We start from the raw sequence: 230,686 nt of genomic DNA, 5'->3' as shown, positions 1-230,686 counted from the left end.
CAAACACGCACCACTGGGCCGTTTTGGCAAACCTGAAGAAATCGCGGAAATGGTATACTGGCTGAGTTGCCCTGCTGCCAGCTTCGTTACCGGCGAAAGCATTGCCGTAGATGGCGGATTATCTATCGGCGGACAAAGAATATAAAAACAAAGCATCCGGGCTGGTGAAACACTTTCACCGGCCCGGATGCCTTATAATATCATCATCTGCCTATAAAAAATATTCCAGGGCAAGCTTATACCCTTTCATCCCCAGTCCACAGATAGAACCCACGCATTTAGGTGCAATCAATGAGGTATGCCTGAATTCTTCACGGGCATAAACGTTGCTGATATGTACTTCGATTACCGGCGTTTTGATCGCCGCAATCGCATCCCTGATAGCCACTGAAGTATGGGTGTAACCACCGGCATTCAGCAGGATACCATCGGCAGAAAAGCCTTCCTGGTGCAGGAAGTTAATGAGCTCCCCTTCCACATTGCTCTGGTAATAGCGGAAAGTCACCTGCGGATAGGCTGTTTTCAGCGTTTCCAGGTAGTCTTCGAAAGACTCATTACCATAAATACCCGGTTCACGTTTGCCCAACAGGTTAAGATTAGGCCCGTTTATAATTACGATTTGCATAGCTGATTTGAAATTGGATCGTGAAGATAATTATTCAGACTAACTATTACTATCCCCACTACCCCAGCGATAGGTTTTTATGTCTATTCCCGCAAGATCGAGGACCCTGTCTACCACCGTATCAGCTACTTCTTCGATCGTTTTAGGTACGCTGTAGAAAGAAGGTGTGGCAGGGCAGATAATACCGCCAGCCAGCGTTACCGCTTCCATATTACGGATATGCATCAGGTTATAAGGCGTTTCCCTTACTACGCAGATCAGTTTGCGGCGTTCTTTGAGGACTACGTCTGCGGCCCTGGTAATCAGGTCGTTGGAGATGCCGGTAGCGATGCGGCCGAGGGTGCCCATGGAGCATGGGCAAAGGATCATGGTATTAAATCGGCCTGAGCCAGAGGCAAAAGGCGCGTGAAAATCCTGTTGGGAGTAAAACTTAAAACCGAGGTCCTGGTAATCAGTATTGTTTAATTCTGTCTGCCAGACGGTTTTGGCATTTTCCGTCATTACAACGGCCACTTCATCCAGCTGTTCACTAGCTGCTTCCAGTTTACGGAGCAGCTGTCGTGCATAAATGGAGCCACTGGCCCCGGTAACAGCTACAACTATACGATGCTTCATGGCGCAAAGCTAGGGATTTATCAGATAGTACAGCCAGAAACAAAAATCCCGGGCTATTATGCCCGGGACAATATCTTACAGCTGAATTTGCTCCGTAATATCTTCCATGCTGATGCCATTGTGGCTTTCATCGTATATACACTTGCCGTTACGGATAACCAGTATCTGTGGAGATTCGTGCATGATACCATAATTATGCTCGATGGCGTTGGAAACGGCCCTGTAAGCGATGAGGTCAAGGTAATAGAATTCGGCGCCTGCTGGTGCTGTAGCTCTTTCCAGCCTTGATTTGGCCATGGAACTGATAGAACAGCGGGTGCTGTGTTTAAATATTACGATTGTCCGGCTTGCAGATGCCTCGTTGATTTCCTGCAATTGAGTTTCCGATGTTAATGGTATCCAGTTCATTGTTGAATTAGCAGTGCTTAATATGTTCTGCGTTAGGCGCAGCAGCCATGCCTCTCATCGGGCAGCCTAATTTCTGATGCGTAGCGCAGGAAGTTAAGAAAGCTGCAAAGATAAATAACAACGCGGCGCAGCCCAAAATTCTTAAATATGATTTCATGATGGGTGTTTTATGAAGTAAAACGAAATTTCACAGGAAATATGATACGATCTCTTTTTTAATCGTCTTTTGTAACGTTATTTTGCAAAGATAAAAAATACATTATAAAAAACAACACTATATATCTGGTAGTGATTTTTATGACGCTATGACAAAAGTACATTTTATTGCGATTGGAGGAAGTGTGATGCACCAGTTAGCCATCGCCCTGAAAACCAAAGGTTATGAGGTGAGTGGAAGTGACGACGAGATCTATGAACCCGCTCTGTCCAACCTGCGGCAGGCCGGCATCCTTCCTGCGTCTATGGGCTGGGACCCTGCCAGGATTACGCCAGATATAGATGCTGTTATTCTTGGTATGCACGCCCGTGATAATAATCCGGAGCTGATCCGCGCCAGGGAACTCAATCTGAAAATTTATTCTTTCCCGGAATACATCTACCAGGAAAGCAAAAATAAAACACGTATAGCCGTGGGTGGTAGTCATGGTAAAACCACTACCACAGCCATGATCATGCATGTGCTGCAACATGCCGGCAAGGCGTTCGACTACCTGGTAGGCGCCAAACTGGAAGGGTTTGCACAATCTGTCAACATCACCGACGCTCCTGTTATTGTTTGCGAGGCAGATGAATACCCGGCTTCTGCTATTGAGAAGCGTCCTAAATTCCATTTCCTGCATCCGCAGATCGCGGTACTTACCGGTATCGCCTGGGACCACATCAACGTGTTCCCTACCTACGAGATCTACAAAGAGCAATTTGCCATCTTTATCAGGCAGATGGAAGCAGACCATGTGCTCATCTACAACAGCAGCGATACGGAACTGGCAGCACTGGTAGCCGCCGAAGGCCGCCACCTGCGACTCATCCCGTATACCATGCCAATCCATATGATCCGCAATGGCGTTACCCGGGTGTTCTTCGATGAAGGGTTTGCCGATCTGGAAGTTTTCGGCGGACATAACCTCATGAACATGCATGCCGCCAAGCTGGTTTGCAATGAACTGGGCCTCAGCGATGAGGAATTCCTGGCAGGTATCGCCACCTTTAAGGGCGCCGCCAAAAGACTGGAGCTGGTAGCTAAAAACGACCGTTCCGTTATTTACCGCGACTTTGCCCATGCGCCTTCCAAGGTGAAAGCTACCGTGGAAGCGCTCAAACAGCAATATCCCGACCGGAAAATGATCGCCGTACTGGAACTGCATACCTATAGCAGTCTCAATGCCGATTTTCTCACCGAATATGCGGGTGCCATGGACCCGGCAGATGTAGCCGGCGTTTTTTACAGCAAACATGCCCTTGAAATAAAACGTATGCCTGATCTGGACCCCGAGCTGGTAAAAGAACGCTTCGGAAGAAAAGATCTGCATATCTTCACCGACAGGCCGGCATTTGAAGCCTTCCTGGCAGCACAACAATATGATAATACCAATTTACTCCTCATGAGCTCAGGTACCTATGATGGTATCGATTTTTACGGACTTGGTAAATTGCTGGGCTGATCATCTACCTAATAACAATATTTAAATAAAATATAATGTCTTCTTTGCTCCTCAAAAGGCCTCTGGCCGTTATAGATCTGGAAACCACCGGAACCAATGTGGCTACAGATCGTATCATTGAAATTGCTATCATTAAAGTATTTCCTGATAAAACCACTCAATCGAAAGTAAAGCGTATCAATCCGGGAATGCCTATCCCTGCGGGATCTACAGCAATTCATGGTATCAGCGATGAAGATGTGAAAGATGCACCTACCTTCAAACAGGCGGCCAATGAGCTGAAAATGTTCATGGATAATTGCGATCTGGCGGGATATAATTCCAACCGTTTCGACATTCCGTTGTTGGTAGAAGAGTTCCTGCGTGCAGAAATGGAGTTCGATATCTCAAAACGCAAATTTGTAGATGTACAGCGAATTTTCCACCTGATGGAAAAACGTACCCTCAGCGCGGCATACAAGTTCTATTGTGATAAAGACCTCACCAATGCACACAGCGCGGAAGCGGATGCCCTGGCTACCTACGAGATCCTCGAGGCACAGCTGGGCCGCTACGAACAGCTGAATGCAGATATCGATTCCCTGGCAACCTTTACCAAGGAAGAAGATTATGTGGATTTTGCCCGTCGTATGGTGATGCAGGGTGGTCAGGAAGTCTTTAACTTCGGAAAATACAAAGGCAGACCCGTAAGAGAAGTATTAAAGGCGGAGCCTCAATACTATGACTGGATGATGAAAGCCGACTTCCCGCTCAACACCAAACAGAAGCTCTCAGAGATCTATTATAATATGATGTTAAAAAAAATGTAATCTTTCTGGATTACGTTCTAACTTGCGGTCGATTTGAATTATTTTCGCAGTCCAAAAAACATAATCTGCTGAATTGGAAAAGCTTGTAATTATACCTACGTACAATGAAAAGGATAATATCCACAATATCATTGACGCTGTATTTTCCTTACAGCAGGATTTTCACATCCTGATTGTAGACGATGGCTCCCCGGATGGGACCGGCGCTATCGTAAAATCGCTACAGGTACAGCATCCCGGACAGCTTTTCCTTGAAGAGCGTTCCGGAAAGCAAGGCCTGGGCACCGCCTATATCCATGGTTTTAAATGGGCGCTGGCCAAAGGCTACCGCTATATTTTTGAAATGGATGCCGACTTCTCCCATAATCCCAAAGACCTTATCCGCCTCTACGACGCCTGTGCAAAGGGCGGCGCTGATGTGGCCGTAGGCTCCCGCTATGTGAAAGGTGGCAATACCGAAAACTGGCCATGGGACCGTGCCGTATTATCCAGAGGCGCCTCCGTTTACGTTGGCCTCATCACCTGGATGCCGGTAAAAGACCCTACCGCCGGATTTGTATGCTATTCCAGCGCAGTACTGGAAGCTATCAACCTGGATGAAATCCAGTTCGTTGGCTATGCCTTCCAGATTGAAATGAAGTTTACCGCCTGGAAGCTCGGCTTTAAAATAGCCGAAGTACCTATCACCTTTAAAGATCGTAAGGAAGGCTATTCCAAAATGAGTAAAGGCATCGTAAAGGAAGGTATCCTCGGTGTACTCAAAATACAATGGCAAAGCCTCTTCCGTAAATACAAAAAAAGAGTCAGTAACTAACTTGCTGCACCAACATATAATAAACCAGAAGTTCCGCCCTTGGCGGAACTTCTGGTTTTAAGCCAGTCACTCCGATATCTACATGAAAAAAGCATTTTTACACTTACACCTTTCCGTATTCCTGGCAGGATTCACCGGGATTCTTGGAAAACTCATCTCTCTCAATGAAGGCATGCTCGTATGGTACCGGCTGCTCATTACCTGTGTTACCATGTTTTTTCTGTTTCGGCTGAGAGGTTCCCTGAAACGCTTACCCTGGAAAGATATCGTTCCCATTGGCAGCACAGGTGTAATAGTGGCTTTACACTGGCTGTTTTTCTATGGTAGTATCAAATATGCCAACGTCTCCATCGGCGTTGTCTGTTTTTCACTCACCAGCCTCTTTACTGCCATCTTTGACCCGCTGATCAACAGGCGCCGCTTCGATGCAGTGGAACTGCTGCTCAGCATGCTCACACTTGCCGGTATCCTGCTCATCTTCCACTTCGACACACAATACCGCACAGGCATTATCCTCGGGATCATATCCGCCATGTTTGCCGCCCTGTTTACCGTTTTCAACAAACGACTCATCAAACGCTTTGATACCATCACCATCACCTATTATGAGTTATGGACAGGCCTCATCGTATTCACCATCCTTGCGCCATTTTACGTGTATGCGTTCCCGGTACCATCACTGATACCGCCCGCCATCGACTGGCTCTGGCTCTTCATCCTCTCCTGGGCATGTACCATCTGCATGTACCTGCTCAGTATGAGCGCCCTGAAAAAGATATCTCCCTTTACCGTCAACCTTACCTTCAACCTGGAACCGGTATACAGCATCATACTCGCGTTTATCATCTTCCATGAAAATAAATACCTCAACCCGGCCTTCTATGGCGGATTAGCATGTATTATTCTTTCTGTGGTATTACAGATGGTAAGAGTAAATTATCAGCACAAAAAAGGGCTGATGATTGAGGCGCATTGATCTGCAAAAATATTTCCTGCAATAAAAAAGCTTCTGCCTGCGGCAGAAGCTTTTTTGTTTTTAGCCGTTTTCCCGCCTTCGGCGGGGAAAACGGCGCTATTTAAGATCTGTTATTTAATCAGCCACATCACATCATTCTGCGAATCAGAGCCATTGTACTGCTTCTGGATCGCGCTGCGGATATTGGCTTCATTCACTGTATATTCCACAGTAGGGTACTTCCATCTTACCGGAATCTTCTGCGCATTTTTGTTGGCAGGGCCAATGCTGAACTTAGGAACACCGGTTCTGCGATTATTGTAAAACGCCTGTTTGCCTGAGTTCTGGAAGAATGCTACATATTTCTGTTCGAGTATCTGCGTCAAACCGGTTGCAGTGTTGCCCGCATAAACGTTGGCTGGGTTTGTGACGAATGCATCCTGCGCAGCGCCGCTGACATTATAAAACGTCATATTTGCCTTGATACCCGCCACATAATACGCACCGGCATCACCAGAAATCCAGCCACGGTTGATCGCTTCGGCAATGCTGAAATTTACTTCGGCAGCGCCTAGCTGAATACACGGAACGCCCGATGGTGTTGCCTCCCAGAAATCGTAGTTCAGCTGGGAAAACTTACCGGCACTGGCCAGCGACTTCAGGTCAGCCATGATCATACCAACATCACCTCCTCTGAAAGAAGTGAATTTTGTGGCATAGGCTGCATCTCCACTTTTCTTTGCAGAGTCAGTAGGCAGGGCCATCACAAACAACCGCGGATCTTCCGTTCTTTTCAGTAGATCAACAATGGTAGATGCCAGGTTATTGTTAAGATCATTTTTGATCACCACACCATCCGCAGGCCACAAAGGATAGTTATTATCCCTTGCATTGGCATTGAACGCCAGCTGGAAATTATCTTCATTCGTCAGTATCAGCGGGTATTTCGCCGGGTTACCAACGATAGTGGCAAATTGTTCTTTTATCTTCAGGTCTGCGTTATCATCGGCACGCTTACTCAAACTAACCAGTACGCGTAAACGAAAAGAATTCACCAGTTTCTGCCACTTCGCCAGGTCGCCTTTATAGTAGAAGTCACCTTCCACTTTTACATTGGCAGCCACCAGTGGTGTCAGGGCTGTATTCGCATCTTCCAGCAGCTGCAGGCAGGTACGATATACTTCTTTCTGGTCGTCGTACTTCGGTGTAAAATTACCGTCCGACCGGCCTTTGAGTGCGTCAGACATTGGTACATCACCGAATAATTCTGTATTGCGTACCATGAAATACGCCGTCAGAAATTTACCCAGCTCAGGATAACCTTTATAGTTTTCCGGTGATTTTGCTGCTTCTTTATTCATCTGGCTGATATCACGTAAACGGTCATACGCAGAAAAACCTTCATCAGCGGTTGTCCAGTCATAAGGCTGACCGTAATAGTACGAGTTGTTCTGGGTGGCATACTGGTTATGCCGTTGAACAGCCGTCCATGGCTTATCGCCGGCATTCAGCAACAGCCCGGTCAGCAACAATTTAGGACTGGCATCATACACTGCCGCAGGGTCTTTCTGCAGCAGCGCCGTTTTTTCACAGGCGCCCAGACTTGTCAGCAAAGTAGCGCCCAGTATATATTTAGCTATTGTAGATTTCATGATTTCAGTTTTTAGAAGGACAGGTTAATGTTGATACCATAGCTTTTCACAGCAGGGGTCTGGAAGCCTGCATCATCGGTCACATAGGAATCCAGCTCCATGTTTTTGGTATGCTCGCCAGTGAAATAGAGGAGGTTACGCCCTACCAGGGAAACGCTGGCATTGTTGAAGAAATGCGTGCGTTTCAGCATAGCAGCAGGCAGGTTGTAAGTGAGTATCAGCTCACGCAGTTTCACGAAAGTGGCGCTGTGCACCAGGTTCTTATCACCTGTATAATAAGAAGTAGCCCAATCTCTCCACATTACCGGAATATCATTCGGTGCATATTTCCTGTCGTCTGAAATAACATTACCATCCTGGTCAGCATTCAGCTGGCCGGAAATAACTTTCTGTCCATTGGTCATCACAGAGCCATGCCAGTCAGGATTGTTGCGGTTCTGCCAGTCGAGTAAACGATATGGACTTGCTGATTCAGGTGCAGTACCTGATCTCCATTGGTAAGCATCTGTAAAGTTGTAGATCAGTCCACCAAAACGGCCATCAAACTGAATTCCCAGCGTAAAGTTTTTATAACGGAAGGTATTGTTCAATCCCATCTGGAATTTATTATCTACATAACCGACTTTACTGTAATAAGGATTAAATAAAGGCAATCCATCATCCCCTACCAGCACCTGTCCATTTGCATCACGCTGGAAGTCGTTCAGGTAATAGCCATCAATACGATCTCCCAGTTTTATCATACCACTCCTGGTCTGAATACCATCGATTTCTTTCAACCATCTGTGATTGGTAGACCAGTTAGCCATAGCAGTCCAGGTGAAATCTTTATGTTTTACCGGTGTACCGGTAACGGTGATCTCACCACCTTTACGGATATACGTAAAGGCATTACGTTGTACTGTAGATACGCCGGAAGCCTGCGACACGCTTACATCTACAATGCCAGGACCTTCCAGGTTCCTGTAATAGGCGACATCAAAACCAAGCCTGTTATTGAAGAATCCTGCTTCTGCACCAACTTCCACGGTTTTCACACGACTAGGCATGATATTCGGATTATACATCTTACTAGTGTAAGTCACGCCCACATTGTTATCCCAACGTGTGCCACTGGTGGTATAGGTTGGCAAAAGTTTATAGATATCGTAGTTACTGGTGTTGGCAGTTACCAGGTCGCTGGCCACGTTGGCGTAGCTACCACGTACTTTCAGCAGGGATACATAAGCAGGCATATGTATCATTTCAGACAACATCAGACTCAATGAGGCAGATGGATAGAAGTAAGTATTATGCGATACCGGCATAGTCGACGATTTGTCGAAACGGCCTGTCAGACTAAGGAAGATCATGCTGCGCCAGTCTAAGTCCACAAATCCGTAGGCACTGGATACCTGTCTTTTTGCAAAGTCATTGGTAGGAGAATTCTGTTCTTTGGTATTAGAGAGATCGTATACACCTGGTGTGATCAGCCCACCTTTTGTACTGCCGGAAAGGCTGCTCACCTTAACGGTACGGAGGTTGGCCATCAATGAACCGGTAAGGCTGAAGTCTTTGAAGAACTTGTCTTTATACGTCAACCCTCCTTCGGTATTATTTTCCCAGAAGTAATCATAGCTTTCACTGTAGCCACCTACCCTGCGGTACGGCTCATAGAAGTCGGCAGAGATAGGATATTTCCAGGTCTGCCTGCGGTTCCAGGTGCTAACGTTTGTACGGAGTTTGAAATTAAGTTTAGGGCTGATGGTATACAACATTTGCACGTGTCCGTAGATATCATCTTTATTGTAGGAGTGCAAGGCTTCATTGGCGATCAGCCATGGGTTATTATAGATGGTATATTCACGGTTGTACTGTTGTACGTTCTCTTTGCCCGGCTGCCAGTAGTTGCGCAGGTCATTGATATCATAATCCACGCCACCCCATACGGTAATCAGGTAGATCATGCTGCCGGGGCCATATCCCAGGCTAGGATAGTTAGGTGTATATTGTTTGTTGTAGTTAATAGCACCTTCAAAGCGTAGGTTTTTACCTGCATTGACGCCGCCGCTGAAATTGATATTGGAGCTTCCCAGTTTGGTATTAGGTACCTGTCCGCGTTGTCCCATTTGAGAGAAAGAGATACGCATGTCGCCATGTTCATTGGCAGTAGAAATAGCCACATTATTGGTACTGAGCAGGCCATTTCGCAGGTAGTTGGTGAGATTGTTCTTACCTCTTGCCAACCATGGGATAGGTGTTAGTTCACCGGTAACAGGATCTTTAGGACTATTATACTGCGGGATCAGCTGTCCTTCGAAGCGTGGCCCCCAGATGTTATAATCAGCATCATTTATGCCACTGCCGCGACCATCTTTGAATGCATATTCGAAGTCGTCGCCGGGACCGTATTCTGTCTGATATTTTACGATAGAATTATAGCCTGCCTGCAGCTGAGTGCTGGAGTTGATATCTACGCGAAAGCCTTTAGCATCAGCCTTACCTCTTTTGGTAGTGATCAGCAGGGCGCCGCTCTGGCCACGCTGGCCATATAAAGCAGCCGCGTTGGCGCCTTTCAGCACAGAATAGGATTCAATATCATCAGGGCTGAGGTTCCAGGAGTCGGAGCTGATAGGCACACCATCTACTACAATCAGTACGTTGGAAAGGCCACGGATACGGATACCGGGATCCCCAAACAGGTTAGGGCTTGGTGTGATGGTAAGGCCGGCAACTTTACCGGTAAGGCCACTCACTGCATTTGGTTCGCGGGCTTTGGTGAGGTCACTTCCCTTGAGTTCCGTTACGGAGTATCCGAGTGCTTTCTTTTCTTTTTTGATACCCAGCGCCGTCACCACTAACTCATTCAGTTTGGCGTCGCTGGTTTTCAGAACAACGGTCAGGTCGTTACCGGTAACATTTACTTCCTGTGTCTGGAAGCCCAGGAAAGAAACGACCAGGGTAGCATTCGCGGGGGCAGACAGGTGGAAGCTACCATCGTTGGCGCTCACCGCACCTTTGGTGGTACCTTTCACCATGATGGTAACGCCGGGCAGTGGCTGACCGTCGGCATCGGTGATCTTACCCTTTACCTCTACCGGCGGGATGGCCGTTAATTCAGTAGTGGGGTTGCTGGCGGGCTGCAGTTTGATGACCACTGTTTTATCGAGGATAGTATAATTCAAAGGCTGTTCTGCCAGGCATTCCCTGAGCACCGTTTCGAGGTCAGCATCTTTTACATGCAGGTTGATACGCTTTCCGGCAGACAACACTTTATTGGTATACAGGATATCATAGCCTGTCTGGCGGCTGATTTCCCGGAATACTTCTTTCAGCGGTGCATTATTTTTAGCAAGGGTCACCTTGCTCTGGCCATACCCTACTGCATGTACCTGCAGTACAAAGGCCAGGATAAAAATGGTGTTCAGTTGCATTACACGGATAATTGTGTGATGGCAAAGGCTCCGCCTGGGCGAACCTTTGATTAAAGTGCGCAAATACATACTTTTGTAATGGTTTGAAATGTCTGGAATTCGTTCTGTCAAATGTTTTCGGGCATATTTCAAGCTTGCGGGGGTGCTCCAACACTCCCGCTTTTTGTTATGCCATTGTTCACTTAGTTAATTTTCATAAGTAGTTACTGATTTTTGGTTGATAAAATATTACTAGGTCATTTTCCTACAGTTACGTTATTACCATCGATGCTGAAGTTGGCTTCCCCGGTTAGTGTCAGCATTTTGAGTACCCGGGAGATATTCACGGACCTGCTCACGGTACCGTTCAGGCTCATATTGAGCGAATCCTTAAAAGTCACATGTACATCATACCATCTTTCCAGCTGTCGCATGGCGGTATGTATATCGGTATTATTAAAATAGAATCTATCATTTTTCCAGGCCAGCACCTCTTCCATATCGGCGTCCTGTAACTGAATAGTTGTCTGTGTAGGGCTTACATTCGCCTGTTGGCCGGGGTGGAGGACCACCTGCTGTCCGTTGGCATTTACAGCCAGGGAACCATTCACCAGCGTGGTTTTCGTACATCCTTCCTCCTGGTATGCCATGATATTGAAGGCCGTGCCGAGTACTTTTATTTCTGTCTGTGCAGCTTCCACAATAAATGGGCGGTGTGCATCGGGGGCTATTTCGAAGTAGGCTTCCCCGGAGAGTATTACGCGGCGTTCGTTGCCGAAAGCCAGGGGGAAACGGAACGTGGAGGCGGCGTTCAGCCATACTTTGGTACCATCCGTCAGAACCAGCGCATATTTGCCGGCTTTAGGAATGGAAATCGTATTGAAGGTTTGCGTTGCATTGTTACTGGTGCCGTTGTAGGTCAGCTGCCCATTCTGTTGCTGGCGGATACTGGTATTGCCTTGCCGGGCAACGAGGCCGTTGGCGGAACTGTCCAATGTAATGACGGAGCCATCGGCCAGTGTGAGCATGGCCTTATTGGTACCTGGCGCCACGTCATGAGCTATAACAGCCGGGGGAACGGCAATGGACGAATGATGATAAAGCTTCAGATATCCAGTAGTTACCGTTACCAGCAGTAATACCGCAGCGGCGGCAGCCAGCCACGGGCGGTAACGGATAATACGTGGTGGCGGAGGAGAAGCCTCTTTGTCAAGTATTTCATTAAAGCGCTGTTCCCAGCGGGATGCGTCATCATCCGCCGGTAAATCAGTATTGGCTTCCCAGTGGGCACGAAGGTGCTCAATGAGCAAGTCATTGTTAGGATCTTCCGCTACCCACCGCAGTAATTCATGCAGCTCTTCCCGTGTGCAGGTATTGGTCAGATATCTTTCCAGAAGGTATTTCCAGTTAGCCTCGTGCATAGCATTATTGTTCACTGTTACGCGCTCTTATAAGTATTGACGACAGAATCAGGTGTAATAACTATTCGCTTTGAAAAAAAATTTTATCTGCTATAAACGGCTGATCAGGAAGGCGATAAATGCAGTACTACTCAGATCAAGATTTTTAATAAGATATTCTTTTATAAACTGTTGCGAACTGACGATATGGTTATTGACGGTATTTTTTGAAATATCAAGCATGTCGGCGATCTGCTCATGCGAAAAGCCCTGTTCCCTGCTGAGTACATACACCTGCTTACGTTTTGGCGGCAGCAGTTCCATGGCCTCTTTCAGCTTGGCCTGGTAGTCACGGAGCAGCAGGCGGGAATCCGCATAGGTATCACTTACCGGCTGGATTTCTTCCCACAGGGCCTCTTCCAGCAGCGGTGTTCTGGCGGCGGCACGGATAAAGTCGATCGATTTGTTATAGGCCACCTTGAACAGGAAGCCGTCTATATTGGCCACCCCTTTTAATAATTCCCGGTTCTGCCAGATACGCATAAATACGTCCATCACGATTTCTTCTGCTACCTCCCTGGATTTGACCATATGCAAAATGAAGGCATATATTCTGTTCCTATGGGTATCAAAAAAAATCCTGAACGACTTAGCATCTCCAGCAGCGATGCCCAACAACATATTTTCGTCTGTGGCGCCGTTTTTCATTTATTTCGGGTGACCTTTTGCCCAAAACTAGCCAAATTGCCGCTGGTTTCCATATGCCTCCTGTACGTTCATCCATTTTTTTATGCCCGGGCAGAATCTATTTTGTAATTTAATCGCTGCAATCTATACTAGCACTTATGAGAAAATTTGTATTGGGCACCGTCCTTATGGGGTCTGCCCTTTCCACCTATGCACAGCAACCATCAAAAAAGCCGCTGGACCACAGCGTTTACGACGGCTGGGAATCTGCAGGCACCAAAATCATCAGTAACGACGGCCAATGGGTAGCTTATACCATTAACCCCCAGGAAGGGGATGGACGCCTCGTTCTCCGCGATCGTAAAACCGGGAAAGACCTGGTTATCCCTCGTGGCGCTTTACCGGTGATCACTGAAGATTCTAAATTCCTGGTTGCCAGCATCAAGCCGCCGTTCAAAGAAACACGCGACGCCAAAATCAAAAAGAAAAAGCCGGCAGAAATGCCTAAAGACTCACTGGCAGTGGTCGATCTGGCTACCGGCGACATCAAAAAATTCGCCGATGTAAAGTCATTTAAAACGCCTGCCAAAGGTAGTGGCCTGCTGGCTTTCCTCACCGAAAGCCCTGCTGCCGATACTACGCATGGTAAACATCCTAAACCGGCTAAAAAAGCAGACGATGACCGTGCCGATGACGACAAAGCAGGCGATAAAGCTGCTGAGTCCGGCAGACTGATTATCAGACAGCTGCTCACCGGCGCCCAGGATACTATCAAAAATGCCGGCGCCTACGCCATCAGCAAACCTGGTAACAATATCCTCATCGCCATCAACAGCGATAAAAAAGATAGCCTCTCCCGCACCGGCGTACTGCTCTGGCACAATGCTACCAGGAAAGCAGATACCCTGAGCCGCGGCTATGGCGACTATAAACAATTCTCCTTCGACGAGAAAGGCCTGCAAGCCGCCTATTTTGCTACCCGCGACAGTGCTAAGTCACTGCAGCAGTTCTATGCCCTGTATTACTACAAACCAGGCATGGACAGCGCTGTAATCGCCGTAGATAAAGGCAACAGCGCCATTCCTGCTAAATGGACCATCAGCCAGCATAGCAATATTAATTTCAGCAAAGATGACCAGCGCGTATTTTTCGGCACCGCACCAATACTGCCTCCAAAAGATACCAACATCGTTGACTTTGAAGTAGCCAAGGTAGATATCTGGAATTATAAAGATGATTACCTGCAGCCTATGCAGCTGAAAAATGCAGACAAAGAGCTGAAAAGAAGCTACGCCGCTGTATATTATCCCGCTGCAAAACGCATGGTACAACTGGGCGACAAAGACCTCGAAACCATACTCACTACAGATGAAGGCAACAGCAACTATGCACTGGGCTATACCGACAAAGGTGAACGCGTACAGATGCAATGGTTAGGCCGTACGCTCAAAACTGCTTATCTCGTGAATGTAAACGATGGTAGCAGAAAACTCATCAAAAACAAACTGGATGGCCAATACCACATTTCTTCCAAAGGAAAATATGTCCTCTGGTATGATATGCAGGAACGTAACTGGTGGTCATACAACAACGCTACCGGTGCTATCACCAACATCAGCAAATCAATTCCTGCCAAAGTTTATGATGAGGAAGATGATCATCCGGATGCACCAGATGCCTATGGTATCGCAGGCTGGATGGAACAGGACGCTGCCGTACTGGTATACGATCGCTATGATATCTGGCAGGTAGATCCTACCGGTGTTAAAGCGCCTGTAAACGTTACTGCCGGCTATGGCCGTAAAAACGCGATCCGTTTCCGTATGCTGCGCCTCGATGAAGAAGAACGCACCTTCAAACCGGACCAGAACCGTATCCTCAGCGCCTATGCAGATACGACCAAATACAATGGTTTCTTCTCCGTACAACTCCCTGGTGCAAAAGGAAAAGTTAATGCACCAAAAGAACTGGTGCTGGGACCTAACTCCTACCAGGAACTGACCAAAGCAAAAAATGCAGCGGTATACACCTTCATCAAAGCCAGCTATGTAGCCTCTCCGGATGTTTATGCAGGCCCGCAGATCGCAGCTGCAGAAAAGCTCAGCAGCACCAATCCGCAACAGGCACAATATAACTGGGGTACTGCTGAACTGTACAAATGGACTACCTTCTCCGGTAAACCAGCAGAAGGTATTCTCTATAAACCAGAAAACTTCGACGCAAATAAAAAATACCCGGTTATCTTCTACTTCTATGAGAAGCTGACAGATGGCCTGTATAACTATCAGGCACCGGCGCCTACGCCTTCCCGCCTGAATATCTCCTTCTTTGTGAGTCGCGGATACCTCGTGTTTGCACCTGATATCACTTACCAGGATGGTTATCCGGGTAAAAGTGCCTACGATTATATCGTGAGTGCAGCAGAAGATCTGGCGAAAAAACCATGGACAGACGGTAAACATATGGGTATCCAGGGACAGAGCTGGGGCGGTTACCAGGTAGCGTACCTGGTTACACAAACCAACCTTTTCGCTGCTGCCTGGGCAGGTGCTCCTGTTGCCAATATGACCAGCGCCTACGGTGGTATCCGTTGGGAAAGTGGTATGAACAGACAGTTCCAGTACGAGCATTCTCAAAGCCGTATCGGTGCTACACTGTGGGAAAAACAGGATTTATACCTGCAAAACTCGCCGCTGTTCTCCCTGCCTAAAGTAACTACGCCAATCGCTATCATGGCCAATGATGCGGACGGTGCAGTACCTTGGTACCAGGGTATTGAGATGTTTACCGGCTTACGTCGTTTAGGCAAGCCCGTTTGGATGCTGAACTATAACAACGAAGCACATAACCTCATTCAACGTCAGAACCGTAAGGATATCTCCCGCAGGGAACAACAGTTCTTCGACCATTTCCTGAAAGGGGAAGCTGCGCCTGAATGGCTGGAAAGTGGTGTTCCTGCTACAGAAAAAGGAATCAACTGGGGCTGGGACCTCGTGAAATAAAAGTTCTTAAATAGTAAAAAGGCTCTCTACTGAGTAGAGAGCCTTTTTTATTAAATCCCGTGCGGGATGTATTCATTTTCAACCTGCCCGTCTTCATACAATCGCAGGATTGCATAACCCGGCGGTGTTTCATAATAGCAGCCCGGCCCCGCAGAATCCTTATCACCTTTCCCCCACCAGAAGCCCGACATAGCGCCATTACAGCAATACCTGATACCGTTGTAAACAGCATTATCAGCCAGATGATTATGCCCACTGAGGCAAATCTTCACTTTATCTTTATGCTGATAAAACAGGTTTTTCAACCGCACATGATCACCATGTCCGCCTCCTACCAATGAAGGCGTTACACCCAGTATTGGGTAATGCGACATCAGCAACACAGGCGTACCCGGCGCTAACAGTTGCAGGTCGTTTTCCAGCCACTTATACTGCTCTTCATCCAGTGAGATATTATCGTTGTTACCATCCAGGATAACGAAATGCCAGCCTTTTTTAGTAAAGCTGTAATAGCGTGCAGGAATATTCAAACGCTTTACTACGTATGGTTTTCCGTACATCTCATCTTCCCTGGAAGGCGCTTTCCACCACATATCATGATTCCCCAGGCAGCTGTATACTTCCATCGGTTTAATGGTTTCCATGCAGCGGTCCCATATACTCCACAACTCCGTTACACGCTCTCTCTTAACATCATCGTAGGAAGCATCGAAGATGGAATCTCCACCATTGAGAATAAAATCTACGCCGTGCTTCTTAACAGCAGCAAGGCACTGTCTATAACGCTCAGGCGCATTTTCATCCGGGCGTATATGCACATCCGTTATATGTGCGATGGTAAGCACCGGCTTACGTTTCGTTGCAGGCACTACGGCTTTCACCGCCGGCGCCAGCAGGGAAGCTGCCGCAAGAAGGCCGCCTCCCCTGATTATCTGTCTTCTGTTCATACTACTTCCAGTCAAATATTTGTTTGAGATTAGGATTCAGCACCAACTGTGCATATGGTATCGGACGATAGTAATATTTCGGGTCCAGGAAAGTACGTGGCGTAACATCTGTTACCAGTGCTCCACCTGAAGTACCGTTTTTCATATATACGGTAACGTTATCTCCGAAACTGCCGGCACGGTAATAGATCAGGTTTACACCCAGACTATTCTTCTCTTTCTGGTCATCAGTAGGGATTTCCACCGCCTTATCAATGAGGATAATATCAGGAATGCCATCACCGGTCAGGTCATATTTACCCAGTCCCGGAAAGTATATTCCTTCCGGCTGACGTGTCAGTAATGAACCGGCATGCCATCTCATAAGATCATCATATCGGAAACCTTCCATCGCCAGCTCTACTCTTCTCTCCCGGCGTATTTCAAGGATAGCACCTTTCATTGCGCCACTAACATCGGGATATGCTGCTGCCTGTGTTACATCAATGTTGCCGGTTACGGTGGCGAGGTTCATAGCAGGCAGCTGTACCCTTGCACGCAGCAGGTTTACAGACTTGTCCAGGTCAGCCTGCGTAAGCGTTCCCTGTTCTGCTTTTGCCTCTGCATAGATCAGCAACGTTTCCGCGTAGCGGTATGCCGGCACATCTACGCTTCCGTTAAGAATAGCATCTGTACTATTGGTCAATCCTTTTACCTGATGGTATCCGGAGAAGTTTTTATTCAGTCGCTGGATATAAGGCTTTGTATCACCTGCTTTTATAAACCCTGGCGCAGCAAGCGTTTGCGCCATACGGCGGTCGCGGTGCTGAAACTCCTGTACAAATTGCATCTGTGCATATCCTGGCTGGTCAGTAAAACGCGTACCATCATCCATCAGGTAAGTTTGCACCAGGTCGCGGGCAGGAGATTGTTCGTAGTCACCGAATACCGTACCGGTACCACCGCTGCTAACTGATTTCGACGCATCATAGGGATGCACCAGGATCATTTCTTTATTGGACATCAGGTCCTGGCTGTTGAACAACGCGGCATAATCCTGATCAGGCTTGCCGGTATTGTAGATACTGAAACCGCCATTATTCATGATATCCTGCGTAACGAGGAGTGCGGAGTCCAGGAAGCGGCCGGCAGTAGATTGCAGGTTTAATTCAGGATGATATCTGCGCCAGGTAGCCTCGTAGAGTGCAATACGTGCAAACAGTGCTTTTGCTGCCCATGCATTGGGCGTACCGGAAGGAACCGAACTACGGATATGTGAAGCAGCAAAGCTAAGGTCTGCCATGATACTATCTACCACCAATGCACGCGGATCACGTGCCTTATACAGCAAAGCAGTATCAGACGGATTGATAGGTGTACCATACCAGGGCACATCCGAATAACGGCGTACCATACCAAAATAAAACAGTGCACGGTAATATCTCACTAAACCTACATAATGGTCCTTCACATCCTGCGTTACTGCGGCGCCGTTATAATTTGCCAGGAAGTAGTTGAGATTACGTAAGCGACTCCAGTCCCAGCCACTGGTAAGCGTCTGCGAAGACGGGCTGCCAGTCATCACTGACTTGACTTCAATAGCGGCAGTGGTGGCCATATTATCGCTGGACTGGTCATCATAATAAATACCAGTACCAGGAAGTGTCAACATTCCATTTACATATAATGCCAGATCTTCCTCTGTTTTAAAAAATAACTGCGGAGAGATCGCATCCTGTGGATATCTGTCGAGAAAAGATTTTTTACATGCCGTGCCGGCCACCATGATGCCGGCAATTATAAAGATGGAAATTTTTTTCATGTCTTTTGTTTGATGTTCACCATTTCACAGTTACAGGTCAAGATTGATACCTGCTGCATATTTACGCTGGTAAGGGTATTCCCATCCATAACCATCGGTAATAGACTCCGGATCGAGGTATTTTTTGATGGCAGAGAACTCAAAGATGTTCTCACCGGAAACGAATACACGTAAACGCGAGATACGATAGCGTTTGGTGAGCGATTGCGGCAGTGTATATCCTATCGTTACATTCTTGATGCGGAGATAGGCTGCATTCAGCATATATTTTGTTTGTGGTATATCCAGGCCGGATTTATAGTTGTTATCTGCCAGCCATGACTGCAGTACCGGGAAATAGGAATTGGGATTGGCATCTGCAAGTCCCGCCTTGATATAGGACTGGGAATGCTGGGCACGTAATCCCGGATCATCTGCCTGACCGCGGTAAAAGTCAAGGTTCCATGGGTAAACATTCGCATAAGGCTGCTGGTAAGGGCCCCAGAAGAGATAATGATGTGGATAGAAATCCATTTTGGCAATACCTTGCAGGAATACGGAAATATCAAATCCTTTCCAGGTTGCATCCAGGTTTACACCAAAACGATAACGCGGACTGCTGTTGCCGATGATGCTGAGATCTTTCGGATCTTTGGCGGTAGTACCCTGTTCAATTTTTCCATCACCATTAAGGTCTTTGTATTTAGGCCATCCTTCCACAATATCAAGTGCTCCCCATGGTATGATAGCGCTTTCGTCCAGTTTCTTGATTTCATCCTTACTTCTGAACATGCCATCGTTGGTAAGGCCCCAGATTTCACCCAGTGTTTGTCCTACGCGGTAACTGCTCAGTAACTGCTGGTCATTTTTAAAACGGGTGATTTTTGTTTTATCATCTGAAACAAAAACTTTAATACCAAAACTCAACGGATCACGCATTACATTCACCGTGTTACGATAGCTCAACGTCAGTTCCCATCCCCTGGTAGAGAGGTCGGCGGCATTCTGTGCCGGTGGTGTGGTTCCTAATACGCCAGGCAGTTCTACGCCTTTCGTCAGCATACCTAATGTGTTGCGCACGAAATAGTCGAATGTTCCCGTGATACGGTTATCGAACAGGCCGAAATCAGTACCAATGTTGGTAGTTACTACTTTTTCCCAGGTATAGGAAGAAGGGTCAACGTTCAGTTGAGGGGCACCTGTTGCGATAGTCTGGTTGGCATTACCACCAATCAGGTAACCGGAAGTACCGGTCTTGATCGTTTGTATATAACCGTAGTTGCTCACATTCTGATTTCCCAGACTACCATAGGAAGCCCTGAATTTCAGCGTGGACAGCTGACGGGAAATATTCTTGATAAAATCTTCTTCACTGGCGATCCAGGCAGCGGAAACAGAAGGGAAGAAGCCCCAGCGGTTAGTGGAAGGGAACCTGGAAGAACCGTCATAGCGGCCATTTCCTTCAATGATGTAACGGTCTTTGAACGTATAGTTTATCCTGCCAAAGTAACCACGTACGGCATATGTCTGGTAATCTACTCCCGTAGTGGCGTCACCGTTAGTGAGTCCGAGGTAAGGAAGGGAAGAAGAGATAACACCTACCCGTTTCACATTTACAAGGCTCCAGATATAGCTTTCCTGGTTAAAACCTGCCAGCAGTGTAATCTTGTGATCTTTATGCAGTGTTTTATGATAGTTGGCGTACAGGTCATAGACATCCTGTGCAACGGTACCGTTATTCTCTGCAACAGAGCCGGTACCGCCTTCTTCACGGATATCGTCCGGGCCATAACCTATTTTGTATTTGCGGTTATCGGTGTGGTACTGCCACAACTCGCGTTTGAAGCTAGCATCAGCAGTCAGTTGCAGATCATTGTTCAGGAAAGAAGCAATGCCCCTGATCACATTCTGAAAACCAAAACGTGTTTGTGTACTACGTCCACCATCTGTCAGCTGTGCTGCCAGTCTGCCGGCTGCGTTATTACCCCAGGTACCATCAGGATTTACGGCTACCTGTGTAGGTTGCAGATAATAAACATCAGTGATATTATATGCAGGCGCATCTGCTTTTGTCTGATAAATACTCAGGTTATTATCTACCTGCAACCAGCTAAGTGGTTTGATATTGATCTTGTTGCGAAGACCAAAGCGATCCCAGGTATCTTTTGCTAATTTATTTAACCCATTTTCTTGTGTATAGTCAGCAGACAACAGGTAAGAAATCGGCATTTTCTTCGCTGTTTCCGCAGAGCCGCTTAAAGTGATACTATGGTACTGGGAAGGATTTGTTTTACTGAAGAAATAATTATTCCAGTTGTTGCTGCCCATGTAGGCCCATTTTGTCGGATCACTCGGATCTATACGGGTATCCGGCAGCGAAGGATTATCTGATCTTTCTTTAGCCCATTTATAGTATTCATCGGAGAAGTTTACATAATCCCAGGGAGTATTATTGGTAGATGTTTCCAGTACCCTGGAGAAGATATAAGGGTCCGTCACCGGTTCCGGCAGAACCGTTCTTTTTGATCTTGCAAAATAATTACTGTAGCTCACGCTCTGGCGGCCGCCAGGCGTTCCGTTTTTGGTAGTAATCAGCAACACACCGAAGGCAGCACGGGCACCATAGATAGCAGCGGAAGCGGCATCTCTCAGTACAGAAATAGAGGCAATATCCTGCGGGTTCAGACGGAGGATATCATCTGTGGCAGCGGTAATCCCGTCGATAATAATCAGTGGGGCGTTGGTATTGTCATTGATAGAAGTAAAACCACGGATATTGATTTTCGGCACCTGTCCCGGAGCCCCGCCCTTATAGGTGATATTCAGACCGGCACTCACGCCCTGCAGCGCCTGCGCTATATTGGCGATAGGCCTTTCTGCCAGCTGCTTACCGGAAATCTGGTCGATGGCGCCGGTAACATTTATCTTTTTCTGCGTACCGTACCCTACAACGATCACCTCTTCCATAGAGTTTTTGGAAGCCTCCATAGTAACAGTGACCTGCTCCCGGCCATTCAGGGAAACTTCCTGCTGATCGAAGCCTACATAGGATAAAACCAGCACTGCATTTTCAGGAACTTTCAGTTCAAAACCACCCTTTACATCAGTAGTAACGCCGATAGCCGTATTTTTCAGACGAACGGTAACTCCGGGTAATGACTCCCCGGCTGTATTCACTACCTTTCCTTTTACCAGTATGTCTTTACTGACAACCGCCGCAGGGGCAATTACAATAATATTTCCCGGCATCATCCGGTAGCGCAGTGCGGTATTGTTTAGCAGGAGGTCCAGCACCTTATCGACGGAAAGGTCTTCCGCATTGACAGATACTTTCAGGTGCAATGGAAGATTGTCATCGTTGTATACAAAACGATAACTGCTATTCTTTTCCAGCGTAGCCAACGCCTTTTCCAGCTGTACCTGTGAGAGTTTCAGCGTGATCTTAGACTGGGAATGAACACTGGCACTGACATGCAAACACACAACCGTTGTGAACAGCGTAAAAAACTTCATAAAAATTAACAGTTTATACAGTCCCCGCCGCAGTGGGACAGCATGGTCCACTGTGTTTTTTTTCATACATTTGTTTTGTAGGTTAATTAATTTGATTGTTGCGCAATAGACAATACGATGCCATTAGCCGACAAAACACGCGGGGAATGGTACGAACATTTCCCGTTTTTTTATCCGCTGAATCAGCATGACCGTCAGTAATAATGACAGGTGAATTACATAGTATTAATTTTATATTGATTAAACAGATTGACTACTGTATCCAGATTTTCCCATTTGAATCGATCGTGTAGGTAAATGAATTGGTAGTGGCAAGTGCTTCCAAGACATCATTTATATTGTTTGTTTCGAATACGCCGGTAAAATATAATTGCTTACGCTGCTCATTTCTGAAGCCAATTTCCACGTTGTACCACTGCCCGAGCATAGCTGCTACTTTTTCCAGTTCAAGGTGTTTAAATGCCAGTTTATTTGTTACCCAGGCTGTTTCCGACAGGACGCTGTCTTTTACGGTTGTGAGCTGCTGTTTGTAAACAGGTACCTGTATTTTCCTTGTATCCGTCTCTTTAGCTGGCTTATCAGATTCATCAAAGAGGTTGGCAGGTACTGTCAGCTTTTCATTGGGGCGTAATGCCACCAGTTGTTTGCCGGCTTTGTCCAGCTGCACCTGGATAGCACCCTGTACCAGTGAAGTCACTGCGCTGTCTTCCCCGTCATAGGCCCTTACATTAAAGGAAGTTCCCAGTACCAATATGGTAAAGGATTTCGTTTGCACCCTGAAAGGCCTGGCAGCATCTGCTACCACATCAAAAAAGGCCTCACCTTCCAGCTGTACAATGCGAGGTTCGCCGGCAGCAAAGGTTTTAGGGTACGACAGTTTACTGTGTGCATTCAGCCATACAGTAGAACCATCCGGCAATAAGAGTTTTGAGCGCGTCTTTTCAGAGACGGCATACTGCGGCTGTGGTGCAGCAGCCTTTTGATATAGCAGTTTCCAGCTCAGTGCTATCACGAGTGAAAAGCCGGCTGCAATTGCCAGGATACGAACAATACGCCCGCGGCCGCGTGTTGCAACAGGTACCTCTTCCTCCTGTAATGCCAGCGGAGAGGATTGCTCCAGTCGCTGTAAATGTTTCGCCAGCATATTTTCCGGTTCCTGCTGTGAGGAAGCCTCTTTCCATGGCCGCATAAAGATCTCCCGGATGTAGGATGCATCCGGATATTGCTGCAATAAATGCTGCAATTCCTCCACCTCGGCGTGCGTAAGTTCATTGGCAATTTCCCTGGCCAACAGGTGATACAATCTTTCCTGGTCCATATGCTGATATTAAAAGGACAGAACTGGTGTCAACAATTCCCTAAAGGTTTTTGAAATTTTTTTATAAATCAAGATGAAGGTAGGATTGAGCGAGTTCGCCGGAGAGATCAAAGCGAACTGCCTGGGTTACTTTCTTCACAGCAATGGCCAGCTGTGCATCTACAGTTTTTGGGGAGATATCCAGCAATTCAGCCACAGTACGGTAACTGAGCTGGTCGTGCTTTACAAGCCGGAATATCAGCTGACAGCGGGCAGGCAAACTACGTATAGCCGTCTCCATTTTCTGCTGTACTTCTGCTGATATCATGCCGCTCTCTGCATCCGGTGCTATCCATATCGCGGATGTATCCAGGAGTTCCAGACTCGCATGAAGGTGGCGCTTATGCTGCTGTAATGTGTTCAGTGAAAAATTCTTGGTGGCTACATACAGGTATACCATAGGATTCTCAACATGCGTCAGCTGGTGCCGCTTCTGCCAGAGCATGATGAATACATCGGATACAACTTCCTCCGCAAGATGGAATGAGGATACGATCGCGGCGGAAAAATGAAGTAATTGTTTGCATAACGCGATATACAGTTCATTATATGCCCGCATATCATCATTGCAGACCCTTTCAAAAAGAGATTTAATCTGCTCATTGTTCCTCATTGCGCAAAAATATATAATTCAAGGAAAGCCTATTATTAACGATGTGTTACGATTTTGGTTGTTCACTGCTGCTAAATGTAACAAAATAATCTAACCAATAAAAAAATCACCGGCAGCAAAAAATGCAGAAAAAGTGCCCGTATTAAACAAAAAAAATATTTATATTAAAAATTAACATATATTTACAACACCATCATAGCCGGTATGATGGCCCTATGCAGCGAGAAAAATATCCTATTAACCTAAGCAAAATTTTACCTATGAACTTCCATATTTTCCAGCCGGAAGACGCATTGCGTCCATATGTAAAACAGTATTATTATTGGGAAGACAATACCAGAGGCCTGATCCAGTTACCACAGAGTTTATTCTGTCTGGGAGATCAGTATATGGTATTTATCCAGCAGGGAGAGGCTACGGTTAAGCCTGCTAACCATCCCGCCTATACGTTATCTGCCAATGCAGTGATCGGACAGTTTACCTGCGCCTGTCAGCTACAGGTAAAGGGTCCTGTGAAAATGGTGATCGTACAGATGAATACCTATGGCTGCTACAAGCTCGCAGGACTGGACATGCCTGCCTTTGTCAACTACTATCGCAACCTGGAAACCTGCGATGCCGGCAAATGGACACAGCTGGCAGCAAAACTGGCCATGGTCAGACACCCGGATGGCATCATCTCCGTATTAAATACCACCTTTAAAAATTGCCTGCAGTCAGAAGCCCGTTCACTCCGTCAGGTAGACGAAATGACAGATTACATGGTGGCGCGCAAAGGCAATGTAACACTGGCTGAGCTGGCACATATCTTCCATCTCTCCCGCCCTACCATGGAGCGTATATTCACTGCCGTTACTGGTATTCCACCTCAGTTATATATCCGTATGGTGCGTTTCAAAACCGCCCTTCGTTCCCTGCAACAGGTAAGTTTACCGCAGTGGCAGGCTACCATGAGCAGGAATGCCCTGTACAACCAGGCCATGTTCGTAAAGGACTACCTCTTGTTTAACGGGGAAATGCCTGATTATTTTGAACCGGTATCTACTACAATTGCACATATGCATACCGGCAACAGATTACAGGTAGCGGTTGCCAGTTAAATCAGAGATGCCTATCTTAGGAGACTAAAATAATCCGGCATGACTGTTTACCAGGAAGGACCATTTTCAGTTTCCACAGATAAAGATCGTTTAGACATCGACGTTATTTACAACTGGCTCAGCAACGTATCCTATTGGGCGAAGGATATACCGAGGGAAATAGTAGAGCGCGCCATAGCAGGCTCCATGTGTTTTGGTGTATACCACGAAGGAGCACTGATCGGTTTTGGCCGGCTGGTAACGGATAAGGCTACCTTTGCCTACCTGATGGACGTTTTCATTCTCGAAGAATGGCGCGGCAAAGGGCTGTCCAAAATGCTGATGCAGGCGATGCTGGCACATCCCGAATTACAGGACCTGCGCCGCTGGTTGCTGATGACAACCGATGCACACGGCCTCTATAGCAAGTTTGGATTTGCCGCTCTGCCGGAACCGGGCAAGGTAATGACCTTAGCCAGGCCAAACCCCTATGCAAAAAAATCTTCAGAATAAATTCATATTTCCCTATCTTCAGATAATAACTGAAGACCTATGCAATATTCAGCAAACTGGTGGCGGGAGAAACTACAGCTACAGTCGCACGTAGAAGGCGGTGCCTTCCGCGAAACCTATCGTTCAGAATGGATGCTGGACATGACTACGCTGCCAGCCGGTATCACAGGTAACCGGAATGCCTCCACCTGTATTTATTTCCTGCTGGAACATGGCGAATTTTCCGCCTTCCACCGTATAGCCGCTGACGAAATCTGGCACTTTTATGATGGCCAGACGCTCACCATATATGAAATAGAACCAGGTGGTAATCTCCTTACACATAAGCTGGGCCGCGACTTCGACAAAGGAGAACGCCTACAGGTCATCATTACCGCCGGTAACTGGTTTGCCTCCCGCACAGAAGTGGCTGGTGGCTTTTCCCTCACCGGATGTACCGTTGCCCCGGGATTCGATTTCGCCGACTTTGAGCTGGCAGAAAAAGCCCCCTTACAGGCCGCCTACCCCCAACATGCACAACTGATAGATGAACTGACCAGGTAAATCATTCCGACAAATTTCTTTCATCCCCCGCTGCTGTTATCTTATTGATAACGGCCAGGTATATACGTGGGCATAAACAGCAATTTGCTTAAATTACAGTATGAAGAAGATTATTTACACCATCATACTTGTACTGGTAGCCGTGCTGGTTTTCTGGATCGGACGCTTCTTCGGCAGCAAAACCGTCAGCCAGCAGGTCATTTCCAACAGTACCATCGTAAAGGAAATCGCTGAACTCAGCAGCCTCGATGTACAGGGATCTGCCAGCATCAAGCGCAGTAACCTCACCGAAGGTGGCAGCGACTGGACAGACAACCTGAAGAAAACCTTCCTGGAAAATACCATCTGGGTCACCATCCCTTATGAAGCTAAATATGGTGTGGATATCGACGAACATAACTTTAAGGTATCCATCGCACAAAAAAAGATTATCATCGATCTGCCGGCGCCTAAACTGCTGAGTTATGAGCTGAAGATAGACAGGATGGAAACCGCCAACCGCAAAGGACTTTTCCTCTTCCAGAACGATGAAACCTATACCGATGTCCAGAAAAAACTCTATGTGGAAACACGCGGACAAATGGAAAACAGCCCGGTTTATATCGAGCGTTCCAAAGCAAAAATCATCGGCATCATGAAAGAATACTACACCCCCTTCCTGAAAGATCATGTACTGGAAGTCCGCTTTGCCGGCGACTCTGCAAGGGTAGTGAATAATATGAATGTGAAATTGGATTGATAAGGCTATTATATGCTTTTATAAAAAAGTCCCGATGCCTTCGGCATCGGGACTTTTTTATAACTTTTTTGCGCACCTGTGGTGCGCAAAAAAGTTATAAAAAACGGCCATAACGTTATGCCGCTATAAACTTCACTAAACTACGTTTTGCAATTGGCAGCAATGTTTCGTTGATTGGCATAACTAACCTGGTTTCAACACTGTAAACTGCCGGATTGGGCAGGTTGGTAAACCTGCGCAGCAGGAGTGTTTTAACATATTCGCAGGTATGCAGGATATCTTTCTGATAGGTATCCAGGTAGGTCATATGTATGCCCCTGAATTTCTCATCATGCCTTTCGAAAATGGTAAGGCGGTAATTATAAACCAATATATCCCGGTAGGTACCATCGCAGAGGAACATGTAGCCTTCCCCGGTTTCCAGCGGCACCAAACCTACAGGCGTTATGCGTAATTTGTCTTCCACAAACTCGTAGAGTTCCGTTCCTTCCCGGATGGTGTCGTTCATCTGGCCGAGGGCGTATTCGATGATGCTTTCCAGTTCCTGCATGAGATCATCATCTGCGATGATCTGTTCAAAGATCAGTTGCAGCTTCTCGATATTGACGGCGCTGAGGCGCTTCGGAAACTGCTGCTGAAGGAACTGTTTATTGTCCCGGAAGGCAATCAGGTTGTTATAATGGAAGATGATATCTGCCAGCTGAGGGTATAATTTCCGTTGACCGAAGTACCGGTTGATGTCCTGGAGGTAAGCGAGTAACGTGTATTTCTTGAGCTCAAAGTCAATGTAGCCGTCCGCAAACCATGTTTCACTCAAGGATCCCATAACAAAATAATTTAATGGATTCTACTATTAAATTACGAATAAATACTGTGATTTCCTGCTGAAATTCCAATATTAACCCGGTTTTACAATAATATTTTTAAGTACATTAAAACATTGCTGGTAAAGGGTTTGGATAACCTGGCGGGGGTAAAACATCAAGAAAATTCAAATATTTTTCGGCAGTAACTTTTTTATTACACTTATTTTCATAACTTCAGTACATTATTTTTCATTTTTTTAATTTCAGTTATCATGAACATTTACGTAGCCAACCTGCACTACAGGTTGAACGATGAAGATCTTCATCAGATTTTCAGAGAATTTGGAGAGGTTACCTCCGCTAAGGTTATCAAAGACCATGAAACAGGTCGTTCACGCGGTTTCGGTTTCGTGGAAATGCCTAATCAGGAAGAAGGCGTAAAGGCTATGGATAGTTTGAATGGTACCGAAGTAGAAGGCAAACAGTTAATGGTAAACGAAGCTAGACCAAAACAACCAAGCAATAATTTCCGTGGTGGTGGCGGTGGAAACCGCGGTGGCGGTGGATACGGTGGCGGCGGTCGCGATCGTCGTTACTAGTCACACTTTCCGATATAAACTCGGGTAAAGCTGTTAAAAAATTTAAAAAGACAGGTCGTCTCTACTCAATAGAGACGGCCTGTCTTTTTTTATCTATCTATATAACGAAGTCTGCCTGTAAAACCCTCCATCTTCCCCCTAAAACATTATTCTTTTTATTAAAAAATGGGGAAATCTCCCTAAAACCCGCATTTTATGCCAATTTAAGGCAGATTTACCCGTGTTTTATCGTCAGAGAAGGGCACTGTAAGAATACAGCGCCCTTCAGCTTATCAACCATCATATGGGGCCACAAAATAATGCCTTATGGAGCTGGTTTGTAAATGATATTCCTGATCTCTCCGAAACCCTTCACCATATTACTGTAGGTAGCTCCTGTAAAATCGCCGGTAGTAGATATTTCAAAGAAATATACCGCCCCCGCACCAGCAGTATTGGTGGCAACCGCCAATCTGTTCCCGGCAACAGGATCCAGATTGATAGCAGCAACACCCGTTCCCGCAGGAAACACATATACCTGTCTTGCCTTACCTGCCGGCACATCATAGAGATAAAGAATATTGTCCTTCGCATAATAAATATGCGGAAGTGAAGCGGATACTTTCCAGGCCGACGCACTACTAAAACCCGGTGCATTTTGCACTGCCGTCACATCCATAGGACTAGAATAGGGTCCATCCGACTGAAATCTGTAGATAAACAGGGAATCATTCCGGTTATTACCAAACAGACAATAAACTATTGCTGATGGCTGTTTTCCTGCCCATAACAGCCGCTTATTAATATTATTGAGATCAAAGGCTGCACCATCATCCGGAGGCGGAAACGCACTCAGCTCAGGGGAGTAGTCATCCATTATATTAAAATGCTGATGGATGGAATCATAATATACTGCTCCCTGTCCATAGGACGACATATCAAATGGCTGCATATAATAATCATTACCCTGGGGCGCCAGTCCGAGTTTGTAAGGCGGAGGGTACATCAAACTTACCTGATAAGGCCTTCCATTGACAAGCATCGCCTCATTCATGGAACTGGCCATATATAGCTGACAGTTACGGTCTTTGGCAGGCATGACGAAGAACCAGTCACTCATACTCCCATTCACCAGGAAAGAGGAGGAATTGATCTGTGTACCGCCATCTTTTGCCAGCGCATAAATGTATTGTGTGGCCCCTCTCTTAAAAATGCTGATATTCTGCAGGTCGGGCGACAAGGACACTGTCGGATTTACCTTGGAAAATATATTGTGAAAAACGGAATCTCCCGGGGCTATTAACGAAATATCAGTGGCGGCAGCCGTTTTTTCGATAACAAACCAACCTTCATTAAATGGGCTCCTTACCTTGATGAACATCCTGGCCCTGGTAATAATACCAGTAGTAGTATCCTCAGCATACAGGTCCAGATTGTAAGACCCCGCCTGTACGGCGACCAGCGCTTTCAGGTCTTGCGTGGTATCCAATACCTGTTTATCTGTGGCGCCGGAAACGTACAATATCCAGGAATACTTTATCGCGCCGGGATTCACGCCATTCAGCTTAAGGTTACTTGCCACACGCAGGGTGTCAAACTGATATACTGTTATGACCTGTGAATCGAGCGTTGTAGTGGCCTGGTTAGCCGGATGGATATAATTATTGCTTTTGTCTTTCAGACAGCTGGCAAGGCATAAAACACCTATTAATACCAGCCAAATATGTTTACGTTGCATAATTCAGAATTGAAGATCAGTAAAAGCTTACCTCTTTGCCATTTTCATCAATCAGCGGTCCGTTGTCCTGCATATATTGGTCCAGCGCCTCCTGACACATACTTTGGTATACTGAGAAGATCCCAATCGGCAAAGTATCCGGAAAATCGGCTTGTCCGGTAACCTGTATCACAAAACGATACTTCACCTCACTATAATCGCCGAAGAAATAAACCAGCCAGTCATCCCAGTTGCCAGGCTTGGTTACGGTGTTATTGATTTTTACCAGGTAAGAAGCAGTCCCCCCGGCAGTCTGCCCCCCGGGATAAGCGTTGGCAACGCCAGGTGAAAAATCAGTATTGGTGCCGATAGCCAGCCTGATGCGTACTTCCTTCTTCTGTACATTGGAAGAACGGTGCACGACGATACCCAACAGGGTAGTATAACTATTGGCAGCCACTTTTACCGGTAGTAACTCATAATCATCCGGTGCGATAGCGGTAGAACTATCCGCCACCACATCAATTTTTGCGGTCCTTTCGGTATTACTGGCGATACCCATGATCCGCATAGGCAACCACATGGTATCACGTGTAACTGAATCAGGCCTGACAGCAAATGAATAAGTGGAACTATCGAAATTAATACCACCATATTGCCTGTAGAAATAGATCCTGGAGATATCTTTATACGTCTGCAATTCACTTTTCTTGCAGGCACCAAAACCTATCAGGAAACCAAACAATAATATATAAATAAGATTTTTTTTCATGATGCAATCATTAATGTTTACCGTATTGAATTTCATCTGCCGGCAACGGGAAGGCATAGCGGTCTGTACTCATCACAACTGTACTGCCATCAATTTTTGATGCATTCCGTCGTTTGAAATAATAAAACAACTGCCCTTCTCCATAAAATTCTTTCTTATACTCTTTGGTAATCTCAGTGGTAAAACTGGCGGCAGCAATATTTGCCGGTAATGCAGTCAGTCCCCTATGAGTACGCACTGCGTTGAGATAATCCACACCGGCAGGCACCCCTGCACATTCTGCGGCGATATAGTAAACTTCACTTAGTCTGATTAATGGTATCTGATTTTTGATATAATTGAATTGCAGATTTTCCTGGTAATAGCGCGCCGTACAATTTACTGTCAGTACCTGTGTAAACTGATTCAGGAAACGTAAATCAGAGCTGCCCCCTGCACTGGTTTCATATAATGTACCCAGTGCCTTTGTAGTAATACTGTTTACTGGTGTGAAACTGGTGTTGGCAGATTTAAATAAGCTGTCAGATACTCTTTTCAGGTCGAAATCATACAATGCAAAGAGATGTTCCCTCACAAAAAGCCGGTCACGGTTATAGGTAATGCTCGCATTGGCCGCTATTATCCACGGGAATAAATTTGTATTACTGATTACTTCCTGTGCAGCCGCCAATGCTCCGCCCTTATCACCGGCGTAAAGGCGGATACGCGCTTCCAGCCCTTTACATGCCCAGTAGTTGAGATGGTTACGGGTATATGTCTTAAACTGATCATCCGCAACATCTTCCCGGATAGCTTTATCAGTAGTGAGCAATGCAGCTGCTGCGGTTAAATCTGTCAGGCAGAAATCCATCACTTCTTTAACACTGCTTAACCCTGTTGGCTGCACATTAAATTCCTTAACATAAGGAATGGCAGGCCTGGTCTGATCCTCCGCTGGTGAAGCGCCGAACATACGCAACAGATCGAAATGCAGCATTGCCCGGAGTGCCAGCGCTTCCCCCTTCACCTGATTATAACTGTTACCGCTAAACAATGACCTGCCGCCATCTATATGACTAAGGATATTATTTAAGTTACCTATGGCCGCGTACATTTCTGACCATATAAGGGCAGTTTGTGTTTTTACACCCGCATCTGTATAATTATAAGTGAGATACCGGTACTCTGTAGAAGTAGTGCCGGTCACTCCCGTATAGCGCTGGCCCATCAGGTCCAAAGCACCCATCGTAAGCTGACATCCATATAAGTTAATACTTCCCATCGACAGGTAAACACCGGTAAGGGCATCTTTATAGCCCTGCTCACTACTGAGCATTTCAGATTCCCTGACCTGCGTTTTGGGACTAACATCCAGCCACTTCTTACAGCTGCTGCCCATCACTGTAACCAGGGATAAAAAGAGGAATACGAGATAATTACGTTTCATAAATTTCTTTTTAAAGGTTAGAAAGAGGCAGAAATATTAAAGGAGAAATTACGTGCGAATGGATAATCCAAACCTCTTTCTATGGAAATACTTGACCAGCGTGTCAGGTCATTGCCAGTGAGCGCCAGTCTGACATTACTCATCTTCCAACGACGGGAAATAATATCCGGCACCGTATACCCAATAGTGGCAGTGGCAAAATTCAGGTAAGAATTATCCTGCACAAAGCGGCTGGTAGCATAGGTTGCATCTGTAAAAGAGAAACCATTTTCTGATACCAGACCACGGAACATGGTTACATCTCCAGGTTTTTTCCATCTACCATTCAATACACGTTCATCCAGTTGATATCGCAGATCCGCATTCTCGATTCTGTTTGCCAGGGTGGAATTATACATCTGCTGGTTTAACTGATAATTGAAACCCAATACCACAGAAAAACCTTTAACAGTAAGGTTCAACATGATATTACCGGCAAGGTCTGCAAAGCCATCCCCAACGATTACTTTATCCGAAGGGTCCCATACATAGGTGAGCGTTCCATCCTGTTTGATGAATACTTCCTTGCCCGATGCAGGGTCAATACCATTGGAACGGACGGCCCAGATAGCGGTTGGACTATGTCCTTCTACAAACCTGCTCTGCGGTTGTTTCTGGTCATTCTTGTCGTTGGCAGCATTCAGTGCTTTGAGTGAATTGGATATATGTGAAATGATAGAACGGTTATGCAATCCGTTGACCATTACACTCAGGTAGGTATTCTTCTGATCATTACGTATGGCAAAACCTGTTACGCTGAAATCCAAACCGGTATTGCGCAATGCGCCCACATTTTCTTTGTAGCTGCTCACACCTGTTGACGGAGCTGTATTTATATCGAGGATCAGACTCTCTGTGTTTTCTTTGTAATAGTTGAAATCTACCAGCAGGTAGCTATTTAAGAAAGCACCAACGATATGATAATCTGTTTTCAATGTCTGCTGCCAGCTGATGTTCGGATTACCATACCCCATCAGGGTTGCACCCACCATCCCCTGATAGTTTTGAGTGGTATTATATTTATAGGTAGTGATACCCAGGTTTGGCGGGAAGTTCACACTTCCGGTACTACCATAGGTAACACCCGCTCTGAGGGCATTCAGCCATGATACATCTTTCAGCAGCGCTTCTTTTTTAATATTCCAGGCCACTCCCATGCTATAAAAAGGTGCTGTCCTTTTCAGGTAACCAAACTGACTGGAACCATCCAGACTGTAAGAAAGGTCTGCAGAATATTTTCCATCATAGGTATAGTTGAGCGATGCGCCCGCAGAAACCATCCGGGTAACATTGGCAGTACCACCAGGTTTGGTATCCGGTGCAAATCCATTACCAAATTCCAATTGATCCAACCGATCAGAAGGGAAACCCGTTACAAGGAAGTTAACATCATCGCTGCTCGTCTGTGAACCACTTACACGCGCGGTCGCGAACAACATATTTTTCCCTATCAGCCTGCTGTAATCCAGTGATAAAGCCCCCTGAAAAGTGGTGAACTTGGAATTATCCTTCGAATAACTTCCTCTCAGCGTTGGATCAGTTTCCTTGTTAAAGGAACTATGCGATGCCGGCAGGAAAATATCAGACTCGTCTCCCTGACGCATAATATTTGCATTTCCCAGTAAATGCAGGTTTTTGTTCAATTTCCAATCTATATACAACTGCTCATTGAAGTTGGAATATTCTGCACTGTTAACAGTATGTAATGTTGCGTCATACAAAGGATTGGCGAAGCTGGTCAGCACAATACCATCTGTAGAAATGAATTGTTCCAGAAAACGCTTTATATGTCCGGTGCTGTCATATGGATTCCAGTATTGGTTTAATTTTGAGTAATCACCAAAGCTGCCATAGTTGGAATTTTTAGACTTATTATAATTAACAGACAGTACATTTTTAACAATGAAATTTTTTCTATTGTAGCTCAGGTTCATTTCCAGCCGGTAATTCTCTCTGCCGGAATTCTTCATCACACCTCCCGTATTGCTATAGGAGCCATTTACGCCATATCTGATATAATCATCACCGCCTTCCAGGTAGAGGGAATGTGACTGCCCGAAGGCATTACGCAATGGTTTAGATAACCAATAAGTATTGACACCACTAGCCACTGCTGCTTTCCGCATAGATAATATGCCCTGCTGGTTATAATAGTCGACCGGATTATTGCTGTTAAACCGTCCAGTGAGTTCCTCTACAGCTAATTTATCTTTTGCGTTGAGCAGATGATATACGGATAAATCCGGTGCTTCCATGAAAGCTGTACCACTGTATGAAAGCTGCGTTTTACCAGGTAATGGCTGTTTTGTTTCTACAACGATTACACCATTAGCAGCTCTGGAACCATACATCGCCGTAGCCGCAGCATCTTTCAGGATAGAGATACTGGCTATTCTGTTGATATCAAGATCGTAAATACGTTGCAGACTTACCTCAAATCCATCCAGTATCAGCAGCGGCTGGCTGGGGTTAGTACTGTAGGTAGCTTTGAAATCAGCGCCAGACATCGCCGTCCCCGATGTTCCTTGCGCCGGAAAGTTATTCACACCACGTAGATTTATTTCTGGTAATTTGTTAGGATTACTACCATTTGCTAAATTCTCCGGAAGTCTGACAGAGGCATCAAACATTCTGATGGCGCTAAACACGTTGCTCATACTCATTTTCCGCAGATCATCCCCTTTAATGGTAGTAGCCACACCCGTAAAGTTTTCCTTGGGCCTTTTGAAAATACCAGTAGATACCACGGCGCCTTCCAGCTGTATAGGCTTCGGCGACAGCTGTATGTCATATTTTCCGCTATGTGTCACACTGATGTTAGCGATTTCGTAGCCCAGCAGCTTCACTACCAGCTTAGCTTTCCCGGTAGGGATAGTAAGTGCATATTCTCCGTTTACATCCGTAGACGTCCCTGCCGACAAGCCCTGTACACCAATGGTAACGCCTGCCAGCGGCAAGCCCGTGCTTTTATCCAGCACCGTACCGTTAATGCGCAGCTCCTCCGCTACGCCTGCATTCCGCAGGTCAGTACCATTATTTATCATACCTGCTGGCGGCCTTTCCTTTACGATGATAGTATTATAACTGACTTCGTAGGTCAGTGGTAAATCATCAAAGCATACATCCAGGGCCTGTTTGAGCTGTACATCATCCAGCCTGAGATCTACCGTACCGGCAGCTTTGATCAGCTGCGGGTCATAAACGAACTCAAAACCCGTTTGCTCGCGGATGGATTCAAACACTTTTTTTAATGTCAGCTTTTTGCCGGTGAGTGTAACAGATTGAGAATAGCTGGCCGCACTTACCTGGAGCAACGCGGCTAACATAAAAACCGCTGTTAGTTTCATAATCAACAACATTTTGGTTGACAGCAGCCAGGCCGGACGCCTGACTTGCTTGCATAGCATTTCTTTCATACTTTCGTACTGTTTAGGTAATTAATTCAGCATTTGATCGATGCCTGTGTTAATGAAAATGCCCGAACGTCCACCGGAAGTGCTCGAACACTTCCGGTTTTGTTCATTTAAGGGCATAGCAATACCTACTCCATGACTGGTGGCAAATGAATGGTTGGAGCGCGATAAGCTATTGTGTTACTGTTGGTTTTTGATAATGAATCTCTTAGTTAATGGTTGATGTTTTTCTGCTGACATAAATTTTATGATCTCTGATCGTGAAACGCGCCTTCCCGGCCCGTTCCAGCGTATATAACAAATCTTCTAAACGCTGCTTTCTTTGAATGGCTCCTGTTAATGTAATACCTGTCAGGTCATCTTCATAAATCACTTCCACATCATACCAACGCGATACCTGACGCATAATCATCTTAATATCATTGTCATCAAATATAAACCAGCCTTTTTTCCAGGCGATTACATTGTCTGTGTTGACATTGGCAACAGTCATTATTTCCTGTTCACCGCCAACGGCCTGTTCGCCAGGACGCAGGACGACGGATTGCTGCTGCTGCCGTACTTTTATGGCGCCTGTCAGCAAAGTGGTGCTGACTTTGTTCTCATCCCTATAGGCAGAAATGTTGAAACTTGTTCCCAGTACGGCTATTTTCTGTGCACCGGCCACCACTTCAAAAGGTAAACTGGCATTGGCCGCCACTTCAAAACAGGCTTCTCCTTCGAGTATGATCTTTCTTTCTTTATTAAAATTGCTGGCAAAGCGTAATCGTGATGCAGCGTTTAGCCATACCCGTGACCCATCCGGCAATATCATAGCAAACTGGCCACCACGGGGCGTTCTGAGTTCACTAAATTCATTGGTACCTTTGCCATCATCTACATTATCAATTTTCACCAGACCGCTATCCGCTTTTGCCACTGCCACACCAGGCTGCGACCACTGACTGCCGGTAGCCATTGTATCCAGTTCCAGTACTTTACCACCGGCCAGCTGCAATACTGCCCTATCTTTTCCCGGCGCTACAGTAGCCATTTCCTTTGTATTAGTATGCGACGGATAGTACCACCACAGCCCTGCCGCTATAACTGCGGCCAGACAAGCAGCTGCAGCATATTTCCACCAGTTGAGCTGCCGGACAGGCGACTGCACCGCTATCTGCTGATTGATACGCGCAAAGAGTGCTTCATCAACGGCACCGCTATTGGACTGCATCATGATGGATTCGTATTCCACCATGATGGCATGATACTTTTCCGCAGACTGCTGCTGCAGCCATTGCTGCAGGGCGGTCACTTCCTCCGGAGTCGCTTGTCCGGCTGCGATTCGTTCCAATATCAGGCGATAGTTCATAGCGTGCTATAGTATAAAAACGTTTGGGAAATAGGAAAGGGGACGGTCGGCAAAAAATATTTTTTAATAAAAGAAGATATATAGTAAGATGACCAATGTTATATTAATCTCACCATATTTGCGGATATAACTGCGAATGAAGCTGCTGGCGAGATGCAGCTGCTTTTTCACGACTGCCACAGACACCTGTTGCCTTTCGGCAATTTCTGCCCACGACAAATCCTGTTGTGTACTCAGCTCAAAAATAATTCTTCTTCTCTCCGGCATCCTTTGGATAGCTTCCTGTGCCAGCTTATTATATTCGCGGTATTGCTGCTCCTGTTCAGGATGAAACCCTGTATCAGGGAGTGTTTCAGATAATAGCAGCTTTTGCTGCTGGCGGAAGATATCCAGCAGGCGGTTACGGCCCATACGATAGAGGTAATATTCAAACCGCTCTATTCCAACAAAAGTTTCTCTTTTCAGCCAGACCTTTACAAATATATCCTGGGTAATCTCTTCTACTAAATGGATATCAACAGTAAACGGCAACAGGTAGCGATATAACTTCGGCTGATAATGATAATACAGGCTGGTATAGGCGCTTCTATCCCCCTCCGCTAATGCGCGGAGCAGTCCAACTTCATTGTCCATACCGTGAATATAGGGCTTATTGGTTTATCTAGTATATATGCCGGCTATCTTCGTTCGGGTCTATGGAGTATGTCCGCTTCCTGTAAGGTGGCATAACCACTATGACTAAACGCTGTTTTGTCAGTGTTCAACAACAGCCTTACTAATGATTGGCTGGATAGTAGTGGCTTTCGTATAATATTTTAACAAGATGGGGTAAGGAGAAACACCTCCTTATCATCAACGCCTATCCGCAATAAAAAAGGATGCCTCCTGTGGGAGACATCCTTTTTCTTATCTGTTGCGGATCAATTAAATACCGCGCTTAGGATCGAAGTTTTCCAGTTCCTGGGCAACCGCCGTTAAGAAGGTAGCACCGAGAGAACCATCTACGATTCTGTGATCGTAAGACATAGACAGGTACATCATATGTCTGATTGCGATAGAATCGCCTTGTTCTGTTTCGATAACAACAGGGCGTTTTTTGATAGCACCTACCGCCAGGATAGCAACCTGTGGCTGGTTGATGATAGGCGTACCCATCAGGCTACCGAAAGTACCTACGTTGGTCATCGTGAAGGTACCGCTCTGGGTGTCTTCAGGTTTCAGTTTGTTGTTACGGGCAGCATTAGCCAGGCCATTTACCTGTTTGGTGATGCCTACCAGGTTGAGCTGGTCAGCACCTTTGATAACAGGAACGATCAGGTTACCGCTAGGTAAAGCGGTGGCCATGCCTACGTTGATATCTTTTTTGATAATGATTTTATCACCATCGAGGGAGCAGTTGATCAGCGGGAAACGTTTGATACATTTCACGATAGCCTCGATAAAGAGTGGTGTGAAAGTCAGTTTTTCACCTTCTCTCTTTTCGAATTCGCCTTTCATGCGATCACGCCATTTCACCATGTTGGTTACATCGGCTTCTGCGAAGCTGGTTACGTGCGGGCTTACCTGTTTGCTCATCACCATGTGGTTGGCAATCAGTTTACGCATGCGGTCCATTTCGATGATTTCCACGTTGCCGCTATAGGTAGGGGAAGCAACGGTGGTGGCAACAGCAGTACGTGGGGCAGCAGCGGCTGCGGCGGTACCCTGGGTGTTGCTGGTGATCACATTCGCCGATACCTTACCTTCTTTCAGGTCGGCGATGTACTGGAGGATGTCTTTTTTGGTGACGCGACCGTCTGTACCGGAGCCTTGAATTCTTTCCAGCTCTGCCAGGCTGACACCTTCCTGCTGGGCGATATTGAGCACCAGCGGCGAATAAAATCGGGAACCACTGCCGGAAGATGCCGGAACAGCAGTTTCAGACTGGGTAGCAACAACAGGAGCTGCAGCAGCAGTAAATTTCGGTTCAGTAGTTACAGGGGATGCAGGAGTTACGTCTGCAGCGGCGTCGGCATTGGTGTTAATGCGTGCAATGACAGTACCTACAGGGACAACATCATTTTCCTGGAACAGCAGTTCAGTGATTTCACCGTCTGCAATAGACGGCACTTCACTGTCTACCTTGTCGGTGGCAATTTCCAGCACGGTTTCGTCCACTTTTACGTGGTCGCCCAGCTTTTTGTGCCAACGCAGGATAGTAGCTTCCATGATGCTCTCCCCCATTTTCGGCATTACCAATTCTACAATAGCCATAAGATTGATTTTAGCTTTGATGTTAGCTTAATTAGTGCGGGACAAAAATAAGGGAATTGTATTAATTCAGCCCTTCCGGTTCAAGCTCCAGAATGAGCTTCCTTAATTCGTTCATCGCATAAACAGCTGCCATCTGAGTATTTCTTTCCCTGTCGTAGCGCAGGTGATATTTTACAGTGACACTTTTTTCCCTGTTGCCAACGGCTATCCATACGGTTCCTACGGGCTTTTCCTCTGAGCCGCCGGTAGGGCCCATGATACCGGAAATGGCAATGGCATAGTCTACTTCCAGCACATCCAGTGCCCCTGCCAGCATTTCCCGTACGGTTTCTTCGCTGACCGCACCATGTGCCATCAAGGTAGCCTGTTTCACTCCTAACAACTTCATTTTCATGTCGTTGGAATAAGTCACCGTGCTACCTTTAAAATAGGCGGAACTTCCGGAAATAGCTGTAATCCAGCTACTTATCAGTCCGCCGGTACAGCTTTCGGCGGTACCTACGGTTTTATTGCGTTTCAGGAGTAACTGACCAAGTACTTCACCCATGCTGATATCGGAGTCGGCCACGGCGATATCGGCGAGGCGTTCTCTCAGTTCAGTGAAATAAAGGCTGAGTTCGGTAGCAGTACTGAGTTTGTCTTTGCCCAGGGCCGTGAGGCGTAGTTTGAGCAGACTATAGCTGGGAAGATAGGCTAGTTTGATATGCGGCGGCAGTTTGGCCTCAAAATCCACCAGTCTTTCCGCCACAAAGGATTCACCCATGCCGGAGGTAATCAGCGTATGATGTACTACGGCCGGGGTACGGAAGTGAGCTTCCAGGCGGGGCAGGACGTAACTTTCCATGATACCTTTCATTTCATGGGGCACGCCAGGCATGGAAACATATATTTTCCCTTCCCGCTCGAACCACATTCCCGGCGCGGTGCCGCGTAAGTTAGGAATAACGGTAGCAGCTTCCGGTACCAGCGACTGATCTACATTTCGCTGGAGGATAGGCAGTCCGCGGCTTTCGAACATATGCAGCACCCGTTGCAGGGTTTCGCGGTCCTGTACCAGGCGGGTATTGAAGTATTCGCAGAGCGTTGGTTTGGTGATATCGTCGGCAGTGGGGCCAAGGCCGCCGGTCATCAGTACAACATCAGACAGGGCTGCTTCTGCGGCCAGCACAGCTAAAATATCCTCTCTGATATCACCGATGGCTACCCGACGATGTACCCATATCCCCATCGCATTCAATTCCTGGGCCATCCAGGCAGAATTGGTATCGATGGTTTGTCCGATCAGCAGTTCATCGCCAATGGTAACGATACTGACAGTTATCTTTTCCACTTACTTGGGATTTTAATGAAAAAATGGTTCCAGTCTTTCTTTAAGTACCTCCGGCAGTCCGGATTTCTGTTTGGTAACTGCATCTACAAATACCAACGTTGTAACACCCACATTGAGTAATTCCCCTTTTTCATTATACAATTCGCTATGGAACTGGATCTTTGAGCTTTTAGGGAGTTCTTTTAATATAGTCTTCACAGTTATGAGGTTATCATAATAGGCGGGTCTGAAATATTTAACATTCAATTCAGCTACGGGCATCATTACACCTTGCTCTTCCAGTTCGGCATAGGTAAAGCCCAGTTCCCTGATGGCTTCTGCCCTTCCTACTTCAAAATACAAAGCATAATTTCCATAATAGAGGTAGCCCATCTGGTCTGTTTCTCCATATCTTACCCTGATCGTCGTTGTACTGATAAACATGGTCCTGTCTTTTTTTAAATAAATTTATGCAATCAGGTTATCCAGAGATACCCTGCCAGGGCCGGTGAAGAGGGTTACAGTGAAGGCCGCCAGAAACATAACGGACTGCTCATTCCTCAGCAAGGGCTCATGTGCATGTACTACAAAAATAGTAACTGCCATGCAAATAATCAGCGGAACAGCTGCCAAACGTGTCAGTAATCCTATGATAACGAAGGCAGCACAGGCTACTTCTGCAAAAATTGTCAGCGACAGCCAGGTAGTATGCCCAATGTGTAAGGGGTCTGGAAATGAATTCTTTTTAGCCGCAAAATTGATCAGTAATGGCCACCCATGCAATAAAATCAATCCCCCGAAAACTACCCTCAAAATAAGCATGGAAAAGTCAACAGCACCATTTGTAAAGCTGGCTGAGAACAGTTTTCTCATAGTAGGTAAGGTTTTTGCTAATAAAAATGTTTTCTCAAGATAATCATAACATCCTTGCCGCCTATACGGAGTTATCCACATTGTGTAGAACGCAGGCGAAAAAGAACAGATATAACTTATATATTTGCTCCTAACCGTTCTGTCAGGCGCTATGTAGCCGTAGCACCCGTCCGAACAGCGGGACAACGAATCCTAATCAAATAGTAATCGGCCGGCCGGAAAATATTTCTGCCCGGTATTCGTTTTAATCGCATATTCAAGATAATAGCCAAACATGCAGGTCATAAGAAAAATTATTGTTCCCGGACATCTGTACTTATCCCTAGTCGCTTTTGCCGGTGCAGGATTAGCAGGAATGCCTTCCGCCCAGGCTCAGCAAACCCGTATTTACACTGACCCGGAGAAAGCATTCAAAGACGCACAGCAATATTTCCAACACGGGAAATATGCAGTGTCCATGCAACTCTTCAAGCAAACTATCGACAATATCGATTACTGGCACGAAACCAATCGTGACCTGGTAAAATCGGATGCCTACTATTATTACACCATCTGCGCCCTGAAATTACAACAGGCAAACGCAGAATATCTTGCCCAGCAATATCTCAAACTCTTTAATAATAATGCCCGCGAACAAATGGTAAGCTACCAGCTGGCAAAATATTATTTCCATGAGAATAAGCTGAAAGATGCCATTCCTTACTACGAACACGCCAATATCGACAACCTCTCCAACGAAGAAATTGCTGATGCCAAATTCGAACTGGCCTACTGCTATTTCAACGTGAAAGATTTTAAGAAAGCACAGCCACTGTTCGCTTCCATCAAGGAAATTCAAGGCAAATATTATATACCGGCAAACTACTACTACGGCTATATCGCCTATAACAACAGGCAATATAACGAAGCCCTGAAAAGCTTCCAGAAAGTAGCTGACGATCCTAAATACAGCAACGTCGTACCTTACTACGTCGCAGAAATTTATTATTTCCAGGGAAAACCTGATCAGCTGATCGCTTACGGCGAACCACTGGTACAGAAAGGCGGCCAGTACTACGAAGCAGAACTCAAACAACTCCTCGGTAAAGCCTATTTCGAGAAAAAAGACTATAAAAAAGCACTGCCCTACCTCCAGGAATTCCAGGATAATTCAGATGATGTAAGAAATGAAGATATCTACCAGCTGTCTTATTCCTACTACTCTACCGGCAACCTGCAAAAAGCAATCAGCGGCTTTAAACAACTGAGCGGCTCCAAAGATTCACTGGGACAAAACTCCATGTACCTCCTTGGCGACTGCTACCTGCGTACCGGCCAGAAAACGAATGCACGCAACGCCTTCGCCTATTGCGCCAACAACAGCTCCAACCCACAGCAACAGGAAATTTCCCGTTTCAACTACGGCAAACTTTCCTATGAACTGGGTTATGCCGACGTAGCCCTCTCTGAGCTGAGCAGCTTCGTAAAAAAATATCCGAATTCAGAATACAATAAAGAGGCACGCGAAATTATGGTGAACCTCTTCATGAATTCCAACAACTATAAAGAAGGACTGGCCACCATCGAAATGATCCCCGATAAAAACCAGACCGTACTGAAAGCCTATCAGAAAGTAGCCTTCGGCCGTGCCACTCAGCTCATCAATGATGGACAACTGGCAGAAGCAGATCGCCTCCTGGATATCGCTATCAAAAATCCATTCGATGCGCAAATCAAACAACTGGCCTACTTCTGGAAAGGTGAAATCGCCCTGCGCCAGAACAAAACAGAAGCTGCCATCGCTAACCTGAACACCTATATGGGCAGCACCGCCATCGTTTCCGGCGAAGCAAACGCCCAGACAGCCAGCTACAACCTGGGTTACAGCCTGCTCAAACAGGACCGCTTCAGCGAAGCATTGCCATGGTTCGAAACCGCACAGAAAGCCAGCGGCCCTAACGCCCAGCGTATCAGCAACGACGCCGTATTACGTACTGCCGACTGCTACTACATGCTGCGCCAGTTCCCTAAAGCATTATCGCTGTACGACAGGGTAATCAGCAATAACGATCCAGGCGCCGACTACGCTACTTATCAGAAAGCCATCATCCTGGGTTTACAGGGTAAACAAAGCGATAAACTCGCCCTGCTGAAACAGTTAGGTAATAAATTCCCGACCAGCAACTTCAGCAACGAAACAGATATCGAAATTGCCAATACCTACCTGGCATCTGAGAAATTCAACGAAGCCATTCCTTACCTGGAAAACGTGCTGAACAAACAACCTAATGGCCCTAATGCACCACGTGCATTACTCAAATTAGGCCTGTGCTACTATAACAAAAACAATGAATCCAAAGCCCTTGGCTATTACCGCCAGGTAGTGGAGAAATTCCCGGGATCTCCTGAAAGCAACGAAGCACTGCAAAGCATCAAATCCATTTATGTAGGTCAGGGCAAAACTGATGATTACCTCGCCTTCCTGAAAGCAAATGGTAAATCTGTCAGCGCTTCCGCAGAAGATTCACTCGCCTACTCCGCAGCTGAAGCACGCTTCACCAGCAACGACTGCGCAGGCGCCATCATTGCCTTCAATAACTACATCCGCAAATATCCTGACGGTCAGTTTATCCTGCCTGCCAACTTCTATAAAGCAGAATGTAGCTATAACAATAAAGACTATACAACCGCTTTACCGGCGTACGAATTCGTATTGTCGCGCAACAACAGCCTCTATGCAGAACGCTCTGCGCTTCAGGCTGCCAATATCAACTACTACCAGATTAAAAACTATGATAAGGCTCGTGGCTACTACCTGCAGTTACAGGACCTTGCTACCAGCAAGGAAAACAGCCTGAGTGCCACCCGTGGCTTATTACGCAGTACGTATATGCTGAAACGTTGGGACGAAGTAACCAACTATTCTGAAATGCTGCTGGCAGGAAGCAACAATAGTACCGATGATCAGATCCTCGGGCACTTCTACCACGCAAAAGCATTAAAACAAAACGGACAATATCCTGCTGCCATCACCGAATTCAAAACCGTCTGCAACCTGACGAAATCAGAAATCGGCGCAGAAGCACGTTATGATATTGCTGACAGCTACCTGCAACAAAACGACCTCGACGCCGCTGAGAAAGCAGGTTTTGATGTGATCAAAAATACCGCCTCCTACGAATACTGGGTAGCGAAAGCCTATATCCTGCTGGGTGATGTTTATTCCAAACAACAGGATTATTTCAATGCCAAAGCCACTTACCAGAGTATCGTCTCCAATTCTTCCATTCCGGAGCTGAAACAGGAAGCAAAAGATAAACTGGCAAAAGCCGAAGCTGATGAAAAAGCAGCAGGCAAAAAGAAGAAATAACAGATTTTCGGATTTAAGTAAACGATCGCATGAACATTCATAACATATACCGCAAACGCTTTTTCTTTTTCGCTGCTATGGGTCTGGGTGCCGGGTTCTTCCAAAAGGCATCAGCTCAGGATACGCTGAAACAGGAAACTATTGATATTATTTCCACTTACCAGCCACGTCTGAGAGATGCGGCCAAACTGAACCTCACCGCTTCACTGCCGGCCGTGGATACCTCCCGCCCTACACTGAAGTACGCGGTGCCTTCGCTTAACCTGAACTTCATGTACCAGGCAGCACCACTGAAACCGCTGGCCCTGGGCAAAGACTCCCTGGACCTGCTCCAGAATAATTTTATTAAACTGGGTTATGGTAACCTGAGCACACCGCTGGTACAAGCCGGATTCGGTAGCGGACGCCACGAAAACTATAACTACGGACTCTTTGTCAACTATTCCTCTTCCAAAGGAAAAGATATAAAATACCAGGACTACAGCACATTTAACGCGCTGGCAGCAGGTTCCTACCTGTTACCTAAGTTCCAGTTCAACGCCAGCATGGCCTACGACCGTAATACCGTACACTATTATGGTTACGACCAGACTTTACCGGTTCCTGAGAAAGGTGATATCGCGCAAACCTTCAACCAGTTTACCGTTGCAGTAGGCGCCAACAACAGAACCACCAACGACTGGGCCTTCCAGTTCCAGCCGAAAGTGAAGTTCATCCTCTTCAATGATTCTCATAAGAATACAGAAAATACCTTCCAGTTCAACATTCCTATACGCAAACAGATATTTGAAGATATCTACATCAAGGCAGAAGGTGTTTTTGACCTGACTACCTTTAAAGCAGACGGAGATCGTTCCTTTAATAACAATATTGTGGCCATCCACCCTGCTGTGGATGTCATCAAGCCGGGCTTTGTACTCCATGCAGGTGTAAATCCTACCTGGACCAACACCCCGGGCATCAGCAAATTCTACCTGCTGCCCGACATCGTGAATGAAACACACCTGATCCGTAAAAAGCTGATCCTGAGCAGTGGATGGATTTCCTACATGGAAAAAAATTCCTACCGTAACCTGACCAGCCGTAATCCTTTCTTCACCGGCAGTATGGCTGATATGCAGAATACCCGCGTAGAAGAAAAATATACCGGTATCAAAGGAACCCTCGGCAGCCACTTCAACTACAACACGAAATTTGCTTCTGTTACCTGGTATAATCTGCCGCTGTTCGTAAACGACACCCTCGACAGCAAGCGCTTTATCACCCTCAACGAAGCACAACTCCGTGCATTCCAGTTACATGGTGAAATCGGTTATATCCAGGAAGAGAAATTACAGGGAAGAGTGAGCTTCGACTGGTACAACTATAACAAACAGGAGTCTCAGCCACAGCCATGGGCGCTGCCAGCTTTCCAGGGTGATGTTTTTGTTTCCTACATCTTAATGAAAAAATTACACCTGAATGCGGACCTCTTCGCTATGAGCGGCGCATATTACAGGAATGCCAATAAAATTGATTTCGGTAAAACCAATGGAGCCTGGGACATGAATCTCGGCGCATCTTTCGATATTACCAAAAACTTCAACATCTGGCTGAACGCCAATAATATTTTCAATACCCAATACCAACGCTATTATCTCTATCCTTCTTATGGCTTTAATATTGTTGGTGGGTTGCTATTTAAATTCTAATTTAGTTGGTAATTAAGAGATTGGAACAAGAAAACCCGTTCTCCGGAAAGCACACAACCTTTACAGGTGGTGTGCTTTCCAGGTACTGACCCAAACCTATATGGGCCGGTTGGTCTCTGATCCCATAGTAATTAGTAATAAAGCACTATGATTCTACAGCAATACATTCAGGAAGTACTCTTCAGACAAAGAGTTTGTGTTATCCCCCAGTTAGGCACCTTTACCTTACAGCATTTCCCGGCACAGTACAATGTGAAAACACAGACCCTGACCCCACCATGGGAACAGGTACTGTTCAGTCAGACCTATCAGGACGACGGTTCCTGCCTGGAATGGATTGCCCTGAAAGAAAACCTGGTACCTTCCGTTGCACAAATGAAACTGGAGAAGTACCTGGAAGAAATGAAGACGGAGCTAAAAACAGGTAAACCTATGGAATTGCCTGGCATAGGCGTTTTACAGGGCGACTTCACCGGCAACATTCACTTCTTTGCTGAAAGATTACCGGTAACACAGGATACAATTGATTTGCAGCCTATCAGGCAGGAAAGTGAAACTTCGAAACAGCCAGCGGCTCCCGTGGAACCTCCTAACGAAGCGGTGGAACCTATCATGACAGCGGAAGTGGAAGACACGTTGGAAGCCATTGAAAACGAAGGCGGTTTCAAATGGTGGTGGGCAGTAATTCCTGTGGTACTTATTTTAGGCGGCGTGGCCGCATGGTGGTATGTTACACAACAACACATGTCTGTTGATATGGCACCTCCTAAAACGGACAGTGTTGCAGTAACCGCACCTCCTGTACAACAAGACAGCACCGCTATGGCGCCGGTAGATTCAAGTGCTGCCGTAGTTGCAGTACCGGCAACGGATACACTGAAATATGTGGCGGTTTATGCTACCTTTAAAAACACACCTAAGGATAGCACCGTTGCCTATAAAGCCTTTGAAAAACAACAATCATGGGGCAGAACGCAGGTGATCATCTTCAAAGATAGTCTGTATAAACTGGCAGTACCAGTTAATAATGCAGATACTACCGGCGAAGCAGACCGCGTCAGCAAAGAGTTTGGTGCTAAAGCACGACTCGAAAAACACTAGAAGTTTCGGAAAAACAAATAAAAAAGCCGTCTCTACTGAGTAGAGGCGGCTTTCTTTTTAGCGGGAAGCAGGTATTGCTGCCGCAACTATTTCAAGGCCTTCCGCAAAGGTATGCGGGGCATAATTAAATTCTTTTTCTGCCTTTTCAATGATAAGTCCTGTTTTTGCAGGTCTTGCAGCAGGCTGGGCCAAACTTTTTGAACTGATCTTTTCGATCATATTAATATCCAGGTTAAAGAAATCTGCTGTTTTGATGGCCATATCGTATGGTGTCAGCGTTTCTTTGCCGGAGATATTAAAGATACCGGTGGCCTTTTTATCGGCAATCATCTTACAGCCTTTTGCCAGATCGAGGCAGAGCGTAGGCGTACGCCACTGGTCATCTACCACTTTGATCTTTTTGTTCTGCTGCAGATTATTTTTCACCCAGGTAATCATGTTACTGCGTTGCGGATCAGCCACCACACCATATACCAGTACTGTTCTTACAATTGCCCAGGCCAGTTTACTGTTCTGAACAATTCTTTCTGCAGCCACTTTGCTGGTACCGTAATAGTTGATGGGATTTGCAGGGTCTTCTTCTGTATAAGGGCCGTTAAGGCCATCGAAGATGAAGTCGGTAGACAGAAATAATAAATATGCATTGATTTTTTCTGCTGCCTGCACTAGGTTGCGGGTAGCGCCTACGTTCATATCCCAGCAGGCGTCTTTATTTTTTTCACATTCATCCACTTGCGTCATGGCAGCGGCATGAATGATGATGTCTGGTTTGTATTTGTCCAGCAGCTGCTGTGCAGTGCCGGGCGCGCGAAGGTTCGCGGGTTCGTATATGTAGTTATCGTGCAGGGGAGATCTGTTGGGGCCCCTTCCGGTGGCTACTACGCTATAGTTCTTATCCTGCAAAAAAATCGGGAGCAAATGCTGCCCCAATAGTCCGTTACTTCCAGTTATAAGTACATTCATAAGCCATATTCATACACTGTTTTTAAAGATAAGCAATTTTCCGTAGCTGGTCATAAAAAAGAAGAAGGCATCTTAAAAGCTGACATATATAATTATATGTCTGTCTTTTAAGATGCCCTCTCCTGTTATTTTTTATCCAGGTAGATGATTAACGCGAATTATTTCATCCCCAGGTTAAACATTACAAAAGACCAGATATCTGTTGCTTCTTCAATTGTTTTTGTAACAGATTTACCTGCACCATGTCCCGCATTGGTTTCAATACGGATCAGCGCAGGATTAGGTCCTGCATTGTCTGCCTGCAAAGTAGCAGCGAATTTGAAAGAATGTGCCGGCACTACGCGGTCGTCATGATCGGCAGTAGTGATCAGTGTTGCAGGATAAGAAACGCCAGGCTTCAGGTTATGCAGCGGAGAATATTTAATGATATATTTATACTGTTCTGCATTATCACTGCTACCATACTCTGTAGCCCATGCCCAGCCGATGGTAAATTTCTGGAAACGCAACATATCCATTACACCCACCTGCGGAATCGCCACCTTAAACAGGTCAGGACGCTGGGTCATGCAGGCGCCTACCAGCAATCCTCCGTTGGAACCGCCGCGTATAGCCAGTTTCGCCGGGTTGGTATATTTTTCTTTTACCAGGAACTCAGCCGCACCGATCATATCATCGAAAACATTCTGTTTATGTTCCATCATACCGGCTTTATGCCATGCCTCACCATATTCACTTCCACCACGAAGCGATACAACAGCGTATATCCCACCCTGCTCCATAAAGTACAGGTTAGCCACACTGAAAGCAGGTGTGATAGGAATATTGAAGCCACCATAGCCATACAACAGCACCGGATTGTTGCCATCCAGCTTCATGCCTTTTTTACCTGACAGGAAAACAGGTACTTTAGTACCATCCTTGCTGGTAAAGAAAACCTGTTTGGTTTCATACTCATCAGGATTGAATTTTACTTCCGCCTTATTGAAGAGTGTAGACTTACCCGTAGCTATATCATATTTATATATAGTCGCAGGGCTAACGAAAGAGGAATAGGTATAATAAAACACCTTATTCTGCTTTTCAGCATTAAAGCCGCCGGCAGTTCCGATGCCAGGCAAAGCAACCTGATGACCGTTTTTACCGTCGTAATCGCATTGATAGACATAGGAAGAAGCGTCTTTCAGGTAGCTGAGGAATAATTTACCGCCAGCGGTACCAACACCCTGGAGGGCTTCCGGCCTTTCTGCAACGATTGTTTTCCAGTTGGCAGGCTCCGGATGCTTAGGATCGATTGCAACCACTTTATAGTTGGGAGCGTCGCGGTTGATGGATACGAGGATTTTATCTCCCATATTATCAATTACATTAGGCTCGTAGTCGAATCCCGGGATCAGCAGGGAAAAATCTTTCTGGGAAGGGTTTTTCAGGTCTTTCACCCATACTTCACCGCCAGAAGTACCTTCAGAAGTTTGCAGAATGAGGAATCTTTCATCTTCAGTGAGACTTGCTCCGGCATTGCGCAGCGGATGTGCCTTGTCTTCATAGATCAGCTCATCTTTCTCCTGTGGTTGTCCTACGATGTGGTAGTACACTTTCTGGAATTCGTTTTTACGGGAGAGCTTACTTGATTCGTCTGGTTTGGCGTAGCGGCTGTAGTAGAAGCCGTTACCTCTCCAGGCGATACCGGAAAACTTCACCCATTCCAGTTTGTCGGAGAGTACCTGTTTGGTGGCAACGTCCATAACATAAGCTTCCTGCCAGTCGGAGCCCGCTTTAGAGATCAGGTATGCTGCATATTTCCCGTCTTTGGAGAATTGCATGGTACCGAGGGCGGTGGTGCCGTCTGCGGAGAGCTTGTTTGGGTCAAGAAATACTTCTGCGGGGCCATCCGGGGAGGCAGACCGCATTACTACGGCCTGGTTCTGGAGGCCATCATTTTTGGAAAAGTAGTAAAAACCGCCTTTTTTGGAAGGAGCAGAAGTCTTGGGATAATTCCAGAGCTCTTCTAATCTTTTTTTAACATCTTTCCGGAAAGGGATTTTTGACAAATAATCCTGGGTTATGGCATTTTGTTCATGGACCCAGGCCTTGGTTTCTGGAGAATTATCATCTTCCAGCCAGCGATACGGATCAGAAATTTTGTTTCCGTGATAATCGTCCGTTTGTTCGACTTTTTTGGTGTCTGGATATTTAATATCGCTGTGATGTTGTGCCATGGCCTGTCCCGTCAAAATACTCATACTCATAATTAACAAACTTCTATTAGTTTTTTTCAACATGCATTTAATTTTTAAAAAAAAATTCTACTTTGTTTGATGAAAATTAAAAATTTAGGTTATTTCATGAGATAACTGTTAGAAAAACAATTGCAAAATGTTATTTTTGTGCGCCCTTAAGATATTTTTTTAGCAATTTATATGAAAAAATTGAACAACATTGCAGTCCTTACCTCAGGAGGAGATGCTCCTGGCATGAACGCAGCAGTTCGTGCAGTAGTAAGAACGGGCATTTATCATCAGCTGAATGTGTATGGCGTAATGTACGGCTACAGGGGAATGTTGACAAATGACATTTTCAAGATGGAGTCCAAATCAGTGGCTAACATCATTCAACGCGGAGGCACCATATTGAAGACAGCCCGGTGCAAAGAGTTCTATGAATATGAAGGGCGAAAAAAGGCTTACGAGAATCTGAAGAAGCACGGCATTGATGGTATCGTTGTCATAGGTGGCGACGGTTCCTTTAATGGAGCGCAGAAATTCAGCCAGGAATTTGACATTCCGTGTATAGGCTTGCCTGGTACTATTGACAAGGACATTGCTGGCACTGATTTCACCATTGGATTTGACACAGCAGTCAATACAGCGGTGGATGCTATCGACAAGATCAGGGATACCGCAGATGCGCATGATCGCCTGTTCGTAATTGAAGTAATGGGCCGGGATGCCGGTTACATTGCCTTACACAGTGGCATTTCCACTGGCGCGGAGCACGTATTGATGCCGGAGCGCAAAACAGAAGTGAATGAAATCATTGAAGAACTGCAGGCCAACGAACGTCGTAAAAAACTCGTTAACCTGATTGTGGTAGCAGAAGGAGATGAAACCGGAGGCGCCAACGAAGTAGCCCGCAGAATTAAAGAAGCCTGTCCTCAACTGGATACCAGAGTGACCATCCTCGGTCATATCCAACGCGGTGGCTCCCCTACCTGCCAGGACAGAATCCTTGCCAGCAGGCTTGGATATGCGGCAGTAGACGCCCTCCGTGAAGGAATTCACAACGTAATGATCGGAGTTGTTAATGATAAGATCCAGTATACACCGCTCGACAAAGCGGTTAAAGCTAAACAGGAGATCGACCCCGAATGGTTTAAGATTGTAAAAATTCTTGCGAGTTAAAAAATAAGACTTATGAGTACAAAGGATCTTTCCAAATACTATCACAAGCAGATGGATAACGCTGCTGGTAGAGAGCATTCCTCCCACAAGACTAAAATTGTAGCAACAGTTGGTCCGGCTAGTGATACCTATGACAAATTACTGGAGTTAGTTAGAGCAGGCGTGAACGTTTTCCGTCTCAACTTCTCCCATGGCTCGCATGAGGATAAATTGCGGATCATTGAATACATCCGTCAGATCAACAAAACTGAACCTTACAACGTAGCCATCCTCGCCGACCTCCAGGGTCCTAAGCTGCGTGTTGGTGAAATCGAGAACAACGCATTACCGCTCAAAGCCGGTGATATCCTGACCTTCGTAAATGAGAAAGTAGTAGGTAACATGGAAAAAATCTATGTTTCTTACCCGGATCTTTATAAAGACCTCAGAGTTGGACAAAAAATCCTCCTCGACGATGGTAAAATCGAAACCGTAGTTAAAGAACTGACTCCTGCAGGTGAAATCAAAGCTGAAGTATCCCTGCCAGGCGTTCTCTCTTCTAAAAAAGGTTTCAACCTGCCAGATACCAAAGTATCCCTGCCAGCACTGACAGAGAAAGATATTATTGACCTGGAATTCATCATCGACCAGGAATGTGACTGGGTAGCCCTGTCTTTCGTAAGAAGCGTTAAAGACCTGATGGACCTGCGCAAACGCCTGGAAGCACGCAATTCAAAAATGAAGGTTATCTCTAAAATTGAGAAACCTGAAGCTATTCAGAACCTGAAAGAGATCATCTGGGAATCCGACGGCGTAATGATCGCCCGTGGTGACCTCGGCGTGGAACTGCCAGTAGAGCAGATCCCAATGATCCAGAAAGATATTATCCGCAAATGTATCCACCGTGCGAAACCTGTTATCGTGGCAACACAGATGATGGAATCCATGATGGACCGTACCCGTCCTAACCGTTCCGAAATCACGGACGTAGCAAACGCAGTACTCGAAGGCGCGGATGCAGTAATGCTCTCCGGCGAAACCGCTACCGGTCAGTTCCCGGTACTGGTAATCCAGACCATGAACAAAATTATCCAGGAAGTGGAAAAAGAAGCGATCATTTACAACCGTAACCTGATCCCTCACCGCCACTCTCCTACCTTCCTCAGCGATGCACTCTGCTACAACGCTTGTAAAATCGCGGAAGACCTCGATGCTGATGCCCTGATCGGTATGACCCAGAGCGGTTACACCGGCTTCATGCTCAGCTCTTACCGTCCACGCTCTCCACTCTATGTATTCACCAAAGAAAGAACACTGGTGAATCAGCTGAGCCTGAGCTGGGGCGTTCGCGCATTCTTCTACGAAGAAGAAGAAAGCCTCGATGATATCGTTTTTGATCAGATCAACATCCTGAAAGAAAGAGGTTTCATCAAAGCTGGTGACGTTGTTGTAAACACTGGTTCTACACCAGTTAAACAGCATCTGCCAACCAACATGCTGAAAATCACAAGAGTAGAAGACTAATCATCTACCTATCTTTTTAAATAAAAATTCCCGGCGTAGTAATACGACCGGGAATTTTTATTTAAAGCCTTTATATTAAACCAGTCCCATCATCAGCAACGGAAATGGTTTTCCCATTCCATCTACCTCAGATCGTGATAATACTTTAAAACCATTGTGCAGGTAGAAGCCCACCGCCTGCTCATTCTGCTCATTTACATCTACCAGCGTCACGCCCTGCTGGCTTATCACAAAAGCCAGCAAAGCCTTTCCTACACCTTCTCCCCGATAGGCAGGATCAATAAACAACATCTCCAGCTTATTGTCTGCCACACCAGCAAAACCAAGTATAGCGCCGTTTTTGTCTTTCATACAGGACAAATTCACCGCCTGAAAATATTCGTTCAGGATCAGGGGTTTAAAAAATTGAATATCATCTTCCGTAAGAAAATCATGGGTAGCACGCACCGATCTTTCCCAGACTTCAATTAAAACCTGGTATTCTGACGGATAAACAGCGGTAATTTCTCTCATAATTATGCCGATGGACGTTTATAGGTTAACAGATAAATTAGTAATGCGATCATGATAAAGCCGGTACCGGCGATACACACGCCCGTCCATTCGCCCACTTTCCATACCCAGAGCCCGATACCGGAACCAAGCGCGGTACCGATAAAACTGGTGGTCATAAATACAGTATTTAGTCTGTTACGGGCAGATGGGATCAGCGCGTATACTCTTGTCTGGTTAGAGACATGTATAGATTGCAGACCCAGGTCTATGGCGATGATACCGATGATAATGCCAATAATTTCTGTTTTGAAGAAGAAAAACAGGAAAAAACCGATAAACAAGAATATGATACCATACCCAATGGCTATACGTGGATTTTTCTTGTCGGCGATACGACCCACCAGCGGTGCACCCATTGCGCCCGCGGCCGCTGCCAGGCCCATCAGGCCGATCTTATCACTGCCGTAATGGAAAGGAGCCTCAGACAACAAAAAAACGACTGTTGTCCAGAACAGTCCAAACATAGCAAATACACATGCATTTATAGCGGAGGCTTCCCGGAGTACAGGCTGTTCCTTTGTAAGCGTCATCAGCGATTTCATCAGATCGCCATAGGTGCCTTTAAAAGCAGGCGCGCTTTTAGGGAAGGTAAAGAACATGAAAACAGCCAGCAATAAGCTGATGCCGGCGGCGATCCAGAACATGCCCCTCCAACCCAGGTGATGACCTACGATGCCGCTAAGGGTGCGCGACAGGAGAATACCAATCAGGAGACCGCTCATCACCACTCCAATCACTTTTCCCCTGTTTTCGTTGGAGCTCAACGTAGCTGCCAGCGGGAGAATAAGTTGTGGCACCACAGAAGTGAAGCCTATCATTAGACCCGTAACCTTCAGCATGGTAATATTCAGGGAAAGTGCAGACAGCGCCAGCGCTGTTGCAGCTGCCAGCGTCATCAGGATGATCTGCCGCTTTTTCTCCAGCATATCACCCAGCGGTACGCAAAAAAGTAAGCCCAGCGCATAACCTAACTGGGTGAAAAAAGTGACCTGTCCGGCATTTTCAACGGATACACCAAATTCGTCACTCATCAGTACCAGCAATGGCTGGCAATAATAAATATTCGCAACTATCAACCCCGTGCAGAGAGCCATTACAGTAATTGTCCATTTACTAAGCGCCATATATTCCATTTTTTTGCTGTGCAAAGATAGTTCTAATGCTTCGAACCTTTAAGGACAGATAATAGTTCTGGAAACGGTAAATTTGTAATAGTTAATCGCTCACCAAAAAGCCGATAGTTATGTTTAACAGTATCTATCCTTACACACAGGAAATCATTGCAGAATACCAGGAGCACACGGAAAGTGAGATTGCCACCAAGCTCCTCAAAGGAGAGAAAGCCTACCGCGAATTACTAAAAACCCCGCTGGAAAAACGTTGCCAGTGGATGGCCGCCATAGCCAGATCCATGCGGGATAATGTGAAGGAACATGCGACCATCATAACGCGGGAAATGGGGAAGACACTGAAGGAAGCTACGGCAGAAGTATTGAAATGTGCCACTACCATTGATTTTTATGTAGAGAATATAGGCAGTATGTTATCGCCGAGAATTATTTCTTCCGATGCTTCAAAAAGTTATGTATCTTATGAACCTAAAGGGATTATTCTGGCTATTATGCCCTGGAATTTCCCTTACTGGCAGGTATTCCGTTTCGCTATTCCGAACATCCTGGCAGGAAATGCCGGCATATTAAAGCACGCCAGTAATGTGAGTGGCTGTGCCCTGGCGATAGAAAAACTATTCGTTGAATCAGAATTCCCGGAAGGTACTTTCCAAAGTGTATTATTATCTTCCAAGCATATCGAACCCATCATTGCAGACCCGCGCGTACAGGGCGTAACATTAACCGGTAGCACACCAGCCGGCAAAAGTGTTGCTGCACTGGCAGGAAAATATATTAAAAAAACAGTATTGGAATTGGGAGGCAGTGACCCGTTTATCATCTTAAAAGATGCTGATATTCAGGAAGCTGCGAAAGTTGCCGTTCAGGGCAGGATGCAAAATGCCGGACAATCCTGCATTGCCGCCAAACGCTGGATAGTAGAGCAACCAGTAGTGGCCGACTTTACGGCCGCTGTACGTTCGATATTACAAAACCTGAAACAGGGTGATCCTATGCTGGAATCTACCCAAATGGGGCCTATGGCACGCCTGGACCTTGCACAGGAGCTTGGAAAACAGCTCGAAAACAGCATCAGTCAGGGAGCCCATTTAGAATTGGGTGGCACCTGGGAAGGATGTAACTTTGCTCCTACACTGCTAACCGGTGTAACCAGCGACATGACGGCTTTCCGCGAGGAAACCTTTGGGCCGCTGGCCGTGATTATAGCAGCTGCCAACGAAGCCGATGCTATCTCTCTTGCCAACGAAACCGAGTTCGGACTGGGGTCCGCTTTATGGACAAAAGACCTGGAAAAAGCCGCCCGGCTGGCAACGCAAATTGAAAGCGGGAATGTATTCATCAACGCAATGGTACGCTCCGATGCACGACTGCCCTTTGGCGGCGTTAAACAATCGGGTTACGGCAGAGAATTATCACTGGAAGGCACACACGAATTTTTAAACGTTAAGACGGTTTATATACACTAGGCTTTTAGAACATGACCACATCTCTGAAACGCGACCGCTATACTCCCTATATCACTTTCTCCCGTAAAGAATGGGCAGAACGAAGTGGTGATGCCAGATTACAGCTGGCAGACTATGACCTGGAACAACTGCATGGCATGAATGAACCGCTCACGCAGGAAGAAATCACCCAGGTATACCTGCCGCTGGCGCATTTGCTGAACCTTTATGTGACCGCTTCACAACAGTTACATAAAGCTACCAGCTCCTTTCTTGGGAGCCAGCAGTCGAAAGTGCCCTACATCATTGGTATTGCCGGGAGCGTAGCCGTTGGTAAAAGCACCACCGCAAGAGTTTTGCAGAAACTATTACAGGCATGGCACGACCATCCTAAGGTTGCGCTGGTGACAACAGATGGGTTCCTCTATCCAAATAAAATACTGGAACAAAATAATATCATGAACAGAAAGGGCTTCCCTGAAAGTTATGATATCAAAAGGCTGGTACATTTCCTTGCAGACGTTAAGTCCGGCAAAGAACGTGTAGCCGCACCGTTATATTCTCACCTGGAATATGATATACTGCCTGGTCAGCTCCAATGGATAGAGCAACCCGACATCATTATTGTGGAAGGTGTCAATGTACTGCAGGTAAGACCTCGCCAGCAACAAAAAGATCCTGCGGTCTTCGTATCTGACTTTTTTGATTTTTCTATATATGTGGATGCTGCTGAAAAAGATATCCGTAAATGGTATATCGCCAGATTTCAGTCATTACGTCAAACAGCTTTCCAAAACCCTGATTCGTTCTTTCACCGCTATGCCAGCCTCTCCGATGGCGCCACCGTGGAATTAGCCACACAGATATGGGAAGATATCAATAAACCCAATCTGGAGCAGAATATCGCACCTACACGCTATCGGGCCGGACTCATACTGGAGAAAGGTAGTAACCATTTTGTTCAATCCATCAAACTCAGGAAAACCTGATCTATCATGCAACTACTTTTCCTAAGAAATGCCACATTCCTGCTGGAATGGGACAACAAAAAACTATTGATTGATCCTATGCTGGGTCCCAAAAACAGCATGGAACCAATTCCTAACACCGCAAATGCCATCCGTAATCCCACCGTCGACCTTACGCTGAGTGAAATTGCCGTACAGACGATGGTACAGGATATCGATGCAGTATTGCTCACGCATACCCATCGCGACCATTGGGATACAGCAGCACAGGAGATGATTCCCAAAGACACAACTATTATCTGTCAGCCGGAAGATGAAGAAAAAATCAAAGCTGCAGGTTTTACGGATGTTATTGCAGTTACAGACAATATCCAATGGTATCATTTTACGATCAACCGCACCAAAGGCCAGCATGGCACCGGTGAAATCGGTAAAAAGATGGCGCCGGTATCCGGATTTGTTATCTCGGATAATAAGACCAGCTTTTATATCGCCGGCGATACCATCTGGTGTGATGATGTAAAAGATGCCCTGGACCACTACCAACCTACGCATACCGTTGTAAACGCAGGTGCAGCCAGGTTTGTGGAAGGAGATCCCATTACGATGACCGCAGCGGATGTACTGGAGGTAATTAATCACCCGTCGCAGACAAACGTCATTGCAGTGCATATGGAATCACTTAATCACTGCACGCTCACCAGGGAAGACCTGGCAGTAGCAGTGGCAGTAGCCGCCAAGGAATGTAATATTCCTGATCCCGGAGACTGGATTATGCTTAACTAACTATTACGACCATACGTAAATAATGGCTGCCTCAACTCAGGGCAGCCATTATTATTTCATTTATCGCATGATTTTATAAACCAGCCGTAGCTTTTGGCGCAAACTGTTGCAATACGCCACTAATAGCATTGTCCAGCGCTGCACCACTCAACTCCTTATTACGCGCTTTATTCTCCAGCTCTCCCATTACTTTATAAAATGGCTGGTTATTTACCTGTTTTTGTAATACAACACCTGTATTGGCGCCATACAACTTATCCCATTGCTGGCGTACTACTGCCCAGAACTGTTTGTTTTGTTCCCACCAGGCTTTCGCCTGCTGACACTTACTTTCATCAGTTCTACGGTAGGTATTCAATCCCTTTTCTCCAACAATAACCTTGTCTCCCGCAGCATCTCTCAGGATTTTTTTATTGTCCTGTTCATGGAGAGAGCCGAAACTGGTAATTTCATGGTGATTGGTACGCTGCAGCACATTGTAATCACTACGGGTGGTATACTCACGGCGAGGCAATGGGGCATCGCTGGTACTTTCCCAGTAATGACGGCCATCTGCATGCACCCAGGTAGCAGAACCTTCATATCTCGGTTCATCATCTACACCGAAAACTTTCTGGGTCCACTGCCCTTTAACTGCTGCAGCCGTCAAATTCATTTTGTTCCAGGTATCGTTTTTGCTATATGCCAGCAGCTGCTGATTTTCATATTGCCAGTCTTCCGTCCAGTGCTTAATCACTTCACCCCCTGCAACCAGCAGGTGCTGTAACACAATGCGGTTGTTCTTTTCATCAGCAACAGTTACATATTCAACAGCATCCGTGATTTTATGATACCCTTTTGGTTTATAGGTTGTATCCCCCGGAAATGTTTCTGTATATTCAAAAGTAACTTCCATGCAACCGCACATATCTTTGATAGCGGCTTTATCCTGCTGCAGTTTGGAATCTGCTTTCTGTGCCAGCAGCGAGGCTGGAAGGAAAACACCTGCCAGTGCCAGTTTGATGATATTTTTCATATTTCCTGTAATTAGAAGTTAACACTACCGTTTGCCTGGAATACATAGCGAAATTTATAGAGTCGGGAAACGCTGTTCAGGTCCGGACTTGCAGGCGCATCTTTATAATAGCTCTGGATTTCAACTTTAACATATTTCCCGGCAGGTGTTTTAATCACCAATACCTTACCTGGTACGGGCGTAATAATATGCGTGGTAGCATTGTAGCTATACCATGATTTCAGCGCATATTTTGCACCGGTAGAATCCGTTGCGTAACCGGTAGCCGGTGCTGTGGAGAGGTCACTGAATACGCCAGAAACCACCTGTGCTTCTGCTTTGCCAGGGCCACTTACACCACCGTTGATAATGATGGTAGTAGTTTTAAACCCAATGTCCCACTTTGAAGTTGCTGAATCGGAATTAGGAATAACCTTATTATCTGCAAAGCTGAAGAGTGTATATTTACCGGTATTGGCCGTATCTGCCTGAAGGTTGGTCACAGTTGTAGTTGTCAGTACCGGAGCTGGTGAATCGTTCTTTTTATCGTCCTTACTGCAGGCAGTGAATAAGAGTCCTAATGCCAATGCTCCCAGTCCCAGGAATTTTTGTTGACTTGTCATAATACTATTTGATTGTATGTAGAAATGAATAGGTAACAGCGATTGAATATATTCTGCCAGGCATACCTGGTATATGTTTTCCGTCTGTATAATTAAACAGGTTTTCTATGGTTCCCTGCAAACGTAATCTTTGCTGCATGAAACTTTTGGCAGCTGCCAGATTCACAGTAGCGTAACCGGGAACAAACTCACTTTTTATATCCGGTATATTATTCCCATTCTCATCCTGGAAACCATATTTACTGCGATAAATGACACGCATATTGGCGTCAATGCCTGCATGCAGGTTTGTATACTGCACTTTCAGATTGGCGGCATGATGGGAGCGGTTGAACAGCCCGAAATATTCGTGGCGCTTTAACAAACGTGTTTCATGTGTCTGTTCATCCACGGTATAGACTTCACCCTTCTTTACCATTTTGAGCTGATCATTATCAATAGCTTGTAAATATTGATAACCACCCGCCACCTGCCAATATTTATCAATAACCTGGTTGTAATTCAATTCACTACCGTATGTCGTGATCCTGTTCACATTTACGTAGCTGTATACACTGAAGTCATTTGTTTTCTGGGCAACAGCACGGGTATCTATCAGATTGGTAACCCTGTTCAGGAAAAAATTCACGTTCATACTGGCGCCTTTCCATGGCAATGCCTGTATACCTGCATTATAGGACCATGAACTTTCTGCATTGAGATCTTTGAGTTTGTCCAGGTCATAATTAATACTTTTGATTTCTCCTGCTACCTGCATCTGGCTGATAATGGAAGATGCCAGCTTTGTTCCCACAACACTATACCCAACGGCGGCATTGTTGAAGTGCAGGTATAACTGCCTGAAATCCGGTGCCCGGTAGCCACGGCCAACAGAACCTAACAACTTTAATTTCGGACTAACCTTATATGACACGGACAGTTTAGGGCTCAGTTGCGACGCATATTGATTATGCGTATCAAATCTGGCGCCTGCCAGGATGCTCCAATTATCTGATGGCTTCCAGCTTTCCTGTACAAATACATAGCCGCTGTTAAAAGCCATACGCTCATCATAGCGTGTAGCCTCCAACGTTTCATGAATATACCCTCCACCCAACGTCAGTGCATGTTTGGGGTTAAGCGTCCAATCCAGTTGATATTCAGGCTTGAGATACTGCTGGGTAAAAAAGGAAGCGTCATATAAACTTCCGTCTTTCTCATACAACATCTTTTCATCTGTTGCATATCTCGAATAATACAGGCGCAACAACTGCGTAAAATGGTCATTGACATTATTCCGTATATTCAGCGAAGCATTGGCGTCGTCTTCTCTTCCGTTATCATTTACCCTCCCTTTGGTATCCTCGAAATAACTCTTATACTGTTGGTTAAACATCCTTCCTGAAACGGTAGTCTGCCAGTGGGAACTCCAGTCCTGTTGCCACTTCATCTGCCCTGTCATTGATTTAAACGGCGAAACAGACGGAGCAGACTGACCACTGATCGTATATCCATTGGTATTATAATAGTTACCATTAACGGAAAAAACACCATCCTTAAACGGAATTTTTGTTCCGGCATCCAGCTGTAAGGTCTGGTTGCTGCCATACCTTACTGTAGCATTGGTTTGTCCTTGTTTCTGCTTGTTACTGGTAATTATATTGATAACTCCAGCCATGGCATCGCTGCCATACAGCGATGAAACCGGCCCCTTTATTATCTCTATACGCTCTATATTACTGACTACAATCCTTGACAGGTCCAAAGTACCGGCTGTTCTTCCAATCAAGGGTTCTCCATCCAGCAAAATGAGCGTGTATTCCGCTTCAAGTCCCTGCATCTGAATACCACTACCATGGTTCGCAGTAACGAATAATCCGGTTTGCTCAGCCAATACCTGATTTAGTAACATGGCCCCCATTTGCTGGATTTGCTCCTTCCTGATAACGGTAACAGCGATAGGTATTTTGCTTTGCTGTTGTTCATTCCTTGTAGCAGTAACAACAACTTCCTGTAATGCCTTATTATCTGTAATGGTATCTGTTTGGGCAAACAGGATCCCGGGCCACCAGAGGCAGCCTGTCAGGACTAAATATCTAAACATTTCGGATCGTTAAATTTGTTTTGCAAAAGTATAACAGGCAGGCATAAACACTGTTACGCAAGCCGGAAAATAACTTACGCGATCCGGAGATAATAAGTAAGGAATACTATTATGATATCATACCCATTCGTTAACATGACTGGCATTTCCCATTGTCATCTCCCGTGCAGATATTGTAAAGGTAATATTCATCGGATGCTCATTTGCAGCATCAAAAATCTCTTCAAACTTCACCAGGTACCCCTCTTTGAAATCCAGGGTTTTTAATTTGGCATCTGTGTCCCGCTTAAAAAAAGTAATAGATCCATCCTTCCTTTCAAAGTTATTCACCATCCATTCAAACAACTCCGTTTTACCGGTAGACTCCACCGTTATATTGATCCTTCCTCCCCTTGTAATGGCAGATGGGCGCCCTGTGGGGTCTGTTTCCTGATTAAGTGCGTAGGTAACATGTTGCACATTATAGCTTTCTCCACCCACTGTAAGAATTGATTTAAAAGACATCTTCTGATTATTTAAAGGTTAACAAATAATACTACTTTATCACTGGTCTGCTGTTCAACATCAACATCCTGCAATTATCTAAATCACGGTTAACATTATCCAGTTGCTGCTTTAGTTTATCCTGCTCTACTTTCATATTGAGCAGCGTTTGCTGGGCTGTTGACAACTCTCTCAGTTGCTGTTTCGTCTGCTGCAGTTCCAGACAGATCTGGATGACATCATCATATAACTGAAAACTACCTCCTCGCTTATCAGGTATGTGTTCACGGATATTACTCAATGCCGAAACTACCTGCTGGTCTATAAATGCGACATGCTGTCCCGGTTCATTTATTCTATGCATATTCGCTTTTACCAGCGATATCTGTTGTTGAAACTCATGCTGAAAATCCCTTTCCTGCCCGATCCTTAAAACTACTTCTCTCAGCATACGATTCTCAACAACCGGCACCTGATAGTTAAAAAAAATACTGCAAATAAGTAGAACTGTAGAGGCTATATACAATAACAGGAATAAAAAATACTTTCTGGCCCTTTCGGTAGCATTCAGTGCTTTCTGCATATGCAATGAAATAAAAGTTATTAATCAGTAAATTTCCATTTGACTTTTTTATTACTGCCGTTGTCGGCACTGTTAAAATCTTGCTGAAGCTCTTCCTTCACAAATATCTTATGATCTGGTTTTAGTCCGATATACTCCAGCTGACTAATAGTTTTGGTGAGCTTATGCAGCAGCTTCAACAACTCCAGGCCAGGTCTGAAGGAGGCATCAATATCCAGATGATAATATTCCGTGCCCGTGGCAGCCCAAACGACTGCATCCAGCACGCCCGGAGTAATATCCAGCCATACGGCAAAGTAGTTGAGTACCTGTTCCCTCCACTGTCCGATTCTATAGGTAGTAAACATTCTGAAATTCCGCGCTATGTTGTTAACAACTATAAATAAATGAACCGGCGCCTGATACTTCATCAGATTGTCGATTCCAGGCATAAGCGGATTAATCAGGTCGCTCATGCCTCTGCATATCTCCATAATACAGAGCGCAAGCTCCGGCTGATGTGCTCTTAACTGTATATTCCGGAAGATCTCACTGGCATATAATAATATCTCCGAAAGATATCTGCGGATTTCTTCAAATAACTCCTGTAACAGATAATGCGCATTTACACACAAACAAGGTGGTATATATTGCCGGTCTATAAATGGTTTTTCATTTTCAACCTTTACCCTTGCTATGATTAGCTGTCCACGCCCGGGACCTGTCTGCTCCAGGTCTTTGGCTGCCACGATCAATAATTTGCTTGCCGGCAGCGTAATCGGGCTTCTGTAAGGGAGTTCATCTGTGTCAACCTCCCCGGCTGGGACACGATCAAATACATGCTGCTCCACCATCAGCAGGTAAGTAGCTGCAATGTCATTCCGTGGATAGTAAGTCAGGACAGGCATAACAAAACCAGTAACAGCCGGTATTTGCGGCAATTGAATATGTAATCCGTCAGGAGAAAAGCCATTACAGTATAACAGTCTGAAATCCCAATTACCGTTTATATCCAATGTCAGCTCACAACTGCCCGATGCAGACCCCTGCGATAACAGGCCATAATTCAGATCATGCATAGTTATTGCTGACGAATGTAATAATCGTTCCAGCACGGCATTTTCCAGCATCATAAAATGCTGTCGTTGAATTTTCATACCATTCACCCAGTTTACGAAGTGATGTCTGTTCTGGTTTTGTATTATCATGAAAAATCTATTTAAATTCTCCGGCAATAAATAATTGTATTCTCTTTAATGCTGTTCCTATACACAGGCAGGGCAGGATCCAGTATGGTACAATACCTGAACCAGCGGTGCCTTATATAGAAGAGCCATTCATCCGGCCTGTTGTTGGTTTGCCACTGTACCGGCGTCTCCGGATGACGATCGTTATAATCATTGATAAAATGAAAAAAGAAGACGCCCAGCGCTATTTTTCCCGGGGCACGGGCACGCATATAAGTAACTACAGGATCATCTTTGGCCTTTGTTAATTTCAGCCCGATCACCAGGACATCCTTAAGTTCATCTTCTTTCATTTCCGGCACCTGCATTTCCTGAGGATACACCCATGTCCTGTATATTTCAACCGGAATAGACATTCCGGCTGCTGTCATCCAGGAAGTAAATAATATGATGAATGGCCAGCAAATCACCGTAACAAGCGGGTAATAGCTAATTGCATATTCTTTCCTGTAATAGTTGAACAGCAATAGCAGGGCACCATAACCCAATGGCAGCAAACAGGTAAAGACAATCATTTTCCACCAGCTGTAAACCCTCTCCTTACTGATATATTGCAGGATATACAGATTACATAAACCAACCATTACCCATATACATTCATGCAATAAGTAAAAGGCAATCTGCTCTACCCTGCTATATTGCATATAAATAACACTGCCTCCGGTCAATATCAGGCCGCTAATGAGAAATAACACTATCAACACAGACAACCGGATACCCGTTAACTTTAATAGCTGCACAATTAAAAGGGCACAAACAATACCTACTGCGATAAGGGTCAACATTTCATTGGTATTTAATTAACAAACAAATCAAAGCCCAGGCGGGCAGGCAATATCCCCCATATCTTTACTGCTACCAGATCAATCTCTATCTCCCATTCTACCGGAACTTTACGGGCAAGCAATTCCTCCAGACAACACCTCTTATCACCACCTTCCTGCCACTCAGTATATGCTGCAGGTATTGGCAACTCAATGCTAATCTTCATCACTAATTCTTCTGCGATATGATAATTGCAGATATAACTACCTGCTCCCAATATGGCCTGCCCTAATGAAGCGTCATCAACTAAAACAGGCACCATACATGTAACGACCCTTGCACACATCTTAGCGCCCAACATCTCTCCCAGTAAATCCATCAGTGCATTCATGCATGGTAACATCCCATAAAACGACAGCATCCTATCTACCGATCTCTCCTTAAAATCCCAATCATACAACTGAAATAAGCATTCAATTATTGAATACCTAAACCAGTTTACCTGGTACGCCAACAACGATTCATCAAGCGGCGCAAAATATCGTCTGAGCTGCTTTTCTCTCTTAACATTATTACGATACAACTGCTTAAAGTCAGTATTACCTGCATCAATTGATTCATCCACAAAAAAAGAAGGCAACAGATCATAAATTCCAGGCAAATGAGCACGTAAACATTCTTCTGAATGATCATCTTTGTGAATGCTTAACTCACCGGCCGTATCCAGCCTGAAGGCAGACACCAGGCTCAATGGAATGCCTCTTTCCAGGCAGGACAATACCGCCGATGCTTTCAATGATGTATGCCAGTAATATTTTTTTTGAATCATCAGCCTTTACAAAATGGTTAACAAAAATTACCGAAGGCCGAAATGGAATAAGGAAGAAAACAAACAATACAGCAAATGTATAACTTTGATCATTTCAACAAAAAAAATTTCAACTTTTTTTATCAGATTTTTTTTGAATCGAAGAATTTCATAAACTTGTATCATCATAAAAACCATTGGTGAAAAGTTAACCAACCAGCCACAACACTTAACCATATTACTTGTTAACCTATTCATTATGCCCGATAAAATAATATTGTTAACCTTTGCGCACGCATTGCTGCTCAGTTTCCTGTTATATATTTTCCCGGTATATACAGCACATTCATGTCATCAATTCAATATACATCATAACAGTAATAATAACGGGAATGCATATACGACAAATGACACAATCACTTTCAGCTCCTATTCACTGTCTGATAAAAATCAAACCATCTGGATATTCTCTGACAATGGTATTCAGACAGGAAAAATAATACATCACAATTTCCACACAGCAGGAAACTACGCCGTAAAAGCCGTCTCCGGTAATTGTTCCTGCTCACAAACACTACTAATAACCACGCAACAGGTTATTCCCAGCAACCTGCCTGCTCCCGAAATAGAAGGAGAATCCGCTACCATCACAAATACCCCCATCCATATGTCAGCATCTGTCCCAAATAATATAACCTGCTGTTGGAAAACGCCGGACCAGGACAGCACTCATTATGGCAACAGCACCACTTTTACATTCAGCAGACCAGGCGAAAAAATAATTCAGTTGTACAATTGCACAGATAGCCAGTTGATGGCCATTAAAAGGATCAAAGTATATCCTTCTATTCCCCATACGCCTTTACCCACCCCCCATCCGGAAAAACAATTAATACCTCAACATACAAACAGGATAATCAGTATATCCGAAGAAGACTTCCGATTCAATCTGTTACAAATCATATCCAGACAAATTAAGCCATCAGATATTTTAAAATATCTTTGTAATCCTCAACACACACCAGTCCTGATCAATGACAACCAAACCAATGACCTGATGGCATTCTGCAACCAGTTATACGGTAAGAAAAAAACACAAATACAACAGGTAACGCTTATAAAAGATAGTAGCGGATGCATCCAGGAAGTTCGAATCAACGTAAATAAAAAAAGATTAATCAATCTGTTCTGAGCAATTAATGGAAAAACAATTTCTTAAACTGCCGCTGTCACCAGGCCAAGCATCAGGATTGGAATACACCAATATCCAGACATCCATCAGTGGATTCATCCAGTCACTGACCTCCACCGCCCCCGGTGAGTTCAAGCCAGACAAAGCATTTGGCTGGCACCATTCCGTCCAGCCATACACAGAAAGTCAATGGAACAATATCCCCGAATTACTAACCGCAATTCAACGATATGAGAAAAGAATAAATAAAATAAAAATAGTTCCGCTGAACATCAACGGGCAGATTACCCTCGAACTCAATTGCTGGATAATATCCCTTAATAACCATCACATTGCTCATATCCTACTTCAGTTAAATCTTATAAAATGACAACAGAAGAAATCTTACAGTCAATTTTAAGTAAGGCCGCTGAAAACCAGAAAACCGGCAGTAATGCAGCAGACACCTCCAATGATCCGGTATTCCATATTCTTGCAGCAGCAGTAGCCAATCAGTTAGCTATCCTTCACCAGGAACAAAAAATATCACAGGCAGGTATACTGGAACAACTGGCAACCCGTCTGCTCAACAGGTACAATTATGGCTTATTTCCCGCTCATGGTATCATGCATGCAACACCTGTCAATGCGCAAACTACCATCCAGCCAGCACTGCAGTTCACCGCTGCGAATGATCAATACTACCTTACTCCCTGCATCACCAGTCCATTAATAAACGCTAACCTCGCCTACTTTGTAACAAGCAACAAGGTATATCACAGTAACCATCCCGATAACAAATTACTCCTGCAGGGAATATGCTTTAAAGATGCTGATCCCGCGCTATTCCTCGGATTAGAGCCAGACAAACATAATACGACCTCGCTGGATGGTCTGAACTTATTTTTCACACACCCGCAACAGGAAACAGAACAACAGTTATTGCATCACCTCCCATACGTAAAATGCTATATCGATGGGCATCAACACAATATTAGTCCCTGGCCGGCTGCAGATCATTGCTCCAGTGAATCAACTATAACACAACATACTGTCAGGGAACAAATAGCAGATAAATGGTCAAAAAATTTCCTCACCCTCCACACATCCCAGCTATTCTCTCCAGGGATCAATGGACTCCCGGAAACCCTTATATCTCTGCTCCGGCAGCACCTCCTGAAACCAGAAAACTATATATGGATTAAACTTGAATTCCCCGGCATACCCAATATATTACTGGAAGAAGCACAATGCCACATCAACGCATTCCCGGTCGCCAATCTCAGGCCCGTTGCCCAAACCATTAAATTATCAGAACTGGTAAATATCCATACACTGGACTGCACGGATTACCTCTCCGAAATTACGTCTGTTAAAGACCAGCTAAACGACACCTATCACCTATCCTTATTCAAATCAGTAAGTGAATTAGTTCCGGGAGAATGTATCATATTACCCGAATCCATGCACAGCTTCGATCAACGAACTATACAAACACAACTGCAATATTTTGCAGAACAAATCACCAATGAATTACACATTCATAAAGCCGCTAACGATCACCTTACTATCCGAACGGTATCAGAACTCGAACGTGTACTGCAACACCTGAACAATACCCTTCCCATTGCTGCCGAAACACCAACAAGTCCAATACTTTATATTCATAGAAAAGCTTTCAGCAGGTTCCTGAGTGTTAATATGCTAACCACACAAGGAAATCAGGTAAACATAAATTATAATAGTAAAGTATTTGGCCCCGAATCATTTACTGCCAAAGAATTTAAACTACTAACCCATATATCAGGAGCTGGTAGTATACCATCACCAAATGAGAAATTACAGGATTTAAGATTGCAACTGATCAGTAAAAATTATATCGTTACTAAAAATGATATACGACTACTTTGCGCCAAAATCATCGGAAAATATTTAGTCCAAACCAGTGTAAAGAAAAAATCCGGTATTGGCAGCAACAACCAGTACACCAGGATAATTCTCATCAATATACAGCTGCTAAAGGTAGCAGAAACGCTTCATCCACAACAGCTAACCTATTTCCGGCAGGAAATTTTGTATGCACTGAAGTATAAGTCATGGATAACCCATCCGGTACATATCCACTTCAGTTTTGCAGCACACTAATATATAATAGATCATCCGGGAATATTTCCATCTTCGGTATTTCCCAAAAAATAAACGCAGATTGAGATTACCTTTTTTTAGGTAATCTCAATCTGCGTTTCCTGAATAATACACTATCTGGCAGCCAGTATATATCCCGGCAACTTAGTAGCAGCCATCTTCAACAGTAATGGGCTCACACCATTACCTCTCACACTGAAGAGCAGCCTATCCCGTTTATCAAATACAGGCGCATCAATGGTCACCACATGCCTTACCGTTTCTCCTGTCGCGATTACATCTGCTCCCATATCCTGTATAACTGCCATGCATGTCGTGTTAAGGCCCTGATTCGATTTATACATCCTGATAGGCTGAAGCTCAACAGGAATATGGCTCCTGTTACGAACTTCAATACTAAAATAACAATACCTGTTTAGCAACAACACCTTCCTGACTGACACCTGTACCCCTTTCTGACTGATCCTGGCAAGCAACTTTCCTGATCGCTGCCGAAGCATTTCATTTACAAGCCTGTTCATGATGACAGTATCACCAGTGCCTGACAACACAGCATCCTCACATTCCGGCAAAGCCCCCACCAACAAATCATTGTGCCCCTTCTCTTTCTTGCCATCCAGCTCATACCTCAACTGAGATAAGGGAATATTTTCCTTATACACCACAATGAAATAATGACTGGCACTTTCCGTAACCACCAGCAAATTGGTATTGCGTGGCATCCCTGCAGAAATAAGCAACAAATCCTTATCCTTTATAACCTGATATTGCAGCTCTTTCCCATTACCATTACCAGTTTGGACGCTAATAATCTTTTCAGGGGAATGAAGAAAAGTAGCTGCACCTTTAGTGACATAGATCGTATCCAACCGTTGCTGCGCGCGTAACGGCCCGGACAAAATCACTGCCATCACTAAAAATATATACCGTAGCCTGCTGTTTTTATTTTGTCTGTTCATAAGCTGTCTCCCATTCATTGTTACTAATTCCTTTCTGGCCATCCATTTTAATAAGAAATGTCCTCGCCGGAAAATATGGTTTAAGAAATATATCCAGATGAATACGGTCTTTTTGATGCATGTCCTGCTCGAATCTTCTGATCTCAAAATCTTCTATTAATCGCTCAGGTCCGGTAATACTATCCAGAAACTGGATAATCTGCCGCTGCAAATCCTTCCTGGTGTTAGCACTGAAGTTTTCAAATGCACGCCTGTTAAGAAAATCCATCAACACCTTTGTTACGTAATCGAATACACGAACAACTGAATATGTCTGCAAGCCCAGGTTATCCCCATTAAAAAGTGTTCTGGCACTGAATGCCATCACCCGGCCATATTCCTTCACTACCGGAATCAACCCTACCTGCTCCAGACAAGCGATTTCACTCTTCTTCAATGGAAATGACACACCCTGCACATCCGCTAAAGCACCGAATTTCTTACCAGCAGTTACCTGCGACATTAGCGTACCATATATCTTCCCTGCCAGTGCCCCACTGGGCGGCACGAACAAATCTTCGGCTTCCCCAACTTCCTCATACTTTCCACGCCCCATCAGCCAGTTACAGGTCATGATAGCATTGGCACGGAATTCCTCGGCCCCTGTCAATTCCGCTGCCGTAAACATTTCCATCACATCATCTGCGGCATCCAGTCGTGTAAAATCTGATATCAGCATTACCTTCGACTCGTACGCCATCCTCGCCCAACGCTCCAGTACAGCATTAGAACCGGCATAACCGGGTATCACCAGCAAACTATAGTGCTGCCGTAAATCCAGCCTGTCATAATGCTGTACCAATTCCTGCCGGATTACATCCGTAAACCTTGTATTATCCAGGTCCCGCAGTTGACCAGGAGCCGCATTCAACAAGGTGAGGTTCTTAATTTGCAGGGCGCCCGCATTAGCAAAGAAAAGTCCGAGGTTCCGGTAAGACTGCTCCAATGGCCTGCTTAGCTGTAGCGCCATCCCAAGGTTTTGCTGTAATAACGCCGCCCTTTCTTCCGCTTGCGCCTGACAGATAGCCTGGATATCAGCTACCGTAACTCCCTCCGACAAAATCTCCTCCCAGATTTCCAATACCTGCTTCAATCTCTGACGGTCATGATACAATGCCGAATCACCAAGAAAAAGCTCCCTCCTCGCTTTCCTCGATGGGTTCAGATTCTGTACGCCCTCAATGGCAGATTCTAACAAGTCAAAGCCTCCAAAGGCCGATAACTGCTTAAATGCAGGGGTATCTCCCGGTATTAATACCGGTTTTGTTTCATTGGGTAACATAACAATGGTGTTTTATCCGTGAATTATAATAAAGCTTTTAAATGACTGACCGCCTGTAGTAACGCCAGCCTCGCGTCCGGGGAAGATAATGCCGATTGCAGGATTTTATTGGAAGAAACATGACGCAGTACCTGTAAATACAGATCCCTTTCCCTGGACATTGCTGCCAGAAAATTACTCTGCGCGATAATACCATTCTTCCCGAAATCACTTAGCTGCCGAAACGCCAGCTCCTCATTAATAGGCCGCCCGGCAGCATCAGTATACGTCACCTGTACCTGCGGCTGATAATAGTCAAATACTGATGCCAGATCATGTAAATGACTCACCAGCTCCGGTATCAGAGGACTACCCTCCGTAAACTGCTCTACAAATAATGTCCTGTTGGGAGAAATTTCAGTGACAGATTCACTCGTTTGCGGCTTGATTTCAATGCCGCCAATTCCATAACTGGATTGCATAAAATAGCTGGTTGGTTGGTTAACAAAACATGTAAATACATTACGAATATACATCGTAATTCAATTCAAAAATCAACGAACAAAATGAACAGACTAAGAACGTGAAAAAACATTAGGAGTCCATATACTTATATTCTCCCTTAACTCCTGCGCCAGCTCCAGATGGGTTACAAAATTATAATAATAAGCGCCTAACAGCTGCTTATTATCTATTGGATACTGGTAACTAAATTCAAAGGCGTCCTGTAAATTATTGATGCCTACATACAGCTTATTGGTATGAAAGGCGATATATAAACTGGTTTGCGAATCCCGCTTTAATGCCGCTATCCTGTTCAGAAGCCTGTTGTCCAGCAGCTGCCTGGCTTCAGCAGTGTCCCGCGCATACACCACAAAATGCTCGTTAAACGACTTGTCCATAGCCATCACCTGGCTCCCCAGGTTCCAGGCTTCTATAAATCCCGTATCAGCAGCCCCTCCGGAAAAAACCCTGCCGTCGTTTTCTGATCTGGATATCACATAAATCGGACTACTGAAAAACCTGGGTAACTCCATGATAAAATAACTACCGTAAAACACAACATCACCCGGTTCCTTCTTCGAAATCCATTCCGGAAACCATGTTACCATCAAATCACAAACCAGGAAACCAAGATGCCCTATCCGGCCCGTTACCAGGTCGTTCCCATCTATTTCATATTCCCTCCTGGCAAATAACCCGCTTTGTATAAACTGCTCATATGATATATGCGCCTGCGGCAGATAATCAAATGCAGGATTGACATACCCCAGCAGTTTCCTGATGATCTTTTCCTTAAAATCCTCATGAAACTTAGATAAGGGAATCAACACAAACTGTCGTAACAATAGATTTCTGATCAGCATACCGCCGCCCATTGCCAGCAATAAACCAATGATCAGATAGCCTATCCGCTGCTGATAATCGGCAGCTTTTGTATCTTCCAGGTGCAAGGGCAATACTACAAATACCACGAATAAGGCCAGCAGTGCCATACCTGCAGGCCACAGCCATTTCCTGCGGCCCTGAATCATTTGCCGCTGCCGCTCCAACTGCTTTAATACCGGGAGCAAACGCTGATATATCGGTTCGAAATATTTATCGTTAAAATGCATGCTAATTTAGTTAGATGACCAGCCAATACCAGTAAATCGCTCCGATAAACTCCTGCTGCTGCTCAATAATATAACCAATGGCTGTATATGCTCTTCCGAAAGCGGTAAAATATAAGACCCGTCACTATGTAAAAAAGTTACATGAACATGCACGACGGACAATAATGGCCCGTATATCCTTTTCATCAGCCCCGAAATTATATTACCATTGTTTATCCGCACCCGCAGTATCTCCGCACCTCCTTTTACCTCTTCCAGAAATCGCATCAACATGGCAGGACGCCTGGTAGTAGTATACAATTCGACGACCAATGGAAAAGATGGTATCACCAGCAACAACGCCATACCTGCCAGCATCCATAAAGAGGTAATATCAGCAATGAAAAACGCCCAGCTCAATATGCCCGCAACCGCCAATATTGCCAACCCTTCCATTATCAGTATGCTTACAAGTATTCTTTTTACATCTCGCTGATGCATTTCAAACAGGATTAACCTAAGATCATGGATGTTACGCATATCAGATTAATTTACTTTTTGGTTATCCCCGCGGTATAAGTCATTTCATTCTTAGCCGGATGATATTACTGATTGTCAGGTATAAGCCCACCACAGCGATCAAAGCATACACGCCAAGCAATACCCACTCGCTCCCTCCACCGATTTTATAAATGAAAATTTCAATCCTTGTCAAACTCACCTGCTCATTCCCCGGATCATGAAACTGCTGGTACCGGTTATAAATTAATGCTATACCGGCAGACGCCAGCATAAGCCCGGCTATTACCCCACCCCAGGACGGATCATCCTCCGCCGGTGTATCTGGCTTCTCTTGTTCGGGGTCTCGGTAATTATTCATACGGATTGGTTAATACAACGATGCAGCTTAAATCAATTCCTACAATCAACATCAAATCTGGTTCCTACTAAAATAACAAAATATTCCGGCGTTCGTTCACTCCTTTACAATACTTACTTCTGGCGGATGAACATAGTCCACCCACGCAGCCTCTGCTGCCAATACCGTCAACTCGCCACTGTATACCATTATCCGGTATTTTAACGTATATACGTTCCCGTTAATTAAACGCCATTCCTTTATTTTTGTCGGCGAATAATTTAACATTAACTCCCCGCCTTCCGCATTCTCCGGCCACACACGCAGCGGCTCCGGACTATCAAAATTACCCGGGTTATTCATTATCAGGAGTCCTGCCATGCCTTCCGGCGTTTTACCAGTTACCATCACCCATCGCGCCCGCGTACTGTCCGCATCTTTTCGCGTTTTCCCCTCAGAAGTCAATACCTTACTGGTCTTATCCGTAAAATAAGGGGTAGTCCTTAACCCAAAACCACCACCATACCTATACTGTAACAGCGTAATTCCACTGTCAGTCATCGGCTGTAACACCGATTCCATATCCCATATCTGCTTACTGTTATTATCTGTAGCGGTATAAGCCCGGATAGCCAGCTGCTCCCGGATAGCCAGCTTTACTTCCCCAGGCTTCGGATAGGCCCAATGCTGCTGTTCTACAGTAAACCCCGCCATCACCGGACCATGATAAGTTGATAACAAACCACCATACATGACCTTTCCTTCCCGCTTCTGTACATTCCAGAAGTCAGTCTCCTTGCCCTCAAACATGGTATGCGTCCAGGGGTTCCAGATGCCCATATGATGCCTGTGCCCTGCATTAGGAAAGATATTGGTAAGAATGGCTCCATTCGGTGCCCAGAGCGGATGTATAAAACCACTCTTCCTGTAAACGGTATCCGATCCCGCCGGCGGCTGTGCTACGGCGGTATAGTACTGCAACAGCGGGCGCTCATGATCTGTTATCAGCAATGCTGTATCGGATTCTATAACGCTCATCCCCGTAGCTATTCTTCGCACACCATGCGTAGCCCTTCCGGTCAGCATATAATGTTGTTGGGTATTTTTAGGTAGATGACCAGGTATTTGCCAATATAACCGCTTATCAATTTCCTGAACTGCTATACTCCCTTCCTCTCCCGGAACAGCCAGCGACCATTCCATCTGGCCATTAACGCCTCCGGGTATGGCCACACTGACCATCGTATGCTGCCGGTCATAGGCACCGGCCTTTACAGTAACTTTCCAGTGCTGCGCGAATATAGGCCCTGTTATTCCGGTGAATAACAGGAATATTAGTTTTTTCATAACGTAGTTTATCTGCCCCAAAATAATTCATAGATTTTTTTTTCGCAAGCAGACTCACCACCATATATTTAACGCAGGAAATGTATGCAGGTTATTCTTAATACTGTATTTTTGATAAATTAATTCCCTTTCTAATGTCCACCCCTGATATCGCCATGCAGTCTACCAAACTTATTATTACCAACAAAAGCGCTTTGGTCACCAAATACGGCGATCAACACCTGACTATTCTCGACGCCCTTCAGCAATTAGTACAGGCAGACCTGGCCAATCACCTGGATACGCACACCATCTTCATCGATGACGACACCCAGATGTCCGCTGCCAAAGCTACCACGGTTACCAACGCCGCAGACGAAACTCAGGTAAAAAATGCCATCGACCAGCTCTATAATTTTTATACACCAGGTTATATGATGCTGGTAGGCGCGCAGGACATCATCCCTTTTCAGAAACTCAAAAACCTGATCAGCGGCGATACTGATCCGGACGCCCTTATCCCCAGCGATCTGCCTTATGCCTGTGATACCCCCTACGATAAAGACCCCGGAAAATTTATTGCTCCTACCCGCGTCGTAGGCCGCCTGCCGGATATCCCGGCCAAAAATGACCCGGCTTACCTGCTGTCACTCATTCAGGATATCCTGGACTACGCTCCCCAGGACCGCTCCCAATACGAAAACTATTTTTCTCTCAGCAGTGCCGACTGGCAGGATTCCACACAGAAATCACTGTTGAATATATTTGGCAACAATACCGCGCTGACACTGGTTCCCAACGAACACACAGACCCCAATGCCGCCTGGACGGCAGAACAACTCATGCCTAAAACGCACTTTATTAACCTGCACGGTGCTATCAACAATCCCAGGTACTATGGCCAGCTGAAAACATTATTCCCTCCTGCCCTGAAACCTGAAACCATAAATGGTAAAATCATCAAAGGCACCATCGTTGCCGCAGAATGCTGCTACGGCGCCCAGCTGATAGACCCGTCAAAAAACGTCTTCATGACGCCAGGACTGGCCAACAGCTACCTCGCCAATCATGCTATCGCTTTCCTCGGCAGTTCCAATATCGCCTATGGCCCCTCCACCGGACAAGGCCTCGCTGACCTCCTCACACAATATTTCGTGATCAATATCCTCAACGGTGCCAGCACCGGCCGCGCACTCCTGGAGGCACGACAGAAATTCCTGCATGAAATGGGCCCGGCATTGGACCCCTACGAACTGAAAACCGCCGCCCAGTTCAATCTCATGGGCGACCCATCTATCCAACCCGTTATTAACGAAAAAGATCCCCACACGGATGATAACCAGTCTTTCATCAACTCTATCCAAAACAGAAGGGATAACATGGAGGCCAGAGGGAAAATGCTGGATGCTTTCATCGCTTCACCAGAACCGGCAGACCATACCCCCGAACCTGATGAACAACTCCAGAAATCAATGCACACCCTCCTCAATAACAGAAATTTTAAAACAAATACTCACCGAAAGTTATTTATCAATAAAACGAAACATACCTCCGGAAATATACCGTCTGTAAAATTTCATGTATTTTCGGAAGCAGCCAGTGTGGATGGTCATGCCCCCAAACTCAAAGTATTGGTGGTGAAAGAAAAAAATAATCAAATCCTCGGATATCGCGAATATGTCAGTAGATAAAAAAACAGACAAAAAAGCCGCCCCTGTTACAATGAGAGGCCGCCTTGCCCTGAAAACATTCGGGCTGCATAGCAAAAGTGAGCACCTGGGCGTTTACCTCGTCACAGACCAGGGCGAATTCCTCATCCGCCCCGCCGATGGTAACCCCTTCGCCGACAATCCACTCATGCCAATGGCAGGTAAACAAATCTCCGCTACCGGCACCATCGTTGATTATGTTTTCCTCGTCAGCAGCTGGAACGAAATCAATGATAGTATTTAACCAGCTTTTTCCTATTTTACAGGTGAATAGTGAAGACTATTGAAACCTATGGATCTAGCGGAATTTATACAATCCCTGACACGCGAAGGAAATCCCAATGTTAGCGCAAGCCTCGCACCGTTTGATGAACAAACCAGACAGGATGCCAATAAAATGCTGTTAACTTTATACCTGCAGGATATTCCCGATATGCCTGGTAAAGCCCCCGTCTTTAACCAGGATGCTGCCCTCTGGGCCGCCACCTTTATTTACCGTACCATGCAATTGGTACAACTACCCAATCTCAGCACCTCCGACATCCCCGCCCTTCTGACCGACTACCCCGGCAATAAATCCCCGGATGTCATCTATAGTGCCGACCTCTGTCTGAGATATCTCCAGGACATCTACTGCCTCGCCGCTAAATCAGCCATCGCCGCACCTTTGCAGGAATACCTGCGACAGATCGCCGCCAAATGGCCATTCTCCTCTACAGGCATGCCGGTAACAGATACCACGCCTATCTCCACTATCATGGAAGATAAATCGTTGGCTACTGCCTATGCCGACAGAATAATCGTCAGCAGGGATGCCCAGAGACTAAAAATCCCGGAAGTCGCCCGCGCCGTTAAAAAAGCACTTGGCAACTACCAGGAAATTCTCTGGCCGGGATTCAACCCGCCCGCTATATAAATTAAGTTTTATCGCTTCAGCAAAGCTCCGGTGCCTGGCCTGTCCGCATAATGGACCCTGCCATGCTCCATGGTAATACCTGTCGCAGTATCATCTGCCAGCAATAACGGCCCGTCCATATCCACATAATCCAGGTATGGTAACAGCTGTGCTACCGCAGATGTCCCCACCGTACTCTCGTTCATACTGCCCGTCATCACTTTCATGCCCAGCGCTCTGGCTGCTGCAATCATACGGCGGGCAGGTGTAATACCACCACATTTTACAAGCTTAATATTGATACCATGAAAATAGCCATGACAGCGGGCTACATCCGATTCAAGAATACAGCTCTCATCTGCTATCAAAGGCAGTACCGAATGCTCATAAACCCTTTTCATGCCCTCTCTGTCCGCAGCGGCCATAGGTTGCTCGATAAATTCAACACCCAGTTCCTTTAAAGCAATCGCATTGCTGATCGTCTCCTCTACTCCCCACGCACAATTGGCATCTACCCTGAAAACAGCAGCTGTATGTTGCCGCAGCGCTTTTATTATTGCAATATCTTCTTTGGTACCTAACTTGATTTTATATATCGGCCATGGAAATTCCTCCAGCTTCTGCACCATATTTTCTATCGTATCAATACCAATCGTATAGTCTGTCATAGGATTCCGGGAGATATCCAATCCCCAGAGCTTATACAACGGCATCCCTTTCTGCTTGCCGTACAAATCCCATGCAGCAAGGTCCAGGGCACATAAGGCAAACATATTATCACTGAATTTCGGGTAAAGATCTTCCCAGAATTTTTCAGGTGTAGTCAGATGATATTGTTCGATAAATGCACGATGTTCGTTGATGGCATCCATCAACATAGGCACAGTCATGTGGTAATAGGAATTGTCCACTGTTTCGCCAAGGCCACTCAGGCCTTTATTTATCAGCTCTACTACCAGCGAAGGTTGTACGTCTTTCGATTTACGTGAAATGGTAAAGGTATGTCTGAATTTCAGCTCATACGGATATAGATGCAAGTCCATCTGTTGCTGTTTCTGTTTTAAATATCTTCCAGGTTGATGCTCATCCTGTAACGCCAGTACCAGGCACTGACTGCAGGATCATTGATTCTTTCTTCTGCTGGGTTGGCAGGTACAGGATACGACTCCAATGCCAGTAATTCCTGTAATTGAAATATACGCCACATCGCCGGAGATAGCAAATGCAGCTTTACGATCTTTCTGATAACATCTGCACTACATGCTGCCGGCACCGGGCCTTTCTCTCCCAGTATTTCCCGCCAGTACTGCGCTGCCAATGCAGGATGATTCTTCCACCAGCCCCGTAAGGTAGGCATATCATGCGTCGACGGCGTTACCACAGACAAATAAGGAATAGTAGCGGGTGACTGAAAAACCTTGCCGGCAGATTTTGGCATATGCTGAATCTCAAGACTTAATATCCCCAGCTGATGCATCACACCAGGCACACAGGCAGGCACCATCCCAAGGTCCTCACCGCAAATGAGCATATCGGTCGCCTTACAGATATAGGGAAGTTTTCTTACCGCTTCTTTTCGCCAGCGATGCTCTTGTCTTATGTAGAAATAATGATGATAAAGGTCGCTTAACTTTTGTTGCGTAGCACCCGGTAATGCCTGAAATGAAGCAGTAGACATCAGGTCGAACCGTGGATGGTACACTGTTTTGCCATAGCGGGTATCCCTGATAAAAAGAATTTCTGTCAGCAGATAATTAAGGGCCGATTTCAATCCTTTGGGTAATTCCTGGTCCTGAATTTTTCGTTGTGTATCGAAACCTGCCTGCAGTGCATACCTGCCATTTCGCAGGGCTACCAGGTAGGTATCTTTAATAACACCGGCAAAATTCCCGAAGGTCTCTTCCAGCATCTCTTCTGTAATATATGGTTCACAGAATCGTGCTTCTTCAAAATCTATATCCAGGAAAATCAATTCTTCCCTGCTAACCGGAACAGCCGGATTAAAAAATCCCAGCAGGCCCTGCACAGACTCCCGCGGGATCTGCCATATCCTGAAAAACCCAAGAATATGATCAATGCGGAATGCATCGAAATATACCGACATATGCTGCAAACGCTGGCGCCACCACTCGAATCCATCCGCCTCCATAGCTGCCCAGTTGTATACCGGGAAACCCCAGTTCTGCCCTTCAGCCGTAAAAGCATCTGGTGGTGCACCTGCCTGCATATCCGTATTAAACAAACCGGGGTGCATCCAGGTATCCACGCTGTAACGACTTACACCAATAGGAATATCGCCCTTTAAGGCAATTCCTTTTTTGCGGATAGAAGTTATGGCAGATTGTAATTGCAGATGCAGATGATATTGTATAAAGAGATAAAAGCGTACACCTTCCGCAGCCTGCACATCACTAACAATCAGTTTGTTCAGCGCCCTTGCATCATAGGTAGCCAGCTGCTGCCAGCGTGTATAATCAGGGGTATGGTGTACATCTCTCAGGTAACTAAAAACAGCATATGGCAATAACCAATGCTCATTGGCCGCGAACCATTGCCAGTAGGTGCCAGACTCCAGCTGTGCCTGTTGCTGTGCATACAAAGCACGCAGGTATTTCATCTTGAAACCCATCACCGCTTCATAATCTACCGCCTGTTTTTCGTTCAGGCGATCACGTAAGTCATTCATTTCCTGCTGCAACGGATGCGTATCAGGAAGCATGCCAACTGCCGGCAGATGAATATATAGGGGATGAAGTGCAAAGGAAGATATCGCAGCATATGGATAGGAATCTTTCCAGGTATTGCTGCTGATCGTATCATTGACGGGCAGTAACTGTATCAGCCGGATGTTTCGCTGAATAGCCCAATCGGCCAGCATTGGCAGGTCCGCGAATTCACCGGTACCTAATCCATTTTTGCTGCGCAGACTGAATACCGGCACCGCCAGACCAGTACCTTTCCAGTGCTGGTATTTACGGCGCACAAAGCCGTCATGCATGGTTACCTGCATACCTGGCTGCGCTTCATTTAACAGCGTACGATTTTCTTCCTGCTCAAATTCCAGGAAACGCTGACTTTCCCGGTCATAAATACCGTACTTGTAATAAATGGGTACAGGTATATCATGCAGGTCCATCGCAGCCGTAAACCAGCCATCAGCGGCATACTGCATCAGAACAGGATGCTGGGTATTCCAGTTGCCGAGTGCATCACAACTACCTGAAATACAGACAGTGAGATGTGGCTCCAGCAATGGCGCCTTTACCTTAAATACATGCGTGGCACTAAGCTGGCCGGGAATTTTCGCCGGCTGATGCGGAAAAAACACCCGTGTAAAAGGTGCTGACGACCAGTTGTTTTCCAACGCAGTAGCATCATTCCAGGTATCTATGAAGAGCTGGTCATAGGGAGAGGCTGCCTGAATCGTCACCTGACGCACACCACCTTCTATAGTAGTTGTTTCCAGTTCCCTGATCAGGTAGTAATATTGAAAAGTAACGGGTTCGTCGAGGTGAAGATGAACGTCCGCATACCACCAGCCATTGGGTAGCCAATGCAATTGCAGGGCATTTTGCGGATTGTTGTTTCCCAGAACGGGAATATTCCCCAGCAGGAATATATTCTGCCCGAAATAGGTATGATAGTGTAGATAAAACCTTAGTCTGTAATACATGCGTTCCCTGCTAAGCCGCTACAAAATAAGGAAATAAGCTAAAAGCAAAAGGCATCTGATTAAAATAACCAGATGCCTTCATGCTTATGTTTGCGTTATTGTACTTACTTCACTTCTTCAAATTCAGCGTCGGTTACGCCATCACCAGCATTGCTCTGGCTCTGTTGCTGACCGCCGTCGTTTGGTGCTGCACCGCCTTCAGGCTGACCCTGCGTAGCTTTGTACAGTTCTTCAGAAGCAGCTGTCCAGGCAGCATCCAGTTCAGCACTTGCTGTATCGATGGCTGCAATATCCTGTGATTTATGTGCTTCCTGCAGTTTAGCGAGTGCTGCTTCGATCACTGATTTTTTGTCGGCAGACAGTTTATCACCGTATTCCTTCAGTTGTTTTTCTGTCTGGAATATCATGCTGTCAGCTTTGTTCAGTTTTTCGATCTTATCGCGTGCTTCTTTATCGCTAGCTTCGTTAGCTTTCGCATCCGCTTTCATTTTTTCGATCTCTTCTTTACTCAGACCGCTACCTGCTTCGATCTTGATGTTCTGGGTTTTACCAGTACCCTGATCTTTGGCAGTTACGTGCAGAATACCGTTCGCATCGATATCGAAAATTACTTCGATTTTAGGAACGCCACGTGGAGCAGGAGGGATAGAATCCAGGATGAAACGGCCCAGTGTTCTGTTCTGGTTCGCCATTGGTCTTTCACCTTGCAGTACGTGAATTTCTACGCTAGGCTGGTTATCAGCTGCAGTAGAGAAGGTCTCTGATTTTCTGGAAGGAATGGTCGTGTTGGATTCGATCAGTTTGGTGAATACACCGCCCATTGTTTCGATACCGAGAGACAGCGGAGTAACGTCCAGTAACAATACGTCTTTCACTTCACCTGTCAGTACACCACCCTGGATAGCAGCACCTACGGCTACTACTTCGTCAGGGTTTACACCACGGTTAGGTTTTTTACCGAAGAATTTCTCTACCACTTCCTGGATTTTAGGAATACGGGTAGAACCACCAACCAGGATAACCTCGTCGATTTCGGAAGTATTCATACCTGCATCTTTCAGCGCTTTACGGCAAGGCTCCAGTGTTCTTTCCACCAGGCTGTCGCTCAGTGCTTCAAATTTAGCACGTGTCAGTTTTTTAGATAAGTGTTTAGGAACACCATCAACTGCAGTGATATAAGGCAGGGTAATTTCAGTTTCAGAAGAAGAAGACAGCTCAATTTTAGCTTTTTCAGCAGCTTCTTTCAGACGCTGCCAGCTCATTGGATCTTTGTGCAGATCAACGCCTTCGTCTTTTTTGAATTCGTCAGCCAGCCAGTCCATGATAACTTTATCGAAGTCATCACCACCGAGGTGTGTATCACCGTTGGTAGATTTTACTTCAAATACGCCATCACCCAGCTCCAGGATAGAAATATCGAAGGTACCGCCACCAAGGTCAAATACCGCGATTTTGCTGTCCTGGTGTTTTTTATCCATACCATAAGCCAGTGCCGCAGCAGTAGGCTCGTTGATGATACGGCGAACAGTGAGGCCGGCAATTTCACCTGCTTCTTTGGTAGCCTGACGTTGAGCGTCATTAAAGTATGCAGGAACAGTGATTACTGCTTCAGAAACTTCCTGACCCAGATAATCTTCTGCTGTTTTTTTCATTTTCTGCAGAATCATCGCAGAGATTTCCTGCGGTGTATATAATCTGCCATCAATATCGATACGAGTGGTGTTATTATCCCCTCTTACTACTTTATAGCTCACGTGTGTCAGTTCGTTGGATACCTCGTCGAAATGACGACCCATGAAACGTTTTACTGACATAATGGTGTTTACCGGGTTGGTAATAGCCTGACGTTTGGCAGGATCACCCACTTTTCTTTCTCCATTTTTCAAAAATGCCACTACTGAAGGGGTCGTTCTTCTTCCCTCATCATTGGCAATTACTACCGGTTCGTTACCTTCCATTACGGCAACGCATGAGTTGGTAGTACCTAAGTCAATGCCTATTATTTTTCCCATAGTATTAAGATTCTCCTTTAGTTGTAAGTAAAATGCGTGTGTAATGCCTGTTTGTCAATGATTATGCCAAGCGGAAAGAATATGAAATTATGTCAGTTTTGTATTTTTAATTATTGTGAGATAAGTATTTAAATGAATAATCATTATTTTTACTGCACAGGCCATTTCATTGAATGCTGTCATTATTAGACAATTACAACGGCCTGATTGTTCATAACCTCTGCCCGCACTCACGTTACTATTATCCCCGACCAGTAAGGTTTTTTAGCAATTATTTCACTAATGCACATTCCCATGAAAAAATCCATGCTGTGGCATATTGCCATTGTTTTGCTGGCATTCCTGCCAAAAGTGACGAAAGCGCAGGATGAAGCATCCACGACTACGATCACTACTCCACAACCCGCAGCGCCGCTGTTCCAGGGCATGAAAGACTACAAAAAATGGTATATCGGTGTAAACGGCGGTATCCTCGCCCCCGTTGCAGCTACCGGCGGCACCAACGATTTTACCAAATGGAAAGCTGACTTCGGCTACGGCGCCTATGTACAGTACCAGATCTTCCATTTCTTCGGCCTGCGCCTCGATTATCTCGGTGGCCAGCTAAAAGCCGATAACAGCAAAAACCTGGGCAACGGCCAGCCACTAGCCAGCCCCTTCGAGAAATACACGACCAAACTGAAATACACCGGTACGTTGAACGCTGTATTCAATATCACGACCGTCAACTGGCTGACACGTAAAAATATTGCCACCCTGTATGCCTCTGTGGGCGGTGGTCTGGCAGGTTATAGCCCCACCCTGACACTGACAAACGGTACCAGCTACGACTATAAACCCAGCGGTACTATCAGCGAACTGGTAATACCTGTAGGTGCCGGTATCAAATTCAACCTCTCCGAACTGATCAATCTCGACCTCGGCTATACGATGTACTACGTTGATGGTGATAACCTCGACGGCTATCCGCATGGCCCAAATAAAGACAAATTCTCCTATGGCCACGTAGGTATCGAGTTTGCCCTCGGCCGCAAAGGCAAGCCACAATTGCAGTTCCATAATCCTGCAAAACAAATGTATGATGAACTGCAAGCCCAGAAAACTGCCCTCCGCACACAACTCGACGCATCGGCGGCTAATAATGCCAGGTTGTCGGCTGAAGTAGATAAACTGACAAAAGATTCAGACAATGACGGTGTGTCCGATTTCTTCGATAAATGCCCTGGCACGCCTGCCGGCGTAAAAGTAGATGGCTCCGGATGCCCATTACCAGAACCTCCTAAAGTCGAAGAAAAAATTACCATCACAGAAGAGGATAACCGCATCGTAAAAGAAGCCATCCAAAACCTGGAATTCGATTTCGCCAAAGCGACCATCAAAGAACACTCCTACGCTGCACTCGACCGTGTTGCCGACCTGCTCAAACGCAAAAACCTGAACCTTAAACTCTCAGGGCATACCGATAACGTAGGTTCCCTCAAACGCAATATGGAACTCTCCCGCGAAAGAGCAGAAGCTGTTAAACAATACCTGGTCGAAAGAGGTGTACTGCCTAACAGGATCGAAGCCAAAGGCTATGGCCCTTCACAGCCTATTGCCAGCAATAAAACCGCCGAAGGAAGACAGAAAAACAGACGCGTAGAATTCACCATATTCTAATCGCTGATTTTTTCTCTGTAATTATATAATATAGAAGGGACAGACGCTTTCGTCTGTCCCTTCTATATTTATCCAGTACAAAATATTTTTATACGTTTTGGCATAGTCGGCACGCTTCTTGCCAAACCCTAAGAACCAAATCCTAATATATCATGAAAAAAGTTATTCTGTCAACTCTCTTAGTAGCAGGTTCATTAGTAGGCGCGAAAGCACAGAGCATTCACTTCGGTTTGAAAGCAGGTCTGAACGTAGCAAGTATGACTCATCTGGAAGAAGCAAAATCTAAAGCATCCTTCTACGGTGGCGGTTTCGTTAACATCGGCCTCGGTAAAACCTGGGCTATCCAGCCAGAAGTACTGTACTCTGGTCAAGGTGCCAAATCTGACAGCAAAGAGGTAGATGCAACGATTAACACAGGCTATATCAGTGTACCAGTAATGGTTCAATACCATATCGTTCCTAGCTTCTACGTTGAAGCAGGTCCACAGGTAAGCATCCTGGCAAGCGCTAAGATGAAAGCTGCTGGCCAATCAGAAGACATTAAAAGTGAAATGAAAGGTGCAGACTTCGGCCTCGGCTTAGGTTGCGGCTTCAAAATCACCAAAAGCTTCGGTGTAAACGCCAGATATGTATTCGGTGTTTCTGACGCATTTAAAGAAGATGAGGGAGATAAAAAAACCAAAAATGCTATCGCACAGGTTGGTGTGTTCTATCAGTTCTAAGCTCAACTTTAGAAAAAATTATCTAAAAAAGCATCTGCCAGCAGGCAGATGCTTTTTTTATGCAAAAATGACGGATCGTCTGACCCCATCCCTGCCAATAATTTCATATATCCGGCACAGTTATTGTCGCTTCGATACGGCTCAAAAAAACATATCATGAAAAAACTTATCCTGTCAGGTTTACTGGCCATCGGCACTTTACTGACAGCCCAGGCCCAAAACATTAACTTCGGTATCAAAGGTGGTCTGAACGTCGCCAAAATGACCAATTACGATAATAAAGCCATCGCCAATTTCAATGCCGGCGGTTTTGTTAATGTTGGTCTGACAAAAGATTGGGCTATTCAACCAGAACTTATCTACTCCGGCCAGGGCGCCGATGTTAACTGGAACGTAGCCGGTATAACCTTTATGAAAGGAACCCTCAACACCAGCTACATCAACATCCCGGTAATGGTGCAATACTCCATCGTTCCCAGCTTCTTCGTGGAAGCAGGCCCGCAAATCGGTTTCCTCCTGAGTGCTAAAATCAAAAACGGCTCCACCAAATCTGATATTAAAGACAGAATGACCACCGCCGACTTCGGCCTGGGTCTCGGTTGCGGCTTCAAAATCACCGACAATTTCGGTGTCAACGCCAGGTACGTTTTCGGCCTGTCTAATGTTTACAACAACAACAGTATCCTCGTCAACGCTGAATCTAAAAACTCCGTTGCCCAATTCGGACTGTTCTACCAGTTCTAATCCAGCTTTACATAACATATTCAGCCACGCAGCCTGACGGTCAGCGTGGCTTTTTCTTTTACTTAAACGCACTTCTCACCTTTCTGAATTATATTTGCTGCTCGCATTAACCATTTTCAGCATGAGTGTTGTACAATTAATCAGAACGGCCGCAGTGGCCGCCGTTAAGTCACTTTACGACCAACAGGTATCAGAATCTGACATCTCTGTCAATATTACCAAACCTGAATTCGAAGGTGAATATACCATTGTAGTTTTCCCATTCACAAAATTCAGCCGACAAAAACCAGATGAAACAGGCATTCGCATCGGTGAATACCTCCAGGAAAATAATCCTGAACTCATCGCCAGATTCAACGTGGTAAAAGGTTTCCTGAACCTCGTTATCAGCCAGCACTTCTGGACTACCTTCATCCAGCAACAACATACCAACACACACTTCGGAATAAAATCTTCCAATGGTAAAAAAATCATGGTGGAATATTCTTCTCCGAATACCAATAAACCTTTACACCTCGGTCACCTCCGTAATAACTTCCTCGGATTCTCCATTGCAGAAATCCTGAAAGCGAACGGTTACGAAGTTATTAAAGCTAACCTCGTCAACGACCGCGGTATTCATATCTGTAAATCCATGCTGGCATGGCAGGAATTCGCCCACGGCGATACCCCTCAGACTACCGGCATCAAAGGTGACCACCTCGTTGGAGACTACTATGTGAAATTCGAATCTGTCGTAAAAGAACAGGCCGAACCTATCATCGATCGTATCCTCGAACGCGACTTCCAGGACTTCAACGCCACCGAAATCGAGAAACTGGAGAAACTGGTTACCGCCATCCATAAACCGGAAGTTAAAGCTGATGAGGACAAAGTGTCCAAAATCATGGGCGATATCAAGGAAATGGCACGCAACAAAACTGAAATTATGTTGCAGGCTAAAATCATGCTCCAGCAATGGGAAGCCGGAAACCCCGAAGTAAGGGAACTCTGGGCCATCATGAATGGTTGGGTATACGAAGGATTCGATGTTACCTACAAAAGACTGGGCATCGATTTCGATAAAATGTACTACGAAAGCCAGACCTACCTGCTCGGTAAAGACCTCGTGGAAGACGGCCTCCGTAAAGGTGTGCTCTTCAAAAAAGAAGATAACTCCGTATGGATCGACCTCACCAACGACGGCCTCGACGAAAAACTCCTGCTCCGTGGCGATGGCACCTCCGTGTATATGACACAAGACCTCGGTACGGCACGCCTGAAATACGATGACTTCCAGATGGACCAAAGCATCTATGTTGTGGCAGATGAACAAAACTACCACTTCAAAGTGCTGAAACTGATCCTTGAGAAACTCGGCGAACCTGCTGCTCCTGGTATCTTCCACCTCAGCTATGGCATGGTGGAACTGCCACATGGCCGTATGAAAAGCCGTGAAGGTACCGTTGTAGACGCAGATGACATGATCGATGAAATGATCAGAACCGCTGCCGATAAAACCCAGGAAGCCGGCAAGAAACTGGCAGACTTTTCAGAGAACGAGCTGGATGAATTATACGAAACCATTGGTCTTGGCGCCATGAAGTTCTTCCTCCTCCGCGTAGATCCTAAGAAGAAGATGATCTTCAATCCGGAAGAGTCTATCGAACTGCAAGGCTTTACAGGTCCGTTTATCCAATACGCACACGCACGTATCAAGTCTATACTCCGTGAAGTAGGCCAGGTACCGGATCTGAGCTCATTCGTTTATGCAGGTGCATTACTGCCACTGGAGAAAGAACTGATCTCCCTGAATGAGCAGTTCCCTGGCATTATTGCAGATGCACACCGTGAAATGAGTCCTTCTGTAATCGCCAACTACGCCTTCCAGCTGGCACAGTTGTTCAACTCTTTCTATGCTGAAAAAGTAGAAGGAGTACCAACTTATTCTATCCTGAAAGCGGCCAGTGAAGACAAGAAAAAATTACGTTTACAGATCATCCAGATGACTGCCAACACCATTGCCAAAAGCATGCAGTTACTGGGTATCCGTGTACCTGAACGTATGTAAAATAAAAAACGCTGCGGACCGGAACCGGTTCGCAGCGTTAGCAGCTTGCAGCCACCGTGGCCAATACTGCCGAAGAAGATGCCACAGCAATCAGTACAATGATCCGGAAGCCTGCCTTTCCCGTTAATCATCGTTTTTTACTACCTCTCCACTGTGACGAATATTTTCCTGTTACCGGCTTTACGGTAACGTATTAATCGCTATTTCTCTGCCGCCGCGGCATCACACAAGGCTCTCCCCTTTTCCAGCGCTCCGGAACCTATATAAGCCTTTCCCAGCATATATTTCACAAAAGCATCTGCGGGCCTGCGTTGTAGCAATTGCTCCCAATGTACTACTGCAGCTGCAAAATCACCCATATTATAGGTCACATGCGCCAGGTTAAAAAGTATTGTCTCATCTTCAGGATGCCTGTCATATGCCTGCTGCAAAAAAGTCAGACTTTTATCTAACTGCCCCGCCTGCATCGCTGCCACTCCTGCGTGCAGCAGGAAGGTTGCGTCAGGTGTAAAACCTGCGTCCAGTGCTCGTTTGAATGCAGATGAAGCCTCCGTATAGTCAGCCACGTTATATTGCATCATCCCCAGCTCATACCATCCCTCTGCATGTAAACTATCCAGTTGCAGCGCAGACCGGTAATAACGGATGCTCTGCATATAATCACCCCGCTGGGCATAAAGCCGGGCTATCCGAAAAGGAATCGCGCCGTTGGAAGGCTCCTCAGCACTGGCCTCTTCTAAAGCTTCCAATGCTTCGTCGTAGCGGTTCAGCTGGTAATAACTCAGACCTATTAACCGGCTAACTGTTGCTGCGCCAAGTTTTCTTGCCCTGGTACAGGTTACCAATGCTTCCTGGTACTTCCTGCTTACAAAGTAAGTATCTCCCAATTCACAATATGCTTCAGTATAGGTACTGTCGGCAGATATCGCCGCATTGAAAAGCCTTATTGCCGCCGGCTGATTTCCTGCTTTCTTCATGGCTATCCCTTCCTGACAAAGCGCTTTCGCCTTATCCCCGGAAGACGGCTTTACTCCTGCATATGCAGATAGCATAAACAGCAGTCCAATGACCATCAGACAGATTTTTCGACAGGATATCATATGCTGGTATTTACCGATACCAACAAATATAAATAATATATAATTTAAATATTACTATTATTTTTTATAGATAGAGGAAGAAATTATATAGAAAGCTCACTTCCTGAGAACCCAAGCGGGAGCAGGTCATTGGCTCTTTCTATAATAAATACCTTACCACTGAGGCCACCCAGTATAAGTCTGATAGGCTCCTGCTGACGGTTTTCAGTTTCAGCGAGCGACTGGCGGCAGATACCGCATGGAGAAATAGGGTGTCCGCTTTCCCCGTTTACATTGTGATAACTGATAGCAATAGTTTCGATAGCTACTTCCGGGTAAACGGAAGCGGCAGCTGCCAATGCTACACGTTCTGCACAAAGTCCGATAGGAAAAGAGGCATTTTCCTGGTTGGAGCCGGCAATAATTTCGCCGTTTACCAGGCGCATAACCGCTCCAACCTGGAAATGTGAATATGGTGCGTACGCATGTTGCGTAACTTCTCTTGCTTCGTTCAGTAGCCAGGCATCTGCATCATTCAGACCAGTAATATCGTCGTACACAGAAAATTCAAATTGTTGCAGGTGTTTTTCCATAGCTGTCTATATGGTTAAATGGGGTTATTAATTGATTATTTAATCGTTCGGAATAAACGGCTCCAGCGGATACCACCTTCACCATAGCTCATCCAGATCATCCATGCCTTACCCACAATATGATCTTCCGGAACAAAGCCCCAGTAGCGGGAATCCAGTGAATTATTGCGGTTATCACCCATCATCCAGTAATAGTTGAATTTGAAGGTATAACTGTCAGCAGGCTGACCATTGATGATAAACTTGCCATCCTTATGCTCGAGGGTATTACCTTCATAAACACGGATAATACGGTCATAGATAGCGATATTACTTTCGTCCAGCTTAACGGTAGCGCCTTTCTTTGGAATATACAACGGGCCGAAGTTCTCTTCTGTCCATTTATAATGCGCGGTGTCATGCGGGAAAATATCGGTATAGTCGTAGGCAGAATTAAAGTCAGAATCTTCAAATACAGACACGCTTTTCACAATCGGGCCCAGGTTCTTGATGGCCTCAGCCTGTGCTGGTGTCATATTGTAGGCAAATTTGCCGGTATTGAGCGTGTAATCCGGTCCAACAATGCCCAGATCTTCCAGACGGGCAGGATTGATGGCATCACCAGTGGTTTCAACCACATAACGGTGCTGGCTACCCGGAGGAACCGGTGCTGCCTGGCCATTGATATACACAGCGCCATGTTTGATCTGCAGCGTATCGCCGGCCTGTGCCATACAACGCTTGATATAGTTCTCTCTTTTATCTACCGGACGGTGAATTACTTTAAACTGGTTGTTTACAGCATCCCAGCCAGACTGACGTACCATGTGGTAATAGCTTGGATCAACCGCATCCAGAGCTACGGTATCACCTTCAGGGAAGTTGAAAACCACTACATCATAGCGTTTAACATCAGACATACCCGGTAAACGTCTGTATTTCCATTTAACCGCTTCAGAATAAGCAGGGGTATTTCTGGTGAAAGGCATAGTATGATGCACAAAAGGCACTGCCAACGGTGTCATTGGTATGCGCGGACCATAACTGATCTTACTTACAAAGAGGAAATCATTCACAAGAAGCGTCTTCTCCATGGATGGAGTAGGAATGGTATAGGCCTCAAAAATAAAGGTGCGGATCAGGGTAGCAGCGATAATAGCGAAAATACCAGCGTCCAGCCATTCTCTTGCCGTAGACTTCTTTTTCTTAGGCTGCTTGTCTTTGTTATTTTTCCAAAATGCCAGGTTCATTCAGTTAGGCTTGATTAAATGCTTAAAAAGGCAAATATAATATTCTGTCGTATCCTTCCATCTTTTATATAGGAAAAGTTTTCTTAAAAATAGCTTAATACCCACCGATTTACGGCAAAACTACTTTTTCAATACGACAGCGAGTATCCGGTTGATTTCCTCGGCTCTGTTCCAGATCATAAAATGTCCGGCATTCTTCAGCACATGCGTAGGTTGAAGATACTTTATGGGGAAAGGATGGTCTTTATCTCCATGGATATGAATAATATTCTCCGGAACATACTCATTCTGCCAGTTAAGAATGGTATTGATGGCCCACCTGGTATAGAAATAATCTTTTTTGGCAAGATATTCCTTCAGCAGCTGTTTTTCTTCCGGAGATTTAATATCCATGTAATACTCCACTACAGGGGCCCTGTTCTGAAAAACAATGAAATCCGGGAGCTTATTTAATCCCAGCCGCAGCACCCAGTTGAAATAGGCCGGCTTTTCCGTTTTATGCTTAATGCTGGAAATAAGAATCGTTTGCGCTACCGGCCGGAGTTTGGCAATTTCAACACTCAACATGCCGCCAAAGGAAAGGCCGGCAAGGTATACCGGGCCATCAGCAGTGATACCGGCCGCCATACGGGCGGCATAACTGCTGATGGGCTCATCCGGCAATGGTGTTATCCAGGGCAGGTAATGCAACTGATAATCCTCGGGGAACTGCAACCGCCCAAACACGCGATCGTCTGCTCCCAGCCCGCTTATCATGTATAGATGCTTTGCCATATCGGAAAATATCAGGAATTGACTTTCTTCTTATCTCTGTTTGGCACTACGAAATCGTCCACATCCTCTACAGAAATGGTTTTGCCGGAAAGAATCACCAGTCTTTCCACCACGTTTCTCAGCTCACGGATATTACCGGACCAGTTATGCTGCTGCAAAGCCTTCATAGCATCCTTATCGATCTGTTTGCGGGCAATGCCATACTCAGCGCAAACAGCGTCCAGGAAGCTGTCTACCAGCAAAGGAACATCATCCCTGCGGTCGTTCAGTGAAGGCACATGTATCAGGATTACACTCAGTCGGTGGTAAAGGTCAAGCCGGAAGTTCTTCTCTTCCACTTCACGCAGCAAATCTTTATTGGTAGCCGCCACAACGCGTACATCCACACTGATTTCCTTATCGCCACCCACACGGGTAATTTTACCTTCCTGTAATGCACGCAGCACTTTTGCCTGTGCACTCAGGCTCATATCCCCGATTTCATCGAGGAACAGCGTACCACCGCTGGCCTGCTCGAATTTACCAATGCGCTGTTTTACCGCAGAGGTAAAAGAGCCCTTTTCATGGCCAAACAGCTCACTTTCTATCAGCTCACTTGGAATAGCAGCACAGTTTACCTCTACCATCGGGCCGCTGGCACGGTGACTGAGTTCATGCAGCCAGCGGGCTACCAGCTCTTTACCGGCGCCGTTTTCACCTGTGATCAGCACACGTGCATCTGTAGGCGCTACTTTTTCCAGTGTTTCTTTAATTTTCAGAATAGGTGCAGACTGCCCGATCATTTCAGGCACCTTGTTCACCTTACGGCGCAATGTTTTGGTTTCTGTTACCAGTGTGGTTTTATCCATTGCATTACGCAGCGTAATCAGCAGACGGTTCAGGTCCGGTGGTTTGGAGATATAGTCGTATGCTCCTTTTTTAACCGCGTCTACCGCCGTATCAATATTTCCGTGGCCTGAAACCATGATAATAGGAATATCAGGATTCACTTCCCTGGCCTTTTCCAGGAATTCCAGGCCATCCATTTTAGGCATTTTAATATCGCACAATACAGCATCGTATTGCTTTTCTTTAAAGAGCTTAAACCCTTCCTGTCCATCAGCCGCTTCATCAACCTTATAACCCTCGTAACTTAAGATCTCCGTCAGGGTTTTACGGATGCTTTTTTCATCGTCAATTATTAAAATGTTAGCCATAGTCAGTTTTATTGATTAATCAACAACCGTCAAAAATAAAGATTCTTCCTAAAGGAGCCGTATATTAAATTGCTAAAATTATTATCCACTAAGGTTCAATGAAGAGCAAGAAATTTAATATGAATCAGCGCGATTAAATATCAGAAATAGTCTACTACCTTTGTAGATTTATATGTATTTTTATTCTAAATTAACAGGCAGGCACTGTAATTCCGATTAATATGAATGACTTTCTGGATGAACTGAATCGGCGCCACCAGCAGGCGGCTGCGAACGCCTATCCCTCCACAGGCGCAGTAAATGAATTTGCGAGCAACTTACTTAACTGGTTATTTCCCGAACATACCGGCCAGGTGATGGCAGACCTTGTCATACTGGAAGAATATGGGCATAGGCTGGAAGTGCAGCTGGAACACCTGCTGCAGCCAATGCAGCATCAGTTGCCGGCCAGCGCCAGGGACATCAGCAGGAACTTCATGCAACGCGTTCCTGGTATGTATGAAGAACTGACCAAAGACGCGGATGCCATGTTACAAGGCGACCCCGCTGCCACCTGTTTATACGAAGTTATCCGTGCCTATCCGGGATTTTATGCAGTCGCATTCTACCGGATCGCACACATCCTCCATAAATTGCATATTCCATTACTTCCCCGTATGATCACGGAGCTGGCGCATGCCCGCACCGGTATTGATATTCATCCGGGAGCGGTCATTGCACCATGGTTCTGTATAGATCACGGCACCGGTGTGGTCATTGGTGAAACTACTGTCATCGGGCCACACGTAAAGATATACCAGGGCGTTACCCTGGGCGCGTTGAGCGTAGATAAGGAGATGGCCCACAACAAGCGCCATCCCACTATCGAAGAGCATACGATTATTTATGCCGGCGCCACCATACTTGGCGGCGACACCGTGGTAGGGCATCACAGCATCATTGGTGGTAACGTATGGCTGATTAAGAGTGTGGAGCCATTCTCCCGTATTTATTACAAGGCAGAACACAGATTAACAGAACTCTAATTCTATAAAATGGCTACAATATTAGATCTGGTGGGCAATACCCCGCTGGTGGAACTTAAAAAGATCTCCGTAAACCCCAATGTTACCATTTACGGAAAGCTGGAGGGTAATAATCCCGGTGGCAGTGTAAAAGATCGTGCCGCCTATGGGATGATCAAGGGAGCGCTCGACAGAGGCGAACTGAAACCTGGCATGAAGCTGATTGAAGCCACCAGTGGCAATACGGGTATTGCGCTGGCGATGATTGCCAACCTCTTTGGTATTGAGATAGAAATCGTCATGCCGTCAGATGCCACACAGGAGCGTGTTTTAACGATGGAAGCCTATGGTGCCAAAGTGACGCTTACCCCTAAAGAGCAGTCGATGGAAGGTTCTATCGACTATGCCAATGCACAGCTGGAGAAGGGTGGTTATATGATGCTGAATCAATTCGCCAATCCGGACAACTATATGATGCACTATCGTACAACCGGTCCCGAAATCTGGCGTGATACCCAGAGCAGGGTCACTCATTTTGTGAGTGCGATGGGTACTACCGGCACTATTATGGGTGTCTCCAAATTCCTGAAGGAAGTAAAGCCGGATGTGCAGATCGTTGGTTGTCAGCCTACCGACGGCAGCAAGATCCCTGGTATCCGCAAATGGCCGGAAGCCTATCTTCCTAAGATTTTTGATCGTTCCAGGATAGACAGGATTATGGATGTTACGGAAGCAGAAGCCAGGGAAATGACAAAGCGTCTGGCGCGGGAAGAAGCGGTGTTCTGCGGCATGAGTAGTGGTGGGGCTGTAGCAGCCGCTGTGAGGGTTTCTCAAGAGCTTAAAAGTGGTGTTATTGTGTGTATTATTTGTGATAGAGGAGATAGATACCTGAGTTCAGATTTATTTAAATAGAAGATTTTTGCGAATCCGCAATCAAAAAGGGCCACCGACGGTGGCCCTTTTTGATTGCGGGGTTTTCCGGGACACCGTAGGTGTCCCGGAAAACCCCGCACCCCGGTATAAAATAAGAAAGGCCTGTCCTTGCGGACAGGCCTTCGTTATATAGAAGAAGTTGAGATTACTTTTTCATGTACATTACTTCTTTCACCAGTTTCACGGTACGCTCAATATCAGGGAGGTACAGTTTAACCAGGTTCGGAGCGTAGTGCATAGGCGCATCAACAGCAGTGATACGACGGATAGGAGCATCCAGGTAGTCGAAACCTTCTTTCTGGATACGGTAAGTGATTTCAGAAGAAATACTTGCGAATGGCCATTGCTCTTCAACAATTACCAGGCGGTTGGTTTTCTTCACTGATTCCAGGATGGTGAACCAGTCCAGCGGACGGATGGTACGGAGGTCGATTACTTCTGCTTCGATACCTTCTTTAGCCAGTTCTTCAGCGGCGCCGAGTGCTACTTTCATCATTTTGTTGAAAGAAACGATGGTAACGTCTTTACCGGCACGTTTGATATCAGCTTTACCGATAGGGATGATATATTCCTCTTCAGGAACTTCACCCATATCACCGTACATCTGCTCAGATTCCATGAAAATAACCGGATCGTCGTCGCGGATGGCAGCTTTAAGGAGACCTTTCGCATCGTATGGGTTAGATACGGATACTACTTTCAGGCCTGGTATATTGGCATAATAGCTTTCAAAAGCAGTAGAGTGTTGTGCACCCAGCTGACCAGCGGAACCGTTAGGGCCGCGGAAAACGATAGGGCAACCAACCTGGCCACCACTCATTGCCAGCATTTTTGAAGCAGTATTGAGGATCTGATCCAGAGCCAGTACAGCAAAGTTCCAGGTCATAAATTCAACTACCGGACGGAGACCGTTCTGTGCAGCACCAACACCGATGGCAGCGAATCCGAGTTCAGCAATTGGCGTGTCGATAACACGTCTTGGACCAAACTCATCCAGCATTCCCTGGCTCACTTTATAAGCACCATTGTATTCGGCTACTTCCTCCCCCATTATGAAAACCCGTTCATCACGGCGAAATTCCTCCTGCAGGGCTTCTCTTAAGGCTTGTCTGAAAGCTATCTGACGCATGCTAATCTTAATAAAGTTTGAAAGTTAATTTGCCCGGTTTCATCCAAGGCAGGGCAAAAATATCGTTTGTTCATGAAAAAGCAAAGGAAAAAAAAGGAGGTAACACAAATCAAATATTTCATATATTTATATTTTCGTATTTAATTAGATTTCATACCCGATCAGATGATAACCATCACGATCCTTAGTCTGGCCTATTTAGCAGCCATTTCTTTTCGTATAAAACACGTTAAGTTCCCTGTACTGGAGCTATTAACCTGGAATATCCACATCGTTCTCATGGTACTGGCGGCACTCAGCCTCCTGCTCATGATCAATGGCTATGGCTTCAAAGGTGCCCAGACAGACCGCGTCATCCTGACCTTATATGCCGCAAGCGGACTGTTCCTTTATGGAATTTCCAAACCGGAAATCAATGCCCGGTATTATTACCTGGCAGGATTATTTGCCTTTCCGTTTGTATTATTAATTGGGCTTATACTACCATTTACCAGAACGCTCACCATCCTGGTAGCACTCAGCATCTATGGCGACAGCGACTATCACCGGTATAAAATCGATGACGACTTTGCCATCCAGACAAAATCCACAGGCATTCTTACCCGCTATCCTGTTTATAGTATGGTGGAAGATAAATATTGGTTTTTCGAGAAGGTGACACCGGAGATTATTGATCCAAAGGCGGCTCCGCAGGGTATTAAACTTACAAAAAGGGGTAACGACAGTGTCAGGATACAGTTAGTTACTTCAAAGGGTGGTACTTTATCAGTGGGTGGTACTCATGCTATTGATACCGTCATTTCATTAAAACAAGGGTATCTGCAATAATAATCGAAGGGATGGGGGAAACCGGGTTAGTATTCAGACAACTTATAATACTCTAAATTAAGAGGATCAAGTGCATTAAAGTAGCCCTGGATACAATGGGGATTTCTAATACAAATCTGAATATGAGTTTTCTCCCTAAAACCTAAACCTGGATATATCGGCTTGCCTTCTAAAAAAGGAGCACGAATTGCGTCAAATCCTTTTACACCAATTTCCTCATAATAGACATGCAGTGAACTAAAAACTGCACAATCCAACTCACGTAAAACATTATCAACATCACTACCAACAGGACTAAAATTTTTAGGTAGAGAAAAATTGTACTTTTCGGCAATCTTTGTAAGTCTGAGATATGCGTCTTTCACGATTCCCAGGCTCATTGGATCTGTAAGATCCAAACAACGACCCAAGTCCAAAATAGCTCCCAAAACTGCAGGTTTCGTTATCAGGCCACGACCACGGTGTGGTTGACTCTGAATACCCTTTGCATAACTAAGTGCAGATTTAGGGCTACCTTCCCAAAAATAAATTCCATGTCCCAACCAGTCGTACCTGTTTGTACTTGGGCGCAAATTTGTTTCTCCAGCAAGAACTGCTGTAAGCGTGGATGCATCGCATCCATGAAAACCTGTCATTACTTTCATTTTCTTTTAAATTGGTTTAAAGATTTGTAAGGCTCAGTAAAATTTGCATTCTCGTCCATAATGCCCGCACGAATTAAGTCCCTCAAACCTATTGAAGGATCTAATTCAATTTGAGCGTCACGGCACTCAAGAAATTCTCTGAGTTTTCTTTGTTCTTCCAGTTCAGTTGCTCGCCAGTCAACAAAACCATTTTCATTGACTACAACTTCGATTAATTTTTTTTCCATTTGCTAAATATTTTAGTAATTCAAAAGTAGTCAAAAATATAACATCACAAAAAATATTTTTGTTAATCGTTTGTGATTATAATTCAATTATTTATATGATAATTTGGGTATCAAAATGATCCTCAAATTATCATTCTGGCAGGCATAAAAAAACCTGCCCGGAAACGGGCAGGTCACTCAATAATTAAAATATTGCTTCTAAACTTTTTCAATAATAATTGCGCTGGCACCACCACCACCATTACAAATACCCGCTACACCGTAACGGCCATTTTCCTGGTGAAGGATGGAATTGAGCGTCACCACAATACGGGCACCGCTGCAACCAATAGGATGGCCCATCGCCACTGCACCGCCCCATACATTCACCTTTTCCATCGGTAATGCCAGATCTTTGGCGTTAGCAATAGGTACACAGGAAAATGCTTCGTTGACCTCTGCAAAGTCCATGTCAGTGATTTTCAGATTGGCCTTTTTCAACGCATTGTTGATGGCCTTCACCGGCGTAGTGGTAAACCACTCCGGCGCCTGAGAAGCATCTGCAAAGCTGATGATCTTAGCCAGCGGCTTCAGCCCCAGCTCCTTCACCTTTTCACCGCTCATCAGCACCACTGCAGCTGCACCATCATTAATATTGGAGGCATTCGCCGCCGTAATAGTGCCGTCTTTCTGGAAGGAAGGCTTCAAAGAAGGCATCTTCTCAAAAATTACCTTTTTATAATCCTCATCTTCCGAAACAGTGACAACCTGTTTGCCAGGAATCTCTACCGGAATAACTTCTGATTTATAGTAACCCTTTTCCCAGGCAGCTGCCGCACGCTTATAACTCTGCGTAGCGTATGCATCCTGGTCTTCACGGGTGATGTGATATTCTGTAGCACAAAGCTCCGCTGCATTACCCATGTGGTAATCTTTATAAGGATCCCACAAACCATCACGGATAATACCGTCGATGATATTGCCATGTCCCAGTCTGTAACCAGTACGGGCTTTATCCAGGTAATAAGGAGCCTGGCTCATACTTTCCATGCCACCGGCAACAACTACGTCGTTGTCGCCCAGCATAATGCTTTGCGCCCCCAGCATAATCGCTTTCATACCGGAAGCACATACCTTGTTAATGGTGGTAGCAGGGATCGTGTCCGGCAAACCCGCACCCAGACTAGCCTGCGTTGCCGGCGCCTGTCCCAGGTTAGCACTGAGCACATTACCCATATATACTTCGTTTACCTGATCTCCGGCAACACCTGCCTTTTCCAACGCTGCTTTAATTACCGTAGAACCCAGCTTAGTAGCTGAAACACCGGATAAACCGCCGTTGAATGAACCTATTGGTGTGCGTACCGCAGATACTATATATACTTCTTTCATCTGATAAAAAAGATTGTTTGGCTTATGTTGTTAATCTCCAAATATAACGAAATTCAAGAGGAAGACCAGCGGCCAGAGAAGGCTTCGAAAAACATTATGAAAATTTATGTTTTTGTTAGATTTCCGCAAAGATTTTGCCGGATAGGTGAAGAAATTATGCTACCCGAATGGTTTACCCGAATGGAATCGAAACCTGCGGTTTCGATTCCATTCGGGATTTTTTCTCCCGCGCGGAGCGCGGGAGCTCTTTGCGATCTGTGAATATAATGTCCATTATAATAGACATTTTGGCTTATGTTTGCAGTTGATTTTTTGAATTCGTGATCACTCAGAACACCATACAACAGATTCTCAACCGCATAGATATTGTGGATATTGTTGGTTCGTTCGTTAAGCTCAAGAAGCGTGGTGCCAACTATCTTGGCAACTGCCCTTTTCACAACGAAAAAACCCCTTCCTTCACCGTATCACCCAGCAAAGAGATCTATAAATGCTTCGGTTGCGGCGTTAGCGGCAACGCGATCAGCTTCGTCATGGAGCATGAAAAATACTCCTATGTAGAAGCACTGAGATGGCTCGCACAACGATACCAGATCGAAGTAGAAGAAACAGAAGTCAGCGCAGAACGGAAACAACAACTCCAGCTGGCCGACTCCCTCTATATCATCAACGGTTTCGCCAAAGAATATTTTGCTGATACCCTCTTCAACTCCGAAGAAGGCCAGAACGTTGGCCTCAGCTATTTCGAAGAACGTGGGTTCACAGAAGAAACGACCCGTAAATTCCAGCTGGGCTACTGCCTCAATACCCGCGATGCTTTCGTTAAAGCAGCCACGGCAAAAGGCTACAACCTGGAATACCTGCAAAAAACAGGTCTGGTCACCATCCGTAATGAACAGCCCGCTGATAACTACCGCGGACGCGTTATCTTTCCCATACACAACCAATCCGGTAAAGTATTGGGATTCGGCGCCCGTATCCTCGTTAAATCAGACAAGGCGCCCAAATACATCAACTCTCCCGAAAACGAGATATACGTTAAAAGTCGCGTCCTGTACGGGACCTACTTTGCACGCCATGCCATCGACAAGCTGAATGAATGTTTGCTGGTGGAAGGCTATACAGACGTTATCTCCCTGCACCAGGCAGGCGTGGAAAACGTTGTGGCCTCCAGTGGTACTTCCCTTACCCAGGACCAGCTACGATTGATAAAAAAATATACCAACAACCTCACCATCATCTATGATGGCGATGCTGCCGGTATAAAAGCCGCCTTACGTGGTCTGGATATGGCCATTGAAGAAGGCCTTAACGTAAAACTGGTGCTGCTGCCGGAAAAAGAAGACCCGGACAGCTACATACAGCGCATAGGAGCAGTCGCATTCCGCGAGTTCATTGAAGAAAACAAGCAGGACTTCGTTCTCTTCAAGCTGCAGATAAGCATGAAGGACGCCGGCAACGACAGCGTCAAGAAATCACAGCTGGTAAACGAAATCGCCGAAACCATATCCAAAATTGATAAGGCGGAAGACTTTACCAAACAGCAGGACTATATCCGTCAGTGCAGTCAGGTACTGAAAATTGACGAGCAAGGCCTGATACAGCTGGTAAATAAATTCATCCGGGAACGCATTACCAAAAGGGAACAGACATCCCGCAACAATAATAACGCCCCTGACGACGACCTCAGCGATGAGGCCATCGCAGCCATGGAAGCCATGGCCGAAGCAGAAGCCGGCTATACTGCCGAGAATCTCTTCAACAAAGATGAAAAACAGGAGAAAGAACTGGTAAAAATACTCCTGCGCTTCGGCGATAAGCCTTTCAGTGACGAAGCACAGAATACGGTAGCAGACTATGTATTTCATCTTCCCTATGATTTTGAATCATTGGTAGACAGTGAGCTGGTAAAACGTATTCTCCGCGAATACAAACGCATTTACGACGAAGGAAATATTCCTGATAAAAAATGGTTCCTGTACCATGAAGACCAGGACCTCTCCAAAAACATTGCCCTCATCCTGGAAGACAGGGAAGCTGATTTGAGCCTGAACTGGAAGGAAAGGTTTGAAATTGACACCGTATATGGTGATAATGCGTACTTAAAAGACACGATTTCTACCAGTAACTATTTGATTTTAAGGAAGATAAAAAAGATGCTGGTAGAAAACCAGGAAGAAGCTGGCAGACTGAGTGATTATGAGGAGATTAAGCGTTGTATGGAGTTACACCAGCACCTGAAGCAGCTCGAGAAAGAACTGACCCAGGGGCTGGGTACTGTTATCTTTAAATAGTTATTACTTATCTTCTTTCCCAGATCTGGAAAGCAAAAGGATATTGATTTTTCTCATCGGCCTCGCGGCGGTCTTCACTAACGAGTTTCCAGATATTTCCATCAATTTCCGGGAAGAATGCATCCCCTTCTACGACTGCGTATACCCGTGTCAGGTAGATCCTTTGCACCAGTGGCATAGCGATATCAAAAATCTGTGCGCCCCCTGTGATAAAGAGTTCGGAGCCTTCGAAGGTATTGGCCGAGTCCAGGGCTGCCTGCAGGGAATCAACCACGATAACGCCTTGCGGTTCATAGTCCGGCTGCCTGGTGATCACGATATTCGGACGGTTAGGCAGGGGCTTGCCCAGCGATTCAAAGGTTTTACGTCCCATGATAATGGGCTTACCTGTAGTTGTATTTTTGAAATACTTCAGATCGTCCGGGAGTCGCCATGGCAACTGGTTGTTGATACCGATGGCGTTGTTTTCTGCCGCGGCAACAATAATTGAGATGGTTTTCATAAGCGATGATTATACTGCTACAGGAGCTTTAATAGCCGGGTGAAACTGATAATTCTGCAATTCGAAGTCTTCGAATTTAAATGCGAAGATATCTTTCACGTCCGGATTGATTTTCATTGTTGGTAATGGAAACGGCTGGCGGGTAAGCTGCAGTTGTGCCTGTTCCATGTGGTTGCTGTAGAGATGTACATCTCCGAAGGTATGTACAAAATCGCCTGCATCCAGGTCGCATACCTGCGCCATCATCATGGTGAGCAGCGCATAGGATGCGATATTGAAAGGGACACCCAAGAAAACGTCGGCACTACGCTGGTAGAGCTGACAGCTGAGTTTACCACGGGTTTCGCCTTTGGCTGTATCAGGAGGCGTCACATAAAACTGGAAGAGGCAGTGGCAGGGGCTTAACGCCATGTCTGGCAGGTCGCCCACATTCCAGGCATTTACGATGATCCTGCGGGAGTCGGGGTTCTTTTTGATGGTATTTACCGCTTCGGTGATCTGATCGATCACTTTACCATCGTGTGACTCCCAGCTGCGCCACTGTTTGCCGTAAACAGGTCCGAGATCGCCATCGGCATTTGCCCATTCGTCCCAGATGCTTACGCCATGTTCTTTCAGGTAAGCGATATTGGTATCTCCCTTTAAAAACCACAATAACTCGTAAATGATAGATTTCAGGTGCAGTTTCTTGGTTGTCACCACAGGAAAGCCTTCCTGGAGGTTAAAGCGCATCTGATAGCCAAATACGCTGGTAGTACCGGTGCCGGTACGATCCGTTTTAACTACTCCCTGATCTATGATATGTTGTAATAAAGATAAATACTGGTCCATAAGGCGGCAAGATACGAAGAAAAAAAATCCTTGAATGCGGGTTAATAATATAACATAATTCTCTCAAATAAAAAAAATCAGAATTGATGCATTTTTCGTAATCTTCAGAAATAATTCCAAAACCGTAACAGCGAAGGTTACGACTATACGAAGATAACATTGTGACCCTGTATTTTGTGTGCCAGAACTCATCACATCAAAAACAAATTAGCTTTAAGAGAATAGAACGCCGAACTTAAGCCATCAGATCAGCTTTATTGACGATCGAATTCAGTTTTAAGTACAATTCACGTGACCCTGACAGTGTGTTTGCCAGCACCTCAAGACAACAACATCAGCTTTAGAGAAAAGGAACAAAGCCCTCAGCCAGAACATTAGACCTGTAAAGAATTATTATCAGTTTAAAGACCAAAATCTAGTTTTCCATTATTAGCTAAAATGACCTGACCACTTTAGAACGGATCGTCCAGGATGATCTCTTAATCACATATTTACCAATCTACATTTACTATGCTTCTACCTAAACTCACCCTCCTGGTGACTTTACTGGCATGTAGTACCCTGTTGTTTGCACAGCAGAATATTACAGGTAAAGCACAGGATGCGGTCAACGGACACCCATTACCGGGTGTGACTATCCGGATTCCCAACACTAATCATGGCACCGTCACCGACGCAGAAGGGAAATTCAGTATTTCTTCCCCCACCGCCAGCACAACATTGGTATTTACCTATACGGGATATAAAACCCGTACCATGAATGTAGCTGCAGGCAGTGGACCTTTAGTGGTAAAGCTCGATGAAGATTTCGCCCGCCTTGATGAAGTAGTGGTGACTGGTATGGCCACCACGGTCAAAAGACGAAACCTTGCCAACGCCGTAGCTACCATCTCGGCAAAAGAACTCAGTGGTACGGCCCCGGCACAGACCTTCGACGCTGCACTTAGCGGAAAAATCCCCGGCGCCCTCATTACCGCTAACTCCGGCGCTCCCGGTGGCGGTATCTCCGTCAAATTACGTGGTATCACCTCTGTTTTCGGTAACTCACAGCCACTGTACATCGTAGACGGTGTATTCTTCAACAACAGCAGTATTCCCGCAGGCCTCAATGATGTCACCGGGGCAGCAACTGCCGGGAATCCTAACAACCAGGATAACCCTTCCAGTCGCATTGCAGACCTCAACCCTAACGATATTGAAAACATCGAGATCCTCAAGGGAGCCTCTGCAGCTGCACTCTATGGCGCCAAAGCAGCAGCCGGCGTGGTAATCATCACTACAAAAAAAGGTAAAAGCGGTCAGACAAAAATTTCCGTCAACCAGGAAACCGGTTTTGTAAAAGTAAGACACCTGATGGGTGTACGCGCCTTTACTGCCGAAACGGCTGCCGACCTCGCAGGACCCGCGTCCAGCACAGATCCGGCAGTGATTGCAGGTAGAGCCAATTACAGTGCATTGTTCAAGGCAGCACAAAGCGCCGGCAAAATTTATGACTATGAGAAAGAACTCTATGGTCAGACAGGCATGATCTCCAATACCAATATTGCGGTAAGCGGAGGCTCTGAAAAAACAACCTTCTATCTCTCTGCCAACAGAAGAAAAGAAGATGGTATCATTAAAAATACCGGCTATCTCAACAGTTCCGTACGCCTCAATATCGATCATAAAATTTCTGATCGTGTATCCCTGAGCGTTACCACAAACTATATCAATTCATCGGCAGACAGAAGTATTACCAATAACGACAACAACGGCGTAAGCTTAGGAGTGGCCCTATCTTCCACACCAGGCTGGGTAGATCTTCATCCTGATGCCAATGGTATCTATCCGAACAATCCCTTTGCTGCCAGTAACCCGCTGCAAACAAGGGATAAGATGACCAACAATGAGCTCACCAATCGCTTTGTGGGCGGTGGTACATTAGACGCCATCTTCCAGCAGAATAAAGTATCTACGACCAAATTACTAATCCGCGGTGGCGTGGACTATTTCAACTTCAAAACAGCGGCCATTTTCCCGCGTGACCTCCAGTTTGAAGCCAGTTCTACATTAGGCCATAGTATCCAGGGTAACACCAACAACATGAATACCAACCTGGCCGGTATGCTGATCAATACCTTCAATCCCAACAGCAACGTAAATCTGACCAGTACCTTAGGCGCCACCTACGAAACCGGTAATTTCGACAATATACAGGTCAGTGCCACCAACATCACCAATGGCCAGACGAACGTAGACCAAAGCGGCAACAGCACCCCGGGACAATTCCGGCAGAAATACAGGGACAACGGTATCTTCCTGCAGGAAGACCTTACACTGATAGACGCCCTGACACTGAGTGGCGGCGTGCGTTTCGACAGATCTACCAACAATGGCGACTACCTTAAATTCTATACTTTCCCTAAAGGTGCCTTTTCCTGGAACCTTGCCAAAATGGGCTTCTGGCATTCCGGTACGGTGGATAACCTGAAGATCCGCGCGGCATATGGACAGTCAGGAAACGTACCTCCTTACGGCAGTAAGTTTACCAGCATGAAATCCAGCAATATCGATGCGTTGCCCGGTATTCTGACCGATAACCTCAGAGGAAACGCGGATATTAAACCTGAAAGGCAGACCGAGCTGGAATCAGGTGTGGATGTGAGTTTCCTGAATGGACGTATCAGTCTGGAAGCCACCTATTACAATAAGAAAATCTATGATATGCTGCTGCGTCACGTATTACCGGCATCTTCCGGGTATGTGAGTGAGTGGAAAAACAGTGGCGACCTGAGCAACCAGGGCGTGGAACTGGGCCTGACAGTTATCCCTGTCAATACTGCTAAAGTGAAATGGGTATCCAATATCAACTGGTGGAAAAACAAATCCAAAGTGACCAAACTGACCATTCCTCCATTTGCGATCGGTGCTTTTGGTAACTCCCTGGGAACTTTCTATATGGAAGAAGGAGCTTCCGCCACACAGATCAAAGGTATAACTGCAGATGGTTCCTTAAAGGTGATAGGAAACAGCGAACCTAAGTTCCAGATGAGCTGGTTCAACGAAGTGACCTTACTGAAAAATCTGTCTGTACGTTTTCTGCTCCACTGGAAAAAAGGTGGTGATAATATCAACCTGACACAACTGCTGACAGACCTCGGTGCTACCACATTTGATTATGACGATATGATAGGCGGACAGAAGGCTGGTGTATACCGTTCCGGCGCCGGCGATGCTTCTATTTATGTACAGGATGCTTCGTACATACGCATCCGGGAAATAGGTGTCTATTACAACATCCCATTGACCAAAGTCAAATACATTAAAGGCTTGCGTGTGGGTGTATCTGCCAATAACTTCTTCACCTGGACAAAATATGTGGGCTATGATCCGGAAGTATCCAACTTCGGAAGCAATACCATTACCACCACACAGAGTCGCGGTAGTAACGGGCTTTCAATGGGTGTAGATGTTATGCCTTATCCTGCATCAAAAAGGGCCAGCTTCCATATTGGTGTTGATTTCTGATCCTTTCTGTCCAGTTAAAAAATATTCTTATGACAAAACATCATTTTTCAATAAGACAGCTGCTCGTTGTTGGCCTGATGACGTTATGCCTTGCCTGTCAGAAAGGGGAAATCACCAGTTTGAATACCCCTACCACCGGAGATATCACCAAAAATCCGAGTAAGAGTGACCTTAACAACCTCGTATCAGGCGCGGAATCGGGGCTACGACAAAACATAGGTTTCTACATGGACGATATTGGTATTATTGGCAGAGAGATCTACCATTTTTCCAGTTCTGAGCCCAGGTATACCACTGATTTACTGGGTGGTGGCAGCAAGGTACTGGATAACAATACCTTTTACCTGACCAACCCATGGTCCGCCCGATACCAGGTAATCCGGCAGGCATACCTGATTTTAGAGGGGGCCAAAAACAGCACCAGTATCAGTGATGCAGAACGTAAGGGTTATACCGGTTTTGCCAAAACCCTGATTGGTTATCAGTTATTACTAAACCTTACGCTTACCGATGCCAATGGTATCCGTATTCCTTCAGCAGATCCGAGTGCCATTGGGCCGGTGATTACCAATGTGCCTGCTGCACAGGATAGCATTCTGAAGTACCTCCAGGACGGGGCTACCGATCTTTCAGGCGCTGCTGTTGTCTTTTCTTTGTCACACGGATTCAGTGGCTTTGCGGATGCAGCAGGATTACTGAAATTTAATAAAGCAATTGCCGCGAGAGTAGACGCTTACCGACAGAACTGGGCGGCAGTATTAACAGACCTGAACGGCTCCTTTTTCGACCTGAATGGCTCTTTTACAACCGGCGTTTATCACTTCTTCTCTACCAACGGAGGAGACCAGACAAATCCCCTGTACTTACCGCTTAATAATACCGGTGAAATCAGGGCGGCACATCCTTCTTTTGCGACTGATATCATTGCCGGCGACGACAGGATCAATAAAACAGCGGTGCGTGCCGTAATAGCCAGTCAGGCGGGTTTAAGCAGCAGCCGGGACGTAAATCTCTGGTCTTCGCTGAGTTCGCCTGTGACGATCATCCGTAATGAAGAATTGATTTTACTGTATGCAGAAGCAAAAATCCAGCTGGCACAATTTCCGGATGCCATCGTAGCCTTAAACAAGATCAGGACCGGTCATAATCTGCCACCGTACCCCGGAGCGAGTACACCATCAGCACTGATTACAGAGCTGTTGTATGAGCGTAGATATTCATTGTTTATGGAAGGACATCGCTGGATAGATTTAAGAAGATATAATCTTTTGAATACTATTCCGATAGACAGACCCGATGATGATGTATGGAGTAAGTTTCCGCTTCCGCAGAGCGAAGTGAATATATAACCCTGCCCCGTTTTTACTTGCCATAATTAAAAAGACCGTCTCTACCAGGTAGAGACGGTCTTTATCATATTCAGTATTCACAATTTTAAATGCCGCGTCTTTTCATTTCCTTGCGGATAAGACCTAATTCGCGTCCCATCTGGCCGGCAATGGAAGTATTTTCCTGTGCACGACGGATCAGGTAGGGCATTACGTCTTTTACAGGGCCGTAAGGCAGGTATTTTGAAACATTATAGCCTGCGTGTGCCAGGTTGAAGGTGATGTTATCGCTCATGCCCAGCAGCTGGGAGAAGCTCACTCTGTCTGTGTTATGTGGCACCTCTTTCGCATGGAGCAACTTAGCAGCCTGCATACAGCTGTTTTCGTTGTGTGTACCAACAAATAATCCCAGTTTATCCAGGTTATTCATACAAAAAGCAACACCTGCATCGTAATCTCTGTCCGTAGCTTCTTTGCTGGGCTGGATCGGCGTAGGGTAGTTGTTTTCTGCCGCACGTTTATTTTCTTTTTCCATGTAAGCACCGCGAACCAGTTTGGCGCCGAGCAGGTAATCACCTTTCACGGCTGTGTCCAGCGATTTTTTCAGGAATTCCAGTCTGTCGTGGCGGTACATCTGGAAGGTATTGAAAATGATAACTTTTTTCTTGTTGAAGAGGGACATCATTTCGTCGGTCAGATCGTCTACCGGCTGTTGAATCCAGGATTCTTCCGCGTCTACGAGGATACCTACATTATGGAGTGCAGCAGCTTCCGCGATAGCATGTACACGTTTGCGGACACGTTCAAATTCCTGTTGTTCTTCAGTGGAAAGCGGCGTTTTTGCATGGATCTTTTCCAGGAGACTGAAACGGGCAAAACCGGTAATTTTGATCGCGATAAAAGGAATATCAGGACGGGAAGCAGCATATTTGATCGCACGTACAAACTCCGGTACAGCATGATCGTAGTTTTCCTCACCTTCCATGGCTTCCACACCGTAATCCAGTGCTACACCTACATGGTAGTTTCCCAGCTGTAATGCTGTGTGAGCAGCTTCTTCCAGTGTTTCACCACCACAGAATTGTGAGAAGATGGTATTTTTAATGATTCCTTTGATCGGTAATCCCAGTTTGAATGCGATGGGAGTAAACGTGGCGCCTAATTTAACAAGCCAGGGTTTCCCTATGTTAGAGAAGAGAAAGTTGGCTTTTTTCAGGTCTTTGTCGGTTTTTGCCTCAAATGCAATAGCCGTATTATCGAATGATAAAGATAGCTGCTTTTCCATGGGCCGCAAAGTTAGGGTGGTCCGGTAATTCAAACAAAAAACATTCAAACAGGGAAATAAGTTTTTAACAGCGTATACGGAAATTGTCTATTGCTTCGCAGAAATTGGAAAAGGTGGCACTTCCCATGCTGTTTAAATTTGCGTACTTTTAGGACTTTTCCTTTGCATACAAAAATACTGGTATATGCCATTTAAAATTGATACCTGCTTTTCTATACCTTTTCTCCGGAATACCGGCGTTTTACTCCTTTTAGGCCTGGCTGCCTGTCATAACCCTGCCCAAAAGGAGAACAAACAGGCTGGCCTCGCTGAATTTGAAACACCAGGGAGCAAGTATCAGACTTATTCCGGGGAAACCGGCGCCAGGAAATATATAACGCTTCCAGACAGCTCTACAGTTATCCTCAATTCCGCCTCTACCCTATCTGTACCGGATAACTATCAGCAGGGCCACCGCAGGTTATTACTGGATGGCGATGCCTGGTTTGAAGTAAAACCTGATACCGCAGTATTCAGTGTGGTTACCGATAAACTCACCACCGAAGTATTAGGCACCAGTTTCAGAGTACGTAGCTTTACCAGCCAGCAGGGTGCAACGGTTCATCTCTACACCGGAAAAATTAAGGTGAGCAAATCTTATCATTCATCTACCGACAACCAACCAGAAATACTGGAAACGGGACAAATGATACTTGCCAATAAGGAAATTGACCTGATGGAAAAAGAAACCTATAAGCCGGAAGAAGCCAGGCTTTGGCTGGCAGATTCGCTACAGCTCAATGGCAGCGCCAACATGATGTTCTGGCGTACGCTGGAAGACTGGTATGGCGTAGATATCAGCGTTACCGGCAACGGCGGCGGCAATAGTGAAGTACATGAACTTTTCGTGAAAGCCACCCTGCAACAGGTGCTGGATAAATTAAGCAAACAGCTCCAATTCAAATACACCATTACTGAAAATAAAGTGACGATCAAATATTGATCGTCACCAGTTATGCTGATAATATTTTAAGCTTTAAACTATTCGCTACGGAGACTCCTGATAGGGTTCATCATGGCGGCTTTGGCACTCTGTAAAGAGACGGTTACCGCAGCAATGAGTAAGGTCAGGAAAATAGCGGAAACAAAGGTCATCACCGACAATTCTGTATGAAAGCGGAAGTCTTTGAGCCAGTTGCTCATCAGCCACCAGCTCAGCGGTGCGGCAAAAGCAAAAGCCAGCAATATCAGTCTTCCAAACTCTTTTCCAAACAGCCAGAGTATTCCTGAAACATTACTGCCCAGGACCTTCCGGATACCTATTTCCTTTCGTTTCTGCGCCACCATGAAGGTTACCAGGCCATACAGGCCCAGGCAGGCGATGAAAATAGCGATGAACGAGAATATGCGGATAATTTGCAGCATATCTGTTTCCGTCTGGTAGAAGTAGCCGATATAATCATCCAGGAACTTGTAGGTATATACTTTTTCGGGGTACATAGTGCTCCAGGTCTTTTCTATGGCCGGCATGATCGTGGAAAGCTGACTGGCATTCACTTTCACGGCATAATCCTGGTACATATTTGGCAATGTGGTAAAGGCAACCGCACCGATGTCTTCGTGCAGGGAACGGTCGTGAAAATCAGCCACTACGCCAACGATCGGGGCGCTGGCAGACTCGCCGGCAAATACCATTGACTTCCCAATGGCCTGTTCGGGAGAAGTCAGTCCCAGCTTACGTAGCATCGTTTCGTTAATAATCATCTCCCTGGCAGAATCAGCTTTAAAGAGATTTTTGCCTGCTATCACTTTCAGGCCGAAAGCAGCGAAATAATGTTCATCAATACTTTTAATACTGACCCTGAAATCTTCGTCTTCACTTCTGTTATCGAAGCGGATACTGTTATTCCAGGCCGTTTCGGAAGATGGCGCAGCATAGCACAGCGAAACCTGCTGTACGCCCGGGATTGCCGCCAGCTGATCGCGGAGGGAATACATACTGATATCAGGGTTCTCTGATGCCCTTGGCACCATCACCACCGCCTCTTTATCGAAGCCCAGATCGAACTGGCGGGTATAGCTCATCTGGCGGGAAATCACCAGCATGGCGATGATCAGTACCAGCGAAATAGAAAACTGTAATACGATCAGGCTTCTGCGGGTGTTAAAACCACCAATCTGCTGCATGGAAAGTTTTCCTTTCAAAGCCGCCACGGGCTTGAATCCGGAAAGAATCAGCCCGGGATAGGCGCCGGCCATGAAAGTTACCATAACCATCATCAACAGCAGGAAACCTGGCAGTGCCGGGTCTTTGAGGAGATTAAGCTGAATTTGCGCATGGAATAAATCATTCACTTTCGGCATGGCCGACATCGCGATAAATACCGCTGTCAGTGTAGCCGCCACCGTTATTAGCCCTGTTTCGGCAATAAACTGCCAGAACAGCTGAAAACGCTGGCTGCCCAATGCTTTCCGGATGCCAACTTCTCTCGACCTGCCCAGCGCCTGCGCTGTGGCGAGGTTAATGAAGTTAATGCATGCCGCTATGAGCAGGAATGTTCCGATAAGGGATAATACCCAGAGATTTTTCTTCTCCATGGCGCCACCGTAGCGGCTATCGAAGTGCATGTCGGACAGTGGCTGTAATTTATAGTGATGCACATTTTTGTTGCCCGCTCTGAATTTAGGCACATAGGCGTCCATGTCTTTCTCCATTGCAGCGATGCTGACATCAGGGCGCAGCAGTGCATAACACTGTAAATCGGAGGAAATGCCGCCCCAGGAGTCGTTATGCAGGTACCATTCATTGTAGGTCCTGATGGTTTGCCAGGAGGCAACTACTTGTGCACGCAGGTCGGTATTTACCGGAAGATCTTTTAAAACGCCGGTCACACGTACCGGGATAACATTATCCAGGCGCATTACTTTACCTACCACATCGGTGGTACCAAAGAGACGGCGTGCAGCCGTTTCCGTTATAACAGCCGTATTAGGTTCTGCCAGCACATCTTTTTTATTGCCGCTTACCAGGGGAAGATTAAATATCTGGAGAAAAGAAGGCTCCGCATAAATAAAGTCGCGTTCATTGGATTTAGTGAGGCCTTTTGTAGTTTGCACGGTCACCAGCATATCCTGTGCAGATACGGTTCTGGCAATCGCTTCAGCATAGCTGTAATCATTACGGACGGCGAGTCCTAGCGCCGGAGGCACACTGCTGCTGTAATTAATTTTATCTCTATGCTGTTCTGTGACTATTCTGTAAATCCTGTTGGCGTTATGGTGGAAATTATCAAAGCTCAGGTGGTATTTCACCATTGAAAATACGATGATGCCACAGGCAATACTGACTGCGAGCCCTGCTACATTCAGTGCCCCATAAACCTTGTATTTTAACAGGTTCCTGAAAGCTATTTTTAAATAGTTTTTTATCATGACGATCATAGTTTGTTAAAACGGATGATGAAGTCTTACCAAATAAATGCCTATATAATCATCTCAATAAATCAACAAAATATAAATTATATATAAATATAAAATGTTCAATATCTGACAGCAGGTGTTCATTTCAGGACAAGGTAAAAAATAAAGAGGGTAAGGAGATGTATCCTTACCCTCTTTAGGAGCATCTGTAATATAATGGTTTAGCTCAGGGTTGCGCCCACACGCTGGAGCAACGCTTTTGTTTTACGGATACCGTCTTCTTCTGAGAGGCGTTCGCCTTCATATTCAATACCGATATGTCCGGTATAACCGGCTGCCTTCACAATTTTCAGCATATGGGTATAGTCGATGGTAGTTTCTTCGCCCTGGTCGTTGAAGTCATATGTTTTAGCGCTGACACCTTTGGCGAAAGGCATGAGTTCAGTAACGCCATCGTAGCGGTCATATTCCTCGAGGCATTTGGTTTTCGCCCAGGCTTCCGGCGTATTATTTTCCGGTTTGGAGCGTTTGATGCAGAAGTTGCCCAGATCCGGCAATGTGCCGCAGTTAGGCATATTAACCGACTTCATGATATTACTTAACCATTTACCATTGGAAGAATTTCCTCCGTGGTTTTCTACGATTACGTTGATACCATGGTCTTTTCCGAAGGAAGCCAATTTAGTCAGCGACTCCACCACTGCTTTGGCGACATCGTCCGCATTACCCTCTCCTGCTGCATTTACGCGGATGGCGTGGCAGCCCAGGAATTGGGCAGCTTCTACCCATTTATAATGATTTTCCACGGCCTGCAATCTTTTCTTCGCATCCTGGTCGCCCATTTCACCTTCACCATCGCACATGATAAGTACGCTTTTAACACCGTTATCGTCGCAACGTTGCTTCATCTGCTGCAGGTAGTCCTTGTCCTTCGCTTTGTCTTTAAAGAACTGGTTAACATATTCTACTGCGTGGATATCAAATTCTTTTTTAGCACGCAGCGGGAAGTCGAGGTGATTCATTTTCCCTGCAAACAGTGCCTTATGGAAGGACCATTCTGCCAGTGATATTTTAAAGAAAAGCTCTTTATGCACATCAGCGGCAGACTGTGTACTATCTTTCTTTTCTCCGGTATTGGAAGGATTCCCGTTATTACAGGCAGCTAGCAGCGAGGGGAAAATGCCGAGTCCCATGGTAGCGAGTCCCATCTGGCGAAGGAAATCGCGGCGGTTGTTGGAATTACTCATATAACGTGGTTTTGCTTATGCTTAAATATAAGCAAAATCGAAAGGATTTTATTTTCTATTACATGAGTGAATGGCTCGCAATTGTTCTTACGTTTTTACCCTCCGGAAAAGATTGAGGGCGCCGCTGGCGCCCTCAATCTTTTCCGGAAATTGCGTCCTCCTGCGGAGGGCGCAATTTCCGGAAAAACCAATAAAACAGGTAACAGACTATTTATTTGCCCACACTCTATGGAAATAAACATAGGAAACGGTCAGTACAACCATCACCGCGAGCGGAGCTAATGCATGCAATGGATCAATCAGTATAAAGTTACCAATGAATGCAGAAATCAATGATATACCGAAACCAACATAAGCCCATTCTTTGAAGCGTGCAGGCACCATAGGCAGTATCAGCAGCAGTCCGCCAATGAGCTTACCAATGCCCAGTTCCACACCAAACCATGCAGGGAATCCCATGCCTCTGATACCATCTTTCGCCATCTGGCTGTTGAACATGATAGCTGGTACGGAATCCATCAAAACAAACAGAGAGGTAAATACCCAATACAGTACTTTATCTTTTTTAAGGGTGCGGGAAGTGTTCACTAAGGTTGTCATAACAAATAGTATTAACAGTGATTAAATTCAGTTGCTGACACAAAAATAATCACTGTTATCATCTTGCATGGGTAGCTACTCAGACAATAAATGGGTGTATTGCGACATTATCTGCGGAGCAACAATTCCTCTACCGCTTCAGCATAGGCGGCGCCAATGGGAATAGGCATTTCCGTGATATAAAGTGCGTTTCTGTCTGCCCGCTCTATTTTATTATTTGAGACAATGAATGAGCGGTGTACGCGTGTGAACAGCCCTTCCGGCAAGGCATCCATGGCTTCCTGCATTGATAACCTGGATAACAGTTTTCTGTCTTTCAGCACAAAATTCACGTAGTTTCCGGCACTTTCGAGGTACAGGATATCTTCCAATATTACCTTAAACTGCTCGTATCCACTTTTTACAAAGATGTAATCCGGCACTTCCTTTACGGGCATTGACTTCTGCTTCAATAACCAGAAGTTATGCACTTTATTACATGCTTTAATGAATCTGATCAGGGAAAATGGCTTCAGGAGATAATCGATGGCATCTAACTCAAAACTTTTAACTGCATGTTCGGAATAGGCGGTGGTAAACACGACCATTGGGGGTTCCGGCATACTGCTGATAAAATCGAGACCGGAGATATCCGGCATTTTTATATCCAGAAAGATGAGGTCTACCTTTTCTTTACTCAGAAAATCCATCGCCTCGAAGGCATTGGTAAAATACCCTTTCACTTCCAGGTATGGCACCATGGCCGCGTGATTTTTTATCACGGCCAGGGCTACTGGTTCATCATCAATTGCGATAGCGGTAAGTTTCATATACACATCGTTTACCTGTCTGTAAGTTAGGCTATTAACGGATTTTGCCTAAGAATAATTTGCCGGCTTGGTGCCAGAATTGTTTATAGGGTCTGTTTTCGCGTTGTTTCCATTCGCGTACCAGTTCATCTGCCTGTTGTTTGCGCATTTGAGCGGTTTCTTCGAAGAGGTAGTCCAGTACTTCCTTATCAGCAGCGGTAGCAGCTTCCTGATAATGCTCGAGGAGTTCCCTTCCTTTTTCCCTTTCCAGCTGGGCGGATGCGATTCCCTGCGCAGTAGCAGCAGCCAGTTTTTCATCGTATTCACCTTTTGGCATCAGCAGCTTGGAGAGCATAGGCATGATTTCAATGAGGGTGATGATAAAAACGATCAGGCGATACCGTTGCTGAAGTGGCGGATGAGCGGCTGTGAGGTCGTGGAGGGCTTCCGTTTGCGCCAGGAAGCCATCCGTAAGCGTAGTCGTATAGGCCACTACTTTGAGGCTATCGCTGGTTTTCATGTCGTTTAGCTGCTTTTGCAGATTGGTCTGCTGTGGGGCCAGCTGCTTACGCATGGCGGTCAGTTCATCTTCGGCACCGAGCCAGGCGGTCTTTTTTACACGGGCAACCGCCTGTTCGCCAATTCGGCCGGAGCCGCCGGTACCATCTGTTTCCTTAATGAAGGCATCTTTATAGCCTTTGGTATCTTCTTCTTTCTGTTTCAATTGCTGGTCGAGTTTATCCACCTGCTGCTGTAAGGCATCGTGCTGTACGGCATTCTGCTTCACCAGCTGTGCTTTAAAATCATCCAGTTTCGTTTGTTTATTGATTTCCAGCTGGGCTTTAATATCCTTGCTGAACAACATCAATACAACAGGTTGGGAGATGAACAACCCGATAGTAATAGCCAGTACCAGCCTGAATATGACCGGCAACCATTTGTTGTTGCCATTACTGCGTGTCATGGCAGCAATCAATGTACGGTCTATACTCAATATTGCGAAGCCAAAAAACAGGGCCAGCGCCAGTACGATCATATCATCATTGACGATGGTGGAGAAGAAATATCCCCATGCGATCGTGGCAAACATCCAGGTTACAAATACTGCAATACCAATGATCCTGTAGCGTTCCTTTTCAGTTTTACATTCTTTCAGTATATCCCCGTCAGCGGCTGCCAGCCACCAGAGAAACCTGGTGAGGCCATCGGGCTCATTTTCCGTTTGCTGATTTTTTTCCGTAGTTTTCATATGTATTAATTAACGACAATAGTCAGATGCACAAAGAACCCTGTAGATGTTTGCCTGATACTCAGGTCATGTTTGCCGGGATAAAGCAATGCCAGTCTTTCCCGTACGTTATTCAGGCCTATGCCCATGCTATCTCTCTCAGGGTCATTTTCAGGGCGGGCATGTACGGTATTATATACATCAAAGAATACTTCCGTTGCGGTACAACTCAGTGAAATAACGATGCTGGAGCGGTTACGCAGACTAATACCATGTTTAAAGGCATTCTCCACAAAAGGTATCAGCAGCATCGGCGCAATTTCGTGGGTACAGTCGGTTTCATTGATATTTACTTCTATTTTAATATCCGGAGATTCCATTACACGGAGTCGTTGCAGGTCAATGTAATTCTGCAGATATGCTACTTCTTTTTCCAGCGATATTTTTTCCAGATGATTATCGTGCAGCATAAAGCGCATCATATCACCCAGCTTCTGAATACCTTCACTGGTGCGGGGTGCATCTTCCTGTAAGGCAGTACCATAGAGGGTATTGAGTGCATTGAACAGGAAGTGCGGATTGATCTGCGTACGTAGAAAATCGAGGTTAGCGGATGATTGGCCGAGTGCTACTTTCAGTCCTGTTACTGCCTTTTGGTTCAGTTGACTTTTAAAGAAGAACCAGCTGAGCGGGAAGCCTACCGTTGCGGAAAGCAGTACGCCTACCAGTGCAAAAGGTACAATGGGGTCTCCGCCTATTTCATTTCCCCAGATTATCAGCACCATCATCATAACTACGAAATTGATAGCCAGGATATAGATGATCAGGTCGCGGGTCAGCTTGGCTTTATTTTTATGGGTTTCAAACTCGGGATATATTTTGTATTGTGTAAAGAAGAATAACGCAGCTGCTACCGGGAAGAAAAACATGATAACACTTGACAGGCGCCAGTCATTGATGGTAACCAGCAGCACAACCCACACGGCAAATGCAATCAGTACTTCCCTGGCGATCTTGTTGGGAAATATTTTCCTGACAGCATAACTATGGCCATAAGTAAAGTAAATCTGTTTGATTGCATAATAAACCGTATAGAATACCGTGTAGGCAACAGTTAAGCGGAAAGCCATCTTTGCAAACTGCATATGTGCACCACGTATAGTTTTATATTGGCCCAGCATATATCCATACCTATAGGAATTACTTACCATCAACAGGAAGAACATAAATGTAACGGTGGAGAGGATTAGGAGGCCTCCCAACACCCATTTATTTTTTTCCAACAGTTTAGGAACCACTATAAAGTTGACCAGCAGAAAGCTGAGGTATATGACTACTATTTTGATTAATACAGGCAGAAAATAGTGGAGATAGTAATCATATATCTGGTGATACCGGGCGAATTTTTCCGGGATACCGCCCATATTATATCTTTCATAGTGGATATCACCGTTCATGAGGGAGGGACCAATGAGGCTAAAGAGTGCCAGCAGGAAAATGCCGGTTGCTACGCCGAATTCAATTTTTCGTATTTTTTGCTGATCCATAGTGGGTATATGCTATTTGAGAGCAATATTAAGTAATACGGAATGGCGTAAAAGAAAAAAGGGATGAAATCGCGGATATCTGGTATGAATATACCGAAAGTGCGCCTCCTTTGATTTCTGGACGGCGATATGTAATTTAAAGGCCTTAACCACGTTAAAAAATGGCCCATTCAAATCGTAGAAAATTTCTAGGTACGGCGGCCGCCCTATGTGCAGGGGCCGCTACCGCTTCAGCCACGTCCATGGCTGGCACAGACAATAAAAAGCCTTTGGTACACCATGTATTTTTCTGGCTTAAAAACCCACAATCCCGGGAAGACAGGGATAAACTGGTAGAAGGGGTTAAAACCCTGAAGGGAATTGAAACAGTACAGCAAATACATGTAGGCGTACTGGCAGAAACAGAAAAACGGGATGTGGTTGATGGCAGCTGGCAGGTATCAGAGCTTATATTCTTTAAAGATCTGGCCGGGCAGGCAACTTATCAAACACACCCCATTCATCTGGCATTTGTCAAAAACTATAGCCATTTATGGGAAAAGGTGGTAGTTTATGACGCAATGACGGTATAGGTATTAGAATGGCGGCATAGGTATTACTCTTGTTGGCGGCTAATTCATTGACCAGCCCTCCGAGGGATTGCCGGAGATAATATCGTTTTCATCGCGGCTGAATTCATGACCGAAGTTTTCGCTGTAGGCGGCATAGCCAATAAAGCTGATCTCTTCGGCTTCGGCATCACAGGTAGCTTTAGCGGGATTACTGTCGATCATCCGGAAGTATTCCTCTCCCATCCCGACGATAAATCCGCGGCAATAGAGGAATCCATCATCAGAACCATCTGTATAAAAATGGATTTCCTCTCTGTCTATCTGGTGAAGTTTAGCTTCCATGATACGGATAAACGCCACCAATGCAGGTTTCTCAAGGGCTAACAATCTTTTTTTCAGGTATAGGGCTACATCAGAGCTGAGAATTTCGCTCAGTTCAAAAATAAGGTCCGGTTCATTGGTTTTCAGGCCGGTTTTGCGTAGTACGTCTGCCGGAGGAATATCTTTCCAGGCGGCATCTATTATAGACCAGAATTGCTGTTCAGTCATATTCGTCTGTTGATTACAAGAGCAAAATTATGACCGCCATACGCAGTGGAATTGCGTAGTGAAATAAACCTGCTGTGCAAACGAAAAAAAGTTTTCTATATTAGTCGCACGGAAATTCTTTAATTATCATCATTCCACGCAAAATACAGGCTGTATACAGTCTGTCATAAAATGCACTCAATCTGAAATTATGAAAAGAAGTTATCTGCTTTTTGCCCTGCTTTCATGTGGCGTATTTACAGCACAGGCGCAGGACAAACCCAAACCGGAAGACACAGAAGTATGGGAGCCGGCTCCTAAAGTTGTCACGCCCGGCAAAATCGATTTTCAAAGCGCTCCCGGTGATGCCATCGTACTCTTCGATGGTAAAAACCTGGACGAATGGGTATCTGTTGCCGACAGAACCAAACCCGCCAACTGGATCGTAAAGGACAATATCTTTACCGTAAATAAATCTGCGGGAAATATTGAAACAAAAAGATCATTCAATAACTACCAGCTGCATATAGAATGGCGTGTACCGGCCAACATCACCGGTAGCGGCCAGGCCCGTGGCAATAGTGGATTGTTCCTCGCCTCCATCGGTGATGGTGATGCGGGCTACGAGCTGCAGATCCTGGATGCCTATAATAACAAAACATATGTAAACGGTATGGCCGGCAGTATCTACAAACAGTTCATTCCACTGGCCAATCCTGCCCGCAAGCCTGGAGAATGGCAGGCTTATGATGTTATCTGGACAGCTCCCCTCTTCAACGAAGATGGCAGCCTGAAATCACCGGCACGCGTTACCGTTTTCTTCAACGGCGTACTGGTACAGAATAACACAACCCTGCTGGGGCCTACCCAATATATCGGCAAACCCAGCTATAGCAAAGCCCATGGCGCCTCTCCTATCAAGCTGCAGGCACACGGCGATAAAAGTGAACCACTCAGCTTCCGTAATATCTGGATAAGAGAACTATAATCTTTCTTACTCACGGTAATGCTTATACGCTGTAAAAATCGTATGCATACTACAAATAATTCCGGCCGGGCAACAAACTGTTGTCCGGCTTTTTTGTTTAGTAGGTTATAGTAAGATGATTACCATGGCAAATGCGGATATCAAAGTAGCGATTGTATACCAGGCCCACCCGGCCCCTGCCGTCAATGGCATTATCAAGCCGCCAAAGCCCGGCGGCTACGCCGATAGCGGAGCCGATATCGCCTATGCGCTGAAAATACAACAGATCAACGTCATCACACCAGTGCCCAACCCCTACGTGGATAAGGATACAGACTGGGTATTCCCCGATACCGAACATGGCATTGCACATGCGATCGAAAAAGGTGCCACCTGCATCTGGCTCAATACGGTCCTCTATGCCGATCACCCCATTGCAACCTTCCTCAACAGAGGTATACAGGTAGTAGGCCAGCATCCGGTACTCAGCGGCATGTACGATGATAAATGGGCTACCGCCGAACTGTTGAAAGATAACGACCTGCCTGTCCCCCATGCAGAACAGCTTCATTATGAAGATTTCATTGCCGGTGTCAGGAAAATGCATTTCCCTATGGTAGCAAAGCCTATTCGCGGCCGCGGCAGCGAAGGTGTGGCCCTTATCAGAAATAAACAGGAATACCAGTCCGTACTGACAGCCATGTTCCAGACAGACCGCTATGGTACTACCATCTATCTCGAAAAATACCTTCCCGGCGAAGAAGTAACCATTACTGTAATGCCGCCAGGCACATATACGCTACAAGGCAGAACAGTAAAAAAAGAAACACCCTGGTGCCTCCCTGCCGTGAAAAGATTTAATCACCACAACGGCATAGCTCCCTATAACGGTACGGTGGCTGTAATCCATAACAGCACAGTTCTCAATGATAAGGAAGAGGCTGATCTTCGTATTCAGCAACTTTATACCCAATGTGCAACAGCGGGAAAACTGGTGGGAATGCGGGCCCCCATCCGTATCGACAGCCGCGCTGATGAAAACGGCAACTATTTCCTTTTCGACCTCAATATGAAACCTAATATGACAGGGCCTTCCCGACTGCATCGCCATGATCAGGACAGTCTGACCGCCCTGGCAGCCCGAAAAATCGGCTGGAGCTATCCCGAATTACTGGTAAATATGCTGGGGCAACACTGGGGACTTTGATTTTAATCAGATTTTACTACCTTTGCACCACTATGTGATAACCACTCTCCCACATATATAGCGCAACGCTTATACGCAGGCCATTCCGGTCCTGCTTTCTCATAATATATATTTCTTAATCAAAAATTTACTGACATGAAACTCACATGCCTTACCCAGGACTTTCACGCTATTTCCCATCTCTCAACATTCCAACAATGCTTATCAATATCCAAAATATCTCTTATCAAACACCAGCACACAAACTGTTATTTGAAAACGTCGGCTTTACAGTAAAAAAATACGATAAAACCGCCATCGTCGGAAACAACGGGACGGGAAAAAGTACCCTGCTCAAAATTATAGCAGGTAGGGAAAAGGACTATTCAGGTCAGGTACTGATCAATGCTACACTGTATTATGTACCACAGCATTACGGGCATTTCAACCATACTACCGTGGCTGAAGCCCTTTCCCTGGCGCCGATATTACAAGCATTACACGCTGTAGGCGAAGGTTCCACCATACCCGAACATTACGATCTGCTGGAAAACAACTGGGATATAGAAGCCCGGTATCAGGAAGCTTTCAATAAATGGGGCATTCCTGGCGTCACACCAGACCAACCGCTATCACAGCTCAGTGGCGGTATGAAAACAAAACTATTTCTCTCCGGGATAGACATCTTCCAACCTGAAATAGTGCTGCTGGACGAACCCACCAATCACCTGGACCATCAAACCCGTCAGCTACTGCTCCAATGGCTGGAAGAAACGACTTGTACCGTGCTGCTTGTCAGCCACGACAGGCAACTGCTGCGCCATTGCAACCCGATCCTGGAGCTGACACCTGGTGGTATCAATACCTATGGCGGCAATTATGATTTCTATGAGTTGCAGAAAGAAAATGAAATAGCTGCACAGGAGCATAAGCTGGATTTCCACGAAAAGGCCCTGAAGGAGGCCAAAAAGAAGCAGCAGGAAGCCCATGAGCGCAAACAACGCGCCGATGCACAGGCCCGTAAAAATGCAGCTAACAGCAGCGATCCGAAGATTCTGCTGAATGGTCGTAAAATGGCGGCAGAAGTCAGTGGTGGCAAACTGAAACATATTCATGATGAGAAAGTCAGTGAAATCCGTTCCGCCCTTCAGGATGCGGCCGCTATGGCGCATATCCAGCAAATGATGAAAGGCTACTTTGCCTCTTCCGCTTTTCCCTCCGGAAAAGTGCTATGGCAGGCCAACGACATTAACTTCTCCTACAACGGCATCAATAACGTATGGCCGTCACCGTTAACATTCACCATCCGAAGCGGCAACAGGCTTGCCATCACCGGCCCTAACGGCAGTGGTAAATCGACGCTGATGCAGCTGTTATCAGGCGCGTTAAGACCTACCAGCGGCACCATGGAAAATGGAAAATTCACCACCCTGATGCTGGACCAGGATTATAGTATTATCGACCGTGATAAGACAGTATTAGAGCAGGCTTTGGCTTTCAATGAAAGAAAACTGGAAGAAGCCATGGTACATACAACACTTGCCAACTTCCTGTTCAAACCGGATAGCTGGAAAAAGCCCTGTTCAGTACTAAGCGGCGGCGAAATGCTCCGGCTGGCACTATGTTGTATGATCTTGCAAAATAAGGCTCCGGACATCATCTTCCTGGATGAACCTGTGAATAACCTGGACCTGGCCAATATCCAGATGCTGGGGAAAATATTTGCAGGGTATAAGGGTACACTGCTCGTCATCTCCCATGATACCGAATTTTTAAAAGATGCGGAAGTGACTACTGAATTACGTGTGGCCTAACTTGCAGCTGCTGACCAGCTAATGCCGGTCAGCAGCTGTCCTTCATTAATGTACCGGAAATGGTGTTTTCTTCCCGTTAATATCTACCAGAAAAAATTGATTTTTATCTATGAAAAGCCCCTGATGGTGCCCCTCATGCTGATCTACATCTACCCCGATTACTTTCCCGTTGTAGCGTTGTACAATAGTCGTATCCGTTATGGTATGTCCTACAACGATGTGCTTGCTGCCATACTGCTGTAATGTACTATCGATCGTACTTTCAGGCGTTGGCACATCGCTGAAGTAACCACGGAACCAGAAAGGAGAAGTGGAAGTAAAAAATACCTGTGCATCCGCCGGCATCTGTTTACGTGGAACGCCCAGCAATGGCCTTACCGCGTCGTTTATCTGTGTAAGCGAAAGTTGTTTTTGCAGTATTTCCGGCGACATCCCTCCATGCATGACCAGCAGGTCACCGATTTTTTCTATTACATTTTTGCTCCGCAACCAGCGCCCCAGCTCAGTATCAGCAGCAAACAACTGTTTCAGTTCTTTGCCCATGACCCAGGCATTTTTGAAATAACGCGCATCTGTATAACGGAAATCTCCCGCCATCTGCATGACATCATGGTTGCCCAGGATAACATGTACCTGTCCACCAGCCGCTGCAGCTTTATCTTCCAGCGTATACAGGAGCCATATCCATGGCAGTACTTTAGTACCCCTGTCGAACAGATCGCCGGCAATAACCAGGTGCCCCTTACCAAAGGTCCAGTTAAACTTATCGTCCATTACTCCACCCGCTATCAACAGTTTTTTACCGGCATCAAATTCACCTTCAATATCAGAAAGGATGAATAATTGCTCCGGAGCCGCCGTGGTATTAGCCGGGATGCTGATGTTGGATTTGATCTTTATTTCCAAACCTTCGGCAGTCAATACCGGAATGTTATGGGCCGGATAAGTTTTTGTTTTTGTGGTAACAAGATCTTCCCGCTGGAAGATGGTTTTAACGACGGCACTATCTCCTTCATAGAAAACATAGGGGCCATCTGTTTGCTCCTGCGCCGCTGAAAGCAATGGTAACATAACTAGTGTCAGTGCTAATTTGCTAAAATGCATGGTGAATGGTTGTTGATAAAAAAGAGGTTCTGTCTGAATAAAGACGATTCGGGAGACAGGAAAGATAGGTCATAATAAAGAAAAAACCGCCCGTATTTTTACGGACGGTCTTTATGTCAAGGGATTAATCAAACGGTCAGTTGCTTTTCTTTCGCTCTGGGCACGGGTTTCTTCTTCTTTCCTTTTCCCCACCATATAATGAAACCGGTTACCGGCAAGGTGGCACCTATCAGCGAAGCAAAGAATGCTAATACTTTTCCCGGCAGTCCCAGTATACTACCCACATGAATATCAAAGTTCATGCGTCGCAGTTTTCCGCCAACATCAGCATCTTCATAAGACTGGCTGTTTTCCGGATCTCCTTTGATCTCCTGTAACGTATGCTGATCAAACGAATAGCGTTGCAGGTTGTAATACTGTCCTTTACTTGGATACACGATAACCATGATACTACTGCCAGCCTTAGCCGTATCCGGCAAGCCGATATAAAAGCCTTTGGATGCAGGATGCTTTACTGCTGCGGCTTTCCAGGCCACATCAATCTTCTGTGGCAGCGTATAGGATAATTTTCCTGCCTGCAAAGAATCAGATACCGCTTCTTTAAATGGCGGAAGTGTGCGCCCACCGGTGGTTACCCAGTAAGTGCCCTTACTCCACCATTCCAGTCCATATACCATGCCGGTACATCCTATTGCAAACAATACCAGGAGCGCATAAAAACCTAAAACATTGTGCAGGTCATAGTTTACACGCTTTGTACTGGCGCCCCACTTAATTTTAAAGCTCTGCTGACGGGTACTCTTATTCCACTTCTTAGGCCACCACAGCACCATTCCACTGATGAGCGTTACCACAAAAACCAGTGTGCTGTAATTAATAATCGGGCGTCCTATCTTAAAAGGCAGCCATAAAAAACGATGCCCGTTCAATACCCATCTGAAGAAATTGACATCGCCAGGTTTACGGGTAACTTTGGAAACGACTTCTCCTGAATAGGGATTTATTTTTAAAGTAGACCCTCCACGACGCCCGCCAACAGTCACTTCTACCGCCTTACCATCTTTATAGACAATGGCCCCCACCTGTTTTCCCGGGTAGGCCTTTGCTGCCACTGCCATGATCCCTGAAGGAGGAAGTACCGGCTTTTCCTGTAGGGAAATATTGCTTTCCGGTTCCATATACGAAGTAATTTCCTCGTTGAACACCCAAATGCAGCCGGTAATACAGATGATCATTACAATGATACCAGAAATCAATCCCAGCCAAAGATGCAGCCAGGCTGAGATCCGATAGAAAAGCGACCGGGAGTTCTTCTTCCCGGCCGACTTATTTTTATTTAATTGCATGCCCGCTTTTTTAATATTCCATTTTTGTGATCGCAGTAATTTTTCCACCTTCAACCACCAGGCCCGGCGTAAGCGTAGCCGTAACAATATCAATGCTATAAACCCGGCTGCCAGTAGCCGTATTGAGGCCTATATAAGCAGTTTTCCCATCGTTGGTAGTAGTATTATTATTGTAAGATGCAGAAGTACTTTGTATGTCTTCCGGTGCGCCTTTTATCCAGGCAAATGATTGCTCTTTCACATCTACCAGCGCGAGTTTTCGGTTGCCGGTAAGCGCATTGGGATCCCCATACATCAGTAGTAAAAATTTGTTATTTCCAAGATAGGTCTGATTGGAGATATGATGTCCGCCAGAAATCGCCTGTACGTTGAAGAAGTAATGCTGATCAAATTCAGTGGTGCCTTTCAGGATACGTACAAATGCAGATGGTTTGGTAGTAACCGGTACACTGTTCAGCGTGGCTGCCGCCGGCGAAAATCCGTAAATATCACCGGTTTCGGTTACAGCAAGGCCGTTATTGAAATAAGCACCGATATAACTGGTACGGTTATCCCTGATTACTTTTTCCAGTTTCATTTCAGGGTAGGAAAACACTGCTATCCAGGTACTGTCGGGGTAGGCAGTGCCGAAAGCATCACCGCAACAGCCTTTAATACTCATGTACGGTGCAAATACTTTATTATCTACCTGCGTAGCCCAGGTAAAGTGTGCCCGTTCTCCATTGGCGGCCAGTTTCACGATATCAATCGTACCATTACCTACAATCTTGGATTGCAGCGCATCTATCCTGTAGTAACTGGCAATTTCAGTACCGCTGCGGGGAATTTTTATCAGGAGCAATTCATCGTTGACTTTTGTAAATGCCTGCACAGTTTCTGTCTGGAAGTCGGAAGTCTTTACCAGCTGGCCTTTTGTATCCAGCCTGTAAGTAGTGACAGCACCCGGATTTCCCTGTCCGTACAACAGGCTAAAAAACCTGCCTTTATGTGTCATATAGTACCGATAGGAGCCATCCTGCTCAATACCGTTACCAGCAGTACTTATACTGCCTTTGTCCAGCTGATCTGCGGTGAGCAGGTAATCGGCAATACCAGTAGTACCTATAGGCGTTGCCGTTATAACATATTTTGTTCGTCCCTGAGATTCACCTTCAGTATATCCGCTATCTGCGGAGATATCATCTTTATCGCAACCTGTTCCGAATACTACCATGGCTGCTGCCAGCAGCAATATTCTGTTTAATTTTATCATTACCTGTTAGTAGTTTAGAAATTATTTACTGATGAAGTACCTGAATTTGGCGTAAAATGCACGACCCGGTTTCTGTAATGTGAAGTTGTCGTACAGGCGGTTATCCACAAGGTTTTTGCATTCCACCGCGATGTTATATTTACCATTGGCAAGACTGTACACCATATTCACGTCCTGGCAAAACTGGCGTGGAATGGTCAGCTTCTGGCTTCCCTGGCTGGGCCATGAAAGGTAGTATTCATGCACATACAGGAAGTTATAGCCAAGGGTCAGACTGTTTCCTTTTTTGAGTACATTATGGAAGAAGAGGGAAGCATCGGCATTTCCGAAGAGATAAGGCATATTTGGAATTCTATCGCGGTAAAGCGGACTTTCTACCTTTTGCCCATCTTCAAACCTGGTATTATTTCTCAGGTTCTGATAAGTCATGTTGACACCCGCGGTAAAGAGCCGTTTGTAGCTGTAGCGCACTTCTCCATCTACCCCAAGATTGGTAACATCGGCCAGGTTTCCATTAGTTTGCTTTGTTTGGTTGGGGTTCAGTAAAGGCCGGATAAAATCTTTGGCGTCACGGTAAATCAGGTTAGCATCAATACTGAAGCGGTGATCCTCATGCAGTTTAGTCTGGAAACTGGCACCCAGGTTGTAGTTATTGCTGCTTTCAGGTTTGAGGTCCAGATTGCCTTCCAGGTTGAGGAGGTCACCAAATAACTCTTCTGTATCCGGCAGGCGGTATGATTTTTCGTAAGAGGCCTTTAATTGCAGGTTAGGCAGCACAAAGTATGTGGTAGCAAGGCCATAACCCATTTTATTAAAGGTATTTTCCAGATTACGGTAAGCCACATCTCCCCAGCTACCACTAGGGTTATAGCTTTGGGAGAATTTATTGGTTTGCTTATAATTTTTTACAAAAAGAGAAGTATTCCATCTTTCACTGTAATCATACTTATAACCTAAGCCCAGTATGTTTTTAAATACTTTTTTAGGTTGATCATATTTTGCATCATTGGGAAATAATGCATCACTTCCTGTACGATTGAAAGTAGTATATACATCGTTCAGCAGGAAAGAATGATGATCATTCAATTTATAGCTCAGGTTTGCGGTACCAATACCATTATGGTTTTTGAACTTATACATCGAACGTTCGCGTTCAGCTGTTCCATTGGGAACCCATTGTTTAAGCCAGTTGTAGCGGCGTCCGACAGTGTCAATATTCTGCTCTGAGCCAAGGTTGTAATTACCGGTGAGACTAAGATCCAGCCCTTTTACAAAAAGGTTCTTCACCTGGTATTTAAGACTTGGCATGACTGTGGTACCGCGTCTGTGCCAGTTGCCGAATACGCTCACCATTCTGGCGCCGGTTTGTATTTCAGCGTAATTCTGCCCCATGGTCATGCCTAGCAGCAATTTATCTGCATACTTCTTTCCAACAATACCAATGTTGGCAATCACTGTTTCGTTATGATAGGTGTCGTGAAAGCGTTTCACCCATTGTTTGGGATAATATTCACCAGTGTTGATATCCGCAACGTTTACCCGTACCCGGTAGTTATTATCAGAATAGTTCTGGAAAGCATTTACCTGTATGGTAAAACCTGAAGCAGATGTATAGCCGGCATTTACAGCAGTGCGGTGTGTATTGAAGGAACCAAAGGAATAGGATGCATCAACGTAGCTGCGCTTCGCGTTACTGGTCACAATATTGATGGCACCACCCAATGCGTCGGCGCCCAGCCAAATAGGCACTACGCCTTTATAAACTTCCACTCGTTCCGCCAGGTTGATAGGAATATTATTTAGCTGAAAAGAAGAGCCAAAATTATCCATAGGTACGCCATCCAGGAAGAATTTCACCTGGCGGCCCGTGAAGCCGTTCAGGGAGAAGTTCATGCGGGAGCCCAGGCCACCATCTTCACGCACACGTACACCTGATACACGATCGAGGGCGTGCGACAAGTCCAGCGTAGAGTTGTACAGTTTTTTCGCATCGATGGCCGTCACATTAAAGGCCTGTTGGTTTACTTCCTGTGTGGCTGTTCTGCCGAACACCGATACGGTAGTAATATCATTTACAGCCCTTTCAAGTGTCACGTTGACTTGTGCTGTTTGCCCGGCTACAGCATTAATTTCCAGCGTTTTCTTTTTATAGCCGATGAGGGAAATGACCAGCATTCGTTTTCCGGGTCTTACCGGCTGCAGTTTGAAATAGCCTTTTTCATCAGCCACCGTTTTGATGGTATGATCATGAAGGGAGATAGAGGCCCCAACGAGGGCGTTGCCGTCATTATCCTTCAGATAACCGGCAACAGAAGCCTCCGTGGCAGATTGGGCGAAACAGGAGATAGTTAGGGATAGCAGGACAAATATCGTCCCGATTAGTTTTCTACAGTACATTATTTCCGTTTTAATTGTATCAGCAATGCATGGAAATGGCGTTCCGAATTAGTTGTAATTCAGTCATAAAAACGCCACAGCAAAGAATATAGATTTCTTTCAGACCATACAAAATTAGCCCTGCGCAGATGCAAATGTTTTCGAAATCAGGAAAAATAAATGGAAAATAAAATTCCGTTTCAGGGCGTGTATGCGTTAGGTTTATATTCAGAAAAAATAGTAGTACTCCTAATTATTTACCATGTAAGAAATAAGTATTACCACATATGGAAATAAGTAATAATTATCGGAACTTTGATCTGTGACAAACAGATACGTATCTGATTGCCAGGGATATGAATACCTACATAGTAAAACATAGACTATGAACACATACCACGAAAGAGCAGTTATCGAAACCCTTATCGCTACACAATTGCAGGCACTCCGTGAAAAGGATGTAAATGCAGCCGTAGAAAATTACCATACAGATGTGGTGGTATTTGATGTGGTAGGTCCGTTATCACAAACCGGTGTTTCTGCCATAAAAACCAGGCTGACGGAGTGGTTGTCCGGGTTTGAAGAGGTAGCAGTTGTGTCTGTTAAGCTGGTGGTAGAAGCTGGAGAACACCATGCTTTCAGTAATGGGTTCAATCATGTGATGGCTAAGCTGACCAACGGCAATAATTTAGATATGTATTGGCGCGAAACCTTATGCTGGCAGAAGGTTTTCGGAGAATGGAAAATAATGGCCGCTCATAGCTCTGTTCCGTTTGATGTAACTACCGGAATGGCCAGTACCGGCCTGAAGCCATGAGTTGTTGCAACAATTAATTTATGATATCATGAAAACAAAAAATGCCATCAGCTGATGGCATTTTTTGTTGCTGTTTTTACGGCCGGGAATATGCTGCAATTCCGGGCAGTTATATTAGTTAGTCCGAATCCGCATGGAAGAAGTACGGTCGTTGAAGGTGCTGGTATTTTTGAGGCAGCTGGCGTCAGCTGTTAATACCAGGGAGTCTCCGCTGAAATTGTCGTTATCATACAATGTAACGGTAACGCCTGTTGGAATTTTCAGGGAAGAAGCGTCGTTGTCGGCAGCTCCGGCGCTTACCAGTGCGGCAGTGGTGTAGTTTCCTGGTGTGAAGGAAGCTGACCAGCCGCCATAGCTGCAGTTCTGAAAGAGCTGTACCACAGGCGTTGTTACGGTACCGCCGCCGGGATCGGCTTCAGCATAGGTAGACGCGATTTTGATACCTTGTACATAGTTGGTGATTTCAGCTGGATCACCACCATAAACGCCAAACTTAGGATCACAATAGTCAGCATCTAATGTGCGTCCGTAGTAGCGTTGTGTGCCATTTACCAGGGTTTGTTTTACACCGTTGTACCAGAACTCTATGAAACCGATAGAAGAGTCCCTGGAAACTTTGAGATGCATGACCATGGAATTCCAGGTACCGGCAGACAATGGGGTTGTCCATACTTCGGTACCGATTTTTCCGGGTGCATAGTGCATCAGGTGAAAGATGTTGCTGGTGTTGGTGCTTAAAACGATCGGATAGTTCTGCAACATTGGTTGCGTCGATCCGAAGGCCTTCCACTGGAATACCGCGTTGGTATTCTGATTGGCGGGAATGATCAGCTTGGAACGCCAGCCGATGTAAATGTCATCGCCTTCAGCGGCCTGGAAATTTTTAGCACCATGGCCTTCTGTACGATGGCTGCCGGCAGGTTTGTAGAATTTCCATACCTGTCCGTACACAGCGTCTGTGTCAACGGTAATAGTACCGTCGCCTTCAAAGTTTAGTACTTTCCATACGTTTGCTGCGCCTAATGCAGCGTCTCCATTGAAAAGGAGGGATTCGGTGTGTGCTTTGTTACCAGTTTGTTCGTTACGGTTTGCGGGGTTGTTGTCTTTAGTGCAGTGAGTGAAGGCGGTGAGGCATGACACTCCCAGCAGGCATGACCAGATTGCCTGATTGATTTTCATAAAAATGGAATTGTGGGTTTGGGTGAACAATTATTCGTACCTAAACTAATCAATCGATTGCAGTAAAGTAGGTAGTGCTTTATCTTTTCATGATAGTTTTTTGCCGATATCACGTTTACGGCTATATGAAATTTATTTATTATTGATTATCAATTATTTAAAAAAATATTTACAGAAAAAAAACTACTGCGCAAAAAGACTGCATACATGAACTGCCATCTTTGTAATGTCAACTGCAAACAACAGTTGAGCAAACAACAAAACATCCATTGTTATAACTTTTTGAACCAGTGTCGCAGTGCAGGAATTCTTCGTTTAGGGTGGGGATGCAGGTAACCAGTCCTGTCCTGAAAAGGTAGTTAATTTAAACACCATCTGTAAGTGCCTGTACGATTTATTACCTGGTTTAATTTTTTTCCGGTGTCGTAGAGAAGGAATTCTTCGTTCCAAGGTGGAAATGCAGGTAACCAAACCTGCCCTGAAAAGGTGGTCAATAAAAGACGCCACAGTAAGTGCCTTTTCGACTCATTACCCGGATATCTTTTTAAGACTACAGGTGTCGTAGAAATGAATTACTTCGCCGCACTTAGGGGAGGAATAGTGTAACAGCTATCCGGTTCGACTCCGGCAAGGCACTGCCCCGCTATTTGTTTCGCCTTTTACCCTGGCGTTTTAAAAGTAAGAAAATGGGAGCCTGCAATGATGCAGGCTTTTATTTTTGCTCATAACCCGCCACAGGGAACCTTCCGGCACTTGCTTCAAACATCTCTTCCTGCGACTTACCAGACAACGAAACTTTAAGTCCGTCGGTAGGGCCATAACCGATTTCGCCTGCATCTGTATTGATCAGTTTTTCAAATACAGTATCACAAAATTCATCCAGCGGTGCACCATGGTTTTGGCCGGCGCCTGCCAGGGACGTCTGTACTGCCGGAGGTATCAGCTCTACCACACGGCAACCTGTTTCTTTAAGTGAATGGCGCAGTACCATGGTATAGCTGTGTAACGCCGCTTTACAGGCGCTATAAACCGGTGCAAATACTTGTGGAACATATGCTCCGCCAGAAGTTACATTGACAATCGTAGATGCCTTGCCGTTAGCTATTAATAGTGGAATGAGCAGATGGTTCAGGTGTATGGGAGCAGCTAATAAAATATCAATTTCCTGTTGTCTCTCATTCCAGGGAGCATTATCACTCGCTAAAGCTATACGTCGCTGGATACCAGCATTATTGACCAGCAGATTAATGCCAGGCATTACTTCCTGTACATACTTTGCCAGCACTTCCCGCTGTTCGCTGCTACCGATATCATTTACAAAAATTTCAAGCCCCGGATATTTTTCCGCAGCAGCCTTCAGCTTGTCTACATTACGACCTGTAATCAGGACACGGCTTCCTGCCTGTAAAAATCTGGATGCTAATCCGAGTCCAATCCCTTCACTACCACCCGTAATTAATACCTGAATAGTACTTAAATCCATATAGAAATAGATGAATGATGATTTTTCAGAGAAATGAAAACAGAAAAGTAATACCTGAAGATATAATACCTGATTGTTTCTAAGTATCAGCTCTCCGTTGTAATATGATTAATATTTCCCGCAGCGTCAGTAAAAATAACCAACAGATAATCGGTCAGTTCTTTATGAATGGTATAATCAAAGATCGCAAAATGGTCGTTACTTTTGGGCGTTAAACCAATGCGCTTCAATTGCAATCGTGCAATCATCTGCTGATCAAGGTCTGCCGCTTCAGGATCCAGGTTAATTGCCGCCGCCAGCTCTTCAAAGAATTCTCCTTTGTGAAAATCTATATAAAATTTCACCTCATTTTCAGCATCATGCTCATCATAAAACTCGTCAATAAATGCTTTGTTTTTTATGAGCTGTAACTCCAGGTTTTCCAGAAAATGTTTGAGGGTTTGCTGCTCATCTGAATTCAGTATTCCATTTTCCAGATGCAGATCCATTTCCAGTTCTCTGCCAGCTATGGTAGCTTTAATATAATAATCCCGCATTTCAGCGCTATCCATACATCCAAAGTAAGGAAGTTCAAATCCGTCCATATTCGACTAATAATTTAGTAAGAGGATTAATGTTTGTAAATATTATCCGAAGATAGCGGGGCCAAACGCAATGTATATACGCAGTAAGCACAAATTATAAGGTGGGAAAATAAGGTGCTCTAAAACAGAAAAGGGCAATCCATTGCTGAATTGCCCTTTAAAAGTCTTTGTGGAGCCGACGGGAATCGAACCCGTGTCCAAACATATTCGCCGAAAGGCTTCTACATGCTTAGTTATGCATTGGTTTGTCGGAACTCGGCAGGGGCGTAACTAACCAACCTCGTCCTTATCCGTTTGCGCTTCAGTACTCACTCACAGAAACCATGAGCACCTATCCCTATGGGTTTGATGATTCAGCGGCGGGAGTCGCATAAGGCGACAACTCCGGGCGGCTATAATGGGTGTCTAATCTCTGATTAGGCAGCCATGGCGTAGTTAGATTCGCCAATTAAAGTTTGAATATTCAGATTATCGTGCTAATTATCCAACGCACGGCATGCTTACACTCTCAAAGATCTATGCTGTCAAAACCAGGCGGCCCCGGATTGAACCACAAATATACAACAATTTACACATAAAAAAAAGCATATGGCTGATTTCCAGCCATATGCCTTTCAAAAGATTTATTTTCAACGGCTATCAACCAAACCAATGACGCCAGATATCCAGCCCATTTGCCAGCAATAACAGCCCCAGCAATATAACCATGCCCACTACCTGCGCATATTCCAGGAACTTCTCGCCTGGCTTACGGCCGGTCACAATTTCATAGATCAGGAACAATACGTGGCCACCATCCAATGCAGGAATAGGCAGAATGTTCATCACCGCCAGAATAATGGACAGGAAAGCTGTCAGATCCCAGAAGTCCAGCCAGTTCCATTTCTCAGGGAATAATTGCGCAATACTGCCAAATCCACCCAGCGATTCTGTCATCTTCACATCTTTCGACACAAACAGCAATCTTAACTGGAGAATATAGGAGTTGATCTTATCAATACCCATGCTCACACCAGCAGGAATAGCCTGGAAGAAAGTATAATGAATGGTAGTATCCGACAGTGGGGATATAGGCAACACAGTCAGCTTACCGGTTGAATCCAGCACCGGACGTACCTGTATGGTATCATTTCCACGCAAAATATCCAAAGTAATGGTCTGCGACTTATACTTCTTCATCTCTGCAACGAAAGTCTTCATTGTAGTGGCTTCTGCACCATTTACACGCAACATCCTATCTCCATGCTGCAGCCCGGCCTTAGCTCCTGCCATACCTGCCTGCGCGGTGTCTATCACATACGGCAGCGAGTCTGGCAGTCTTATATCAAGGAACAGGCGTTTAGCTTTCAGTTCCTTCATCACCTTACCGATAAAACCTTCCGGAACAGGGACATTCACTACCTGTCCGTTTCTGTCTACCTGAATGGTTTTGGTCGAATGCAGGATCATATAGCCAGGAATCTTCGCAAATTCCTTTACTTCTTTATTGTCGAGCGACAGGATTTTATCACCATCCTGCAGCCCCATGCTTTTACCCAGGGAATCTACCTCAATACCATAAGTCAGGTTTTTGGTAGGAAGATATCTGTAACCATGTATCCAGAGGATCATGAAGTAGATAAAGAATGCCAGCAGAATATTGACGGTAACGCCACCGATCATGATGATAAGGCGCTGCCATGCTGGTTTGGCCCTGAATTCCCATGGCTGCGGAGGTTTGGCCATTTGTTCCTTATCCATGCTTTCGTCGATCATACCGGATATTTTTACATATCCGCCCAACGGAAGCCAGCCAATACCATATTCCGTTTCTCCCTTCTTTATTTTAAAGAGTGAAAACCATGGATCAAAGAAGAGGTAAAATTTTTCTACCCTTGTTTTGAAGAGTTTGGCCGGGATAAAATGCCCTAACTCATGCAATACTACCAGTATAGAGAGCGACAGGATTAACTGTCCGCCTTTTATCAAAATAAGATCTAAGCTCATTTAATTTTTGCTGCTTTTATTCTGCCTGTTAATATATCAGATATTCCAGATATTCAGGCAAAATATGTTGTTAATTTTTGGCTGCTGTTAGATTACAATGGAATTGATTAAAGAACCCGCATGTTCGCGTGCTGCAGTATCACATTCGTAATAATCGTTCAGTGTCGGCTTTTCAATGAACGGCACTTTAGCCATTGTTTCTTCGATCACCTCGGTCATCTGCAGAAATCCTATCCTGTTTTTCAGGAATGCATTTACTACTTCTTCGTTGGCAGCATTCATGACGCAGGCAGCATTACCGCCTTTGTACATGGCTTCCATGGCGATGGCCAGGTTTCTGAAGGTTTTGGTATCCGGCTGTTCGAATGTAAGCTGCGGATAGTTACGGAAGTTAAACCGCGGGAAATCATTCTGTAAACGGTCAGGGAAGCCTAAAGCATACTGGATAGGCAGTTTCATGTCTGGTAATCCCATCTGTGCTTTCAGGGAACCATCTACGAATTGTACCATGGAGTGAATGATAGACTGCGGATGGATCACCACTTCGATATCTTCTGCTTTCAGACCAAACAACCATTTGGCTTCGATCATTTCCAGCCCTTTGTTCATGAGGGTGGCAGAATCGATGGTGATTTTAGCGCCCATGCTCCAGTTAGGATGCTGGAGGGCATGGTCTTTCTTCACATTTATGAGGAAATTAGGTTTCTTTCCAAGGAAAGGTCCGCCGGATGCTGTCAGGATCACCTTTTCCAGTTTGGAAAGCGGCTCTCCGAGCAGGCATTGGAAAATGGCAGAATGCTCAGAATCTACCGGTATAATAGGTACATTTTTACGGGCAGCAGCAGCCATCACGATATCACCTGCACATACCAGGGTTTCCTTGTTGGCGAGTGCTACCGGGATACCCTGTTCAATGGCAGCCATGGTAGGTGCCAGACCTGCAAACCCCATGATAGCAGCCAGCATCATGTCGATACTTCCCCATGAAGCCACTTCCACCATAGATTTTGCGCCGGCAAAAACTTTTATGCCTTTGTCGAACAGTACATCCTTAACCTGTTTGTATTTCTCTTCATTACCGATAACAACAGCATTAGGCTTGAATTTGAGCGCCTGTTCGATCAGGAGTTCAGCATTATTCTGTGCGGTGAGTACTTCCACACTAAACCTGTCGGGATGTGCCGCTATCACATCCAGTGCCTGAATGCCAATAGATCCTGTGGACCCGAAGATGGCAATTTTTCGTTTATTCATTACGGTGATTTACTTTTTTTTCTGGTCAACAAAAACGAACGAACAGCTGCAGGCATTTCATATACCTGCAGCTGTGATATAACTAAATTTCGGTTACTATTATTGTAAATACTGCGTCAGCTCATCAGCCAGTTTCCTGTCGTTACTGAGTCGTGGTACCTTATTCTGTCCTCCCAGCTTACCAATGGCCTTCATATAGTCGATAAAGCCATTTTTGCGTACTGGTCTGATTTTCAGGGGTTGTAAAATATTTCCTGTTAAGAGGTCATCATAATAAATATTCTTCTGCCTCATATTCTCGTCCACCTTCCGGGCAAATGCAGCCAGGTCAGCCGGCATATTTTCAAATTCCACAAACCATTCGTGATAAGGCAACCCTTCTTCCGACTGCACTTTAGGTGCTACAGTAAATTCAGTGATATGCACATTTTCTTCCTGGGCAGCCTTCATGAGACTGTATTCCACTTCTTCTCCGATTACGTGTTCACCGAAGGCGGAAATAAAATGTTTGATACGACCTGTTACCAGCAGTTTATACGGGTTCAGGGAGATGAATTTCACGGTATCCCCGATATTATAGCCCCATAAACCGGCATTATTATTAATAATCAGGCCGTAATTTACACCAACCTGAACATCTTTGAGCGACAGTCGCGTTGGATTTTCGTTAAAGATTTCCTGTGCGGGAATAAATTCATAGAAGATGCCTGAATTGGTATTCAGGAGCAGGCCTTCCTGTTCCTGGGAGTCCTGGAAGGCGAAGAAGCCTTCAGAAGCCGGGAATGTTTCCACTGTATGGATAGGCGCACCGATGGAAGCCATGAGTTTGGCTCTGTACGGTTCAAAGTTTACGCCACCATACACCATCACATCAAAATTTTTAAATATTTCTTTTATTCTTTTTCCGTTGGTACGCTCGATCAGGCGGTCGAAGTACATCTGTACCCAAGGTGGTATTCCACTGATCAGGGTCATATCCTGATTAATGGTTTCTTCCACGATTTTGTCCAGCTTGGTTTCCCAGTCTTCGATACAGTTGGTTTCGTAGGAAGGGAGCTGATTGGTACGGAGGTAGCGTGGAATATGGTGGTTCACGATACCGCTGAGCCTGCCGGTAGGTATACCACCTACTCTTTCCAGTTCAGGGGAACCGGAGAGGAAAATCATTTTTCCATCGGCAAAGTTGGTATTGCCGGTTTCTCCCATATAGTTGAGCAGCGCATTTTTGGCTGTATCTATATGATTGGAGATAGAATCCTTGGTAATGGGAATATATTTAACACCGGAAGTAGTACCGGAAGTTTTGGCCAGATAGATAGGTTGTCCTTTCCAGAGAACGTTTTGTTTTCCCTGTTTGATTCTGTCTATATACGGCTTATATTGTTCATAATCACGGATAGGAACTGCTTTTTTGAATTCATCGTAGCTATTGACCTCATTAAATTTGTGCTCCGTTCCGAACTCTGTTTTTCTGCCTATCTTGATCAGCTCCTCCAGGATTGCCTCCTGGTCTTCCACCGCCCTGAGCATTTCCTTCCTGATTTTACTATGGACAATGGAAGCAAATGGTTTGGCCAGCAGTGATTTAAACTTCATGCCAAAATATTTTATGTTTGAGAGATGAGTGCCGGAAGGAATAGTCTTTTGTGTTTTCCGACGCTGATATCTATTTATATTATTGTGTAAACGACAAATGTATATAAAATTGCGTTGCGTTGTACAGATAAAAAGAGATGCGTAAAAAATGTTAAATAAATATAAAATTCAGGAAAGTACGTATCTTTGAAAAGATTAAGCTTTATCCGGTTGAATACATTAATTTACGCATGTGAATTAAAAAGTGCCGGAAAACTTTGTCAATTAGAAAAACAAATGGTACTTTTGCCGAAATTATATTTTGGATAATTATGTTTGCAGTTGTAAAAATCGCAGGTCAGCAATTTAAAGTACAAAAAGACCAGGAAATTTTTGTACAGCAGTTACAAGGAAATATCGGAGATAACGTGGAGTTTTCTGATGTACTGTTGACAGATAACGCTGGTACGCTGACAGTTGGCACTGATGTAAAATCAGTAGTAAAAGCTCAGATCTTAGGGCATGTTCAGGGCGACAAAGTGATCGCTTTCAAAATGAAGAGAAGAAAAGGCTTCAGAAAGAAAGTTGGTCATCGCACCCATTTTACTAAGATCAAAATCAATGAGATCGCTTAATTTGTACGTTAAGCGATACGGTATTTATTAGACATAAGTTTTTTAAAGTAATTATACAATGGCACATAAAAAAGGTGAAGGTAGTGTAAAGAACGGCCGTGACTCCCAAAGCAAAAGGCTGGGCGTTAAAATTTTCGGTGGTCAGCCTGCTATTTCTGGTAACATCATTGTTCGCCAGAGAGGTACTGTTTACCATCCAGGTTCTAATGTAGGTATTGGTAAAGATTTTACCATTTTCGCAGTTGCAGACGGTGTAGTTGAATTCAGAAAAGGTCGCGAAAACAAAACCTACGTTTCTGTTAAAGCATTTGACACCACTGCTCAGGCTGAAGCCTAATCAGTGTTTGCCATAAAGTTTTTTTATACCCAATTATTTTACTAACCCAAATTCAAAAAACAATGGCAACAATTAAAAAAGCAGCTGCTAAAAAAGCTGCGCCTAAAAAGAAAGCTGCTGCTAAGAAAGCCGCTCCTAAAAAAGCTGCTGCTAAGAAAGCTGCTCCTAAAAAAGCTGCTGCTAAGAAAGCCGCTCCTAAAAAAGCTGCTGCTAAGAAAGCTGCTCCTAAAAAAGCTGCTGCTAAGAAAGCTGCTCCTAAAAAAGCTGCTGCTAAGAAAGCTGCTCCTAAAAAGGCTGCTGCTAAGAAAGCTGCTCCTAAAAAAGCTGCTGCTAAGAAAGCTGCTCCTAAAAAAGCTGCTGCTAAGAAAGCTGCTCCTAAAAAGAAAGCTGCTGCTAAGAAAGCTGCTCCTAAAAAAGCTGCTGCTAAGAAAGCCGCTCCTAAAAAGAAAGCTGCTACTAAGAAAGCTGCTGCACCTGCTGCTCCAGCAGCACCTGCAACTCCAGCTAACTAAGATCGGAATTACAAAATGTAGTTATAAGGGTCCTGATGGTTTCATCAGGACCTTTTCGTTTTAGACACCCAAAACCATACTTAATCGTCTTTGCATATCTCTGCTCCTTTGCGAAAGAAAATACCCTAACTTTATCCAATGGACAATTATGCAATAGCCGATAATTTCGCCCTGCTCTCCAAATTAATGGATATCCATGGCGAAAACAGTTTTAAAGCTAAATCTTTCGCCTCCGCGGCATTCACTATAGAAAAATTACCCGCTCAACTGAAAGAAACTCCCCGTGACCAGATTTTTAAAATCAAAGGCATTGGCGACTCTACCGGTAAAGCAATCGTCGAAATGCTCGATACCCAACAATTCGGCCTCCTCGACCATTATATCCAGATCACGCCCCCAGGCATCCTCGAAATCATGAAGATCAAAGGACTGGGACCAAAAAAAATCGCCACCATCTGGAAAGAACTGGAAGTGGAATCCATGGGCGAACTACTCTATGCCTGCAATGAAAACAGATTGCTCCTCCTCAAAGGCTTCGGACAGAAAACGCAGGATAGTGTCAAACAAAACATAGAATTCTATCTCTCCAATAAACACCGTTTCCTCTTCGCTGAAGTAGCGCAAACAGGCAATGAACTGGAAAAACAGCTGAAAGGCATCTTTGATCCGGCTCCTGTTAGCACGACCGGCGCTTTCCGACGTAATGCCGTCATCATAGATGAAATTGAATTCCTCATCGCAGCAACACCGGAAAGTATTCAGCAACAGCTGTCGCTCCTGCCAGGTTTTAAACTGACCTCCGCAGCCGACCATAACGCTGTCTGGAGTTATGAAGAGAAATATAAAATCGTTACACATGCCTGCACCGTGGAAGCCTTTCCGGCACAGCTTTTCCTGACCACCGGCGCGGCAGCCTTCATCGATAAATTCAATGCTGCTGGTGGAAACGCTGCTATCGACGGAGCTCACAGCGAAGAAGAAATCTTCAGTCGTGCTGATATGGCATTCATCCCGCCATGCTTACGCGAAGGCATAAACGAAATAGAACAGGCCCGCGGCCGTAATCTCCCATCCCTCATTCAGCCGGGTGATATCAAAGGAATCATCCACTCACACAGCCAGTGGAGTGATGGCCTCTATACGCTGGAAGAAATGGCCGTTGCTGCACAGAAACAAGGCTTTGAATACCTCGTTATCAGCGACCACTCCCGCTCTGCCTTCTATGCCAATGGCCTCGATGCCGACCGCGTGCTGGCCCAGCAATCACAGGTAGATGAACTCAATGCGAAAATGGCGCCTTTCCGCATTTTCAAAAGCATTGAGTCTGATATCCTCAATGATGGCAGCCTGGACTACCCGGATGAAATCCTGGCCACCTTCGACCTGGTAATCGCTTCTGTTCACTCTAACCTGAAAATGACAGAAGAGAAAGCCATGGCCCGCCTGATGAAAGCCATCGAAAACCCGTACACAACGATATTGGGACATATGACCGGCCGGCTCCTCCTGAGCCGCAACGGCTATCCGGTAGATCATAAAGCTATTATTGATGCCTGCGCCGCCAACCAGGTAGTGATAGAGCTCAACGCACATCCACGCAGGCTCGATATCGACTGGACCTGGCTGCATTATGCCATCGAAAAAAACGTGCTGATCTCCATAGATCCGGATGCCCACAGTGTTGAAGGCTTCAGTGATATTTACTATGGTACCCTGGCTGCACAGAAAGGTGGCATTACCAGGACAAACAATCTGAGTAGTTTCACTGTTGATCAATTGAATGCATATCTTCTGGAAAGGAAAAAACGCAAAAATCTGATCTCATGATACTTCTGGCCCTGGCCGTGGCACCAGGATTGGCAATCTCCATGCTTATCTATGCCCTCGACAAATACGATCGTGAGCCAATAGGGCTGTTATTAAAATGCTTTTTGCTGGGGATGGTCTGTATTGCCCTTCCCCTTGCATTTCAGGCACTGGCTATGGGAGCAGGTTTCAGTGAAAACGGCGGAAGTCTGCTCGGCACTGCCTTCTTCGCCTATGCCATCGTTGCTGTTTCTGAAGAAGTCGCCAAGTTCCTCGTACTTTACTTTTATGCCTATCCCAAGAAAAGCTTCAATGAGCCTTTCGATGGGATCGTGTATTCAGTAATGATAGGAATGGGCTTTGCCACACTGGAAAACATCGCGTATGTAGGGCAGTTTGGTTATAGAACAGGGGTGGCCCGCATGTTCCTGTCTGTGCCTGCGCATGCAGCATTTGCAGTGTTGATGGGGTACTATGTTGGCCTGGCCAAATTCCTGCCACAGAAACGGAACCATCTGCTGCAGAAAGGCCTGGGCATTGCCATCTTCTTCCATGGTACCTATGATTTCTTCCTGTTTACCGGCAGTAGCATCCTCCTACTGGGAGCCGCCATTGTTACCTTGTTCTTTGCTATCCGCAATGCGGTCAGGGCGATTAAAAAAGACCAGGCGTTATCCAAAAAACTACACGAAAACCATTTCTTCGACGAAGATGAACCTCCGCAGAATCAGCACTGATCATGCTATCCTATTTCTGTCTGCATATAATTGCGTAATTTGAGGCTTCAAAGATCCTCAACAAAAATGCAACTCATTTACGTATACGATGCCCTCTGCGGCTGGTGCTATGGCTTTACACCGGTAGTACAGCAATTACAGGAGCGCTACCCCGACATGGAGTTTGATGTACTCTCGGGCGGTATGATCCTCGGCGCCAATAAAAGACCATGGTCGGCCATGCATTCCTATATCATGCAGGCACATAAATCAGTAGAAGAAACTACCGGCGTTCAATTCGGAGATGCTTTCCTGAATGAGCTCCTGCCCTCTTCTGAAAAAATGGATTCCGAAACACCGGGTATTGCGCTCACTGTTTTCAAAACCTATCAGCCGGAGAAAGCCCTGGATTTCGCGCACGACATGCAGGTAGTCCTCAATTACAACGGAGAAAGCCTCAGCAACGATGATACCTATCGCAAGCTGGTGGAGAAATATAATATCCCTGCAGACGAATTCCTGCAAAAGCTGCACGATGAAAACTTCAGGTATCAAACCCAACAAGAGTTCCAGATGGTGCAAAACTGGGGTATTACCGGCTTCCCTGCCGCTATTCTCGACCTTGGTAATGGCGGGCAGTTATATCTCTGCGCAAAAGGCTATACTACACTGGAGAGATTACAGCAAACAATTGAAAACATCATAGCAGAAAGTAAAAGCAAACAATAACCTATGCTTCAAACTAGAAAAGGAACAACAGCTGATAGTAAGATTATCAGGGCACTGGCAGAAAAAATCTGGCCGCCTACCTATGGGGCTATATTAGCGCCGGAACAACTGGTATTTATGCTCGATATGATGTACAGCCCGGCTTCACTGGAGCAGCAGATGAATGAGCGTCATCATGAATTTATTATCCTGGAAGATGAAGGTACTGCTATCGGATATGCCGCCTACAGCACCACAGACCTGCCGGCAGTTTTTAAATTACATAAGATCTATCTCGATCCTGATTGTCAGGGTAAGGGTGCCGGCAAATTCCTGCTGAATACCGTGGCGGCAGCTGTTAAGGAGAAAGGCGCCACTATTCTTGAGCTGGACGTAAATCGGTACAACAAGGCAAAGCAATTTTATGAAAAACAGGGTTTTGCTGTCATTAGTGAGAAAAATACCGAGATCGGGAATGGTTACCTGATGGAAGATTATGTAATGCAGAAGCCATTGTAGGCTGCTTTCGCGGAGATAAATTACTGGTTGGAATTGCTTGAAATGGGGAGTTTTGGTGCAATAATTCAAATAAAAAAGCCCGGTAAGGATATACCAGGCTTATTCCCAAGTTAACCATTAAAAGACACAACTCTTTAATTAGTTTCAATTCGCATACAAACACGCTTATTTATATTTCTTCGATATTACCCTGGAAGATCATTGCCTGCGGATACAAGACAAAAGAGATAGACCGGGGTTTGCATTAGAAACATCATCACAATGACAACGGGAAGCCTGTTACAAAAAATAACCAAATCAACATTTAAATTTTATAATCACTTCCCGTGGAAAATAAAGGGGCTGACTTTGTAGCAAGAGGCCTACGTAGTCACCCCCTAAAGGAGATGAGCACAACTATTAAGGACTTCACTCATCAATAATTTTGACAATCTTTTACAGCTTTAACAAGCGTTATTAGAAAGAACTATGGTTTTGTTTTTTCTCGGATAGGATATAGTAAAAAAGAGATTAGTATACTTTAAGGGGAAGTGCAATCCTCTTCAAACCCCAGCTACGACACATTCTTATCTGCAAGCCTTCCTAATCATATACGCTTTATAATATCTCCCCGGATTTTCTATCTGGCAAAAATTTCATATATTTTATTATATAATCTATTCATACTCTCTATATCAATTTTATATATAAAAAAATTCCCGCATAGAGAAACTATGCGGGAACGTAGGTGCTTGAATGCGTATATCGGTTAATTAATCAAGCCATGCTTATTTTGCTGACAACATTGTACCTTCTTCTGCATCATCATCGTGAATAATGGCTACAGCCTTATTCAGTTTAGGATCTGGTGCAATTTTCAGTACACCTGCATTTCCTGCAGCTTTGGCATCACGGAGTTTCACAATTACCAGGGCATCATCTTCCTTAATACGGTCGTTTACCAATGCCACCTGGATATCTGTTTCGCTGAATGCGCAATCACCTGTGATCTTTACCATGTCGCCGTTCATAATCACGTAATCTTTACCGTAAACTGCTGTAGAAGCCGAATCCACACCAAAGAAGATGTTGATATCACTACCAGTACAGTTGGTTTGTACGGTCTGATCTGCTGCTTTTACGAGGATAGCTTTGAACATGCTTACCGGTGCAGTAGCTGATTCGTTAGCATCTGTAAGTTTTACGAGGGTAATGTATGCAGGCTGGTCCTGGATATACTGAGAGGCTGAAATAGAAGTAACATCACCGTTATAACCAACGATCGCTTCATTTTCTGCTTTGATTTCGCTCAGTACCAGTACTACTGTTTCTGCCAGTTCGTAACGGTTATCATCTTTAACCTTTACGTTCAGGTTAGCTGTAGAAGCGCCGCTGTCGATAGCAAAAGGAGCTTTGATACTGTTTACGAAGTCCTGGCCAGGTAATGCGGTACCGTTACCAAATTTGTACGTTAAACGTACTGGTTTGGAAGTGGCATTGATCAGCGGGGTGCCATCTCTTTTGAACAGACCAACGGAGAAAACTACGTCAGTTGCAGGTTCTGCGCCATTGCTACCACCTGTAAATTTCACGATGGCAGGCTGGTCGAGGATGGTCACTTCACCTTTGGATTTAGTAAGATAGAGTTCAGATGCATCAAGGATTTCTACGTGGAAAGTTTCTTTTCCTTCCAGGAGGTTATCGCTCTTTATAGGGATCTGAATAGTTTTAGAGATAATAGCGCCGGCAGCAAATTCGCTCGGAACAAAGGAAATAGTACCTTCTGTCTGTTCGAAATCACCTACGATAGCACCACCTTTATGTCCAACTGTTTTGTAGTGAACGTTAACCGGGGTACGAACGCCGTTGTTACGCAGGAAGCCGGAGAGCGTAATGGTCAATGATGCGTTTGACAGGCCATTTAATGGCTCAGAAACCGCGATATCATTTATAGAAACGCCATGGCTGATTTTCATAATACGGTTACCATCTTCATCGCCACCACCAGCAGCAATGATTTCGCCGGAAGGGCTCATCAGCAGGGTAGACAGTGAAGTTTTGGCATCGTATTTACCGAGTTGTTTATCAAACATCAGCTCACCATCAGGAGAGAATTTCTCCAGGCGGTAGCCTTCTTTTGCTACTACACAAATTTCATCGTCTTCAGTGAGTAACAGATGGCTGAATACACCGCCAACAGTTTTATTCACTACTTCAGCACCATCTGGCTGCAGTTTCACGATTTTACCGGTGCCGGCAGAAGGGTTACCACCTGCTGCTACCACTTTACCGTTTTTACCTACTTCCAGGGAATATAGTGCTGCATCTACTTCTTTGTTGAACAGCTCTGTTCCGTCTGGACGTAATTTTACGATACGGCCTTTATCTTTTTCTTCAGCGCAGGCGAAGATCTGTCCGAGGTCATTCACACGAATTTCGTTGAATTTACCATCTACAGTACTGTATTCTTTATCGAATACTACCTGGCCTTCTGTATTTACTTTTGCGATACGGCTGGCATTACCGGTACCATAGGAACCACCGCCCATTGCGAGAACGGCGCCATCTTCCAGCAGCAGCATTTTTTCAAATACGGCGCCTGGTTTACCGAAGCTCAGCTCAAACTGTTTTTCGCCTTTGCCATCTACTTTAACCATAAAGGCTTTACCCTGGCCATCTCCTACATCACCACCAATAGCGATAATGTTTTCATCTTCATCGATCAACACATTGTTGAAAACATTGTGTGAACCAAATGCTTTATCAAATTCTATTTTACCATCCGGTGCCATTTTGGTAATGCGTGCCTGTGCAGGCTTGCTACCATCCACACCTACGGTAATATAATTACCATGACGATCGGTGATTACTTTTGTAAAGTAGCCACCCTGGCCATTTCCGATAGATTTATCAAAGACAACCTCACCTGTGGCCGACAGTTTGGTAATGCGTGCATTACCATAGGCGATTGTACCACCACCTACTGCTATCAATTCATTTTTGGGCAGCAGCAGCATGTCCTGGTAAGCAACCAGTCCGCCTTTATTCAGTTTGGCATTATAAATAAGGTTTCCGGTGCCGGACAATTTTGTGATACAGCCATTATCTGATCCACCACCGATAGCAACAATAGAGTTGTTGTCGCCGATAGCCAGTTTTTTATACTGGTTCTTGGGACCGCTGAAACTCTTGTTGAACACTACTGGCATTTCCTGGGCAAGGGCCTGAGAGCCTACGGCCAGGAAAAGCACTAATGAAGCAATCTTGTTCATTTCTATAATTTTGATATACGCTAAAAATTATTACTTACAATATTTTCACTTCACATCTCCGGTTCACTCCCTGCAACTGGATAAACATTTCCCGGTCGTGGTCGAGTGAAAATCCCCCTGCAATCCACACCGGTTTGGTAGAACCGAAATAGCTGATCCTGATTTTTTCCGGATCTACACCTCTGCTTTTCAGACATTCCTGGATATAAACTGCTCTGTTTTTAGATAAAGAGAGGTTATATTTTTCTGTTCCGATGATGTCTGTATGCCCGCTGATCAGGATGAGTCTTTCCGGATGTGTCTTCCACAGCTGGAAGATAGAATCCAGTTTTTTCCATTCCTGGTCCATGGGAACATAGGAGTTCAGGTCGAAATAGATGATGCCAGGCGTACGTATCAGCAAATTGGCGGCACGTACGATGCTATCCATTTTTTTGTCGGCGATATGGTTCGCTTTCTGCCATGCGATCACGTCCGGATTGGTAACGGCGATTTTTTTCGTATCTGCGTTACCGTCAGTAGCGGCTTGCCAGTCGAGCTGCTCAGGATGGCTGTTTACCGGTCTGTCTTGTGCAGGGGCGGCATTTGCTTTGCTGATAGCTGCTGCGGCGGCGGCTTCCGGAGTACCGGCCTGGTACTGCCAGGAGATCATCTCCGGCGCACTGTTGGCGGCACTGTTGCCATAGTCTGTCGTTGTACGGCTATCTACCACCACAGGCGTAGCTGCTGGTGTAGCTGCCGGCGATGACTTAACAGGTTCATTTGAAATAGCGTTATCGTAGCGGGAGTCTCCGGTGAGCGTTTCCTGACGGCGGTTATCCGTCTGTATTACGGCAAGGGACGTTTTATCGCTAGTGCGGGCGGTATCGGGATAAGATATGCCTACTTGTTTCAAAGGATCGTTGTTGGCCAGGCTCAATACATAGATATGATCATTATCGTGTACACCTGATCTGTCAGATGTAAAGTATAGCAATCGCTTGGTATCATCCAGTACAGGGTTCAGGTCGTCGAACTGTGTATTTACCGGGAAAGGCAAATGTTCGGCTCCCTTTGCCTGATTATTTATGTCGATAACAAATATATCCAGTCCGCCGAATCCTTCCAGTCCGTTAGAAGAGAAGAATAATTTGTTTCCGGATATAAAAGGATACAACTCGTTTCCGTTGGTATTTACCTCAGGGCCCATGTTTACCGGTGCTTTCCACCGTTTTTCCGTTGCATCCCAGTCGGTATAGTAGATGTCTGTTCCACCAAATCCTCCTGGCATATCGGATGCAAAGTACAAACGTTTACCGTCAGGAGCAACTGAAGGATGTAATATGGATGCCGAAATATTATTTTTCCCGATGTAAACGGGGTTAGGTTTGCTCCAGGAGTTGTGTTCTGCCTGGAATGTAGCGAACAGTAACTGTGTTCCGTTACTGGTATTTATAAATCCATTTTTTTCATTTCTTACTTCAGAAAACTTGTTGGAAGTATAAATTACCTTTTGTCCGTTGTCGTAGAAAGATGCCGGCCCTATCTGTAAAACCCCTCTCAGGCTGTTGTTGAACGGGGTAACTCCCTCTTCTGAAAGGATGTAGAGTTTGGAGTTGGTATATAAAGATTGGGCATCTTTCTTTTTAACATCATTGGAAAGAAAAACGATATTCTCTTTATATAACGCCAACCCATACTGGTAACCCGGCAGGTTGAGGCGCAGACTGTCTACATGCGTCCCTTCCTCCACTTTACGGTTGAAAAAGGCGTAGTAGTTGTCCAGCGACTGGGAGATATTTTTAAATCGGGTATCTTCTTTATAATCTTTCTGGTACTGGTCAGTTATTTCTTTGGCTTTTGTGACTCTGCCGGTACGTTTGAGGAGGTCGAGGTAATTGGTAACGTCGCTGGCAGCGATGTCGGGACCTGGTTTATACAGGACCTCATCATACAGGCTAATCGTTTTTTCGAACTGGCGGGTTTCGTAGTAAATTCTTGCCAGCTGGAGTTTAGCCTTACGGGTTACATTTTCATTGCCGCCATTATTCAGGACGGTATTGCACAGCGAGATCGCGTGCTCGTAGTCCTGGCGTTTGTAGAGGCGTTCCGCGCGGTTTACCTTCGACATATCGCCGAAAGCACTGCTGCCGGAATCTTTCACAAAAGAACATGATGCAAAGAGAATAATGGCACCCTGGAATAGAATATAGGATGTAATTGGCTTCGTTGGCATACAATCATGTTTATAATTAGAAATAGCGGGGAGCTACGACTTTCATCTTAGACCATGCAAATCGGTAGTTCACCATTAACTCATGTGATACAGACTGTGCGCCTTTAAGATTGGATTGCATAGGAGTATCATAGGAGTAACCTATCTGTAAATTTTTAGTGGCCTGTACCTGGACAATGCCCGTCAGCGTTTTTTCAGAACGCCAGGAAGCACCAACCCAGACAAGGTTTTTCAGTAATACATTGGCATTAAGGTCATAGGCGAAGCCATTACCGGTTACCTGACGTAACAAGACATTCGGCTTCACTTTTACGTTGTCATTAATAGTCCATAGGTAGCCGGTTTGCAGGTAGTAATGTGCTTTGCTTTCCACCTTGTTCACCTTCCCTCCCAGATCAAAGCTCTGAAAAGTTGGCGAAGAAATACCAATAAAAAAGTTTTCTGTAAACAACATCAACCCAAAACCAACGTCGGATTTCCAGTAACTCTGGTTTTGCGCAAACACAGGATCCATGGTGGATAACTGGGTGTTATCTTCCCTGAACTGCGTCATTCCCCCTTTCAAACCCAGCGCTATATACGTCTTTTCGTTGAGTTTTACACGTTGAGAAACGTTGAAGTTTACCTGTGTCTGTGAGTTGACCGTTATCTTTTCATTCACCAGCGACACCCCAAAGCTTGTATTGGTGGCCTTTATAGGTGTATAAAAAGATGCCGTCAGCGTTTTGGGAGCCCCCTCCACTCCTACCCATTGGTTACGACCAACGGCGGTAAGACTGGAGGATTCGTCCATGCTTGGGTAAGCCGGGTTGATCATCATCCCGTTAAACATATACTGAGAGTAGATGGGCTCCTGCTGTGCATAAGTTTTGGTTATGCAACAGCAGCAAAGCGCCAGTAAACTGCCTGTTTTAATTATAAAGTTGCGCATAGGGTCCAACTTTTCAGATTATCGTTTTATAACAATGAAACCAGTAACACGCTCCTGTTTTCCATCTACATCAAGCGTAATGCAGTAGAAATAAGAGCCATCCGGAACGTCGCTACCTGATGCACCACCAGTATTGGACTTTCCTTTAAAGTTATTGGAAGCGTTATCGTAATTCGTTGTTTTGTAAACCACACCACCCCAACGGTTAAATATCACGACTTCATTTTTCGGATATCTACCGATGTTTTCGATCCACATCTGGTCATTTCCTTTTCCATCACCATTGGGAGAGATAGCAGGGTGTATTCTGATCCATCCGTTGTTATTACCGGTATAGCGGCCGTCTGTTGTCCATCTTTCCACGGAGTCAGGAACACCATCACCATCAGAATCCAGGTCAAGGAAGTTTGGAATACCATCGCCATCGGTATCATCGTCAAACGGATCACCGTTTCTGTTGATATCCTCTTCCGCGTTGGTCAGGCCATCGCCATCGGTATCGCACTCGCCGCACATAGGATCATCGTTCAGGATGATGCCCAGCGCTTTGGACGGCTCGCCAAACGTAGGTACGTGGGTGTTAGTAGGTACCGTAGCACTGGTCATTTTAATGAAGAAGGACTCATTCTGTTCGAATGTAGTGTCACCAATAATGGTTACTACATATTCACCGCTACCTTCAAACGGAGGAATAACGATCTGTTTCGTTTTCATGATGAAGTCCTCTCCCGGTGTAGCTCTGAAGTCGAAGAACGGATAAGACACCCCTTCTGTTGCTTCTTCATAGTCGAAGTTGATTGTTACCGGACGGGAGCTCTTATTACTCAGGTTCACGACAAACTTCAGTGGTGTACTATCTCCCAGATTACCTTCTTTCACGCTGTATTTATCTTTCGTGAACGTCAGTATCAATGGATCATTATCCTCAATGATTACATTGGCTGTAGTCTGATCACCTTCTATATAAAGTGGTGTGCTGCTGGTTCCGGCATATGGCAACAGGGTCGTTTTCAGGAACCCGTCTTCATCATTGATATCATCATCGGAAGCGGTGAGGGTGAAGTTGTAATCGGTTTGCATAGCCGGCATCATCACAGTCAGGATATTACCGCTGACAGTACCCGGAACAACCGTACCTGTGCTGGCTTTGAAGCTGCGTACCGCATCCTGGTCTACCTGAATTCTTACCGGCACCGCAATGGCAGCCATATTTACAGAATGCAGTGTATACGTTACCGGAGACCCTTCTGGTACTTTTGTATCCTTCGTGGTCAGGTTGATCTTCATGGTATCATTATCCCTGATGATCAGGTCTGGTGTCTGTTGTGCGGAGATCGGCCAGGTAACATTCACCAGGCTGCTGGTTATATTCTTCAACTGGAGAGAAACGGTACCATCTCCCTCTATTATATTATTATCTATAGGATCTACATTGATGATCACCTCATTTTGTCCTGCCGGGATGGTGGTTGTTCCGCTCAGTTTTTTGTAGCGCACGTCCGGTGTAGCAGTACCGCCAACGGTATAGTTGACCTGTACCGGTTGTACCGCTGTCAGGAGGTTATCTGTAAATCTGATTTTAAACTGACCCTGGATATCTGGTTCTGCCGCATCTTTCACTTTCTCCACCAGCATTTCCCTGGCAGTAGCTTTGGCGCCGGTGGCATCACTTTCATCGTCATGGATAGTCAGTTTCACGGTATCTTTTGTATCCACCTTGAAGTTGATCGCAGTAGCCCCGCGGTTCATGATAGCGGTTTTCAGGGCTGCCGGCAGGAATTCATCTCCTTCTATTACATGGTTATCTATTACCGGCACCTGTACATCCGCACTGTTACTACCTACGGGAATGGTAACGGTAGTGGCTACACTGCCAATGTTGGTAGCCCCAGGAACGGAGCCTACATACAAGGTAACATTCACAGGAGCCATAGCGGTATAGTTCTGTGGCAGTTTCACCGTATAGGCGCCAGCGGTAGCAGGTTCGGCAGCATCTTTATTTTTCAGCAGCTGCACGGAAGGTTCTACTACATCTTTAATAATAACCGTAGGTATTGGTTGAAGATCATAGGCAAAGTAATGGTCCACATAGGTGCCTGCCAGTACCAGGTTCTGATCACCAGTGATGATATTGTTGGCGGTAGCATTCAGTGTGTAATCAAAGGTATGCTCACCGGCAGGTAATACAAACCTGGCAGGACTGATGGTATAATCGCCGGTGCCTGCTTCGGAAGTAGCTGCCGGTGCCAGGTTAATCACGATATCTTCCTGAGCTACGATGCTGTCGGTCATGAAGCCGATGGTCATCTTAGAACTATGGCCTTTCTGGAGTGAGGTACTGTCGATCGTCAGTTTCATCTTCAGGTTAGCTGGGATCGTGCTGGTATAATCGATGATAGTCACGTCCAGAGAGTCACTGCTCATACCTGGCCATCCTACAGGCGTGGCAACTATGCGGTACAATTCAGGCTTCTCAATTATATTATCTCTCAGGGCAGAGAAGGCAAAGGAGTAATCCGTAGCCCCTGCCGGGATAGTGATGGTTGTTGGCAGACCGTTTACATCTGTGCTGTCTGCCACAGAATTCGGTGAAGCAGCCAGGTAAACGAGGATATCTTTGCTGGAAGTCACACCCGGCGCAAGGGAAACCTTCACCTGGTAACTATCACCTTCTATTACTGAATGACCTGGTGTTACCGGTGTCAGTATAATTCTTCCATTCGCAGGATCATCATGTGTTCTATCCAGGATGGTTACTTTGGTAGCGTCAACAGGAAGGTTGGTGTCGCCTGTATTTCCGTTCACGATCAGTACTTCATCATCTTCCAGAATCAGATCTGCCAGTGCCAATACTTGTGCTCCAGCAGTTCCTTTATTGGCAAGTGCCGGAATCGTAATACTTGCAGGTAACGCATTGTAGTCGGTAACATCTGCGGTGCTGGCATTATCTCTGCTCAGGTTTACCACGTAATCCTTACCAGCTCTCCAGTTGTTCTCAAACTTCGCGGACAACAGTGATCCGATGGATTTACCTTCTTCTATTGTGTCTGGAGTTGATTCCAGGATTATATGGGCAGGGTATTGCAGATCGGTAATATCGAAATTGGTGCCTGCCATGGTGAAGCTGGAAATACCATCCGTTGCTGCGTAGGCAATATTCAGGGTTTCTGTTCCTTCTACCAGATCATCTGCAATAATTGACAGTGCTAATGTTGTGTCTTTATTATATATGAAAGATGATGGTAGCGTATAGTCGTCACCTTTAGTGGCAGTACCTGTTGTTGTCAGATTAACCTGAATAGGTACTTCCGTGGTAATGCCTGCCGGTAAAGCAACGTGCATCGCTACCAGGTCTCCTTCCTTAACAGGGGAAGTCTTATCAGGCGTTACGGTCAATACCAGGTTGGCCGGAATGGTACGGGTGGCATCCTTGATAGTCAGCGATACATCGTTGATACTGTACTCGCCGGAAGTACCGGTGAGTATAAAGGATTCATCCGCTTCCAGGATATTATCATTAACCGCTGTCAACTGACTGGTAAATGTTTTTGTATTTACACCTGCCGGCAGTGTAACTGTTGGCGTTGCAAAGGTCATATCTGATCCGCTGGCGGTAGAGGCGGCACCTCTGCCCAGGGTAATTACAATCGGTGATCTCGACTTCATATTACCTTCCAGCGTGACGGTGATATCGGCGGACTGGCCTTCTGTCAGCGTGTTTACATTGCTGGAGATGTTAATAATATTGGAACCCGGACGTTTAATGGTGCTATCCTGCACCGTAATAGTAGCTGAAGTAGCAGTAAGCGCCGCATCTGCAGGTGTTCCCTGTACTACGATCGTACCACCATCTCCCAACATATCATTACTGAATGCCTGCACGGTAAACGGAGTTGTGGCATTGGCATCTTTACGGATAATCAACTGAGCCGGCAATGTAGTATGGCAGGTATCATCCAGCGTGGAAGTGGCTGCCTTAACGATATTCACCGGAATATCGTAACCAGCCACCCAGTTGTTAGGCAGTTTTACCGACAGCTGGGAGGAGAATCCTTCCAATATATTATCAGGCGACGCTGTAATTTCCAGTGTTACAGGATATTGCTGGTCGATGATATCTGCATCAATGTCCGGCGTGGTATAGCTAAGCCCGGTAACATCAGTGGTGGTACCGGTAAGTTTGATCGTTTCAGTCCCTTCTACGATGTTGTCTGTCAGCGTGGTAACGGTAAGGGATACAATGCTTCCAGTGGTCATGACCACATTGTCCGGTACGGTATAATCACCGGTAGCGCCTTTGGTAGCAGTGCCGGAAGCCGCGATATTAACAGTGATCGGAATTTCAGTTGTTATTCCTGTCGGTAACGCATATACGTAGATCTGCGAAGCACCTTCATTTATTTGCAGTCTGGCAGCAGGTACTACAGAAAGTACTCTGTTAGCCGCTTTTCTTCTGGTCTGATCATTAATGGTAAGCGTTGCATCGGCAATAGTATAGGTATTACCAGCATCTCCGCCAATAGTCAGTGTTTCATCATTTTCAATGATATTATCCACCGTAGCACCTACGATATCTTCCAGCGTGGTATAGGCGTTTGTTTTTGCCGGAAGTATAATAGATGTTTTAAGGAGATCATAATCTGTTGTTGCTGCCGCAGATGGTTTAGCGGTGAGCGTAATACTGATAGGTGTTGCAGATGTAACATTGGCCGGCAGCGAAATCATGAACTTAGTAGCGGTTCCTTCATCGATGGCCGGTGTAGCAGGTGCTATGGTGATTACATTACTACCCGGAGAGGTTACCCGGGTATTATCCACTATAGTGAATGCCAGTGGAGCTCCTGTAGTAATGTTAGGGTCCGTACAGGTAACACCTACTGTTGCGGTGATGTCATCATTCAATACCAGGTTGGTGCCTGCAGTAATATATATGGTGTTGGATACTTTTCCGTTTGCCGGGATGGTTACCGTAGCCGTGGTGCTCACTCTGCCAGCCTGTAAAGGATCACTGGTGGCGAGGCTTACATTAAAGGTGAGCGCCGCTGCTGTTTTCAGTCCATCAGGCAGCTCTACATAAAATGCTGCACCCGGTGTTTCTCCTTCTTTGATGGATGTTTTATCAAGATGCAGAATAACCTTGTTGGTTGGCGGATAATCACCGTCAATAATGGTAAATGTATTAGTCGTTACGGTGAATGCCTGCGCCAGGGCGTCTGTAGCGGTGGCATCCAGTACTACTGTTTCCGGACCTTCGATGATACCGTCTTTAATCAATACCAGGTCAAACTGGCTGGAATGATCGGTGATGGTTACAGTAGCCGGTTTAAGGGTATAGTCATCATCAATGGTGGCAGTACCGGTATTACCTTTTAAGGTAACGGTAATAGGAACTTCAGTAGTTACACCCGCCGGCAGACTCACCGTCACCTTTCCGCTGTAGCCTTCAATCAGCAGATTGGCAGCATCGGTGGTAAAGTCCAGTTTAGTATAGGCGGTGTTCTTCCTGGTTTCATCGGTTACACTAACGGTTACCGGATCAGCAGTCATATTCGTACCTGCATCTACGTTAGATACCAGTGTTTCTGTCGTTTCCAGGATCATATCTGTAAGTGCCTCGAAAGTCTTGGCAGCAGTAGATATGCTGTTGGTCTTTGCGGGGATGGTGAATACAGATTGATGTAAGATATAATCATTGGTGGTAGACAATGTTGAGCTTGCGTCTCTGGTCAGCGTCACAGTGATCGGCGTGGCAGAGGTAATGTTCTCTGGCAGACTGATAGTAAACGCGGTTCCAGCTCCTTCAGCCACAGTAGCAGTAACTGGTGTAACCGTTACTTTATTGCTTCCTGGCGTGGTGGTTCTGGTATCATCCAGGATCTGTAGCTGTGCGGTAGTTCCGGTTGGGATGTTGGCATCCGTGGTACATACCGCCTTGATAGTCAGTGTTACATCGTCATTCAGTATGAGGTTGGCCGGTGCTTTAATGTATACTTTCGGAGACTGTGTACCCATTGCAGGGATAGTCACCGTTGCCGGCAGATTATACCTGGTTGCATCATCCGGCGTACCTACAGACCCACTCAGGGAGAAGGTCAGGGCGCGCTGCGTTACGATGTTATCCGGTAATTCTACCCAGAAGCCAACACCGGTAGTATTGCCTTCTTTTACACTGGCATTGTCCAGATGCAACACCAGGTCATGTGCCGGTGGATAATCTGCATCTATAATAGTAATGGTATTAGGTGTTACGGTAAAGGCCTGTGTCAGGTCATCAACGGCGGTGGCATCCAGCACAAGGGTTTCAGGACCTTCCATCAGATGGTCTGCCACAAGGGTCAGACTGAACTGAGCTGAACTTCCTGTGAATTTAAGAGAAGATGGCAACAGCGTGTAGTCATCAGTGATAGTAGCTGTGCCGGTATTATCTTTTAAAGTAACAGTAATAGGAACTTCAGTAGTTACACCCGCCGGCAGACTTACCGTCACCTTTCCGCTGTAGCCTTCAATCAGCAGATTGGCAGCATCGGTGGTAAAGTCCAGTTTCGTATAGGCGGTGTTCTTCCTGGTTTCATCGGTTACACTAACGGTTACCGGATCAGCAGTCATATTCGTACCCGCATCTACGTTAGACACCAGTGTTTCTGTCGTTTCCAGGATCATATCTGTAAGTGCCTCGAAAGTCTTGGCAGCAGTAGAAATGCTGTTGGTCTTTGCCGGGATAGTGAATACAGATTGATGTAAGATATAATCATTGGTGGTAGACAATGTTGAGCTTGCGTCTCTGGTCAGCGTCACAGTGATCGGCGTGGCAGAGGTAATGTTCTCTGGCAGACTGATAGTAAACGCGGTTCCAGCTCCTTCAGCCACAGTAGCAGTAACTGGTGTAACCGTTACTTTATTGCTTCCAGGCGTGGTGGTCCTGGTATCATCCAAGATCTGCAACTGTGCAGTAGTTCCGGTTGGGATGTTGGCATCCGTGGTACATACCGCCTTGATAGTCAGTGTTACATCGTCATTCAGTACGAAGTTGGACGGTGCTTTAATGTATACTTTCGGAGACTGTGTACCCATTGCAGGGATAGTCACTGTTGCCGGCAGATTATACCTGGTTGCATCATCCGGCGTACCTACAGACCCACTCAGGGAGAAGGTAAGGGCGCGCTGCGTTACGATGTTATCCGGTAATTCTACCCAGAAGCCAACACCGGTAGTATTGCCTTCTTTTACACTGGCATTGTCCAGATGCAGCACCAGGTCATGTGCCGGTGGATAATCTGCATCTATAATAGTAATGGTATTAGGTGTTACGGTAAAGGCCTGTGTCAGGTCATCAACGGCGGTAGCATCCAGCACAAGGGTTTCAGGACCTTCCATCAGATGGTCTGCCACAAGGGTCAGACTGAACTGAGCTGAACTTCCCGTGAATTTAAGAGAAGATGGCAACAGCGTGTAGTCATCAGTGATAGTAGCTGTGCCGGTATTATCTTTTAAAGTAACAGTAATAGGAACTTCAGTAGTTACACCCGCCGGCAGACTTACCGTCACCTTTCCGCTGTAGCCTTCAATCAGCAGATTGGCAGCATCGGTGGTAAAGTCCAGTTTCGTATAGGCGGTGTTCTTCCTGGTTTCATCGGTTACACTAACGGTTACCGGATCAGCAGTCATATTCGTACCCGCATCTACGTTAGACACCAGTGTTTCTGTCGTTTCCAGGATCATATCTGTAAGTGCCTCGAAAGTGTTGGCAGCAGTAGAAATGCTGTTGGTCTTTGCGGGGATGGTGAATACAGATTGATGTAAGATATAATCATTGGTGGTAGACAATGTTGAGCTTGCGTCTCTGGTCAGCGTCACAGTGATCGGCGTGGCAGAGGTAATGTTCTCTGGCAGGCTGATAGTAAACGCGGTTCCAGCTCCTTCTGCCACGGTAGCAGTAACTGGTGTAACCGTTACTTTATTACTTCCAGGCGTCGTGGTCCTGGTATCATCCAGGATCTGCAACTGTGCGGTAGTTCCGGTCGGGATGTTGGCATCCGTGGTGCATACTGCCTTGATGGTCAGTGTTACATCGTCATTCAGTACGAAGTTGAACGGTGCTTTAATATATACTTTCGGAGACTGTTTACCCATTGCAGGAATAGTCACCGTAGCTGGCAGATTATACCTGGTCGCATCATCCGGCGTACCTACAGACCCACTCAGGGAGAAGGTAAGGGCATTCTGTGTAGTGATATTATCCGGTAACTCTACCCAGAATCCAACACCGGTAGTGTTACCTTCTTTTATACTGGTATTGTCCAGGTGAAGGATCAGGTCATGCGCCGGCGGATAATCTTTATCGATTATTGTCATGGTAGTACCCGTGACAGTAAAGGCAGAAGAAGTAGTATCATTCACTGCAGCGCTGAGAATGATGGTTTCAGGGCCTTCCATCAGACCGTCGGCTATTAAATCGAGGGTCAGGTCTTTTGAATTACCTGTAAATGTAAAGGTGGTTGGTGTTAACGTGTAATCGTCCGGGTTAGTGGCGGTACCTGCAAAGGAAACCGTTGCGGACAACGGTATTTCGGTAGTGACACCGGTAGGCAGTGCCAGGGTAACCGTTCCTTTATAGCCTTCGATCAGCAATGCCGGATCAGGTGTTACGAATTGCAGCTTCAGGTTGCTGGCTATCTTGCGTGTTTCATCCGTAATGGTCACGGAGGTAGCAGCGGCAGTAAAACCTGTTCCCGGATCTACATCAAGTGCCAGCACTTCACTTCCTTCCAGTATCTGGTCAGTTGCTGCTGTCAATACATCCGCAGTTGTAATACTGGAAGATTTTGCATCGATGGTGAATACATTATTCTGTAAGGTATAGTCTGAACTGGTTAATGTTGCTGTGCTTGCAGCTGCATTTTTATTCAGTGTTACAGTAATAGGCGTTGCAGAGGTAATACCTGATGGCAGGGAAATAACAAAACCTGTTTTGCTGCCTTCTGCCAGCATGGTCTGTACTGGTGTAACAGTTATTTTATTACTGTTGGCAGATGTTCCCCTGGTATTATCCAGTATATTAATTTTCACATTTCCTGCTGATGGTATATTATTATCTGTGCAGGAAGCCGTTACCGTTAGGGTAACATTGTCATTCAATACAGTGTTGGACGGCGCCAGTATAAAAATCTTCGGAGACACGGAAGCACCTGCCGGAATTTTCACCTGTGCGGGAAGCGTATACCTGGTAGGATCTTCCGGTGTACCGATAGATCCGCTGAGGTTAAAAACCCAGTCTTTACCCGCAACCAGGCCATTAGGTAACTCTAACCAGAAACCTGCACCAACTGTTCCACCTTCTGTTATACTGGTAGAATCACAATGCAGAATAACATTTGTGGTCAGTGGGTAGCTGGCATCTTTTATAGTAAGTGTATTCGGTACAACTTTAAATGTGGTAGTAATTCCATCTGTTCCGCCACCACCAAGGACAATGGTTTCATCACCTTCCAGCAGGTTGTCCGGCAGCAAATGCAAATGGGTTGTAGTGCTACCGGTACTGGTTTTACTGATCGTAACCGATGTTGTCAGCGTATAGTCATCAGGGTTAGTAGCTGTACCTCCTGTTGTCAGGTTAACGGCAATATCATTATCTGTGGTTACACCCGGAGGTAACGAAACCGTCATGTCTCCTTCATAACCTTCTGCCAGGATGGCTGCCGGATCAGGCGTAACAGATATATTCAGATTTGCGGGGTTGTCCCTGGTTTTATCTTTTATCGTTACAACCTGGTTAACCGTTTTGGTTTTACCCATTACGATCGCAGTAAACTGAATATTTACTGGTTCGTCATTCTCCAGGACCAGATCATTATTAATCACCATGGAAAGGTCTGCACCATTACCATTAATAGGAATAACAGCGTCAGGGATCTTTTTGAAATCCAGGTTATCTCCCTCTAATGCTTTATTGGCAGGGTCTGCGAATACGGCTGCAGATATGGTGATCGGTTCTGAAGCTAATACACCATCCGGGAGTTTGATATGAATGGTATGTGTGGTACCCTCATCAACGGTGGCGGTAGCAGCGTCTACAGAGATATCGCTTGGTTCATCATCGATGATCGTGTATTGTGTCGTAGTTTGTGTTCCTAACGTAACCAGGTTATCCGGCGAAGGCAGGAGTTCCAGGTTGAGGGTGCGGTCATATTCCAGTTTGGTATTACCTTTAATCATTATTCCCGGGAAGGTAATATTTGCTGCTTTTGTCCTGTAATCGCCTGCAGGAATCCATATCCCCACCTGATTATAATCATAATCTACATTTGCTACTGCCGGATGTGCTTCTGTTGAACCAGCAGCATTGATCCTGAATGGCATGAATGCCGGATAATACAGCACACCTCCGCTTACAGTAAGTTGCAATGCCCTTGCAGAATCCACAATATTGCCTTCCAACCCGCTTTGTGCTGCAGCCTTAAACGCAACGGTGACCTGGGTATTGCCTGCCATACCATTATCCGTTGGCATCGGCTCGGTTACTGCACTTGTCTGTGTCGGATCGTTTGTATCGTCATAACCTATACGGATATTGGCACCTACTGAATAAGGCCCCTTATTAGGAGAGATGGCATTATTGGTTGTACGAAATGGTATACACACCGCCATCCCTCTTGGCTGTGTATTTTCCGGAGCGTATTGGCCTTCGATATTACCATACAGTTCAGGAGACTTTACACCCGGAGCCAGCCTTTCCCCCGCGTTCCTCAGATTGTAGGAGCTGAATATTGTATCTGCTATCCTGTAAACCTTACTGGCAGGCGTACCTGATACCCTGGACATCCCCACAACCCTGGCTGTGGTAGGCGATCCAATTACATCTGCATAGCCAAGTAAATTTAAGCTGCTAGCAGCATCACTCGGGCCGGAAGCCTGCACTGTGGCAGCCTCTCCAAGGAATAAATAAGGAATAATAGAATTACCGTCTTTACAGTACAACGTGTATTTTAAATCAACGTATTTTTTCCCTTTTACATAGGAGAATACAGTCCTGAGGATAAAGTGATATGTCTGACTGTTCGAAGGACGTACATAATCAATATGACTATAAACCCATACCTGGTATGGGGTAGCTTGGGAACCATCCCCTATAACAGGCAGGATCTTATCCAGAACCGGTGTCATGTAATCAGTAAATGGCTGCCCATTGGGTGCCCCGGTTGCATAAAAGACTATGAGGGGCTGAATTCCTACCGGGTTCTTAAATGTTGATGAAAAATAGGAAAAATCATTCTTCGTTTCTGTCCGACCATTTCTATAAACCCTGAAATCATAATTAGTTCCTGTGTCGGCAGGTGTAGGCGAAACGACTATTCTGAGGCCATCTGTGGCTGTATTGCCGCCAGTGGGATTGATCACTACCTGCTGTGCAGTAGTGGTAAGTGCTGCTAAAAATAATACAGTCAACATCAACAAGCCCTTGATTCCCATAAGGAATCTTTGAGGCATAGCAGTCTTGATATCTTTCGTAGGATAGGACAGGACTAACATATAAGCGTGTAAATTTCTATTTATACATATAGATTTTTAGTCAAAAATGATAAAACAGTCCTTTGTAAAACCCTATATGCGAATTCCGGTAATGGCTCCAGGTGGTATACATTTGCCCGACAAATGCTGAAAAACCAACCACCTTAATTTTTTTCCTCTTAATCTTTTGATTCTGATAATCTCAACGTGGAGATAACATAGCTCCGCGCACTATTGCTGCATCGGGGTGATTTATATAATTAATTACATCTGAATCTATCTGTCTTCTATAACTAAACAACTAACTATAAAATCATATATTTTAATTTACAAATTTATAAGATAATTTATATTTATTCAAATTAAATATTCATTAGAAAGATTTATAACGTGGTAAATACCCATTCAGGGTGAGTTTGGGGATGTAAATAAATCTATCAGGTAGAATTATTATCCGATGGGGCAATTTCAGTTAAGCAAACACATCCATATAAATCAAATAGTACTGGTATCCCAAACTTTAACGAAGAAATAGAAAAAGTCCTTAGTCGAGGACTATGTAAAAAGAAAAAATAACCATAGATTTGCAAAAAAAGTAAGAATGTCTACTATTTCTAATTCTAACATCGACTTTAGCCTGCCATATAAGGTAAAAGATATGTCCCTCGCTGACTGGGGCCGTAAAGAGATCGAACTGGCAGAAGCTGAAATGCCAGGCCTGATGTCTCTCCGTGAAGAGTACGGTGATTCTAAACCACTGAAAGGTGCCCGCATCGCCGGTTGTCTGCATATGACTATCCAGACTGCCGTACTGATCGAAACACTGGTTCACCTCGGTGCTGAAGTACGCTGGAGCTCTTGCAATATCTTCTCTACACAGGACCACGCCGCTGCTGCTGTTGCTGCTGCAGGTGTACCTGTTTTTGCATGGAAAGGCCTGAACGAACAGGATTTTGACTGGTGTATCGAGCAAACACTGTTCTTCGGTGCTGCTGACCGTCCGTTAAATATGATCCTGGACGACGGTGGCGATCTCACCAACATGGTGCTGGACCGTTACCCTGAGCTGATCCAGCATATCAAAGGTCTGAGTGAAGAAACTACTACCGGTGTTCACCGCCTCTACGAGCGCATGAAAAACGGTACTTTACCAATGCCTGCGATCAATATCAATGACTCTGTTACCAAATCCAAATTCGATAACAAATACGGTTGCCGCGAATCCTGTGTAGACGCTATCCGTCGTGCTACTGACGTAATGATCGCTGGTAAAGTTGCTGTTGTTGCAGGTTTCGGTGATGTTGGTAAAGGTTCCGCTGAGTCTCTCCGTGGCGCCGGTGCCCGCGTTATCGTAACTGAAATCGATCCGATCTGCGCACTGCAGGCCGCAATGGAAGGTTATGAAGTGAAAAAAATGAACGATGCAGTGAAAGAAGCAGACATCATCGTTACCACCACTGGTTGCCGCGATATCATCACCGGCGAACACTTCAAACTGATGAAAGATAAATGTATCGTGTCTAACATCGGTCACTTCGATATCGAAATCGATGTTGCATGGTTAAATAATAACTACGGCAATACTAAAGTTGAAATCAAACCACAGGTAGATAAATATACTATCGATGGTAAAGACATCATCCTCCTGGCTGAAGGCCGCCTCGTTAACCTGGGCTGCGCTACCGGTCACCCTTCTTTCGTAATGTCCAACTCTTTCACCAACCAAACCCTGGCTCAGCTGGAACTCTGGTTGAATACCGACAAATACGAAAACAAAGTTTACGTACTGCCTAAACACCTGGATGAAAAAGTAGCCAGACTGCACCTGAAAAAAATCGGCGTAGAACTGGATACCCTGTCTTCCGTTCAGTCTGAATACCTCGGTATTCCTGTGGAAGGTCCATTCAAACCTGACTACTACAGATACTAATCTGTTTTCAGATACTTTTTCGAAAAGAGACTGGCTCAACGAGTCAGTCTCTTTTTTTATATTCAGATGAACTGCAGGATGCCTGCATTATTATGCCCTAAACTTACAGGCGCCTTCGGCACCCGTAAGTTTAGGGAAGGCCGCCAGCCCGCGGCTGACGGCCTTCCCTAAACCACAGGAATAAATCTGTCCTGAAAGAAAAAAAGCACCTGAGGCGCAAAAAAATCAATAATTTTGCGGCATGACTAAGCTTAGTGTTAACATCAATAAGTTTGCAACACTGCGCAATGCACGCGGTGGCAATCTCCCGGATATATTAAAAATAGCTCAGGACTGCGAACGCTTCGGTGCCGACGGCATCACCGTTCACCCACGCCCGGATGAAAGACATATTCGCTACCAGGATGTACGCGACCTGAAACCATTGGTAACAACTGAATTCAATATCGAAGGCTACCCTTCCCAGGACTTCATGGACCTCGTACTGTCTGTAAAACCTGAACAGTGCACCCTCGTGCCAGACCCTCCTGATGCCATCACCTCCAACACCGGATGGGATACCATCACCTACCAGTCTCAACTCAGGGACGTAATCGCTGAACTGAAAAAAGCTGGTATCCGTGTATCTATCTTCCTCAACCCCGAAGTAGCGATGGTGGCAGGTGCCAAATCAGCAGGCGCTGATCGTATCGAACTATATACCGGCCCTTACGCAGAAGAATATACCAAAGCCAGAACACAACCGCAGAACCTGCAGCTGTTCAACGACTATAAAAACACCGCTAAAGAAGCTACTGCCATCGGACTGGATATCAACGCCGGCCACGACCTTAACCTGGATAACCTCCGCTTCTTTAAACTGCATATCCCGCAGCTGAAAGAAGTTTCTATCGGTCATGCCCTGGTAGCCGATGCCATCTATTTTGGACTGGAAAATACCATCCAGCTCTATAAAAGACAATTAGCTGATTAAGCTCCCAACAATATTTTATGCACATAAAAAAACTCCGGACCTACGGTCCGGAGTTTTTTTATGTGCGAAGGGTTTCACCGCTACGCGGTGAAACCCTTCGCACATCCTGCCACGAGGTACGCCTAAAAAGCGATAAAGCCATCAGCTTACGCAAATGGCTTTATCGAACCCTTAAAACAATCAACATGATTCATATCGGGGTCACAACAAAACCGATATGAATATTTATAATAGTTGCCGCCAGGAGTAGCGGCAATGTTACTCGATTTTACTTCTTTAATAACGCTATATCGAGCACTTGGTTCATTTGCTTCACATAATGAAACTTCAGCCCCTTGATATAGTCAGGATTAATTTCGTTAATATCCTTTTCATTCTGCCAGCAGAGGATGATCTCACGGATACCGGCACGTTTTGCTGCCAGGATTTTCTCCTTGATACCACCTACCGGCAATACCTGCCCGCGTAAGGTAATCTCACCGGTCATCGCCAGGTAAGACTTCACCCTCCTGCCTGTAAACAGAGAGGTTAACGCGGTTAGCATGGTAATACCTGCACTCGGGCCATCTTTCGGAACAGCGCCTTCAGGTATGTGAATATGTACACTCTTCTCTTTAAAGAGCTTAGGATCAATATTATAGGTAGCAGCGTTGGATTGCAGGTAAGTAAGTGCCGTGATGGCAGATTCTTTCATTACATTACCCAGGTTACCAGTCAGTTTCAGGTCTCCTTTTCCTTCACTCAAACTACTCTCAATAAACAGGATATCACCACCCACATAGGTCCAGGCAAGCCCTACCGTCACTCCCGGAGGATTGCCGCCTTTATAGATCTCATTGCTGTATTTGGATTTACCCAGCACTTTCTCTACAAATTCATTGGAAAGCGACTCTGGCAGCGGATTTTCTAAAGCCACTTCCTTAGCCAGGTTACGCATGATGGCTGCAAACTGCCTGTCGAGCTCACGTACACCACTCTCGCGGGTGTAATCAGCAACGATATGTTCTATAACGCTATTGCTTATACGAAACTTACTATCCTTCAGACCATGTGCATCTTTCTGCTTAGGAATCAGGTGTCGCTTCGCAATCTCTACTTTCTCTTCAATGGAATATCCACTCAGATCAATGATTTCCAGCCTGTCGCGCAGCGGAGCAGGGATGGCACCCAGGTTATTCGCCGTAGCGATAAACAACACTTTACTCAGGTCATATTCCAGCTCCAGGTAGTTATCATAGAAGGTGCTGTTCTGTTCAGGGTCCAGTACTTCCAGCATAGCTGAACTTGGATCGCCACGATGATCATTGGCCAGCTTATCCAGTTCATCCAGGATAATCACCGGATTGGAGGATTTTATCTTACGGATAGACTGAACGATACGGCCAGGCATAGCACCAATATAGGTTTTACGGTGACCACGGATTTCACTTTCGTCGTGAAGGCCGCCCAGGCTGAGTCTTACATACTTACGGCCAATAGCATTGGCAATACTGCGACCCAGCGAGGTTTTACCGATACCCGGAGGACCAACGAAACATAAGATCGGAGATTTCATGTCCCCTTTCAGCTTCAGTACGGCCAGGTATTCAAGGATACGCTCCTTGATTTTGTCCATGCCATAATGGTCGTTGTCCAGTACTTTCTTCGCTTTTTTCAGATCATAGCTGTCGGTGGTATATTCGCCCCATGGCAGGTCCAGCAGGAGGTCCAGGTGGTTATACACCACGCTGTAGTCCGGCGTGCTCGGGTGCATACGTTCCAGCTTTTCAATGCCTTTGGTAAAGGCTTCTGCAGCAGCCGGAGGCCATTTTTTGTCCTCCGCTTTACGTTTCATTTCCCTGATCTCACGATCATTGGAATCACCGCCCAGCTCCTCTTTGATAGATTTCATCTGCTGTTGCAGGAAATAATCACGCTGTTGCTTATCAAGATCAGCTTTGGTTTTGTTGGTGATTTTGTTTTTCAGTTCTGCCAGCTGCAATTCTGTCTGCAATAACTTCATCAGCAGCTCTGCCCTTTGACGCAGGTCATTGGTTTCCAGCAGTAACTGTTTGTCTTTCAGCTCCGAATTGAGGTTGGAAGACACGAAATGCACGAGAAAAGCGGGATTCTCAATATTTTTCAGGATGATGCTTGCTTCTGACGGCAGATTGGGAGATAATTGAATGATCTGTGCTGCCAGGTCCTTAATAGAAGAGATATAGGCATCAAATTCTGTATCGTCGTCTGCAGATTCGTCCTGCAGGATAGAAATTTTAGCTTTGAAATAAGGCTCTTCCGTAACAACCTCATCAATTTTAAAGCGTTTACGGCCCTGGATGATGATGGTAGTACCGCCGTCCGGCATTTTGATCAGCTTAACAATCCTTGCCACAGTTCCAACTTCACTCAGGTCAGCTACAACCGGATCTTCGATTGTACTGTCTTTTTGCGCTACAACACCGATCATTTTGTCAGTCTTGTAGGCATCGTTCACTGCTTTTATGGATTTATCCCTGCCTACAGTAATTGGTAAAACCACTCCAGGGAAGAGTACTGTATTTCTTAATGGTAATAATGCCAGTTCATCAGGAATCTTGTCATCCTCTTGCCCCTCGCCGTCTTCACTGAGAGGGATAATTGGCATGAATTCCATTTCATCTTCTGAATTTCCTAAATAAAATCTATTCATCTGAATTATTTAAAGCCACTGAGGACATTCTGTCAGACTCCCCCGACTTCAGACACTCAGTTTAATAGCAGTGGTATATTGTCAAGTTTGGTGCCAAGTGAAAACCCTGCCAAAACGAAGAGCTTTCATACGATCTGCGGGAAACAGAAAGTACAAAAGCTCTTTAACAGTTATGATGTAAAAAAGATTAAATCCAGCATGGCAGACTCGTAAATAATTGTATTTTTTACAAATCTTTTATTTGCGCTTCGCGCGATGGGTTACCATTCGCTGATCATCTTCCATTAAAAAGAAAAAGCGCGGGAGGGCGCTTCTTCCAAAAATATTAAAGTGTTACACCTACCCCCAGCTGAATCGACTGGTTCTTCCAGTTGCTGGTATTGGTAACGCTGCTGGCATCTTTAACATCATTAAATCCGATAATATAACGGGCACTGATGTTGACAATAGGTAATTGCAGCCAGAGACCACCCACACCGGAGATTTCACCTCCCTTAAATGCAGTATTGGCGGCGCCGAATACGTCCTTGTTGCTTACCAGGGCGCCAAACTGAGGGCCTAACTGGAGTTTCAGACGTGGTGTACCTAAATCAATATTTGCCAGTAACGGAATACTGAGATAATTCAGCGTGATTTTTTTGCCATTATCATTCAGGTTACCAGTGTTGTAAATTTCACTGAAGTTGTCTGTGGTTTTGGTTTTGGTAGAGGAGAAAATAGCTTCTCCCTGTACACCAAAACCTTTTGCAAGATTGAGCTGAACGAAGCCTCCCAGGTGATATCCCAGGTTAAATCCGTTCTGATACCCTGTACCATCTATTTTACCCAGGTTGGCACCACCTTTAACACCCCAGCGGAAGAACGATTGTGCGTTAGACGAAACGGCTGTTGCAGTCAGCAACACAACAGCAAGCAAGAGTTTTTTCATAAAAACAAGATTAAATGTCATGGTTAAAATATAGACGCCTGAGGGACCTTTCACCCCTATGAATAGTTGCGGGGTGACAATTACAAAAGCCGTGCTAAATGTTAAGAAAATTAAAAACTGTAACTCAGCTTCGCTGTAAAGTAGCTAAGGAGGCCGTTTTCGCCAGTATTAAAAGTTTTGAAAACGGTATAGGAAGGAGATAAACTTACCTTTCCGATAAGATAAGAGACATTCACCGTCAGGTCGAGCGCGCGCGGTTCGAAACCTGTTACCAGCTCGTTGGTGATATCCACGGGCTTGGTAATAGGCGCACCAGGCTTGTGCGCCGGCTTGCTGGGCTTAGTAGAGCGGGTATAATACTGAAATCCTTTCAGGTTACTGAAATAATTGGCAGTCCCCATCGTCAGGGCAAAAGAAGGCGTTAATAACACCGCATCCTTTGCAGTAAACAGTCCTGTAAAAATAAAAGGATGCCTTACTGCTGTAATGATATTGAAATCGTGGCCCTGCAATGTTGTTCTGGACTTCAATCCGTCGTGCATGCCTTCAGTCACTGTTTTTCCCCAGCCCAAATCTACGCTGACACCGGGTTCCAGCCACCATTTACGATAATAGAAGTAAGCAAACAACTCATTATTGATGGGAGAAAGGGGAACGTCTGAACTATCTGCAAAAAGATACCTGGTATAAGAGATACCTGTTAATAACTTATCATTTTTCGTATAGTCGTAACCTGCAGTGAAATCCCATTCGTACCAGGGATCTTTGTAGGAATCAAACAGGTAATATCCACTTATACTACCATAAAATCCACTTTTATGATAATAGGTAAGGGAGGGAGAAATAAACGTTTTCATTACCAGGGGCAGCTCATAATTCGGCGTCTGGCTACCGTAAGCAGGGTTATTCCCATATCCGACACTGGCGACCAATTCACTTTTCTCCTTCTTACGCAGCAATGAGTCGAGCTGGTGCTCCAGCTCAGCTAAAGTTTGGCCCATCGCAAGATGGCTGCATAACAGTAATAAGAATATAAAGTAAACCCGCATGAATATGCTTTTTCCAAATATAATGCTACCGCAATATAGATGTTTAGCAGTTACCGGGGTCGGATATATGGTTGAAGAGGCAGTAAGTATAGTTGTACCCCGCTTATTTGTCGATAAATAAGCGGGGCTCGTATCTTAAACAAGGTCAATTACGGTAATTTCCGGCAGTATCCCTACTCTTCCCGGATATCCCAGGAACCCGAAGCCACGGTTTACATAGAGGAACTGGCTGCCTTTCTTGTAAAGGCCGGCCCATTCTTTATATATATACTGTGCCGGACTCCATTTCAGGCCAGGGATTTCCACGCCGAACTGCATACCGTGGGTATGGCCGGCCAGGGTGAGGTCGATGTCCGAAAATTCCGGCCTTACCTGTGCATCCCAATGGGTAGGGTCGTGCGACATCAGGATTTTAAACGGAACATCATCGATACCTTCATAGGCTCTTTTCAGGTCGCCGTATTTAGGGAATCGGGACATGGCGCTCCAGTTTTCGATTCCCAGGAGGGCAATTTTATCTTCATTCCGCTGGAATACGGTGTTTTCGTTCATCATCAGTTTCCAGCCCAGGTCTGCATGGACCTTTTTGAGGTGTTCCAGGTTCTGGTGCTGCATGGCGCTGTAGCCATTCGGCTGCTTATCGGGCCATGGGTAATAGTCGCCATAGTCGTGATTGCCGAGGGTAGAATATACGCCCATAGGCGCTTTCACCTGACTAAAAACATCCATCCACTCTTCCATTTCGATGGCACGGTCGTTGACGAGGTCGCCGGTAAAGAGGACCAGGTCAGCTTTCTGGTCATTGATCATTTTCACACCTTTCAGTACTGCTTCCCTGTTGGCGAAACTACCTGAATGGATATCCGAAATCTGGACGATACGCATTCCTTTAAAGGAAGCCGGCAGATTTTTAAAGGAAAGTTTTATCCGGTGGACGTGATAATTGTATTTATTGGAGAAGCCGTAGAGCAGGGCGCCAAAGAGGCTGCCACCTGCTATGAGTCCAAGTCTGTTGAGGAACTGGGAGCGGGAAAGTCCGTTTACGGCTTCCGTTGCCACTTCCTTAGGTGCTGAAAATCTGCGGATTATCCAAACAATTCCTCTTCGCAGATCGTCTATAAGGAGGAAAACGGCGGCGAGGAGTTTGGCCACTACCAGACCGATGAGGATGGCAAGCACATATGATTTAACGGCGTTGGGCCAGTTGTGCCATTTAATATAAGGTAAGAGAGCCACCAGGGCCACACAGGCGATGGAGATGACCCAATAGGTACTATAGGTGATATTTCTAACCCTTGGGGTAGACATATATACCATTGCACGAACAGCCTGGAAGACGTAGATGTCCAGAGCTACCATAAACAGGACCAGTAGGAGGGTATTAGAGCCAGGGCGCATTATTATGATTTATATTAATATAACTAATCAGGCAAGATACCTAATAACTGCAGGTACAAAAAGTTAAATATCATGCAGTTGATATGTAGACGAATAACAAGCAGGTTAATTGTATGTTTTATTTTTTTTCTGTAGAAAAGGAATCCGTTACATTTGGACATCCGAAGCAGTTCAGCCTTAACCCTTTAACCACGGGTTACGAAGGGAGTGTGAATAAAATATATATACCGCGTCGCCTGATTTTTACCTAATCGTTGTATTTTTGTTCGATTGGGGTTACTTTTAATTTTGACAGAATTAATATTGATATCCAAATTACGGGTGGTGACGTTTTGTTATGCGCTGTAATTCATTCAAATAATTAATTTATGAAGTTCACGTTTTACGGACATTCCTGCTTTGCGGTAGAGATCAAGGGTAAGAGCATCTTATTTGATCCTTTTATCAGACACAATGAGTTAGCGAAGAAAGTTGATATTGAAGCCATTAAGGCCGATTACATATTTGTATCGCATGGCCATGAGGACCATACAGCCGACCTGGTGGAACTGGCAAAGCGTACAGGCGCTACCGTAGTTTCCAATTTCGAAATTGTGACCTGGGCGGGTAAACAGGGACTGGAGAAGCTCCATCCTATGAATACCGGTGGTAAATGGAAGTTCGACTTCGGGACTGTAAAATGTACGGTGGCACAACATTCCAGTGGTTTACCGGACGGTAGTTACGGTGGTAATCCGATGGGATTTGTATTTATTACAGAAGAAGGTAATTTTTATTATAGCGGAGATACGGCGCTGACCTATGATATGGAACTGGTTCCATCCTTTGCAAAGCTGAATTTTGCCGTATTACCTATCGGGGATAATTTCACGATGGGCGTAGAAGATGCCATTGCAGCAGCGGAAATGATCGAATGTGCAAAAATAATTGGCGTACACTACGATACTTTTGGCTATATTAAGATAGACCATCAGGCTGCGCAGCAACAATTCAAAGAAGCGGGCCTGGAATTACTGCTGCCGGAAATAGGTGGCACCGTTGAGGTTTGAGGAAGAGATGTTTGTATTGTTTTATCCTCTATCCTATAAATAAACCTTGAATTATTAATTAAGACAATGGCAAGAATTATCGCAATCGCTAACCAGAAAGGTGGCGTAGGAAAAACTACAAGTGCAATTAACCTGGCAAGCAGCCTGGCAGTGCTGGAATACAAGACACTGCTGGTGGATGCGGATCCACAGGCCAACAGCACCACAGGACTCGGCTTTGACCTGCGCAATGTGCAGCAGAGTTTGTATGACTGTATGGTAAACGATGTTCAGGCCAAAGATGTAATACTGGAATCCGATACTCCCAATCTGAGAGTACTTCCTTCTCATATAGACCTGGTTGGTGCCGAACTGGAACTGATCAACCACCCTAACAGGGAACGCGTGATGAAACAGGTGATAGACAGCGTGCAGGGTGATTATGACTTTGTAATCGTGGACTGCTCTCCTTCCCTGGGCCTGATCACGGTAAATGCGCTGGTGGCCTCCAACTCAGTGATTATCCCTGTTCAGTGCGAGTTTTTTGCACTGGAAGGCTTGGGTAAATTGCTCAATACCATTAAAATTGTGCAAAGCCGTCTGAATACGGAGCTGGAAATTGAAGGCATCCTGATGACCATGTACGATGGCCGTTTACGCCTCAGCAACCAGGTGGTAGACGAAGTAAAACAGCATTTTGAAGAGAGTGTCTTTAACACGATCATACACCGTAATACCAAGCTGGGTGAAGCACCAAGCTTTGGTAAATCAGTAATTATGTACGACGCTGCCAGCACAGGAGCGATCAATTATCTCAACCTGGCAAAAGAAATCCTGCAGAAACATAATTTCACAAAAATTAAATCTAAAGACAAAATCTTAGCTATAAACGATGACCAATCCAAGTAAGAAAGAAGCGCTGGGTAAGGGCATCCGCTCTTTGCTCCAAAATATAGATACAGATCTGAAGCAAACAGCTGGTGCGCTGGGTGATAAGGTAGTGGCCACTGCTACTGGTATTGAACGTATCCCGTTAGACCAGATCGTGACCAACCCTAAACAGCCCCGCCGTGATTTTGACGAGGTGGCATTACAGGAGCTGAGTCAGTCTATTAAACTGCATGATATTATCCAGCCGGTTACGGTGGCTAAAATCAGCAATAAAAAATACCAGCTCATTGCCGGCGAACGCAGATGGAGAGCCAGCAAAATGGCTGACCTGAAAGATATCCCTGCATATGTTCGCCAGGTAAATGACCAGGAGCTGCTGGAACTGGCCCTGCTGGAAAACCTCCAGCGCGAAAACCTCAATGCCATTGAGGTGGGGCTCAGCTACAAGCGCCTGATGGAAGAATGTTCTCTCACACAGGAACAGGTGGCCGACCGTATGGGCAAGGAAAGAAGTACGGTAACCAACTATATCCGCCTGTTAAAACTGCCACCAGATATCCAGGTAGCCGTAAGAAATGGCCAGCTCAGCATGGGCCATGCACGCGTTATTACCGGTATTGAAAAAGTAGAAAACCAGTTATTCCTGTATAATGAAATCATAAAAGAAGGCCTTTCTGTCCGTCAGACGGAAGAACTGGCCCGTCGTATGGCTCAGGCTACAGAGAAAGGAAACCAGCAAAAGGCAAAAGTTAAACTGCCGCCAGCCTTCCAGAAAATTCAGGATAACCTGGCCTCGCACTTCTCAACGAAAGTTAAACTGGACAGAGACAAGAACGGAAAAGGAAGTATTATGATCGAATTCTATTCAGATGAAGAACTGGATAGCATTCTGGAAAAAATTGACATTTACGGTGGCTAATAAGGCTGGACAGATTCATCATTTTTTGCGTATAACTTTATTCCTGTTGCTGTGCATAGCAACAGCACCTGTAATGGCTGCTACCACGCAGCAACGGGACACGGTGCCCCCTGCCATCAAATTTACCTCCGATACAACAATCCAGGTAAGTAAAGCAGCGTCGGACAGTGCAGCACATGCCAAACACATGGATAGCATTATCCAGTCTGATAAACTGGGAGAGCCTGCCAACTATCATAGTCCGCGTAAAGCAGCGCTTTACTCAGCAGTTCTGCCAGGTTTAGGTCAGGCCTATAACAGAGAATACTGGAAAATACCTTTAGTATATGCGGCGATCGGTACCTGTACCGGCTTTTTCATTTTCAATATGAAAGAGTATAAGCGTTACCGTGACGCCTACCGTATCAGGTTACTCAACAACCCCGATATTCACGACGAATTTGAAACCATTTACCCGCGTACCTATCCCGCAGATGCCATCAAGGTGATCAGGGACCAGTACCGGTCGTACGTGGATTATTCTGTATTGTTCTTCGTATTGTCATATGGATTGAATATCGTGGATGCGACTGTATTTGCACATCTCCGCTCCTTCGACATTTCAGATGATCTGTCGCTCAGAGTGTCGCCCACCATCATTAATAATCGCACATTAGGCATAGGTGTCAATATCTCTCTCGGAGGGAAAAAAACCAGACAGGGCCTGTATTATGCAGGTCGCTAGTCGCCGCCATCAACATAAAAAAACCGAAGTAAAAGGTTATGAAAATCGCACTGATCGGATATGGCAAAATGGGTAAAGCCATTGATGCCATTGCTACCGCCAAAGGTCACGAAGTTATACTGCGCATAGATATCAGCCATAAACACCTGCTGGACAAGGAACACCTTGGCCAGGCAGATGTAGCTATCGAATTTACCAGCCCGGAAACAGCCTACGAAAACATCCTCAAATGCTTTGAAGCAAATGTCCCTGTTGTTTGCGGCACCACCGGATGGCTGGAAAAATTGCCTGAAATTGAAGAAATCTGCAAAAAAGAAGGAAAAGCTTTCCTGCATGCCACCAATTTCAGCATCGGTGTAAACATCTTCTTTGAAGTAAACAAACGCCTGGCTGAACTGATGGCTGGTCAGTCTCAATACGATGTATGGATGGAAGAAATCCACCATACCCAGAAGAAAGACAGTCCAAGCGGAACTGCCATCACGCTGGCAGAACAACTGCTGCACTCCGTTACCCGTAAAAAAGAATGGGTAAACGAAGAAAGCCATAACCCTGAGCTGCTGCCGATCATCTCCAAACGTATTGATCCGGCGCCGGGTACGCACTCTGTCACTTATACCTCTCCTATCGACGATATCAGCATTACACATACGGCCCATTCAAGGGAAGGCTTTGCTGCCGGCGCTGTAGTTGCAGCAGAATGGCTGAAAGGCAAAACAGGTGTGTTTACCATGAAAGATGTGCTGAACCTCTAAAAGATAGTTTGAATAAAGCCTGCTTTTGCGGGTTTGTCAGGTTATCTATGGCAAAATGTCAAAAAAACGCAGGAACAACTTATATTTGTTAGGTTAAATAATGTTCGCTGCCACCAAAGCACATCCAGGGGGGATGCAAAACAGACGATATGTTATCTAAAAAAACACAATACGCATTTCACGCATTAATTTACCTGGCCGAGAATGTAGACAAAGGACCTATCCTTATCTCTGAAATAGCACAGGAAAAGAATATATCTATCAAGTTTCTGGAAAATATTCTCCTGGAGTTGAAAAACTCTGGTATTCTGGGTAGTAAAAAAGGGAAAGGCGGTGGCTATTACCTGATGAAGCCGCCAAAGGAAATCGCGCTGGCAAGGATTATACGCCTGCTGGACGGTCCTATTGCACTGCTGCCCTGCGTGAGCCTGAACTACTACGAACGTTGCGAGAACTGTCGTGACGAAGCTATCTGTGGTTTGAATGAAGTAATGGGTAGAGTTAGAGACTCCGCACTCAAAATTCTGGAAAACAAGACACTGAAAGATATTCTTACAAGGAATGCCTAAGTAAAAGATTATCAAGAATTTAGAAAGCTCCTGCCCAGGCAGGAGCTTTTTCTTTGCCCCCTATTCCCTCCATTTCTGATCAAATCCTGCCTTACTGCAGGCTGGCTGCCGGTCCGGCATACGTCCATCAAAATATTTTTGCTTTTTACCTATTTAGTCTATCTTTTTTATAGGTTTTATGTATTTTTGTATACCCGCTGCAATAAATTTCAGTGCAGAAGGGCTGGCACAAGGCATTTCACCATAAGGAAGTATTACATGACAGACATTACCACCGCGCTGGACAACAAGTCAGTAGTGGAAGGCATCAGGCTGTTGACGGAGCAATATCCGGGAGCAGTAGCATTTTCCACATCTTTTGGCCAGGAAGACCAGGTAATTGCAGACATTATCTGGCGCAATAACTTACCCGTGCGGGTATTTACCCTGGATACCGGGCGACTGTTCCAGGAAACCTATGACCTCATCGACCTGACGATGGCACGCTACAAACAGCCGATAGACGTGTATTTCCCTGAAACAGCAGCTGTAGAACAGTTGCTGAAGGCTAAAGGTCCGAACAGCTTTTACGAATCAGTTGACAACAGGAAAGAGTGTTGTGGTATCCGTAAGGTGGTGCCCCTGAACCGTGCATTGCAGGGAGTGAAAGTCTGGATTACCGGTTTACGCGCCGAACAATCCGACAACCGTCATGATATGAAAGCGCTCGAGTGGGACGAAAACAAGCAGTTGTACAAATACAATCCGCTGATCCACTGGACCTTCGACGAGATGATCGATCACCTGAAAACGCATAACATTCCTTATAACAAGCTGCATGATAAAGGCTTTATCAGCATAGGCTGCGCCCCATGTACCCGCGCCATCGAGCCAGGTGAGCATCCAAGGGCGGGTCGCTGGTGGTGGGAGATCTCCCATAAGGAATGTGGCCTCCATGGCTGATCATCTTCATAATCTTCTCTAAACAAACACGATAACTTCAACTAATTTATATAGTCCATGACGAATCAGATCAATTGGGAATTTCCTCAGGCACTGGAAGATGAAGCCATCTATATACTTCGTGAAACTGCTGCCCAGTTTGAGAAACCCGTGTTGCTTTTCTCCGGTGGAAAGGACTCCATCACCCTGGTACGCTTAGCACAGAAGGCTTTCTATCCAGGTAAAATACCTTTTCCTTTACTCCATGTAGATACGGGTCATAACTTCCCGGAAACCATCGAGTTCCGCGACTGGCTGGTAGATACACTGGGCCTGGATATCATTGTACGGAATGTGCAGGATAGCATTGACCAGGGAAAAGTACAGGAAGAAACCGGTAAATACGCCAGCCGTAATGCCCTGCAAACCGTTACCCTCCTCGATGCCATCGAAGAAGGCAAGTTTGATGCATGTATAGGGGGCGCCCGCCGCGACGAAGAGAAAGCACGTGCAAAGGAAAGGATCTTCTCTGTAAGAGATGAATTCGGTCAATGGAATGCTAAAATGCAACGCCCTGAACTGTTTGATATCCTCAACGGTAAAATTAATATAGGCGAAAACGTAAGGGTATTCCCTATCTCTAACTGGACAGAGCTGGATGTCTGGAATTACATCCGCAGGGAAAATCTCCGTATTCCATCTATCTATTACGCACATGAGCGCGAAATCATTGAAAGAGACGGACTTTACTGGCCATACTCTCCTTTCCTGAATACCACTGCCGATGAGGTGCCTTATCTCCAGAAAGTACGTTTCCGTACTGTTGGTGATATGACCTGTACCGCAGCCGTGCTCTCCGAAGCAGATAAACTGGAAGATATCATCGCTGAAATTATGGAAGCCAAAATCTCTGAAAGAGGCGCCCGTATTGATGATAAACGCTCTGAAGCTGCTATGGAAAAACGTAAGCAGGCTGGTTATTTCTAACCGGCAAACGGCAATACCTGCACAGGTTTTGCCAGGATGGAACTACATTCCCGCGCCACCCGCGGAAAACACCCGCAGCAGCTCATCTGCTGTACACAAAACAAAACAAAATGGAAGTATTACGTATAGCCACCTCCGGTAGTGTAGATGATGGAAAAAGCACGCTCATAGGACGTCTTCTCTACGATACCAATTCTATCCCCCAAGATAAAATGGAAGCATTACATGCTGCCAGCAAAAGAAAAGGTCTTGACTTCACCGATCTCTCCCTCCTGACTGATGGTCTGGTAGCGGAACGTGAGCAAGGTATTACCATTGATGTGGCACATATCTACTTTTCTACTCCCACCAGAAAATATATCATCGCCGATACGCCGGGACATATCGAATATACCCGCAACATGGTTACCGGCGCTTCCAACGCCCAGGTATCCCTGATCCTCATCGATGCCCGCAAAGGCATTGTGGAACAGACTTTCCGCCATTTCTTCATCGCCAACCTCCTGCGTATTCCTTACCTGGTGGTATGCGTTAATAAAATGGACCTGGTCGACTACAGCGAAGCCCGTTTCAACCAGATCAGTGAAGAATTCCAGCAGCTGCTGGAGAATGCCGGCTACAAAGGCCGGGAGGTGAAGTTCATCCCTGTTTCTTCCCTGTACGGCGAAAACGTGGCTTCCAGCAATGGCGCCATCAGCTGGTACCAGGGCCCTACCCTGCTGGATTACCTGGAGCAGGTTCAGTTTGATCATGCAGACAGCGTACATCCTGCCCGTTTCCCTATCCAGAGTGTTATCCGCCCAAGAACAACGGAATACCACGATTTCCGCGGCTTTGCAGGTAAAGTGGCCAGTGGCCATTTCCGTGTAGGCGAAGAAGTGATATCCCTGCCTTCGGGTCAGCGCAGTAAAATCAAAACCATTGAGCAGTTCGAAAAACAACTGGATACAGCGCATGCAAGAGAAAGCGTGGTGATTACCCTGGAAGATGAAATTGACAGCAGTCGCGGTAATATGCTGGTAAAACCAGATCAGCAGCCTCAGCAGCTGAAAGAGGTTACAGCACAGGTATGCTGGATGGATGCCACCCCATTGACAACAGGAAAAACCTATCTCCTGCAACATGGTGTAAACCGCGTAAAAGCAAAAGTACAGCAGATCAATTTTGTGGTGGATGTTACCAATTACGAGCAGATTGAAGGTAAAACCTCCATGGGCCTGAATGATATCGGTAAGATCACCGTTAAAACGGCGTCGCCGGTACTGGCGGATGCCTATAGCGTGAATCCTGCCAATGGCGCGTTTATTCTGATAGATGAGTTTAACAACACCACTGTAGCAGTGGGGTTTGTTGAATAAATTATACCACTTTATAATGCAAAAAGGCTCTTCCAAATGGGAGAGCCTTTTTGCATTATATCTTTTCGGGAATCTGGTCCCGCCTTCGGCGGGACCAGATTCCCGATGTTAAGCCGGAGCCTGCGGCTCCGGCTTAACATCGGGAGAAATTAAATATTGTCCAGCATATCTTTTGTCATTTTAGCGAGATCGTACTCCGGTTTCCAGCCCCAGTCTTTACGAGCCATGCTGTCGTCCATGCTGTTAGGCCAGCCGTCTGCGATTTGCTGGCGGTAGTCTGGCTCGTAACCGATGGTAAACTCAGGAATATGCTTTTTGATTTCTGCTGCGATTTCTTTTGGTGAGAAGCTCATAGCAGAAAGGTTATAGGCGCTGCGGATGGATATTTTGGAGGCATCGGCTTCCATCAGTTCGATGGTAGCTCTGATAGCATCCGGCATATACATCATTGGCAGGTAGGTATCTTCGGAGAGGAAGCTGGTATATTTTTTATTTTCTTTTGCTTCGTGGAAGATTTCTACTGCGTAGTCGGTGGTACCGCCGCCCGGAGCAGATTTATAGCTGATCAGGCCAGGGTAGCGCAGACTTCTTACATCTACACCATAGCGGTGGTTATAGTATTCGCACCAGCGTTCGCCGGCGAATTTGGAGATACCGTAGATGGTAGTTGGTTCGATGATCGTATGCTGTGGTGTATCCTGCATAGGGGAGTTAGGGCCGAATACAGCGATGGAGCTAGGCCAGTATACTTTATCGAGGTGTTCTTCCTTGGCGATATCCAGTACGTTGAGGAGGCTTTGCATATTGATATGCCATGCCAGTAAAGGATTTTTTTCGCCGGTAGCGGAAAGGATAGCCGCCAGGAGATAGATCTGGGTAATATTGTGACGGATTACCAGCACGTGCAACATTTCCTTGTTCATTACATCCAGCGACACATAAGGCCCGGTTCCTTTCAGCAGATCGTGTTCTTCACGGAGGTCAGACGCCAGTACGTTTGCATCTCCATACATTTTCCTTAAGGCCAGGGTCAGCTCCACGCCAATTTGTCCACAGGCACCAATAACCAGGATCTTATCTTTCTTCATAACAAGTTTGTTGTTGCAGATATTTTTTAAACGGACGTAATATTACTGGGTTCCTGTCTATTTCCGAACAGCACATATATGCGCTTGACAATGCTATAACAATAGCAATTACCATTGAGGAACAGAAATGTTTGTGGATTACAATATTATGACATAAGCCTTACAAGCCGGGTCTGGAAAGGCCAGATTACTACATAATAAAGGTTACCTTTGCAACCTGATTCAACAGAAATAAAATTATGATGAAGCATTTAAAATCATTGTTCCAGGAGCAGTACAATCCGGATAATTTTTTCCTGATTGCAGGCCCCTGTGTGATTGAAGAAGAAGAGATACTGATGACAGTCGCCGAGAAAGTTTCCGGCATCTGTAAAAGACTGGAAATCCCTTACATTTTCAAAGCCTCATATCGCAAAGCCAATCGTACCAGTATTCATTCCTTTACCGGCATCGGTGATGTGGAAGGACTGGAATTATTGCAAAAGATAGGCAAGACTTTTAACGTACCTGTAACATCAGATATACACTCTGCAGCAGAAGCAGCTATGGCAGCAGCTTATGTAGACGTATTGCAGATACCTGCGTTTTTATGCCGTCAGACAGACATCCTGCTGGCAGCAGCAGAAACCGGTAAAGTAGTAAACGTTAAGAAAGGACAATTCCTCAGTGGCGAGTCTATGAAATTTGCCGTTGAGAAAATCAAAGGTGCCGGCAATGATAAAATCATGCTGACAGAGCGTGGTACCACCTTCGGTTACCAGGACCTTGTAGTAGATTACCGCAATATTCCTATCATGCGTGATTTGGGACAACCTGTGGTGATGGACTGTACCCACTCTTTACAACAGCCTAACCAGCCGGGTGGTGTTACCGGTGGTAATCCGAAACTGATCAGTACCATTGCCAAAGCGGCTATTGCTACCGGTGCAGATGGATTATTCATTGAAACACATCCTGATCCTTCCTGCGCTAAATCCGACGGTGCCAACATGCTGCGCCTGGACCTGCTGGAAGAGCTGCTGGAGAAACTGGTGGAGATCAGGAAAGTGGTAAGATAAGCGGGAAATTTTCGCTCCGAACATCTTGATCATCTGAAGCGTTTTACGTATATTCATATAACACTTAAAACGTCTTCATTATGATAAACATCCACCAACTGAAAACAGGTGATACGGTTATTACAAGTTATGGAGGAGTTGAAAGACCTGGCAAGATCCTCGAAGTAGATCACTTCAGTAAAAAGATCCTTGTTGCCACTGATAACGATAATGAGTTGTGGTATGATCTGGATAACCTGTATTCAGTGAAGCTTACACCAGAAACGCTGCTGCAGTTGCAGTTTCATGTAGATGAATCTTCTTCAGGCAACGGCAAAGGCACTTTATATGTGCGTGGGCCATTTTCTGTACGCTGGTATCCGGATGGGCATGAGCCTTTGATAGTACTGCATTACAGGGATGAATTCCGTGAACTGAAGCATCATATTACGCTGAATGAGTTACAGAACCATTATCATGGGATGACTAATTTTCATTTGGAGTAGTATTTAGTAAGATAAAAAAACAAAACCCCGGGGCTGTTGGTCCCGGGGTTTTGTTTTTATTGCCACCAGAGCAAGGGTGGCTTTGTTGGGTCTGGATTAGCTTTGAATAACGGGCCGGTTGGGCGTTCTATGCCGGCGGGCCAGTTTTGACTGCTGGCAGTCATCTGTGTAAATATGCTGGTCAGCGAAGCGACATCTGTGTATAATTGTGGCTGCGGGAAGTTGGCAATCACATTGCCGGTATTGGAATAACAGTTCAGGAACTTTGGATTTTCGCTTCCGTCGTTCACTGGCCTGTTGCCTGCGAAATAATACTTACCATCTGCAGGCAATGATTTTATCCAGGCATAACAATTAGTAATGGAGTCGTTATTAAATCCATTGAGAAACAATGGTCTGTAATACATACCAAGAAAGGCTCCACCTGCTTGCGGGGTATTTCTTATTTCAATAGATGTACCGCAGGCAGCGATCCGTCCGCCTCTTAACCTGCCTACCAGACCAGCGTAGGCCTTGCAGACCATGGAACCTTCAAAGCGGCTGCCGGAAAGTACTGCAAAACTATCCAGGAGTCCAACGAGTCCGCTTGCGTCATAGCTTTCCGGAGCTATAATATCAGCATTAACAGTACAATTGATGATTTTACCACTGCATTTTGCTGCAATAGGACCAATGATGAGGCCTTTAGCGGAGGTGAGGCCATTGGGTGCATATTTAAAATGAATATTCCTGACAGTACCTGTACTAATGATATTCCCAAAAAATCCCATCAGTGCGTAATCTCCATCACCTTCTCCCAGGAAAATATTGGAGATAGTATGCCCTTTTCCGTCTAAAGTGGCTTCAAAATCGCCGATCACATGATACGACTTACCTTTATTATCCAGTTCAATATCATTACCCAAAACGTATTCCTCTCCGGGTTCGGGGACGAAATAAGACGCCATATTCCGTAAATCCTCCTTTGTTCTGATGGTGTATTGATCTTTGGTAACTGTTGTCTGCGTTTTGAGTTTGCTGCTGTCGAAAGTCACACTCAGGGTTAGTTCCCCGTCTTTATATGCTTTCAGCGGGCCATAGTTTATTTTAGCCTGGCCGGCATTATCCGTAGTACCGAAACCATGTACCAGGGTGTCGGTATTTTTTTTCATACCGTTGCTTCCTTTAAACTCGAACGTAAAGGCGGCATTTGCGGGTCCACCGGCAAGGGTAGCATCATACCAGCCGCTTGTTTCATAGCTCATGGCATGATTTAAAAGTTCAGGGCCTTTCCAAAGTGTAACGCGCATGGATACTTTGGGCTGATAAACAGGTGTAGGTGTTGTCGTGTCTGATTTGGACTTCGAACATGCAGACAGTAGCGCTGCTGCCATGAGCAGCTGCAGATGGAACTTCATAGGTTAAATATTTAAGTCGGTAAAATATATGCAGATGGGTTATATAATGTAGGTTATCTAGATATAAAAATATAATATCTCTGCATTTTTTATAATATATATTTTTATCATGTATTCACCATTCGTATATCCGGGACAGTTACTACAGCTCCTGTATAGCCGGTTTAGTCACATGCATAAATCAGCTTGGTGTAACTGTATTCAACCGTGGCCGAACCGGGTGTTGTAGAAGTAATGTAGATGGTATCGACACGTTGATATTTATCCAGCACATAACGATATGTGGTATTACGGATAGGCAATGCAGACGCGGTATTATAGGTTGTTGTACCGGTTTTGAGATATACCGGATTTTTTTGATTGGGCTGCCGGATATACAGGTAGGTTGGAATCAGGCCTATGTCGTATGTCCAGGAGCCAGGATAGGGTTGTTCCTGATAGGAATGTATATAGGTATAGCCGTCGTAAGATGCAGACAGGATACGGCCTTCATGGTCTATTGACAATTGTTTTGCGCCTGTTGTTGGTGTAGGATGGGTAATATGTACAACATCGAGGCCTACTATCAGTCCGTCTGTGGCGTACCTGTAAATAAATGAATCCTTCATCCAGGTTGGATCTGTAGGAGAAGGGAGTGTAACGATTTCATATGCCGGCTGTTTGGTGACCGGGTTTAAGGCGGTATAAAAAGTGGTACGTGTGCTGTAATCCTTTCCCTGTCTGTTTATCAGCAATAGGGAAGTATCTGTGTACAGGATGCTGTCCTGGTAGCGGTAGGCCGATGATTTATCTTCCGAGAAGATTACTCTGCCGGTGGAGTCGTAGGTAAAAGTAACAATGATAGGCTTGTTGGTATTATCACCGACCTTACCTGATCTGGTTTCTACGACGCGGCATTTAAAAGGTTCGGCAGGTGCGGGTTCCTGCTGGGAGATATCGTTGTTTTTCTTTTGACAGGCGGAGCAAATCAGAACTGCGATGACAGCACAGTATAGGGCAAATAATTTCATAGGTTAAATCTTATACGCGGAAAGCGTCATTAAATTTAACCGCAATATATAATAAAAGCTATTACAGATAACGCACAGGGTTTCTGCGGGCGTTCAGGATATAATTTTTCATATTTACCCAGAAAGCCAGGACCATGTACACGATCACCGGTGATCCCATTGTCAGGAAAGTGGCATAGATGAAAAAGAGGCGAATCCGTGAAGTTGCAACACCGAGTTTCTCACCAATTGTACTGCAAACACCGAATGCCTTCCATTCCACGAAATCTTTAATTCGGTTCATGAATCAAATTTATCATTTTCCACTGTTAAAAACAAGCAGTGCAGGATGGACAATTTGGGCGAAAATTTGCCTGATTATCAGTTTATTGGCAGAAAACGGGTAAAAATCCACAATACTGAACGTTGTTTACTAATTAAATATGATAATTAACATTAACATCGTGCAATCACATTCTCACGTGATTTAATTTAAAAACTTGTTGATTTTAGTGTAATTTTGCAGTCAATTTTTAATCGCTCTTAAATATTTTTTATCATGGTGTTTGATATTGACATGATTAAAGGAGTGTATGCGGCATTACCGGGTAAGGTGGAAGCGACCCGGAAGATGTTAGGTCGTCCGCTCACCCTGGCAGAAAAGATTCTATACGCACACTTATCCGCACCTACTACTACACCTTTTGAGAGAGGCAAATCCTATGTGGATTTTGCTCCGGACCGTGTAGCGATGCAAGATGCAACTGCCCAGATGGCGTTGCTGCAGTTCATGACCGCTGGTCGTAGCAAAGTAGCGGTTCCTTCTACTGTACACTGTGATCACCTGATTCAAGCTAAAGTAGGCGCTGTTCAAGATCTGGCGACTGCTAATGATACAAACAAAGAAGTTTACGCATTCCTTTCTTCTATCTCCGACAAATACGGTATTGGTTTCTGGAAACCAGGTGCTGGTATCATCCACCAGGTAGTACTGGAAAACTACGCATTCCCTGGCGGTATGATGATTGGTACTGACTCTCACACCCCTAATGCAGGTGGTTTGGGTATGGTCGCTATTGGTGTTGGTGGTGCTGACGCGGTAGACGTGATGGCTGGCTTACCTTGGGAGCTGAAGATGCCAAAACTGATCGGTGTGAAACTGACCGGTAAAATGTCTGGCTGGACTTCTGCAAAAGATATTATCCTGAAAGTTGCTGGTATCCTGACTGTAAAAGGTGGTACCGGTGCTATCGTTGAATATTTCGGTGAAGGTGCTGATTCATTCAGTGCTACCGGTAAAGCAACCATTTGTAACATGGGTGCTGAAATTGGTGCAACCTGCTCTCTCTTCGCTTACGACGAGAAAATGGCTGACTACCTGAAACTGACCAGCAGAGCGGAAGTTGCTGCAGCTGCTGATACAGTGAAAGAACACCTGCGTCCGGATGCTGAAGTTTACGCTGATCCTGCTAAATACTACGATCAGGTAATCGAAATCAACCTGGATGAACTGGAACCATATGTAAATGGTCCGTTCACACCGGATCTGGCATGGCCTATCTCCAAATTTGCACAGGCAGTTAAAGAAAACAACTGGCCTGAGAAACTGGAAGTAGCCCTGATCGGTTCCTGCACCAACTCTTCTTACGAAGATATCTCCCGTTCTGCGTCTCTGGCTCAACAGGCTATTGACAAAGGTCTGGGTATGAAATCTGAATATACCATCACTCCAGGTTCTGAGCTGGTTCGCTACACTATCGAAAGAGATGGTTTACTGAACACTTTTGCACAGGTAGGTGGTGTTGTACTGGCTAACGCCTGCGGACCTTGTATCGGTCAATGGGCGCGTCACGTAGATGACCCTAACCGTAAGAACTCTATCATCACTTCTTTCAACCGTAACTTCGCGAAAAGAAATGATGGTCTGGCTTCTACCCACGCATTCGTTGCTTCTCCTGAAATCGTTACTGCACTGGCTATCGCTGGTGACCTGACTTTCAACCCGCTGACTGACACCCTGACTAACAAGGATGGCCAACAGGTTAAGCTGGATGAACCTAAAGGTTTCGAACTGCCTGTTAAAGGTTTCGCAGTAGAAGATGCCGGCTACCAGGCTCCTGCTGTTGACGGTAGCGGCGTTCAGGTAATCGTTTCTCCTACTTCCGATCGTCTGCAGCTGCTGGCTCCATTCGCGGCATGGGAAGGAACTGACCTGAAAGGTCTGAAACTTCTGATCAAAGCAAAAGGTAAATGTACCACTGACCACATCTCTATGGCTGGTCCATGGTTGAAATACCGCGGTCACCTGGATAATATCTCCAACAACATGCTGATTGGTGCGGTAAACGCATTCAACGACAAAACTGATACCGTTAAGAATGAGCTGACTGGCGAATACGGTGCAGTTCCTGCTACCATGCGTGCTTACAAAGCTGCTGGTCTGGGTGCTGTTGTAGTTGGTGACGAAAACTATGGTGAAGGTTCCAGCCGTGAACACGCTGCTATGGAGCCTCGTCATCTGGGTGTTCGTGCTATCCTGGTGAAATCTTTCGCCCGTATCCACGAAACCAACCTGAAAAAACAAGGTATGCTGGGTCTGACTTTCGCTAACAAAGAAGACTACGATAAAATCCAGGAAGATGACAACATCGACATCCTGGGTCTGACTACCTTTGCTCCTGGTAAACAACTGACCGTAGTTCTGCATCACAAAGATGGCAGCACCGACGAGTTTGCTGTAAACCACACTTACAACGAGCAACAGATCGAGTGGTTCAAAGCTGGTGGCGCACTGAACGTAATCCGTTCACAAGCTGCTGCTAAAGCGTAATACAACCATCAAGGTTTATAATAAAAGTAAAAGGACCGCAGTATTGCGGTCCTTTTACTTTTATAGCCAGATCAGAAACGCAGCCACACCACATATGCCCGCTTCTCCTTCCCTTTTCGCTCTATCATCATAGTGGCCAACGTCTTTTTATCCAGACTGAAACTATTCATTTCTATTTTGCAGAACCTGGATTCATCTTTTTTCCCGGGATCACCAAACAGGTAGTTTTTCTTTACATTACCAGGAAATAACCATTTGGTATAATTTATACTAAATACTTATCTTCTAATAGCTATAAACGAAAAAACGGTCCCTACTGCGTAGAGACCGTTTTCGTTTATAGTTAATTGTTAGTTAGAATTTTACCCAGGCAATATGTGCTTCATACTTTGAGCCATTACGCTCTACCAGTAATGTAGCAAAGGATTTACCATCAGCACTGAAAGCATTAAGATCAAGGCGGCTATACCTATTGGTTCCGAGCTTTTGAGGATCGCCAAAGAGGTATTGCTGATGGATTTTTGTCCCGTCAAACCAAACCAGCATGGTATTCGTCTTTCCGATCTTACTGACGTTTTCTTTACGCTTAAAACCCTCTTCATCATTTATATTTTCGCTGAGATTGTTATAAAGCAAGTATAGTTGATCGTTGATAAAAAGATGATTCAACGAAAGATATCCGTTTTGCCTTTTTTGTGACGCATCAAACTCCATCAGATTACGGGTTCTGTTATAACTTGAAAATATGTGATAGTTATTATCTCCATATTGGGTTTTGGCGATAGCATAGCTCCCCCCGATATCTGCCCCTTCATTATTTACGCGTGCAACGCCCATATCACCGATTATTTTCAGCGCCGGGCCAAAATCATATATGCCAGCGGGAAGTTTAGGACTGGAAGCAAAAGCGAAATCTTCAAACATCAGGCTGGCTGAACCATCTTTATTTAATTGAAAATTCTGGATGATACCACTATATTTCCCTTTATGTTTCAAATGTTGTTCTGAATAAGTAGTTAATGACGGACACTCGATATATTTATCTACACTTGTTTTAAGGGTAAGCGGATCAATTATATTCATCTTAAGCACATAATCCCCACCCCAGCCTCTCATGGTATATTCTCTTCCCAGGTATTCCGCATCCAGGGTAATAAATAAGTATAATTGTTTATTGGCTGGATTATATTTCAACCTGCCTTCAGAGGGCCTTGCCCCGTAACCATAGGTAGTAACCACTTCTGTAGCAACGGTATGATTTTCTTTCGAAAGCCGCGCGATTAATACTTTACCAGATCTAGCTTTTTCATTAACGTCGGAAATATTTACGATGACATAATCAGCACCATGTACATACATGTCGAGCAGGCTAAACCAATTTTCAGTGCGTTCATAATTACCTTCATTAATAACCTGACCAGATGCTGAATAATGCGTAATTTTTAGCAGACCACCTTCTTTATAACTGTGAATCGTGGCTATTGCATAATTTCCGGATTCAGGATCAGCAGCCACCTGATAGGAAGTGTATTTTGATTTAGCATCACGCTCTCCTATCAACTTTTCTTCCAATAATTTACCCGTATTTCCATCAAATGTGAAACAATAGAGACTTTCATTGCTTTTTGCCGGGTCTACAAAAAATACAGCTACTTGTCCGTTTACCTCAAAAGCAGCACGAAATGAGCCTTTTCCAATCCCTAAACTTCTGATTGCCTGCAGACGATTTTCCAGAGATGCCAGCTTTTTATGATTCGCATCAAATACAATGGTTTCAACTTCAGCTTTTGATGAAAAATTGAAGAATAAAGTATTCCCATTTTTTAATTGTACGATTCTGGCGCCGCCAGATGTCGGTTCATCAATCACCTCACTAAGTACCACCTGTGGGTTCAACTCCTGTGACCTCACATCACCTGCTATTAACAGCAAACTCGCTCCTATACAGAAACAGATTTTTTTAAACATAGTATGATAAGGATAAATAATAAAACTTACCACAATATATACATTTTTAAAAATCAATACATGTTACCATAAAAACAACCCTGGATGTATTTATCTAGTCGGAACAATTACATTTGTTTTCTATGAATTCATTGATTTTGGAATACCTCTGGAGAGATCTCTGCGAAAAATACACTGCTGATCAGGAGCTGATCACTACTACCTTTGCAGACCTGCAAGAACACTATACCGCAAAAGGCAGGCACTATCATACACTGACGCATATACGAACAATGCTCAGTAGTGCTATTTCCCATGAGGAAATGATCCGCGACAAGGACGCATTTCTGTTTGCCATCTTCTTCCATGACATCATTTATAAAGCCACTGCGAAAGATAACGAGGAGAAAAGTGCCGAAAAAGCGGTGAAATTCCTTAAAAAGATAGAATTTTGGGAAGATGAAATTGCTGAAGTGGAGCGCCTGATACTCGCCACGAAGTCGCACCCGCTGCAAAACAACACACCTGATACCGACCTGCTGCTGGACCTGGACCTTGAAGTACTGGGGGCAGCGCCGGAAGTATACCAGGAATACAGCAATAATATCCGGAAAGAATACGCGATTTATCCGGACCTTCTTTATAAACCTGGCAGAAAGAAGGTGCTGTTACATTTCCTGGATATGCCTTTTATTTACCGCACGGAATTATTCCGCGATAAACTGGAAGCAGCAGCCAGGGAGAACCTTAATAACGAATTAGCAACATTATAAACTATGAAACGAATAGTTGTATACTGCGGGAGCAGTATGGGAAACGAAATCATTTATAAAGAGCAGGCGATGTTACTGGGTGCCGCCATTGCAAAGAAAGGAATGGGCCTGGTTTACGGCGGTGCAAAGGTAGGCCTGATGGGTGCTGTTGCTGATGGCGCTTTATCCGAAGGCGGCGAAGTAATTGGCGTGCTGCCACATTTCCTGCAACAGAAAGAACTGGCACATGCCGGCCTTTCTGCCCTCATCCTCACGGATACCATGCACGAACGTAAAGCAAAAATGAATGAGTTATGCGATGGTGTGGTGGCTTTGCCCGGCGGTTTCGGTACCATGGAAGAACTGTTTGAAATGCTTACCTGGGGCCAGCTAGGACTGCATAACAAACCCATCGGACTGCTGAATACCAATGGCTTTTACGATGCTTTGATTACACTTGCAGAAACCATGACTGCCAAAGGTTTCTTATCAGCGGCCAATAAAGACATGCTGCTGCATAGCGATAACATCGAAACGTTGCTGGAGAAGATGGAAGCATATCAGCCACAGGAAGGCCCGAAATGGATTCCAAGCGAGAGAGAAAGCTAGATTTAGAACAGCTGGTGCTTTAAGACGAAACGTCTTACTACGCTGACACGGAAATTACCGGCGCCGAAAGTCTGGTAGGTATTGGGTAATGCCATCTCACTACGGTTGGTATTACCCACATAGTGTATCCCTGCAAAATATTTCACAGAATTATATCCGATAGATGCACGTACGGTGTTGTTGATCTGCCAGCCGAAATCGCGTGTCACCTTGCCGTTTTCCAGGTACAGATTGGTTCTGTTAACTCCAATTCCGCCTGTTACTGAAAGAGATACAAACCAGTGGCGTTCTATCACTAACGTATAAGCATATCCTACGTTGGCCGTACTACTGAATATATCTGTTCTATAATAATGTATATCATGCAGAAAACCTGTATCTGCAATATTGGAAGGGATGAGAGAAGAATCCCCTTTTACTTTTACATAGAAGAAATCACCACCTACTATCAGGGAGCCTGCACTTTTTTTCTGGTATTCGTTCTGCAGATTTGGTGCACGGTAAGAGAATTTCTTATCATTGAAAATATATTGGGTGTTTAAGCCCAATGTGGTATTACGCATATCAGGCCGCTGCGGGTAAGGGTTCTGGCTGGTATAATCTTTACCGTAGACCTGTTCCGCATTGGCAACATAAAAGCCCTTGTACACGGAAGCATACAAATCAATCACCAGTTTCCGGAGGTATACGTGTGACTGAAGATCAAGGTAATTGGTCTTGCCATATTTGTCGTTATGCCTGTTTACGAATGGAAAGTTGAAGCCCAGGTTGAGTCCTATGAACTTGTAGTTAGCGCCGAAACCTATGTTGAACGGGGAGTTTGGCCGGTACAGTATATCTTTTTTCTTCTTAATATCTACAATATCATATTTACTGTATTTCCTGGAGCCATAGAAGCGGAAGGTCAGGTCTTCCGTGAGGTCTTTCAGGTAAGCGGTATCTGGTTCTGATTTCAGCCAACCGAACAGTTTATGCTGCGCGGCCAGTGGAGCGGCTGTCAGGCAAAATAAACAGTAAATAAGCAGTAATCGTTTAACCATATACGTTAAAAAGTTGTAGGGCCGGGCAATTTACAAATTCCCGTTTCATGAAAACCAAAAATCCGACGGATGATAATTAATTAACGTTCGTTGGGCAATTCTATCACTTCAAGTTGTTTTATATTGCCGGCATCCAGCTGAAAGCGCAACAGTGTTTTTACCTTATGCCAGCCTTGTTCTCCGCAGGCACCCGGGTTCATATGTAGCAACTGTAGTGCCGGGTCGGGCATCACTTTCAGGATATGTGAGTGACCACAGATAAATAATTTTGGTTGTTCCGCTGTGAGTTGGGCTTTAATACCTGGTGCATATTTGCCAGGATAGCCGCCGATATGGGTTATCATCACTTTTACATCTTCCAGTGAAAATAATTGTGTCTCCGGATATCTTACCCGTATATCCTTCCCATCTATATTACCCCAAACAGCACGAAATGGTTTAAAAGCTTCCAGTTGTTCTGCCAGTCTGACGTCCCCGATATCGCCTGCGTGCCAGATTTCATCTACTTCTTTGAAGTAGTTGATTACCTGCGGGTGCAGGTAACTGTGGGTATCAGACATCAATCCTATTTTTTTCAATGAAATTTTAATATTTTGGCAAACAGACAGAAGCACCTATGATGGAACAAAATAATGACCTCTCTCCTATTACTGCCCGATTATTAATTAGTTGTCCGGATAAACCGGGAATTGTAGCGAAAGTTTCACAATTCCTGTTTAATTCCGGTGCAAATATACTCGATGCAAGTCAACACAGTACAGATCCTAAAGAAGGACTGTTTTTTATGCGTATGGAGCTCCAGATGCCGGAAGTTCCGGGATTTGAAGCTGCATTTGATGCGCAGGTGGCTGTGCCACTGAAAATGGAATGGAAAATCAGCTACACACAGCAGCGCAAGCGGATGGCCATCTTTGTATCTGCCTATGACCATTGTATGCTGGATCTGCTCTGGCGCTGGCGTAGCGGGGAATTGGGTGTAGACATTCCGGTGATCATCTCCAACCATAAAGCACTGGAAAAAGAGTGTACCGACATGGGCATCCCTTTCCATTACCTGCCGGTTACTGCTGCCACCAAAGCCAGTCAGGAAGCGGAAATCCGGCGGCTGATGGCTGAATTTTCGGTAGATTTTATTGTACTGGCGAGATATATGCAGATATTATCACCTGATTTTGTGAGTTATTTCCCACAGCGGATTATCAATATCCATCATTCGTTTTTACCAGCATTTGCTGGTGCGCGGCCTTATCAGAATGCCTATAACCGTGGTGTAAAGCTGATTGGCGCCACGGCGCATTACGTTACGGACGAACTGGATGAGGGGCCTATCATTGAGCAGGATGTTGCCCGTGTAACCCATAAGCACTCCGTAAATGACCTGGTCATGCTGGGGCGGGATATTGAGCGCCAGGTACTGACCCGTGCGGTAAAGGCGCATATCGATGACCGTGTGATTGTATTGGGAAATAAAACAATTGTGTTCTAGACAATTCTTCCGGGGAAGTGCAGGGCACATAATGCCAGTCTTTCCTGGCTTTCCTGTTTTAATATTTTCAGGAGCTGCATTGCCTTTACCGGCAAGGGCAGCTTTTCTTTTTTAGCCTTTCTTATAGTAGCCTGTACAAAGAGATACAGCTCGCTGCTATCGTGCCAGTTGCCTAACAACTCACCGGCTTTCTTTGCAAATGCCAGCATTTTATGGTAATGGGAAGTGGGTGGCAATACATCCTTCAATATGGTCAGCTGGTAATAGGCATTTTTCATTTTCTTGCGCAGGCTGTGCCATTCTACATGTCCCGCTTTGGTAGAAGGTGCTGTAACACCGCCGTAGGTATCGTCTATATAGGTCAGGAGTAATGTGTTCAATCGCTGTTCCGGTATGGCATCCAGGTGTTCCTTAAATATTTTTGGCAGCTCTTTCAGTGAGGAGAGTTTTAGTCTTTTACTGGCTGTCACCGTTAATGCTGCTGCTACTGCCTGCTTTTCCTGCAACAGCAGATGCGCATAGCCGAATCGCCAGCTGAGTGGTTTTTCGTAGGCGGTCAGTGCACGTGTTTGCAGTTGTGCATCGCGGGCTACACCGGCAATTGCCTGTAACATGCGAACTTTGTTAAGGTAGTGGCCATATTTGAATTTCAGCCCTGGAATGTTATCTGTGAGATCGAAGAAAGCGCGTAATTTTTTTACGCCTGTTCGTTGTTCGTGAACGGCGGCGTGGTCGCGGGGTTTAAGGGCCAGCTTGTTATGCGCAGCGACCAGTGCTGTGGTTTCGGATAACAGATAGTTATATAAGGCTTCCTTTACCATTGTAGTAAAGTTACTGGATTTTTTTCTCCATTTCTGCCTGCCTTCGGCAGGCAGAAATGGAGAAAGGGTAGCTCCGCCTGCGGCGGGAGCTACCCTTTCTCCAGAAATAATGTAGAAGGAATGTTTCTTGCCTGCGGCGAGAGTACTCTTTTCTCCAGAAATTATAAGTGAGAATATTTGTTGTCTGCAGCGGGAGCTACCCTTTCTCAAAAATCATTTTATTAAATCGTATCATCACCGCAATGCGCCATCACGGTTTCGAAAACCAGTGCAGCAGCGAGTTTGGCGGTACGATTATCTAAATCATATACAGGATTCAGTTCAGCCACATCTACTCCTTTTACTTTTCCGCTTTCCATAATGGCGCGGTAGCTTTGCAGGAACAAGCCATCCGGCTGGATGCCGTTATAGGCTGTAGCGCTTACGCCTGGTGCAAATGCGGAAGAAAATACGTCGAGGCAGGTGGTCAGGTATACATAGTCGACCTGGGTGAGAAAGTGTTCTACAGCGGCGTTCAGGGTATCTTTATCATTCAGGTGGAATGCGTCGGCACTTACATAGGTTGCGCCGGATTCTCCTGCCAGGTTAAAGAGCTGACGGGTGTTTCCCAGTTTCTGGATGCCTAAGGCGAGATAATTGAAAGGCTCATTATTGTCTTTGGCTTCCTGCGCCAGCTGGTAGAAGCTGGTGCCCGAAGAAGGGCCTTCTGGTCCCGGAACACGGATATCAAAATGAGCATCTATATTAATATACCCTACCCTTACCTTTTGCTGGTGGGCATATTCACGGATACCACGGGCATGACCATACGCAATTTCGTGACCACCTCCTAATACCACCGGCAGGTAACCTGCCAGCAGTAAGGCTTTCACGGCTTCCGCAAGTACTACCTGTGCATTTTCCATGCGTCCATCCAGACAAGCGACATCACCTGCATCTATCAATACAGCATTCTCCGTCAGGTGAGCAGGGAAATTGCCCAGCATGGCACGGATTGCCGCCGGACCATCTTTAGCACCTACACGGCCTTTGTTACGCCTTACACCTTCGTCGCAGGCAAAGCCCAGAAAAGCCACACCTTTCTGATTTTCTGCCAGCGGAGGCAAGGGTTCCGACAGGAGATTTACCGGTTTTACCACCTGATGCCACCTGAGCAGATCAGGAGTGGTGCCATCGGTACGGCCCGTCCAGGAGCCTTCTGTAGTGGGGTGATAGAATTCCTTTGTTATCATAAGTTTGTAACTATTTCACCTTTTTTCCATACCCTGGAAGGTTTCAGCTTACCCTGGAAATAGAGGATATCCCTGTAGTCGTTGGTAGGATATGCCTGCATATCAGCGAGGAAGCCGGGAACCAGTTGTCCGGCGTTCTTCAGTTCCAGGGCCGGAGCAGCCCTAAAGGTAAGTGCTGCAAACACTTCAGCGGTAGACAATTTTTCGGCGGCACTCATCACAGCGGCTTGCAGCAGCAGATCGCCCATAGGCGCGGAACCCGGGTTCCAGTCGCTGGCGATGGCCACACAGGCACCTTCGTTGAGTAACTTCCTGGCGGGTGCATAGTGCATTCCCAATCCCAGAGAAGCGCCGGGAAGCACCACTGCTACGGTATCTGAAGCCGCCAGCATGGCTATTTCCTTATCTGTGCTTGCTTCCAGGTGATCAGCAGAAAGTGCACCTACTTCCACCGCTACGGCAGCACCGCCGGCAGTAAACTGATCGGCATGAACAGTAGCCTTAAAGCCCAGTGCTGCAGCGCTTTTCAGATAGGTGGTAGCTGCAGGGGCCGAAAACGCTGTTTCTTCTATGAAAATATCTACCCTGTTTGCCAGTGCACCCGCTTTGACAGCAGGTAGTAACTCCTGTAAAACCCAGTCCAGGTAAGCTGTTTCATCCCCTTCAAAATCACGTGGCTTCATATGTGCTGCGAGACAGGTAGGAACCAGTGTAGCTGGTGTATGTTGCCCTGCCAGCTGAATAGCTTTGAGCATCTTCAGCTCACTTTCAAGATCCAGCCCATAGCCACTCTTTACTTCCATGGTAGTAACACCTTCCAGCAGGTGTCTGTTCGCACGGGCGATAGTATTTTCTGTAAGGGTAACCTGGTCGGCTATACGTGTTTTGGTAACAGAGTCCCAGATACCGCCACCAGCGCGTGCAATTTCGAGGTAAGACTTACCGGCAATACGCATGGCGTAGTCGCGGCTACGGCTTCCGTCGAAACAGATATGCGTGTGGCAGTCAATGAACCCTGGCAGTAATACCAGGGGTTCATTGATGGGAAAGATTTCATGTTGCGGATATTCCTGCTGCAGGTCGGTGAATATACCTACAGCCACTATGGTACCGCCTTCTACGATGATACCGCCGTTGTGTATAACCGGCAGTTGATCATCCTGGAGGGCGCCTTTGAGCGGGAGACCGCTCATAGGCAGTATTTGAGAGAAAGGTCCGATTAACATGTTAAGCAGTTTAGATATTGATACCGAATTTTTCCGCCATTTCCTGTGCTTTTTCATAGCCAGCATCCGCATGACGGAAGATACCCATGGCAGGATCATTGAATAAAACGCGGCTCAGACAAGCAGCAGCACGATCCGTGCCATCTGCCAGTACCACCATGCCTGCATGTTGGGAATAGCCCATACCTACGCCGCCGCCATGGTGGAAAGACACCCAGGTAGCGCCGCCGCCGGTGTTAGACATCAGGTTGAGCAGTGTCCAGTCGCTCACCGCGTCGGAGCCATCTTTCATGGCTTCTGTTTCACGGTTTGGAGAAGCTACGGAACCGCAGTCGAGGTGATCACGGCCAATAACAATTGGCGCTTTTACTTTACCTGTTTTAACGAGGTCGTTGAATATCAGGCCGGCTTTTTCACGTTCGCCGAGTCCGAGCCAGCAGATGCGGGCAGGTAATCCCTGGAATGCCACTTTCTCCTGTGCCTGTTTCAGCCAGTTGATGAGATGTGTATTTTCAGGGAACGCTTCCATCAGTGCGCGGTCGGTAGTATAAATATCTTCAGGATCGCCGGACAGCGCCACCCATCTGAAAGGACCTTTACCTTCGCAGAACAGCGGGCGGATATATGCCGGTGTAAATCCGGGGAAGTTGAATGCATTTGGTTCTCCGCCTTCTTTGGCGAATTCGCGGATGTTGTTGCCGTAGTCGAATGTAACGGCGCCGCAGCGCTGCATTTCCAGCATGAAGCCTACGTGGCGGGCCATGCTTTTCAGCGACAGTTGCTTGTAATGTGCAGGGTCCTGCTTACGCAGGTCGGCAGCCGCTGCCAGCGTAAGGCCATTCGGGATGTAGCCATTGATCGGATCGTGGGCGGAAGTCTGGTCGGTCAGGATATCCGGGATAATACCATCTGCCAGTAATCTCTCTAACATATCTCCCGCATCACTTACCAGGCCAATAGACAGCGCTTCACCTTTAGCCATGGCTTCTTTAGCCCATTGTACCGCTTCTTCATAAGAATGGGTCATGCGATCGATGTATCTGGTATCGATACGTTTCTGTATACGGGAAGCATCTACATCAGCACCCAGGAAAACAGCGCCTGCCATGGTTGCAGCCAGTGGCTGAGCGCCGCCCATACCACCGATGCCGGCAGTTACCAGCAGTTTGCCTGCCAGGCTACCGTTGAAGTGCTGGCGGCCGCATTCCATAAAGGTTTCATAGGTACCTTGCAGGATACCCTGTGTACCGATATATATCCAGCTACCGGCGGTCATCTGGCCATACATCATTAAACCTTTGGCGCGCAGTTCATTGAAATGCTCCCAGGTAGCCCATTTAGGTACCAGGTTGCTGTTGGCCAGCATCACGCGTGGCGCCTGCGGATGGGTACGAACGATACCTACCGGTTTGCCTGACTGAACGAGCAAAGAATGGTCTTCGTCCAGCTCCAGCAGTATTTTAATAATTTTTTCCAGGGATTCACGGTTACGGGCTGCCTGTCCGATACCGCCGTAAACTACCAGCTCATCCGGATTTTCAGCTACTTCCCCATCGAGGTTGTTGAGCAGCATACGCAGCGGAGCTTCCGTCTGCCAGGATTTAGCGTGCAGGGTGGCACCGTGTGGTGCTTTATAATGCGGGTGTGCCGCGTATGATTTAATAAAGTCCAAACTGTTCATGATAAATACCGTTTAAGGATAATTGACTATTGGCAGCAGCTTCATTGGCTACGTTTACCAGTGATTGATTGGTGATGATTTTATGTAGTGCTTCGATGTCGGTGGCGAAGATGCGGTCTTTGTCTGCGAAGGTTACGTGCTGACGCGTGAATGCGTGCACCGCTTCCAGGATAGGACCGGATTTGAGCGGACGGCGGAAATCCACTGCCTGAGCGGCATACAGGAGTTCGATTGCCAGGATGTATTCCAGGTTACCGATTACCTGATTAAGTTTACGACCGCTGATAGAGCCCATGGAAACGTGGTCTTCCTGTCCGAGGGAAGTAGGCACGCTATCGGCACTGGCGGGGAAGCAGAGGGTTTTATTTTCTGTTACCAGTGCGGCGGTGGTGTATTGCGGGATCATGAAGCCAGAGTTAAGGCCGGCGTCCTGGATGAGGAGTTTGGGGAGACCGTAGCGGCCTTCGATCATCATGTAGCAGCGGCGGTCGGAGATATTGCCCAGTTCTGCAGCGGCCACAGTAGCGTAATCCAGCGGCAGTGCCATTGGCTGGCCGTGGAAGTTACCACCACTGATGGTATCCTCTGCACTGAAGATGATCGGGTTATCAGTGACAGCATTCAATTCGATGCCGGTGAGATAATTCAGGTGTTCCCATGCGGTGCGGGAAGCGCCGTGTACCTGTGGCATGCAGCGGAGGGAGTATGGGTCCTGAACGCGACCGCAGTCGATATGGGAGGCCATGATCTCGCTATTGTCCAGCATGGTTTTGAGGCGGTGAGCCACCAGCTTGTTGCCCGGGTACGGGCGGATATCGTGTAATCTTGGATCAAAAGGTTTGGCAGTACCCATGAGGCCTTCCAGGGAGAGGGCCCCGATAATATCAGCAGCTTCCAGCGCATTATGGAGGCGGGACACTGCTTTAACGGCGAAGGAGAGGATAAATTGGGTACCGTTGATCAGGGCGAGGCCTTCTTTAGGGCCTAGTGCTACAGATTTCAGCTGTTCCTGCCGGAATACCTGCTGCATGTCAGTGACCTGGCCTTTGTACCATACTTTTCCCAGACCTATCAGGGGCAGGAAGAGGTGGGATAAAGGGGCGAGGTCGCCGGAGGCGCCCACAGAGCCTTTTTCAGGCACACAAGGCGTCACACGGTTTTCGATATGCCAGATGATACGCTCCAGGGTGGCCAGTGCAGCACCGGAAAATCCCTGTGCCAGCGCATGTACCTTTGTGATGAGCATAATACGGGAGATCTCTTCCGGGATACTATCGCCAACGCCTACACTATGACTTTGCAGGATGTTGTATTGCAAAGTGCGGGTATCTTCTTCTGAAATTTTAGTATCGCAGAGCGGGCCGAAACCGGTGTTGATACCGTAAACGGTAGTATGCTGCGAAACGATGGACTGTACATATCCTGCGCTGGCATTGATACGGTCGATGGCTTCAGGCACCAGCACTCCTTTTACTTTACCTGCGGCGATGTCGAGGACTTTCGCTACAGATAATGTATCAATACCATATTTGAAACTATGACTCATGGTTAGGTTTTGTTGATGGTTTGAATTGGTGTATGATTGATTTGGTGTATGATGATTTATCAGATTTTCTGTTTGATTCTATCTGCCAGTGGTGTTTCCTGGACGGACTGTTCTAATTCCGCTATGGCAGTAAGTATCAGCTTACTATGTTTATGTTCATCTGCCATTTCTTCCATGGCTTCGGTGATGGCCTTCCAGATTGGCTGTACACGTTTGAGGAGGGTTTCCCCTTCGGGCGTGAAGGCTACCAGCTGGCGGCGGCGGTCGTCGTTGCAGGAATCTGTTTTTACGAGGCCTCTTTTACGCAGGTTGGTTACCATCTGACTGACGGCGCTGTGGCTTATTTCCAGCTGATCGGCGATATCAATCATTGGCATGGGCTGCCCTTTGGAGAGAATATAAAACACCGGAAACCAGCTGGCATCGAAGGGAATACCTTCCTGTTCGTAGATTTTATTTACTTCCATGAGGAAGTATTCGCTGAGGCGACGAAGTCTGGTACCAAATACCAGGTGACCGAGAGAGGCGTAGAAGGACATGTCGGTAAAAATTATATAAGCACTTATACAATATTACAAAATAATAATGAATCTGCATAATTACAGATTACCGGACGGGGCTGCGGGAAATGCGGCATTATCCGGTAATCTGCATGAAGTTTCTATTATTATTTCTTCTTCTTTTTCTTTTTTTCTTTGTTTTTCCCTTTTTTAGGTTCTTCGGCGGTACCGTCGGCAGCGGCCATATCGAACCAGAGCGGGGATTTATTGGTAGGAACACCGTTGTAGTTGATGGTGAGTTCTTCCCCTTTCTTAATAGCTTTGCGGGTGATAATACTCATGGTTTCTTCTTCGAAGTCCATCTCATACTTGCAATTGGGTGTATAATCGTGGTTATAGATGGAGCAGAAGCCCAGTGCCACGATAGATTCCGACTCGTCGTCGCCCCAGAGGAACAGGTAGTTATGGAGGAAAGTTTTATCAGCCAGGATGGTATCTTCATGGGAAAGTACCAGTACCGGGGATGTTTCGATCCTTGTCCCTGCTGGAATATCTTCGTTTGTAAAAACCCCGCGGCCTTTGCCTTTGGATTTTTGCACGTATAAGTATGGCTTAATCATAGCACAATTTCGGATAAAAGAAGGCGTAAAATAAAGTTAAAGCAAGAAGTTATCAAAATCATCCTGAAAAATTTTAGGTTTGCGCCCCGAAGTTGACAAAAGCGGGGGTGCCTGCGGCGCTTTTTCTTTTGTTCGCAAAGCGGCATAAGGGGCAAAGCAGCATAAGACCTGCGTTTTGTTCTATAGTAATACTTTAAAGAGATTAGATTTTTTTGTAATTATTTAGACGACCTATTTTTGTAACTGAGTTAAATCTGAATTAAAAGCAGCAGATGATAAATTATAATCCGAGGGAATGGTTTACGTTTATATTCCGTTTGCACAAGGCTGATACGGTCAGGAAATTGTTTCCGATGTTCATTGCCCTGTCCATATATTCCGGAATAATAGCCTGGCTGGAGCTGGAAGTCTGGAAGCTGTCTGCCAACAGTGAGGTGAAGAATATATCCCTGATGCATGGTTTGCTGGGGTTTGTGATTTCTCTCCTGCTGGTATTCCGCACCAACACTGCCTATGACCGTTGGTGGGAAGGGCGCAGGCTATGGGGAACGCTGGTCAACAGCAGCCGGAATCTGGCGATCAAGTTGCAGGCCATGTTGCCGGCAGACAATACAGCGGCCCGGGCCTGGTTTAAGGTGATGCTCCCTAACTATGCCTATGCGCTGAAAAACCATCTCCGTAAAACCTATATAGCGGAGGAAATGGAGGCAGTACCAGGCATGCCGGACTACAGCCCGGACCTGACAAAGCATGTACCCAACCAGCTGGCGCAGCTGATTATGAACAAGATCATGGAACTGCACCGGGAAGGTCAGCTGAGCGGAGATCAGCTAATCATATTAAATAATGAGTTACAGTCGCTGACAGAGGTATGTGGCGCCTGTGAGCGTATTAAGAATACACCGATACCATTTTCCTATTCTGTGTTTATTAAGAAGTTCATATTTTTTTATATTATGACGATGCCCTTTGGATATGTATTCAGCCTGGGTTATCTGATCATTCCTATGATAGTGTTCATATTCTTTGTGCTGGCCAGTCTGGAGCTGATTGCCGAAGAAATTGAAGATCCGTTTGGCAAGGATGCCAACGACCTGCCCACAGACGGTATTTGTGGGAATATTCGCATGCATGTAGGAGAATTATTATAGTTCCTGCCCGGCTGCGTACTATTTTAACTTAATTTCGCAGACAGAGTCAAATTTGTACATGGAAAATGAAGCATTACTGGAAAAGTTCAGCGACCTGGTGGAAGAGAAAAACTTCCGGGAACTAACGGTTTATCTGGACGACCAGCTGATTACGGACATAGCAGAGCTCATTCACGAGGAGCCCGACGACGCAGGTGTTATCATCAACAACCTGTCGATAAGTCGTGCTGCAGCTGCTTTCCGTATTCTTGACTTTCCACTTCAGGAGGATGTTATTAAATCGTTAGCCCCCGCCAAGATTGCCGAATTACTGAATGAGTTACCAGCGGATGACCGTACGTCTTTCCTGGAGGAGCTTCCCAGTGAGGCGGTAAAGGAGCTGATAAAGCTGCTGGACCCGGAAGAAAGGCGGATTACCTTGTCGTTACTGGGTTATAAGGAGAACAGTGTGGGTCGTATCATGACCCCTGATTATATTGCTGTCCGGGAAGAATGGACGGTGAAGGAGGTGTTGAATTATATCCGTGAGCATGGGAAGGACAGTGAAACGATTGACGTTATTTATGTAATTGATAGTCATGGCCATTTGCTGGATGACTTCCGTATCCGTGAGTTCCTGCTGGTATCTCCTGACACGGTGGTGCATACACTGATGGACGACCGTTTTGTATCGTTGCATGTCAATGATGATCAGGAGGAGGCCATCCAGGTATTCCGTATGGAAAACCGTGTAGCCCTTCCCGTGGTAGATGACCAGGGTATACTGCTTGGTATCGTCACCATTGATGATATGTTGTGGATTGCTAATGAAGAGCATACAGAAGATATCCAGAAGATCGGTGGTACCGAGGCGTTGGATGAGCCTTACCTGGATATGCCATTACTAAAGCTGGTAAAGAAACGTGTAGGCTGGCTGGTAGTATTATTTATTGGTGAGATGCTGACAGCTACTGCCATGGGCTTTTTCGAAGATGAAATAGCCAAAGCGGTGGTACTGGCACTGTTTGTACCATTGATTATCTCCAGTGGCGGTAACAGTGGTTCTCAGGCTTCTACCCTTATCATCCAGGCCATGGCACTCGGCGAGATCACCATCAGCGACTGGTGGCGCGTTATGCGCCGGGAGATTATCTCCGGACTGTTGCTGGGTAGCACACTGGGATTGATAGGGTTCATCCGTATCCTGCTGTGGAATACCTTCTTCCATACTTATGGCGAGCATACCGTACTGATAGGCGCCACCGTAGGCTTCTCCCTGATAGGCGTTGTACTCTGGGGAACCTTATCCGGCTCTATGCTGCCGCTGCTGCTGAAGAAACTGGGTGCTGACCCTGCCACTTCCTCGGCTCCGTTCGTAGCCACGCTGGTGGATGTAACAGGATTGCTGATTTATTTCTCTGTGGCTTATTCCATGATGAAGGGCGTATTGCTGTAAGAGATTAACTGTTTATAAAAGGCAAAGGGCTTTTCCATTAAGTGGAAAAGCCCTTTGCCTTTTATTCCATACTTGCTTATTACATTATCAGAAGGAGCCGGGATCAATTGGGTGACCAGTAGACGGATTCGCTATATATTTTGCAATCTCCTGTCCGTAATATGAATCCCGATATGGCGCCTTTACCCGTTTAAACAACTCCTTTCCCCAGTCTGCCGCACCATCTTCAGACATTTTCTCATACATTATTTCCAAAGCAATATAGCTGTCCAGGTGAGTAGCTACATAGGCTCTTTCCATTGCTTCTACCTTTTCCCATGCTTTAACATGAGCTGTATGAAATGGAGCCAACTCCCCGGCGTTTAACTTCTTTTCATTTGCTTTGATAAACAGCATGTCTATACTATCCCTTTCTTTAGTTGCAGCCTGCATTGCCTTACGGTAATTCAGCCACTCAGCGTTATATTGAGAACCGTTTACAATTGCCTGTGCGGGTGATTGCCGGTTTGCTGTAACAACTATATTTTCATTACCCACAAAAATCAAACAGCGGAAGGACTTATCTTTCTCCGAGTATATTTCCAGCAGCTCCGGTCCTGAAGACATGCGTCCCTGAAAAGTAGCGCTACCCTTAATCATATAAGCTTCAGGGTAGTCAGCCAAATCCGGGAAACGTCGAACCAGGAATTTATCTCTCTCCTCAAATCCTGAAAAATTACAGGTGATAGTAAAACGTTGTGCGAAAAGATTAGTGGACAAGACCACCAGGGCTGCCACTAAGAGCGAAAATTTCATAGGATGTCTATTAAGTAAAACTACAGTAGGGTCAAATATATAATAATTAATAATAGTGGTTATATCAATAACACCGCTCCTGCACTGTTGTCTCTGCCTTTTCCTTCTTTATCACGAACATATGTTCAAAATCTTTATCAGGGATGGTAGTTACCGGCGATTTAGCGCCAAAAGCCTTGATAATAGGCACTATCGTGTTGGCATGGCCGATAACGAGGAGATGTTTACCCCAGTCTTCGTGGCGGGTAATTTCATAAATCAGTGATTCTCCGGTGGTATCGGCGAGATAAAAGACGGTATCTACCTTTCCGAGGATACGGAAGCTATCGGCTGTTTCAATGCTGCGGCGAAACCGGGTGATATATATTTTGTTGATGCCGGAGTCTTTCAGTTCCTGATAGAGTTTGCCGGCGCGGATGCGGCCTTCGGGGGTGAGTGTGGAATCGTACCCTTCGTACCTTTCGGCATGGCGGACGAGGTAAACGGTTCCGGTAAGGAAAGTAGTATCATCTGAAACAGGGATAACCTGTTTTTCCGGCGCTTTAGGCTGGCAGGCCATCATCAGGCCAATGAGGGAGAATAGTAATATCGGGCGCATACTGTAAAGGTAAGGCTTATAATGGAGGCTCATAACCGGTCATCACAAAGTTGAAGGTCCCTGTCAGTGCCGATGTGGCTGTTCGCGTTTAATCCATTATTTTTATCGCCTAACAAATTTATCAACCGCTATGAGAAAATGGTTTCTGCCAGCCATACTTTTTTTATCTGCCAACACCGCCTATGCCCAGGAATCGCCGCTAACAGTGGACAAAATCATGCGCGATCCCAAGTGGATGGGGACATCTCCCGATAATATCTTCTGGGGAACAGATAATCAAACCATTTATTTTAACTGGAACCCGGACAAAAACCTGTCTGATTCGCTGTACCGTATTCAGCTCCAGCATACCAGTCCGGTTAAGACTGCCGCCACTGAGCGGGGCCTTATCAACGCCAGGAATAACGGCGTTTACAATAATGCCCGTACCATGTTGGTGTACAGTTATTACGGGGACATCTACCTGTATGATATAAAAACAGGCAGGGAAACCCGTATTACCAATACAGCCGCAGCTGAAACGGCGCCTGTATTTATACAACATGATGAGGCCGTGGCTTTCCGCCAGGGGAAGGATATGTACAGCTGGAACCGCAGCAGTGGCAGCATTTCCCAGCTGACCAATTTCACTGCCGGCGCCAAACCTCCTGTAGCAAAAGACGAGCAGGATAAAGGCAATGACCAGGAAAAATACCTGAAAGCCCAGCAGCTGGCCTTATTACAGATCATCCGTGACAAAAAGGCGAAAGCAGATGCCGCCAAAGCCTGGAACAGCCAATACCAGCCTAAGGCCCTGCGTTCGCTGTACCTGGACGACAAAGAGCTACAATCCGTGCAGGTGAGTCCGGATGGTCGCTACATCACCTACCGCCTTTTCGCGGCGCCTAAAGACGCCAGAAACACGATCGTTCCTGATTATGTCACCAGCACAGGTTTCACGACAGATATCCCCGGCAGGGAAAAAGTGGGTGCTCCTAAAGGTAGCTTCTCCAGCTATGTATATGACCGTGTAGCCGATACGGTACTGGCTGTCAGCACAGCACTGCTGCCCGGTATAAAGGACCAGCCCGATTACGTAAAAGACTATACGAAAAAGGACTCCGCAAAAGTGAGGGAAGTAATAGTGAATGGCCCGTACTGGTCGGACAATGGCACCCATGCCATCGTGGATATCCGTTCGCTGGATAATAAAGACAGGTGGATTGCGGCACTGGACCCAGCTACCGGTACTTTAAAAACGGTTAACCGTCAGCGTGACGAAGCCTGGATTGCAGGCCCCGGAATAGGCTGGAGCTTCGGCGGCAGCAATATCGGCTGGATTGACGAAAACACCTGCTGGTACCAGTCTGAGGCCAGCGGTTACTCACATTTATATATCAGTAATGTGGTAAATGGTCAACAACAGCAACTTACCTCCGGTCAATATGAGGTACAGGATGCACAACTTTCTGCTGATAAAAAGAACTTTTTTATTACCACCAATGAAGTTCATCCGGGCGAGAAACAATATTATAAACTTAACATAGCCACCCATAAGCAGGAGCGCATCACTACCATGCAGGGCGCCAACGAAGTGTTTATCTCTCCTGACGAGAAATGGATTGCCTTCCGGTACAGCTATTCCAACAAACCATGGGAGCTCTATATACAGCCTAATACCCCGGGAAGCAAACCGCAACAGGTTACTACCCTGGCACAGAGTGAAGAATTTAAAAAATATAACTGGCGCGACCCGCAGGTCATCACTTTTACCGCCAGTGATAATCAATCGGTTTATGCCCGTTTATATACCCCTGATCAGCAAAAAAATAATGGCGCCGCCGTTATTTTTGTACATGGGGCAGGGTATTTGCAGAATGCACACCGCTGGTGGAGCCAATACTTTAGAGAGTACATGTTCCATAACCTGCTGACAGATCTCGGGTATACGGTAATGGATGTCGACTACAGGGGAAGTGCCGGATATGGCCGTAACTGGCGTACAGGCATCTACCGTTTCATGGGTGGCAAGGATCTTGATGATGAGGTGGACGCCGCAAAATACCTGGTATCGAAAGCCGGTGTTGATCCGAAACGAATAGGTATTTACGGCGGTAGCTATGGTGGCTTTATGACGCTCATGGCCATGTTCACCAAACCCGGTACATTTGCTTCAGGTGCAGCTTTGAGAAGTGTGACCGACTGGGCACACTATAATCATGGTTATACCAGCAATATCCTGAATGAGCCATATACAGATAGTATTGCTTATCTTCGCTCCTCGCCAATTTACCATGCGCAAGGATTACAGGGCAGATTGCTCATGTGTCACGGTATGGTAGATACGAATGTTCATTTTGAGGATATCGTAAGATTATCACAAAGGCTCATAGAATTAGGAAAAGACAATTGGGAGCTGGCAGTATTTCCGGTAGAAGATCACGGATTTACAACCCCCAGCAGCTGGACGGACGAATACAAACGCATCTTGAAATTATTCAATGAAACGTTGCTAAAGTAGATTCGTTCCAGCCCTGACAAATTATATCAAGGGATACGGTGAATGATGAAAAACTGTTATTAACAGATCGTTAATGACAGGACGACATCTCACCGTATCCCTTTTTTTATTTTTTAACAGAATTAAAATTAATGCACGCGTCATGTTAAACTAGCTGCTAAGCCATTAGCAGGCTGATTTTTTTACATTCAGGCACCAGCATCAAACCTCAACAAAAAATACAAGAACCATATGTGTGGAATCGTAGCTTATCTCGGGCAGCGCGAAGCTTACCCGATCGTTTTGAAAGGCCTTAAAAGACTGGAATACCGCGGGTATGACAGCGCAGGAGTTGCCATTATCAACGATGGACTCAAAGTTTATAAGAAAAAAGACAAGGTAGCCGCCCTGGAAGAATACTGCACCGGCAAGGATATGCGCTCACATATCGCTATCGGCCATACCAGATGGGCTACCCACGGTGAACCCTGCGACCGCAACGCACACCCACACCTTTCCCAGGATGGTAAACTTGCCATGGTACATAACGGTATCATCGAAAACTATGTACAACTGAAACAGGAGCTGGAAAACAAAGGACATGTTTTTCAAAGCGATACCGATACAGAAGTACTCCTTCACTTTATTGAAGAAATCAAAAAAAGTAACAACTCCACCCTCGAAGAAGCATTACGTATTGCACTAAAAAGAGTAGTAGGTGCTTATGTAATTGTACTGATAGACCAGGAAAATCCTGATACGCTGATAGCCGCCAGGAAAGGAAGTCCGCTCGTAATAGGTGTTGGCAAGGGCGAGCATTTCCTTGCTTCCGACGCCTCTCCTATTGTAGAATACACGAAAGAAGTAGTGTATGTAAATGATTATGAAATCGCCATCATCAAAAATGATGAGCTGATCTTAAAAAATATCAGCAACGAACGTCAGACGCCATATATTCAGAAACTGGATATAGACCTGGCTGCCATTGAAAAAGGTGGTTATGATCACTTCATGCTGAAAGAGATATTCGAACAGCCACAAACGATCTATGACAGCTTACGCGGCCGCCTGGATGCCAAAAATGGTACCCTTACATTAGGCGGTATCCGTGATCATATGGAATTGCTGAAAAATGCAAACCGTATCATCATCGTTGCCTGTGGCACCAGCTGGCATGCAGGCCTGGTAGCAGAATACATGATCGAAGAACTTTGCCGCATACCGGTGGAAGTAGAATATGCATCCGAGTTCCGATACAGAAATCCGGTGGTAGGTAAAGGAGATGTGATCATCGCGGTATCACAGTCCGGAGAAACTGCCGACACGCTGGTAGCAATAGAAGCCGCCAAACAAAAAGGCGCTATTATCCTGGGTGTTTGTAACGTGGTAGGTTCTTCCATTGCGCGTATATCCGATGCCGGCGCCTACACGCATGCAGGCCCTGAAATTGGCGTTGCCAGCACCAAGGCATTCACTGCACAGCTCACCGTACTGGCCCTGATAGGCCTGAAAGTAGGAATAGAAAAAGGTACTATCACGCCGCAGCGCTTCCAGCACCTGCTTGGTGAAATGGATGCTATTTCTGAAAAAGTAGCTACTGCCTTGAAATTAAATGAGCAGGTAAAAAAGATTGGAGAGAAATACAAAGATGCACGCGACTTCCTGTACCTGGGCCGTGGCTACAATTTCCCGGTAGCACTGGAAGGCGCACTGAAGCTGAAAGAAATTTCGTATATACATGCTGAAGGCTACCCTGCTGCAGAAATGAAACACGGACCTATCGCACTGGTAGATGAAAACCTGCCGGTAGTTATTGTGGCAACAAAAGATAGTTTTTACGAAAAAATCGTGTCTAACATCCAGGAGATAAAAGCCCGCAAAGGCAAGGTGATAGCGGTTGTAACAGAAGGCGACCAAATCATCCCTCCAATGGTAGATGATGTAATTGTGGTTCCGGCAGCAGATGAACTGGTGGCACCAATTATTAGTGTCATACCTTTGCAGTTACTGGCATATCATATTGGCGTATCGAAAGGGTACGATGTTGATAAGCCGAGAAATCTCGCTAAGAGCGTAACTGTAGAATAGATCTAAGAATAGTGTATCCATGAACAAAATCCGAAAAATGCCCCTTGATGAACTGGGGTATAACTTTATCGAAGGTGAACTTCCTAAAGGAAAAGATGAATACTATTTAAGAAACGAACAATGGAAAAACCATGATCAGTACCGCCAATTGACGGCATACGAACTGGAAGCACTCGTACGCAACGACAATACCTCTGATAACTGGAACAACATCTTCGTTTCGAATGAATTTAATCCGCAGCTGGTGCAGCACTGTCACTTTTTCGGGATGGTGCGCATCGGTAAGCTGGAGCCATACTACCTGGAGCACCGTAGCCTGAAACTACCGGTGGGGCTATACCACAGCACCATCTGCTCCTGCGATTTCGGCGACAATGTAGTGATACATAATGTTAACTATCTCTCTCATTATATCATCGGCAACGAAGTTATTGTAGCCAATGTAAATGAAATGGTAACAACAGATGTTGCGAAATTCGGTAATGGTATCATCAAATCCGGTGAACCCGAAAACCTGCGCATCGAAATGGAACTCTGCAACGAAAACGGTGGCAGAGCAGTATTACCATTCGATGGCATGTTGCCCGGAGATGCTTACCTGTGGACACGCTACAGAGACGATGAGCAACTGCAGCAGCAGTTCCGCAACTTCACAGAAAAACAATTCGATAAGCGGCGTGGCTACTACGGCATGGTCGGAGATCGTACGGTTATTAAAAACTGCCGGATGATCAAAGATGTAACCATCGGTACAGATGCTTACCTCAAAGGTGCCAACAAACTGAAAAACCTTACCATCAACAGTAAAGCAGAAGCCAGCTCACAGATAGGAGAAGGCTGCGAAATGGTGAATGGTATCGTCGGCTTCGGGTGCCGCATCTTCTACGGTGTAAAAGCAGTACGTTTTGTGATGGCCTCCCATTCACAACTGAAGTATGGCGCGCGACTCATCAACTCTTACCTGGGTAATAATTCTACGATCTCCTGCTGCGAAGTATTGAATTCACTCATATTTCCGGCACATGAACAGCACCATAACAACTCCTTCCTATGTGCCTCACTGGTGATGGGACAAAGCAATATGGCTGCAGGTGCTACCGTAGGATCCAACCATAATTCCAGGGGTGCCGATGGCGAAGTTATTGCCGGCAGAGGCTTCTGGCCAGGACTCTGTGTAAGTCTGAAACATAACTCCCGCTTTGCCAGCTTTACATTACTGGCGAAAGGGAATTACATGTCAGAGCTTAATGTCAGCATTCCATTCAGCCTGGTTAGCAACGACGAGCACGACAACACCCTTCGCATCATGCCTGGGTACTGGTTCCTCTACAATATGTATGCGATTGCACGTAATTCCTGGAAGTATGTAGACAGAGATAAGCGTATTGTCAGGATGCAGCATCTTGAATATGATTTCCTGGCACCGGATTCCGTAGAAGAGATGTTTACAGGACTTGCTATCATGGAAGTGGCTACTGCCAAAGCCTGGTATGCCCTGCCTGAAAACATGCCTAAAAAAGAACTCTCCGAAAAAGAACTGCGTAAGAAAGGAAAAGAGCTCCTGCTGGAACGTCCGGAAGATGTGAGCAGGCTCACTATCCTGGCAGACAATATGGAAAACAGCGGCCGCAGAACGCAGCTGTTGAAAGTACATAAAGCATATCCGGTTTTCAGGGAAATGATCGTTTTATATGGCATCAAAAATATACTGGAAGCACAGAAGCCTTCCTTCCTGGCATTACAGGCGGCCATAAAGAATGCAAAGCGTTCCTCCTGGCTCAATGTCGGCGGACAGCTCATGAAAACCGATACCGTTGAAATGCTCAAACAGAAAATACGTAAAAACCGTATCTCTGGTTGGGAACAGCTGCATGAAGCCTATAAGGAAATCAGTGACGAATATGCTTCCGATAAGCTGCAACATGCCGTTGCATGTATGTTGGAAATAAAAGAAGTATCTTTAAAGAACTTCTCAACAGCTCAACTGGCAGAGTGGCTGACAGACAGCATACAAACCAAGGAATGGATCGCAGAAAGTATTTTCAAATCCAGAGAGAAAGACTATCTGAATCCGTTCCGTAGAATGACTTATAGCAACGAACAGGAAATGAATAAGGTAGTAGGCAGTCTGGAAAACAACAGCTTTATCAACACTACCATGAATGAGCTGGATGAGTACAAGGAAAAAGTACGACAAATCATCAAGGAATGGGAACTGTAGAGAAAATACGCTGTGGCTGGGCTACAAAAGATAAGTTATACCAGGATTATCACGACCATGAATGGGGTACTCCTAACCATGACGACCATACGTTGTTTGAAATGCTTTGTCTGGAAGGTGCACAGGCCGGTCTTAGCTGGTATACCGTGCTTACCAAAAGAGAAAATTACCGCAAGGCATTCGATAACTTCGATGCGCATAAAATGGCGAAGTACAACGAAAAGAAAATAGCTTCGTTGCTGGAGAATCCGGGTATCATCCGTAATAAATTAAAGGTAAATGCCTTTGTAACCAATGCAAAAGCATTCCTGGAAGTGCAAAAGGAGTTTGGCACTTTTGACAGGTATATCTGGTCATTTGTAAACCACAAACCTATCCGGAACCACTTTAAGTCTATGTCGGAAGTACCTGCAAAAACGGCCATTTCCGATGCGATGAGCAAAGACCTGCTGAAACGTGGTTTTAAGTTTGTGGGCAGCACTATCTGTTACGCCTATATGCAGGCTGTGGGTATGGTCAATGACCATGTGGCGGATTGCTGGAAATCGAAGAAATAATTATTTACATATGTATTTACGAAAAGAGGTGTGCCGTTGGCACACCTCTTTTCTTTTTCGTCCAGCCTGCGGCTGGACGAAAAAGAATGTATTTATTATGGAATTAAAATTTCGCTCAGATCTTTGTTTTTTATAAAATTATTATCCGTGAGGGTATTGAGGAACATATACAGCTGGCGTTTCTCCATATCATTGAGCGGGATACCGTTTTTCACCAGCGGATCCGTAGTGGCAGTAGCTTTTACGCCATGGTCATAGAAGTTGAATACCTGGTATATATCAAAGAAGCGGCCATCATGCATGTAAGGTGCAGATTTCATGATGTTACGCAATGTAGGTACTTTAAACTTCAGGAAATCGCGGGTATTACCGGTAATTTTCATTCTTCCAACATCGTTGAGGGCTTCGAGGTAAGGCAGGCCATTGCTGCGGAATGACTGGTCTGTAAATAATGGTTCTTTATGACAGACAGCGCATTTCTGCTGGAAGATGCCGTACCCCGCCTGCTCTTCCGGTGTGAAAGCCACCTCTCCTATCTTATTCATCACACTATCATATTTACTGCTGGCAGAAATCATGGTGGCCACAAACTGTGTGATGGCCCTGAACATCCGCTGGCTGGTGATTTCTTCGGTACCAAAGGCCGCTTTAAACATTTTACGATAGTTCGGGTCTGCCTGCATTTTAGCGAGCAATTCCTTCAAGTCTACGCCCATTTCGGTAGGCTCTGTAAGTGGCGTCAGTGGCTGGATTTCCAGGTTATTCACCCCTCCATCCCACATAAAATCCTTTTCAAATATCATGTTGAAGATAACCGGAACGGAGCGATTACCCTGCCGGCCCAGCACCCCATGCGCCAGTGCATGATCGAAGTGCCCGAAGGCGGCAAATTGCTGATGGCAGAAGCCGCAGGATATCGTGCTGTCTTTCGACAGGCGGTAGTCATAAAACAGGTATCTGCCCAAAGCAATACCCTCGCGGGTAAGGGGATTCTGTGAGAAATCGTATACAGGAGCGGGAAAGCCTTTGGGAAGTTCGAGCTTAACCGGTTTGGGAGAATAAAACAATTCACTACCCCTGGCGCCATCCATTTTCCAGGTGTGGGCCAGCAATACTATTACGAGAATAGTAGCAGTGATATATGATATTCGTTTATTCATCCACGTAAGGTTATTTTTCCGGTGGCAGCAGTGAAAACATATGCTGGTAGTTGTTGGCGACCCTGATGGCCGCGGCTCCGGGAGCCATTACTATCGGGCCTTGAGCCAGACTGATTACATTTTCGCCATGGAACCAGGATGCTGCGTTTGCTTTAATATTCAACGCGGCAGTATGCGATTTTGTTATTACTAAAGGCGTGGTAAGGTTGATAGTTACCTTACGAAGGCTGTTATAAGGCGATTTAAAGCCCCCTACGTGCAGTTGAAATTCATGCAGGGCAGTTGGAGCTGATTTCGAATGGCCTTCCATTTTAGCCATGATATAACCACTATTCCATGTCCAGAACATACCATTTTCAGGCGCCAGTGCGCCGGCCTGTGCGCCGCTAACATTTTTGATACTGTCGACCCCGATTGTCCAGGAAATGGCGGTATAGGCAGCGGCAGGGATTTCAGGCAGATATATGGCGCGACCAGCCGGATCGGCATCGTTTATCAGAAAGTATTGGTCAGGCACACGCACCACTTTGCCATTGTCTTGCTGCAATTCGATGTTGCTGATATAGTACATGAATTTTGAGATGGTCAGCGTCTCTCCTGCTGTGTTCGTATAGGCAGTTTCGTTATAGTGCAGTGGTTGATCATCTACATAATTAAAAAAAGATATGATAAGGGAAGTATCTGCGGGGGGAATGCGGGCGGGGATATCTCTCCCTAAACCAGACATAACAAATGGCTGGTAACAAATCAACAGGATAGTAATAAGGGGAAAAAAGAAAATCCGCAAAATCATGGTATTCCTTTTATGTAAGGAAGATACAATGATTTTGCGGATATAACTGCTAACTGGTTGCTAACTTAATTATTTTCTGCGATATCCCAATGCACCGTAGTAAAAAACTACAATAAAGCACACTAAAGGAATACCATAGGAGAATGCCAGTGACTGCGCTTCTGTAACAACTCCCATGAGGTAAGGCACAGCGGCGCCACCTACGATGGACATTACAATAAAGGACGCACCTTTTTTAGTATTTCTACCCAGATCTTTTACACCCAGTGCAAAGATGGTGGGGAACATAATAGACATAAAGAAAAATACGGCAATCAGCGCATATACGGAGATTGCACCGCTACCACTCATTACCACCGCACATAATGCCACGTTGATGATGGCGAAAAGCGCCAGTAATTTATTGGGCGCTACTTTACGCATGATAGCAGTACCAACAAAGCGGCCTACCAGAAACAGCACCATGCCGGCAGATAACAGGTACGCTGCTTTTTCATTGGAAGTACCATGCCAGTAAGTAGTTACATAGTTAATGAACAGAGCACCTACACCTACCTGAGCTGCTACATAGAAGAACTGTGCTACCACACCCAGAACGAAATGTCTGTGGGAAAACAGCGATCGTTCGTCTGCCACAACTTTAGGACCTTCTGCTACATCTTCCTTAATTTCAGGAAGTTCAGTTTTATAGAAGAAGCCAGCAATTAACAGTACCACCACGCCAATGACGATGTAGGTTAGTTTTACGGTAGACAGGTCATCTTTACCACCACCGAAGAACAGCGCGCCGCCAATGACAGGGCCAAGGAATGAACCTAAACCGTTAAAGCATTGAGAAAGGTTGAGACGCTGTTCTGAAGTTGCAGGCGAACCCAATACCGTTACATAAGGATTGGCGGCAGTTTCCAGACAAGCAAGTCCGCAGGCCAGGATAAACAGTGCCAGCAGGAAGAAGTCGAAACTCAGCGCATTGGCAGCCGGGAAAAACAGGAAGGCACCTGCAGCGTACAGCAGGAGTCCCATGATAATTCCTTTCTTGTATCCGAATTTATTCATGAAAGCACCGGCAGGCAGTGCCATCAGGAAATAGGCGCCAAAATAGGCTCCCTGTAACAGGGTCGATCTGCGTGGCGTGATATTCAATACTTCCTGGAAGTGTTTGTTTAACACGTCCAGCAGGCCATATGCAAGGCCCCATAAAAAGAAAAGACTTGTAACCAGAATAAATGGAAACAGGTAGCTGGGTTGTTTCCCTCCAACTGGAGCGGTGCTGGTATAGGTGGAATTACTTACTGCGCCTCCGGCCATAACGAGATGTTGAGTTCAGGTGTGAAAATTAATTTTGTATCAGTGCTGTTGGCTGATCCTAGCTGATGGATCTGTCGAGGTGTGTATAACCTCCGTCTACGTATAGAATTTGTCCGGTTGTATGAGAAGATCTGTCTGAGAGAACGAATACGGTGGTGTTGGCGATTTCTTCAGAAGTGGTCATTCTTGTTTCGAAAGGAATTTTAGAAGTGATGGCAGCCAGTTTCTCTGTAGGATTAGGCAGGGAATTGATCCATGTTTCGTAGAGTGGCGTCCATACTTCAGCAGGGATGACCGTGTTTACGCGCACGCTGTAAGGCAGCATTTCTACGGCCCATTCGCGGGTGAGTGCGTTGATAGCTCCTTTGGAAGCAGCGTATCCGGAAGTATTTCCCTGTCCGGTGGTAGCTACTTTAGAGCCGATATTTACAATATTTCCTTTAGTGGCTTTCAGGTAAGGCAGTGCGTAATGCGCCAGGTTATAGTAGTGGGAAAGATTGTTTTGCAGGGATTGCATAAATCTTTCAGGGGAGCCGCTTTCGAGGCCTACACCGTCGTTGGCACCTGCATTGTTAACCAGTCCGTCGATTTTACCATATTTTTCAACGGTAGCATCGATTACTTTTTTACAGTCTTCCACTTTTCCCAGTTCTGCTGTTACTGCGAAGGCTTTTCCGCCGGCGGCAACGATATCTGCTACTGTTTTTTCGTTATCAGCGGCTTTACGGCCGGCGATAACAGCGACAGCCCCTTCTGCGGCCACCAGTTTAGCAATAGCTTCGCCAATGCCTTTGGCGCCACCAGTAACGATAATCACTTTATCCTGTAATCCTAAATCCATGATCGAAATATTATAAATGATAAAATGCGATGGCATTGCCACCCATTATTTTTTGTTGTTCTGCAGATGATAACCTGCTGATATAGTCTGTTATGATATCCTTTACTTCGCCGTATTCAGCTGCCAGGAGGCATACCGGCCAGTCGGAGCCAAAGAGGAGCCTGTCGCACCCGAAGGCTTCCAGGACGGTATCCAGGAATGGTTCGAACTGATGCGCTTTCCAGTTTTTCCAGTCGGCCTCGGTAACGAGTCCGCTCACCTTACAGTAAACATTGGGAGCAGCGGCGATATTACGTATATGAGCAGCCCAGGTATCCAGTTCACCTTTTTTGAAATCAGGTTTGGCGAGATGATCGATAATCATTCGCTGGTCCGGAAACTGTGCTGTAAACTTTTCAACAGCTGGCAACTGGTGTGGGTATACGAGGATATCATAGGAAAAGTCATATTGTGCAAGGGCCAGAATCCCACGGCAAAAATCTTCCCTCAGCAGGAACATGGGATCTGGTTCCCCCTGAACAATATGACGAAAACCTTTGAGTTTTGGAAATTGGGAATAGTAGTGTAATTGTTCACTGATACCTTCGGCACGGAGGTCCGTCCATCCTACTACCCCTTTGATAAAGTCGTGTCTGGCAGCCAGGTCGAGGAGAAAAGCGGTTTCGTTTTCTGACTGGTCTGCCTGAACAGCAACGCATCCGTGGATGCCATGTGCTTTAAACACAGGCTCCAGCTGTTCCGGGAAGAAATCCTTCCGGATAACTTCCATCGTATCATCGATCCACGCATCGCGGATGGGATCATACTTCCAGAAATGTTGGTGCGCGTCAATTATCATAACGTTAGATTAGTTGCTCGCAAAGCAGCAGAGCAGCTGCTTATGCTGCTTTGCGAGAAAAAAGTGCCGCAGGCACTATAAAGAAAAAATTCTGTCCATCATTACCCACTTCTCCCCTGGTTTTGCAACAGGGATGGCCTGCTGATATTTCCACATCAACTGTTCCCATTCCTGTACCTTAGGATTAGTGGCGTCCATCGCACCTTTGCGTTCGAAAGAGAACGAGGCATCCGTTTCCATGATCATAAACAAACGGTTACCAGCGCGATAGATTTCCATGCCGGTGATACCGCTGTCGGTGATGCTCTTTTTTATTTCCGGCCAGACATCCCGGTGATAGGTTTCATACTCGCCTATCAGCTGTGGGTCATCTACCAGATCTAAAGCCAGACAATATCTTGCCATATCAGTTATTTATAGGCTACAGCCGTTTGTTTGGAAGATCCCAGGTTATCGATACCCAGTTCAACAACGTCTCCTGGTTTCAGGTATACCTGTGGGTTCATACCGAGGCCTACACCAGCAGGAGTGCCGGTAGAGATCACATCACCCGGGAGCAGGGTCATGAACTGGCTGAGGTAAGATACCAGGAAAGGTATTTTGAAGATCAGGTTGGCAGTAGTACCGTCCTGCATGGTTTTGCCGTTAACGGTAAGCCATAAACGCAGGTTGTTGACATCGGCGATTTCGTCCTGTGTAGCGAGCCATGGGCCTAAAGGCGCGAAGGTATCATTACTTTTACCTTTTACCCACTGACCACCTCTTTCCAGCTGGAATGCACGTTCGCTGTAGTCGTTGTGCAGGCAGTAGCCGGCAACATACTCCAGTGCATCTTTCTCTTCCACGTAGCTGGCTTTTTTACCTATCACCACCGCCAGTTCTACTTCCCAGTCAGTTTTTTCGCTGTTACGCGGGATGATGAGGTTATCGTTAGGACCTACCAGCGAGGAAGTACTTTTAAAGAACACGATTGGTTCTGCAGGGATCGCTGCATTTGTTTCTTTAGCGTGGTCGGCGTAGTTGAGGCCGATACAAACTATTTTGGAAGGGCGTGCGATAGCAGATCCCAGGCGGGTACCGGCAGGTACCTGCGGACAGCTGCTACTGTTGGCAGCCCACCATTCAGCGAGGCGTTGCAGACCATTCGTCTCAAAAAATTTCTCTCCATAATCTTCGCCAAATGCGCTAACATCAAACATGCCGGCATCTGTTGCAACACCTGGCTTTTCAGCTCCTGCTAAACCAAACCTGATAAGTTTCATTACACTATTTTTATTGTTTGCTATTATTTTATTTCTTTCAGATGTTCCACCTGTAAGTGGCCATCTTCTACCCTGAGGTCCATTACCGCATCCAGTTTCCCGTCTTTTTCCATGGAGAAATAAACCTGTTCAGGTTTTGCGGTTGTCTGGATAACAGGTTTGTAACCTTTTGGAACCGGCATGGTCATGGTTTTATTGACACCTGCAAATTCCACGTAGAGGACTACGTTATCTGGTTTATCGGAAGGTTTTATTTCAGCAATAAAATCTTCGATGATTTTACCGGATTTAATATTCTTTTTATAGGAATTTGTTGTTCCGGAGGCTGCAGCGGCTACTTTACCGAGGCCTTGTACATTTTCCATGTACAACCATACTGGTTTTGGCGGTACGGTGGCCCAGAAAATCTTCAGTGCGCCATTGCTGCTGTCTACGCTGGCGTGGTAATAGCGGGGAGCTCGGTTAGGCTTTACTACGCCGATATAGGCGCTGTTAGGTTTATCCCATGCTACGCGGATTACATCATTATCGGAGCCTTCTGTGAGGATGGCCTGGTCGAAGGATTTTTCTTTTTCCTGACCATTGATAGCGAACTTAATCACCACCTGCGCGGTGTCTTTGGTTCTGTTTTTCAGTGTTACATCCACTTTTCCGGCCGCGGTGGCGGGTGTCATCGGAACAGAATCAGATTGTGGCGCAGAAGCTGCGGTATTACTCTTACCATTATTACAAGCGGCAAACCCTAAAGTAGCCAGTGCCAGGTAAACGGGAAAATGTTTCATGAACGTTTAGGTGATTTGTTATAAAGCTTAAAAATAGGCATTCGACCTAAAGTTACACTCAACATATTAAATTATTAGTTATTAAGACGGATAAAACCTCCATCGATCGGGTAATCACTACCGGTGATGAATCCGGCTTCATCCGAGCAGAGGAAGAGTGCGAGGGTGCCTACTTCAGCAGGTTTAGCCATACGTCCGATAGGCTGGGTCTTGCTCAGTTTCTCGAACATTTCTGCTTCTTTGCCAGGATAATTTTTAGCGATGAAACCGTCAACGAAAGGAGTATGCACTCTGGCCGGAGACACGCAGTTACAGCGGATATTATCGCCGAGGTAATCTTTGGCTACGGAGAGGGTCATGGTCAGTACGGCACCTTTACTCATGGAGTAGGCGAACCTGTCCGGAATACCTACGCTGGAAGCGATAGAAGCGATATTTAAGATAACGCCGCCACCTTGTTGCTTCATCTGGCCAATAACAGCATACATACAGTTGTAGGTACCTTTAACGTTTACGTTATAAACGCGGTCGAAGTCCTGCTCCGCAGTATTTTCCAGTTTACCTACATGTGCGATACCGGCGCAGTTCACGAGGATATCCAGTTTGCCGGCAGATTGGATAATATTATTCATTACAGCAACCACCGCTGCCTGATCGGCAACGTTGCAGGCGTGTACCTGTGCTTTACCGCCATCGGCGATAATTTCATCGGCGGTACCTTTACCGCCATCTTCGTTCAGTTCCAGGATATGCACCTGTGCACCCTGGGCGCCGAAACATTTAGCTATCGCCTGTCCTATGCCGCTACCACCACCGGTGATAACTGCCACTTTATTATCTAATCTGAACAGCTCCATCGTAATTAAAATTTAAGGGTTCTAAAATAGGATTAATAGCTTGTGGATTACAACTGTATTTTCGCTGTGTATTATACTTTATTACCCTTTTTTACGAGAAATACGTGTTTTTTGAGGTAAATACATGAAACAATGCATTTTTCAATAAAAATTTCCTGTTATTCTTCGGGTAGATGAATATGATTTTTTAGAATAATTTGCGCCCACTATTTGCCAACTTAAAACCCACTTTTTAGAGTTAGACTATGTTCAGAAAATCCCTTGCCATACTGGCATTTACATTTATGTTTGGTACAGCCGCCTATGCCCAGAAACAGGTTTTCCCAGGAAGCGTGGGAATTGGCCTTGACAGTACGCTCATGGCCGCCAAACTACACATCGGTGCCAACGTCACAGATTCAAACGTATCCACTATCAGGATAGGAAGACCCAACGATCAGGGTAACCGTGACGTACCCTTGTTTGGCATGCCCGGGGCCTATAATATCGATTTCGCAGGCTACCGTGATGTTGCCCAGAATCAGACCGGAGCGCGTATCAGGGCGGAAAGGATTAATCTTTGGGGAACCTACTCACTGATCCAAGGTATGGACCTTGTATTCCTCACATCTAATGGCGGTGGGGTTGATTCATTAAAAGAACGTCTGCGAATCACGAATACAGGCAAAATAGGTATTGGTACCAAACAACCAAACGCAACACTATCGATTAATTCTTCTGAGCTGAATATGCAGGAAATTACAAAAGCCGGCATTCACTCCAGCAACGCAGCACTTATATTTGGAAATGCCGCTCCTGGCGCAGATAGTTATATACCACTTATAACAGGACGCTCACAGGCTCCCACTACACCTTACGGATTATATGTCATTGGTCAGGCAGCCGATGTTGTTCCTTCCGGGGCTGACGTATTTTCTGCTGCCATTTTGCTGGATGCACGCTCAAAAACTGGCGACGGTACATTAACAAATAATAACGTTTTGTCAGTGTCAAACTACGGAAACCCCATGTTAATGGTAAAAAGCAACGGCGCCGTATGTGTTGGTACCACCGATGCCAAAGGCTATAAATTCGCCGTCAACGGAAGTGCCGTATTTACGAGGGTTGTAGTCAAAGAAAATGCTAAATGGCCAGACTATGTTTTTACTACCGATTATCAACTGCCATCGCTGGGTTCTCTGGAAGACTATATCCGCGAACACCAGCACCTGCCAGGTTTCCCGGCAGCTGCTGAAGTAGAACAGAACGGCCAGGATGTTGCCGCAGTAAACAGACAACTGGTACAAAAGGTAGAAGAACTTACGCTATACATCATCGAACTAAACAAAAGACTATTACAGCAGGAAGAAAATATCAAAGCCTTAAATGATAAAGTTGCCGGTAAATAAAATACCAGGGCTGTTTGGACTTATATTTGTATAAACCGATATCCTTAACAGACCGGAATAAACCATGATGATAAAACTTTATAAAAGCCTCCTTTTACTTGCAGCGGCTGTCACCTGTTTCATTACCGCCGGCGCACAACAGATACCGTTGAATAAATACGGCCTGGCAGTGCTGACAGACAAAAAACAATATGAACAGCTGGTGAAGAAAGACAATGCACAGGAACTGGTAAATCTCGAAAAGTATATTCCGGGTATTAAGAAAGATGTGCGTTATGCCACTACCAATAACTTCACCCACCAGATATTATATCCCGACAACAACACGTCGATATATCTACGCCGGCCTGCAGCGGTGGCACTGAAAAAGGTACAGGACATCCTGCACCAGCAAGGTTATGGACTGCTGATATATGACGCATACCGCCCCTATCGCTGTACAGAGCTGATGTTTAAGATCGTCCCGAATGATCTCTATGCTGCCGACCCAAGGAAAGGCTCCGGGCATAACCGCGGCGTAGCCGTAGACCTCAGCATGGTAGACCTGAAAACCGGTAAGCCCGTAGCCATGCCCACCGACTTCGACGATTTTACTTTCAAGGCACACCAGAACTACCAGCCAAAGGACCCAACTGTAACGGCTAACCGCAAATTATTGCGCGATACCATGAAAGCAGCCGGGTTCAAGGGCAGCAGCACCGAGTGGTGGCACTTCTATCTACCTGATTATAAAAAATATCCGCTGATGGATATTGTGTTCTAAATACTTACGGCCAGCAGCAATGTTGGCCATTTTTTTTGCACTCACCGGGAAAAACACCCCTTCCCTCCCGGAAAACCACCTATTTACCAATAACATTTAAATCTCTATAAAAAATACTTATATCTTTATCCGCTTTTAATACTATACTGTCCGGCGTTTTCACCTGCATCTCTGGTTAATATGCCCGAGAGTTGATCGCCGGAAATCAGGCCGTTTGTAGTATAAGTCAGGGCCGGATCACTGCCGCCGTATATTTTAGACTGTGAATTCGCTATAATGATAAGGTTGGAACACGTGGTGAAAGAAGAGCAGAAAATGCTGCCGGTGCCAGTTAAGAAAGAAATCACCCCGGCAGAAGTTGCGGTGATCAACCGGCCAATGATATTCGGTAAACTGGGACAGATAGAAGTTCCGGATGGCGCAAAAGAACAACTGGATAGTGTTGCTAACATTTTAAGCAGCTACCCGGATGTGAATATCCTCATCATCGGACATACCTGTGATATTGGTAGTCAGGCGGCCAACATGAAAGTGGGTGAAGCCAGAGCCAAAGCAGCAGCGGCTTACCTGGTCAGCAAAGGGGTGGCGGCTTCCAGGATTGAAACTAAATCTGAAGGAGAAGCCCATCCGCTGGTACCGAATACTTCAGAAGAAAACAGAAGGAAGAACAGAAGGGTAACGATTGTGTTGCAATAACCAATAGTATTGTATAACTGCTACGGTTAATCGTAGTAGTTATATCTATTATCTTGATAACTTTAAAAATTCCTACAAGCGGCCGGGGTAGGATCTCCCGGCCGTTTGCATTTACGCTTATCCATAAAAACAAGCATTTCGCTCCCTAAAATCATCACTTTACAAATAACACATATATCTATCAAAAGAATATATTTAGCTTTGCCGGCTAATTCAATCCCAACTAATGGCACCAAATCTCCCGAACACGTGGTCTGCAAGGATGCGACTTCCTCTATTGTTATTTTTCTTCCTATGTTCTTCTGTAAAAATTTATGCACAAAACATCAGTATCACCAGCGTTGTACCCAATGAAGGGAAAGCCGGAGATGTGATCACCATCAATGGTCAAAACCTCGGACTCAACAATGTTGTATTTTTTGGAAATAAAAAGGCCAGTGTTATCACAGCCACCAACGACTTTATAATGGTAAAGGTGCCGGATGGTGCAGACTATGACTATATTACCGTAACAAACCCCTCCACCGGTTATATGGCTCAAAGCAGTACCAGGTTTGTACCGCTTATCTCTCCGGCAAAAACAACTTTTGGTTCCCGCGACTTCAAGTTATATGATCATCTGTCGGATGGTCTCATTGATGGTGCCATCAATGATTTCGTTTTGCTGGATGTAAACAGAGATGGAAAACCAGACCTGATTACGGCCAATGGAACTGCATATTATCCTGGTATAACATTACGTCTGAACAATAGCACCAGTACAAATATCGCCTTCCAGCCTTTCATTTCTACGACCGACATGACCGCCTATGGCAATGAAATAGTGCTTGCCACTGGCGACATCAACCGTGATGGCTATCCTGACCTCGTGGTTGGCCTGAGAGATAGTCCCCAGATTCTTGTCATGTATAATAATGGCGACAATCTTTTGCGGGTGAACAGGACGTTTAATGCCGGCATTCCTATAAACAACCTGGTTGTTACCGACATTAACGGGGATGGTCTGGTGGATATCCTGGTGGGCAGTAAGGGTAGTGGTCAGATAACATTACTCCAAAATACATCAGTGGGCACTGACGTAACTTTTAGTCCCCTGACACTAAACATTAACGATCAATTCCGAAATCTATATGTGCAGGATATAGATGCGGATGGAATTCCGGACATTATTGGCAGTTTAACCGGTATACCCGTGTTCTTCGTAGTAAAGGGAACAGTTGATGGCGTGGGCAAATATGCCTTTGGCAATTACAGGAAATATTCGGTCGCAGAATCGCCTTCGGATATCCTGTTTTATGACTTTAACCAGGATGGTAAACCCGAACTTATATTAGCCTATGGTAACATGCATTCCCTTGGCATCATGCAGCCGGCATTGGATGGCAATCAGGAACTGATCTTTCGAGAACTAAGTCCCATTAAAGTTTCCGGCGCCCCGATACGTATGTCAATGGCCGATATGAACGGTGATAAAAGTCCGGATATCCTTGTCAGCTATTCCCTTCAAACAGGTACAGGTTTCAACGCAGGTCTGCTATTAAACCGTAGCACAGGCCCGCTCATTTCATTTGACAGCGAGCAATTATTTGCTGCCAAAGATACACCGATGAAGAATATTATAACAGACCTCAATAATGATAACAAACCTGATCTCATCATCGGATCATCCATCAACCATTCCATTTCTATATACCAGAACCAGATCAGCCTTCAGCCGGTGATTAAGACCATTTCACCCACCATGGGTCCTGCAGGAAGCAGTATGGTCATCACCTGCGATAACGCCAACGCTGTAATGGCTAAAAACCAGGTTTTGATTGGTGGAATACCCGCTACGGTAACTGGCAGTACATCCACGCTTGTTGCCACCATACCTGCCGGCACCGCCATCGGCCCCGTTACTTTAACAAATCTGGATAACGGCCTGCAGGCCAGCAGCGGCAAGTATTACAATCAAATTGTAACGCCTAACCGTAATACGCTGGGTCAGGCAGATCTGCAGCATACCCCGTCTACAGACCTCGCACTGAATTTCAAACCATATTATCTGTTATCTGCTGATTTTGATAATGATGGCAAACCTGATCTGATGGCTGCTAATTTCGGCTTCGCTTTAAATCCGCTGAGTTTTCAATTTTTCACAAACAGCAGCAGTAATAAAGCGCTTTCCTTCACTCCTACAACTACACAGCCATTTACCAATTCCAGCTATTCAGCTACCGGACAACCTGCAATTGCAGACTTTGATGGCGATGGTAAAATAGATGTTGTATTCCCTGGCTATAACAACAGCGCAGGTGATGCGATCGTATATGCCAATACCGGTACGATGAGTAACTGGCCAGTAGCCGGCACCTTCCCTGTTGGTATCCCTTCTGATTTTACAGATGGTGTTGATATCGATGGCGATGGCCTGGCAGATATCTTTACCGCAAGTGTTTCTACAGGAGAGATTGCTATATTAAGAAATACCAGTACCGCCAAAGGTAGCTTTGCCTTTGTTAAAGCTACTTTACAAAACTCCAGGCCTGTTGGGTTTTCTCAGCAATTCGCTAAGCTGGTAGATATAGATGGAGATAATAAACCAGACATTGTATCGCTCGATATTAACAGAGCTTACTTTTATGTTTGGCGTAATACCAGTACTCCAGGCAACATTTCCTTTGCCACCCCTTCACAGTTCGGCACCATTGCCCGCCCTCAGAATATCAGCATTGCAGATGTTGATGGCGATGGCAAACAGGATGTAGTTATTCAATATGCCGCTAACGTATTTGTATACCTCAATGCGAGCTTCTCCGGCTCGCCATCATTTGCGCCAGCAATCTCAATGCCATCTGCTAACAGCAGCATTGTAACAGTGGGAGATATTAACGGCGACGGCTATCCGGACCTGATTACAGGCAATACCGCAGCACCTTTTATAAATGCTTATGCCAATTATGGTGCACCCGGACCCAGAGGTTTTAATACAGCTGGTATCACCGTAAATGACGCAGGAGACAGACCTTATAGTTTTGTTACGGGAGATTTTAACCGCGATGGCCGCACCGATGTGGTGGCAGCCCTGGCTAATTCCAGCGTATTAAAAACTTATCTCGCCAACATTGTAACCGCACCAACATCACCAGCAAATAATATTGTTCTTTCAAATATTACAGATGCTACCGCTACTATCAGCTGGACAAACGGCAATGGTGAAAAGCGTGCAGTATTTGTAAAAGCACAGGCAACAGACAATGCTGCTCCTGCTAACGGTATCGAATACACGGCAAATACCATCTTCAAAAGCGGCGGCCAGATCGGCACGAGCGGCTGGTACTGCGTATATACCGGCACCGGTAACACGGTAAATATTTCAGGCCTTACAGGTGGCTCTTCCTATACCGTAATGGTAGCGGAATACAATACTGGCGGCATCGCTGGCAATGCGTTTTATCAGACAGCTACCGCCAATGATAATCCGGCCAGCTTTACCACGAAGGTTGCTAATCTTCCATGCGACGTAGCTACGTCCCAAACCAATGGCGTCTCCATGGACTGCTCTCTTTGTACAGTGCTTAACCCCACCAACGGCGCGGACAAAGACAGTACTACCTATAGTATCCTCATGACGCTCGTGGGAACGAGTCCCGGATCAATATTCCAAACACTTAAATTCCCTGAAGCCGGTACCAGTGACGATATCATTAAACTGAAACTAGGAATCCTCAATACAACCATTTCCAGCGGTATGCTGAACAATATTAAGATAAACACGGAGAATGGTGGTGTCAGCAATAATGATGTTGTTACACTGGGTAGCAGTTCCTCTGCATTGAGTGTTGTTGTGGAAGGTGGACTTATTTACGTGAAATATAAACCAGGGAAGAATTTTGATGCGATCACAATAACAACCTCCGGATCTAATCCATCCTTAAATATCTATTATGCAACAAAGCTGGTAGCTTCACCAGTGGTTACACCAGATCCGGCGATCATTTGTACGGGTATTACTACTATTAATTTAACGGCGACTTCTCTTAATGCAACGATCGACTGGTATGATCTCCCATCGGATGGCATTAAACTGGGAACTAGCGGCAGTGGTCTGCCATTTACGACGCCAACTATCACGGCTACCACTACGTACTATGTACAGGCTACCCGTACTTCAAATGGTTGTGTAAACACTGTCAGAACACCAGTCACCGTTACTGTGGGCAACAAGCCTGTTTTAACCAAACAACCAGCAGATACCGCCGCTATAATAGGAATCCTGGCCTCTTTCAGCCTCGAGGCAACTGCAGCGGGCGGCATAAAGGGTTACCAATGGCAAATCAATACCGGCACTGGCTTTAAATCAGTAACCGACGCCGGTGCATATTCCGGAACTACCACCGGCACCATTACCATCAAATCCCCTACCGCCGGCATGAGCGGCTACCAGTTCCGACCCATCGTAACAGGTCTCTGCGGCTCCGTTTACGGCAACATTGCTACTTTAACCGTAGGAAAAGGAGACCAAACGATATCCTTCAATCAATTCATAAATGGTTCTACGGTCAATACTACCTATGGCGTTGCCACATTCTCAGCTGCGGCAAAATCAACATCCAACCTGTCGATAACCTACAGCAGTAATAACCCTGATGTTGCCACTATCGACAACAACGGTAACGTGACTATTACCGGGGCCGGAGATGTCACCATTCAGGCATCACAGGCAGGAAATGCTTCCTATAACGAAGCTGTACCGGCAACCCTCAACATACACGTTGTACCTGCCTCGTTAACTATCACAGCTGAAAACACAACTAAAACCTATGGCTCCCCGGAACCTGAAATTCAATATACCGTTGCAGGCTTGATAGGCAATGATAAAATGACAGGAGTACCAGGAAGAACACCCGGCGAAAATGCAGGCAACTATCAAATGACACTGGGAACCCTCTATGCTGGCAGTAACTATTACCTGGTACTTTCCTCAGGTACATACTTCACTATTACTCCACAGGACCTTATTGTCACACCGGACCACCAAAATAAAGTATATGGCACCAATGACCCTGTATTAACCTATACCGTAACAGGACTACTGGGAAATGACCAACTCACCGGTAACCTCGAAAGAGAGGTAGGGGAAAACATTGGAACCTATTATTTAAAGCCAGGTAACCTGACAGCCGGAGCTAACTATGTGTTGGATATAGCACCGCAAACCTTAGTCATTACCCCGGCACAACTTGCTGTAAAAGCCATTGCTACAGGCAAAACCTACGGCGAAGATGATCCGGAATTGGAGTACACCGTTGACGGCCTGGTAAATAATGACAGATTAAGCGGAACACTCAGCAGAACAGCAGGCGAAAATGCAGGCGCGTACCCTATTTCTCAGGGTACGCTGACCTCCTCTCCCAACTATAGCATCAATTTCACAGGAGATAATTTCACCATTGCACCAGCAACCGTTACTGTAACAGCAGCACCTGCTACCAAAATATATGGCTACAGCGATCCGCAATTCCTGTTTACCGCCACCGGCCTTTTAAACAATGATGTGGTCACCGGTATGCCAGCCAGAATCACGGGAGAAAATGCCGGCAACTATAATATTACCCAGGGAACTTTAAATGGCGGTATCAACTATACGATCAATTTCATTGGCAATACCCTTGAAATCATACCGGCAGGCGTAACAGTTACCGCTACCCTACAAAGCAAAGTTTACGGGGAATCCGATCCGGCATTCAGCTATACTTCCACCGGACTACTCGGCAATGACCAGTTCACCGGGGCCCTTTCACGTACCAGCGGGGAAAATGCAGGATCGTACGATATCACAGCAGGAACATTATCCGCAGGCAATAATTATACAATTACCTTCAACAGCAATAAATTAAATATTACACCGGCCGCACTGACCATTACAGCTGATCCAAAAACGAAAGTCTATGGCACCACTGACCCTGCACTAACCTATACTACATCAGGATTACTGAATAGTGATCCCCTCAGTGGAACATTGGGAAGAAATGCCGGAGAACAGGTAGGCGACTATGCTATCACGCAAGGGTCTGTATCCGCAGGTAATAACTATATCATTACCTTCTATACGCGTAACCTGAGTATCACGCCGGCAGCGCTTTCCATCAATGCTGATGCGAAATCAAAAACCTATGGCACCAGTGATCCTGCTTTAACTTACACAATAACCGGTATAACCAATGGTGATCAGCTCAGTGGAAAATTAAGCAGAGATCCAGGTGAAAATGCAGGCAGCTACAGCATTACACAAGGGTCTCTATCTGCTGGTAATAACTACACCATTACCTTTAATAACGGCAAATTTGATATCACACCGGCCGCACTAACGGTGACGGCTACTACTAAAACAAAAGTATATGGCACGAATGATCCAGCGCTTACCTATACTAGTACCGGCTTAATAAACAATGATCTGATCAGCGGTATATTAAACAGAGATGCCGGAGAAAACGTTGGACAATACAACATCACACAGGGATCATTATCCGCAGGAAATAATTATAATATTTCCTTCAATAGCAGTAAACTGGATATTACACCGGCTGCTCTTAGCATTACAGCCGATGCCAAATCAAAAGTTTATGGCACTTCAGATCCGGCATTAACGTATGCTACCATTGGCCTTGTTGCCGGCGATCAGTTCACGGGTGCATTAACGAGAGAAGCAGGTGAAAATACAGGACTGTACAACATTACACAGGGATCATTATCAGCAGGTAACAATTACAATATCACCTTCAATAGCAATAAACTAAATATTACACCGGCCGCTCTCAGCATTTCAGCCGATGCCAAATCAAAAGTTTATGGCACTTCAGATCCCGCATTGACTTATGCCACCACCGGCCTTGTTCCTGGTGATCAGCTTACTGGTGCATTAACAAGAGATGGAGGTGAAAACACAGGACAGTACAGCATCACACATGGATCATTATCCGCAGGTAATAACTATACCATCAGCTTCACTGGTAATAAACTGACCATTAACACCGCAGCACTTACCGTTACTGCTGATGTAAAAACGAAAGTCTATGGCACCGGTGATCCGGCACTGACCTATACCGCATCAGGATTGCTGAACAGCGACAAACTCAGTGGTGCACTGAGCAGAAATACCGGAGAAAATGTGGGTGATTATGCCATCACGCAAGGGTCTTTATCCGCAGGTAACAACTATACTATTACCTTCAACACACGTAACCTGAGCATCACGCCGGCAGCACTTTCCATCAATGCTGATGCGAAATCTAAAACTTTCGGAACCAGTGATCCGGCATTAACTTATACTACAACAGGTTTGATCACCGGTGATCAGCTCAGTGGAAAGTTAAGCAGGGACGCAGGCGAAAATGCAGGCAGTTACGCTATTACAAAGGGTACGTTAAGTGCCGGCAACAACTACACCGCTACATTTACCGGTAATACTTTCACAATTAATAAGGCTACCCAAACGATTACCTGGTCGCAGACGCTGTCATTAGGTTGCGACGGCAACACCAGCATACAGCTGAATGCTGCTGCCAGCAGCGGTTTTCCGGTAAGCTACCAGATAAATAATACAACGCTGGCCACTATCAATGGCAGCACTTTAACTGCTACCGGCTCTGGTGCAGGCGTGATTAGCGCTTCACAGGCAGGCGATAACAATTACGAAGCAGCGGTAACGGTAACCAATAATGTAAATATTCTTTTGCCATCCATGGTAAGACAACATTGGAATGATGTTTTAATGTTTGATAATACCAACAATAATTACCTTACATGGCAGTGGTATAAAAACAACACAGCAGTAACAGGAGCCACCAGCCAGTATTTCAACGAAAACGGTGCTTTGAATGGCATCTATTATGTGATGGCTACTGATAAAAATGGTAATCAGGTACAATCCTGCCCGATTAACGTAAGTGCTTCAGGGTCAGTAAGCGGTGGCATCAGCGTTGCGCCTAATCCGGTAGCAAAAGGAGCCACAGCTACGGTTACCAGCCGCTATACCGAAGTACAGTTAAATGGCGCCATGCTGCTGATTACGGATATCACCGGTAAAACCATTGCACAATACAAAACAGTATTACCGGTAATGCAGGTGAAAATGCCGATGGATGGAGGGTTCTATATAGTAACCCTGCTCTTTACCAACGGCCAGAAAGCTACTACCAACGTTATTGTCAACTAATATTCTGCACAGCTGCCGGTATATGCCGGCAGCTGGCTTAAATCAACTTATTTATCATGATTAGAAATATAGCAGGTGTTTGTGTTGGTTTGATGATCATATCAACTGCCGCCAAAGCACAGGAATTTGGGATAGGCCTCAGTGGCGGATTACAGGGGCTACAATACAAAGCCGCCGGACAAAACAGTAAAATCCAGCCGGGAGGAATCCTCGATATCGGATATACGTTTCCGTTAGGAAAGAAGATTAATCTCATCAGTGGTATCACTATTGGTAATTATGTTACAAAGATTAGTCTGGGAGATGGACAAACATTATCTGCCTACCAGATAGATGATGCAGGGTCTGCATTCAGATTTGATGTAACGCCTACCGGTTATACGGAGAAACAGAAATTTCTCGCCGCAGGCATACCGGTATTGCTGCAATACCATACATTGGGCAAAACG

184 protein-coding genes and 1 other RNA gene (2 of these 185 only partly in view) are annotated in these 230,686 nt (G+C 45.6%); 77 read left to right on the top strand and 108 right to left on the bottom strand.

What is annotated here, in order from left to right; genetic code table 11:
- Nucleotides 1–145, top strand: the final stretch of a protein-coding gene (locus F3J22_RS09900; protein WP_167016629.1) for an SDR family NAD(P)-dependent oxidoreductase. The gene continues 641 nt to the left of window position 1, outside the view; only the last 145 of its 786 coding nucleotides appear in the window; its start codon lies beyond the left edge, outside the window; the stop codon is at nt 143–145.
- 66 nt (nt 146–211) lie between these two features.
- On the opposite strand, the gene aroQ is transcribed toward F3J22_RS09900, so the two are convergent.
- The 3 genes from aroQ to ytxJ form a co-directional block, all read right to left on the bottom strand.
- Nucleotides 212–625, bottom strand: a complete 414-nt coding sequence (gene aroQ, locus F3J22_RS09895; RefSeq protein ID WP_167016627.1) for a type II 3-dehydroquinate dehydratase — start codon at nt 623–625, stop codon at nt 212–214.
- A 39-nt stretch (nt 626–664) separates the two neighbouring features.
- Nucleotides 665–1,240, bottom strand: a complete 576-nt coding sequence (locus F3J22_RS09890) for a UbiX family flavin prenyltransferase (protein WP_167016625.1) — start codon at nt 1,238–1,240, stop codon at nt 665–667.
- Nucleotides 1,241–1,315: 75 nt separating this feature from the next.
- Nucleotides 1,316–1,648, bottom strand: coding sequence for a bacillithiol system redox-active protein YtxJ (gene ytxJ, locus F3J22_RS09885; RefSeq protein ID WP_167016623.1), 333 nt, complete (start codon nt 1,646–1,648; stop codon nt 1,316–1,318).
- A gap of 305 nt (nt 1,649–1,953) precedes the next feature.
- Between ytxJ and murC the strand changes: the two genes are divergently transcribed.
- The 4 genes from murC to F3J22_RS09865 all read left to right on the top strand — a co-directional run bounded on the left by murC (nt 1,954) and on the right by F3J22_RS09865 (nt 5,908).
- Entirely contained in the window at nt 1,954–3,309 is a 1,356-nt protein-coding gene (gene murC, locus F3J22_RS09880) for a UDP-N-acetylmuramate--L-alanine ligase (RefSeq protein WP_167016621.1), read from the top strand.
- Between the two features lie 35 nt (nt 3,310–3,344).
- Nucleotides 3,345–4,118: a 3'-5' exonuclease gene (locus F3J22_RS09875; protein ID WP_167016619.1), complete on the top strand. Its 774-nt coding sequence runs from the start codon at nt 3,345–3,347 to the stop codon at nt 4,116–4,118.
- A 73-nt stretch (nt 4,119–4,191) separates the two neighbouring features.
- On the top strand, nt 4,192–4,932 hold the full coding sequence (locus F3J22_RS09870; RefSeq protein WP_167016617.1) for a polyprenol monophosphomannose synthase: 741 nt from the start codon (nt 4,192–4,194) through the stop codon (nt 4,930–4,932).
- Between the two features lie 82 nt (nt 4,933–5,014).
- Complete coding sequence (locus F3J22_RS09865; protein WP_167016615.1) at nt 5,015–5,908, top strand: DMT family transporter; 894 nt, start codon at nt 5,015–5,017, stop codon at nt 5,906–5,908.
- Between the two features lie 110 nt (nt 5,909–6,018).
- Here F3J22_RS09865 and F3J22_RS09860 read toward each other — a convergent pair whose 3' ends face one another.
- The 4 genes from F3J22_RS09860 to F3J22_RS09845 form a co-directional block, all read right to left on the bottom strand.
- Entirely contained in the window at nt 6,019–7,539 is a 1,521-nt protein-coding gene (locus F3J22_RS09860; protein ID WP_167016613.1) for a SusD/RagB family nutrient-binding outer membrane lipoprotein, read from the bottom strand.
- Between the two features lie 11 nt (nt 7,540–7,550).
- The gene (locus F3J22_RS09855; protein ID WP_167016611.1) at nt 7,551–10,952 is read right to left on the bottom strand and encodes a SusC/RagA family TonB-linked outer membrane protein; all 3,402 of its coding nucleotides are present in this window, start codon (nt 10,950–10,952) and stop codon (nt 7,551–7,553) included.
- Nucleotides 10,953–11,188: 236 nt separating this feature from the next.
- Entirely contained in the window at nt 11,189–12,352 is a 1,164-nt protein-coding gene (locus F3J22_RS09850; RefSeq protein WP_167016609.1) for a FecR family protein, read from the bottom strand.
- Between the two features lie 90 nt (nt 12,353–12,442).
- Nucleotides 12,443–13,039, bottom strand: a complete 597-nt coding sequence (locus F3J22_RS09845) for an RNA polymerase sigma factor (RefSeq protein ID WP_167016607.1) — start codon at nt 13,037–13,039, stop codon at nt 12,443–12,445.
- A gap of 137 nt (nt 13,040–13,176) precedes the next feature.
- Between F3J22_RS09845 and F3J22_RS09840 the strand changes: the two genes are divergently transcribed.
- Nucleotides 13,177–16,020 carry a S9 family peptidase gene (locus tag F3J22_RS09840; protein ID WP_167016605.1) on the top strand — a complete coding sequence of 948 codons (2,844 nt, stop codon included), beginning with the start codon at nt 13,177–13,179 and terminating at the stop codon, nt 16,018–16,020.
- Between the two features lie 50 nt (nt 16,021–16,070).
- Here the strand turns inward: F3J22_RS09840 and F3J22_RS09835 are convergent, their stop codons facing one another.
- The 5 genes from F3J22_RS09835 to F3J22_RS09815 form a co-directional block, all read right to left on the bottom strand.
- Entirely contained in the window at nt 16,071–16,967 is an 897-nt protein-coding gene (locus F3J22_RS09835; protein ID WP_167016604.1) for a metallophosphoesterase, read from the bottom strand.
- A 1-nt stretch (nt 16,968) separates the two neighbouring features.
- A complete protein-coding gene (locus F3J22_RS09830; protein ID WP_167016602.1) occupies nt 16,969–18,768 on the bottom strand; it encodes a RagB/SusD family nutrient uptake outer membrane protein in 1,800 nt (599 codons plus the stop codon).
- 30 nt (nt 18,769–18,798) lie between these two features.
- Nucleotides 18,799–22,260: a SusC/RagA family TonB-linked outer membrane protein gene (locus F3J22_RS09825; protein WP_167016600.1), complete on the bottom strand. Its 3,462-nt coding sequence runs from the start codon at nt 22,258–22,260 to the stop codon at nt 18,799–18,801.
- A gap of 253 nt (nt 22,261–22,513) precedes the next feature.
- Complete coding sequence (locus F3J22_RS09820; protein ID WP_167016598.1) at nt 22,514–23,578, bottom strand: FecR family protein; 1,065 nt, start codon at nt 23,576–23,578, stop codon at nt 22,514–22,516.
- Nucleotides 23,579–23,639: 61 nt separating this feature from the next.
- On the bottom strand, nt 23,640–24,230 hold the full coding sequence (locus F3J22_RS09815; RefSeq protein ID WP_167016596.1) for a sigma-70 family RNA polymerase sigma factor: 591 nt from the start codon (nt 24,228–24,230) through the stop codon (nt 23,640–23,642).
- Nucleotides 24,231–24,490: 260 nt separating this feature from the next.
- On the opposite strand from F3J22_RS09815, the gene F3J22_RS09810 reads away from it, so the two are divergent.
- From F3J22_RS09810 to F3J22_RS09795, 4 genes are all read left to right on the top strand, one after another.
- Complete coding sequence (locus F3J22_RS09810) at nt 24,491–25,330, top strand: helix-turn-helix domain-containing protein (RefSeq protein WP_167016594.1); 840 nt, start codon at nt 24,491–24,493, stop codon at nt 25,328–25,330.
- Nucleotides 25,331–25,369: 39 nt separating this feature from the next.
- Complete coding sequence (locus tag F3J22_RS09805; protein ID WP_167016592.1) at nt 25,370–25,822, top strand: GNAT family N-acetyltransferase; 453 nt, start codon at nt 25,370–25,372, stop codon at nt 25,820–25,822.
- Nucleotides 25,823–25,861: 39 nt separating this feature from the next.
- Entirely contained in the window at nt 25,862–26,365 is a 504-nt protein-coding gene (locus F3J22_RS09800; protein WP_167016590.1) for a cupin domain-containing protein, read from the top strand.
- A gap of 100 nt (nt 26,366–26,465) precedes the next feature.
- Nucleotides 26,466–27,104 carry a DUF4230 domain-containing protein gene (locus F3J22_RS09795; RefSeq protein ID WP_167016588.1) on the top strand — a complete coding sequence of 213 codons (639 nt, stop codon included), beginning with the start codon at nt 26,466–26,468 and terminating at the stop codon, nt 27,102–27,104.
- Nucleotides 27,105–27,219: 115 nt separating this feature from the next.
- Here the strand turns inward: F3J22_RS09795 and F3J22_RS09790 are convergent, their stop codons facing one another.
- Nucleotides 27,220–27,930 (bottom strand): hypothetical protein, encoded by a 711-nt coding sequence (locus F3J22_RS09790; RefSeq protein WP_167016586.1) that lies wholly within the window; start codon nt 27,928–27,930, stop codon nt 27,220–27,222.
- A gap of 252 nt (nt 27,931–28,182) precedes the next feature.
- Here F3J22_RS09790 and F3J22_RS09785 point away from each other — a divergent pair, with 252 nt between their 5' ends.
- Nucleotides 28,183–28,509 carry an RNA-binding protein gene (locus tag F3J22_RS09785; protein ID WP_167016584.1) on the top strand — a complete coding sequence of 109 codons (327 nt, stop codon included), beginning with the start codon at nt 28,183–28,185 and terminating at the stop codon, nt 28,507–28,509.
- A 304-nt stretch (nt 28,510–28,813) separates the two neighbouring features.
- On the opposite strand, the gene F3J22_RS09780 is transcribed toward F3J22_RS09785, so the two are convergent.
- From F3J22_RS09780 to F3J22_RS09735, 10 genes are all read right to left on the bottom strand, one after another.
- On the bottom strand, nt 28,814–30,226 hold the full coding sequence (locus tag F3J22_RS09780) for a PKD-like family lipoprotein (RefSeq protein WP_167016582.1): 1,413 nt from the start codon (nt 30,224–30,226) through the stop codon (nt 28,814–28,816).
- A 16-nt stretch (nt 30,227–30,242) separates the two neighbouring features.
- Entirely contained in the window at nt 30,243–30,977 is a 735-nt protein-coding gene (locus tag F3J22_RS09775; RefSeq protein ID WP_167016580.1) for a DUF4843 domain-containing protein, read from the bottom strand.
- Nucleotides 30,978–30,987: 10 nt separating this feature from the next.
- Nucleotides 30,988–32,403: a RagB/SusD family nutrient uptake outer membrane protein gene (locus F3J22_RS09770; RefSeq protein ID WP_167016578.1), complete on the bottom strand. Its 1,416-nt coding sequence runs from the start codon at nt 32,401–32,403 to the stop codon at nt 30,988–30,990.
- A gap of 17 nt (nt 32,404–32,420) precedes the next feature.
- On the bottom strand, nt 32,421–35,789 hold the full coding sequence (locus F3J22_RS09765; protein WP_167016576.1) for a SusC/RagA family TonB-linked outer membrane protein: 3,369 nt from the start codon (nt 35,787–35,789) through the stop codon (nt 32,421–32,423).
- 274 nt (nt 35,790–36,063) lie between these two features.
- Nucleotides 36,064–37,206: a FecR family protein gene (locus tag F3J22_RS09760; protein ID WP_167016574.1), complete on the bottom strand. Its 1,143-nt coding sequence runs from the start codon at nt 37,204–37,206 to the stop codon at nt 36,064–36,066.
- A 63-nt stretch (nt 37,207–37,269) separates the two neighbouring features.
- Complete coding sequence (locus tag F3J22_RS09755; protein ID WP_167016572.1) at nt 37,270–37,839, bottom strand: RNA polymerase sigma factor; 570 nt, start codon at nt 37,837–37,839, stop codon at nt 37,270–37,272.
- A gap of 291 nt (nt 37,840–38,130) precedes the next feature.
- Nucleotides 38,131–39,459, bottom strand: a complete 1,329-nt coding sequence (locus F3J22_RS09750; protein ID WP_167016570.1) for a dihydrolipoamide acetyltransferase family protein — start codon at nt 39,457–39,459, stop codon at nt 38,131–38,133.
- A gap of 61 nt (nt 39,460–39,520) precedes the next feature.
- The gene (locus F3J22_RS09745) at nt 39,521–40,789 is read right to left on the bottom strand and encodes a CinA family nicotinamide mononucleotide deamidase-related protein (RefSeq protein ID WP_370459410.1); all 1,269 of its coding nucleotides are present in this window, start codon (nt 40,787–40,789) and stop codon (nt 39,521–39,523) included.
- Between the two features lie 12 nt (nt 40,790–40,801).
- The gene (locus tag F3J22_RS09740) at nt 40,802–41,212 is read right to left on the bottom strand and encodes a thioesterase family protein (RefSeq protein WP_167016568.1); all 411 of its coding nucleotides are present in this window, start codon (nt 41,210–41,212) and stop codon (nt 40,802–40,804) included.
- A 24-nt stretch (nt 41,213–41,236) separates the two neighbouring features.
- The gene (locus tag F3J22_RS09735) at nt 41,237–41,641 is read right to left on the bottom strand and encodes a DoxX family protein (RefSeq protein WP_167016566.1); all 405 of its coding nucleotides are present in this window, start codon (nt 41,639–41,641) and stop codon (nt 41,237–41,239) included.
- Nucleotides 41,642–41,915: 274 nt separating this feature from the next.
- On the opposite strand from F3J22_RS09735, the gene F3J22_RS09730 reads away from it, so the two are divergent.
- From F3J22_RS09730 to F3J22_RS09720, 3 genes are all read left to right on the top strand, one after another.
- A complete protein-coding gene (locus F3J22_RS09730) occupies nt 41,916–44,990 on the top strand; it encodes a tetratricopeptide repeat protein (RefSeq protein ID WP_167016564.1) in 3,075 nt (1,024 codons plus the stop codon).
- A gap of 29 nt (nt 44,991–45,019) precedes the next feature.
- Nucleotides 45,020–46,681: a hypothetical protein gene (locus F3J22_RS09725; protein WP_167016562.1), complete on the top strand. Its 1,662-nt coding sequence runs from the start codon at nt 45,020–45,022 to the stop codon at nt 46,679–46,681.
- A 147-nt stretch (nt 46,682–46,828) separates the two neighbouring features.
- The gene (locus F3J22_RS09720; protein ID WP_167016560.1) at nt 46,829–47,782 is read left to right on the top strand and encodes a hypothetical protein; all 954 of its coding nucleotides are present in this window, start codon (nt 46,829–46,831) and stop codon (nt 47,780–47,782) included.
- Nucleotides 47,783–47,839: 57 nt separating this feature from the next.
- Here the strand turns inward: F3J22_RS09720 and F3J22_RS09715 are convergent, their stop codons facing one another.
- The gene (locus F3J22_RS09715; protein WP_167016558.1) at nt 47,840–48,745 is read right to left on the bottom strand and encodes an SDR family oxidoreductase; all 906 of its coding nucleotides are present in this window, start codon (nt 48,743–48,745) and stop codon (nt 47,840–47,842) included.
- 158 nt (nt 48,746–48,903) lie between these two features.
- A complete protein-coding gene (locus F3J22_RS09710) occupies nt 48,904–50,988 on the bottom strand; it encodes a prolyl oligopeptidase family protein (protein WP_240155031.1) in 2,085 nt (694 codons plus the stop codon).
- Between the two features lie 177 nt (nt 50,989–51,165).
- Between F3J22_RS09710 and pfkA the strand changes: the two genes are divergently transcribed.
- Both pfkA and pyk read left to right on the top strand, forming a co-directional pair.
- Nucleotides 51,166–52,146, top strand: a complete 981-nt coding sequence (gene pfkA, locus F3J22_RS09705) for a 6-phosphofructokinase (RefSeq protein ID WP_167016556.1) — start codon at nt 51,166–51,168, stop codon at nt 52,144–52,146.
- Nucleotides 52,147–52,158: 12 nt separating this feature from the next.
- Nucleotides 52,159–53,649 (top strand): pyruvate kinase, encoded by a 1,491-nt coding sequence (pyk, locus tag F3J22_RS09700; protein WP_167016554.1) that lies wholly within the window; start codon nt 52,159–52,161, stop codon nt 53,647–53,649.
- A gap of 75 nt (nt 53,650–53,724) precedes the next feature.
- Here pyk and F3J22_RS09695 read toward each other — a convergent pair whose 3' ends face one another.
- Together F3J22_RS09695 and F3J22_RS09690 are read right to left on the bottom strand one after the other, a co-directional pair.
- Entirely contained in the window at nt 53,725–54,162 is a 438-nt protein-coding gene (locus F3J22_RS09695) for a GNAT family N-acetyltransferase (protein WP_167016552.1), read from the bottom strand.
- 2 nt (nt 54,163–54,164) lie between these two features.
- Nucleotides 54,165–55,328, bottom strand: coding sequence for an MFS transporter (locus F3J22_RS09690; RefSeq protein WP_167016550.1), 1,164 nt, complete (start codon nt 55,326–55,328; stop codon nt 54,165–54,167).
- 119 nt (nt 55,329–55,447) lie between these two features.
- Between F3J22_RS09690 and F3J22_RS09685 the strand changes: the two genes are divergently transcribed.
- From F3J22_RS09685 to F3J22_RS09675, 3 genes are read left to right on the top strand one after another with little or no spacing between them, the layout of a single operon-like run.
- Nucleotides 55,448–56,800 (top strand): NAD-dependent succinate-semialdehyde dehydrogenase, encoded by a 1,353-nt coding sequence (locus F3J22_RS09685; RefSeq protein ID WP_167016548.1) that lies wholly within the window; start codon nt 55,448–55,450, stop codon nt 56,798–56,800.
- An 11-nt stretch (nt 56,801–56,811) separates the two neighbouring features.
- Nucleotides 56,812–57,768 carry a type I pantothenate kinase gene (coaA, locus tag F3J22_RS09680; protein ID WP_167016546.1) on the top strand — a complete coding sequence of 319 codons (957 nt, stop codon included), beginning with the start codon at nt 56,812–56,814 and terminating at the stop codon, nt 57,766–57,768.
- Nucleotides 57,769–57,774: 6 nt separating this feature from the next.
- The gene (locus F3J22_RS09675) at nt 57,775–58,533 is read left to right on the top strand and encodes an MBL fold metallo-hydrolase (protein WP_167016544.1); all 759 of its coding nucleotides are present in this window, start codon (nt 57,775–57,777) and stop codon (nt 58,531–58,533) included.
- Between the two features lie 73 nt (nt 58,534–58,606).
- Here F3J22_RS09675 and F3J22_RS09670 read toward each other — a convergent pair whose 3' ends face one another.
- From F3J22_RS09670 to F3J22_RS09635, 8 genes are all read right to left on the bottom strand, one after another.
- Nucleotides 58,607–59,548, bottom strand: a complete 942-nt coding sequence (locus tag F3J22_RS09670) for a DUF6607 family protein (protein WP_167016542.1) — start codon at nt 59,546–59,548, stop codon at nt 58,607–58,609.
- 11 nt (nt 59,549–59,559) lie between these two features.
- Nucleotides 59,560–60,150 carry an HmuY family protein gene (locus F3J22_RS09665; RefSeq protein WP_167016541.1) on the bottom strand — a complete coding sequence of 197 codons (591 nt, stop codon included), beginning with the start codon at nt 60,148–60,150 and terminating at the stop codon, nt 59,560–59,562.
- A 4-nt stretch (nt 60,151–60,154) separates the two neighbouring features.
- Nucleotides 60,155–62,233, bottom strand: coding sequence for a TonB-dependent siderophore receptor (locus tag F3J22_RS09660; protein ID WP_167016539.1), 2,079 nt, complete (start codon nt 62,231–62,233; stop codon nt 60,155–60,157).
- Nucleotides 62,234–62,350: 117 nt separating this feature from the next.
- Nucleotides 62,351–62,737, bottom strand: a complete 387-nt coding sequence (tssD, locus tag F3J22_RS09655; protein WP_167016535.1) for a type VI secretion system tube protein TssD — start codon at nt 62,735–62,737, stop codon at nt 62,351–62,353.
- A 31-nt stretch (nt 62,738–62,768) separates the two neighbouring features.
- A complete protein-coding gene (gene tssO / locus F3J22_RS09650; RefSeq protein WP_167016533.1) occupies nt 62,769–63,299 on the bottom strand; it encodes a type VI secretion system TssO in 531 nt (176 codons plus the stop codon).
- A 20-nt stretch (nt 63,300–63,319) separates the two neighbouring features.
- Complete coding sequence (locus tag F3J22_RS09645; protein WP_167016531.1) at nt 63,320–64,486, bottom strand: hypothetical protein; 1,167 nt, start codon at nt 64,484–64,486, stop codon at nt 63,320–63,322.
- 11 nt (nt 64,487–64,497) lie between these two features.
- Nucleotides 64,498–65,310, bottom strand: coding sequence for a TssN family type VI secretion system protein (locus F3J22_RS09640; RefSeq protein ID WP_167016529.1), 813 nt, complete (start codon nt 65,308–65,310; stop codon nt 64,498–64,500).
- An 11-nt stretch (nt 65,311–65,321) separates the two neighbouring features.
- Nucleotides 65,322–66,119 (bottom strand): hypothetical protein, encoded by a 798-nt coding sequence (locus tag F3J22_RS09635; protein ID WP_167016527.1) that lies wholly within the window; start codon nt 66,117–66,119, stop codon nt 65,322–65,324.
- Between the two features lie 238 nt (nt 66,120–66,357).
- On the opposite strand from F3J22_RS09635, the gene F3J22_RS09630 reads away from it, so the two are divergent.
- From F3J22_RS09630 to F3J22_RS09620, 3 genes are read left to right on the top strand one after another with little or no spacing between them, the layout of a single operon-like run.
- Complete coding sequence (locus F3J22_RS09630) at nt 66,358–67,290, top strand: hypothetical protein (RefSeq protein ID WP_167016526.1); 933 nt, start codon at nt 66,358–66,360, stop codon at nt 67,288–67,290.
- Between the two features lie 7 nt (nt 67,291–67,297).
- The gene (locus F3J22_RS09625; RefSeq protein ID WP_167016525.1) at nt 67,298–67,660 is read left to right on the top strand and encodes a hypothetical protein; all 363 of its coding nucleotides are present in this window, start codon (nt 67,298–67,300) and stop codon (nt 67,658–67,660) included.
- On the top strand, nt 67,657–69,414 hold the full coding sequence (locus F3J22_RS09620) for a hypothetical protein (RefSeq protein ID WP_167016524.1): 1,758 nt from the start codon (nt 67,657–67,659) through the stop codon (nt 69,412–69,414). The genes F3J22_RS09625 and F3J22_RS09620 overlap by 4 nt, the downstream gene beginning before the upstream one ends.
- 113 nt (nt 69,415–69,527) lie before the next feature.
- On the opposite strand, the gene F3J22_RS09615 is transcribed toward F3J22_RS09620, so the two are convergent.
- The 4 genes from F3J22_RS09615 to F3J22_RS09600 form a co-directional block, all read right to left on the bottom strand.
- Nucleotides 69,528–70,325 carry a DUF4138 domain-containing protein gene (locus F3J22_RS09615; protein ID WP_167016523.1) on the bottom strand — a complete coding sequence of 266 codons (798 nt, stop codon included), beginning with the start codon at nt 70,323–70,325 and terminating at the stop codon, nt 69,528–69,530.
- Nucleotides 70,326–70,356: 31 nt separating this feature from the next.
- Nucleotides 70,357–71,694, bottom strand: a complete 1,338-nt coding sequence (locus F3J22_RS09610) for a type VI secretion system contractile sheath protein TssC (protein ID WP_167016522.1) — start codon at nt 71,692–71,694, stop codon at nt 70,357–70,359.
- A gap of 23 nt (nt 71,695–71,717) precedes the next feature.
- The gene (locus F3J22_RS09605) at nt 71,718–72,155 is read right to left on the bottom strand and encodes a hypothetical protein (protein ID WP_167016519.1); all 438 of its coding nucleotides are present in this window, start codon (nt 72,153–72,155) and stop codon (nt 71,718–71,720) included.
- A 93-nt stretch (nt 72,156–72,248) separates the two neighbouring features.
- On the bottom strand, nt 72,249–73,289 hold the full coding sequence (locus tag F3J22_RS09600) for a DUF3137 domain-containing protein (protein WP_167016517.1): 1,041 nt from the start codon (nt 73,287–73,289) through the stop codon (nt 72,249–72,251).
- Nucleotides 73,290–73,560: 271 nt separating this feature from the next.
- Here F3J22_RS09600 and F3J22_RS09595 point away from each other — a divergent pair, with 271 nt between their 5' ends.
- On the top strand, nt 73,561–73,764 hold the full coding sequence (locus F3J22_RS09595; RefSeq protein ID WP_167016515.1) for a hypothetical protein: 204 nt from the start codon (nt 73,561–73,563) through the stop codon (nt 73,762–73,764).
- Nucleotides 73,765–73,848: 84 nt separating this feature from the next.
- Here F3J22_RS09595 and F3J22_RS09590 read toward each other — a convergent pair whose 3' ends face one another.
- Both F3J22_RS09590 and F3J22_RS09585 read right to left on the bottom strand, forming a co-directional pair.
- Complete coding sequence (locus tag F3J22_RS09590; RefSeq protein ID WP_167016513.1) at nt 73,849–74,148, bottom strand: hypothetical protein; 300 nt, start codon at nt 74,146–74,148, stop codon at nt 73,849–73,851.
- A gap of 96 nt (nt 74,149–74,244) precedes the next feature.
- Entirely contained in the window at nt 74,245–75,474 is a 1,230-nt protein-coding gene (locus F3J22_RS09585) for a PmoA family protein (RefSeq protein WP_167016511.1), read from the bottom strand.
- 134 nt (nt 75,475–75,608) lie between these two features.
- Here F3J22_RS09585 and F3J22_RS09580 point away from each other — a divergent pair, with 134 nt between their 5' ends.
- Genes F3J22_RS09580 through F3J22_RS09570 form a run of 3 tightly spaced genes read left to right on the top strand, consistent with a single transcriptional unit; the run spans nt 75,609 to nt 78,078 of the window.
- Nucleotides 75,609–77,144: a C25 family cysteine peptidase gene (locus F3J22_RS09580; RefSeq protein WP_167016509.1), complete on the top strand. Its 1,536-nt coding sequence runs from the start codon at nt 75,609–75,611 to the stop codon at nt 77,142–77,144.
- A complete protein-coding gene (locus tag F3J22_RS09575) occupies nt 77,131–77,406 on the top strand; it encodes a hypothetical protein (RefSeq protein ID WP_167016507.1) in 276 nt (91 codons plus the stop codon). The genes F3J22_RS09580 and F3J22_RS09575 overlap by 14 nt, the downstream gene beginning before the upstream one ends.
- Before the next feature lie 48 nt (nt 77,407–77,454).
- Entirely contained in the window at nt 77,455–78,078 is a 624-nt protein-coding gene (locus tag F3J22_RS09570; RefSeq protein WP_167016505.1) for a hypothetical protein, read from the top strand.
- An 8-nt stretch (nt 78,079–78,086) separates the two neighbouring features.
- Here F3J22_RS09570 and F3J22_RS09565 read toward each other — a convergent pair whose 3' ends face one another.
- The 3 genes from F3J22_RS09565 to dnaK form a co-directional block, all read right to left on the bottom strand.
- The gene (locus tag F3J22_RS09565) at nt 78,087–79,100 is read right to left on the bottom strand and encodes a dipeptide epimerase (protein ID WP_167016503.1); all 1,014 of its coding nucleotides are present in this window, start codon (nt 79,098–79,100) and stop codon (nt 78,087–78,089) included.
- 17 nt (nt 79,101–79,117) lie between these two features.
- Nucleotides 79,118–81,730, bottom strand: coding sequence for a 4-alpha-glucanotransferase (locus F3J22_RS09560; RefSeq protein WP_167016501.1), 2,613 nt, complete (start codon nt 81,728–81,730; stop codon nt 79,118–79,120).
- Nucleotides 81,731–81,834: 104 nt separating this feature from the next.
- On the bottom strand, nt 81,835–83,742 hold the full coding sequence (gene dnaK, locus F3J22_RS09555) for a molecular chaperone DnaK (protein WP_167016499.1): 1,908 nt from the start codon (nt 83,740–83,742) through the stop codon (nt 81,835–81,837).
- 294 nt (nt 83,743–84,036) lie between these two features.
- Between dnaK and F3J22_RS09550 the strand changes: the two genes are divergently transcribed.
- From F3J22_RS09550 to argS, 4 genes are all read left to right on the top strand, one after another.
- On the top strand, nt 84,037–85,401 hold the full coding sequence (locus F3J22_RS09550) for an OmpA family protein (RefSeq protein WP_240155030.1): 1,365 nt from the start codon (nt 84,037–84,039) through the stop codon (nt 85,399–85,401).
- Nucleotides 85,402–85,553: 152 nt separating this feature from the next.
- On the top strand, nt 85,554–86,123 hold the full coding sequence (locus tag F3J22_RS09545; protein ID WP_167016497.1) for a porin family protein: 570 nt from the start codon (nt 85,554–85,556) through the stop codon (nt 86,121–86,123).
- A gap of 156 nt (nt 86,124–86,279) precedes the next feature.
- Entirely contained in the window at nt 86,280–86,867 is a 588-nt protein-coding gene (locus tag F3J22_RS09540; protein WP_167016495.1) for a porin family protein, read from the top strand.
- Nucleotides 86,868–86,988: 121 nt separating this feature from the next.
- A complete protein-coding gene (gene argS, locus F3J22_RS09535; RefSeq protein ID WP_167016493.1) occupies nt 86,989–88,917 on the top strand; it encodes an arginine--tRNA ligase in 1,929 nt (642 codons plus the stop codon).
- A gap of 200 nt (nt 88,918–89,117) precedes the next feature.
- Here argS and F3J22_RS09530 read toward each other — a convergent pair whose 3' ends face one another.
- The 5 genes from F3J22_RS09530 to F3J22_RS09510 form a co-directional block, all read right to left on the bottom strand.
- Nucleotides 89,118–89,990: a lipopolysaccharide assembly protein LapB gene (locus F3J22_RS09530; protein ID WP_167016491.1), complete on the bottom strand. Its 873-nt coding sequence runs from the start codon at nt 89,988–89,990 to the stop codon at nt 89,118–89,120.
- A gap of 110 nt (nt 89,991–90,100) precedes the next feature.
- A complete protein-coding gene (locus tag F3J22_RS09525) occupies nt 90,101–90,589 on the bottom strand; it encodes a cytidine deaminase (protein ID WP_167016489.1) in 489 nt (162 codons plus the stop codon).
- Between the two features lie 35 nt (nt 90,590–90,624).
- Complete coding sequence (gene lepB / locus F3J22_RS09520; protein ID WP_167016487.1) at nt 90,625–91,818, bottom strand: signal peptidase I; 1,194 nt, start codon at nt 91,816–91,818, stop codon at nt 90,625–90,627.
- A 120-nt stretch (nt 91,819–91,938) separates the two neighbouring features.
- Nucleotides 91,939–92,592 (bottom strand): alpha/beta fold hydrolase, encoded by a 654-nt coding sequence (locus tag F3J22_RS09515; RefSeq protein WP_167016485.1) that lies wholly within the window; start codon nt 92,590–92,592, stop codon nt 91,939–91,941.
- Nucleotides 92,593–92,603: 11 nt separating this feature from the next.
- The gene (locus F3J22_RS09510; protein WP_167016483.1) at nt 92,604–93,788 is read right to left on the bottom strand and encodes a sigma-54 dependent transcriptional regulator; all 1,185 of its coding nucleotides are present in this window, start codon (nt 93,786–93,788) and stop codon (nt 92,604–92,606) included.
- Between the two features lie 221 nt (nt 93,789–94,009).
- On the opposite strand from F3J22_RS09510, the gene F3J22_RS09505 reads away from it, so the two are divergent.
- Entirely contained in the window at nt 94,010–94,813 is an 804-nt protein-coding gene (locus F3J22_RS09505; protein ID WP_167016481.1) for a serine O-acetyltransferase, read from the top strand.
- A gap of 9 nt (nt 94,814–94,822) precedes the next feature.
- A complete protein-coding gene (gene cysM, locus F3J22_RS09500) occupies nt 94,823–95,704 on the top strand; it encodes a cysteine synthase CysM (RefSeq protein WP_167016479.1) in 882 nt (293 codons plus the stop codon).
- A gap of 166 nt (nt 95,705–95,870) precedes the next feature.
- Here the strand turns inward: cysM and F3J22_RS09495 are convergent, their stop codons facing one another.
- Entirely contained in the window at nt 95,871–96,854 is a 984-nt protein-coding gene (locus tag F3J22_RS09495) for a pyruvate dehydrogenase complex E1 component subunit beta (protein ID WP_167016477.1), read from the bottom strand.
- Between the two features lie 165 nt (nt 96,855–97,019).
- Here F3J22_RS09495 and F3J22_RS09490 point away from each other — a divergent pair, with 165 nt between their 5' ends.
- Nucleotides 97,020–97,682, top strand: a complete 663-nt coding sequence (locus F3J22_RS09490) for a hypothetical protein (protein ID WP_167016475.1) — start codon at nt 97,020–97,022, stop codon at nt 97,680–97,682.
- 26 nt (nt 97,683–97,708) lie between these two features.
- On the opposite strand, the gene F3J22_RS09485 is transcribed toward F3J22_RS09490, so the two are convergent.
- The 3 genes from F3J22_RS09485 to F3J22_RS09475 form a co-directional block, all read right to left on the bottom strand.
- Complete coding sequence (locus F3J22_RS09485) at nt 97,709–98,326, bottom strand: hypothetical protein (RefSeq protein WP_167016473.1); 618 nt, start codon at nt 98,324–98,326, stop codon at nt 97,709–97,711.
- Nucleotides 98,323–98,553, bottom strand: a complete 231-nt coding sequence (locus tag F3J22_RS09480) for a hypothetical protein (protein ID WP_167016471.1) — start codon at nt 98,551–98,553, stop codon at nt 98,323–98,325. The genes F3J22_RS09485 and F3J22_RS09480 overlap by 4 nt, the downstream gene beginning before the upstream one ends.
- Nucleotides 98,554–98,751: 198 nt before the next feature.
- Nucleotides 98,752–99,924, bottom strand: a complete 1,173-nt coding sequence (locus tag F3J22_RS09475) for an acetyl-CoA C-acyltransferase (protein WP_167016469.1) — start codon at nt 99,922–99,924, stop codon at nt 98,752–98,754.
- 320 nt (nt 99,925–100,244) lie between these two features.
- Between F3J22_RS09475 and dnaG the strand changes: the two genes are divergently transcribed.
- The gene (gene dnaG, locus F3J22_RS09470) at nt 100,245–102,218 is read left to right on the top strand and encodes a DNA primase (RefSeq protein WP_167016467.1); all 1,974 of its coding nucleotides are present in this window, start codon (nt 100,245–100,247) and stop codon (nt 102,216–102,218) included.
- Nucleotides 102,219–102,225: 7 nt separating this feature from the next.
- Here dnaG and F3J22_RS09465 read toward each other — a convergent pair whose 3' ends face one another.
- A complete protein-coding gene (locus tag F3J22_RS09465; protein WP_167016465.1) occupies nt 102,226–102,720 on the bottom strand; it encodes a dihydrofolate reductase in 495 nt (164 codons plus the stop codon).
- 9 nt (nt 102,721–102,729) lie between these two features.
- The gene (locus tag F3J22_RS09460) at nt 102,730–103,551 is read right to left on the bottom strand and encodes a thymidylate synthase (protein WP_167016463.1); all 822 of its coding nucleotides are present in this window, start codon (nt 103,549–103,551) and stop codon (nt 102,730–102,732) included.
- Nucleotides 103,552–104,061: 510 nt separating this feature from the next.
- On the opposite strand from F3J22_RS09460, the gene F3J22_RS09455 reads away from it, so the two are divergent.
- On the top strand, nt 104,062–107,058 hold the full coding sequence (locus tag F3J22_RS09455) for a SusC/RagA family TonB-linked outer membrane protein (RefSeq protein ID WP_167016461.1): 2,997 nt from the start codon (nt 104,062–104,064) through the stop codon (nt 107,056–107,058).
- A 29-nt stretch (nt 107,059–107,087) separates the two neighbouring features.
- A complete protein-coding gene (locus F3J22_RS09450; RefSeq protein WP_167016459.1) occupies nt 107,088–108,407 on the top strand; it encodes a RagB/SusD family nutrient uptake outer membrane protein in 1,320 nt (439 codons plus the stop codon).
- Nucleotides 108,408–108,492: 85 nt separating this feature from the next.
- Here F3J22_RS09450 and F3J22_RS09445 read toward each other — a convergent pair whose 3' ends face one another.
- Complete coding sequence (locus tag F3J22_RS09445; protein WP_167016457.1) at nt 108,493–109,671, bottom strand: proline dehydrogenase family protein; 1,179 nt, start codon at nt 109,669–109,671, stop codon at nt 108,493–108,495.
- 184 nt (nt 109,672–109,855) lie between these two features.
- Between F3J22_RS09445 and F3J22_RS09440 the strand changes: the two genes are divergently transcribed.
- Nucleotides 109,856–110,653, top strand: a complete 798-nt coding sequence (locus F3J22_RS09440; protein ID WP_167016455.1) for a FecR family protein — start codon at nt 109,856–109,858, stop codon at nt 110,651–110,653.
- 38 nt (nt 110,654–110,691) lie between these two features.
- Here F3J22_RS09440 and F3J22_RS09435 read toward each other — a convergent pair whose 3' ends face one another.
- The 6 genes from F3J22_RS09435 to F3J22_RS09410 form a co-directional block, all read right to left on the bottom strand.
- Nucleotides 110,692–113,082 (bottom strand): ABC transporter permease, encoded by a 2,391-nt coding sequence (locus tag F3J22_RS09435; protein ID WP_167016453.1) that lies wholly within the window; start codon nt 113,080–113,082, stop codon nt 110,692–110,694.
- A 209-nt stretch (nt 113,083–113,291) separates the two neighbouring features.
- Nucleotides 113,292–114,317 carry a sugar phosphate isomerase/epimerase gene (locus F3J22_RS09430; RefSeq protein ID WP_167016451.1) on the bottom strand — a complete coding sequence of 342 codons (1,026 nt, stop codon included), beginning with the start codon at nt 114,315–114,317 and terminating at the stop codon, nt 113,292–113,294.
- A gap of 207 nt (nt 114,318–114,524) precedes the next feature.
- Entirely contained in the window at nt 114,525–114,917 is a 393-nt protein-coding gene (locus tag F3J22_RS09425; protein WP_167016450.1) for a DoxX family protein, read from the bottom strand.
- Between the two features lie 107 nt (nt 114,918–115,024).
- Complete coding sequence (locus F3J22_RS09420; protein WP_167016448.1) at nt 115,025–115,726, bottom strand: LytTR family DNA-binding domain-containing protein; 702 nt, start codon at nt 115,724–115,726, stop codon at nt 115,025–115,027.
- Between the two features lie 34 nt (nt 115,727–115,760).
- Nucleotides 115,761–116,954: a DUF4407 domain-containing protein gene (locus F3J22_RS09415; protein ID WP_167016445.1), complete on the bottom strand. Its 1,194-nt coding sequence runs from the start codon at nt 116,952–116,954 to the stop codon at nt 115,761–115,763.
- A gap of 5 nt (nt 116,955–116,959) precedes the next feature.
- Nucleotides 116,960–118,480, bottom strand: a complete 1,521-nt coding sequence (locus F3J22_RS09410; protein WP_167016443.1) for a sensor histidine kinase — start codon at nt 118,478–118,480, stop codon at nt 116,960–116,962.
- Between the two features lie 161 nt (nt 118,481–118,641).
- Between F3J22_RS09410 and F3J22_RS09405 the strand changes: the two genes are divergently transcribed.
- Nucleotides 118,642–119,052 carry a Dabb family protein gene (locus F3J22_RS09405; RefSeq protein ID WP_167016441.1) on the top strand — a complete coding sequence of 137 codons (411 nt, stop codon included), beginning with the start codon at nt 118,642–118,644 and terminating at the stop codon, nt 119,050–119,052.
- Between the two features lie 39 nt (nt 119,053–119,091).
- On the opposite strand, the gene F3J22_RS09400 is transcribed toward F3J22_RS09405, so the two are convergent.
- Nucleotides 119,092–119,580 (bottom strand): DUF4240 domain-containing protein, encoded by a 489-nt coding sequence (locus F3J22_RS09400; RefSeq protein WP_167016439.1) that lies wholly within the window; start codon nt 119,578–119,580, stop codon nt 119,092–119,094.
- A gap of 190 nt (nt 119,581–119,770) precedes the next feature.
- Between F3J22_RS09400 and F3J22_RS09395 the strand changes: the two genes are divergently transcribed.
- The 3 genes from F3J22_RS09395 to F3J22_RS09385 all read left to right on the top strand — a co-directional run bounded on the left by F3J22_RS09395 (nt 119,771) and on the right by F3J22_RS09385 (nt 123,526).
- Complete coding sequence (locus F3J22_RS09395; protein WP_167016437.1) at nt 119,771–120,547, top strand: DUF1080 domain-containing protein; 777 nt, start codon at nt 119,771–119,773, stop codon at nt 120,545–120,547.
- Between the two features lie 124 nt (nt 120,548–120,671).
- Nucleotides 120,672–121,733, top strand: coding sequence for an ATP-grasp domain-containing protein (locus F3J22_RS09390; protein WP_205195172.1), 1,062 nt, complete (start codon nt 120,672–120,674; stop codon nt 121,731–121,733).
- A gap of 197 nt (nt 121,734–121,930) precedes the next feature.
- Nucleotides 121,931–123,526, top strand: coding sequence for an ABC-F family ATP-binding cassette domain-containing protein (locus F3J22_RS09385; protein ID WP_167016435.1), 1,596 nt, complete (start codon nt 121,931–121,933; stop codon nt 123,524–123,526).
- A gap of 45 nt (nt 123,527–123,571) precedes the next feature.
- On the opposite strand, the gene F3J22_RS09380 is transcribed toward F3J22_RS09385, so the two are convergent.
- From F3J22_RS09380 to F3J22_RS09365, 4 genes are all read right to left on the bottom strand, one after another.
- A complete protein-coding gene (locus F3J22_RS09380) occupies nt 123,572–124,597 on the bottom strand; it encodes a metallophosphoesterase (RefSeq protein WP_167016434.1) in 1,026 nt (341 codons plus the stop codon).
- 161 nt (nt 124,598–124,758) lie between these two features.
- A complete protein-coding gene (locus tag F3J22_RS09375; protein ID WP_167016433.1) occupies nt 124,759–125,976 on the bottom strand; it encodes a PepSY domain-containing protein in 1,218 nt (405 codons plus the stop codon).
- 10 nt (nt 125,977–125,986) lie between these two features.
- Nucleotides 125,987–127,228: a DUF4374 domain-containing protein gene (locus F3J22_RS09370; protein ID WP_167016432.1), complete on the bottom strand. Its 1,242-nt coding sequence runs from the start codon at nt 127,226–127,228 to the stop codon at nt 125,987–125,989.
- A gap of 21 nt (nt 127,229–127,249) precedes the next feature.
- The gene (locus tag F3J22_RS09365) at nt 127,250–129,625 is read right to left on the bottom strand and encodes a TonB-dependent receptor (RefSeq protein ID WP_167016431.1); all 2,376 of its coding nucleotides are present in this window, start codon (nt 129,623–129,625) and stop codon (nt 127,250–127,252) included.
- Between the two features lie 364 nt (nt 129,626–129,989).
- On the opposite strand from F3J22_RS09365, the gene F3J22_RS09360 reads away from it, so the two are divergent.
- Nucleotides 129,990–130,421, top strand: coding sequence for a nuclear transport factor 2 family protein (locus F3J22_RS09360; RefSeq protein ID WP_167016430.1), 432 nt, complete (start codon nt 129,990–129,992; stop codon nt 130,419–130,421).
- 114 nt (nt 130,422–130,535) lie between these two features.
- Here F3J22_RS09360 and F3J22_RS09355 read toward each other — a convergent pair whose 3' ends face one another.
- The 7 genes from F3J22_RS09355 to F3J22_RS09325 all read right to left on the bottom strand — a co-directional run bounded on the left by F3J22_RS09355 (nt 130,536) and on the right by F3J22_RS09325 (nt 138,503).
- Entirely contained in the window at nt 130,536–131,600 is a 1,065-nt protein-coding gene (locus tag F3J22_RS09355) for a heparin lyase I family protein (RefSeq protein ID WP_167016429.1), read from the bottom strand.
- Between the two features lie 712 nt (nt 131,601–132,312).
- On the bottom strand, nt 132,313–133,083 hold the full coding sequence (locus tag F3J22_RS09350; RefSeq protein ID WP_167016428.1) for an SDR family oxidoreductase: 771 nt from the start codon (nt 133,081–133,083) through the stop codon (nt 132,313–132,315).
- 86 nt (nt 133,084–133,169) lie between these two features.
- Nucleotides 133,170–133,667 (bottom strand): DUF2004 domain-containing protein, encoded by a 498-nt coding sequence (locus tag F3J22_RS09345; RefSeq protein ID WP_167016426.1) that lies wholly within the window; start codon nt 133,665–133,667, stop codon nt 133,170–133,172.
- A gap of 167 nt (nt 133,668–133,834) precedes the next feature.
- Nucleotides 133,835–134,209, bottom strand: a transfer-messenger RNA (tmRNA) gene (ssrA, locus tag F3J22_RS09340).
- A 97-nt stretch (nt 134,210–134,306) separates the two neighbouring features.
- Nucleotides 134,307–135,653 (bottom strand): RIP metalloprotease RseP, encoded by a 1,347-nt coding sequence (rseP, locus tag F3J22_RS09335; RefSeq protein WP_167016424.1) that lies wholly within the window; start codon nt 135,651–135,653, stop codon nt 134,307–134,309.
- Between the two features lie 87 nt (nt 135,654–135,740).
- Complete coding sequence (locus F3J22_RS09330) at nt 135,741–136,907, bottom strand: 1-deoxy-D-xylulose-5-phosphate reductoisomerase (protein WP_205195171.1); 1,167 nt, start codon at nt 136,905–136,907, stop codon at nt 135,741–135,743.
- Between the two features lie 99 nt (nt 136,908–137,006).
- The gene (locus F3J22_RS09325; RefSeq protein WP_167016422.1) at nt 137,007–138,503 is read right to left on the bottom strand and encodes a GH3 auxin-responsive promoter family protein; all 1,497 of its coding nucleotides are present in this window, start codon (nt 138,501–138,503) and stop codon (nt 137,007–137,009) included.
- Nucleotides 138,504–138,814: 311 nt separating this feature from the next.
- On the opposite strand from F3J22_RS09325, the gene rplU reads away from it, so the two are divergent.
- From rplU to F3J22_RS09290, 7 genes are all read left to right on the top strand, one after another.
- A complete protein-coding gene (gene rplU / locus F3J22_RS09320; protein ID WP_167016420.1) occupies nt 138,815–139,117 on the top strand; it encodes a 50S ribosomal protein L21 in 303 nt (100 codons plus the stop codon).
- 58 nt (nt 139,118–139,175) lie between these two features.
- Complete coding sequence (gene rpmA, locus F3J22_RS09315) at nt 139,176–139,454, top strand: 50S ribosomal protein L27 (protein ID WP_073076832.1); 279 nt, start codon at nt 139,176–139,178, stop codon at nt 139,452–139,454.
- A gap of 62 nt (nt 139,455–139,516) precedes the next feature.
- Nucleotides 139,517–139,966: a histone H1-like repetitive region-containing protein gene (locus F3J22_RS09310; protein WP_167016418.1), complete on the top strand. Its 450-nt coding sequence runs from the start codon at nt 139,517–139,519 to the stop codon at nt 139,964–139,966.
- Between the two features lie 138 nt (nt 139,967–140,104).
- Nucleotides 140,105–141,793, top strand: coding sequence for a helix-hairpin-helix domain-containing protein (locus F3J22_RS09305; protein ID WP_167016417.1), 1,689 nt, complete (start codon nt 140,105–140,107; stop codon nt 141,791–141,793).
- On the top strand, nt 141,790–142,509 hold the full coding sequence (locus F3J22_RS09300) for a PrsW family intramembrane metalloprotease (RefSeq protein WP_167016416.1): 720 nt from the start codon (nt 141,790–141,792) through the stop codon (nt 142,507–142,509). Before F3J22_RS09305 ends, F3J22_RS09300 begins: the two co-directional genes overlap by 4 nt.
- Before the next feature lie 66 nt (nt 142,510–142,575).
- Nucleotides 142,576–143,217, top strand: a complete 642-nt coding sequence (locus F3J22_RS09295) for a DsbA family protein (protein ID WP_167016415.1) — start codon at nt 142,576–142,578, stop codon at nt 143,215–143,217.
- 3 nt (nt 143,218–143,220) lie between these two features.
- Entirely contained in the window at nt 143,221–143,715 is a 495-nt protein-coding gene (locus F3J22_RS09290) for a GNAT family N-acetyltransferase (RefSeq protein WP_167016414.1), read from the top strand.
- A 767-nt stretch (nt 143,716–144,482) separates the two neighbouring features.
- Here F3J22_RS09290 and F3J22_RS09285 read toward each other — a convergent pair.
- From F3J22_RS09285 to F3J22_RS09270, 4 genes are read right to left on the bottom strand one after another with little or no spacing between them, the layout of a single operon-like run.
- Nucleotides 144,483–146,966: a Calx-beta domain-containing protein gene (locus tag F3J22_RS09285; protein WP_167016413.1), complete on the bottom strand. Its 2,484-nt coding sequence runs from the start codon at nt 146,964–146,966 to the stop codon at nt 144,483–144,485.
- A 34-nt stretch (nt 146,967–147,000) separates the two neighbouring features.
- On the bottom strand, nt 147,001–149,181 hold the full coding sequence (locus tag F3J22_RS09280) for an OmpA family protein (protein WP_167016412.1): 2,181 nt from the start codon (nt 149,179–149,181) through the stop codon (nt 147,001–147,003).
- Nucleotides 149,182–149,197: 16 nt separating this feature from the next.
- Nucleotides 149,198–150,112, bottom strand: a complete 915-nt coding sequence (locus F3J22_RS09275; protein WP_167016410.1) for a type IX secretion system membrane protein PorP/SprF — start codon at nt 150,110–150,112, stop codon at nt 149,198–149,200.
- A gap of 18 nt (nt 150,113–150,130) precedes the next feature.
- Nucleotides 150,131–161,596 (bottom strand): Calx-beta domain-containing protein, encoded by an 11,466-nt coding sequence (locus F3J22_RS09270; protein ID WP_167016409.1) that lies wholly within the window; start codon nt 161,594–161,596, stop codon nt 150,131–150,133.
- A 622-nt stretch (nt 161,597–162,218) separates the two neighbouring features.
- On the opposite strand from F3J22_RS09270, the gene ahcY reads away from it, so the two are divergent.
- Both ahcY and F3J22_RS09260 read left to right on the top strand, forming a co-directional pair.
- Complete coding sequence (ahcY, locus tag F3J22_RS09265; protein WP_167016407.1) at nt 162,219–163,547, top strand: adenosylhomocysteinase; 1,329 nt, start codon at nt 162,219–162,221, stop codon at nt 163,545–163,547.
- Between the two features lie 241 nt (nt 163,548–163,788).
- Nucleotides 163,789–164,520: a pyridoxine 5'-phosphate synthase gene (locus F3J22_RS09260; protein WP_167016404.1), complete on the top strand. Its 732-nt coding sequence runs from the start codon at nt 163,789–163,791 to the stop codon at nt 164,518–164,520.
- A 268-nt stretch (nt 164,521–164,788) separates the two neighbouring features.
- Here the strand turns inward: F3J22_RS09260 and lon are convergent, their stop codons facing one another.
- From lon to F3J22_RS09240, 4 genes are all read right to left on the bottom strand, one after another.
- Nucleotides 164,789–167,191: an endopeptidase La gene (gene lon, locus F3J22_RS09255; RefSeq protein ID WP_167016402.1), complete on the bottom strand. Its 2,403-nt coding sequence runs from the start codon at nt 167,189–167,191 to the stop codon at nt 164,789–164,791.
- A gap of 325 nt (nt 167,192–167,516) precedes the next feature.
- Entirely contained in the window at nt 167,517–168,119 is a 603-nt protein-coding gene (locus F3J22_RS09250; RefSeq protein WP_167016400.1) for a porin family protein, read from the bottom strand.
- Nucleotides 168,120–168,229: 110 nt separating this feature from the next.
- Nucleotides 168,230–169,120 (bottom strand): hypothetical protein, encoded by an 891-nt coding sequence (locus F3J22_RS09245; protein ID WP_167016398.1) that lies wholly within the window; start codon nt 169,118–169,120, stop codon nt 168,230–168,232.
- Between the two features lie 183 nt (nt 169,121–169,303).
- Nucleotides 169,304–170,566, bottom strand: a complete 1,263-nt coding sequence (locus tag F3J22_RS09240) for a metallophosphoesterase (protein WP_167016396.1) — start codon at nt 170,564–170,566, stop codon at nt 169,304–169,306.
- 368 nt (nt 170,567–170,934) lie between these two features.
- On the opposite strand from F3J22_RS09240, the gene F3J22_RS09235 reads away from it, so the two are divergent.
- From F3J22_RS09235 to F3J22_RS09195, 9 genes are all read left to right on the top strand, one after another.
- Nucleotides 170,935–171,615: a metal-dependent hydrolase gene (locus F3J22_RS09235; RefSeq protein ID WP_167016394.1), complete on the top strand. Its 681-nt coding sequence runs from the start codon at nt 170,935–170,937 to the stop codon at nt 171,613–171,615.
- A gap of 66 nt (nt 171,616–171,681) precedes the next feature.
- Complete coding sequence (locus F3J22_RS09230) at nt 171,682–172,503, top strand: ParA family protein (RefSeq protein ID WP_167016392.1); 822 nt, start codon at nt 171,682–171,684, stop codon at nt 172,501–172,503.
- The gene (locus tag F3J22_RS09225) at nt 172,487–173,404 is read left to right on the top strand and encodes a ParB/RepB/Spo0J family partition protein (protein WP_167016390.1); all 918 of its coding nucleotides are present in this window, start codon (nt 172,487–172,489) and stop codon (nt 173,402–173,404) included. Before F3J22_RS09230 ends, F3J22_RS09225 begins: the two co-directional genes overlap by 17 nt.
- On the top strand, nt 173,355–174,128 hold the full coding sequence (locus tag F3J22_RS09220; protein WP_167013027.1) for a DUF5683 domain-containing protein: 774 nt from the start codon (nt 173,355–173,357) through the stop codon (nt 174,126–174,128). Before F3J22_RS09225 ends, F3J22_RS09220 begins: the two co-directional genes overlap by 50 nt.
- Nucleotides 174,129–174,166: 38 nt before the next feature.
- Nucleotides 174,167–174,883 (top strand): 4-hydroxy-tetrahydrodipicolinate reductase, encoded by a 717-nt coding sequence (dapB, locus tag F3J22_RS09215; RefSeq protein ID WP_167016388.1) that lies wholly within the window; start codon nt 174,167–174,169, stop codon nt 174,881–174,883.
- Nucleotides 174,884–175,032: 149 nt separating this feature from the next.
- A complete protein-coding gene (locus tag F3J22_RS09210; RefSeq protein WP_167016386.1) occupies nt 175,033–175,452 on the top strand; it encodes an Rrf2 family transcriptional regulator in 420 nt (139 codons plus the stop codon).
- A gap of 258 nt (nt 175,453–175,710) precedes the next feature.
- Nucleotides 175,711–176,394 (top strand): phosphoadenylyl-sulfate reductase, encoded by a 684-nt coding sequence (locus F3J22_RS09205; RefSeq protein ID WP_167016384.1) that lies wholly within the window; start codon nt 175,711–175,713, stop codon nt 176,392–176,394.
- Between the two features lie 57 nt (nt 176,395–176,451).
- Nucleotides 176,452–177,360 (top strand): sulfate adenylyltransferase subunit CysD, encoded by a 909-nt coding sequence (gene cysD, locus F3J22_RS09200; protein ID WP_167016382.1) that lies wholly within the window; start codon nt 176,452–176,454, stop codon nt 177,358–177,360.
- Nucleotides 177,361–177,470: 110 nt separating this feature from the next.
- Complete coding sequence (locus tag F3J22_RS09195; RefSeq protein ID WP_205195170.1) at nt 177,471–178,718, top strand: sulfate adenylyltransferase subunit 1; 1,248 nt, start codon at nt 177,471–177,473, stop codon at nt 178,716–178,718.
- A gap of 149 nt (nt 178,719–178,867) precedes the next feature.
- Here the strand turns inward: F3J22_RS09195 and F3J22_RS09190 are convergent, their stop codons facing one another.
- On the bottom strand, nt 178,868–179,806 hold the full coding sequence (locus F3J22_RS09190; RefSeq protein ID WP_167016380.1) for an NAD-dependent epimerase/dehydratase family protein: 939 nt from the start codon (nt 179,804–179,806) through the stop codon (nt 178,868–178,870).
- Nucleotides 179,807–180,045: 239 nt separating this feature from the next.
- Here F3J22_RS09190 and kdsA point away from each other — a divergent pair, with 239 nt between their 5' ends.
- Both kdsA and F3J22_RS09180 read left to right on the top strand, forming a co-directional pair.
- Nucleotides 180,046–180,864, top strand: a complete 819-nt coding sequence (gene kdsA / locus F3J22_RS09185; protein WP_205195169.1) for a 3-deoxy-8-phosphooctulonate synthase — start codon at nt 180,046–180,048, stop codon at nt 180,862–180,864.
- 80 nt (nt 180,865–180,944) lie between these two features.
- Nucleotides 180,945–181,349 carry a hypothetical protein gene (locus F3J22_RS09180; RefSeq protein WP_167016378.1) on the top strand — a complete coding sequence of 135 codons (405 nt, stop codon included), beginning with the start codon at nt 180,945–180,947 and terminating at the stop codon, nt 181,347–181,349.
- 56 nt (nt 181,350–181,405) lie between these two features.
- On the opposite strand, the gene F3J22_RS09175 is transcribed toward F3J22_RS09180, so the two are convergent.
- From F3J22_RS09175 to F3J22_RS09165, 3 genes are all read right to left on the bottom strand, one after another.
- Nucleotides 181,406–182,746, bottom strand: coding sequence for a hypothetical protein (locus tag F3J22_RS09175; protein WP_167016376.1), 1,341 nt, complete (start codon nt 182,744–182,746; stop codon nt 181,406–181,408).
- A 164-nt stretch (nt 182,747–182,910) separates the two neighbouring features.
- Nucleotides 182,911–183,756, bottom strand: a complete 846-nt coding sequence (locus tag F3J22_RS09170; RefSeq protein WP_167016374.1) for a hypothetical protein — start codon at nt 183,754–183,756, stop codon at nt 182,911–182,913.
- Nucleotides 183,757–183,817: 61 nt separating this feature from the next.
- A complete protein-coding gene (locus F3J22_RS09165; protein WP_167016372.1) occupies nt 183,818–184,039 on the bottom strand; it encodes a PspC domain-containing protein in 222 nt (73 codons plus the stop codon).
- A 255-nt stretch (nt 184,040–184,294) separates the two neighbouring features.
- Between F3J22_RS09165 and F3J22_RS09160 the strand changes: the two genes are divergently transcribed.
- Nucleotides 184,295–186,565, top strand: a complete 2,271-nt coding sequence (locus F3J22_RS09160) for an aconitate hydratase (protein WP_167016370.1) — start codon at nt 184,295–184,297, stop codon at nt 186,563–186,565.
- Nucleotides 186,566–186,919: 354 nt separating this feature from the next.
- On the opposite strand, the gene F3J22_RS09155 is transcribed toward F3J22_RS09160, so the two are convergent.
- Complete coding sequence (locus F3J22_RS09155) at nt 186,920–188,533, bottom strand: hypothetical protein (protein WP_167016368.1); 1,614 nt, start codon at nt 188,531–188,533, stop codon at nt 186,920–186,922.
- Nucleotides 188,534–188,655: 122 nt separating this feature from the next.
- Between F3J22_RS09155 and F3J22_RS09150 the strand changes: the two genes are divergently transcribed.
- Nucleotides 188,656–189,285: a hypothetical protein gene (locus F3J22_RS09150; RefSeq protein WP_167016366.1), complete on the top strand. Its 630-nt coding sequence runs from the start codon at nt 188,656–188,658 to the stop codon at nt 189,283–189,285.
- 3 nt (nt 189,286–189,288) lie between these two features.
- Nucleotides 189,289–189,873, top strand: coding sequence for a TIGR00730 family Rossman fold protein (locus tag F3J22_RS09145; RefSeq protein ID WP_167016364.1), 585 nt, complete (start codon nt 189,289–189,291; stop codon nt 189,871–189,873).
- A gap of 2 nt (nt 189,874–189,875) precedes the next feature.
- On the opposite strand, the gene F3J22_RS09140 is transcribed toward F3J22_RS09145, so the two are convergent.
- Nucleotides 189,876–190,913: a DUF4421 domain-containing protein gene (locus F3J22_RS09140; RefSeq protein WP_167016362.1), complete on the bottom strand. Its 1,038-nt coding sequence runs from the start codon at nt 190,911–190,913 to the stop codon at nt 189,876–189,878.
- A gap of 80 nt (nt 190,914–190,993) precedes the next feature.
- Nucleotides 190,994–191,473, bottom strand: coding sequence for a metallophosphoesterase (locus F3J22_RS09135; protein ID WP_255492059.1), 480 nt, complete (start codon nt 191,471–191,473; stop codon nt 190,994–190,996).
- A gap of 56 nt (nt 191,474–191,529) precedes the next feature.
- Between F3J22_RS09135 and purU the strand changes: the two genes are divergently transcribed.
- Nucleotides 191,530–192,399 carry a formyltetrahydrofolate deformylase gene (purU, locus tag F3J22_RS09130; protein ID WP_240155029.1) on the top strand — a complete coding sequence of 290 codons (870 nt, stop codon included), beginning with the start codon at nt 191,530–191,532 and terminating at the stop codon, nt 192,397–192,399.
- Here the strand turns inward: purU and F3J22_RS09125 are convergent.
- The 7 genes from F3J22_RS09125 to F3J22_RS09095 form a co-directional block, all read right to left on the bottom strand.
- The gene (locus F3J22_RS09125; protein WP_167016358.1) at nt 192,396–193,220 is read right to left on the bottom strand and encodes a CHAD domain-containing protein; all 825 of its coding nucleotides are present in this window, start codon (nt 193,218–193,220) and stop codon (nt 192,396–192,398) included. The genes purU and F3J22_RS09125 overlap by 4 nt on opposite strands.
- 221 nt (nt 193,221–193,441) lie before the next feature.
- Nucleotides 193,442–194,452 carry a formimidoylglutamase gene (gene hutG, locus F3J22_RS09120; protein ID WP_167016356.1) on the bottom strand — a complete coding sequence of 337 codons (1,011 nt, stop codon included), beginning with the start codon at nt 194,450–194,452 and terminating at the stop codon, nt 193,442–193,444.
- Nucleotides 194,449–195,678: an imidazolonepropionase gene (gene hutI / locus F3J22_RS09115; protein ID WP_240155028.1), complete on the bottom strand. Its 1,230-nt coding sequence runs from the start codon at nt 195,676–195,678 to the stop codon at nt 194,449–194,451. Before hutI ends, hutG begins: the two co-directional genes overlap by 4 nt.
- Before the next feature lie 10 nt (nt 195,679–195,688).
- Nucleotides 195,689–197,359, bottom strand: a complete 1,671-nt coding sequence (gene hutU / locus F3J22_RS09110) for a urocanate hydratase (RefSeq protein WP_167016352.1) — start codon at nt 197,357–197,359, stop codon at nt 195,689–195,691.
- Complete coding sequence (gene hutH, locus F3J22_RS09105) at nt 197,337–198,905, bottom strand: histidine ammonia-lyase (RefSeq protein ID WP_167016350.1); 1,569 nt, start codon at nt 198,903–198,905, stop codon at nt 197,337–197,339. Before hutH ends, hutU begins: the two co-directional genes overlap by 23 nt.
- Before the next feature lie 59 nt (nt 198,906–198,964).
- Nucleotides 198,965–199,444: a MarR family winged helix-turn-helix transcriptional regulator gene (locus F3J22_RS09100; protein ID WP_167016348.1), complete on the bottom strand. Its 480-nt coding sequence runs from the start codon at nt 199,442–199,444 to the stop codon at nt 198,965–198,967.
- Between the two features lie 128 nt (nt 199,445–199,572).
- The gene (locus tag F3J22_RS09095; RefSeq protein WP_167016346.1) at nt 199,573–200,025 is read right to left on the bottom strand and encodes an SET domain-containing protein; all 453 of its coding nucleotides are present in this window, start codon (nt 200,023–200,025) and stop codon (nt 199,573–199,575) included.
- 272 nt (nt 200,026–200,297) lie between these two features.
- Between F3J22_RS09095 and F3J22_RS09090 the strand changes: the two genes are divergently transcribed.
- On the top strand, nt 200,298–201,176 hold the full coding sequence (locus F3J22_RS09090; RefSeq protein WP_167016344.1) for a bestrophin family protein: 879 nt from the start codon (nt 200,298–200,300) through the stop codon (nt 201,174–201,176).
- Nucleotides 201,177–201,234: 58 nt separating this feature from the next.
- Complete coding sequence (mgtE, locus tag F3J22_RS09085; protein WP_167016342.1) at nt 201,235–202,611, top strand: magnesium transporter; 1,377 nt, start codon at nt 201,235–201,237, stop codon at nt 202,609–202,611.
- Nucleotides 202,612–202,698: 87 nt separating this feature from the next.
- Here the strand turns inward: mgtE and F3J22_RS09080 are convergent, their stop codons facing one another.
- Both F3J22_RS09080 and F3J22_RS09075 read right to left on the bottom strand, forming a co-directional pair.
- Complete coding sequence (locus tag F3J22_RS09080) at nt 202,699–203,406, bottom strand: hypothetical protein (RefSeq protein WP_167016340.1); 708 nt, start codon at nt 203,404–203,406, stop codon at nt 202,699–202,701.
- Nucleotides 203,407–203,470: 64 nt separating this feature from the next.
- Nucleotides 203,471–204,037, bottom strand: coding sequence for a histidine phosphatase family protein (locus tag F3J22_RS09075; RefSeq protein WP_167016338.1), 567 nt, complete (start codon nt 204,035–204,037; stop codon nt 203,471–203,473).
- A 97-nt stretch (nt 204,038–204,134) separates the two neighbouring features.
- On the opposite strand from F3J22_RS09075, the gene F3J22_RS09070 reads away from it, so the two are divergent.
- The 4 genes from F3J22_RS09070 to F3J22_RS09055 all read left to right on the top strand — a co-directional run bounded on the left by F3J22_RS09070 (nt 204,135) and on the right by F3J22_RS09055 (nt 211,349).
- A complete protein-coding gene (locus F3J22_RS09070) occupies nt 204,135–206,504 on the top strand; it encodes a prolyl oligopeptidase family serine peptidase (protein WP_167016336.1) in 2,370 nt (789 codons plus the stop codon).
- A 231-nt stretch (nt 206,505–206,735) separates the two neighbouring features.
- Complete coding sequence (gene glmS / locus F3J22_RS09065) at nt 206,736–208,571, top strand: glutamine--fructose-6-phosphate transaminase (isomerizing) (RefSeq protein WP_167016334.1); 1,836 nt, start codon at nt 206,736–206,738, stop codon at nt 208,569–208,571.
- A gap of 19 nt (nt 208,572–208,590) precedes the next feature.
- Entirely contained in the window at nt 208,591–210,792 is a 2,202-nt protein-coding gene (locus F3J22_RS09060) for a DUF4954 family protein (protein WP_167016332.1), read from the top strand.
- Complete coding sequence (locus tag F3J22_RS09055) at nt 210,780–211,349, top strand: DNA-3-methyladenine glycosylase I (protein WP_167016330.1); 570 nt, start codon at nt 210,780–210,782, stop codon at nt 211,347–211,349. Before F3J22_RS09060 ends, F3J22_RS09055 begins: the two co-directional genes overlap by 13 nt.
- 95 nt (nt 211,350–211,444) lie before the next feature.
- On the opposite strand, the gene F3J22_RS09050 is transcribed toward F3J22_RS09055, so the two are convergent.
- From F3J22_RS09050 to F3J22_RS09010, 9 genes are all read right to left on the bottom strand, one after another.
- Nucleotides 211,445–212,509 (bottom strand): cytochrome-c peroxidase, encoded by a 1,065-nt coding sequence (locus tag F3J22_RS09050; RefSeq protein ID WP_167016328.1) that lies wholly within the window; start codon nt 212,507–212,509, stop codon nt 211,445–211,447.
- Between the two features lie 10 nt (nt 212,510–212,519).
- Nucleotides 212,520–213,236 (bottom strand): MbnP family protein, encoded by a 717-nt coding sequence (locus F3J22_RS09045; RefSeq protein ID WP_167016326.1) that lies wholly within the window; start codon nt 213,234–213,236, stop codon nt 212,520–212,522.
- A 135-nt stretch (nt 213,237–213,371) separates the two neighbouring features.
- Nucleotides 213,372–214,610, bottom strand: coding sequence for a sugar MFS transporter (locus F3J22_RS09040; protein ID WP_167016325.1), 1,239 nt, complete (start codon nt 214,608–214,610; stop codon nt 213,372–213,374).
- 58 nt (nt 214,611–214,668) lie between these two features.
- Nucleotides 214,669–215,451 (bottom strand): SDR family oxidoreductase, encoded by a 783-nt coding sequence (locus F3J22_RS09035; protein ID WP_167016324.1) that lies wholly within the window; start codon nt 215,449–215,451, stop codon nt 214,669–214,671.
- Between the two features lie 10 nt (nt 215,452–215,461).
- Nucleotides 215,462–216,289 carry an amidohydrolase gene (locus F3J22_RS09030; RefSeq protein WP_167016323.1) on the bottom strand — a complete coding sequence of 276 codons (828 nt, stop codon included), beginning with the start codon at nt 216,287–216,289 and terminating at the stop codon, nt 215,462–215,464.
- A 75-nt stretch (nt 216,290–216,364) separates the two neighbouring features.
- A complete protein-coding gene (locus tag F3J22_RS09025) occupies nt 216,365–216,694 on the bottom strand; it encodes an L-rhamnose mutarotase (RefSeq protein WP_167016322.1) in 330 nt (109 codons plus the stop codon).
- 5 nt (nt 216,695–216,699) lie between these two features.
- Nucleotides 216,700–217,551: a fumarylacetoacetate hydrolase family protein gene (locus F3J22_RS09020; protein ID WP_167016321.1), complete on the bottom strand. Its 852-nt coding sequence runs from the start codon at nt 217,549–217,551 to the stop codon at nt 216,700–216,702.
- Between the two features lie 23 nt (nt 217,552–217,574).
- Nucleotides 217,575–218,333, bottom strand: a complete 759-nt coding sequence (locus tag F3J22_RS09015) for a hypothetical protein (protein WP_167016320.1) — start codon at nt 218,331–218,333, stop codon at nt 217,575–217,577.
- Nucleotides 218,334–218,407: 74 nt separating this feature from the next.
- Entirely contained in the window at nt 218,408–219,190 is a 783-nt protein-coding gene (locus tag F3J22_RS09010) for an SDR family NAD(P)-dependent oxidoreductase (protein ID WP_205195168.1), read from the bottom strand.
- Nucleotides 219,191–219,435: 245 nt separating this feature from the next.
- On the opposite strand from F3J22_RS09010, the gene F3J22_RS09005 reads away from it, so the two are divergent.
- Nucleotides 219,436–220,578, top strand: a complete 1,143-nt coding sequence (locus F3J22_RS09005; RefSeq protein ID WP_167016319.1) for a hypothetical protein — start codon at nt 219,436–219,438, stop codon at nt 220,576–220,578.
- Nucleotides 220,579–220,642: 64 nt separating this feature from the next.
- The gene (locus tag F3J22_RS09000; RefSeq protein ID WP_167016317.1) at nt 220,643–221,341 is read left to right on the top strand and encodes a M15 family metallopeptidase; all 699 of its coding nucleotides are present in this window, start codon (nt 220,643–220,645) and stop codon (nt 221,339–221,341) included.
- Nucleotides 221,342–221,466: 125 nt separating this feature from the next.
- Here F3J22_RS09000 and F3J22_RS30830 read toward each other — a convergent pair whose 3' ends face one another.
- Nucleotides 221,467–221,688 (bottom strand): MBG domain-containing protein, encoded by a 222-nt coding sequence (locus F3J22_RS30830; protein WP_167016315.1) that lies wholly within the window; start codon nt 221,686–221,688, stop codon nt 221,467–221,469.
- On the opposite strand from F3J22_RS30830, the gene F3J22_RS08990 reads away from it, so the two are divergent.
- From F3J22_RS08990 to F3J22_RS08980, 3 genes are all read left to right on the top strand, one after another.
- Nucleotides 221,618–222,037, top strand: coding sequence for an OmpA family protein (locus F3J22_RS08990; RefSeq protein ID WP_240155027.1), 420 nt, complete (start codon nt 221,618–221,620; stop codon nt 222,035–222,037). The genes F3J22_RS30830 and F3J22_RS08990 overlap by 71 nt on opposite strands.
- Before the next feature lie 226 nt (nt 222,038–222,263).
- The gene (locus tag F3J22_RS08985; RefSeq protein WP_167016312.1) at nt 222,264–230,237 is read left to right on the top strand and encodes an MBG domain-containing protein; all 7,974 of its coding nucleotides are present in this window, start codon (nt 222,264–222,266) and stop codon (nt 230,235–230,237) included.
- 56 nt (nt 230,238–230,293) lie between these two features.
- Nucleotides 230,294–230,686, top strand: partial view of an OmpA family protein gene (locus F3J22_RS08980; protein WP_167016309.1) — the start only. Its footprint extends 942 nt past the window's final position; the window shows 393 of its 1,335 coding nt (coding positions 1–393); the start codon lies at nt 230,294–230,296; its stop codon lies beyond the right edge, outside the window.

This window comes from Chitinophaga sp. Cy-1792, from assembly GCF_011752935.1.
Classification (GTDB): Bacteria; Bacteroidota; Bacteroidia; order Chitinophagales; family Chitinophagaceae; genus Chitinophaga.
Note: the sequence above shows the minus strand (reverse complement) of the source record. Positions and strands in the feature narration are given on the sequence as shown.

What these genes read in the sequence shown, in the direction of transcription:
- F3J22_RS09795 (WP_167016588.1), top strand. Translation starts at nt 26,466, where the DNA reads ATGAAGAAGATTATTTACACCATCATACTTGTACTGGTAGCCGTGCTG.
- argS (WP_167016493.1), top strand. Translation starts at nt 86,989, where the DNA reads ATGAGTGTTGTACAATTAATCAGAACGGCCGCAGTGGCCGCCGTTAAG.
- F3J22_RS09805 (WP_167016592.1), top strand. Translation starts at nt 25,370, where the DNA reads ATGACTGTTTACCAGGAAGGACCATTTTCAGTTTCCACAGATAAAGAT.
- F3J22_RS09190 (WP_167016380.1), bottom strand. Translation starts at nt 179,806, where the DNA reads ATGAAGAAAGATAAGATCCTGGTTATTGGTGCCTGTGGACAAATTGGC.
- F3J22_RS09750 (WP_167016570.1), bottom strand. Translation starts at nt 39,459, where the DNA reads ATGGCTATTGTAGAATTGGTAATGCCGAAAATGGGGGAGAGCATCATG.
- F3J22_RS09515 (WP_167016485.1), bottom strand. Translation starts at nt 92,592, where the DNA reads ATGGCAAAGCATCTATACATGATAAGCGGGCTGGGAGCAGACGATCGC.
- F3J22_RS09730 (WP_167016564.1), top strand. Translation starts at nt 41,916, where the DNA reads ATGCAGGTCATAAGAAAAATTATTGTTCCCGGACATCTGTACTTATCC.
- F3J22_RS09635 (WP_167016527.1), bottom strand. Translation starts at nt 66,119, where the DNA reads ATGATTCAAAAAAAATATTACTGGCATACATCATTGAAAGCATCGGCG.
- F3J22_RS09295 (WP_167016415.1), top strand. Translation starts at nt 142,576, where the DNA reads ATGCAACTCATTTACGTATACGATGCCCTCTGCGGCTGGTGCTATGGC.
- F3J22_RS09140 (WP_167016362.1), bottom strand. Translation starts at nt 190,913, where the DNA reads ATGGTTAAACGATTACTGCTTATTTACTGTTTATTTTGCCTGACAGCC.
- F3J22_RS09670 (WP_167016542.1), bottom strand. Translation starts at nt 59,548, where the DNA reads ATGAAAAATATCATCAAACTGGCACTGGCAGGTGTTTTCCTTCCAGCC.
- F3J22_RS09440 (WP_167016455.1), top strand. Translation starts at nt 109,856, where the DNA reads ATGCCATTTAAAATTGATACCTGCTTTTCTATACCTTTTCTCCGGAAT.
- F3J22_RS09260 (WP_167016404.1), top strand. Translation starts at nt 163,789, where the DNA reads ATGACTAAGCTTAGTGTTAACATCAATAAGTTTGCAACACTGCGCAAT.
- F3J22_RS09430 (WP_167016451.1), bottom strand. Translation starts at nt 114,317, where the DNA reads ATGAGTAATTCCAACAACCGCCGCGATTTCCTTCGCCAGATGGGACTC.
- F3J22_RS09275 (WP_167016410.1), bottom strand. Translation starts at nt 150,112, where the DNA reads ATGCGCAACTTTATAATTAAAACAGGCAGTTTACTGGCGCTTTGCTGC.
- F3J22_RS08985 (WP_167016312.1), top strand. Translation starts at nt 222,264, where the DNA reads ATGGCACCAAATCTCCCGAACACGTGGTCTGCAAGGATGCGACTTCCT.
- F3J22_RS09005 (WP_167016319.1), top strand. Translation starts at nt 219,436, where the DNA reads ATGTTCAGAAAATCCCTTGCCATACTGGCATTTACATTTATGTTTGGT.
- lepB (WP_167016487.1), bottom strand. Translation starts at nt 91,818, where the DNA reads ATGAACCTGGCATTTTGGAAAAATAACAAAGACAAGCAGCCTAAGAAA.
- F3J22_RS09720 (WP_167016560.1), top strand. Translation starts at nt 46,829, where the DNA reads ATGATTCTACAGCAATACATTCAGGAAGTACTCTTCAGACAAAGAGTT.
- F3J22_RS09490 (WP_167016475.1), top strand. Translation starts at nt 97,020, where the DNA reads ATGATAACCATCACGATCCTTAGTCTGGCCTATTTAGCAGCCATTTCT.
- F3J22_RS09070 (WP_167016336.1), top strand. Translation starts at nt 204,135, where the DNA reads ATGAGAAAATGGTTTCTGCCAGCCATACTTTTTTTATCTGCCAACACC.
- F3J22_RS09840 (WP_167016605.1), top strand. Translation starts at nt 13,177, where the DNA reads ATGAGAAAATTTGTATTGGGCACCGTCCTTATGGGGTCTGCCCTTTCC.
- F3J22_RS09170 (WP_167016374.1), bottom strand. Translation starts at nt 183,756, where the DNA reads ATGAAATTATTTGCCCTATACTGTGCTGTCATCGCAGTTCTGATTTGC.
- F3J22_RS09855 (WP_167016611.1), bottom strand. Translation starts at nt 10,952, where the DNA reads ATGCAACTGAACACCATTTTTATCCTGGCCTTTGTACTGCAGGTACAT.
- F3J22_RS09550 (WP_240155030.1), top strand. Translation starts at nt 84,037, where the DNA reads ATGAAAAAATCCATGCTGTGGCATATTGCCATTGTTTTGCTGGCATTC.
- pfkA (WP_167016556.1), top strand. Translation starts at nt 51,166, where the DNA reads ATGAAAAAATTGAACAACATTGCAGTCCTTACCTCAGGAGGAGATGCT.
- F3J22_RS09735 (WP_167016566.1), bottom strand. Translation starts at nt 41,641, where the DNA reads ATGAGAAAACTGTTCTCAGCCAGCTTTACAAATGGTGCTGTTGACTTT.
- F3J22_RS09825 (WP_167016600.1), bottom strand. Translation starts at nt 22,260, where the DNA reads ATGAAGTTTTTTACGCTGTTCACAACGGTTGTGTGTTTGCATGTCAGT.
- F3J22_RS09045 (WP_167016326.1), bottom strand. Translation starts at nt 213,236, where the DNA reads ATGTCTGGTTTAGGGAGAGATATCCCCGCCCGCATTCCCCCCGCAGAT.
- F3J22_RS09330 (WP_205195171.1), bottom strand. Translation starts at nt 136,907, where the DNA reads ATGAATAAACGAAAAATTGCCATCTTCGGGTCCACAGGATCTATTGGC.
- F3J22_RS09665 (WP_167016541.1), bottom strand. Translation starts at nt 60,150, where the DNA reads ATGACAAGTCAACAAAAATTCCTGGGACTGGGAGCATTGGCATTAGGA.
- F3J22_RS09485 (WP_167016473.1), bottom strand. Translation starts at nt 98,326, where the DNA reads ATGAAAGTAATGACAGGTTTTCATGGATGCGATGCATCCACGCTTACA.
- hutG (WP_167016356.1), bottom strand. Translation starts at nt 194,452, where the DNA reads ATGATAACAAAGGAATTCTATCACCCCACTACAGAAGGCTCCTGGACG.
- F3J22_RS09025 (WP_167016322.1), bottom strand. Translation starts at nt 216,694, where the DNA reads ATGGCAAGATATTGTCTGGCTTTAGATCTGGTAGATGACCCACAGCTG.
- F3J22_RS09820 (WP_167016598.1), bottom strand. Translation starts at nt 23,578, where the DNA reads ATGGACCAGGAAAGATTGTATCACCTGTTGGCCAGGGAAATTGCCAAT.
- F3J22_RS09560 (WP_167016501.1), bottom strand. Translation starts at nt 81,730, where the DNA reads ATGTATTACAGACTAAGGTTTTATCTACACTATCATACCTATTTCGGG.
- F3J22_RS09100 (WP_167016348.1), bottom strand. Translation starts at nt 199,444, where the DNA reads ATGTCCTTCTACGCCTCTCTCGGTCACCTGGTATTTGGTACCAGACTT.
- F3J22_RS09725 (WP_167016562.1), top strand. Translation starts at nt 45,020, where the DNA reads ATGAACATTCATAACATATACCGCAAACGCTTTTTCTTTTTCGCTGCT.
- F3J22_RS09460 (WP_167016463.1), bottom strand. Translation starts at nt 103,551, where the DNA reads ATGGACCAGTATTTATCTTTATTACAACATATCATAGATCAGGGAGTA.
- F3J22_RS09615 (WP_167016523.1), bottom strand. Translation starts at nt 70,325, where the DNA reads ATGGCAGTGATTTTGTCCGGGCCGTTACGCGCGCAGCAACGGTTGGAT.
- F3J22_RS09165 (WP_167016372.1), bottom strand. Translation starts at nt 184,039, where the DNA reads ATGAACCGAATTAAAGATTTCGTGGAATGGAAGGCATTCGGTGTTTGC.
- F3J22_RS09390 (WP_205195172.1), top strand. Translation starts at nt 120,672, where the DNA reads ATGGCAAATGCGGATATCAAAGTAGCGATTGTATACCAGGCCCACCCG.
- F3J22_RS09620 (WP_167016524.1), top strand. Translation starts at nt 67,657, where the DNA reads ATGACAACAGAAGAAATCTTACAGTCAATTTTAAGTAAGGCCGCTGAA.
- F3J22_RS09195 (WP_205195170.1), top strand. Translation starts at nt 177,471, where the DNA reads ATGGAAGTATTACGTATAGCCACCTCCGGTAGTGTAGATGATGGAAAA.
- F3J22_RS09585 (WP_167016511.1), bottom strand. Translation starts at nt 75,474, where the DNA reads ATGAAAAAACTAATATTCCTGTTATTCACCGGAATAACAGGGCCTATA.
- F3J22_RS09250 (WP_167016400.1), bottom strand. Translation starts at nt 168,119, where the DNA reads ATGAAAAAACTCTTGCTTGCTGTTGTGTTGCTGACTGCAACAGCCGTT.
- F3J22_RS09220 (WP_167013027.1), top strand. Translation starts at nt 173,355, where the DNA reads ATGAAGAACTGGATAGCATTCTGGAAAAAATTGACATTTACGGTGGCT.
- F3J22_RS09690 (WP_167016550.1), bottom strand. Translation starts at nt 55,328, where the DNA reads ATGGCGCTTAGTAAATGGACAATTACTGTAATGGCTCTCTGCACGGGG.
- F3J22_RS09060 (WP_167016332.1), top strand. Translation starts at nt 208,591, where the DNA reads ATGAACAAAATCCGAAAAATGCCCCTTGATGAACTGGGGTATAACTTT.
- cysM (WP_167016479.1), top strand. Translation starts at nt 94,823, where the DNA reads ATGGCTACAATATTAGATCTGGTGGGCAATACCCCGCTGGTGGAACTT.
- F3J22_RS09450 (WP_167016459.1), top strand. Translation starts at nt 107,088, where the DNA reads ATGACAAAACATCATTTTTCAATAAGACAGCTGCTCGTTGTTGGCCTG.
- F3J22_RS09240 (WP_167016396.1), bottom strand. Translation starts at nt 170,566, where the DNA reads ATGCGCCCTGGCTCTAATACCCTCCTACTGGTCCTGTTTATGGTAGCT.
- F3J22_RS09075 (WP_167016338.1), bottom strand. Translation starts at nt 204,037, where the DNA reads ATGAGCCTCCATTATAAGCCTTACCTTTACAGTATGCGCCCGATATTA.
- F3J22_RS09765 (WP_167016576.1), bottom strand. Translation starts at nt 35,789, where the DNA reads ATGAAACTAACAGCGGTTTTTATGTTAGCCGCGTTGCTCCAGGTAAGT.
- F3J22_RS09000 (WP_167016317.1), top strand. Translation starts at nt 220,643, where the DNA reads ATGATGATAAAACTTTATAAAAGCCTCCTTTTACTTGCAGCGGCTGTC.
- F3J22_RS09800 (WP_167016590.1), top strand. Translation starts at nt 25,862, where the DNA reads ATGCAATATTCAGCAAACTGGTGGCGGGAGAAACTACAGCTACAGTCG.
- kdsA (WP_205195169.1), top strand. Translation starts at nt 180,046, where the DNA reads ATGATGAAGCATTTAAAATCATTGTTCCAGGAGCAGTACAATCCGGAT.
- F3J22_RS09345 (WP_167016426.1), bottom strand. Translation starts at nt 133,667, where the DNA reads ATGGACGGATTTGAACTTCCTTACTTTGGATGTATGGATAGCGCTGAA.
- F3J22_RS09040 (WP_167016325.1), bottom strand. Translation starts at nt 214,610, where the DNA reads ATGGCCGGAGGCGCAGTAAGTAATTCCACCTATACCAGCACCGCTCCA.
- F3J22_RS09325 (WP_167016422.1), bottom strand. Translation starts at nt 138,503, where the DNA reads ATGAAGTTTAAATCACTGCTGGCCAAACCATTTGCTTCCATTGTCCAT.
- F3J22_RS09135 (WP_255492059.1), bottom strand. Translation starts at nt 191,473, where the DNA reads ATGTCTGATACCCACAGTTACCTGCACCCGCAGGTAATCAACTACTTC.
- F3J22_RS09380 (WP_167016434.1), bottom strand. Translation starts at nt 124,597, where the DNA reads ATGTTACCATTGCTTTCAGCGGCGCAGGAGCAAACAGATGGCCCCTAT.
- glmS (WP_167016334.1), top strand. Translation starts at nt 206,736, where the DNA reads ATGTGTGGAATCGTAGCTTATCTCGGGCAGCGCGAAGCTTACCCGATC.
- F3J22_RS09510 (WP_167016483.1), bottom strand. Translation starts at nt 93,788, where the DNA reads ATGGCTAACATTTTAATAATTGACGATGAAAAAAGCATCCGTAAAACC.
- F3J22_RS09365 (WP_167016431.1), bottom strand. Translation starts at nt 129,625, where the DNA reads ATGTACTGTAGAAAACTAATCGGGACGATATTTGTCCTGCTATCCCTA.
- F3J22_RS09375 (WP_167016433.1), bottom strand. Translation starts at nt 125,976, where the DNA reads ATGCAATTAAATAAAAATAAGTCGGCCGGGAAGAAGAACTCCCGGTCG.
- F3J22_RS09775 (WP_167016580.1), bottom strand. Translation starts at nt 30,977, where the DNA reads ATGAAAAAAAATCTTATTTATATATTATTGTTTGGTTTCCTGATAGGT.
- mgtE (WP_167016342.1), top strand. Translation starts at nt 201,235, where the DNA reads ATGGAAAATGAAGCATTACTGGAAAAGTTCAGCGACCTGGTGGAAGAG.
- F3J22_RS09505 (WP_167016481.1), top strand. Translation starts at nt 94,010, where the DNA reads ATGAATGACTTTCTGGATGAACTGAATCGGCGCCACCAGCAGGCGGCT.
- F3J22_RS09090 (WP_167016344.1), top strand. Translation starts at nt 200,298, where the DNA reads ATGATAAATTATAATCCGAGGGAATGGTTTACGTTTATATTCCGTTTG.
- F3J22_RS09210 (WP_167016386.1), top strand. Translation starts at nt 175,033, where the DNA reads ATGTTATCTAAAAAAACACAATACGCATTTCACGCATTAATTTACCTG.
- aroQ (WP_167016627.1), bottom strand. Translation starts at nt 625, where the DNA reads ATGCAAATCGTAATTATAAACGGGCCTAATCTTAACCTGTTGGGCAAA.
- tssO (WP_167016533.1), bottom strand. Translation starts at nt 63,299, where the DNA reads ATGCAGAAAGCACTGAATGCTACCGAAAGGGCCAGAAAGTATTTTTTA.
- F3J22_RS09835 (WP_167016604.1), bottom strand. Translation starts at nt 16,967, where the DNA reads ATGAACAGAAGACAGATAATCAGGGGAGGCGGCCTTCTTGCGGCAGCT.
- F3J22_RS09480 (WP_167016471.1), bottom strand. Translation starts at nt 98,553, where the DNA reads ATGGAAAAAAAATTAATCGAAGTTGTAGTCAATGAAAATGGTTTTGTT.
- F3J22_RS09175 (WP_167016376.1), bottom strand. Translation starts at nt 182,746, where the DNA reads ATGAAGTTCCATCTGCAGCTGCTCATGGCAGCAGCGCTACTGTCTGCA.
- lon (WP_167016402.1), bottom strand. Translation starts at nt 167,191, where the DNA reads ATGAATAGATTTTATTTAGGAAATTCAGAAGATGAAATGGAATTCATG.
- F3J22_RS09415 (WP_167016445.1), bottom strand. Translation starts at nt 116,954, where the DNA reads ATGAAAACTACGGAAAAAAATCAGCAAACGGAAAATGAGCCCGATGGC.
- F3J22_RS09570 (WP_167016505.1), top strand. Translation starts at nt 77,455, where the DNA reads ATGGATCTAGCGGAATTTATACAATCCCTGACACGCGAAGGAAATCCC.
- F3J22_RS09370 (WP_167016432.1), bottom strand. Translation starts at nt 127,228, where the DNA reads ATGATAAAATTAAACAGAATATTGCTGCTGGCAGCAGCCATGGTAGTA.
- F3J22_RS09545 (WP_167016497.1), top strand. Translation starts at nt 85,554, where the DNA reads ATGAAAAAAGTTATTCTGTCAACTCTCTTAGTAGCAGGTTCATTAGTA.
- F3J22_RS09355 (WP_167016429.1), bottom strand. Translation starts at nt 131,600, where the DNA reads ATGAAAATCAATCAGGCAATCTGGTCATGCCTGCTGGGAGTGTCATGC.
- F3J22_RS09675 (WP_167016544.1), top strand. Translation starts at nt 57,775, where the DNA reads ATGCAACTACTTTTCCTAAGAAATGCCACATTCCTGCTGGAATGGGAC.
- F3J22_RS09760 (WP_167016574.1), bottom strand. Translation starts at nt 37,206, where the DNA reads ATGAACTATCGCCTGATATTGGAACGAATCGCAGCCGGACAAGCGACT.
- dapB (WP_167016388.1), top strand. Translation starts at nt 174,167, where the DNA reads ATGAAAATCGCACTGATCGGATATGGCAAAATGGGTAAAGCCATTGAT.
- F3J22_RS09445 (WP_167016457.1), bottom strand. Translation starts at nt 109,671, where the DNA reads ATGGAAAAGCAGCTATCTTTATCATTCGATAATACGGCTATTGCATTT.
- F3J22_RS09595 (WP_167016515.1), top strand. Translation starts at nt 73,561, where the DNA reads ATGGCAGGACGCCTGGTAGTAGTATACAATTCGACGACCAATGGAAAA.
- F3J22_RS09625 (WP_167016525.1), top strand. Translation starts at nt 67,298, where the DNA reads ATGGAAAAACAATTTCTTAAACTGCCGCTGTCACCAGGCCAAGCATCA.
- hutU (WP_167016352.1), bottom strand. Translation starts at nt 197,359, where the DNA reads ATGAACAGTTTGGACTTTATTAAATCATACGCGGCACACCCGCATTAT.
- F3J22_RS09845 (WP_167016607.1), bottom strand. Translation starts at nt 13,039, where the DNA reads ATGAAAAACGGCGCCACAGACGAAAATATGTTGTTGGGCATCGCTGCT.
- F3J22_RS09890 (WP_167016625.1), bottom strand. Translation starts at nt 1,240, where the DNA reads ATGAAGCATCGTATAGTTGTAGCTGTTACCGGGGCCAGTGGCTCCATT.
- F3J22_RS09685 (WP_167016548.1), top strand. Translation starts at nt 55,448, where the DNA reads ATGTTTAACAGTATCTATCCTTACACACAGGAAATCATTGCAGAATAC.
- F3J22_RS09540 (WP_167016495.1), top strand. Translation starts at nt 86,280, where the DNA reads ATGAAAAAACTTATCCTGTCAGGTTTACTGGCCATCGGCACTTTACTG.
- F3J22_RS09225 (WP_167016390.1), top strand. Translation starts at nt 172,487, where the DNA reads ATGACCAATCCAAGTAAGAAAGAAGCGCTGGGTAAGGGCATCCGCTCT.
- F3J22_RS09230 (WP_167016392.1), top strand. Translation starts at nt 171,682, where the DNA reads ATGGCAAGAATTATCGCAATCGCTAACCAGAAAGGTGGCGTAGGAAAA.
- F3J22_RS09180 (WP_167016378.1), top strand. Translation starts at nt 180,945, where the DNA reads ATGATAAACATCCACCAACTGAAAACAGGTGATACGGTTATTACAAGT.
- F3J22_RS09015 (WP_167016320.1), bottom strand. Translation starts at nt 218,333, where the DNA reads ATGAAACATTTTCCCGTTTACCTGGCACTGGCTACTTTAGGGTTTGCC.
- F3J22_RS09710 (WP_240155031.1), bottom strand. Translation starts at nt 50,988, where the DNA reads ATGAGTATTTTGACGGGACAGGCCATGGCACAACATCACAGCGATATT.
- F3J22_RS09160 (WP_167016370.1), top strand. Translation starts at nt 184,295, where the DNA reads ATGGTGTTTGATATTGACATGATTAAAGGAGTGTATGCGGCATTACCG.
- F3J22_RS09010 (WP_205195168.1), bottom strand. Translation starts at nt 219,190, where the DNA reads ATGGAGCTGTTCAGATTAGATAATAAAGTGGCAGTTATCACCGGTGGT.
- F3J22_RS09395 (WP_167016437.1), top strand. Translation starts at nt 119,771, where the DNA reads ATGAAAAGAAGTTATCTGCTTTTTGCCCTGCTTTCATGTGGCGTATTT.
- F3J22_RS09350 (WP_167016428.1), bottom strand. Translation starts at nt 133,083, where the DNA reads ATGGATTTAAGTACTATTCAGGTATTAATTACGGGTGGTAGTGAAGGG.
- F3J22_RS09875 (WP_167016619.1), top strand. Translation starts at nt 3,345, where the DNA reads ATGTCTTCTTTGCTCCTCAAAAGGCCTCTGGCCGTTATAGATCTGGAA.
- F3J22_RS09600 (WP_167016517.1), bottom strand. Translation starts at nt 73,289, where the DNA reads ATGCATTTTAACGATAAATATTTCGAACCGATATATCAGCGTTTGCTC.
- F3J22_RS09050 (WP_167016328.1), bottom strand. Translation starts at nt 212,509, where the DNA reads ATGAATAAACGAATATCATATATCACTGCTACTATTCTCGTAATAGTA.
- F3J22_RS09055 (WP_167016330.1), top strand. Translation starts at nt 210,780, where the DNA reads ATGGGAACTGTAGAGAAAATACGCTGTGGCTGGGCTACAAAAGATAAG.
- F3J22_RS09715 (WP_167016558.1), bottom strand. Translation starts at nt 48,745, where the DNA reads ATGAATGTACTTATAACTGGAAGTAACGGACTATTGGGGCAGCATTTG.
- F3J22_RS09465 (WP_167016465.1), bottom strand. Translation starts at nt 102,720, where the DNA reads ATGAAAACCATCTCAATTATTGTTGCCGCGGCAGAAAACAACGCCATC.
- F3J22_RS09305 (WP_167016417.1), top strand. Translation starts at nt 140,105, where the DNA reads ATGGACAATTATGCAATAGCCGATAATTTCGCCCTGCTCTCCAAATTA.
- rseP (WP_167016424.1), bottom strand. Translation starts at nt 135,653, where the DNA reads ATGAGCTTAGATCTTATTTTGATAAAAGGCGGACAGTTAATCCTGTCG.
- F3J22_RS08990 (WP_240155027.1), top strand. Translation starts at nt 221,618, where the DNA reads ATGATAAGGTTGGAACACGTGGTGAAAGAAGAGCAGAAAATGCTGCCG.
- F3J22_RS09695 (WP_167016552.1), bottom strand. Translation starts at nt 54,162, where the DNA reads ATGAGAGAAATTACCGCTGTTTATCCGTCAGAATACCAGGTTTTAATT.
- F3J22_RS09385 (WP_167016435.1), top strand. Translation starts at nt 121,931, where the DNA reads ATGCTTATCAATATCCAAAATATCTCTTATCAAACACCAGCACACAAA.
- F3J22_RS09815 (WP_167016596.1), bottom strand. Translation starts at nt 24,230, where the DNA reads ATGAGGAACAATGAGCAGATTAAATCTCTTTTTGAAAGGGTCTGCAAT.
- dnaK (WP_167016499.1), bottom strand. Translation starts at nt 83,742, where the DNA reads ATGGGAAAAATAATAGGCATTGACTTAGGTACTACCAACTCATGCGTT.
- F3J22_RS09610 (WP_167016522.1), bottom strand. Translation starts at nt 71,694, where the DNA reads ATGTTACCCAATGAAACAAAACCGGTATTAATACCGGGAGATACCCCT.
- F3J22_RS09780 (WP_167016582.1), bottom strand. Translation starts at nt 30,226, where the DNA reads ATGCAACGTAAACATATTTGGCTGGTATTAATAGGTGTTTTATGCCTT.
- rpmA (WP_073076832.1), top strand. Translation starts at nt 139,176, where the DNA reads ATGGCACATAAAAAAGGTGAAGGTAGTGTAAAGAACGGCCGTGACTCC.
- F3J22_RS09495 (WP_167016477.1), bottom strand. Translation starts at nt 96,854, where the DNA reads ATGCGTCAGATAGCTTTCAGACAAGCCTTAAGAGAAGCCCTGCAGGAG.
- F3J22_RS09860 (WP_167016613.1), bottom strand. Translation starts at nt 7,539, where the DNA reads ATGAAATCTACAATAGCTAAATATATACTGGGCGCTACTTTGCTGACA.
- F3J22_RS09310 (WP_167016418.1), top strand. Translation starts at nt 139,517, where the DNA reads ATGGCAACAATTAAAAAAGCAGCTGCTAAAAAAGCTGCGCCTAAAAAG.
- F3J22_RS09565 (WP_167016503.1), bottom strand. Translation starts at nt 79,100, where the DNA reads ATGGACTTGCATCTATATCCGTATGAGCTGAAATTCAGACATACCTTT.
- F3J22_RS09205 (WP_167016384.1), top strand. Translation starts at nt 175,711, where the DNA reads ATGACAGACATTACCACCGCGCTGGACAACAAGTCAGTAGTGGAAGGC.
- F3J22_RS09580 (WP_167016509.1), top strand. Translation starts at nt 75,609, where the DNA reads ATGTCCACCCCTGATATCGCCATGCAGTCTACCAAACTTATTATTACC.
- ahcY (WP_167016407.1), top strand. Translation starts at nt 162,219, where the DNA reads ATGTCTACTATTTCTAATTCTAACATCGACTTTAGCCTGCCATATAAG.
- F3J22_RS09850 (WP_167016609.1), bottom strand. Translation starts at nt 12,352, where the DNA reads ATGCACGAGGCTAACTGGAAATACCTTCTGGAAAGATATCTGACCAAT.
- F3J22_RS09145 (WP_167016364.1), top strand. Translation starts at nt 189,289, where the DNA reads ATGAAACGAATAGTTGTATACTGCGGGAGCAGTATGGGAAACGAAATC.
- F3J22_RS09785 (WP_167016584.1), top strand. Translation starts at nt 28,183, where the DNA reads ATGAACATTTACGTAGCCAACCTGCACTACAGGTTGAACGATGAAGAT.
- F3J22_RS09095 (WP_167016346.1), bottom strand. Translation starts at nt 200,025, where the DNA reads ATGATTAAGCCATACTTATACGTGCAAAAATCCAAAGGCAAAGGCCGC.
- F3J22_RS09525 (WP_167016489.1), bottom strand. Translation starts at nt 90,589, where the DNA reads ATGGAAAAACACCTGCAACAATTTGAATTTTCTGTGTACGACGATATT.
- F3J22_RS09285 (WP_167016413.1), bottom strand. Translation starts at nt 146,966, where the DNA reads ATGAACAAGATTGCTTCATTAGTGCTTTTCCTGGCCGTAGGCTCTCAG.
- F3J22_RS09590 (WP_167016513.1), bottom strand. Translation starts at nt 74,148, where the DNA reads ATGAATAATTACCGAGACCCCGAACAAGAGAAGCCAGATACACCGGCG.
- F3J22_RS09660 (WP_167016539.1), bottom strand. Translation starts at nt 62,233, where the DNA reads ATGTTTAGATATTTAGTCCTGACAGGCTGCCTCTGGTGGCCCGGGATC.
- murC (WP_167016621.1), top strand. Translation starts at nt 1,954, where the DNA reads ATGACAAAAGTACATTTTATTGCGATTGGAGGAAGTGTGATGCACCAG.
- coaA (WP_167016546.1), top strand. Translation starts at nt 56,812, where the DNA reads ATGACCACATCTCTGAAACGCGACCGCTATACTCCCTATATCACTTTC.
- hutH (WP_167016350.1), bottom strand. Translation starts at nt 198,905, where the DNA reads ATGAGTCATAGTTTCAAATATGGTATTGATACATTATCTGTAGCGAAA.
- F3J22_RS09830 (WP_167016602.1), bottom strand. Translation starts at nt 18,768, where the DNA reads ATGAAAAAAATTTCCATCTTTATAATTGCCGGCATCATGGTGGCCGGC.
- F3J22_RS09770 (WP_167016578.1), bottom strand. Translation starts at nt 32,403, where the DNA reads ATGAAACGTAATTATCTCGTATTCCTCTTTTTATCCCTGGTTACAGTG.
- F3J22_RS09405 (WP_167016441.1), top strand. Translation starts at nt 118,642, where the DNA reads ATGGCCCATTCAAATCGTAGAAAATTTCTAGGTACGGCGGCCGCCCTA.
- F3J22_RS09400 (WP_167016439.1), bottom strand. Translation starts at nt 119,580, where the DNA reads ATGACTGAACAGCAATTCTGGTCTATAATAGATGCCGCCTGGAAAGAT.
- F3J22_RS09475 (WP_167016469.1), bottom strand. Translation starts at nt 99,924, where the DNA reads ATGAAAGAAGTATATATAGTATCTGCGGTACGCACACCAATAGGTTCA.
- pyk (WP_167016554.1), top strand. Translation starts at nt 52,159, where the DNA reads ATGAGTACAAAGGATCTTTCCAAATACTATCACAAGCAGATGGATAAC.
- F3J22_RS09020 (WP_167016321.1), bottom strand. Translation starts at nt 217,551, where the DNA reads ATGAAACTTATCAGGTTTGGTTTAGCAGGAGCTGAAAAGCCAGGTGTT.
- F3J22_RS09270 (WP_167016409.1), bottom strand. Translation starts at nt 161,596, where the DNA reads ATGCCTCAAAGATTCCTTATGGGAATCAAGGGCTTGTTGATGTTGACT.
- ytxJ (WP_167016623.1), bottom strand. Translation starts at nt 1,648, where the DNA reads ATGAACTGGATACCATTAACATCGGAAACTCAATTGCAGGAAATCAAC.
- F3J22_RS09740 (WP_167016568.1), bottom strand. Translation starts at nt 41,212, where the DNA reads ATGTTTATCAGTACAACGACGATCAGGGTAAGATATGGAGAAACAGAC.
- F3J22_RS09280 (WP_167016412.1), bottom strand. Translation starts at nt 149,181, where the DNA reads ATGCCAACGAAGCCAATTACATCCTATATTCTATTCCAGGGTGCCATT.
- F3J22_RS09575 (WP_167016507.1), top strand. Translation starts at nt 77,131, where the DNA reads ATGTCAGTAGATAAAAAAACAGACAAAAAAGCCGCCCCTGTTACAATG.
- F3J22_RS09530 (WP_167016491.1), bottom strand. Translation starts at nt 89,990, where the DNA reads ATGGTCATTGGACTGCTGTTTATGCTATCTGCATATGCAGGAGTAAAG.
- purU (WP_240155029.1), top strand. Translation starts at nt 191,530, where the DNA reads ATGATGGAACAAAATAATGACCTCTCTCCTATTACTGCCCGATTATTA.
- F3J22_RS09035 (WP_167016324.1), bottom strand. Translation starts at nt 215,451, where the DNA reads ATGGATTTAGGATTACAGGATAAAGTGATTATCGTTACTGGTGGCGCC.
- F3J22_RS09030 (WP_167016323.1), bottom strand. Translation starts at nt 216,289, where the DNA reads ATGATAATTGACGCGCACCAACATTTCTGGAAGTATGATCCCATCCGC.
- rplU (WP_167016420.1), top strand. Translation starts at nt 138,815, where the DNA reads ATGTTTGCAGTTGTAAAAATCGCAGGTCAGCAATTTAAAGTACAAAAA.
- F3J22_RS09360 (WP_167016430.1), top strand. Translation starts at nt 129,990, where the DNA reads ATGAACACATACCACGAAAGAGCAGTTATCGAAACCCTTATCGCTACA.
- F3J22_RS09155 (WP_167016368.1), bottom strand. Translation starts at nt 188,533, where the DNA reads ATGTTTAAAAAAATCTGTTTCTGTATAGGAGCGAGTTTGCTGTTAATA.
- F3J22_RS09080 (WP_167016340.1), bottom strand. Translation starts at nt 203,406, where the DNA reads ATGAAATTTTCGCTCTTAGTGGCAGCCCTGGTGGTCTTGTCCACTAAT.
- F3J22_RS09435 (WP_167016453.1), bottom strand. Translation starts at nt 113,082, where the DNA reads ATGATAAAAAACTATTTAAAAATAGCTTTCAGGAACCTGTTAAAATAC.
- F3J22_RS09810 (WP_167016594.1), top strand. Translation starts at nt 24,491, where the DNA reads ATGAACTTCCATATTTTCCAGCCGGAAGACGCATTGCGTCCATATGTA.
- F3J22_RS09605 (WP_167016519.1), bottom strand. Translation starts at nt 72,155, where the DNA reads ATGCAATCCAGTTATGGAATTGGCGGCATTGAAATCAAGCCGCAAACG.
- tssD (WP_167016535.1), bottom strand. Translation starts at nt 62,737, where the DNA reads ATGTCTTTTAAATCAATTCTTACAGTGGGTGGAGAAAGCTATAATGTG.
- F3J22_RS09125 (WP_167016358.1), bottom strand. Translation starts at nt 193,220, where the DNA reads ATGGTAAAGGAAGCCTTATATAACTATCTGTTATCCGAAACCACAGCA.
- F3J22_RS09455 (WP_167016461.1), top strand. Translation starts at nt 104,062, where the DNA reads ATGCTTCTACCTAAACTCACCCTCCTGGTGACTTTACTGGCATGTAGT.
- F3J22_RS09245 (WP_167016398.1), bottom strand. Translation starts at nt 169,120, where the DNA reads ATGGGCCAAACTTTAGCTGAGCTGGAGCACCAGCTCGACTCATTGCTG.
- F3J22_RS09300 (WP_167016416.1), top strand. Translation starts at nt 141,790, where the DNA reads ATGATACTTCTGGCCCTGGCCGTGGCACCAGGATTGGCAATCTCCATG.
- F3J22_RS09640 (WP_167016529.1), bottom strand. Translation starts at nt 65,310, where the DNA reads ATGTTGACCCTTATCGCAGTAGGTATTGTTTGTGCCCTTTTAATTGTG.
- F3J22_RS09865 (WP_167016615.1), top strand. Translation starts at nt 5,015, where the DNA reads ATGAAAAAAGCATTTTTACACTTACACCTTTCCGTATTCCTGGCAGGA.
- hutI (WP_240155028.1), bottom strand. Translation starts at nt 195,678, where the DNA reads ATGTTAATCGGACCTTTCTCTCAAATACTGCCTATGAGCGGTCTCCCG.
- F3J22_RS09645 (WP_167016531.1), bottom strand. Translation starts at nt 64,486, where the DNA reads ATGATAATACAAAACCAGAACAGACATCACTTCGTAAACTGGGTGAAT.
- F3J22_RS09425 (WP_167016450.1), bottom strand. Translation starts at nt 114,917, where the DNA reads ATGACAACCTTAGTGAACACTTCCCGCACCCTTAAAAAAGATAAAGTA.
- F3J22_RS09630 (WP_167016526.1), top strand. Translation starts at nt 66,358, where the DNA reads ATGCCCGATAAAATAATATTGTTAACCTTTGCGCACGCATTGCTGCTC.
- F3J22_RS09150 (WP_167016366.1), top strand. Translation starts at nt 188,656, where the DNA reads ATGAATTCATTGATTTTGGAATACCTCTGGAGAGATCTCTGCGAAAAA.
- F3J22_RS09790 (WP_167016586.1), bottom strand. Translation starts at nt 27,930, where the DNA reads ATGGGATCCTTGAGTGAAACATGGTTTGCGGACGGCTACATTGACTTT.
- F3J22_RS09755 (WP_167016572.1), bottom strand. Translation starts at nt 37,839, where the DNA reads ATGGACAATGAAGTTGGACTGCTCCGCGCATTAGCGGAGGGGGATAGA.
- cysD (WP_167016382.1), top strand. Translation starts at nt 176,452, where the DNA reads ATGACGAATCAGATCAATTGGGAATTTCCTCAGGCACTGGAAGATGAA.
- F3J22_RS09410 (WP_167016443.1), bottom strand. Translation starts at nt 118,480, where the DNA reads ATGGATCAGCAAAAAATACGAAAAATTGAATTCGGCGTAGCAACCGGC.
- F3J22_RS09420 (WP_167016448.1), bottom strand. Translation starts at nt 115,726, where the DNA reads ATGAAACTTACCGCTATCGCAATTGATGATGAACCAGTAGCCCTGGCC.
- F3J22_RS09235 (WP_167016394.1), top strand. Translation starts at nt 170,935, where the DNA reads ATGAAGTTCACGTTTTACGGACATTCCTGCTTTGCGGTAGAGATCAAG.
- F3J22_RS09290 (WP_167016414.1), top strand. Translation starts at nt 143,221, where the DNA reads ATGCTTCAAACTAGAAAAGGAACAACAGCTGATAGTAAGATTATCAGG.